Source organism: Acinetobacter sp. B-6, from assembly GCF_056930735.1.
In genome coordinates this window covers 1-230,686 of the sequence record NZ_JBXPBY010000001.1, presented here as the reverse complement: position 1 = coordinate 230,686, position 230,686 = coordinate 1, and the positions used below count along the sequence as shown (strand labels likewise).

At 37.9% G+C, this 230,686-nt stretch carries 198 protein-coding genes, 2 tRNA genes, 8 pseudogenes and 1 CRISPR repeat array (1 of these 209 cut by a window edge); of the genes and pseudogenes, 83 read left to right on the top strand and 125 right to left on the bottom strand.

Going from position 1 to position 230,686, the window contains the following annotated elements:
* The 5 genes from AC1Z3T_RS01040 to AC1Z3T_RS01020 form a co-directional block, all read right to left on the bottom strand.
* Window positions 1-310 carry the 5' portion of a zinc metalloprotease gene (locus AC1Z3T_RS01040; RefSeq protein ID WP_100885596.1) on the bottom strand. 1,370 nt of this gene lie to the left of the window's left edge, so 310 of the gene's 1,680 nt are visible here — the first part of the coding sequence; its start codon is at window positions 308-310; its stop codon lies off the left edge, out of view.
* A 627-nt stretch (window positions 311-937) separates the two neighbouring features.
* A complete protein-coding gene (locus AC1Z3T_RS01035; protein ID WP_100885597.1) occupies window positions 938-2,386 on the bottom strand; it encodes an NAD-dependent succinate-semialdehyde dehydrogenase in 1,449 nt (482 codons plus the stop codon).
* 15 nt (window positions 2,387-2,401) lie between these two features.
* Entirely contained in the window at window positions 2,402-3,664 is a 1,263-nt protein-coding gene (gabT, locus tag AC1Z3T_RS01030) for a 4-aminobutyrate--2-oxoglutarate transaminase (RefSeq protein ID WP_100885598.1), read from the bottom strand.
* 365 nt (window positions 3,665-4,029) lie between these two features.
* On the bottom strand, window positions 4,030-5,208 hold the full coding sequence (locus AC1Z3T_RS01025; RefSeq protein WP_100885599.1) for a hypothetical protein: 1,179 nt from the start codon (window positions 5,206-5,208) through the stop codon (window positions 4,030-4,032).
* Window positions 5,209-5,299: 91 nt separating this feature from the next.
* Window positions 5,300-5,437: a hypothetical protein gene (locus tag AC1Z3T_RS01020; protein WP_167387362.1), complete on the bottom strand. Its 138-nt coding sequence runs from the start codon at window positions 5,435-5,437 to the stop codon at window positions 5,300-5,302.
* A 301-nt stretch (window positions 5,438-5,738) separates the two neighbouring features.
* Between AC1Z3T_RS01020 and pdxR the strand changes: the two genes are divergently transcribed.
* The 4 genes from pdxR to AC1Z3T_RS01000 all read left to right on the top strand — a co-directional run bounded on the left by pdxR (window position 5,739) and on the right by AC1Z3T_RS01000 (window position 11,087).
* Window positions 5,739-7,241 carry a MocR-like pyridoxine biosynthesis transcription factor PdxR gene (gene pdxR, locus AC1Z3T_RS01015; protein ID WP_100886311.1) on the top strand — a complete coding sequence of 501 codons (1,503 nt, stop codon included), beginning with the start codon at window positions 5,739-5,741 and terminating at the stop codon, window positions 7,239-7,241.
* Between the two features lie 370 nt (window positions 7,242-7,611).
* The gene (locus tag AC1Z3T_RS01010; protein WP_100885600.1) at window positions 7,612-9,060 is read left to right on the top strand and encodes an amino acid permease; all 1,449 of its coding nucleotides are present in this window, start codon (window positions 7,612-7,614) and stop codon (window positions 9,058-9,060) included.
* A 506-nt stretch (window positions 9,061-9,566) separates the two neighbouring features.
* Window positions 9,567-10,199, top strand: coding sequence for a TetR/AcrR family transcriptional regulator (locus tag AC1Z3T_RS01005; protein ID WP_004829051.1), 633 nt, complete (start codon window positions 9,567-9,569; stop codon window positions 10,197-10,199).
* Between the two features lie 54 nt (window positions 10,200-10,253).
* Complete coding sequence (locus AC1Z3T_RS01000; protein ID WP_100885601.1) at window positions 10,254-11,087, top strand: phytanoyl-CoA dioxygenase family protein; 834 nt, start codon at window positions 10,254-10,256, stop codon at window positions 11,085-11,087.
* A 191-nt stretch (window positions 11,088-11,278) separates the two neighbouring features.
* On the opposite strand, the gene AC1Z3T_RS00995 is transcribed toward AC1Z3T_RS01000, so the two are convergent.
* From AC1Z3T_RS00995 to AC1Z3T_RS00945, 11 genes are all read right to left on the bottom strand, one after another.
* Window positions 11,279-11,527: a hypothetical protein gene (locus AC1Z3T_RS00995; protein WP_004829055.1), complete on the bottom strand. Its 249-nt coding sequence runs from the start codon at window positions 11,525-11,527 to the stop codon at window positions 11,279-11,281.
* Window position 11,528: 1 nt separating this feature from the next.
* The gene (locus AC1Z3T_RS00990) at window positions 11,529-12,113 is read right to left on the bottom strand and encodes a recombinase family protein (RefSeq protein ID WP_005032583.1); all 585 of its coding nucleotides are present in this window, start codon (window positions 12,111-12,113) and stop codon (window positions 11,529-11,531) included.
* Between the two features lie 306 nt (window positions 12,114-12,419).
* On the bottom strand, window positions 12,420-13,460 hold the full coding sequence (locus AC1Z3T_RS00985) for a Csu type fimbrial protein (RefSeq protein WP_004829061.1): 1,041 nt from the start codon (window positions 13,458-13,460) through the stop codon (window positions 12,420-12,422).
* Window positions 13,457-15,967 (bottom strand): fimbria/pilus outer membrane usher protein, encoded by a 2,511-nt coding sequence (locus tag AC1Z3T_RS00980; protein ID WP_004829062.1) that lies wholly within the window; start codon window positions 15,965-15,967, stop codon window positions 13,457-13,459. The genes AC1Z3T_RS00985 and AC1Z3T_RS00980 overlap by 4 nt, the downstream gene beginning before the upstream one ends.
* A complete protein-coding gene (locus tag AC1Z3T_RS00975) occupies window positions 15,967-16,782 on the bottom strand; it encodes a fimbrial biogenesis chaperone (RefSeq protein ID WP_004829065.1) in 816 nt (271 codons plus the stop codon). The genes AC1Z3T_RS00980 and AC1Z3T_RS00975 overlap by 1 nt, the downstream gene beginning before the upstream one ends.
* Before the next feature lie 4 nt (window positions 16,783-16,786).
* On the bottom strand, window positions 16,787-17,293 hold the full coding sequence (locus tag AC1Z3T_RS00970; protein WP_026040330.1) for a Csu type fimbrial protein: 507 nt from the start codon (window positions 17,291-17,293) through the stop codon (window positions 16,787-16,789).
* A gap of 9 nt (window positions 17,294-17,302) precedes the next feature.
* Complete coding sequence (locus tag AC1Z3T_RS00965; RefSeq protein ID WP_004829068.1) at window positions 17,303-17,857, bottom strand: spore coat protein U domain-containing protein; 555 nt, start codon at window positions 17,855-17,857, stop codon at window positions 17,303-17,305.
* Window positions 17,858-17,919: 62 nt separating this feature from the next.
* The gene (locus AC1Z3T_RS00960) at window positions 17,920-18,456 is read right to left on the bottom strand and encodes a Csu type fimbrial protein (RefSeq protein WP_100885603.1); all 537 of its coding nucleotides are present in this window, start codon (window positions 18,454-18,456) and stop codon (window positions 17,920-17,922) included.
* Between the two features lie 895 nt (window positions 18,457-19,351).
* A complete protein-coding gene (locus tag AC1Z3T_RS00955; protein ID WP_046761529.1) occupies window positions 19,352-20,752 on the bottom strand; it encodes an aminotransferase in 1,401 nt (466 codons plus the stop codon).
* Window positions 20,753-20,780: 28 nt separating this feature from the next.
* The gene (locus AC1Z3T_RS00950) at window positions 20,781-22,184 is read right to left on the bottom strand and encodes an APC family permease (RefSeq protein WP_100885604.1); all 1,404 of its coding nucleotides are present in this window, start codon (window positions 22,182-22,184) and stop codon (window positions 20,781-20,783) included.
* 51 nt (window positions 22,185-22,235) lie between these two features.
* Window positions 22,236-23,525, bottom strand: a complete 1,290-nt coding sequence (locus AC1Z3T_RS00945; protein ID WP_035300345.1) for a flavin-containing monooxygenase — start codon at window positions 23,523-23,525, stop codon at window positions 22,236-22,238.
* 399 nt (window positions 23,526-23,924) lie between these two features.
* Here AC1Z3T_RS00945 and AC1Z3T_RS00940 point away from each other — a divergent pair, with 399 nt between their 5' ends.
* The 5 genes from AC1Z3T_RS00940 (at window position 23,925) to AC1Z3T_RS00920 (ending at window position 28,879) form a co-directional block, all read left to right on the top strand.
* The gene (locus AC1Z3T_RS00940; protein WP_004829077.1) at window positions 23,925-24,338 is read left to right on the top strand and encodes a RidA family protein; all 414 of its coding nucleotides are present in this window, start codon (window positions 23,925-23,927) and stop codon (window positions 24,336-24,338) included.
* 24 nt (window positions 24,339-24,362) lie between these two features.
* Window positions 24,363-25,034: a DUF1028 domain-containing protein gene (locus tag AC1Z3T_RS00935; RefSeq protein ID WP_100885605.1), complete on the top strand. Its 672-nt coding sequence runs from the start codon at window positions 24,363-24,365 to the stop codon at window positions 25,032-25,034.
* A gap of 35 nt (window positions 25,035-25,069) precedes the next feature.
* On the top strand, window positions 25,070-26,056 hold the full coding sequence (locus AC1Z3T_RS00930; protein WP_004829080.1) for a LysR family transcriptional regulator: 987 nt from the start codon (window positions 25,070-25,072) through the stop codon (window positions 26,054-26,056).
* Window positions 26,049-27,191 carry an acetylornithine deacetylase gene (gene argE / locus AC1Z3T_RS00925; protein WP_100885606.1) on the top strand — a complete coding sequence of 381 codons (1,143 nt, stop codon included), beginning with the start codon at window positions 26,049-26,051 and terminating at the stop codon, window positions 27,189-27,191. Before AC1Z3T_RS00930 ends, argE begins: the two co-directional genes overlap by 8 nt.
* Before the next feature lie 206 nt (window positions 27,192-27,397).
* Complete coding sequence (locus AC1Z3T_RS00920) at window positions 27,398-28,879, top strand: aldehyde dehydrogenase (protein ID WP_100885607.1); 1,482 nt, start codon at window positions 27,398-27,400, stop codon at window positions 28,877-28,879.
* A 193-nt stretch (window positions 28,880-29,072) separates the two neighbouring features.
* Here AC1Z3T_RS00920 and AC1Z3T_RS00915 read toward each other — a convergent pair whose 3' ends face one another.
* The 11 genes from AC1Z3T_RS00915 to AC1Z3T_RS00865 all read right to left on the bottom strand — a co-directional run bounded on the left by AC1Z3T_RS00915 (window position 29,073) and on the right by AC1Z3T_RS00865 (window position 42,392).
* Window positions 29,073-30,137, bottom strand: a complete 1,065-nt coding sequence (locus AC1Z3T_RS00915) for an NAD(P)-dependent alcohol dehydrogenase (protein WP_100885608.1) — start codon at window positions 30,135-30,137, stop codon at window positions 29,073-29,075.
* Between the two features lie 99 nt (window positions 30,138-30,236).
* Window positions 30,237-31,418 (bottom strand): maltoporin, encoded by a 1,182-nt coding sequence (locus AC1Z3T_RS00910; protein ID WP_100885609.1) that lies wholly within the window; start codon window positions 31,416-31,418, stop codon window positions 30,237-30,239.
* A gap of 198 nt (window positions 31,419-31,616) precedes the next feature.
* Window positions 31,617-33,131 (bottom strand): aldehyde dehydrogenase (NADP(+)), encoded by a 1,515-nt coding sequence (locus tag AC1Z3T_RS00905; protein ID WP_100885610.1) that lies wholly within the window; start codon window positions 33,129-33,131, stop codon window positions 31,617-31,619.
* Window positions 33,132-33,159: 28 nt separating this feature from the next.
* Complete coding sequence (locus AC1Z3T_RS00900; RefSeq protein ID WP_100885611.1) at window positions 33,160-34,155, bottom strand: ABC transporter permease; 996 nt, start codon at window positions 34,153-34,155, stop codon at window positions 33,160-33,162.
* A 30-nt stretch (window positions 34,156-34,185) separates the two neighbouring features.
* On the bottom strand, window positions 34,186-35,715 hold the full coding sequence (locus tag AC1Z3T_RS00895; RefSeq protein ID WP_263510977.1) for a sugar ABC transporter ATP-binding protein: 1,530 nt from the start codon (window positions 35,713-35,715) through the stop codon (window positions 34,186-34,188).
* Window positions 35,716-35,760: 45 nt separating this feature from the next.
* Window positions 35,761-36,867: a sugar ABC transporter substrate-binding protein gene (locus tag AC1Z3T_RS00890; protein ID WP_100885612.1), complete on the bottom strand. Its 1,107-nt coding sequence runs from the start codon at window positions 36,865-36,867 to the stop codon at window positions 35,761-35,763.
* Window positions 36,868-37,091: 224 nt separating this feature from the next.
* Window positions 37,092-37,805 carry a ribose 5-phosphate isomerase A gene (rpiA, locus tag AC1Z3T_RS00885; RefSeq protein ID WP_100885613.1) on the bottom strand — a complete coding sequence of 238 codons (714 nt, stop codon included), beginning with the start codon at window positions 37,803-37,805 and terminating at the stop codon, window positions 37,092-37,094.
* A gap of 42 nt (window positions 37,806-37,847) precedes the next feature.
* The gene (locus AC1Z3T_RS00880) at window positions 37,848-38,687 is read right to left on the bottom strand and encodes a MurR/RpiR family transcriptional regulator (RefSeq protein ID WP_100886313.1); all 840 of its coding nucleotides are present in this window, start codon (window positions 38,685-38,687) and stop codon (window positions 37,848-37,850) included.
* A 40-nt stretch (window positions 38,688-38,727) separates the two neighbouring features.
* On the bottom strand, window positions 38,728-39,375 hold the full coding sequence (locus AC1Z3T_RS00875; protein WP_004829103.1) for an HAD family hydrolase: 648 nt from the start codon (window positions 39,373-39,375) through the stop codon (window positions 38,728-38,730).
* Between the two features lie 14 nt (window positions 39,376-39,389).
* Window positions 39,390-40,907 (bottom strand): xylulokinase, encoded by a 1,518-nt coding sequence (gene xylB, locus AC1Z3T_RS00870; protein WP_100885614.1) that lies wholly within the window; start codon window positions 40,905-40,907, stop codon window positions 39,390-39,392.
* Between the two features lie 3 nt (window positions 40,908-40,910).
* The gene (locus AC1Z3T_RS00865) at window positions 40,911-42,392 is read right to left on the bottom strand and encodes an aldehyde dehydrogenase family protein (protein WP_167387363.1); all 1,482 of its coding nucleotides are present in this window, start codon (window positions 42,390-42,392) and stop codon (window positions 40,911-40,913) included.
* A gap of 281 nt (window positions 42,393-42,673) precedes the next feature.
* Between AC1Z3T_RS00865 and AC1Z3T_RS00860 the strand changes: the two genes are divergently transcribed.
* From AC1Z3T_RS00860 to AC1Z3T_RS00825, 8 genes and pseudogenes are all read left to right on the top strand, one after another.
* Window positions 42,674-43,822, top strand: a complete 1,149-nt coding sequence (locus AC1Z3T_RS00860; RefSeq protein WP_042086579.1) for a fumarylacetoacetate hydrolase family protein — start codon at window positions 42,674-42,676, stop codon at window positions 43,820-43,822.
* On the top strand, window positions 43,819-44,769 hold the full coding sequence (locus AC1Z3T_RS00855) for a C-terminal binding protein (protein WP_100885615.1): 951 nt from the start codon (window positions 43,819-43,821) through the stop codon (window positions 44,767-44,769). Before AC1Z3T_RS00860 ends, AC1Z3T_RS00855 begins: the two co-directional genes overlap by 4 nt.
* 13 nt (window positions 44,770-44,782) lie before the next feature.
* Window positions 44,783-45,544 carry an SDR family NAD(P)-dependent oxidoreductase gene (locus AC1Z3T_RS00850; RefSeq protein WP_100885616.1) on the top strand — a complete coding sequence of 254 codons (762 nt, stop codon included), beginning with the start codon at window positions 44,783-44,785 and terminating at the stop codon, window positions 45,542-45,544.
* A 611-nt stretch (window positions 45,545-46,155) separates the two neighbouring features.
* On the top strand, window positions 46,156-46,371 hold the full coding sequence (gene tatA / locus AC1Z3T_RS00845) for a Sec-independent protein translocase subunit TatA (protein ID WP_004829116.1): 216 nt from the start codon (window positions 46,156-46,158) through the stop codon (window positions 46,369-46,371).
* Window positions 46,372-46,387: 16 nt separating this feature from the next.
* Complete coding sequence (gene tatB / locus AC1Z3T_RS00840; RefSeq protein WP_100885617.1) at window positions 46,388-46,870, top strand: Sec-independent protein translocase protein TatB; 483 nt, start codon at window positions 46,388-46,390, stop codon at window positions 46,868-46,870.
* Between the two features lie 68 nt (window positions 46,871-46,938).
* Window positions 46,939-47,649: a twin-arginine translocase subunit TatC gene (gene tatC, locus AC1Z3T_RS00835; protein WP_418134819.1), complete on the top strand. Its 711-nt coding sequence runs from the start codon at window positions 46,939-46,941 to the stop codon at window positions 47,647-47,649.
* 273 nt (window positions 47,650-47,922) lie between these two features.
* Window positions 47,923-48,621 (top strand): DUF1826 domain-containing protein, encoded by a 699-nt coding sequence (locus AC1Z3T_RS00830; RefSeq protein ID WP_100885619.1) that lies wholly within the window; start codon window positions 47,923-47,925, stop codon window positions 48,619-48,621.
* Between the two features lie 19 nt (window positions 48,622-48,640).
* Window positions 48,641-48,795, top strand: a pseudogene (locus AC1Z3T_RS00825) (IS30 family transposase); the annotation flags it as partial.
* Window positions 48,796-48,903: 108 nt separating this feature from the next.
* Here the strand turns inward: AC1Z3T_RS00825 and AC1Z3T_RS00820 are convergent.
* The 19 genes and pseudogenes from AC1Z3T_RS00820 to AC1Z3T_RS00730 all read right to left on the bottom strand — a co-directional run.
* Window positions 48,904-48,972, bottom strand: a pseudogene (locus AC1Z3T_RS00820) (type IV pilin protein); the annotation flags it as partial.
* Window positions 48,973-48,987: 15 nt separating this feature from the next.
* Window positions 48,988-49,440, bottom strand: coding sequence for a hypothetical protein (locus AC1Z3T_RS00815; RefSeq protein WP_419319773.1), 453 nt, complete (start codon window positions 49,438-49,440; stop codon window positions 48,988-48,990).
* 281 nt (window positions 49,441-49,721) lie between these two features.
* Window positions 49,722-50,213, bottom strand: coding sequence for an SMI1/KNR4 family protein (locus AC1Z3T_RS00810; protein WP_042086569.1), 492 nt, complete (start codon window positions 50,211-50,213; stop codon window positions 49,722-49,724).
* 17 nt (window positions 50,214-50,230) lie between these two features.
* Window positions 50,231-50,995: pseudogene (locus AC1Z3T_RS00805) on the bottom strand (IS30 family transposase); the annotation flags it as partial.
* Between the two features lie 665 nt (window positions 50,996-51,660).
* Window positions 51,661-52,097 (bottom strand): annotated as a pseudogene (locus AC1Z3T_RS00800) (VENN motif pre-toxin domain-containing protein); the annotation flags it as partial.
* 101 nt (window positions 52,098-52,198) lie between these two features.
* The gene (locus AC1Z3T_RS00795) at window positions 52,199-52,570 is read right to left on the bottom strand and encodes a hypothetical protein (protein WP_009584579.1); all 372 of its coding nucleotides are present in this window, start codon (window positions 52,568-52,570) and stop codon (window positions 52,199-52,201) included.
* 92 nt (window positions 52,571-52,662) lie between these two features.
* On the bottom strand, window positions 52,663-53,037 hold the full coding sequence (locus tag AC1Z3T_RS00790; protein ID WP_009584586.1) for a hypothetical protein: 375 nt from the start codon (window positions 53,035-53,037) through the stop codon (window positions 52,663-52,665).
* A 269-nt stretch (window positions 53,038-53,306) separates the two neighbouring features.
* A pseudogene (locus AC1Z3T_RS00785) lies at window positions 53,307-54,725 on the bottom strand (hemagglutinin repeat-containing protein); the annotation flags it as partial.
* A 136-nt stretch (window positions 54,726-54,861) separates the two neighbouring features.
* On the bottom strand, window positions 54,862-55,104 hold the full coding sequence (locus AC1Z3T_RS00780) for a YrhB domain-containing protein (RefSeq protein ID WP_009587274.1): 243 nt from the start codon (window positions 55,102-55,104) through the stop codon (window positions 54,862-54,864).
* Window positions 55,105-55,115: 11 nt separating this feature from the next.
* Window positions 55,116-55,904 (bottom strand): toxin glutamine deamidase domain-containing protein, encoded by a 789-nt coding sequence (locus AC1Z3T_RS00775; RefSeq protein ID WP_419319922.1) that lies wholly within the window; start codon window positions 55,902-55,904, stop codon window positions 55,116-55,118.
* Between the two features lie 129 nt (window positions 55,905-56,033).
* Window positions 56,034-56,926 (bottom strand): annotated as a pseudogene (locus AC1Z3T_RS00770) (VENN motif pre-toxin domain-containing protein); the annotation flags it as partial.
* 84 nt (window positions 56,927-57,010) lie between these two features.
* Window positions 57,011-57,865 carry an Imm49 family immunity protein gene (locus AC1Z3T_RS00765; RefSeq protein WP_100885622.1) on the bottom strand — a complete coding sequence of 285 codons (855 nt, stop codon included), beginning with the start codon at window positions 57,863-57,865 and terminating at the stop codon, window positions 57,011-57,013.
* Window positions 57,865-59,292 (bottom strand): annotated as a pseudogene (locus tag AC1Z3T_RS00760) (VENN motif pre-toxin domain-containing protein); the annotation flags it as partial. The pseudogene AC1Z3T_RS00760 and the gene AC1Z3T_RS00765, both read right to left, overlap by 1 nt.
* 147 nt (window positions 59,293-59,439) lie before the next feature.
* Complete coding sequence (locus AC1Z3T_RS00755; protein WP_100885624.1) at window positions 59,440-59,775, bottom strand: hypothetical protein; 336 nt, start codon at window positions 59,773-59,775, stop codon at window positions 59,440-59,442.
* 317 nt (window positions 59,776-60,092) lie between these two features.
* The gene (locus tag AC1Z3T_RS00750; protein WP_005032611.1) at window positions 60,093-60,563 is read right to left on the bottom strand and encodes an SMI1/KNR4 family protein; all 471 of its coding nucleotides are present in this window, start codon (window positions 60,561-60,563) and stop codon (window positions 60,093-60,095) included.
* Window positions 60,564-60,577: 14 nt separating this feature from the next.
* Window positions 60,578-60,736 (bottom strand): HNH endonuclease, encoded by a 159-nt coding sequence (locus tag AC1Z3T_RS00745; RefSeq protein WP_010591123.1) that lies wholly within the window; start codon window positions 60,734-60,736, stop codon window positions 60,578-60,580.
* Window positions 60,737-60,790: 54 nt separating this feature from the next.
* Complete coding sequence (locus tag AC1Z3T_RS00740) at window positions 60,791-61,063, bottom strand: hypothetical protein (protein ID WP_005032613.1); 273 nt, start codon at window positions 61,061-61,063, stop codon at window positions 60,791-60,793.
* Window positions 61,044-73,511 (bottom strand): two-partner secretion domain-containing protein, encoded by a 12,468-nt coding sequence (locus AC1Z3T_RS00735; protein ID WP_100885626.1) that lies wholly within the window; start codon window positions 73,509-73,511, stop codon window positions 61,044-61,046. The genes AC1Z3T_RS00740 and AC1Z3T_RS00735 overlap by 20 nt, the downstream gene beginning before the upstream one ends.
* A gap of 68 nt (window positions 73,512-73,579) precedes the next feature.
* Entirely contained in the window at window positions 73,580-75,325 is a 1,746-nt protein-coding gene (locus AC1Z3T_RS00730) for a ShlB/FhaC/HecB family hemolysin secretion/activation protein (RefSeq protein WP_100885627.1), read from the bottom strand.
* Between the two features lie 233 nt (window positions 75,326-75,558).
* On the opposite strand from AC1Z3T_RS00730, the gene AC1Z3T_RS00725 reads away from it, so the two are divergent.
* Window positions 75,559-75,735, top strand: coding sequence for a hypothetical protein (locus AC1Z3T_RS00725; RefSeq protein WP_162987725.1), 177 nt, complete (start codon window positions 75,559-75,561; stop codon window positions 75,733-75,735).
* 12 nt (window positions 75,736-75,747) lie between these two features.
* On the opposite strand, the gene AC1Z3T_RS00720 is transcribed toward AC1Z3T_RS00725, so the two are convergent.
* The 3 genes from AC1Z3T_RS00720 to AC1Z3T_RS00710 form a co-directional block, all read right to left on the bottom strand.
* The gene (locus AC1Z3T_RS00720; protein WP_100885628.1) at window positions 75,748-76,707 is read right to left on the bottom strand and encodes a restriction endonuclease; all 960 of its coding nucleotides are present in this window, start codon (window positions 76,705-76,707) and stop codon (window positions 75,748-75,750) included.
* Window positions 76,708-76,893: 186 nt separating this feature from the next.
* Window positions 76,894-76,983: transfer RNA gene (locus AC1Z3T_RS00715), tRNA-Ser, on the bottom strand.
* A 98-nt stretch (window positions 76,984-77,081) separates the two neighbouring features.
* Window positions 77,082-79,115: an NADPH-dependent 2,4-dienoyl-CoA reductase gene (locus AC1Z3T_RS00710; RefSeq protein WP_100885629.1), complete on the bottom strand. Its 2,034-nt coding sequence runs from the start codon at window positions 79,113-79,115 to the stop codon at window positions 77,082-77,084.
* A gap of 258 nt (window positions 79,116-79,373) precedes the next feature.
* On the opposite strand from AC1Z3T_RS00710, the gene AC1Z3T_RS00705 reads away from it, so the two are divergent.
* Window positions 79,374-80,189: a hypothetical protein gene (locus AC1Z3T_RS00705; protein WP_100885630.1), complete on the top strand. Its 816-nt coding sequence runs from the start codon at window positions 79,374-79,376 to the stop codon at window positions 80,187-80,189.
* A 124-nt stretch (window positions 80,190-80,313) separates the two neighbouring features.
* Here the strand turns inward: AC1Z3T_RS00705 and dld are convergent, their stop codons facing one another.
* From dld to AC1Z3T_RS00680, 5 genes are all read right to left on the bottom strand, one after another.
* Entirely contained in the window at window positions 80,314-82,011 is a 1,698-nt protein-coding gene (dld, locus tag AC1Z3T_RS00700) for a D-lactate dehydrogenase (RefSeq protein WP_483396435.1), read from the bottom strand.
* Window positions 82,012-82,296: 285 nt separating this feature from the next.
* A complete protein-coding gene (gene lldD / locus AC1Z3T_RS00695; protein ID WP_004829155.1) occupies window positions 82,297-83,451 on the bottom strand; it encodes an FMN-dependent L-lactate dehydrogenase LldD in 1,155 nt (384 codons plus the stop codon).
* A gap of 2 nt (window positions 83,452-83,453) precedes the next feature.
* Entirely contained in the window at window positions 83,454-84,197 is a 744-nt protein-coding gene (gene lldR, locus AC1Z3T_RS00690; RefSeq protein ID WP_004829158.1) for a transcriptional regulator LldR, read from the bottom strand.
* Window positions 84,198-84,238: 41 nt separating this feature from the next.
* A complete protein-coding gene (gene lldP, locus AC1Z3T_RS00685) occupies window positions 84,239-85,909 on the bottom strand; it encodes an L-lactate permease (protein ID WP_171064853.1) in 1,671 nt (556 codons plus the stop codon).
* Window positions 85,910-86,428: 519 nt separating this feature from the next.
* Entirely contained in the window at window positions 86,429-87,346 is a 918-nt protein-coding gene (locus AC1Z3T_RS00680) for a DMT family transporter (RefSeq protein WP_046761543.1), read from the bottom strand.
* A 151-nt stretch (window positions 87,347-87,497) separates the two neighbouring features.
* On the opposite strand from AC1Z3T_RS00680, the gene AC1Z3T_RS00675 reads away from it, so the two are divergent.
* A complete protein-coding gene (locus tag AC1Z3T_RS00675) occupies window positions 87,498-88,349 on the top strand; it encodes a LysR family transcriptional regulator (RefSeq protein ID WP_042087605.1) in 852 nt (283 codons plus the stop codon).
* Between the two features lie 32 nt (window positions 88,350-88,381).
* Here AC1Z3T_RS00675 and AC1Z3T_RS00670 read toward each other — a convergent pair whose 3' ends face one another.
* Entirely contained in the window at window positions 88,382-88,720 is a 339-nt protein-coding gene (locus AC1Z3T_RS00670; protein WP_483396434.1) for a hypothetical protein, read from the bottom strand.
* A gap of 220 nt (window positions 88,721-88,940) precedes the next feature.
* Between AC1Z3T_RS00670 and argG the strand changes: the two genes are divergently transcribed.
* A complete protein-coding gene (gene argG / locus AC1Z3T_RS00665; RefSeq protein WP_005032700.1) occupies window positions 88,941-90,284 on the top strand; it encodes an argininosuccinate synthase in 1,344 nt (447 codons plus the stop codon).
* 68 nt (window positions 90,285-90,352) lie between these two features.
* On the opposite strand, the gene AC1Z3T_RS00660 is transcribed toward argG, so the two are convergent.
* The 4 genes from AC1Z3T_RS00660 to icd all read right to left on the bottom strand — a co-directional run bounded on the left by AC1Z3T_RS00660 (window position 90,353) and on the right by icd (window position 93,547).
* Window positions 90,353-90,592, bottom strand: a complete 240-nt coding sequence (locus AC1Z3T_RS00660) for a hypothetical protein (RefSeq protein ID WP_009584119.1) — start codon at window positions 90,590-90,592, stop codon at window positions 90,353-90,355.
* Window positions 90,593-90,793: 201 nt separating this feature from the next.
* Window positions 90,794-91,150, bottom strand: coding sequence for a DUF4124 domain-containing protein (locus tag AC1Z3T_RS00655; protein ID WP_483396433.1), 357 nt, complete (start codon window positions 91,148-91,150; stop codon window positions 90,794-90,796).
* Between the two features lie 172 nt (window positions 91,151-91,322).
* Window positions 91,323-91,805, bottom strand: coding sequence for a DUF2867 domain-containing protein (locus AC1Z3T_RS00650; protein ID WP_005032707.1), 483 nt, complete (start codon window positions 91,803-91,805; stop codon window positions 91,323-91,325).
* A 485-nt stretch (window positions 91,806-92,290) separates the two neighbouring features.
* Window positions 92,291-93,547, bottom strand: coding sequence for an NADP-dependent isocitrate dehydrogenase (gene icd, locus AC1Z3T_RS00645; protein ID WP_005032709.1), 1,257 nt, complete (start codon window positions 93,545-93,547; stop codon window positions 92,291-92,293).
* A gap of 581 nt (window positions 93,548-94,128) precedes the next feature.
* Between icd and AC1Z3T_RS00640 the strand changes: the two genes are divergently transcribed.
* Window positions 94,129-94,917 carry an rRNA large subunit pseudouridine synthase E gene (locus AC1Z3T_RS00640; protein ID WP_042087616.1) on the top strand — a complete coding sequence of 263 codons (789 nt, stop codon included), beginning with the start codon at window positions 94,129-94,131 and terminating at the stop codon, window positions 94,915-94,917.
* A 47-nt stretch (window positions 94,918-94,964) separates the two neighbouring features.
* On the opposite strand, the gene AC1Z3T_RS00635 is transcribed toward AC1Z3T_RS00640, so the two are convergent.
* On the bottom strand, window positions 94,965-96,206 hold the full coding sequence (locus AC1Z3T_RS00635; RefSeq protein ID WP_483396432.1) for a PDDEXK-like family protein: 1,242 nt from the start codon (window positions 96,204-96,206) through the stop codon (window positions 94,965-94,967).
* A 115-nt stretch (window positions 96,207-96,321) separates the two neighbouring features.
* Entirely contained in the window at window positions 96,322-98,553 is a 2,232-nt protein-coding gene (locus AC1Z3T_RS00630) for an NADP-dependent isocitrate dehydrogenase (RefSeq protein WP_151751500.1), read from the bottom strand.
* A gap of 598 nt (window positions 98,554-99,151) precedes the next feature.
* On the opposite strand from AC1Z3T_RS00630, the gene AC1Z3T_RS00625 reads away from it, so the two are divergent.
* Both AC1Z3T_RS00625 and AC1Z3T_RS00620 read left to right on the top strand, forming a co-directional pair.
* A complete protein-coding gene (locus tag AC1Z3T_RS00625; protein WP_483396431.1) occupies window positions 99,152-101,608 on the top strand; it encodes an acyl-CoA dehydrogenase in 2,457 nt (818 codons plus the stop codon).
* 151 nt (window positions 101,609-101,759) lie between these two features.
* Window positions 101,760-102,149, top strand: coding sequence for a carboxymuconolactone decarboxylase family protein (locus AC1Z3T_RS00620; protein WP_151798638.1), 390 nt, complete (start codon window positions 101,760-101,762; stop codon window positions 102,147-102,149).
* Window positions 102,150-102,212: 63 nt separating this feature from the next.
* On the opposite strand, the gene AC1Z3T_RS00615 is transcribed toward AC1Z3T_RS00620, so the two are convergent.
* Window positions 102,213-102,467: a hypothetical protein gene (locus AC1Z3T_RS00615; RefSeq protein ID WP_004829182.1), complete on the bottom strand. Its 255-nt coding sequence runs from the start codon at window positions 102,465-102,467 to the stop codon at window positions 102,213-102,215.
* Between the two features lie 562 nt (window positions 102,468-103,029).
* On the opposite strand from AC1Z3T_RS00615, the gene AC1Z3T_RS00610 reads away from it, so the two are divergent.
* The 4 genes from AC1Z3T_RS00610 to AC1Z3T_RS00595 all read left to right on the top strand — a co-directional run bounded on the left by AC1Z3T_RS00610 (window position 103,030) and on the right by AC1Z3T_RS00595 (window position 106,069).
* Window positions 103,030-103,383: a hypothetical protein gene (locus AC1Z3T_RS00610; RefSeq protein ID WP_042087625.1), complete on the top strand. Its 354-nt coding sequence runs from the start codon at window positions 103,030-103,032 to the stop codon at window positions 103,381-103,383.
* Between the two features lies 1 nt (window position 103,384).
* The gene (locus tag AC1Z3T_RS00605; RefSeq protein ID WP_100885636.1) at window positions 103,385-105,121 is read left to right on the top strand and encodes a PepSY-associated TM helix domain-containing protein; all 1,737 of its coding nucleotides are present in this window, start codon (window positions 103,385-103,387) and stop codon (window positions 105,119-105,121) included.
* Window positions 105,118-105,456 (top strand): DUF3325 domain-containing protein, encoded by a 339-nt coding sequence (locus AC1Z3T_RS00600; RefSeq protein ID WP_483396430.1) that lies wholly within the window; start codon window positions 105,118-105,120, stop codon window positions 105,454-105,456. Before AC1Z3T_RS00605 ends, AC1Z3T_RS00600 begins: the two co-directional genes overlap by 4 nt.
* Window positions 105,457-105,544: 88 nt before the next feature.
* On the top strand, window positions 105,545-106,069 hold the full coding sequence (locus AC1Z3T_RS00595) for a tetratricopeptide repeat protein (RefSeq protein WP_100885637.1): 525 nt from the start codon (window positions 105,545-105,547) through the stop codon (window positions 106,067-106,069).
* A gap of 44 nt (window positions 106,070-106,113) precedes the next feature.
* On the opposite strand, the pseudogene AC1Z3T_RS00590 reads toward AC1Z3T_RS00595, so the two are convergent.
* The 5 genes and pseudogenes from AC1Z3T_RS00590 to AC1Z3T_RS00570 form a co-directional block, all read right to left on the bottom strand.
* Window positions 106,114-106,257, bottom strand: a pseudogene (locus tag AC1Z3T_RS00590) (DUF4424 family protein); the annotation flags it as partial.
* 78 nt (window positions 106,258-106,335) lie between these two features.
* The gene (locus tag AC1Z3T_RS00585) at window positions 106,336-107,754 is read right to left on the bottom strand and encodes an amidase (protein ID WP_100885638.1); all 1,419 of its coding nucleotides are present in this window, start codon (window positions 107,752-107,754) and stop codon (window positions 106,336-106,338) included.
* On the bottom strand, window positions 107,744-107,926 hold the full coding sequence (locus tag AC1Z3T_RS00580; protein ID WP_005032729.1) for a hypothetical protein: 183 nt from the start codon (window positions 107,924-107,926) through the stop codon (window positions 107,744-107,746). The genes AC1Z3T_RS00585 and AC1Z3T_RS00580 overlap by 11 nt, the downstream gene beginning before the upstream one ends.
* A 657-nt stretch (window positions 107,927-108,583) precedes the next feature.
* Window positions 108,584-109,144 carry a hypothetical protein gene (locus AC1Z3T_RS00575; protein ID WP_100885639.1) on the bottom strand — a complete coding sequence of 187 codons (561 nt, stop codon included), beginning with the start codon at window positions 109,142-109,144 and terminating at the stop codon, window positions 108,584-108,586.
* A 4-nt stretch (window positions 109,145-109,148) separates the two neighbouring features.
* The gene (locus tag AC1Z3T_RS00570; RefSeq protein WP_004829203.1) at window positions 109,149-109,991 is read right to left on the bottom strand and encodes a hypothetical protein; all 843 of its coding nucleotides are present in this window, start codon (window positions 109,989-109,991) and stop codon (window positions 109,149-109,151) included.
* A 287-nt stretch (window positions 109,992-110,278) separates the two neighbouring features.
* Here AC1Z3T_RS00570 and ahcY point away from each other — a divergent pair, with 287 nt between their 5' ends.
* The 7 genes from ahcY to AC1Z3T_RS00535 all read left to right on the top strand — a co-directional run bounded on the left by ahcY (window position 110,279) and on the right by AC1Z3T_RS00535 (window position 120,636).
* A complete protein-coding gene (gene ahcY / locus AC1Z3T_RS00565) occupies window positions 110,279-111,661 on the top strand; it encodes an adenosylhomocysteinase (protein WP_004829204.1) in 1,383 nt (460 codons plus the stop codon).
* A gap of 124 nt (window positions 111,662-111,785) precedes the next feature.
* A complete protein-coding gene (gene metF, locus AC1Z3T_RS00560) occupies window positions 111,786-112,622 on the top strand; it encodes a methylenetetrahydrofolate reductase [NAD(P)H] (RefSeq protein WP_004829206.1) in 837 nt (278 codons plus the stop codon).
* A gap of 38 nt (window positions 112,623-112,660) precedes the next feature.
* Window positions 112,661-113,374 (top strand): 16S rRNA (uracil(1498)-N(3))-methyltransferase, encoded by a 714-nt coding sequence (locus AC1Z3T_RS00555; RefSeq protein ID WP_004829208.1) that lies wholly within the window; start codon window positions 112,661-112,663, stop codon window positions 113,372-113,374.
* Between the two features lie 143 nt (window positions 113,375-113,517).
* Entirely contained in the window at window positions 113,518-116,376 is a 2,859-nt protein-coding gene (locus AC1Z3T_RS00550) for a sensor domain-containing protein (RefSeq protein WP_100885640.1), read from the top strand.
* Window positions 116,377-116,513: 137 nt separating this feature from the next.
* The gene (locus AC1Z3T_RS00545) at window positions 116,514-118,784 is read left to right on the top strand and encodes an NADP-dependent malic enzyme (protein ID WP_100885641.1); all 2,271 of its coding nucleotides are present in this window, start codon (window positions 116,514-116,516) and stop codon (window positions 118,782-118,784) included.
* A 108-nt stretch (window positions 118,785-118,892) separates the two neighbouring features.
* On the top strand, window positions 118,893-120,131 hold the full coding sequence (locus tag AC1Z3T_RS00540; protein ID WP_100885642.1) for a multifunctional CCA addition/repair protein: 1,239 nt from the start codon (window positions 118,893-118,895) through the stop codon (window positions 120,129-120,131).
* Between the two features lie 70 nt (window positions 120,132-120,201).
* The gene (locus tag AC1Z3T_RS00535) at window positions 120,202-120,636 is read left to right on the top strand and encodes a hypothetical protein (RefSeq protein WP_100885643.1); all 435 of its coding nucleotides are present in this window, start codon (window positions 120,202-120,204) and stop codon (window positions 120,634-120,636) included.
* Window positions 120,637-120,711: 75 nt separating this feature from the next.
* On the opposite strand, the gene AC1Z3T_RS00530 is transcribed toward AC1Z3T_RS00535, so the two are convergent.
* The 3 genes from AC1Z3T_RS00530 to AC1Z3T_RS00520 all read right to left on the bottom strand — a co-directional run bounded on the left by AC1Z3T_RS00530 (window position 120,712) and on the right by AC1Z3T_RS00520 (window position 124,146).
* Complete coding sequence (locus AC1Z3T_RS00530; protein WP_100885644.1) at window positions 120,712-122,019, bottom strand: hypothetical protein; 1,308 nt, start codon at window positions 122,017-122,019, stop codon at window positions 120,712-120,714.
* Between the two features lie 88 nt (window positions 122,020-122,107).
* Window positions 122,108-123,082: an EF-P lysine aminoacylase EpmA gene (gene epmA / locus AC1Z3T_RS00525; RefSeq protein WP_100885645.1), complete on the bottom strand. Its 975-nt coding sequence runs from the start codon at window positions 123,080-123,082 to the stop codon at window positions 122,108-122,110.
* Complete coding sequence (locus AC1Z3T_RS00520) at window positions 123,079-124,146, bottom strand: 4-phosphoerythronate dehydrogenase (protein ID WP_100885646.1); 1,068 nt, start codon at window positions 124,144-124,146, stop codon at window positions 123,079-123,081. Before AC1Z3T_RS00520 ends, epmA begins: the two co-directional genes overlap by 4 nt.
* Window positions 124,147-124,716: 570 nt before the next feature.
* Here AC1Z3T_RS00520 and AC1Z3T_RS00515 point away from each other — a divergent pair.
* Together AC1Z3T_RS00515 and mgtA are read left to right on the top strand one after the other, a co-directional pair.
* Window positions 124,717-125,412: a hypothetical protein gene (locus AC1Z3T_RS00515; RefSeq protein ID WP_100885647.1), complete on the top strand. Its 696-nt coding sequence runs from the start codon at window positions 124,717-124,719 to the stop codon at window positions 125,410-125,412.
* A 106-nt stretch (window positions 125,413-125,518) separates the two neighbouring features.
* Window positions 125,519-128,275 carry a magnesium-translocating P-type ATPase gene (gene mgtA / locus AC1Z3T_RS00510; protein WP_100885648.1) on the top strand — a complete coding sequence of 919 codons (2,757 nt, stop codon included), beginning with the start codon at window positions 125,519-125,521 and terminating at the stop codon, window positions 128,273-128,275.
* A gap of 106 nt (window positions 128,276-128,381) precedes the next feature.
* Here the strand turns inward: mgtA and sthA are convergent, their stop codons facing one another.
* On the bottom strand, window positions 128,382-129,797 hold the full coding sequence (gene sthA / locus AC1Z3T_RS00505) for a Si-specific NAD(P)(+) transhydrogenase (protein WP_004829228.1): 1,416 nt from the start codon (window positions 129,795-129,797) through the stop codon (window positions 128,382-128,384).
* A 200-nt stretch (window positions 129,798-129,997) separates the two neighbouring features.
* Between sthA and lipA the strand changes: the two genes are divergently transcribed.
* Window positions 129,998-131,011: a lipoyl synthase gene (gene lipA, locus AC1Z3T_RS00500; protein WP_004829230.1), complete on the top strand. Its 1,014-nt coding sequence runs from the start codon at window positions 129,998-130,000 to the stop codon at window positions 131,009-131,011.
* Between the two features lie 63 nt (window positions 131,012-131,074).
* Here lipA and AC1Z3T_RS00495 read toward each other — a convergent pair whose 3' ends face one another.
* Both AC1Z3T_RS00495 and AC1Z3T_RS00490 read right to left on the bottom strand, forming a co-directional pair.
* Entirely contained in the window at window positions 131,075-131,494 is a 420-nt protein-coding gene (locus AC1Z3T_RS00495) for a hypothetical protein (RefSeq protein ID WP_005032759.1), read from the bottom strand.
* Window positions 131,495-131,724: 230 nt separating this feature from the next.
* Window positions 131,725-132,228 carry a hypothetical protein gene (locus AC1Z3T_RS00490; protein WP_042087657.1) on the bottom strand — a complete coding sequence of 168 codons (504 nt, stop codon included), beginning with the start codon at window positions 132,226-132,228 and terminating at the stop codon, window positions 131,725-131,727.
* Between the two features lie 467 nt (window positions 132,229-132,695).
* Here AC1Z3T_RS00490 and uraH point away from each other — a divergent pair, with 467 nt between their 5' ends.
* Window positions 132,696-133,097 (top strand): hydroxyisourate hydrolase, encoded by a 402-nt coding sequence (uraH, locus tag AC1Z3T_RS00485; protein WP_100885649.1) that lies wholly within the window; start codon window positions 132,696-132,698, stop codon window positions 133,095-133,097.
* A 79-nt stretch (window positions 133,098-133,176) separates the two neighbouring features.
* Here uraH and AC1Z3T_RS00480 read toward each other — a convergent pair whose 3' ends face one another.
* Complete coding sequence (locus AC1Z3T_RS00480; protein WP_100885650.1) at window positions 133,177-134,880, bottom strand: M61 family metallopeptidase; 1,704 nt, start codon at window positions 134,878-134,880, stop codon at window positions 133,177-133,179.
* A 178-nt stretch (window positions 134,881-135,058) separates the two neighbouring features.
* Between AC1Z3T_RS00480 and AC1Z3T_RS00475 the strand changes: the two genes are divergently transcribed.
* From AC1Z3T_RS00475 to phrB, 4 genes are all read left to right on the top strand, one after another.
* The gene (locus tag AC1Z3T_RS00475) at window positions 135,059-136,327 is read left to right on the top strand and encodes a D-alanyl-D-alanine carboxypeptidase PBP6B (RefSeq protein ID WP_100885651.1); all 1,269 of its coding nucleotides are present in this window, start codon (window positions 135,059-135,061) and stop codon (window positions 136,325-136,327) included.
* Between the two features lie 125 nt (window positions 136,328-136,452).
* Window positions 136,453-137,739, top strand: coding sequence for an NAD(P)/FAD-dependent oxidoreductase (locus AC1Z3T_RS00470; RefSeq protein ID WP_100885652.1), 1,287 nt, complete (start codon window positions 136,453-136,455; stop codon window positions 137,737-137,739).
* Window positions 137,740-137,882: 143 nt separating this feature from the next.
* The gene (locus tag AC1Z3T_RS00465; protein ID WP_004829245.1) at window positions 137,883-138,365 is read left to right on the top strand and encodes an FKBP-type peptidyl-prolyl cis-trans isomerase; all 483 of its coding nucleotides are present in this window, start codon (window positions 137,883-137,885) and stop codon (window positions 138,363-138,365) included.
* A 110-nt stretch (window positions 138,366-138,475) separates the two neighbouring features.
* Window positions 138,476-139,906 (top strand): deoxyribodipyrimidine photo-lyase, encoded by a 1,431-nt coding sequence (phrB, locus tag AC1Z3T_RS00460; protein ID WP_100885653.1) that lies wholly within the window; start codon window positions 138,476-138,478, stop codon window positions 139,904-139,906.
* 33 nt (window positions 139,907-139,939) lie between these two features.
* On the opposite strand, the gene AC1Z3T_RS00455 is transcribed toward phrB, so the two are convergent.
* Window positions 139,940-140,422, bottom strand: coding sequence for a hypothetical protein (locus AC1Z3T_RS00455; RefSeq protein WP_100885654.1), 483 nt, complete (start codon window positions 140,420-140,422; stop codon window positions 139,940-139,942).
* Window positions 140,423-140,668: 246 nt separating this feature from the next.
* Here AC1Z3T_RS00455 and AC1Z3T_RS00450 point away from each other — a divergent pair.
* Window positions 140,669-140,744, top strand: a tRNA-Asn gene (locus AC1Z3T_RS00450).
* A gap of 102 nt (window positions 140,745-140,846) precedes the next feature.
* A CRISPR array of direct repeats spans window positions 140,847-141,356; the repeat unit is 30 nt; unit sequence TTTTTCTAAGCTACCTATGCGGTAGTGAAC.
* Between the two features lie 470 nt (window positions 141,357-141,826).
* Here AC1Z3T_RS00450 and AC1Z3T_RS00445 read toward each other — a convergent pair.
* Complete coding sequence (locus AC1Z3T_RS00445) at window positions 141,827-142,714, bottom strand: LysR family transcriptional regulator (protein WP_346806539.1); 888 nt, start codon at window positions 142,712-142,714, stop codon at window positions 141,827-141,829.
* A gap of 95 nt (window positions 142,715-142,809) precedes the next feature.
* On the opposite strand from AC1Z3T_RS00445, the gene AC1Z3T_RS00440 reads away from it, so the two are divergent.
* The 3 genes from AC1Z3T_RS00440 to AC1Z3T_RS00430 are packed head-to-tail and all read left to right on the top strand — an operon-like array spanning window position 142,810 to window position 144,999.
* Window positions 142,810-143,349: a RidA family protein gene (locus tag AC1Z3T_RS00440; protein WP_483396429.1), complete on the top strand. Its 540-nt coding sequence runs from the start codon at window positions 142,810-142,812 to the stop codon at window positions 143,347-143,349.
* Between the two features lie 10 nt (window positions 143,350-143,359).
* Window positions 143,360-144,001 (top strand): hypothetical protein, encoded by a 642-nt coding sequence (locus tag AC1Z3T_RS00435; RefSeq protein ID WP_058968786.1) that lies wholly within the window; start codon window positions 143,360-143,362, stop codon window positions 143,999-144,001.
* Window positions 143,998-144,999, top strand: coding sequence for an aldo/keto reductase (locus AC1Z3T_RS00430; RefSeq protein ID WP_483396428.1), 1,002 nt, complete (start codon window positions 143,998-144,000; stop codon window positions 144,997-144,999). The genes AC1Z3T_RS00435 and AC1Z3T_RS00430 overlap by 4 nt, the downstream gene beginning before the upstream one ends.
* Before the next feature lie 79 nt (window positions 145,000-145,078).
* Here AC1Z3T_RS00430 and AC1Z3T_RS00425 read toward each other — a convergent pair whose 3' ends face one another.
* From AC1Z3T_RS00425 to AC1Z3T_RS00380, 10 genes are all read right to left on the bottom strand, one after another.
* On the bottom strand, window positions 145,079-145,735 hold the full coding sequence (locus tag AC1Z3T_RS00425) for a MiaE family protein (protein ID WP_009584207.1): 657 nt from the start codon (window positions 145,733-145,735) through the stop codon (window positions 145,079-145,081).
* A 34-nt stretch (window positions 145,736-145,769) separates the two neighbouring features.
* The gene (gene pdxJ, locus AC1Z3T_RS00420) at window positions 145,770-146,495 is read right to left on the bottom strand and encodes a pyridoxine 5'-phosphate synthase (protein WP_346806536.1); all 726 of its coding nucleotides are present in this window, start codon (window positions 146,493-146,495) and stop codon (window positions 145,770-145,772) included.
* 31 nt (window positions 146,496-146,526) lie between these two features.
* A complete protein-coding gene (gene recO / locus AC1Z3T_RS00415) occupies window positions 146,527-147,246 on the bottom strand; it encodes a DNA repair protein RecO (RefSeq protein WP_004829264.1) in 720 nt (239 codons plus the stop codon).
* An 11-nt stretch (window positions 147,247-147,257) separates the two neighbouring features.
* A complete protein-coding gene (locus tag AC1Z3T_RS00410; protein WP_035300043.1) occupies window positions 147,258-147,449 on the bottom strand; it encodes an NF038104 family lipoprotein in 192 nt (63 codons plus the stop codon).
* 21 nt (window positions 147,450-147,470) lie between these two features.
* Window positions 147,471-148,499, bottom strand: a complete 1,029-nt coding sequence (gene era, locus AC1Z3T_RS00405; protein WP_004829267.1) for a GTPase Era — start codon at window positions 148,497-148,499, stop codon at window positions 147,471-147,473.
* A gap of 5 nt (window positions 148,500-148,504) precedes the next feature.
* The gene (gene rnc, locus AC1Z3T_RS00400; protein ID WP_004829269.1) at window positions 148,505-149,197 is read right to left on the bottom strand and encodes a ribonuclease III; all 693 of its coding nucleotides are present in this window, start codon (window positions 149,195-149,197) and stop codon (window positions 148,505-148,507) included.
* Complete coding sequence (locus AC1Z3T_RS00395) at window positions 149,169-149,543, bottom strand: DUF4845 domain-containing protein (RefSeq protein WP_004829270.1); 375 nt, start codon at window positions 149,541-149,543, stop codon at window positions 149,169-149,171. Before AC1Z3T_RS00395 ends, rnc begins: the two co-directional genes overlap by 29 nt.
* Before the next feature lie 319 nt (window positions 149,544-149,862).
* Window positions 149,863-150,717 (bottom strand): signal peptidase I, encoded by an 855-nt coding sequence (lepB, locus tag AC1Z3T_RS00390; protein ID WP_009584153.1) that lies wholly within the window; start codon window positions 150,715-150,717, stop codon window positions 149,863-149,865.
* 21 nt (window positions 150,718-150,738) lie between these two features.
* Window positions 150,739-152,556: a translation elongation factor 4 gene (gene lepA / locus AC1Z3T_RS00385; protein ID WP_004829275.1), complete on the bottom strand. Its 1,818-nt coding sequence runs from the start codon at window positions 152,554-152,556 to the stop codon at window positions 150,739-150,741.
* 171 nt (window positions 152,557-152,727) lie between these two features.
* Window positions 152,728-153,741, bottom strand: a complete 1,014-nt coding sequence (locus AC1Z3T_RS00380; RefSeq protein WP_483396427.1) for a lysylphosphatidylglycerol synthase domain-containing protein — start codon at window positions 153,739-153,741, stop codon at window positions 152,728-152,730.
* Between the two features lie 107 nt (window positions 153,742-153,848).
* On the opposite strand from AC1Z3T_RS00380, the gene AC1Z3T_RS00375 reads away from it, so the two are divergent.
* Genes AC1Z3T_RS00375 through AC1Z3T_RS00365 form a run of 3 tightly spaced genes read left to right on the top strand, consistent with a single transcriptional unit; the run spans window position 153,849 to window position 157,350 of the window.
* Window positions 153,849-154,880, top strand: coding sequence for a glycosyltransferase family 2 protein (locus tag AC1Z3T_RS00375; protein ID WP_042087674.1), 1,032 nt, complete (start codon window positions 153,849-153,851; stop codon window positions 154,878-154,880).
* Complete coding sequence (locus AC1Z3T_RS00370; RefSeq protein WP_483396426.1) at window positions 154,877-156,499, top strand: ArnT family glycosyltransferase; 1,623 nt, start codon at window positions 154,877-154,879, stop codon at window positions 156,497-156,499. Before AC1Z3T_RS00375 ends, AC1Z3T_RS00370 begins: the two co-directional genes overlap by 4 nt.
* Window positions 156,496-157,350, top strand: a complete 855-nt coding sequence (locus AC1Z3T_RS00365) for a phosphatase PAP2 family protein (RefSeq protein WP_035300042.1) — start codon at window positions 156,496-156,498, stop codon at window positions 157,348-157,350. Before AC1Z3T_RS00370 ends, AC1Z3T_RS00365 begins: the two co-directional genes overlap by 4 nt.
* A 138-nt stretch (window positions 157,351-157,488) precedes the next feature.
* On the opposite strand, the gene AC1Z3T_RS00360 is transcribed toward AC1Z3T_RS00365, so the two are convergent.
* Window positions 157,489-157,941: an acyl-CoA thioesterase gene (locus tag AC1Z3T_RS00360; protein WP_198260739.1), complete on the bottom strand. Its 453-nt coding sequence runs from the start codon at window positions 157,939-157,941 to the stop codon at window positions 157,489-157,491.
* Between the two features lie 97 nt (window positions 157,942-158,038).
* A complete protein-coding gene (locus AC1Z3T_RS00355) occupies window positions 158,039-159,439 on the bottom strand; it encodes a Do family serine endopeptidase (RefSeq protein ID WP_004829291.1) in 1,401 nt (466 codons plus the stop codon).
* 225 nt (window positions 159,440-159,664) lie between these two features.
* Here AC1Z3T_RS00355 and nadB point away from each other — a divergent pair, with 225 nt between their 5' ends.
* Window positions 159,665-161,308 carry an L-aspartate oxidase gene (gene nadB, locus AC1Z3T_RS00350; RefSeq protein WP_042087683.1) on the top strand — a complete coding sequence of 548 codons (1,644 nt, stop codon included), beginning with the start codon at window positions 159,665-159,667 and terminating at the stop codon, window positions 161,306-161,308.
* A gap of 82 nt (window positions 161,309-161,390) precedes the next feature.
* Here the strand turns inward: nadB and AC1Z3T_RS00345 are convergent, their stop codons facing one another.
* The 8 genes from AC1Z3T_RS00345 to pabC form a co-directional block, all read right to left on the bottom strand.
* Window positions 161,391-162,164, bottom strand: coding sequence for a helix-turn-helix domain-containing protein (locus AC1Z3T_RS00345; RefSeq protein WP_228270969.1), 774 nt, complete (start codon window positions 162,162-162,164; stop codon window positions 161,391-161,393).
* Between the two features lie 2 nt (window positions 162,165-162,166).
* Window positions 162,167-162,562: a hypothetical protein gene (locus AC1Z3T_RS00340; protein WP_009584173.1), complete on the bottom strand. Its 396-nt coding sequence runs from the start codon at window positions 162,560-162,562 to the stop codon at window positions 162,167-162,169.
* A gap of 114 nt (window positions 162,563-162,676) precedes the next feature.
* A complete protein-coding gene (locus AC1Z3T_RS00335) occupies window positions 162,677-163,552 on the bottom strand; it encodes an arginase family protein (RefSeq protein WP_100885663.1) in 876 nt (291 codons plus the stop codon).
* Between the two features lie 4 nt (window positions 163,553-163,556).
* Window positions 163,557-164,546 carry a hypothetical protein gene (locus AC1Z3T_RS00330; protein ID WP_483396425.1) on the bottom strand — a complete coding sequence of 330 codons (990 nt, stop codon included), beginning with the start codon at window positions 164,544-164,546 and terminating at the stop codon, window positions 163,557-163,559.
* A gap of 175 nt (window positions 164,547-164,721) precedes the next feature.
* The gene (locus AC1Z3T_RS00325) at window positions 164,722-165,138 is read right to left on the bottom strand and encodes a PaaI family thioesterase (RefSeq protein ID WP_262557708.1); all 417 of its coding nucleotides are present in this window, start codon (window positions 165,136-165,138) and stop codon (window positions 164,722-164,724) included.
* Between the two features lie 83 nt (window positions 165,139-165,221).
* Entirely contained in the window at window positions 165,222-165,821 is a 600-nt protein-coding gene (gene tmk / locus AC1Z3T_RS00320; protein ID WP_004829305.1) for a dTMP kinase, read from the bottom strand.
* Window positions 165,822-165,823: 2 nt separating this feature from the next.
* The gene (gene mltG / locus AC1Z3T_RS00315) at window positions 165,824-166,891 is read right to left on the bottom strand and encodes an endolytic transglycosylase MltG (protein ID WP_483396424.1); all 1,068 of its coding nucleotides are present in this window, start codon (window positions 166,889-166,891) and stop codon (window positions 165,824-165,826) included.
* Window positions 166,884-167,705, bottom strand: a complete 822-nt coding sequence (gene pabC / locus AC1Z3T_RS00310) for an aminodeoxychorismate lyase (protein ID WP_262557698.1) — start codon at window positions 167,703-167,705, stop codon at window positions 166,884-166,886. Before pabC ends, mltG begins: the two co-directional genes overlap by 8 nt.
* Window positions 167,706-167,867: 162 nt before the next feature.
* On the opposite strand from pabC, the gene AC1Z3T_RS00305 reads away from it, so the two are divergent.
* From AC1Z3T_RS00305 to AC1Z3T_RS00275, 7 genes are all read left to right on the top strand, one after another.
* Entirely contained in the window at window positions 167,868-168,878 is a 1,011-nt protein-coding gene (locus tag AC1Z3T_RS00305) for a sulfate ABC transporter substrate-binding protein (RefSeq protein ID WP_034708264.1), read from the top strand.
* A 41-nt stretch (window positions 168,879-168,919) separates the two neighbouring features.
* Window positions 168,920-169,525, top strand: a complete 606-nt coding sequence (locus tag AC1Z3T_RS00300; protein ID WP_100885669.1) for an RBBP9/YdeN family alpha/beta hydrolase — start codon at window positions 168,920-168,922, stop codon at window positions 169,523-169,525.
* 81 nt (window positions 169,526-169,606) lie between these two features.
* Entirely contained in the window at window positions 169,607-170,440 is an 834-nt protein-coding gene (cysT, locus tag AC1Z3T_RS00295; RefSeq protein ID WP_004829315.1) for a sulfate ABC transporter permease subunit CysT, read from the top strand.
* Window positions 170,437-171,333: a sulfate ABC transporter permease subunit CysW gene (cysW, locus tag AC1Z3T_RS00290; RefSeq protein WP_004829318.1), complete on the top strand. Its 897-nt coding sequence runs from the start codon at window positions 170,437-170,439 to the stop codon at window positions 171,331-171,333. Before cysT ends, cysW begins: the two co-directional genes overlap by 4 nt.
* A gap of 10 nt (window positions 171,334-171,343) precedes the next feature.
* Complete coding sequence (locus AC1Z3T_RS00285) at window positions 171,344-172,405, top strand: sulfate/molybdate ABC transporter ATP-binding protein (RefSeq protein ID WP_004829320.1); 1,062 nt, start codon at window positions 171,344-171,346, stop codon at window positions 172,403-172,405.
* A 57-nt stretch (window positions 172,406-172,462) separates the two neighbouring features.
* A complete protein-coding gene (locus tag AC1Z3T_RS00280) occupies window positions 172,463-173,392 on the top strand; it encodes a CysB family HTH-type transcriptional regulator (protein WP_004829323.1) in 930 nt (309 codons plus the stop codon).
* 210 nt (window positions 173,393-173,602) lie between these two features.
* Window positions 173,603-174,820, top strand: coding sequence for an outer membrane protein transport protein (locus AC1Z3T_RS00275; protein WP_100885671.1), 1,218 nt, complete (start codon window positions 173,603-173,605; stop codon window positions 174,818-174,820).
* A 74-nt stretch (window positions 174,821-174,894) separates the two neighbouring features.
* Here AC1Z3T_RS00275 and carO read toward each other — a convergent pair whose 3' ends face one another.
* Window positions 174,895-175,644: an ornithine uptake porin CarO gene (gene carO, locus AC1Z3T_RS00270; RefSeq protein WP_009584129.1), complete on the bottom strand. Its 750-nt coding sequence runs from the start codon at window positions 175,642-175,644 to the stop codon at window positions 174,895-174,897.
* 304 nt (window positions 175,645-175,948) lie between these two features.
* Between carO and dapD the strand changes: the two genes are divergently transcribed.
* The 6 genes from dapD to AC1Z3T_RS00240 all read left to right on the top strand — a co-directional run bounded on the left by dapD (window position 175,949) and on the right by AC1Z3T_RS00240 (window position 179,974).
* Entirely contained in the window at window positions 175,949-176,770 is an 822-nt protein-coding gene (gene dapD, locus AC1Z3T_RS00265; RefSeq protein ID WP_004829328.1) for a 2,3,4,5-tetrahydropyridine-2,6-dicarboxylate N-succinyltransferase, read from the top strand.
* Window positions 176,771-176,902: 132 nt separating this feature from the next.
* Window positions 176,903-177,613: a 7-carboxy-7-deazaguanine synthase QueE gene (queE, locus tag AC1Z3T_RS00260; RefSeq protein ID WP_009584223.1), complete on the top strand. Its 711-nt coding sequence runs from the start codon at window positions 176,903-176,905 to the stop codon at window positions 177,611-177,613.
* A 35-nt stretch (window positions 177,614-177,648) separates the two neighbouring features.
* On the top strand, window positions 177,649-178,320 hold the full coding sequence (gene queC, locus AC1Z3T_RS00255) for a 7-cyano-7-deazaguanine synthase QueC (RefSeq protein ID WP_100885672.1): 672 nt from the start codon (window positions 177,649-177,651) through the stop codon (window positions 178,318-178,320).
* A 13-nt stretch (window positions 178,321-178,333) separates the two neighbouring features.
* Complete coding sequence (locus AC1Z3T_RS00250; protein WP_004829333.1) at window positions 178,334-178,744, top strand: hypothetical protein; 411 nt, start codon at window positions 178,334-178,336, stop codon at window positions 178,742-178,744.
* Between the two features lie 63 nt (window positions 178,745-178,807).
* Window positions 178,808-179,509, top strand: coding sequence for a Dph6-related ATP pyrophosphatase (locus AC1Z3T_RS00245; RefSeq protein WP_483396423.1), 702 nt, complete (start codon window positions 178,808-178,810; stop codon window positions 179,507-179,509).
* 3 nt (window positions 179,510-179,512) lie between these two features.
* Window positions 179,513-179,974, top strand: a complete 462-nt coding sequence (locus AC1Z3T_RS00240) for a peroxiredoxin (RefSeq protein WP_004829336.1) — start codon at window positions 179,513-179,515, stop codon at window positions 179,972-179,974.
* A gap of 151 nt (window positions 179,975-180,125) precedes the next feature.
* Here AC1Z3T_RS00240 and AC1Z3T_RS00235 read toward each other — a convergent pair whose 3' ends face one another.
* Complete coding sequence (locus AC1Z3T_RS00235; protein ID WP_004829338.1) at window positions 180,126-180,725, bottom strand: LysE/ArgO family amino acid transporter; 600 nt, start codon at window positions 180,723-180,725, stop codon at window positions 180,126-180,128.
* A 177-nt stretch (window positions 180,726-180,902) separates the two neighbouring features.
* Between AC1Z3T_RS00235 and AC1Z3T_RS00230 the strand changes: the two genes are divergently transcribed.
* The 5 genes from AC1Z3T_RS00230 to AC1Z3T_RS00210 all read left to right on the top strand — a co-directional run bounded on the left by AC1Z3T_RS00230 (window position 180,903) and on the right by AC1Z3T_RS00210 (window position 183,570).
* Window positions 180,903-181,793 carry a LysR family transcriptional regulator ArgP gene (locus AC1Z3T_RS00230; RefSeq protein WP_100885674.1) on the top strand — a complete coding sequence of 297 codons (891 nt, stop codon included), beginning with the start codon at window positions 180,903-180,905 and terminating at the stop codon, window positions 181,791-181,793.
* A gap of 151 nt (window positions 181,794-181,944) precedes the next feature.
* Window positions 181,945-182,232, top strand: a complete 288-nt coding sequence (locus AC1Z3T_RS00225; protein WP_004829342.1) for a BrnT family toxin — start codon at window positions 181,945-181,947, stop codon at window positions 182,230-182,232.
* A complete protein-coding gene (locus tag AC1Z3T_RS00220) occupies window positions 182,219-182,530 on the top strand; it encodes a BrnA antitoxin family protein (RefSeq protein WP_035300040.1) in 312 nt (103 codons plus the stop codon). Before AC1Z3T_RS00225 ends, AC1Z3T_RS00220 begins: the two co-directional genes overlap by 14 nt.
* Before the next feature lie 73 nt (window positions 182,531-182,603).
* On the top strand, window positions 182,604-182,915 hold the full coding sequence (locus AC1Z3T_RS00215; protein ID WP_004829346.1) for a hypothetical protein: 312 nt from the start codon (window positions 182,604-182,606) through the stop codon (window positions 182,913-182,915).
* A gap of 373 nt (window positions 182,916-183,288) precedes the next feature.
* Window positions 183,289-183,570: a hypothetical protein gene (locus AC1Z3T_RS00210; RefSeq protein ID WP_228129447.1), complete on the top strand. Its 282-nt coding sequence runs from the start codon at window positions 183,289-183,291 to the stop codon at window positions 183,568-183,570.
* Between the two features lie 151 nt (window positions 183,571-183,721).
* Here the strand turns inward: AC1Z3T_RS00210 and gstA are convergent, their stop codons facing one another.
* Window positions 183,722-184,327: a glutathione transferase GstA gene (gstA, locus tag AC1Z3T_RS00205; protein ID WP_004829348.1), complete on the bottom strand. Its 606-nt coding sequence runs from the start codon at window positions 184,325-184,327 to the stop codon at window positions 183,722-183,724.
* A gap of 97 nt (window positions 184,328-184,424) precedes the next feature.
* On the opposite strand from gstA, the gene AC1Z3T_RS00200 reads away from it, so the two are divergent.
* On the top strand, window positions 184,425-185,342 hold the full coding sequence (locus AC1Z3T_RS00200; protein ID WP_483396422.1) for a LysR family transcriptional regulator: 918 nt from the start codon (window positions 184,425-184,427) through the stop codon (window positions 185,340-185,342).
* A gap of 50 nt (window positions 185,343-185,392) precedes the next feature.
* Here AC1Z3T_RS00200 and AC1Z3T_RS00195 read toward each other — a convergent pair whose 3' ends face one another.
* Entirely contained in the window at window positions 185,393-185,959 is a 567-nt protein-coding gene (locus AC1Z3T_RS00195) for a YceI family protein (protein WP_004829351.1), read from the bottom strand.
* 339 nt (window positions 185,960-186,298) lie between these two features.
* Complete coding sequence (locus AC1Z3T_RS00190; protein ID WP_004829353.1) at window positions 186,299-186,865, bottom strand: nicotinate-nicotinamide nucleotide adenylyltransferase; 567 nt, start codon at window positions 186,863-186,865, stop codon at window positions 186,299-186,301.
* A gap of 101 nt (window positions 186,866-186,966) precedes the next feature.
* Between AC1Z3T_RS00190 and AC1Z3T_RS00185 the strand changes: the two genes are divergently transcribed.
* Entirely contained in the window at window positions 186,967-187,767 is an 801-nt protein-coding gene (locus tag AC1Z3T_RS00185) for an enoyl-CoA hydratase (protein WP_100885676.1), read from the top strand.
* Window positions 187,768-187,866: 99 nt separating this feature from the next.
* Complete coding sequence (locus AC1Z3T_RS00180; RefSeq protein ID WP_009584121.1) at window positions 187,867-188,628, top strand: nitroreductase family protein; 762 nt, start codon at window positions 187,867-187,869, stop codon at window positions 188,626-188,628.
* A gap of 48 nt (window positions 188,629-188,676) precedes the next feature.
* On the opposite strand, the gene AC1Z3T_RS00175 is transcribed toward AC1Z3T_RS00180, so the two are convergent.
* The 10 genes from AC1Z3T_RS00175 to AC1Z3T_RS00130 all read right to left on the bottom strand — a co-directional run bounded on the left by AC1Z3T_RS00175 (window position 188,677) and on the right by AC1Z3T_RS00130 (window position 199,932).
* Window positions 188,677-188,994, bottom strand: coding sequence for a YqfO family protein (locus AC1Z3T_RS00175; protein ID WP_100885677.1), 318 nt, complete (start codon window positions 188,992-188,994; stop codon window positions 188,677-188,679).
* A 51-nt stretch (window positions 188,995-189,045) separates the two neighbouring features.
* The gene (locus tag AC1Z3T_RS00170) at window positions 189,046-190,350 is read right to left on the bottom strand and encodes a hypothetical protein (protein ID WP_228153610.1); all 1,305 of its coding nucleotides are present in this window, start codon (window positions 190,348-190,350) and stop codon (window positions 189,046-189,048) included.
* A 60-nt stretch (window positions 190,351-190,410) separates the two neighbouring features.
* Complete coding sequence (locus AC1Z3T_RS00165) at window positions 190,411-190,917, bottom strand: hypothetical protein (protein WP_199979326.1); 507 nt, start codon at window positions 190,915-190,917, stop codon at window positions 190,411-190,413.
* Between the two features lie 82 nt (window positions 190,918-190,999).
* A complete protein-coding gene (gyrA, locus tag AC1Z3T_RS00160) occupies window positions 191,000-194,002 on the bottom strand; it encodes a DNA gyrase subunit A (protein ID WP_100885680.1) in 3,003 nt (1,000 codons plus the stop codon).
* Between the two features lie 409 nt (window positions 194,003-194,411).
* Window positions 194,412-194,768, bottom strand: coding sequence for a hypothetical protein (locus AC1Z3T_RS00155; RefSeq protein WP_004829372.1), 357 nt, complete (start codon window positions 194,766-194,768; stop codon window positions 194,412-194,414).
* A gap of 9 nt (window positions 194,769-194,777) precedes the next feature.
* Window positions 194,778-195,632 carry a zinc ribbon domain-containing protein gene (locus AC1Z3T_RS00150; RefSeq protein ID WP_100885681.1) on the bottom strand — a complete coding sequence of 285 codons (855 nt, stop codon included), beginning with the start codon at window positions 195,630-195,632 and terminating at the stop codon, window positions 194,778-194,780.
* A gap of 23 nt (window positions 195,633-195,655) precedes the next feature.
* Window positions 195,656-196,432, bottom strand: coding sequence for a YidX family protein (locus tag AC1Z3T_RS00145; protein WP_100885682.1), 777 nt, complete (start codon window positions 196,430-196,432; stop codon window positions 195,656-195,658).
* A 711-nt stretch (window positions 196,433-197,143) separates the two neighbouring features.
* Window positions 197,144-198,076, bottom strand: coding sequence for an FAD-binding protein (locus AC1Z3T_RS00140; RefSeq protein ID WP_004829379.1), 933 nt, complete (start codon window positions 198,074-198,076; stop codon window positions 197,144-197,146).
* 17 nt (window positions 198,077-198,093) lie between these two features.
* Window positions 198,094-198,843 (bottom strand): electron transfer flavoprotein subunit beta/FixA family protein, encoded by a 750-nt coding sequence (locus AC1Z3T_RS00135; RefSeq protein WP_004829381.1) that lies wholly within the window; start codon window positions 198,841-198,843, stop codon window positions 198,094-198,096.
* A gap of 480 nt (window positions 198,844-199,323) precedes the next feature.
* On the bottom strand, window positions 199,324-199,932 hold the full coding sequence (locus AC1Z3T_RS00130) for a LysE family translocator (RefSeq protein WP_009584221.1): 609 nt from the start codon (window positions 199,930-199,932) through the stop codon (window positions 199,324-199,326).
* A gap of 114 nt (window positions 199,933-200,046) precedes the next feature.
* Here AC1Z3T_RS00130 and AC1Z3T_RS00125 point away from each other — a divergent pair, with 114 nt between their 5' ends.
* The 3 genes from AC1Z3T_RS00125 to AC1Z3T_RS00115 all read left to right on the top strand — a co-directional run bounded on the left by AC1Z3T_RS00125 (window position 200,047) and on the right by AC1Z3T_RS00115 (window position 201,770).
* Window positions 200,047-200,541: an Lrp/AsnC family transcriptional regulator gene (locus tag AC1Z3T_RS00125; protein ID WP_004829384.1), complete on the top strand. Its 495-nt coding sequence runs from the start codon at window positions 200,047-200,049 to the stop codon at window positions 200,539-200,541.
* Between the two features lie 65 nt (window positions 200,542-200,606).
* Entirely contained in the window at window positions 200,607-201,161 is a 555-nt protein-coding gene (locus AC1Z3T_RS00120) for a GNAT family N-acetyltransferase (protein WP_100885683.1), read from the top strand.
* A gap of 63 nt (window positions 201,162-201,224) precedes the next feature.
* Complete coding sequence (locus AC1Z3T_RS00115) at window positions 201,225-201,770, top strand: GNAT family N-acetyltransferase (protein WP_004829386.1); 546 nt, start codon at window positions 201,225-201,227, stop codon at window positions 201,768-201,770.
* Window positions 201,771-201,776: 6 nt separating this feature from the next.
* Here the strand turns inward: AC1Z3T_RS00115 and AC1Z3T_RS00110 are convergent, their stop codons facing one another.
* The 5 genes from AC1Z3T_RS00110 to AC1Z3T_RS00090 form a co-directional block, all read right to left on the bottom strand.
* On the bottom strand, window positions 201,777-202,148 hold the full coding sequence (locus tag AC1Z3T_RS00110; RefSeq protein WP_004829387.1) for a hypothetical protein: 372 nt from the start codon (window positions 202,146-202,148) through the stop codon (window positions 201,777-201,779).
* A 1,401-nt stretch (window positions 202,149-203,549) separates the two neighbouring features.
* Window positions 203,550-204,305, bottom strand: a complete 756-nt coding sequence (locus AC1Z3T_RS00105) for a hypothetical protein (protein ID WP_100885685.1) — start codon at window positions 204,303-204,305, stop codon at window positions 203,550-203,552.
* Complete coding sequence (locus AC1Z3T_RS00100; RefSeq protein ID WP_171494675.1) at window positions 204,299-204,805, bottom strand: PAAR domain-containing protein; 507 nt, start codon at window positions 204,803-204,805, stop codon at window positions 204,299-204,301. The genes AC1Z3T_RS00105 and AC1Z3T_RS00100 overlap by 7 nt, the downstream gene beginning before the upstream one ends.
* A gap of 198 nt (window positions 204,806-205,003) precedes the next feature.
* Complete coding sequence (locus AC1Z3T_RS00095) at window positions 205,004-205,900, bottom strand: tyrosine recombinase XerC (RefSeq protein ID WP_167387396.1); 897 nt, start codon at window positions 205,898-205,900, stop codon at window positions 205,004-205,006.
* Between the two features lie 80 nt (window positions 205,901-205,980).
* Complete coding sequence (locus AC1Z3T_RS00090) at window positions 205,981-206,895, bottom strand: M28 family peptidase (protein ID WP_418134821.1); 915 nt, start codon at window positions 206,893-206,895, stop codon at window positions 205,981-205,983.
* Window positions 206,896-207,077: 182 nt separating this feature from the next.
* On the opposite strand from AC1Z3T_RS00090, the gene rlmH reads away from it, so the two are divergent.
* The 4 genes from rlmH (at window position 207,078) to AC1Z3T_RS00070 (ending at window position 210,106) form a co-directional block, all read left to right on the top strand.
* Window positions 207,078-207,560, top strand: coding sequence for a 23S rRNA (pseudouridine(1915)-N(3))-methyltransferase RlmH (rlmH, locus tag AC1Z3T_RS00085; RefSeq protein WP_100885688.1), 483 nt, complete (start codon window positions 207,078-207,080; stop codon window positions 207,558-207,560).
* A gap of 170 nt (window positions 207,561-207,730) precedes the next feature.
* Window positions 207,731-208,507, top strand: a complete 777-nt coding sequence (locus AC1Z3T_RS00080; protein WP_100885689.1) for a dioxygenase family protein — start codon at window positions 207,731-207,733, stop codon at window positions 208,505-208,507.
* 166 nt (window positions 208,508-208,673) lie between these two features.
* On the top strand, window positions 208,674-209,444 hold the full coding sequence (locus AC1Z3T_RS00075) for an META and DUF4377 domain-containing protein (protein ID WP_042087556.1): 771 nt from the start codon (window positions 208,674-208,676) through the stop codon (window positions 209,442-209,444).
* A 242-nt stretch (window positions 209,445-209,686) separates the two neighbouring features.
* Entirely contained in the window at window positions 209,687-210,106 is a 420-nt protein-coding gene (locus tag AC1Z3T_RS00070) for a DUF4377 domain-containing protein (RefSeq protein WP_100885690.1), read from the top strand.
* 96 nt (window positions 210,107-210,202) lie between these two features.
* Here AC1Z3T_RS00070 and gdhA read toward each other — a convergent pair whose 3' ends face one another.
* On the bottom strand, window positions 210,203-211,546 hold the full coding sequence (gene gdhA / locus AC1Z3T_RS00065) for an NADP-specific glutamate dehydrogenase (protein ID WP_042087559.1): 1,344 nt from the start codon (window positions 211,544-211,546) through the stop codon (window positions 210,203-210,205).
* A gap of 347 nt (window positions 211,547-211,893) precedes the next feature.
* On the opposite strand from gdhA, the gene AC1Z3T_RS00060 reads away from it, so the two are divergent.
* Both AC1Z3T_RS00060 and nth read left to right on the top strand, forming a co-directional pair.
* Complete coding sequence (locus AC1Z3T_RS00060) at window positions 211,894-212,694, top strand: RnfABCDGE type electron transport complex subunit B (RefSeq protein WP_042087562.1); 801 nt, start codon at window positions 211,894-211,896, stop codon at window positions 212,692-212,694.
* On the top strand, window positions 212,691-213,368 hold the full coding sequence (gene nth, locus AC1Z3T_RS00055) for an endonuclease III (RefSeq protein WP_005032902.1): 678 nt from the start codon (window positions 212,691-212,693) through the stop codon (window positions 213,366-213,368). Before AC1Z3T_RS00060 ends, nth begins: the two co-directional genes overlap by 4 nt.
* Window positions 213,369-213,714: 346 nt before the next feature.
* On the opposite strand, the gene AC1Z3T_RS00050 is transcribed toward nth, so the two are convergent.
* The 5 genes from AC1Z3T_RS00050 to AC1Z3T_RS00030 all read right to left on the bottom strand — a co-directional run bounded on the left by AC1Z3T_RS00050 (window position 213,715) and on the right by AC1Z3T_RS00030 (window position 217,198).
* Entirely contained in the window at window positions 213,715-214,065 is a 351-nt protein-coding gene (locus AC1Z3T_RS00050; protein ID WP_046761604.1) for an SH3 domain-containing protein, read from the bottom strand.
* A 172-nt stretch (window positions 214,066-214,237) separates the two neighbouring features.
* The gene (locus AC1Z3T_RS00045) at window positions 214,238-214,453 is read right to left on the bottom strand and encodes a hypothetical protein (protein ID WP_004829406.1); all 216 of its coding nucleotides are present in this window, start codon (window positions 214,451-214,453) and stop codon (window positions 214,238-214,240) included.
* 91 nt (window positions 214,454-214,544) lie between these two features.
* Window positions 214,545-215,198 carry an adenylate kinase gene (gene adk / locus AC1Z3T_RS00040; protein ID WP_004829407.1) on the bottom strand — a complete coding sequence of 218 codons (654 nt, stop codon included), beginning with the start codon at window positions 215,196-215,198 and terminating at the stop codon, window positions 214,545-214,547.
* Window positions 215,199-215,281: 83 nt separating this feature from the next.
* Window positions 215,282-216,598, bottom strand: a complete 1,317-nt coding sequence (locus AC1Z3T_RS00035) for a DUF445 domain-containing protein (RefSeq protein WP_004829409.1) — start codon at window positions 216,596-216,598, stop codon at window positions 215,282-215,284.
* Between the two features lie 60 nt (window positions 216,599-216,658).
* Window positions 216,659-217,198, bottom strand: coding sequence for a hypothetical protein (locus tag AC1Z3T_RS00030; RefSeq protein ID WP_005032911.1), 540 nt, complete (start codon window positions 217,196-217,198; stop codon window positions 216,659-216,661).
* Window positions 217,199-217,475: 277 nt separating this feature from the next.
* On the opposite strand from AC1Z3T_RS00030, the gene mrdA reads away from it, so the two are divergent.
* Both mrdA and rsmD read left to right on the top strand, forming a co-directional pair.
* The gene (mrdA, locus tag AC1Z3T_RS00025) at window positions 217,476-219,542 is read left to right on the top strand and encodes a penicillin-binding protein 2 (RefSeq protein WP_005032912.1); all 2,067 of its coding nucleotides are present in this window, start codon (window positions 217,476-217,478) and stop codon (window positions 219,540-219,542) included.
* Between the two features lie 4 nt (window positions 219,543-219,546).
* Complete coding sequence (gene rsmD, locus AC1Z3T_RS00020) at window positions 219,547-220,095, top strand: 16S rRNA (guanine(966)-N(2))-methyltransferase RsmD (protein WP_034715485.1); 549 nt, start codon at window positions 219,547-219,549, stop codon at window positions 220,093-220,095.
* Window positions 220,096-220,282: 187 nt separating this feature from the next.
* Here the strand turns inward: rsmD and AC1Z3T_RS00015 are convergent, their stop codons facing one another.
* The 3 genes from AC1Z3T_RS00015 to AC1Z3T_RS00005 form a co-directional block, all read right to left on the bottom strand.
* Complete coding sequence (locus AC1Z3T_RS00015; protein WP_005032919.1) at window positions 220,283-220,486, bottom strand: hypothetical protein; 204 nt, start codon at window positions 220,484-220,486, stop codon at window positions 220,283-220,285.
* A 139-nt stretch (window positions 220,487-220,625) separates the two neighbouring features.
* Window positions 220,626-221,192, bottom strand: a complete 567-nt coding sequence (locus AC1Z3T_RS00010) for a hypothetical protein (RefSeq protein WP_046761590.1) — start codon at window positions 221,190-221,192, stop codon at window positions 220,626-220,628.
* A gap of 187 nt (window positions 221,193-221,379) precedes the next feature.
* The gene (locus AC1Z3T_RS00005) at window positions 221,380-230,661 is read right to left on the bottom strand and encodes a beta strand repeat-containing protein (RefSeq protein ID WP_483396421.1); all 9,282 of its coding nucleotides are present in this window, start codon (window positions 230,659-230,661) and stop codon (window positions 221,380-221,382) included.
* Window positions 230,662-230,686 lie beyond the last annotated feature (25 nt).

Below are 230,686 nucleotides of genomic sequence, written 5' to 3'. Positions count from 1 at the left end.
AAGCAAAAAAATAAAGCCAAGATGGGAAATATGAAAAATTATCTTTAAGATGATAAGTACTATCCATATTACTATACATAACTTTATAAAGTGAACTGTAGTTGGGAACGATTAGAACCGTATCTTTTTTCCCTTCTATATTAAGCAAAGGATAGATATATTCATCACGCACCCAATCAAACCCAAACTCTCCATGATATCGATCAGAAGGTCGACCAATTTCATATGGCCGTCTAAAATGGACAGTAAAATTTCTTACACAATCTGCGCTTAAAGTCCCTAATTTAGGGCTAGATTCAATTTTACTCATGAATTAATCCTTAATTTTTGAATTTTGATGAGAGTTTTTAAGTTTTATTGTTGTGATTCTAAATTAAGATACCGTAAGTGGTAGTTAATAAAAATATTTATAATCTCAACCCTTTAGAAATAAAATTCTAATTTTCATATCAAATAATATTAACTGAATAGTGCATAAGCATGATCAATTAGATATATATCACATGAAAGATGCTATTCTTTCATAATCACTGATCATTTTTCTAGACCTATTAAGCTTTAGTGTATTGCAAAAATGTAATTAAGAAATAAGTGCTATTGGCTTGATCTCTTTTTAAAATCAAACCAAATTGAATTCAATTTTTAAAGAAAAAAAATGACTGATAAAAAGATGGACACTTACTTTCGTCTCATTGCTACAGCTGAACAAGAGTTGATTGCAAACAATGGTCATATGAAAATTAGTGTGATTTGTTCTTTATCGTGATGATTTTATATATGATGTGGACACAAAAATTTATAGAGTCCATGATTTCAATTTGTATTTGCTTTAAGTTGGGATTATTCCAAGTCATGACTTGGAATAAATCGAAACCCATGTAATTGGTTCAACATAATCATTTTTTGATTTATGAAAGAGATTCACTATAAAAATTGCTTATACCGATAAATCTACACAGAGATATTTCATTTCGAGGTATTCATCAATCCCAAACTGAGAACCTTCACGTCCCAAACCTGATTGCTTAATCCCACCAAATGGTGCAACTTCATTTGAAATAAGACCCGTATTTATCCCGACCATACCGTACTCAAGTGCTTCACCCACACGCCATTGACGTGCAGTATTCTGCGTAAATAAGTAACTTGCTAATCCAAACTCAGTATCATTCGCCATCGCCACAGCTTGTTCTTCATGACTAAAGCGGAACAATGGCGCTAAAGGACCAAAGGTTTCCTCCTTTGCTACATCCATATCCTGAGTCACTTCAGTCAAAACGGTAGGTTCAAAAAAAGTTCCACCTATACTTGAACGTTGCCCACCCACTTTTATCTTGGCACCTTTACTGACTGCATCCTGAATATGAGATTGCACCTTAGCAACAGCTTTCTCATCAATCAATGGACCTTGGGATGAACCCTCAAGGCGACCATCACCAACTTTTAACTTTGCGACAGCTTCAGTTAATTTTTCAGCCAATTGATCATATATCCCATCTTGTACATAAATACGATTTGCGCACACACAAGTTTGACCACTATTACGAAATTTGCTCTGCATAATACCTTGAACAGCTTGTTCAAGATTTGCATCATCAAAAACCAGAACTGGGGCGTTGCCGCCTAATTCAAGGGACAGTTTTTTAATTGTTGGTGCGCATTGTTGCATTAAAATACGCCCCACTTGTGTCGAACCTGTAAAACTGAGTTTTTTTACAGTGGCACTTTCACACAGCATTTTACCAACTTCAATCGCATCACCACTGATATGAAGTAATACATCTTGTGGTAAACCTGCCTGAACTGCTAAAACTTCCAAAGCATAGGCAGTTAAAGGCGTTTGCTCAGCAGGCTTCACGATCATAGAGCAACCTGCGGCTAAAGCAGGAGCTGCTTTTCGTGTAATCATTGCTGCTGGAAAATTCCAAGGAGTTATTGCTACAGTCACACCAATAGCCTGTTTAATAACCAATAAACGTTGATGTGATTGCGTTGGTGTAAGCACATTACCGTCAATACGGCGCGCTTGCTCTGCAAACCATCGAATAAACGATGCTGCATAAGCAATTTCACCTCGTGCCTCTGCCAAAGGTTTGCCTTGTTCAGCAGTTAATATCTGCGCTAAATGCTCTTGATTCTCTATGATTAATTTATACCAATTCCAAAGTATATCCGCGCGCTGTAATGCTGTATGAGCTTTCCAAGTCGTTTGTGCTGTTTGTGAACGCGTAATAACGTCCTCTACAGCCTCACGATTGTAAGCTTTTACCCATGCTAATGATTGATGTGTTGCAGCATCTTTGACTTCGATATAACAGCCATCTTTAGGCATTTCGAAACAAACGTCTGAATGCTGTAATAAATATCTTAAGTGATTTTGAAGCATTTCAAGTCCTTTTGCTTATGATGCAATTAAGTTTGCAAATCCTTGTTTTAAAATATTCAATGCTTGGCTAAATTGTGTAGCAGGAATCGTTAATGGATATAAGAAACGAATCGCATTACCATGACGACCACAAGTCAAAATCAATAAACCATTTTCCATTGCATAACTTTGTATGATTTTAGCTTGTTCAGCTGTCTCTAATTCAACTGCAATCATGGATCCAAGTGCACGAATATCTGTAATCATGTGTGTTGTCGTTTTAATCGTATTTAGAAGTGCAACTAACTCTGCCCCTAATACATTTGCACGATTACACAAGTCTTCACTTTCAATCACATCTAGAACAGCAAGTGCTGCAGCGACACCTATTGGGCTTCCAGCATAAGTCCCACCTAGCCCCCCAGGATTTGGAGCGTCCATGACATCCGCTCGTCCTACAACACCAGAAATTGGAAAACCACCGCCCAAACTTTTTGCCATGGTGATTAAATCTGCTTTCGCTTCATAGTGGTTCATCGCAAATAATTTACCTGTACGCGCAAAACCAGACTGCACTTCATCAGCGATCAGTAAAATACCGTGTAGGTCACACAAGGAACGTAAACGCTTTAAAAATTCAGCAGGCACTACGTTAAAACCGCCTTCGCCTTGTACAGGCTCAAGTACGATCGCTGCAACATCATGTGCAACAATATCCTCTGCAAAAATATCTTCAATGCTTCGAATCGCATCATCTACCGTTATACCTTTCAACTCGGATGGATAACGTGCATGAAACACGCCTCCAGGCATTAAACCAAAGTCACTTTTATAAGGCGCGGTCTTACCTGTCATTGCCATGGTCATAAATGAACGACCATGAAAAGCATTGCTAAAAGTAATAATGCCATGACGCTGAGTGAATGAACGGGCGATTTTTATTGCATTCTCTACAGCTTCTGCCCCTGTTGAAAAGAATGCACATTTTGCCTTGCCATTAATTGGTGCACGTTCATTGATATGCTCAGCAAGAGAGACATAACTTTCATAAGGTACAACTTGATATGCGGTATGGGTGAATTTTGATAGTTGTTCAGTAACAGCACTAATAACTTTGGGATGGCGATGCCCTGTATTTAATACACCGATTCCACCAGCGAAATCAATAAATTGATTACCCTCCATGTCCCAGATCGTCGCATTTTCAGCTTTTTCAGCATACCATTGACACATCACACCAACACCTCGAGGTGTTGCTTGTTGTTTACGTGTATTTATTGAAATGTGCTTACTACTCATGTCATACCTCATTATTTTTCATTCATAAATGGTAAATCTTAGTATCTCAATCATATGGTTGATGAGATGCAGGTCATTGATCCAATTTTGCACTTTTAGCAATAAGAGACGAGAGCCACTTTGGGTGAGTTAAAGAGAACCAATTTATAATTTTTCAGAGATGTATAAAGTTTTAAAGTTAATCAATTGCGAAGCTCTGAACAAAAAGTATTTGTTTATAGATGTTTTTTTGTTGAGCTATTATGAATTAAGATAAGTATGAACAGTGAGACATTTAGATATTGAAAGCGCCTTCTCCCTAAAGGATTTAGGCAGAAGGATTATTTTTGTTGGCTTATATTAAGAATAAGTTTATAACTTTAAAATTAGAATTTATAGATAAACAATAAATTCAACAACTTACCATTCCCAGCAAAATCCCCTTTAGCCAAAGAATTCGCATCTCCCCCAATAAATACATCATTTTTGCCAATGATATATTCAGTAACTAACGAAAACTGATGAATATCCAATTGAGCCCCCAAAATAGTTCGGAAAGATGTCGCAAAACCTGATTGATCTTTATCAAACACTGCATAGCTGATATAGGGTGATAAATCATAGTCTTTATAAAAATCATCAATGTGATAATCAAAATTTGCGACATAATAATTAGCTTTGTTTGCCACATAATATTTTGATTCGAATGAACCTACTGTTGTATAGTTTGGTTCAACCAAAGATTCATTCTTGGCGCGATTCTGCCCAGCTGTCACTGTTAAATTTGCCTTTTGATAATTTAAATGACTAAAAACATTCCATGCATTTCGATGACCTGTTCGTCCATTGTTGTTTTCTAAATCGGAATACCAATAAGATCCTCCTACATTTAGTTTTATTGGAGAACTATCTAGTGGAATTTTTTGATTAACTCTAGCCACCCACATATTTTTTTCTTTAATCGTATCATCGAGACTTGGATTATCAGGCTTAACATAGTTTGCAGAATAGCGGGCAGCATCCCCAAGACCTCCATAACTTCCCCCATCTCGAGCAAAATAAGCCAAATCTAAGCGAGTATTTTGTCCAAGTTGTTGCTGCCAATTTATCCCTAGATTATGAGTGTCTTCTAGCCCTACATTATCCAGAGAACTACCATACCAACTGCTCGTCCAAAATCGACTAATACCAAAAGGCATGTCTTGTAGACCAACCGTGATTCGACTATCAGCAGTCAATTTATATCCTAAATTCGCGTTCACGAGTGTTGAAAAATCACACAAAGTATCTTCTTGATAACAACGATACTCCACATTTCCATAAAATTGTTTTGCATCATATTTCAAGTCAATTTTGGCTGCATTAAATTTTAATTTGTGGTCATTATCAGAATAATCTTTATCCTGATAATTCGCCCTCACCCATCCTGATACCGTAAGTTTACCTAAATTTGTATCTGCATTGCCCCATGACACGATTTCCGCTTTTGCTAGAGTTGGAATAGTGACTAATGCAGCACTGTTTACCAATACAAATAACTTTATAAAAAAATGTGGTGACGTCATAAAAGTTCCCTAATGAAAATATGTTTAAATCAAATTATTTATAAAATTAGAATTTCGAGTTTCAATCATTCTCAATAATCAAAATTGAATTTTATCCAACAGGAAAAATATCCTGCATTTTAGTGGGATCAATAAAATCTTGCCTTGAATAGACTTGCTGTTTGAGATCTTGCTTCAAAGCCTTCGCGATTAGCCGTTGCTTTAAAAAACATTGCGGTAAAGTGTTCATTATTTATTCCTATTTTTTATCTGCTGTTGCATTTCCTTGCCTCAGCAAAAGTGATTCATTTTGAGTAATGGACCTATAAATTGATTGCCCCATGTTTTTAATAACACAATCTGTGTTACTAAAAATTAAGCTCAGATTTTTTGCTTTTCTCAAAAAGTCTGTATATGCTCTGACATATAAAAAAATCATATTTGCCGTGATTGTTAAGAAAAACACGCAGAGCATTGACCTAATCTCATTATTTTGCATCGCTGATATTATGCTCGCGAGAGCCACTTTTTATTTTTGGGAGAGAGCCAATTTGCAAAGCTTACTTGGAGATTATTTACTACAACGCTTGCAGCAAGATGTTGAAGGAACACTACAATTGCGTGTTTTTCGCTGTTTGCGCAATGCCATTATTCAGGGTGTCCTTGCTCCCAAGACTCGCTTACCCGCTTCACGAGATCTTGCAAAAGAAATAAAAGTATCACGCAACACAGTGTTAAGTGCTTATGAACAATTAAGAGCACAAGGATATGTTGAAGCCCGCACAGGGCAAGGGACTTGGATTGCAGAAAAAATACCTGAATCCTTCTTGATCAAAGCAGAAAATAACATTTGCCTCACTGAAGAGAATAAACAAAACGAGTCCTATAACCTATCTCAAAGAGGTTCTTATCTGGTCGGTTATTCGGCAGCATCTCCTTATCAATGGGGGGCTTTTGTTCCAGGTGCACCCGACGTAACCGAATTCCCGCATCATATATTCAGTCGAATCCAGACCCGTTTAAGCCGTGAACCCAGTGTTAGTCAATTGATTTACAGTAATGAAGGCGGATCTATTGAATTACGTCAAGCACTTGCCGAATATCTTACGATTGCACGGTCTGTGCAGTGTGATGCAGATCAAATCATTATTACCGAAGGCACACATCAAGCCATCGATTTAGTTTCACGTACCTTAAGTGATTTAGGAGATGACGTCTGGATTGAAGACCCTGCCTATTGGGGAATTCGTAATATTTTACGCATCAATGGTGTTCACATACGTTCTTTACCTGTGGATCAATATGGCATTATTCCTGACCTTAATCCTAAAGAATCGCCAAAGTTAATCTTTGTCACGCCTTCGCATCAATATCCGTTAGGATCACACTTAAGTCTCGAAAGACGCAAGCAGCTCATCGCATTTGCTCGTCAGCACAAAAGTTGGATTATCGAAGATGATTATGACAGTGAATTCAGATTTTCAGGACAACCTTACCCCTCTTTACAAGGTCTAGAAGATGATTCTCCCGTCATTTATATGGGAACATTCAGTAAAACAATTTACCCTGCATTGCGTATAGGTTATCTGGTTGTCCCCAAAAAACTATTTTCACCTTTACGAGTGGCTGCCGCAGAATTGTATCGAGGAGGTCATTTACTAGATCAGACCATATTGGCTGAGTTTATTCGAGAGGGACATTATGAAGCACATATTCGCAGGATGCGCCTTCTATACAGTAAGCGCCATGCCTTCTTGGTTGACTTAATCCATAGGCATCTGGGACAAAATTTTCTTCACGAATACAATACAGCAGCGGGTTTGCACCTTATTTTAAAATTACCAAGTGACAGTAATGATGTATTGATTGCTGCAAATGCCTTAGAGAAAAGCGTAAAAGTTCGAGCCCTTTCTCAATATTACACCAAACAATATTCTACCCAGCACAAGGGGCTATTGCTTGGTTTTGCTTGTGTCAATGAACAAAAGATACTGATTGCTTTCGGTATCTTATTAGAATGTTTACGTGATGCAGGTATTCAAACTTTAAATTAAGAAATAATCGTAACTCAGTATTTTAATCATAATTCAGCTTTAAAAATCTCTTTATAAATTTTCTATTCATACGCTTCCTAATTAGTTTTTTCATACACTTTTCATTATTTAAATAAATTGGCTCCTTTAAATAAATAAAAAATGGCTCTAGTCACTTTATAACAAAAGAGAGAGATTACCAACACTATAGCTTAGGACAGCCCGATGGCAACAGTGTGATCACTCAAGCAAGCAGTCGTGTCATCACATTTTTTAAGCTGACTAAATTTCAAGTCGATACTTAAGAAATCAGTCATCGCTTCAATGGACAAATGGTTAAAGGATAGAGATAACCACTACAGCCATATAAAAGAATATTAAGGAAAATAATATGATAACAAATCAACCTAACTCAACAGATGATTCACCTGAAGGTCTAAAAAGTGGACTTAAACCACGTCATCTTACAATGATTTCAATTGCTGGAGTAATAGGCGCCGCTTTATTTATAGGCTCAGGAAGTGTGATTTACTCCACAGGACCCGCTGCGCTTATAGCCTACTCTTTAGGAGGGATTCTCGTTCTTTTGATTATGCGAATGTTAGGTGAAATGGCTGTACTCAACCCAGACAGTGGCTCATTTTCAACCTATGCAGACCGAGGAATTGGTCGTTGGGCAGGATTTTCTATCGGGTGGTTATATTGGTCATTTTGGACTTTATTAATGGGTTGGGAAGCATTTGTTGCGGGAAAGATCCTTAATAGTTGGTTTCCGTTTATTCCGATTTGGGGCTATATGTTACTGGTGACAATAAGCCTAGTATGGGTAAATTTACGCAATGTCAAAAACTATGGTGAGTTTGAATTTTGGTTTGCCATGATTAAAGTAGTTGCGATTGTCCTCTTCTTGGTGATCGGAAGTTTAGCGGTTTTACACCTTTGGCCTTGGGGTGATGCCTCTATGCTAGGTGGTGTTACTCACTTGACTTCTAATGAATTTATGCCAAATGGATTTTCAGCCGTGATCACGGCATTACTTGGTGTTATGTTTGCTTACATGGGTGCAGAAATTGTCACTGTTGCAGCTGCCGAGACAAATAACCCTGCGAAAGAAATTCGAAAAGCATCAAACTCAATTGTATGGCGAATCATATTATTCTACGTTGGTTCAATGTTCATTACTGTTTGTTTAATTCCTTACAATAACCCTTTACTCAAAGACCCGACTTGGGGAACATACAGTGTAACTTTAACTGCGCTTGGTATCCCAGAAGCTAGACATATTGTCAATTTTGTCGTTTTAACCTCTGTATGTAGTTGCTTTAACTCTGCGTTATACACCTGTTCACGGATGATGTATTCCCTTTCAAAACGTGGTGATGCGCCCAAAAGTTTCGCATTAACGAATCGCAATAATAGTCCTTGGATTGGGGTCATCTTTTCAAGTATATTTTCAATTATTGCTGCATATCTAACTGCAACAGAAAGTATGAATATTTATGACGTTCTTATGCTAGCAACAGGTACCGTTTCATTATATGTCTACCTCGTTATCGCGATTTCACAGTTAAAACTGCGTAAAAAACTTGAAGCTGAAGGAAAAGAAATTCCATTCAAAATGTGGTTGTTTCCTTGGCTAACCTATGTGGTGATCATTTTTATTGTTGTTGCTTTAATTACGATGGTAATTGAAGGAACTTATTTTAAAGAGGTTTCCTATACAACCCTTCTTGCGGTATTTATTGTTGCTCTTGGCATCTGTGCTCAAAAGTTTAATTGGGGTAAAGATTCTCTCAACAAAACGAAGCAAGACAAAATCAACTTAACTGATCATTCTTGATGAGCCAATTTAGCACAAAAACTCACAAGCCCTATCACCATTTTATTGCTAAAACCGCTTTAGATATGGCTTATGCATTTTGAAAATAGATAAAGTCTGTTGACACTTCACAGATGCTTGCGACAGCGAAGTGTCAATAGCCCCTAAGTCGAATTAAATTACATCGCAGTAACTCAAATACGCCTCATATATAGTGTGTTATTCAGATCGTAAGACTAATCATCATTTCATCAAAATAAATACACAACAAACATTTGTTCGTCATACAAGCCTAGACATTCTCTATGTATAGCTTGGGTACTTATTCTCCTTTCTTTCCAGAAATTATAAAGAAACCGATCTATTTAATCATTGACTCATCGCTATTCAACAGGACTGATCATTTTTCTAGACCTATTAAGCTTTAGTGTATTACAAAAATGTAATTAAGAAATAACTGCTATTGGCTTGATCTATTTCTAAAATCAAACTAAATTGAATTCAATTCAATTTTTAAAGAACAAAAAATGACTGATAAAAAGATGGACACTTACCTTCGTCTCATTGCTGCGGCAGAACAAGAGTTAATCGCAAACAATGGTCATATGGAAATTAGTGCGATTGCTAAACGAGCAAATAGCTCTGTAGGACTCACCTATCACCACTTTGGTTCCAAAACAGGTTTAATCGCTGCAGTTGTTGACCAATTTTATGAACCACTCAGAGAAATTGCTTTAGGTAACGGGATTTCAATAGACCTCGAGTGGCGTGAAAGAGAAAAGGCACGTACCAAAGCAATCATTGATTATTTTTATAGTCATCCTCTAGCGCCCTTGATTGCAGGTCGTCTTGCTCGTGAACCTGAAGTACTCGATATCGAACGTGCACATATCCAAGCTTTAATCGAACAAGGTGTTCGCAATATTGCTCAAGGGCAAAAGTTAGGACTAATTCCTCTTACACTTGATCCTGAAATCACAGTAGCCATGTTAATGGGTGGCTTACGCCTTGCCATAGATCAAGCTTTGCTTACAGAGCAAAAGCCATCGAATACAACATTGTTGGAACAGCTTTGGTTACTGATCAGCAATACTTTACAACTTGAACCTATCCCAACACCCCATACATCCAAAGTCGTTATGAATAAAAAACTGAACTAAATACTGAGCATCAATATTTTGTTTTAAGGAACATCAAAAAGGGAGTTTTGAAGGATGAAGCAATTCAATATTCATGAATATCAACAGCGTGATCAAGCACAAACATATCGTCAGTTACAGACAGGTTCGGAGCGAAATACAGCTGAAATTGATCAAGATTTCGAAAAATTGATGCGCGATGGCTATGTCATTATCAAAAATTTAATTTCTCAAGAAAGCTGCCAAGCAATTAAACAAGAAGCATATGCCTTGCTTGAGCGAAAAGGACGAAATTCATTCGAGGGACTGCAAACACAACGTGTATATAATGTCCTCGCTAAAACGCGCGTCACTGATCAACTTGCAGTACACCCACAAATTCTAGGTTTAATGGATCGTTTGTTTGAACCAGGCTTTCTACTTTCACAAAGCCAAATGATCAATATTCTTCCAGAAGAGTCAGCACAACATTTACATTATGATGATGCATTCTATCGCCTACCTCGCCCTAGAAAAGCACTCGGTGCAGCAACAATTTGGGCAATTGATGACTTTACTGAACACAATGGAGCGACAGTGGTTGTGCCGAAAAGTCATTGTTGGGGTGACGATCAAATTGCTCAAAGATCAGCAGCAATATCTGCTGTAATGCCAGCAGGCTCTGTATTGTTTTTTCTGGGTACAACATGGCATGGTGGAGGAGAAAATCAGACCAAAGCACCTCGCTTAGCGGTGACACATCAGTACTGTGAGGCTTATTTACGACAGCAAGAAAATTATTTGCTTGAGCTATCAAAAGAGACTGTAAAGTCGCTTTCACCTCCCCTTCAGGCACTGGTAGGATACTCCATCTATCCACCCTTTATGGGCATGGTCGATGGTATGCACCCACTTAGAACATTGAAATAATGGGTTTTAAGTTTTAAAATAACCAAATGAATGTCATCATTTGGTTATAGGGCTTCATGGGTTTACTTTTATAGTAGCTTTTATTATGAATTTTCCTTTTATCCTAAACATCTCTCATCGAGAGAAGTTACCTTCGATATTTATATCACTCAACACACAAATGTTTTGATCAAAGAAGTTAAATATAAAAATTAATTTCTCAAATCAACAGCATATGTGAGAGAACCATATAAAAAAGTAATACGCCTTCCCTCATAAGCAACATTTAAAACCTTATACTTAATCAGACCATCTACAGAGTAAATCTCAATTTGATGAATTTTATCACTTACCCAAGGATTTTTATTAAAATGATATCTTAATTGAACAGCCATCGTTTTTTCTATATTGTCTTTATGCCTAGCTCTTACTAAACGATTTATTTTGGTTTTCTTTTTCATTTTAATCCTCATAATTAATATTTGCAGTTGCCTGAGAAAGTAGTCGTTGAATGACCGATCTAGCTACAGAGTATTGTCGAGCTAAAGCATATACACTTTGCCCATTTTTAAATTTTTCTATAATTTCTTTTTTCTTCTTTTTAGTTAATATCTCGGGTCGACCTATTTTATTTATCTTTTTACGCCCGCCCATTTTTTCGAGTTTAACTTTTCGATCAAAATCAGAACACATTTTTAAAAAATGGAAGAATATTTTTTTAACATCTCCTTTTATTTCTTTTTTTGAAAACTCTAAACACACTAAACGTATCCCCTTTTTAAAAATAGTACTGACATTTGAATATATTTCTTTAAAATCACTTCCTAATGAATCTATTCCATCAATGATTAAAAGATCTCCACTTTCAAGTGTATAATTAATTAATATAATTAACTTTTGTCTAAATTTTAATGGTATCCCGATCTTCACCTGCTCAAAAATAAATCTATTTTTTGGAATTTCATAACCATACTTTTTAAGATAATCAACATAATTAAAATCCTCCTTTGAGACCTCTTCAGTTCTAAAATATGCATAAGCACGCACAATAGTTCCTCTTTAAACAACAATACCTACATCCAAAATTCAAGAAATATTTAGAACCATCTAATATTTAAAAACACATATGGAACATTTATTTATCAGCAAGACAATCTTAACTAAAAATAAGGGTTCATTATAAAACTGATAGATATATTGTTTAAAAATTTATTTTATTTATTAACTATTATATAATTTAATTACCAATCATACTTAGAGCAGCGCTTTAAATAAGAATTTAAATCTGCTCTAAGTATAATCATACAGATAATATGACTTATCTATTCATAAATTAATCTTGGGGTTTTCATCTTAAAATTCGACCTTAACAGTTAATTTATCGCTATACTTACCTGCAGGTAAGTTATCTGGATTGAAATCAAGAACTTTTGCAGTAAATGAATAACCTTGCTGCGTTAATGCATCATAATTACCAGCATTGGTTGTTGCATTGGCACTTGACCATCGTTCACTTCCCCAATTCCCCCATCGCTCAGTCGTTGAGTTTTTATAAATTTCATAAAGTAAATAATTATTTCCGCTATTTGACTTCATTGCACGCTGAAATCCATTTTGTAGATATAAACCATCATCCAAACTTACCATATAGGGTGTTTTTGCTGAGCAACGAATCCCCATAGAAGTCTGTACAGGTTCAAACTCATTGGCAAAAGCAGCAGTTCCAAAGTGAATATCATTGGTTGAAATTCGGCAATCAGGCAAAACTTTAATACTCAAATTCAATGTCGCATCACGCCCCGATCCCCAATTCATTCCAACACCCAATACACCACGATAAAAACCAGGGCTTTCTTCAAAGAAACCTATCCCAGCCACAGCAACGAAAGGTACGGAATAATACCATTTTACTTTGAAAGGCGTATTGGCTCTATATGTTCCAGGAGGTATAGATTGTCCAGAAGATATTTTCGCATAAAATGGTAAAGCACCATCCACTGTAGAAAAAATATTGAGCAATGAAAAAGTACTCAGATCTCGTTCTGCACCAATCACAATCGGATTGTTATTAATATCCAAATAATTAACTATTAAATTTTCACCCGTTTGGTCATTAATAAAATTGGTCGGCATTTCACTCACCATATATTTTAAATAAGTTCTATTCGCTGCTGCTAAGCTAAAACCTACACATGATAAGCCTGCACTAAATTGATTGGATTGTGTTCCATTTTCCAACAAACTGATCGATGAGATGGTCCCCATACTGGTATTTCCACTGGAATTAACTGAACAAATCGCTTGGCTTTGACTAGAAATAAGCATTAAACCTGTCAGCACAATACCCGTCGGTATCAAGGTTTTTAAATTCAAGGTTTTTATATTAAAAATCATGGTTGTACAACCTCACGGCAAACAACAGGCTTAACAACAGCAATTTGCTGTTGCGCTTGTTTGAGATCCAATAAAAAGTCTGCTTTGCATAGCTTTTTATCTGATAACTGAATACTGATGCTATTTTCAGCCTTTAAATTTTCAAGATATGCAATTCCGTCCATGCCTACATAGCTAGAATCATGATCAGCACGATGAACCACAGCACCGACAGCAATCGGTTGTCCGTTTTCCTGAACGAGATAAACGTTCGCGGCATAGGATTGCTTGATTGGGAATTTGACCACAACACCAGAACCCAGTTTTGCAGCAATTCGTTTTTCTACTTGAGTGGCATTAAAGTTTGAGGCTAAATTAATTGGATTAATACTATATTTGGCAGCGTAATAAGGCGTGACCGATGGTACAAAAATGTAGCCTTTAGAATTACTTTTTCCAATCAGATTATTTTCATAATGTACAGGGACATCGGCGGTCTTATTGGTATCGATCAATGCAAAAGACTGTCCAAGTCGATTTGAAGCAAATATATCTCCAGACATTAAAATGACTGAACCTGACAGACCTAACCAGTAGTTATAATTTTTATCCCCTGACATACCTACATCAGTATTCACATATCGGTTACGATAACTTACACGTGCCTGATTAAAGTCATCGCTATTCTCATTATAACGTCGACTTACATCAAACCCAAAGCCGCCACCCGTTGGAATATTCTGGTTAAAATTAACATAACCATAGTCTCCCTTTGACTGTCTGCTATAACCTAAATTTGTTGAGGTATTGCGTTTTGCTAAAGGAACAGACAGTTGAAATGCAACACTCCAATCTTTTTCAACAAAATCGCGATTGGCACTCAACGAAACGGTCGCACCACGCATATAAGGTGGCAAAATAGGTGCCCATGACAGATTCATCAACTTGTTTTCAATATCATTGGTTTTGGAGCGAATATAAGCAACACCAAAACTACCTGAATTTTCAGTTGCAAAATAGGTATTCGCTACCCAATTTTTGGTACTATTTGCAGAAATCAAATTGCTGTATTGAAGCTTAGAAAGATCAGTATATTCTTTGTCACGCTGTGAATGATTTAAACCAAAACCAAAACGTTTCTGATTGTAGCTATAACCCAATGTATATTGATTTCCATTGAGATTTTTATTTTCAAAATGGTTTAATTCACGGTCAGCCCAACTCTGAGAAACAGAGCTGCTCAACACCCCAAAATGCTTAAGTTTCATGACTGAACCAACGCCAGCCAATCGAATAGCATTTGAAAGTTCTACACGTCCCTCAGTGGTTAACCAGTCATTTACACCGTAACGTGCATCGGCTGAACCTGCAAATTTGCCATATTCAAAGTTCTTAATTCCATAATCTTCTCTTACCTGCCCCATAGATAATGAATAGTCCAATAGACCAGGTTTAAGTAAGGTATTTGAAACATAAAATGGAACTGCAGTAGACACCTGACGCCCTACACTGTCAGTCGTCACAATCACAGCTTCGCCTTTACCATTGATAAAAGGCATATTATTTAAAATAAAAGGACCTGATTGTATTTCAGTAGAGCTGGTTTTTTGCCCATTAATCAATAAATCAACTGTACTCGGTAATGCTGCTTCTCCTTTAAACTGCGGTAAAGGATAAGTAATCAAATCTGGTCGTGTACCAAAATTACGCTGAATTTGTAAACCGCCTAAGCGAACAGAACTCCCCCAAGCGTTTTTATTGCCAGTCGTGACATCGCCTGCTAAATAGGACAATACCGTGGTTGGATCATCATATTGCCAAGTCGTATCATAACGTCGATAGCCATCATTGTTGAGTTTCGAGTCATTTACAATAGATTTTAAATCTGTTTTCTGATAAATACCTGTATTTTTCAGTACACCATAAGGAGAGAAAAAACGCTGTTCAGTAAATAGTGATGTACTATTTCCCCCCTTCTCAGGACGATAACTATAAAAATCGTAGTTATTCAGTAAACCTGTTCCAGACTCTGCTGTTTGTGCCTTAAACCAAGAATCCTGTCCTCGCATTTGCACAGGCATCCAACTGGCAGGTATATCCACACTAAAATACTGTTTTGCTGAATTGTAATCATATTTCAGTTCAGGGATTTGGTTTAAAGCAACCCAGTCTGATGCCTTCCCTGAAAACCCTAATGTAAAAATCTCTAAATCAGTCAGTATTGTTTCAGGCTGGCTGTCTATATTTTGAAGTGGGATTTTGATTTCCAATTCATCTAATTTAGAGTGTTGAATAAAATAATAATCGCCCTTAACAATCACAGGAACGACCTGTTGAGTTGCATGCTGATTGACGATTAAGTCTAAATAAAGTTTAAATAACCCATTTACTTCAGAAACATCTTTCGGTGCTGGCGGTAAACTATTTGCATATACATGCGTTGTAAATGCAGGAAGATTAGACATCAAAATAAGTGCGAGACTTCTGCATAAAAAAGAAGGTGGATTTGAGTCGGAGATATAGCGCATTACTGCCCTCCTTCTTTTTTCATTTCAATGAGAGCTTGTTTAGTACCTGAAGTATCTACACCATACAAAGTATTCTGCTGATTCAAACGCGTAAATACTGACTGATCCAACTCAAATTTCATCGTACTGTTTGCCAGGATATATCCAAAGGCTGCTTTCCCGAGTACGATTTGCTCTGAATTGGGACTCAACTGAATACCCGAAAGCCGAGAGAATTTCATTCCTTTATTTTGAATATAAAGCTCTGGTACACCTTGTGGGTTGTTTTTAATCCACCAGCTCAATATCGGCTTTGCCAATGTATTTTTGGCATTTATTTTTTGTGAGCTTTCACTCAAACCACTCCCCAATCCATTTCCATAAGCAAAAAGCGGAATTGAATAACGCATCTGAAAACTTACAGTGGATGTATTCTGATCTGAATTTGAATCTAAGTTAATGGGCAATTCATCAACAACGATTCGATAAGCATCTTCTTTTCCAGCACCTGTGTTGATCGCTCTCGTCAATCGCAACATATGTTTCTCACCCGCCTTTATTTTAGCAACAGGCGGGCTGGGAATGATTTCAGTTTGCTCTTGGTAGGAATCTTGTTGATTTGTTTGATCCCATTTAAAAACTCGAACCTGTACCATCGCATCAGATTTTCCAGTATTTTCTAACCATACTGCTGATGCTTTTTCGTTTGCTTCAATTTTTGGATAAATGGGCCAAATCAAAAAAGTCGCTTGGGCAAATACTGATGAAGCCATTATCGACACAAATACAGCAGATAATGTTCTGCCTGACCATAATTTCATTTTATATACGTTCATATCATCACCAGGTAATCGTTATTGCGACCATATCTTTATAAAGTCCAGCCGATCGTGGTTGATTGTTGTTATCTAAATCTGTAAAAGCATACACAGAAAAATTCAATAACGGATCTGAAACAGTGGTTGGGGTAAGTGTGTAGGCATTTCCACTTACATACTCACTCAGCAAATTAATATCTCGATATAGTTGATAAGATATAAACTCATTTTCTTGAGCATGTTTCATCCGTCGGGAGGAATTTGAAAAGTAATCTCCGCTATTCAACATGATCTTTACAGGCAATTGCTCAGTACAACGAATATTCCAACTTTGTGCAGTATTCGACCCACCCCACAAAAGTTTGTCCTGCGACACCACAGGATGACGACCAAAATCAATTAACTGTTCAACTTTGCTCAACTCACACCCTTTATCTATGGTCGCTTGAACCTGAAATGTGGCTGTAGTTTGTGAGTAAGCACCCGCTGCATTCAACATTAGTAGAATACTCAAAGCTATTTTTTTCATGATTTTTCTTTAAAATTCAATAGTAATTGGAATCGTATCGGTATAATGACCCAGAGAAACTGGCTGCCCGTTATTGACAGTCTGCCCAATTAAATCAAGTGTCTGTGGTTGACCATTGTTATTCAAAGTAATGAATTGATTTGGTCTAAGCACATCTCTATTACTTCCATATAAAATATTGTAAGCAAGATAATCGGTGCCATTACTCATTGCGCGGAAGTAATTTGTACGAAAAGACAATGGCACTTGCCCATCATTTTGACCATTTCCGAAAGTGATTTTGATTGGCGAATTATTCAAACATTGAATCGTTAGACCTGAACCAGAAGCATTGGTTAAGCCAGTCTCAATAACATGATTAAATGAAGCCATTGTTTCGCCAAAATCCAATTGACCTAGATTTAACCCACTTGCCCCACTACTCACAGTTTGGTTATTGACCTGACAGGAAGATTCAAGCTCTATCTGCAATTTGAGCTTAGCGCCCAATTGCCCTGCATGTACAAATGTTGCAATAAAACCACAAGTTAGAAATCCCACGCATTGTTTAAAAAATAAATGCATACGCTCCTCCTATAGGCAGATTTGCTACGCATAACAAATCTGCTCATTGTTACGTATACAGATTAGAAATTAACAGTCACTAATAAAGTATCTTCATAGTCACCTTGTGCTTTTGCAGTACCGCTATTCGCAGCAATTGCACCAAAAATTGGCACCTGTTCAGCTGCGCCAGAAGCAGCGGTAAAATTTTGTGGTGTATTGATTGCATAGGCTGTTGTACGTGCAGCATCACGGTATACGTTATAGCTTACTGTGTCCGCGCTTGCTGTGTTCTTAAGACTACGGTCAGCACGTTGCCCACCATCGATTGCTACAGTAAAGTTAACAGGTGTCGTACTGTCGCATTTTACATTGAGATGACTCCCTGTCGCTGAAGCTGCAACTTGCGCAGTCAGGATGTTGTCCCAATTGCCCGATGTTTTTCCAAAATCCAATGTACCAAACTGGTTAATATTACCTGCCACTGAAGAGCCTTCTACAGCACAACCTGTTGAAACATTGAGTTTTACATCTACCTGACCAGTTACAGCAGCCTGTGCAGTTGCGATATACCCTGTGCCCAACAGTAAAGAAAGTGTTAATTTTTTAAGAATATTCATACTAAATCCCATGATATGTATTATTTGTTAACTGCGACACATTAAATGTGAATGCGAACAAATCATTACATGCGACTCAATACCACTCAATAAACACCCAAAAGAATAGAAAAAAAATGCAAAACAAACTATTGATTTTTATACAAAAATTTAAAAAATCATATGTACTAAATTACACAATAGTTTAAAACATATGAATAAAACATATTTCAATCAGAATTTTAGTAAAAAAATTAAAAATTATTATCTAATATCAATAAATTAAATATAACAAAAAATACAGCTCCCTATATTCTTTTTTTATAGTTAGCTTAAAAATAAGACTTCATCGAATGATGATCAAGAGTTGTATTGATTCAGCGACTTCAATGATCAAAGAATGAGCAACATGCTAGGTATTAGATTTTTGCGAAAATAGTCTAAAGAAGTGATTTTCAATGCTGGAAAATATTTTAATCAAGCCATATCAAACATCACACAAATTAAACTCATCATCACTATTCTTGAAAACTCGCATCATATAAATAAAGTGTTTTCAATGCCTGCTATTTTGTCCAAAATTTCGCTTAATTTGTGTAGACGGTGCTCTACTTTTCTTGGGAGAAAAGTAGCAAAAGCCCTTTGTTGGTCGAAGGTAGATACTTATCACTCTTGAGTAAGGGCAGTATCTATACCACCAAACGCGATAGCAATTTCAAATAAAATAGGCAAAAGGAAAAGCAAAATTAATTTACATTTTGAATTCTATATAAAATTTTTGCTGGAATAAAATTCAGTTGAATTAGCATGAGTTTAACTTAATTCGATGAATCATATAATTTGTTATAAAAAATCAAGATTTAAATGTATTTGATTTAAATCTTGATTTCTTTAAAGTTAACTTATTTTTTTCAGATTAAGCAGCTAAATGACCTTCAAATCTCAAATCAGCTGTTGTACTTAAAATTGCTTTGCGTAAAGTTCTAACCATGAAGTCTACATGTTGTTTATTGAGGATTAATGGTGGAGACATGATGTTCATATGTCCGACAGGACGAATAATTAAACCCTCTTTCTGACAGTATTCAGCGATTCGAGCACCGACATTGACAGAACTCGGGAAAAGCGTTTTGGTTTTTTTATCGGCTAAATTTTCAATACACATCATAAATTTCTTACCGCGTACCTCTCCAACGATGTCTAAATCAACCAGCGTTTTTAATTGATCTTCAAAGTATTGTCCGACATCTTGAACATGTTCAAGCAAATTTTCACGTTCAATAATTTCGATATTCTTTAAAGCAGCTGCACAGGAAACGGGATGCCCCGAATAGGTAAAACCATGGGTAAATAGTGCCCCATCTGCTTGAGGTTGATTGATGACCTCATAAATCTCATCAGAAATAATTGTTGCCCCCAAAGGTAAGTAACCAGAAGATAAACCTTTGGCACAGGTAATAATATCTGGAACAATCCCGAATTCAGATTCCGAAGCAAAGAAATACCCAATACGCCCAAATGCAGTCACCACTTCATCTGATACATATAAAACTCCATATTTACGGCAAATTTCTAAAGTTTTTTTATGGTAACCCTCAGGTGGCACAATCACTCCGCCAGCCCCCATAATCGGTTCGGCAAAAAATGCAGCGACATTTTCTGGACCCAGTTCCAAAATTTTATTTTCGAGCTCCTGTACCTTTTCATTGCAAAATTCGTCAAGACTCTGACCTTCTGCTCTGCGGTATGGATTTGGACATGAAATATGGTGTACCAATTCACGGTCAATATCAAAACCAATATGATCAAACTCAACACCTGTGAGTGACATACTGATATAGGTACTACCGTGATAACCATCTTTTCGAGAAATTAACTTTTTCTTGGTCGGTTTTCCCAACTGATTAAAATAAAAGTGAATCACACGTACTGCTGTATCATTAGCAACTGAACCCCCGCAACCAAACAGCACATGATTTAAATTTCCTGGTGCCAATTCTGCTATTTTTGCCGACAATTGTGCAGCAGGAATCGAAGTATGATGCCCAAATGCAGAATAATAAGGGATTTGCATCACCTGTTCTGAAATGGCATCAGCGATTTCTTTGCGTCCATAGCCAACATTGACACACCATAGACCACCGATTCCATCTAGATATTTATTTCCCTCTGCATCAAAAACATAACATCCTTCGCTATGTGCAAGAATCATTGCACCTTCATCTTTAAAAGTCGCAAAGTCAGTCCAAGGATGAATATGGTGTTCTTTGTCTTTCTTCCAAATTTCAGTAATTTGTGTTGTTGATAACTGTTTCATGTGATAACTCCTTGTTAAAATTCAAATTTCATTTCATCAAGCTTTCGATTGATTGAGGATGAAAGAGTTGTTGCTTCATTGCCAATTTGATCCAAAGAATGCTGATGATGGTGGTCAGTCCAATGACAACCCCCACCCAAGTAAATATTTTGACTCTCAAATCAGGCGTAGGAACGGCATAGAAAATCGTTAAGACCATCCCAACAATGCCGATGATTTGTAGGAATGGATAAAATGGTGCTTTATAAGGTCGAGACATTTTGGGATAACGTTGACGCAAAACCATGACATTGATATGTGCAATGATGTAAGCGATCAACCAAGAGATACATGCCGCTGTTAACAGAACTTTAATGACTTCGGTTTCACGCTGCGATAACAACATTGGAATCATGATGATGACCGCAACGAAAAGCACACCCACCCATGGCACATTATTTTTCTGATTGACTTGAGCAAATATGGACAAAACTTGTTTATTCAGCGCCATTCCCTGCAACATCCGTGGTAAGGCAGCTAAGGTCGCATTTAGAGTACTTAAGGTTGCAAATAATGCACCAACAGCAATAAACAACAATCCTGTCGGACCAAAGACCGCTGTTGCATATTCAATATGTGGAGTCAAAGAATTGACCAGATGATCTTGAGGTAAAAAGAATAGCGCTCCCAAACCATATAATGAAATCGTGATAAATATCGTGCTAAGCCCGATATACATCGCTCGGGGAATATTTTTACTGGCATTTTTTGATTCCTCGATCATCGGGACCACAAACTCTACCCCGACAAATCCCCAAAATGCTAAAGCAACAAGTGCGACAGTATTGCTATCAAATTTTATGTGGTGATCCACGACTTGAGTATGTGGATAATACCAACCGGTAATTGCAAAAATTCCCAGCAAAAGTAGTAAAACAACCATGACAAAAGCCACGATATTTTGAACTTTTGAAAAAATATCAATTTTCAGCAGATTTAAACCGACTGAAATAAATAAAATAATGAAACCAATGCCAAAATAAGGTACATCTAGTTTAAATATCTTTCTAATGACATCATCAATTAAAATCAATTCTGCTGAAACAGCAAACATCGCAACCAAAATATAACCGCAAAATACTGAAAGCATCGCGGGCAAATGCCCAGTTGCTACTAGGCTATAATCACTGATACTGCCACTCTTAGGAACGAGAAGCGCTAACTCTGCAAATGAAGTTGCATAGCTGATCGCTAGAAAAAAACCGATAATCAGTGGGATAAAAAAACTGATCCCACTTAAACCAAAGCCTTGCAAAATAATCACCATCACCCCTTGCGAAAGTACCAAGCCGACGGCAATGGCGATTAAATTAAACAAGGTTAGTTTTTTCTCACTCACTGTTTTCGCATGATGAATAAAACTGCGTCCATGCTTATTATTTTGTCCTGTCATCTGCTCCTCCCTCCTAGAGTGAAGATTAAAGATTTGAATTTAAATATTATTTCATGCAGTTTTTTCTTGTTGGATGAATAAATGTCTTTGGGTTTTATCTTGATATTCTAAATATTGACGTTGAATATCGATGTGCCCTGCAATACGTTTGGCATCATGCCATACCCCCCAAATAAAACTTGAACCGCGCCCATATAGATAAGGCAAGCCAACAAAATAAACCCCTGGTTCAGTGGATACACCTAACTTATGATTGGGTTTACCATTCACATCAAAGGCATTTACATCTAACCAATCATAGTCATAGCCAAAACCTGATGCCCAAATAATTGAGCCAATGCTGGCTTGAGTTAAATCCAGCGTTAAGATCGGTTGTTGAATACATTGAGCATCTTTCAAGATATGGCGAGCTTCTGGTTCTTCGGGTAAATCGATACCCGTACGTCGAACATACGCGTCTGCGGCATCTAGAAATTCAAAATATGCCTGATCACTTTCTTGTAAATTCTTTTGCAGATCATCGTGAAAACTTACGTTATCTTGATCAAATTGTTTTGTCATTCCTACAAGCGTGATGCCTTCAATTGCCAATCGTCTAAAATCAATCGATTGCCCCCCATGTGCCCCACTGACCGCCAAGCCTTTTAAAGGTCCTGTATCGGTTTTGCTGCTGTCCCATCCGCCCAATACACCTAGCCACCACACATTATCACGTTGCCGATAAACACGAGGTGGTCGCTCATGACGCCCCACAGATAAATAGACTTTTTTGCCAGCACGATTTAATTCATCAGCAATTTGCACACCTGAAGAACCTGCCCCTACAACCAAGACAGCACCATCTGGCATTTGCTCTGGGTTCTTGTATTGATCAGAATGTATCTGGTACAAATCTTGTCTTTTCGGTGCTATCTCAGGAATCATGGCTTTTTGAAATGGCCCTGTTGCCACCACAACCCGATGTGCTTTTAAGGTACCTTGAGATGTTGCAACAATAAATCCTGCCGCTTGCGGATTGGTTTGTACTTTTTTGACTTCTACATGTGTGTAAATAGGCGCATTAAATCGCTTGGCATATTTTTCAAAGTATTCCGCAACTTGATCATGGTGTACAAAACTATCTGGATCTGCATCAAACGCCATATTGGGAAAGCGGTCATGCCAACAAGGTCCATTGGCCACTAAAGAATCCCAACGGCGTGTACGCCAAGCTTCCGCTATTCGATTTTTTTCTAAGACCACATGAGGAATGTTTAATTCAGTCAGATGTTCACTCATTGCCACACCAGCTTGACCTGCACCAATAACCACCGTATCTATTTCTAATTGATCTAAACTCATTTTTAATCCTTGTCGAACTGAGTCATTTATTTTCAACAATTCATTGTTGAATCCACTCCAATGTTGTATTTCCCAGCTGTAACGGGTTGTATATATGCTTTGCTTTATATTTCGCTTTGCAGAAGTGAAATATCGAAAAGAACAAAAACATTGTTTAAGAAAAATATAGGCAGTCGATGAGTAAAGAGAAAATAGGATATCCAAAACAAATGAATCAAGAAAACTGAACCTAAGAACCAAATCAATGAAATTACTCAATAAATTTTAAATATTTTTGAATTTTTATTGCGCTTTAGATTGCTACGGAAAAACTAAATTAATAGAAAGGAAAACACAAATTGTGACTCTAAGCGAAGTCAGCATACTAGATGAATACTTTCATTGACTTAGGACGCAGCTGTGAAACATACCCGTATTCGGACTTTTAATACTCAAAAAACCTATCCAGAACAAAACTTGGACAATGATCTTTGCCAAGCTGTGGTGGCACGTGGTCGCACTGTATTCCTTCGTGGGCAAATTGGGCAAAATCTAGATACATCTGAAAGTGTCGCGCTTGCTGATGTCAAAGGTCAAACTGAACAAGCCATGTTTAACATCGACATGCTGCTCAAAGAAGCAGGAGGTGAGTTGGCTGACATTTGTAAAATCACCATATATATCGTCGATCCACGTTATCGTGAAGATGTCTATCGTGTCGTAGGTAAATGGCTTAAAGGTGTCTATCCCGTTTCAACTGGAATCGTTGTTTCTGCTTTAGCTCGACCTGAGTGGCTTGTAGAAGTCGATGCGACTGCTGTGATTCCTGATTAAAATAAGCAACGACACGAGAACGCTATGACATTTTCAATTATTGCAAGATGTAGTGAAACAGGACAATTTGGTGCTGCGATCAGTTCATCCTCTCCCGCTGTTGCCGCAAGATGTATTCGTGCCAAAGCTGGTGTCGGGGTTGCAGCAAGTCAAAATATAACTGACCCAAGTTTGGCCAACATTTTACTTGAAATGACCAAATACAATATATCACCACATCGCGCGATCACGGAATTAACTAGAAATACAGATTTCATAGAATATCGACAGTTGAGTTTATTAGATGCCGTGAATGAGCCTGTTGCATTTAGTGGAGAACACACCTTAGGGATTTATGCACAACATATTGGGAAGCATGCAGTATGTGCAGGTAATTTACTCGCAAATGATCAAGTGCCCCATGTTATGCTGAAACAGTTCGAACAAAGTAAGGGTGTTTTAGCAGAACGTTTGCTCAAAGCACTAAAAGCTGGAGAACAGGCTGGTGGGGAAGCTGGAGCAATACATTCTGCTGGTCTTTTAGTTGTTGACAAGTTGGAATGGCCAATCATTGATTTACGCGTAGACTGGTCAGAGCGACCCATTTCCGATCTCATCGAACTATGGCAGATTTATCAACCGCAAATTGATGATTATATATTAAGAGCATTAGATCCAATGCGCGCGCGTAGCTTTGGTGTTCCAGGAAATGAATAAACCTTTTTAGGGTATACAATGGAGGTGTATCCAAAGTGTTAAATCGAATTTCTTTAAGACAAATGGAATACTTTGTTGCAACCGCAGAATGTGGCAGCATCATCATTGCTTCGGAGAAGATACATGTATCCTCTCCATCTATTTCCGCTGCAATTGCACATATTGAAGCCGAATTACAAACTCAACTCTTTATCCGACAACATGCCAAAGGCTTAATCCCAACCACTGTGGGCAAAAGTGTCATGTTGGAATGCAAAAAAATCTTAAATCAAGCATCCAGCCTATACTCTCTTACGGCTGAATTTTCAGGTTCAATTCGTGGACCTTTAAAACTTGGGTGCTTTCCTGCTTTTACACCGATGATTTATGCCGACATCATCAATGGCTTTTCCAATTTATATAAGCAAGTTTCTTTAGATCTCTATGAAGATGATCAACAAGCTCTTCTCAATGCACTGATCCGTAACGATATTGATTTGGCTTTAACCTATGACCTGAATATAGATGCAAATATTATTCATTTTGAACCATTAACCAAGTTACCACCACATGCACTGGTCAGTGAACAGCATCCCTTGGCTTTATTGCCTGCTGTCACCCTAGAGGAACTCTCAACATATCCCATGATTCTTTTAGATATGCCCTTTAGCAATGAATATTTTTTATCGTTATTTAGCACTAAAAATCTCAAACCCAATGTTGTCCGCTCTTCAAAGAATATTGATGTGGTTCGTTCAATGGTTGCCAATAATATTGGTTATACCATATTAAATGTTCGCCCAAAAAATAATTACAGTCTTGATGGTAAGCGATTGATACGAATACGCATTGCTGAAGAACATCGCCCCATGTATATCGGTATAGCAACCCCTAAAAATGTACCAAAGAATATTGTCGTTGAAGCATTTATTAGTCGTTGTAAAAGCTTTATCTCTGATCAATTTATTTCTGGTATGAGCTCTGCTCATTTCTACGATCCCTATATAAAAAACCAAACACAAAAGGACGCCTCAGATGTCTAACTTATCTAGTATTCAATTGCTTCAAAAACTTATTGAATTCGATACGACATCGCATAAAAGTAATTTAGCGCTGATCTCTTATGTCAAAAATCTACTTGAATCTAAGGGAATCAGTATATTTTTAAATTCAAATGCTGAGCAAACCAAAGCCAACTTATTTGCAACGATTGGACCTAAAGACCAAGCTGGCATCTTATTGTCTGGGCATACGGATGTCGTCCCCGTTGAAGGACAAGCATGGAGTAGTAATCCATTTCAAGCATTGATCAAAGATCATAAAATTTATGGTCGGGGTACTGCGGATATGAAGGGGTTCATCGCCTGTGCAATTCACGCCATGATCAAGGCAGTAGACTTGCCTCAACTAAATAAACCACTACATTTATGTCTTTCTTATGATGAAGAAATCGGTTGTATTGGTGTACGCGGTATTCTTGGTTTGCTCTCCGAATTTATTATTCAACCAGAGCTTTGTATCATTGGTGAGCCCACCAGTATGAATATCGCAACAGGTCATAAAGGTAAAGCGGTATTCAAAGCCATATGTCATGGTCAAGAAGGTCACTCTGCTTTAGCACCATTGTATGTCAATGCAATTCATAATGCGCAAAGTTTGATTGAGGCGATTCGCACTACGCAAAAAGAGATCGCGGAATGTTCTATTTTAGACACGGACTATGATGTACCCTTTAGCACGGTACACATAGGAAAAATACACGGCGGTAAAGCGTTAAATATCGTGCCCAATGAATGTATCTTAGATTATGAGATTCGTAATATTGCTGAACAAACAACAGATGCCATACAAGAAAAAATTTTTAATTATATTGAACAGAGTCCTTCTGCAAAATTTGTCAATATTCAGGAAATCAATCAATACCCCGGACTGAATACATCGACGACCATTCAAGCGGTTAAATTCTTACAATCACTGCTCAAACCCGAAACTGAATTACAGAAAATATCATTTGGTACAGAAGGCGGATTATTTCAACAGCAATTGAATACGGCTGTGTTAGTTTGTGGTCCAGGTTCGATTCAAGTCGCACACAAGCCTGATGAATATATCGAAATTTCTCAGATGGATGAATGTGATGCTTTTTTTGAGCGTTTGCTCAGTTGTATTGCCGCTTAAACATGATGCAGATTGCAAAATTTTATTTCAAAAGGATATAAAGGTTCAACTGTTTTACTAGATGAAGTATTGATACCTATAAGAAAATAGGGATGCCTATTAATTTGTTTTTTCTAAAGCAAAAGCTTATATAAAACGAATTCACAACCTGATCTAAAAATTATACGGTTTATTGTGCCATAACATTAAAATTCTAAGGAAACTCAATGAAACTCAAACAGGATTGGTTCGATCAACTTTCTCAAATTAAACTCCCAAAGTCTTATTTTATAGCAGGACAATATGTTGAGGCTAAACAAACATACCCTGTCACAAACCCTGCCACTGGCGAGTTTTTAGTCAGCATGTCAGCATGTGATGCACAAGAAGTCAATCAAGCTGTGCAACATGCCAGAAATACCTTTCAAAGCGGGGTGTGGTCAGGATTAGCCCCACGTGAACGTAAACAGAAACTCAAAAAACTTGCAGAACTGATTCTTGAACATGCTGAAGAACTTGCCTTACTTGAAAGTCTCAATGTGGGCAAACCGATTCAAGATTCACTCAATGTTGATATTCCCGGTGCAGCATTCTGTTTTGAGTGGTATGCGGAAAGCATCGATAAAATGTATGATGAAATTGCCCCGACCCACCACGATCAGTTGGCGATGATTTGTCGTGAACCCATCGGGGTTGTTGCAGCTATTGTACCGTGGAACTTTCCACTGGATTTAGCGAGTTGGAAACTTGCACCTGCATTGGCAACAGGGAATTGCGTGCTGCTAAAGCCTGCTGAACAATCTCCTTTTACGGCACTTAAACTGGCAGAACTTGCCCAACAGGCAGGAATCCCAGATGGTGTTTTGCAAGTCCTTACAGGCTTAGGGCAAGTCACTGGACAAGCCTTAGGACGCCACCCTGATATTGATTGTTTGGTCTTCACAGGCTCGACGGAAACAGCCAAAAAGTTTTTAGTTTATTCAGCTGAATCCAATATGAAGCCTGTTTGGCCTGAAACAGGCGGAAAAAGTGCCAATATTATCTTTGCAGATGCAAATATTGATCAAGCTCTTGACAAAGCGATTTTTGGGGCTTTCTATAACCAAGGTGAAGTGTGTTCTGCAAATTCGCGTATTTTATTGGAACACAGTATTGCACCACAATTTATTCAAAAATTTGTCGAAAAAGCAAAAAATATCAAGATTGGGCATCCACTTGATCCCAATACCCAAATGGGTTGCTTAATTGATCGCCAACATGCCAACAATGTACGACTAGCAATTGACCAAGCTAAGGCACAAGGTGCTGAATGTCATAGCATTACTTTAAATTTAGATGATGATTTAGATCAAGCAAGCTATATTGCGCCAACAATTTTGACTGGCGTTACAGCAGAATTTGATATCTTTCACCAAGAGGTTTTTGGTCCAGTGGTGAGTATCACAACCTTTGAAACTCAAGAAGAAGCAATCGAACTTGCTAATCACTCAATCTATGGACTTGCCGCTTCGATCTGGACGCAAGATATCCAAAAAGCCATCATTCTTTCCAAGCAACTTTTAGTTGGGACTGTATCCATCAATACCGTAGATGCTTTAGATGTCTGCACACCTTTCGGTGGATACAAGCAATCTGGCTATGGTCGTGATTTATCGCTACATGCAATCGATAAGTTTACTCAATTAAAAACCACTTGGATTCAACTCTAAGCACTTATTTTTACTAAATATTGATGAGTAAATAAAGATTACTGGATATCAAAAACTTCAAAACTCTCCAAGATAATTATTTAAATTGAATCTGGCAGTTTTATCCCATTGCATTGACTGTCAGATTTATTTTAACAGCACGATTTATAAGCCAAGCACCAATACGACAAAAACAAGGTGATATTGACGATACTTACGCTGATTGCCGAATGTCCATTGGATCATCACAGTCGATCATCACTTTAATGACATCTGGAGGCGCAGATATTGCAAAGTCAAAGGCTCGTATACTTTCATTGAAATGAAAACGCTTCGAAATTAATGGCTTTACATCAACTTGCCCTGATGCAATTAAAGCCAGTGCTCGGTCATAATTATTGACATAGCGAAAGATTGAAATACATTCGATTTCTTTCACTTGCAAGGCAACGATATCTATCGGTACAGGTTTTTGAGACATACCTACAAAAACTATTTTACCAGATGGCTTTAGGCATGCGGGTGCAACAGCAATAGCATCTGGATTCCCACTGCAATCTATAAATAAATCTGCTCCATTTGGAAAATGATGTTGGCTACATCGTGTTAAATCTTGATGAATGACATTACAAGGAATTAAACGTTGACCATAATGCTGTATTAAAAAATCAAGTTTTTCCTGTTTAACATCGGAGATGATGATCTGACTACAGCCTGATGCAAGTAAAGTAAGCGCCATTAATGCGCCTATTGTTCCTGCACCAGAAACCACGGCAACATCACCCGGTGAAATTCCAACTTTACATGCCACATGCACACCTGAAGCAAGTGGTTCAACCATCGCCCCCTCTTCAAGACTGACATGATCTGGCAATTTAAAGCTTAAATGTGCAGGATGTATCACCGTTTCACGTAAAATGCCATGCACGGGAGGTGTTGCCCAAAATTTAATGTTGGGATCTAAGTGGTAATGACCTTGTATTACTTCTGAGGAGTCATGTTCAAAAACGCCTGGCTCCATACATACCCGATCTCCGACACGCAGATGGCTGACTTCTCTCCCAACCTCAGTCACGATGCCACTGGCTTCATGTCCAAGAACCATTGGTGCTTTGACAATAAAATCACCAATACGTCCATGTTGATAGTAATGAATGTCACTGCCACAAATCCCAACTTTCGAGATTTTAATCCGTACATCCTGCGCACCTAAACTTTCATTGATCTCAATGTCTCGAATTTGAAGTTTTGCTTTTTCCTCTAGTACCAATGCTTTCATCATGATGTCCTTTTATGACGTTATCAATCTGCCTCATCCTTTACATAACGAAAGTGAATATTTTTTAAAATATCCACTGCACTGTATAAAAGAAGTCGATTACCACCAATATTCCAACTGTGCTCCAAAATTCGATCCATTGCTTAGATTTTGAAAACGACTGTTGGGCTGGGTCAAAGCTCGTAATTTTTGTTCTTCATCATTCCAAAACGCATAGGTATAATACAGACGTAGTTCTGGACGGTCATAATACCCTGTACCTTTGATCGACCATGTTGGCGCAAATGTAAGTTTAGTTAAGTTACGCGTTTGATCATTTTGTTTGATCTGGTCATAGCCAATTTCCGTTGAAATCTTAAAGTGATCTTGAACCACATAGGCGACTCGTGAACCCAATGAGATCCAATCACGGTTATCTTGATCCTTAAATTGATCTTTTTGATAAAGCGCCAAGGCTTGTCCATTGAATTTCTTATTGTTTGACTCCCAGTCCAACGCCTCAATGAAACGCAGTGATGTATTGTCACGTCCAAGTGTCGGATCTCCTGTATAACTCAGCCCCACACCCGCACCTTCACCATATTGTAAGACCAAGGTATTTTTACCATTTAAAACATCTGATGTGATATTTTGTACAGTGAGTGACCAACCCAGTTGATCTGCATCAATCAAAGAAAGCCCTGTATTGAGTTTATTTTTAGGTGTCCACTCGAAACCTTTGACAGTAAGATCATGCCGATTTACATAAGGTTTTTGGAATACGTTATCTTTTCTTGAAAATACATAACTAAATGATAAATCATTGATTTTATAATCATCAATACCAAAACCTGTACCACTTTGGTTCCAATAAAACAAATCAGACATATGGATATCACTACGATTATAAAAACGTCGCCCTGCCCATAAATTCGCACCATTCAAATAAGATACATTGCGCCAATCTAAATAAATTTGGTTTAATCGCGCAAAACCATTGTCATCATTGAAACTTAAAGTCTGCCCATATTGGTTATAAAATTGAAGCATGCCATTTATACTGAGCTCTGAGTTATCTTTTAACTTTATAAGATTTTGTTTAGCAAACAATTCTGCATATTGCTCACATTCATTCCCCAAACGATACTTTGAAGATGCGCCAGTCAGTTTAAAACATTCTTGTGTTTTTCCATCCTCCGTTGCTCCCATTCCAGCGCGCATATAGCCATGAAACTCAAGTGCTGAAGCAATTTGAGAGACAATAAAAATCGCTGTTCCAACAATCCATGCAGTTTTTTTCATATTTAATTCCTTTTTTTAAGTATGAGTTTCTCCAATCCCTGATTCATCATGAATAGAGATGAGAGTTTTTCGATTGTGTTGAATTGATCTGAATAAATTAATTATTCATCACCGCTGAATAAAACACGATCCTTGGTTTTATTCAGTATTTGTTGCCAATATTGATCCTTCGCGTCCGATTAAAAGCTTCATTTTTATTTATAGATAATCATTAGGAAGCATGTCTTCTGGAATATTCTGATAACTCACGGGTCTTAAAAACCGTCGAATTGCCATTGTCCCAACAGAAGTCGCGCCAGAATTAGTCGAAGCTGGATAAGGTCCTCCGTGCACCATTGCATCACAAACCTCTACACCTGTTGGCATGCCATTGACAAGAATACGACCTGCCTTACGTTCAAGCACAGGCAATAACATCTTTGCCAACGATTTATCTTTTTCATCAAGATGAATTGTGCAAGTGATTTGTCCTTGTAGAGATTTTGCAATTTCCATCATTTCCTGTTCATTTTTAACCACTACAATCAATCCCAATGGACCAAATACTTCTTCGGCTAAATCAATATTTTTTAGCCATTCTTGACCTGTCGTCGTAAACATTGACGGTGATGCCTGACGAATTTCTTCTGATGCAATCAAGCATTGACTGAGACCTTGGGTCTCGGCGAAACGTTTCACTGCTGTGTGATAACAAGCTGCAATATGCTTACTAAGCATAATTTGTGATTTGATTGAAGAGAGCATTGTGGTTGCCGTTTGAATAAATAGCTGTGTAAGTTCTCCTTCAATCAAAACAACCACACCGGGATTGGTACAAAATTGTCCTGCACCCAAGGTCAAAGAGTCTGCCCAAGCTTTAGCAATGTCCTCGCCATGATTTTCGATTGCACTTGGCAATATAAACATCGGATTGATTGAGCCTAACTCACCAAAGAATGGAATCGGTTCTGGACGTGTAACACACAGATCAAATAAAGCGCGACCACCACGTAGCGAACCTGTGAAACCTACAGCTTTAATCAATGGATGCTGCACCAGTGCTTGTCCGATCTCGTATGTTCCACCTTGGACAAAATTAAATACCCCCTGATGTAGTCCACATTTTTGAACCGCATGATGAATGGCTTCAGCAATGATTTCTCCTGTCCCAGGATGAGCCTCATGACCTTTAACGATCACTGGACATCCCGCCGCTAAAGCTGATGCGGTGTCTCCACCTGCGGTAGAAAATGCCAAGGGGAAATTGGATGCACCAAATACAACAACAGGACCAATAGGACGCTGGACAAGACGTAGCTCTGGACGCGGCAAAGGCTGTCTTTCAGGCAGTGCGACATCATGACGGCGATCCAGAAAATCCTTTTTTAAAATATGTGCTGCAAAAAGGCGAAGTTGTCCAACTGTACGCCCACGCTCACCTTGCAAACGTGCAATCGGTAAGCCAGTTTCTTGCGTAGCGATTTCGGTAATTGCATCTGCACGTACCTCTATTTCATCTGCAATGGTATTTAAAAATAAAGCGCGTTGTTCGACTGTTGAGTACCCATAACTCCAAAAGGCATCCTCCGCAGCTTCACAAGCTTGATTGACCAATTCAATATTTCCCACTGAAAAATGATAAGTAGGACCTTCAATGGGCTGGCTGACAAATGTCTGCTCAGTTGCAACCCATTGCCCAGCAATCAAATGTTTGCCCTGTGGTTTAAAAGACATAGCAACTTCCTGTATTTAAATAGGTAAATTATCCAAAGTATCTAACTCGAATCGCATCAATTGCGACCGCAATAAAAATCATGATTCCACCAATCATTCCCACGTAGAATGACGGGACATTGACGATGGCTAAACCGACTTGAATGACGGTGAGTAATAACACACCTCCCAACACACCTTTCACATTGCCCCGACCACCAAATACACTGATTCCACCGATAATGGGTGCTGCAATGGCATAGAGTAAATAGCTTGAACCTTGGTTTGAGGTGATTGCCATTTGCCATGACGCCAAGAGGAATCCTGCGAGTGCTGCAAGAAAACCAGATAAGGTATAGGTCATGATTTTGACGCGATTCACGCGAATACCTGCCGAAAGAGATGCCGCTGGATTTCCACCGACTGCATAAATTGAACGTCCCAACACCGTATTCTTTAAAAGAATGCCAACAATGATCAGCATCAATAAGAAAACAATCGGCATCAAAGGCCATCCAGCAATTGTCACCTGTCCAATCCACGTGTAACCTTCAGCAAAATTATTCAGTGTTTTGCCTTGAGTTAATGCTAAGAGTGCGCCTTGCAGGATGATCATCATGGCTAAGGTTTCGATCAATGCCACCATTTTTAAGCGCGTGATACACCAACCATTAAAAAAGCCAATTGCCGTACCAACTATAAGTCCCAGTAACATGGCAATCACCCAAGGCAGTCCCCAATCTGAATAGGCAATTGCACCAACCGCTGCTGAAAAACCTGCATTTGCTGGAATAGAAAGATCAATTTCAGCAATTAATAACGGTAAAGCCACTGCCAAGCCTAATAGTCCAAGCACCGTGGCTTGAACCATAATATTTTGCAGATTGAATATGGTGAAAAAATACTCATTGAACACACCAAAGATCACCACCAGTGCGATCAGCCAAATCCAAACCACGTTGTGTAATATCCAGCCTAAAATTTCCCGTATATTTTTCTTAGGTGCAATTGAGACTACGCTTTTGCTTATCATTTCATTATTCATTTCTGTTCCTCTCAGACATGCCTCAATGCATCACGCTTGAACCGATGTACGTAGGCGTTCGACAGTAATATCCGTTCCTGCCAAAATTTCTTTGATCCTGCCTTGATCAAAAATACAGACCCGATCTACAACTCGAATCAGCTCATCCAAGTCGGTCGATACAATAATCACAGTAACGCCTGCACGACTCAGTTCATCCAGAATACGCAGTACATCTTGTTTAACCCCGATATCAATTCCCCGAGTTGGTTCATCCACCATGAGCAACTTGGGTTGAGCCGCCAGTACACGACCAAGGCAAACTTTTTGCTGATTACCGCCACTCAAAGTATCCACCGAATATTCAGCACTGAACGCTTTAATATCCATCGCTTTAAAATAGTGTGAAATTACAGTGTCTTCAGTTTTTTGATTGATAAAACCGAATTTTGAACGCAATGAAAGCGACGACAGTGCGATATTGGAACCGATAGACATCTGTCCTACAGCGCCATCATGACGACGATCATCCGATAAATAGGCGATCCCCATGTCAAAAGCTTCTCGTGGTGAAGTCGCTAAAGCCCTCGGCGGTTCACCATGCATCGAGATCGTGCCACTCGCTGAGTGTAAACCAAATATTGCACGGGTAATTTCTTTGGCACCTGCACCCGGCAACCCTGTGAAACCGATAATTTCTCCCTGCCCAATATTCAATTGTGCTAAATCTAAATATTTCCCAGATATTCCACGTAAACTTATCGACGGTGTTAAATCACGATAATCTCGCCGCTCTCTTTGAAACAGTTCTAGATCACGTCCTATGACCAATTCAGTTAACTGTTCAGAACTCAGTTTCGATACATGCTCTGAACCACCAGCCAAAAGCCCATCTCGCAATACTGTGACCGCATCACAAATTTCAAGAATTTCATCGTTATAATGAGAAATAAAAATAAACGTCACACCAGTCGCTTTTAATTCATTCATAAAAGCAAAAAGCTGACGGCGATCTGCAACAGTCAATGCAGCGGTTGGTTCATCTAAAATAATGACTTTACCGCCAGAAAACATGGCTCTTAAAATATTCAGTTTTCGTCTCGCAACTGCATCCAACTTGCCTGCTAATGCTTTGGCATCTATACCAGTTTCAGCAAGCATTCGATTGGCATTGACAGTTAAAGCCTTCCAATCTATCCATCCATGCTTATTTGGCCAAATCCCGAGCATCAAATTTTCTTCAGCCGTCATGTTGTCAATGATCATGGGTTCTTGAGTCACCAAGAACACACCTACCGCTTCCATTGCCTTGACATCTACACGCTCAAGCACTTGTTCATTGAGCAGAATCTTTCCTGATGTTGGGGGAATTTGTCCTGAAATGATGCTGACCAAAGTAGATTTACCTGCACCATTTTCACCCAGCAATCCATGAATAGAGCCTTTTCGAATGGTTAACGAAACACCACGTAATGCCTGAACAGGACCATAACTTTTGGTAATGTTTTCTATTTTAAGAATTTGCTTTTCAACTACTTTTTCAATATTGCGCTCATGTAAACCCATTTTATTCACCAACATTCCTTATTTATCAACATTGGAACAAGCACGTCTCTCAAACATCAATCAAGCATATGCAACGCCCCAATCTTTTTCGGCAACAGTGCCCCAATGCCGAGGATCATTGGAATTTTTATTGTTAATGATGAATGCTGGAATGATCAGTGTTGGACCCGTTTTCCCATTCACAATATTGCCCTTTTCCCAAAAGTATTTTTTATTTTGGTATTCGCCCAAGGGGACAGACTCATTTTTTAAAGCATGTTTGGTCAGCATTTCCACTGCAATCTCACCATAAGCAATCGGATCTTGCGAGACACAGGCATCCATATACCCCTCCTGAATCCATTTCAATGCAATGGGTTCACCATCAATCGTCACAAAAATAACATGCCCCTCTTCTCCAACTTTCTTCCAACGATTTCGTTGCTGCAATGCCGTGGCAATCCCACGTGCAGGAGAGTCTGAAGGCGCATGAATCGCATCTAGATCTGGGTGTTCAGACAATGTTGATAACGTCACTGCCAACATCTTGTCCAACTGCCCCTCTGTTGGTCGAGATAGATAGGTAATCTCTGGGTACTTGGCAAATACTGAATCCATGCCTTCTTTGCGTAAACGCCAAGCCACAGAAGCCAAAGCACCAAAACAATTCAAGACCTTACCTTTAGGCTGTCCATGCTTTTTAATCAGTTGATTTACAATTTCCTCTGCTGCCATTACACCACCTTGGAAATTATCAAAACTCACCGTAATTGCGACATCCCCCCCATCTGCTGGTGTATCGATAATACCTACAGGAATTTTCTGCTGGTTATAACGTTGGATTGCAGAAATGATTGCCTGACTGTCAATTGAGTCAGAAATAATTGCAGACGGTTTTGATAAAAGCAGGCTTTGCCACTGTTCAAGCTGACGCGTGCTATCAAAATTTGCATTGGTGGCTTGGAACTCACCAGAATTGGCTTTAACGGCTCGCTTGACCGCCTCTTCCTGAATAACGAAAAAATAGTAATCCAAACTTTTATTTGAATATGGAATTGAAAGTCGAGTCGATGATGTAGAACGACTACAAGCGGTTAAACTGCCACCTAAGCTCAACCCAATCCCCGCTGCTACTGCACTCATAATTAAATTACGGCGGGTAATTCCATCTTGATTTGATTTTGTCATGGGAACATCTCCTTTTATCCCTTAAATGTAGTAATACTACATATTAAAATACATTGTCAATAACAAAGCCTGCTGAATATTTCTAAATATTCTGAGCAACTTTTATAAAGCATCATTATTCAATCAATAAATAACTAATAAATAAAAATTTAAACCAATTTTTAGTTATCTAAACGTATCAACAACGTCATTTATATTATTTTTAAAAAATATAGTTTTGCTATTTATTTCATTTTTACATAAGAATGACCATCAAAACATCCCACTACCATTCCGATCGCTTCTCGTGTAAACAAACCATTTTCCACCACACCAGGGATACGATTTAACTCAATTTCCAATGGCGCAGGGTTTTGAATAATAGGACCGCAATGACAGTCCAAAATAAAATGACCGCTGTCCGTAATCACCGCTTGACCATCGCGTATTCGACGCTCTATCAATATATTTTCAATACCGTGATCTGCCAGTACACGCTCCACCATCACAGCCGTCTGCTTCCATGCAAATTGAACAACTTCAACAGGCAATGGGAAAGCACCTAAGCAATCCACAATTTTGCTTTCATCACAAATACACAGCATTTGTTTGGATGCATGTGCAATAATTTTTTCCCAAAGCAGACATGCTCCACCACCCTTAATCATATTGAATTGATGATCCACTTCATCTGGACCATCAATGGTTAAGTCAATCAGTCCAATTTCGTTCGGATCAATAATTTGAATCCCGACTTCATTGGCGACTTCAATCGTCGAACGTGATGTGGTGGTACACACCAAATTCAATCCATTCTTTTGAATATAGGCACCCAACTCACGGACAAAAAAATGTGAGGTGGTGCCTGAACCCAAACCTAATTTCATGCCATCATGAATAAAATCTTCAATCACGCGGCGTCCAGCCACTTTCTTCGCTTCGTTCTGTATATGATCCATACATCACTCCTGTACGCAGTTTTACTGCATTGTTGATTGGATTCAGATCTTCTCCGTACGCCATAAATCAAGCGCAGGCAATTGATCTGGAAATTCACTGCCACTGGTGATTGCAATTGCGGTCACCAGCATATTGGTAATCAGATGATGATTTAAACGTGAAGCCAATGGTGTCATCAGCTCAGTGTGCTCATAAGGCTGTACCGCAATCAGAACATCGGATGCCTGTGCCAAAGGACTGTCTGCAGCAGTAATTGAAATTACTTTTGCCCCACTTTTACGTGCAATCGAAGCGATTTCAACCATTTGTCTGGTATGTCCCGATTGAGAATAAATCAGGGCAACTTCACCAGACCTCGCACTTTCAACATGGGTTTTCTGGTGCTTTTCACCCAGTAAAGCTTGGCAGCGTATCCCAAGTCTTTGAAACTTATGTTCTGCATCGAGTGCATTGACTTCAGAAATTCCTGTTGCATAAATTCCTACCCAACTCGCTTCATGTAACACATTTGCCGCTTCGCTAATTTGTTCTGGAACTAAATCCTCAGCCAACCGCTGAATCGCATTTAAAGAGTTTCGGCAGGTTTTACGTACAATATTGTCGATACTGTCATTGGGAATGATTTGCTCATAGGCAAAAGGTGCAGAAGGTACCAAGCTTTGTGCAAGTTGAAGCTTTAAATCTTGATAACCTTCAAAACCAAATCGACGACAAAAGCGCATGATGGTAGGATCACTTACCGAACATACTTCCGACAGGCTCGCCATACTCATTTGAATCACTTCAGAAGGTGAAGTCACTACAAAATCAGCGACACGGCGTTCCGCACGATGCATATTTTCACTTTCTTGAAGAATTCGTTGTAGCAAACTGACGGTCATACTTTTTAAACTCCCAGCCATCATTCGACAGCCTACTTAATTAAACTTTTAATAAATCTGCCAAACGATTCAAACGTTGTTTGGGTGGTACATCCACATCAGGACCACCGCCCCAAGGCACAACAAAGAACGGGACATCTGCGCCAATGGCTGTTTGCTGATCAATTACAGTGTCCCCGATATATGCCCAGTCGCCTGAAGTTAGCTTCATTGCTTCGGCAACCGCCAGCAAATGTTTCGGATCAGGCTTACAGGCTGATACAACGTCTGCACCCAGTGCGATATCAAATAAATCTGACAATCCTAACTCTTGCAACACTTTTGCTGTAATTGCATGGGTTTTATTGGTACAAATTCCCAATTTTATACCAGCAGATTTTAACGCCTCAAGATCCTCACGAACATAAGGAAAAATTCGAGTATGTCCCGCAGGGTTAGCCATATAGGCTTGCTGATAACAGCTCAACATGCGCTGAATGGATGAATCATCATATTCAATCTCTAGTTCATCCAAAATATCAGTGATCAATCGACGTGGTCCATTGCCTAAAAATTTTTCGACATCACTCGATTTGAGTTTTGGCCATTGGTTTTGAGCAAAGCCAACATTTAATGCTTCAGTAATATCAGGCGCACTGTCAATCAGCGTTCCGTCTAAATCAAATATATATGCAGAGAAAACTGCCATAACCACTCCTCGGATTATTGATCAAATTGAGCATTCCCCAAGGCAGTAAAAGTTTGCCCCAATACAGGATAAAGATCACGATATAAACAATGTAATTGACGATAAATTTCTATTGTTGATGAGTGAGGATTCTCGCAGGTGATATGAGAAAAGTTTTTAATCGCATTTTCCGCATCAGACCATACGCCTATCGCCAATCCTGCAACCAATGCCGCACCAAAGGCCGCACCTTCAGCAGCACCATCAGTGGTCACAACAGGACAACCAAATACATCTGCTTGAATTTGTCTCCAAAGTTGCGACTTTGCTCCACCCCCTGATGCCTTAATTAAATGCCCTTCAATATTCAGCGGCTTCATTAGCCCGTACATATCGGCAAGTGCATACACGATGCCTTCCATCACAGCACGCGCAATATCTCCAGAATGATGTCTTGCAGTCATGCCAACCAATGCCGCCCGAGCCATTGGATCAGGATGTGGACAGCGTTCGCCATAAAGATAAGGTAAAAACAATAACCCTCGTGCACCAGCAATACTTGTTTCAGCCTGCTGCACAATCTGCTCAAATGTTATGGGTGACATATTGATGCCAGAATAAAAAGTATCCCTAAACCAAGACATTGCTCCACCTGCATTGAGTGAAACACCCATACAGTGCCACTTATTCTCAGCAATATTGCAAAATATCTGCAAACGTCCATCAGGGTTATCTTGTGGATGATCCAAAGCAGCAGCCAAGATCCCGGCTGTACCCAAAGTTGTTTGTAATTCTCCCGGTGCAATAACACCTGATCCAAAGGTTTGAATGACTGAATCACCACCACCACCAGCAACAGGTATTCCGACAGGAATACCAAATCGTTTTGCCCCTTCAACTGAAATACGCCCCGATATGACCTGAGACTCAAAAACTGGCGGAAGTATACGAGGATCAATGCCAATTTTTTCAATTAAACCCGTTGCCCATTGCCGTGATCGCACATTAAAAAGCCCTGTTCCAGACGCATCAGAGACCTCCGTGGCAATTTCCCCAGTCAGGCGTAAACGTAAATAATCTTTAGGATTTAATACTGTGTTGATTTGTGAAAAAAGTTCTGGTTCGTGGCGTTGCATCCATAAGATTTTCCCACCTGTATAACCCACCAACATCCGATTATTGGTTTCAGCAATTAAGCCCTCTAAACCTCCTGCAACCTCAACAATCTCAGCACATTCATCTTTATTACGTTGATCATTCCACAAAATTGCTGGACGTAGCACTTGATGAGCTTTATCTAATGGCACTAATCCATGCATTTGACCCGACAAACCAACACATAGAATTTCAATATTCGAAACTTTTGCCAACACGCCTGCAATGGCTTGACTTGCTCCTTCCACCCATAATTCAGGATCTTGTTCAGTCCAACCCGGTCTGGGTTTCGACAAAGGATAAGTCGCTGTATCCGCAGCTACGACCTTACCCTCAGTATCGATTAATAAAGCCTTACATCCTGAAGTTCCAATATCTATCCCTAGAAGTACCTGCATCGTTTACTCCCTCACGCCATGGTATAGACGAACATGCTTAAAATTAAAATATTCAAGTAATCCCTCACGACCATGTTCATAACCAATGCCACTCTGTTTACGCCCACCATAAGGTGCATTCATGATTCCTGCATCGACGTTATTTATTGCCACATTTCCATATTCAAGTTTGGATGAAACGCTATGTATTTCCGCCAAATCTTTTGAATAACAATAAGCTGCAAGCCCATAAGGTGTATCATTGGCGTAGCCGATTGCTTCATCGAGATCATCATAAGCAGCGATACCCACCAATGGACCGAAAGTTTCCTCAATCATCACTTTCATGCTGTGATCACAATCCACCACGATCGTTGGGCGGAAGAAATATCCTCGCTTGTACTGATCACCTTCAGGTACTGAGCCACCTGCAACTAAGCGTGCGCCTTTGCTCATTGCATCTTCAAGATGCTGTTGTGTTTTCGTCAAAGCTTCGGCGGATGCTATTGCACCTAGATCTGCATTTGGGTTATCCAATCCATTGGCGACTGTGAGTGCATCTGCACTTTGAGAAAATTTACTGATAAATTCTTGATATACCGAGCGATGTACATAAATACGATTAATCGCAATACAGATTTGCCCACAATTTCTAAAGCTACGCCGTGTTGCACCCTGAACCGCCGCATCAATATCGGCATGTTCGGTTACAATCAAAGGACAATTCCCCCCTAACTCCAGAGATAGGCGTTTGACTTGTGGACAGCTCTGCTGTATCTGTAACCCAACAGCACTCGAACCTGTAAATGCAACTTTATCTACTTGTGGATGCTCAACCAATGCCTGCCCCACTTGTGAACCTTTACCTGTAACCACATTGACCACACCTGCGGGAATTCCTGCTTCCTGACATTTTTGTGCAATTGCCAATGCCGTGAAAGGCGTGAGTTCAGCGGGTTTGATCACGATCGTACAACCTGATGCAAGGCTTGCACATAATTTCCACCCCACAAGTTCTGCGGGGTAATTCCAAGGGGTAATTGCAGCCACAACACCAATTGGTTCACGAACCACTAAACTTTGGAAACCACTCTGATCATTTGGAATGATTTCTCCATGTACGCGTGTCGCTTCTTCAGCATAAAAATGGCAAGCTTCGGCGAGTTTTAAAATCTCTCCCTTTGCCTCATTGATCGGTTTGCCTTGCTCAGCAGTCATGAGTATTGCCATGTTGCTTGCATCTGCTGTGATCAAATCCCCTAAACGGTGGAGAGCATTCGCTCTGACCTTGGGTAGCACTTTCGACCATGTTTGGAATGCAACATGTGCGGCAGAAACCGCTGCATTCACTTCTTCAGGTGTTGCTGCTGCAATATGACCAATCACTTCGCCAGTCGCAGGATTTTTAACAGGTAAACGTACCCCCAGACCTTTACGAAACTGATGGTCTATATATAAAAAACTATCTAATTTTTTGATTAATTCGATGAGCGTACTTTTTTCCATCACTTTATCCACCCTCTTCCTAAGCAAGCACATTGTTGTTCGACTTTTAAAATACATAGTAATACTATTTTTATGCAAGCACAATTTATATTACCCTATAAAAATAGTTATTTAATCATGCAATAGCAAAATAAATTTAAATATATAAAACAACAAATTAACAAAATTTAGTTGGATTATAAAATTTAATTTATCATTATTTTTGTACACGACTTGACCAAAAGCAAAAATTAAAAGTAGTATTACTACATTAATAAATACAAACACAGGAAGGATTCCTCATGCTGCCTACGTCACTACAACATGCCAAATTGGTTGGAAGAGTTTGGATTCCCAAGCAAGGACCCTCTATTGTTCTATTACGAGATCAGCAGTTGATTGACATTACTGAGTCCGTGATTTCTATGGCGGATTTTCTTGATGATCACCCTGCTGAACGCTTTGATACGCTTACAGGAAAATCTATTGGGAAAATTGAAGATTTAATTCTTGACCCAACACAAATGGGTTATCACGCTGATCGACCTTGCTTACTTGCGCCTTGTGATTTTCAAGCCTTGAAAGCCTGTGGTGTGACCTTTGCAAAAAGTATGGTTGAACGTGTCATTGATGAACGGACATCAGGTGATCCTGCGCGTGCTGAGGACTTAAGGCAACGTATCGGTGCATTGATTGGTGGTAGTTTATCCAATATTCAAGCAGGATCGGAAAAAGCCAAACAGGTCAAAGCAACATTGATTGCAGAAGGACTCTGGTCACAATACTTAGAAGTGGGTATCGGACCAGACGCAGAAGTTTTCACCAAATCACAACCCATGTCTGCGGTAGGTTATGGTGCCCAAGTTGGTATAAATCGAATCTCACAATGGAATAATCCTGAACCAGAAATTGTGTTGGCGGTTGACAGTCAAGGTAATATTCGGGGGGCAACACTTGGAAATGATGTCAATTTACGTGATGTAGAAGGACGCTCTGCACTGTTGCTTGGAAAAGCGAAAGACAATAATGCATCGTGTTCGATTGGTCCTTTTATTCGTTTATTTGATGAACATTTTACGCTTAAAGATATTGAACATGCCTCTCTCAGCATGTCAGTCACTGGTGCTGAAGATGGATTTAGTCTGTCAGGGCACTCCAATATGATTGAGATCAGCCGAAAGCCCGCTCAACTGGTTTCCCAAACCTATAATGATTCACACCAATATCCAGACGGCTTTATGTTGTTTTTAGGCACAATGTTTGCGCCGACTCAAGACCGTGAAGGTCAAGGCTCAGGCTTTACCCATAAGTCTGGTGATGTGGTTGAAATATCAACTCCACTTTTAGGCACACTACGAAACACTGTTGTATATGCTGATCAAGCTGTGCCGTGGACTTATGGTACCCGAGCTTTGATGCGTAATTTAGCCAAAAGAGGATTGATTTCATGAAACTCGTCGTTACCGATCAAGCCTTTGGCAACACACGACATGAACAAGCAGCCGCTCAGGCAGGTGGCGCTCAATTTTTTGAATTTCAGTGCCGTACCGAGCAGGAAACCATTGAAGCCGTAACTGGTGCTCAGATTATTTTAAATAACTTTGCACCAATGACCTATCCCGTTATGCAAGCCATGGCAGATCAAGCCACCATCATTCGCTATGGAGTAGGCGTTGATAATGTAGATCTGGTTGCAGCAAAACAATTGGGAATACGTGTCTGCAACGTGCCTGACTATGGTATTGAAGAAGTCGCTGATCATGCTGCTGCAATGACATTAACACTCGCTCGAAAACTCAACCAATATGATCAAGGGATACGCGCAGGAGAATGGAAAATTGATCGAATGGTGAATGGTATTTGCTCCTTGCGAAATAGTACAGTTGGGCTGATTGGTTTAGGACGAATCGCTAAAGCCTATGCCTCGCGAATGGCGGCATTTGGTTGTAAGCTCATCGCTTATGATCCTTATGTGACTTCCGAACAAGCACACATTGCCCAGATTAAATTGGCATCTTTAGAACAAGTCATTGCCTCATCTCAAATTTTGTCATTGCATGTTCCTCTTAGCTCGGAAACACGCCATTTAATTGATGCTCAAGCACTGACACAAATGCCACAAGGGGCAATTCTGATCAACTGCTCAAGAGGTGGTTTAATTGATGAAGATGCATTGGCTCAGGCTTTAATACAAGGACAACTCGCAGGTGCAGGATTGGATGTTTTTGAACAAGAGCCTTTAGCGGAACATTCAGCACTTCGTACTGCACCCAATTTAATCATGTCACCGCATGCGGCATTTTTCTCCAACACATCTGTCGATACTCTACAACGTTTAGCTTCAGAAGAAGCTTTACGGAGTATGCGTGGTGAAGCGCTAAGATGTGCACTGACCTAAATGGGGAGACATCATGGATTATCAAAAAAAGCAGGATCTCACCCATAAACTTGCATTGGTTACAGGTGCTGGGCAAGGCATCGGTGCCGCGATTGCTGAAGCACTTGCCTGTGCAGGTGCAGAAGTGATTTGCACAGACCTTAAACTTGATCGGGCAAAATCGACTGCTCTCGCTTTAAACGCTCAAGGATTCAAAGCGAGTGCTGAATTGCTTGATGTGACTGACAGTCAGGCTATTGAAGCTTTAGCACTATCACTCCCTGCATTGGATATCTTGGTGTGTAATGCTGGTGTTGTCAGTAATACGCCAGCAGAACATATGACTGACGAGGAATGGAATAACACCATAAATATAAATTTAACGGGCGTTTTCCGTACCTGTCGTAGCTTTGGTCGTCGTATGCTTGAACTGAAAAAAGGCTCCATTATTAACATTGGCTCCATGTCTGGACAGATTGTCAATGTTCCTCAACCGCAATGTCATTACAACGCAGCAAAAGCAGGCGTTCATCATTTAACCAAATCACTTGCTGTTGAATGGGCGACCCGTGGCGTCCGTGTCAATGCGGTGGCTCCAACGTATATCGAGACACCCCTGCTACAACATCTTGAACATCAGGAGGATTTATTTCAGCAATGGTTGGAAATGACACCAGCAAAACGTATGGGGCAACCACATGAAATTGCTTCAATTGTACAATTTCTCGCTTCCGACGCAGCAAGTTTAATCACAGGCTCTATTATTACCGCTGATGCTGGCTATACCTGTATTTAAAGATGATCTGCAAAGAATCTAATTTAAGGTGGATATATAAATGAAATGTTTATTAAGCATTTTATTAGATAAACAGAAATTAAATTGAATGCACTTTAAAAAATGAAATCGATTTTATGCAAAAGTTTAAAAGTGAACGAACGATTTAAATATCAGTTATTATTAATTAAAACTACATAATATAAAGGAGGTCTGTAAATCTGAAAATATATTGAATATGAGCAGGTGAATATTTTTAAGGAAAACATCTAACTCTTAAAAACTGAACAAAGGATTTAGGGGCTGTGGGCATTTCATAAATGGCTTGCGTTGTAGGTTAAAATTGAGCAGGTATGAGGAGTATACTCCGCAAGGAAATGAAGAGAATAGCGAGACTATTTTTAAGTTTCATAACGTAGCCTGAGATAATTTTAGCCACAACCCTTCGGGACTAGCGTGTTTTTTGTCGCTTCGTCGTTACGAACTACTTATTTAGAATGACTAAATTTCGTATTTCGAGCCTAGAATCGCCTAAAAAACACACCTAGTCGCAAACATAGACGAATTATCCACAGACCCTAATGGATAAGATGATTTATCCATTTTCATAGCAAAAGAAAAGGACGAATACTATGGCAGGTTTATCTATTTGGCATGTGATCATTTTTGCAATCGTTGTCATTCTCTTATTTGGTACATCCAAACTTAAAAACATCGGTAAAGATGTAGGTGGTGCTGTAAAAGACTTTAAAAAATCAATGCGTGATGAAGACAATGCGCTCAGTGAACCCAAAACTATTGATCATGATGAAGTCAAAAAACCATCTGAGACCAGTTTTAAAAGCTAAATTGAGGATACTGTAAATGCTCAATGTCGGACTGTCTGAACTTTTTGTATTTGGCATCATCGCGTTACTGGTACTTGGACCTGAAAAGCTCCCAGAAGCGGCTCGGTTTGCTGGAAAGTGGTATGCCAAAATTCTGTATTTTGTGAAAAATACCCAAAATGATATTGACCGTGAATTACGGCTATCTGAATTGCGAGAACAGATTCAACAAGAAATGCAGCGCATGGCTGAGCTTGAGCAAAAAATGCAATCTCAAATTTCCGAATTAAAACAGCAAAGCTTAGCCGATGAAATTCACGAGACTGACTTAAAAACCTCATCCATCCCCCAATCAGCAAAATTATTGCAATATCAATATTTAACCACCCAAGATGCTGATGTATTGGTATTTATTCCATATCAACTTCACACCTTTTTTAAAATCCAGAATGATCAGGTCAATAACGCTTCAATAAAAATACCATCTCCACCTCCTGTTAAATTGAAGGTGATCGCATGAATACAACAAATACTCAATCATCTCCACCAGTGAGTATCACAGAAATACCTGTCGAAGAGCTGGAAAAGATGTCCTTTACAGAGCACTTGGTGATTCTTCGCCAGCACTTATTTAAAACCGTGGCTTTACTGCTCATTCTCTTTTTTTGCTTATTGCCTTTCGCCAATCATACTTATCAAATTTTATCAGAGCCATTAAGAGCGCAGCTTCCTACAAACTCATCCATGATTGCAACGGATGTAACAGCAACATTTATGGCACCTTTTAAATTAAATTTTTATATTGCCATCATGCTTGCAATGCCTTTTATCATTTATCAAATTTGGAGCTTTATCAAACCTGGACTTTATGAAAAAGAAAAATTGCTCAGCTTCCCGTTATTGGTGGGTAGCATCGTTTTATTTTATTTAGGAATCGCCTTTGCATACTTTTTGGTTTTACCGTCAATTCTACATTTCTTTATCAGTGTTTCTCCTGAAACAGTAGCCCCCATGACGGATATCAATAGCTATCTTACATTCTGCTTAAAGCTATTTTTAGTATTTGGTTTAACGTTTGAGATCCCGATCATCACTTTATTGCTGATTCTTATTGGGGTCGTCAGCACCCAAAGTTTAATCGAGAAGCGTCGTTTTATCATTGTAGGTTGCTTTTTTATTGCGATGTTTGTCACTCCACCTGATGCAATTTCAATGATTATGTTGGCGATTCCGATGTGGTTATTATTTGAAATTGGCTTACTGGCTGGACGATTTCTTGAAAAGCGTAAAGAAGGATAATTCAATCTTGAATATCTCAGACTATATGATCACGCTGAATTAGATTAAAATAGATATGTAACAATATTCAGCGTTTGTGCCAACCAAGTGATATTTAAGCGAGAATACGATGAATTATTTGCTTTTAGTTGTATTTTCAAAAGCTTGCTCTAAAATAGCTATCATCGATAATTGAATATTTATATCGCTTTTACATCTTTCGGACTTTACTTTAAGCTCTATTTAACTAGGTAATGAGCCTTCAATCTTGTTTCCCTATTATGATCCATCTCTATGCCCCATACATTTTCAGACCATCCACAAATTCGCCTTGTTTCCTGTTTTGACGAACTGATCAATACAGCATTTAAAGGTGATACCAATGCAATGTGTTGGCATAGAAATTTAACAGGCGATTTTAAAGAGATTGTGTCTAAGCTCGAGTTAAAAGAAAATATTACTGAAGTTTCAGAGCAAGATCTTTTTGCTTTAAAACTCACTGAACAAGGTGAATTGGCAAGAGAAATAATTTTAAATGATATAAAACAATTAACGCTGCTTGGTGCTTCGCCTACACTAAACCTCATTCAATATTATGAACGTGATGAGGAATTAGATTTCATTTCAACTGATGTTTATTCCTTCCATATTGACCGCTCTCCGATTGAAACAGATACATTCTTATGCACTTATCATGGCGCGTCTAGTGATATTCTACCAAACGCTGAGGCTGAGCAAAAAATACTTATTCCAGAAATTCGAGAAAAACTTAAAGCACTTCATGAAGGGTCAGCAGCAGAGTTTGAAAACTTTTTAAAAGACTATTTTTTTGATTTACATTATCAGCCTAAACCCAACGCCGTACCGATTAACTTAGGCTTAGGTCATCTTTGGCGTTTAGCCGTTGATCATCCAACACTGCAAGTTTTGCCTTGTGTACATCGAGCGCCTGTCGAAAGTAATGGAGAGTATCGCTTGTTGTTGATTTGTTAGGGGGGCGTGTAGGATCAATGACCTGAATCAAGCAGATCAGTATTATTTGAATCAAGTCGCTAGTCCCTCAATACAAGACCAAGAAAGGCTTTAGATTGGTATACTCCGTTAGAGAAATTTACTCAATTAGTTGATTATCATCAGGCTTTTAAATCTGTCGCACCTCATGTTTGAATTCGCCAATCTATCTTTAAAAGACAACAAGAAATCAACAACCTTATTCAATAACGTTATTATAAACATGACCTTTCACAAAACCTCTAATTTCTACTTCATTATCAGTTACTCTGCATGTAAGCCAATGATGGCAAGAACAATCATGAGCTCTAGTAGGGTAAAGCCTTTATTTTTATTCGTAGTAAAAAGTTACACACCTATCACAGTTATTCCATCTAATTTATTTTCTAAATTATTTTTTAAAAAATTAATAATTTGATTCATCATTTCAATAGCATCATTTTTATATGATAGAAAGTTTTCAATAAAATCTAACTTACTCTCATTAAAAATTAAATGAATATCATCATTTTCATTTATTACTGCTTTAGAATTCAAATACATTCTATAAACTTCTAATCTAGCAATTATCATTTCAACTTTTTTTGAATCAAGATAAATATTTCTCCAATGTGCCCATTTATCTTCACCCTTAAAAAAAAACCTCTCGATTAAAGAAAATGCAGTTTCGCCAATAACAATTGAATTCAAATAATTCATATTATTTTCAATACTTGAGGGAATAATTTGCATACAAAGCCCTCCACACAAACCATCATATTTTTTAACTTTAAAATTAATTTTTCTGATTTTCTTTGTCACTAGTTTCCATATCCTCTTTTTCCAAATGAAACAATAGTATTATCAGGTGCAATATCTATATACTTATCTCCTTTATACCATCTTATCGTCCCCTCTACTGATCTTTCAACTAACTCTCCCCCCTTCTGCTCCTGTTAAGTTTTGAGAAAATCCTTGACCCTTTCAAATTAAGCCAATGATGACAAGAATAATCATAAGCTTTAGTAGGGTGAAACCTGTATTTTTACTTAAGTTTTAAATTCCATTGAAGCATACCATTGCTTGATTAAACTCAAAAATATTCATTCCCAATATTTTTGCCCCTCATTAATTGTGAAATTCACTATAAAATTACGAAAATTTTTCTCTATTTTCCTCCAATCATCCCTTGTATCCATTCGGTTTGCTATGATTATGGAACCATAATCTTCTTTAGATTTATCCAACCTTAATAGCAATAAATCATTATCCCCTATAAACTCACCAACAATATAATCACCGAATATACCACCCACATTATCAAACATAAATTCTTCTGTTTTTAATCTTATAAAATATAAGTCCAGTAATATTAATCCCCACTGTCCATATGTAACATCTTCAAACAAATATGCGCCATTAGAAATTTTATAAAATTCAATAAAATCTTCAGGAAATAGGATATTATCAAATTCATTTATTCCATGTAAGAACCGACATCTAAATAACATATCTATAGAAATATTATTTATTACTTTAGGTTTCGTCCAACTATTTTTTAATAAATCTACAATAATTTCAAAACTATTATTCATTCTATTACCTGGCGAATTCAAACATGAGGTGCGACAGATTTAAAGACCTGATGATAATCAACTAATTGAGTAAATTTCTCTAACTGAGTATACCAATCTAAAGCCTTTCTTGGTCTTGTATTGAGGAACATAGTGACTTGATTCAAATAATGCTGATCTGCTTGATTCAGGTCAATACCTTTAGGTAAATATTGACGAATTAGACCATTCATATTTTCACAAGTCCCTTTCTGCCAGGGTGAATGCGGATCACAAAAATATACATCCATCCCTAAATCCTGTTCTAAAATCTTATGCTCTGCCATTTCTCGACCTCGGTCATATGTCAGTGTTTTACGTAATGCATCTGGAAGATATTTCAAAGCCTCCGTTAATGCCAAGCGTACAGATTCTGCTTTTGCATCAGGTAATACTGCCAATATGCAAAGCCGAGTATTGCGCTCAATCAGAGTAGCAATCGCACTCTTATTGTCCTTGCCTTTAATTAAATCAGCTTCCCAATGTCTGGGTATCTTTCTTTCTTCCACTTCCTGTGGACATTCATGTATCGTTTTAATTTCTTGTAATATTGAATCTTTTTTAGGTTCGCCATTCGCCTTACGTTTTTTATTTGCATGCCTCAAACAAGAGATCAAGTCTTTCTTCAATTCACCTTTAGGTAAAGCTCAAATGGTTGAATAAATCGTTGTATGACTGATGCTCATATGACCATTTGACTCAGATAATTGTTTTAAACGTTTAGAGATTTGTTCAGGAGGTCATAAACAGCGGAGAGCTTCAACACAACCATCAAAACAATTGGTGCAGCTACACTGATAGAAGAATCAATAATTCGTTGTGCACCATCTCGTTGATATTGGATTTCAGAATCTTTCAAAAACAAACGATTATAACTATCATACAAACCTGATAAAGAAGATTGTCTATTTGAATCAGTGCTTTTGCTATTGTTTACTTTCCCTTCGCTAATCCCTGCTTGAAGTAATGCAAAAATTAGTCCTTGGTTCTTAACATTTTCGACAGAAATTTTATCTCCTAATGACGGTCTATAATTTGCATATTGCATCATTAACGTTGATAAAGATTCTATTTCTTTATTTGAAAGTCCATCCAGACCATATTTTGCAAATTTGTACGCTATATGATCCTGAGTAATCGTATCATCAGCATATAACCATTTGGCTCCAACACTTTCAGGAATACTGCTTAATAAATCTTGTACGTCAACCGGATATTTTCCTTTTTGAGGATTTGTTTCTTCTGCTAATAAGGTCTTAAACTTTTCTGGTGTTACATCTTTTTCACCTTTTAATCCTAATTTAGCAACATCTTCATATACTGATTCAGGGACTTGATCTATTGAAATGATACCTAAACCAACCAAGATTTCATATCGATTGAAAGTTTGAGTCTCTGGAGGTAAATCATAACTTTTTGTACCATCTTTCTCCACCATCTGCAATGTATTGTTTTCAATAACATTCTTACCAACAACTCCTGCGATCTGCGCATTAAATGCTGAATCTCCAACAGTTCCACCAACCACAGCACCTATTGCTGCAGTCATATCACGTATACTTGATTTAACATCTTCTGGTAAAAGATTAGGATCAAAATCAGCTGTTTTAGGATTTATCGCAGTTTTGCCATCATTGTAACGTCCAGCTAAATAATCTGCCGCTGCTTCACTCGCAACCGCCGCACTGCCTCCTGCTGCTGGGTTACCGCCATTTACAAAGGCAAGCGTTGCTCCCAATATCGCATGGGCAGCCAATTGAGCTACTTTATTCTTGTCTTCGCCATGCCCCAATTGTTGCCCAATGACATTTATACATATGGTGCAAGAGTATTGGCTGCAATCTGTAAGTCAGTTTGCCCACCTAAGAGACTATATTGGGAACGAGGCAATTTATTACATGTTTAATTTTCACAGACATCTTAACTATCAGTTGAAAATAATACAATTTATTACTATTGCCACTCTTCTATTCATCTGGATCTATATCCCATAACTCAGGATTTGGATTAGCATATTGACCATTTTCAATAACTTTGCACCATCCTACACCATTTACAAACATACTTAATCCAATAATATTGAACCTTTTATTATCAATTTGGTCTAAAGTAATTAAGCTTCTTTTATAGTATAAGTAATCTCCTCCAGCCCCAGCAGGAATCCTTTCATTTAAATCATACCAAGACCATTCTAAAACATACCCTGAGACAAGGGGTACTGTCTCAAAAAAATCAATTATAAAATTACTATCTATTTTGACTAAACACGGAATATCAGAACATTCCAACATCATTTCAGAATAAATATTATCAGGAAGCTCTAAATTTAAAATTAACATTTACTTATAATTCCTAGGAACAATTGCTTCACCATTAAAAGATTTTTTATAGGATCAAAATCTCCAGTTGAGACAAAATCATTAACTATTTTTTAATTATTTTTAAGCCAATCTGGCTCTTCAACCTCTACAATATTTGTATATTCTCTACTTTCTATTACCTCAATCCATCCCATTCCCAATACAAAGATTGATAAATTTTCAATTATATATCGATCAGTTTCTTTTTTAGAAATTGAAATTAGCCCATAACTATAATGTGTATATTTTCCCCCCGCACCAGCGGGGACCCTCATATCAATGTCTCTATGATTCCAATCCTCAACCACCCCTATGACTTGAGGATTTGCAACCAAAAACTCAATTTCAAATATCCTAGAGATTTTACACAAACAAGGCATCCTATCTGCTTCTAATATCATTTCTGTATACAAATTATCAGAAAAACTAGCAGTTAACTCTAACATTACTTATAACTCCTAGGAATAACAGCATCCCCTGTGAATGATTTTTTGAAACTATCTAATGGACTCAAATATGACTTCCCATGAGGATCTCTGATTGCTAGAACCTTTTGTCCGTTTCTTACAGTAACCCCATCTACAACCACAAAATGTAAAAAATCTCGACTCTTGTCATCAATTCTAACAATTACAGGAGTACACGCTTGTAGTGCTTGGAAATAATAGTTATTTTTTTGCTTATCTATTTTCTTATCTGCCATTAAAACTCCGAATAAATTATCCTCTTCTACCACATTTTGCGCAACGTTCCCACTCTGAACTGTATTTGATACATCACCTGTAGTCGCTCCAACACCAGAGGCGACTAAACCAGTGATTGCACTGATCGTACTCTTTTCATCTGCCGTTAAATCTTTTGCATCCTTACCATATAAGAAATTTGATAAGGCTGGTGCGGCTGCCTCAGCTCCGCCTGCTGATAGTCCAGCAGTCAATGCATCATTTCCTCCCGCTGCTGCAACTGCTGCACCTAGGACGGTATGAGCAAGAATATGTGCTGTGCTTCCTTCTGCATCCTTAGATTTAAAGTATTGACCTATCTCATAACTTGCCACAGGGCTTAAGGTTGCTGTCGCAATACCAAGTCCTGAACTTGTTGGTGCTGATAATCCTGTTGCTACACTATCTAGTAATACACCAAGTTTTTGATAGTTCACCACTTTGTCATTATAAGCATTCAATTGGGTTTGCTCTTGTTCACTTAAGACCAAGCCTTGTTTTTGTTTGTCTATAATGGATTGATTTTCTTTCTTCGCTTCATCAATCTTCTTATTAATCTCTGCTTTTGCTTCTTGGCGATTTGCATCGAAGTTCTTCGTCACTTCCATCTGCAAGTTGATTTCACTTTAAACCTTGTCTTTATCAAAGTTATTTTTTAACGCACCACTATTTTCTCGGGCTGTATCTGTTGTCACACTGGTCAAGATGTCTGACTTGATCTGCTCAGCGGTTTTACCTGTTAATGCTTGCTGACCTTGTTCATCTCGAATGGTGATATTTGACGTATTGATACCGCTCTTGGTCACACTGCTGTTTTTATCACTGTCTAAACCAAAACCGATCGACTTACTTACACCTGTAGTCGTGGATGCATGCTGATCAATTTTGTTTGGTGTAGAAAGTACAGTATCAGGTGTTTTACCACCTTTTTCATCGCTTTTTCCTGCATTAAACCCTGCACTTAAGCTAATACCTTTGGCATCATACTCATTGACATTACGAATATCTGAATGCGTCAATGTGCCTGTATCCAAACTATTTTTCTTTAAGTTTTCAGCAGTTTGTGTCGAGGTAATGATCGCTCCTTTCAAATCAGTATTATTCTTCACCTTGATCTGATAACCATCATCTCCAGCGAAAACTCCTGAGTGTTCGTTTACCGATGCATAATTGGCATTTACATTGGATTTGCTAAATCCTGTAGATGCATTTCCGCTGTTGATACTCGCACCATTGGTTCCGACACTGACTTGCCCTGAGATATTTTGTTGCTTGCTTTGATAGGTTGCTTTGTCTTGTAAGCTTTCGATATTTAGTTCATTGGCATCAATCTGTACACCTTTACCTTGTACCTGACCACCAATAATATTAGTTGCATTTCCACTACTGATCGTGGTTGAACTGTCTTTAGAAATGAGACCTATCAAAGCCTTGTTATAACAAGACCAATTAGTCATTCGATAGGTTTTCGGGCTAGGCTCCTTCAGTCGAAAATTATATTACTAAAGAAGCCTTTAGAACAGGTTTGTGCAACAAAGTGATTCTACACTACCAATTTCTTCTAAACTCTATTATTTCCCCATTATTATCAATAAAAATTGGAGTGTTACCAACTAAAGAATAATTTATATCTTTTGTTTCCATAAATCTTTTTGATTGATAAAAAATAAACCAACCATTATCAACTTTGTCTAATTTAGGATCAATTACTATTTCATCATTATCAAGTTCACCTAAATTTGTACTTAAAAATTTTTTTGCTAACTCAATGATTTCTTTTTCAGTCTTCATTTAAATAATCTCTACTTAAGCTTACCAAATCTAATATGTTCAAACTGTTTAAAGTTATTCAAACCGGAACTACCAGTTTGTCCATCAATATAATTCACTTTTCCATTTTGAACTACTGCATTCCATACATGACCTGAACGCCCATCACTCGTCATACCATATACAACAGCCCTTGTTCCATCTCCAGATTTCAATAATTCTTGTTCCATTTTGTTCTTGCTTATCCACCCACTGAGTTTTGTACCTAGTACCTTTTCAAGTTGATTAAATGGAAGTGGACTTGTACTTGGCAGAGCTGAAGTTGGTGCGCCAGTTTTGAGTTCATTATTCACAGCTAATACACAATTAACACAATTTTGATTGCTATTAGTCGGGTTAATATTTTTAATTCCCCCCGCATCTGCTTCTGTATTAGTCGTCAGTTTAACATTTTTAGGTGCAACAGCTCCACCTATCATCAATACATTACCAACCACCTCAACTCCAGCAAATGTTCTAGACAATGCTGTCATTTCTTGATTTGTAAATAGTGATCTATCAGCAAAAACATCGTGACCACTTTTCAGTGTATTCGCAACTATTGAAGCCAATGCGCCACCTTGAACAAGTGCCCTAGAACTATTTAACTCATAGCCTGAATATAGGGCTTGATAATCTACTGGTAATAATTTTGCTTTCAAACTACCATTTTGATTGACAACTAAATAACGCAATCCTGTACTATCATTTGGATTAGTTATAATGTCTCCTTCATTATATTTTGTACTACTAACACTTATAATTTTTTGGACATTTTGCATCGCAGCCAAGGTGTTCTGCATAATAATATTTTTCTCACACTCTGCGCTCTTACACGCTTGTAGTGCTTGGAAATAATAGTTATTTTTTTGCTTATCTATTTTCTTATCTGTCGTTAATACTCCGAATAAATTATCCTCAACTGCATTTTGCGCAACGTTCCCACTCTGAACTGTATTTGATACATCACCTGTAGTCGCTCCAACGCCAGAGGCGACTAATCCAGTGATTGCACTGATCGTACTTTTTTCATCTGCCGTTAAATCTTTGGCATCCTTACCATATAAGTATTGCGCAAGTTTTGGTGCGGCTGACTCAGCTCCGCCTGCTGATAGTCCAGCAGTCAATGCATCATTTCCTCCCGCTGCTGCAACTGCTGCACCTAGGACGGTATGCGCTAAAATATGCGCTGTACTTCCTTCTGCATCCTTAGATTTAAAGTATTGACCTATCTCATAACTTGCAACAGGACTTAATGTTGCTGTCGCAATACCAAGTCCTGAACTCGTAGGCGCTGACAATCCTGTTGATATCGTATCAACCAATACACCTAGTTTTTGATAGTTGGCGACTTTGTCATTATAGGCATTCAATTGGGTCTGCTCTTGATCACTTAAACTTAAACCCTGTTTTTGTTTGTCTATAATCGCTTGGTTTTCTTTCTTCGCGTCATCAATCTTCTTATTGATTTCAACCTTTACTTCCTGACGATTTGAATCGAAGTTCTTCGTCACTTCCATCTGCAAGTTGATTTCACTTTGAACCTTGTCTTTATCAAAGTTATTTTTCAATGCACCACTGTTTTCTCGGGCTGTATCTGTTGTCACACTGGTCAAGATGTCTGACTTGATCTGCTCAGCGGTTTTACTTGTTAATGCTTACTGACCTTGTTCATCTCGAATCGTGATATTTGACGTATTGATACCGCTCTTGGTCACACTGCTGTTTTTTCACTGTCCAAACCAAAACCGATCGACTTACTTACACCTGTAGTCGTGGATGCATGCTGATCAATTTTGTTTGGTTGTGCTGTACTCTGAGTAATTTAAATATTTATTTTCAATACCCAATTGATGATTCAAGATTTGAATATCTCAATTCATTAATATTATTTTTTCCCAAACAATCTCCCAAAAAAGCTTTTTGGTTTCCAGTTCGGATCTAAAAAATCATAATGATAGTCGTAATGCTTTAAAGGTTTAATTGGCATAAGTTCCATTGGAACAAGCGGATTATCTATTTCTATCTCAAGTCCATTCATCCATGCCAATTTGGTAAACAAGACTGGATGATGTGACCAAATTTCTCCACTAAACTCTTCACCAAAATCTTTGTTATACGCTTTGTGTACTTTTGGTTTTAGTAAAGTCTGTATAATATCTATAATTTTATCTTTATCCTTATGATAAATTGCATCATATACACCAAATTCAAACTCTACTACTTCTCTTAATTTATTAATTTTTTGGTTGGCTATGTCTTTTATTCGTTGATAATCCTTCCAATCATGTCGTAAAACTGCCTGTAAAGCATGAGTACGATATCTTGGATCATCTTTAGATGGTTTAAATTTTGCTTCTTGATAACTTGGCTCATAGTCTCCCCAAAGTAAATGAACTGTATCAAGATTAGCAAACTTTTTAATCACTTCCTCACTGTCAGATAAAATTGGAAAGATAAACTCATCAGGAGTAGACATTGTATAAGAGAATCCACCAGGATATCTTGCACTTTCAATTCTTAATAAACTGGATACATAAAACCATTGTTTGACCAGACAAATCTCTTTGTTGACCAAAGCAATTAAGCCTTTATAAGCACTACTTCTCGCTAAAGACTCATAAACTGCACCCTGTTGCTGATTTTTCTTGAGTCTATCAACAATTAGATTTATACAAGCTTCATCTTGATCGTTATAGAACTTTACCATTACAGATAAATCTTCAAGTAAATTTGTAACCATTATTTAGTAACCTTGTTGCCCAAATTAAGAGTAATGGCTCTACTATCATTAACACCTACTACAATTTTATTAATTGGTTTACCCTCATTAACAGCTTTGGTAATTAACGTTGCTGTTTTAATAGCATCTGGATTCTTTGTTTTAACCAAAGCCTCTGTTCTACTAACTATCCATTTGTCTGACATCTGAACACCAATATCATTAGTTGATTTTTTGTTATCACTTAACTTTACTGAACCTCTTTCTTTTAAAGGCTTCACCTCTACAATATAGAGTTCGCCATTCTTCATGTAAACACCATCAAAACAATTACTTCCACACTTACTTTCAAGTTTTGTATAACCACTATTCTTAAAGTAGCTATCCGCAATTTCCTCTCGTAAAATACCAGATTTATTATTATCTGTGTTATTGAGTAATTGCTGTTGTTTATTTAAAACTTCTTTTGGCGGATCAATAATTTTTCCATTTTCAGTAATTTGCTTTGCACTAATATTTCCTGATGTTGATGTTTTGACTAAAGGTAATTTTGCAGGATCATTTTGTAATACACGCTTTATATCCTTAACTGCCTCTATTGTAACAGTCCCACCCTTTTTAACTACAGTAATTGCCCCTGCACTCAGCGCTGCTGAAAGACCATTGAGTGCTGTTGTCATTTCAGCATTACCTAATCTTTCGAATTCTGCAGGTGTACTACCTAACGTATTGACTGCTGTAATCGTTTTTGTAGTATCCCATAGCTCTCCAGGAATATTTTTGATACCCTCATATATCGCCTTTGCCACACCTTTCGGATCATTCTTAACAGCTTCATAAAGCTCTTGAGGTACATTAGGTAAATTTTTAATGTCATTGACAAATTTTGATATTGCTTGATCCTGTCCTTTTCTAAATGCTGCATCTTGTGCTGCATCCATTTTGTTATAAGCAGCCACACATTCATCACTCCAACAACCTAAGTGCTTTATGTCCTGCCAGTATGATGTCTTGTTATCCTCTACCGCATTCTGTACAACTTGACCACTTTGAACCGTACTTGATACATCACCTGTAGTCGCTCCAACGCCAGAGGCGACTAATCCAGTGATTGCACTAATCGTACTCTTTTCATCTGCCGTTAAATCTTTTGCATCCTTACCATATAAGTATTGTGCAAGTTTTGGTGCGGCTGCCTCAGCTCCGCCTGCTGATAGTCCAGCAGTCAATGCATCATTTCCTCCCGCTGCTGCAACTGCTGCACCTAGGACGGTATGAGCAAGAATATGTGCTGTGCTTCCTTCTGCATCCTTAGATTTAAAGTATTGACCTATCTCATAACTTGCAACAGGGCTTAAGGTTGCTGTCGCAATACCAAGTCCTGAACTCGTAGGCGCTGACAATCCTGTTGATATCGTATCAACCAATACACCTAGTTTTTGATAGCTTAGATTTGGTCTCAGTGGAAGTCCTAATATTCACTATTAAAACTTACAAAAATAATTTACTGGCTCTTATAATTGGAATATTTTATCCACTTAATTTCCAAAAATTTACTCTTAAAAAAACCTCTAAAATTTTAGAGGTTTTTTGCATTAATCATTAAATTCATCCATACATGACTGTATTTCATAAATAAACTGCGTTTTTGCTTTTCCTTGTTCATCTAGATTTAATATAAACTTCCTCCAATCACCACCTGTATGTGACTGCATTTCATCATGAAGTTCCTGGCTAAATTTTATAATCAAATCGTAATTAAAATCTGGAGGTAAATACTCTGTATGATTGCGAAAGAAAAATACCCCATATTCAGACCACCCCTCATCAGGATTAAATTTGTATTCGAATCTCCATGAATCATAATCAAAAGGTCGATATTTATGTACTTCTTGTACAATTTTATTCAATATCTCAAATTGCAATTGCATTATTTACCACCACCTGCTTCATTTTTAAAGACTTGCTCAAACTCCCCCATCAACTTTAAATGTTAATCTTAAGCTCTTAGGTCTTAATGAGCTAGAATCACTTCTCATAAACATAATTTTTATTTTTTATTTTTTATTTTTTATTTTTTATTTTTTATTTTTTATTTTTTATTTTTTATTTTTTATTTTTTATTTTTTATTTTTTATTTTTTATTTTTTATTTTTCAAATATATTTATATTAATTTTATATTTTATTTTCTACAGATTAAAATATGAGAGCTGTTAAGCAAATAACAGCCCTTTTTATTAATATCTACTATTCATGTAACAAATTTAAAAAATCATCAAAATTATTAGCTACATTATTAACAACCATAGAACTTGCTCCATCTTCATAATCAACAAAGTCATCATGATAAACCAATACTATTTTGGGTTCTGTACCTTCAATATTATCTCTATAATCAAAACAAATATAGTCACCATTTGCGCATATTCCAAAAACAACTAGATTTTTTATACCATAATTTTCAAGATCATTTACATTACTCTGATTGCTTAAAATATCACCATCCAAATGATCAGTTTTAAAACTTAAAAAATTTAAATCCCGTTCATCTTCTTTTTTATAAATATTTTTAAAATCAAAAATATTTTCAACTGGAGATAAAGCATCATGATCTTTTATTAAATTAATATAACTTGTAGGAAAGTTATATCCTAAAATACTCTCAACTTCATGTATTATATCTAAGGATACTTGTCCATTATCATCATAAATACGCATCTTATTTTCCTACCTTAATTATTACCACTTGATAAAGAATTTTGTCCTGTATGAGGTACAGCTTTATTCGAATGAAATTCAGCTGGAACTAATTGCATATTTTTTGGTGATGATTGAGCATTGTGGTCCCATGTATAACCATCAATTTGAGATTCTCCTAAACGCAATTGCACTAATTGACTATATGAAAATTCAGAATTTTAGCAATCCATTAAAAAAATAGTATTTTAAGGGAGTTCATAACCAGAATTCTTCATATTTTCAATAATTAGCTCATCAAACTGTTCATCACTTATTCCTCTTATTGATTTTATACTTCTCCAATTCCATATTAATGGTAAAACTTTGCTGTCTAACATTGTAAAATGAGCTAAAAACATATCTGCTAAGTCATATTTATCTAAAATATTATTCTCTAAAAGAAATGAATTGAATACTTCACTTGGCCTTTTACCACTTAATATTTCATTAAAAGATTCACTATTTTCCGAATATGACATATGTTACTCCTCCACTGCTTTCAATTTCTTCAACTTTTGTATAACCATGTCTTTGAGCAATTTTTCCTGTCCAAGTATTTAGTGCAGCATCATTAGGTGACATACCTTTTGCTAAATTAGCAGAATATTGTGCTGTATTAACACTATCGGTTCCTGAAATCCATGCCCCACGTATTTTATTTACTTGTATACCCTCCTGATTCAAACGTTGAATTGCACTACTAAACATATCAACACCAGATGCATTCATATAAGGATGATCAGGTGCTGATCTTATATCAAAACCTAAAATACCATTTTTATCAACATTAACAATTATCCCTGCTACACCTTCAGGATTCCCATACCTCATGGTTATAATTCCATTCTGATTTTTGAAAATAAATTCATCAGTAATATCAATTTTTGGTTTAGGAATAGTAGTACTACTTGAAGAATTACTCTTTGATTCTAAATCACTAAGACCACTATTTTTATTTGAATCACTTCCCACAGCCATAGTCGCCCCAATAACTTCAGATTTTCCTACATCTCCATTTGCATCGGGCTTACCAGTCATGGTAGTTGCTCCACCATTGACATCAGGTGTCCCAGCTACCGTTGCAGGTTTTGGTGTTAAATGATCATCGACGTTTTTAACGACTTCTTGCAGGGCTTTACCCGTTTCAGTAGTCGCTTTCTTCCCAACTGCACCAATACCAGCTCCACCTATCAACTCACCATATATTTGTGCTTCAAGTCTCGCTTTCTCATAGTCATCTTGTTGCATCTGGTATAGATCTAATGTGGTCGTGTATTTTTCTCTATTAATCGCTTCAGCATCTATAACTTTTTGCGCAATTTCTGGGGCGTTTTTAATAACCGTAGCTGTTGTATCTATCGCCTTTTGAGTACTTTCAGCAGGTTTTTCAACAAAATCAACAATCCCATTTAATATATTCCATCCTGTTTCTACAGCACCTTCGATACCTGTTTTTAATCCTTCAACAGTTCCTACAGCTGTACCCGCATCACGTTTTAATGGTTGAAGTAATTGATCACCAAGACCAAGTTCACTACTTTTAATTGCCCCATGATCCTGAATAAACTCTTTTTTATCGTTGTAATTTGCTGATTTTGTATCCGCACTTCCTCCAAGAGTATTTGTTAGAAATACATCTTTATTTTTAAAATCATCTGGCGATGCAGTAAAACCTTTACCCTCAGTATCTATATAAGTTTTAGCCTTTTCTATTTCAGAATCAGTTAAATGACCTGCATATGTATCCCTTGTTGCCTCGACTCGAATCGTTGGAAATGCACCACCATTTGGTGCAGTGATTTCTAAGTTAGGTAACCCATCACTATTCAAATCACTTACAGAAGTGTTGGCAGTTTTAGCACGTAAATATTGATAGCCTTCTTGATATTTTGATATTTCTGATTCAGATAGACTCCGATCAATACTATTTTTCCACCCTTCATCGATATTGTATAAAGCGCCTCGGGTTAAGATTGTTTTCGCATCATCTTCACTAATTCCTTTTTCTTTTGCATATTCTTTCGCTAGCTTTTGAATGAGATTAACTTCTTCTCGATGCAACTGACGATTATTTGAATCGACATTTACTGCTGTGCCTACACTTGACGTATTTAATCCAACCACAGTTCCTGCACCAAATAGTGCCAAACTGCTTACACCGTTAACAACTGCCTCTGCGCTATCAGTTTTCATTCCTTTTTCAGTCAATGTTTTGACCATATTTTCTTGAATTTTATTTAGTGTAGGTGCAGCTGCTGCAATACCACTTGTTGTTAAAGCACCTTCTATTGAACCTGTACTTAAAGCACCAATAGCTGTATGCATTGCAACTCGATAAACTCCTCCTTCATCCCATTTTTTTGCTTCTGCCTCATTTCCAAGTAATCTTTGTTTTAATGCTTGTTGTTGTGCATAGTCAGCTACAGCCTTAGGCGCATTCTCTCCAAACTTCTTCGTCACATCCATCTGCAAATTAATTTCGCTTTGAACCTTGTCTTTGTCAAAGTTATTTATAAGCGCACCACTGTTTTCACGTGCTGTATCTGTCGTCACATTGATCAAGATTTCAGACTTGATCTGTTCAGCGGTTTTACCTGTTAATGTTTGCTGACCTTGTTCATCTCGAATCGTGATATTTGACGTATTGATACCGCTCTTGGTCACACTGCTGTTTTTATCACTGTCTAAACCAAAACCGATCGACTTACTTACACCTGTAGTCGTGGATGCATGTTGATCAATTTTGTTTGGTGTAGAAAGTACGGTATCAGGTGCTTTACCACCTTTTGGATCACTTTTGCCTGCATTAAACCCTGCACTTAAACTAATACCTTTGGCATCATACTCACTGACATTACGAATATCTGAATGCGTCAATGTGCCTGTATCTAAAATATTTTTCTTTAAGTTTTCAGCAGTCTGTGTCGAAGTAATGATCGCTCCTTTCAAATCAGTATTATTCTTCACCTTGATCTGATAACCATCATCTCCAGCGAAAACTCCTGACTGTTCGTTTACCGATGCATAATTGGCATTTACATTTGACTTACTAAAACTGCCTGATGCATTGGCACCATTGGTTCCGACACTGACTTGCCCTGAGATATTTTGTTGCTTGCTTTGATAGGTTGCTTTGTCTTGTAAGCTTTCAATATTCAGTTCATTGGCATCAATTTGTACACCTTTACCTTGTACCTGACCACCAATAATATTGGTTGCATTTCCACTACTGATCGTGGTTGAACTGTCTTTAGAACCAACATGACTGTTCACATAACTGGTGTCTGTACCATTGCCTTTGCCTTTTCCAAGATTTCCTCCAGCAGTGACCCCAAACCCTGTTTGGTTACTGACTGAAACCCCTGCATTCCAACCTGCACTCTTGTTGCCAGACGCTTCAATGGTTTTTTGTTCAGCCGCTTTTATGTTCACATCATGATCGGCTGCCAAATGAGTCCCTTGCATACCCACAACATCCGAACCAATGATATTGATATTGGATTTTTCACCTGCGCCTGTGGCAACAATATTGGTTTTGCCACCTGCATAAACTTGACTTTGGCTGGCTGTACTACTTTGTGTCTGACTAAATTGAGTATTTTTCTGCTCTCCGTAAGTCAGACTTACACTGACTTCCACATTACCATTCAGCTTACTTGCATCCGACAATGCACCTTGTAATTTGCCTAAAGCCTGCCCAGCTTTGTATGCATCAAAACCAGCATTGGCTGCTGCCATGGCATTGACACGATCATTCTTACTCTGACCTATTTGCTTGCTTGAATCCACTACGGATTGCACTGCACTGACCACTGGAACATTCACAGCAAGGGTTAAGCCCTTTTGCTCCATTTCATATTTATAATCACGGGTACTTTGTTCTTTTGCAGCTTCAATATTGACTTGTTGTGCCAATATATTTACATCGCCATTTTGTGAGGAAACCGTACTTCCCGTCTGTTGGTAAGTTTTGCCTGCAATGATATTGGTATTGCCATTTAAACTTCCAACCATTGAACCTGTGTTGGTCGATTGGGTATTTTGTTGTTCTGTCAGCTCTTTCTTTGAACCTACACTAAAACCAATCCCACCACTCGACATCAACCCAGATTTTTTAACGCTCGACTCTGAATAATCTAAATATTTATTTTCAGCACCCGTAATACTGACATTCTCTTTCGCCTGAATCTGCGTGAGTTCGTCTGAAATAATATTACTGCCACGAATATTGATATTGTTGGCATCAAGAATGACATTTTTACCATCAATTGTGCTAGCAATCGCTTCATCATTCATGTTTCGTACACGACCTTTCTCTGTAGTCGTGCTAAATGTACTCTTGTCTTTGGTTTTATAGGCAGTCTCTGAATCTGAAAGTTTTCGACCCTCAGAAATATCGATCTTCTGTTGTGCTGAAAGTATCGTTGAACCTTGTTCACTAGAAATTTGTGAACCTTTCACTGATATATTTTCAGCTTGAAAACGTGTATCGCCAGCACTCTGAATGAATGAACCAATATCTTGCTGTTTTTTATCATAGTTGTAGTTATCCTTATTGGTATAACCACGATTGTTCACTGAAGTATTTACACCTTCTATGTTGAGATTTCCTTGCGTCTTAAGCAGACTCGAACCATTAAGGTTAATAATTTCAGTGCCTTTTAATGAAGTATTGCCACCAACATTAATCACCAAAGTAGTACTTAACGGATCTGTCTTGTAATCTGCTAAATTTAAAGACGAACCAACATAAAGCCCAGCTTGACGGTCAAAGCCCTCACGCGTAAATACGCTTGCACCGAGATTATTCACGGTGCTCTGAGTTGTACTATGTTGGTTAAAATCACCGCTAATATTAAGTTTTGCTGAATCAATTGCCTTAATCGTTCCACCAATATTATTTAAATCTTTAGTAGTATTGAGTTCAACACGGTTCGCCTGCATCCGCCCACCGAGTTGATTGATGCTATCTGCTGAGATTTGTAATGCTTCACGTCCAGCAATTGTCGCACTATTGAGTACATCGCCTTGTACATTCAATCGCACCTGATTTGCACTGACTAAGGTACCATCACCCTTTAAATCACTTGCACGGGCTTTTACATAGACTTGTGGTACCAGTGCCTTGGTCGTTGTACCGTCCGCAAGTTTAATGGTTTTTTCTTCTAACCACACAATATCAGTGGTCAGTTGTGCAATTTGTGCAGCCGTCAATGCAATCCCAGGACGTAAATTATAATTTTTAGCAAAGGTTAGACCATTATTCATTAAAGCCTTATATTGGGCTTCATCATTTGCATAACCTTGTAAAAATCTAAATCCTGTCAATTGCGCAATCTGATCTTGAACCAATCGTTGTTCGTAATAGCCATCTCCCAAGCGTTTTTGTTTCAATGCTGGGTCAAGATCCATCGCATCTAACATATAGTCCGAAGACAACCATTGTTTATAGTTGATAAATGCTGGATCGGTTTCTACTAAATATTTTGATTGGCTCTCTGTATTCGTACTAAAAAGTGCATTGCTTGGCAAGCTCATGAAGTCCATAGATACACTACGGATTTCAAGATCACCTTGACCTTTGACCCCTGTTGTTTGCGCTGCATTTGCTTGTAATTTTTCAACAGAACCCAGAGATTGAAGATTTTGCGCTTGTGAGTTGACCTGCGCTTTTTCTCCAGAGTTCACATCTAATTGATCAGGTGTATTGGGTGTATTTGTTTCTTGACCATTTGCAGTAACGGATTGCCCAGCATTTACATTTATATCGACCTGTTGACTTTGTTGTTGACGATCTACCAATTGCTCTGGGGTATTAACAGTATCTGTGGTGATAGTTGCATGATTGCCTGTACTCACCGCTGAAATATTCTGATTTGAGGTATGATTTTTAACATTCCCCAACCATTGATTCACAGGCAAATCAATTTCTTTAATTTCATCTGCAGGATTATAGGTTTGTGACTTATTCCACTTACGTTCGTGATAGCGTTTAAAACCGCCACGCCAATTCGAATAAGTATATGTACTGATCCCAGATTGTTTGAGTATTTGCTGACCTTTACCATCAATATTATTTACAGCCTGTGCAAGCTCAGCATTGAGTTTTCCACCAGCAAGTACATAACTCTTATCATTTTTAAAAGCATCAGCATAAATATTGAGATCACCACCAGCAATAATTTCTGCTGGAGCAGAAGTCACAACCTGACTTTCAAACTTGGTTTCTTTAACTTCGTACTGTGTCCATGCTTTTATTTCCGTATTATCAAATTTTAAATTATAGGCTTGAATTGCCTCATCTAATTGTTGATAAGCAGTTTCGTCATTCGAACTCCATGCATCTAAATCCTTTTTATATTGGGCTTGTGCTTGATCATAAGTCTGCTGATCTTTTTGGTATTGCGTATACGCTGTTTGATATGCTGCACATGCAACAGCATCATAACCTACACCAACTTCACAACTTGACTGTCCTGTTGGGGGAACAGGTTGAACTAAGGTTGGCGCTTCAGGTGCATCTGTTGATGGTGGTGTAATATTAAAATATGCCCATACAGGATCTGACTTTTTGTAATTAACATTACAACTTTGCTCATCTCCAGTTCCAACACAGTTGACTGATTCAACATTCGGGATCGGCGTTTCACCAAGTTTAATATTTTCAGGCAACACATTTGGCGTCGTATCATAACGATATAGCCCTGCACGACTCCAATTTTTCCAATATAAATTTTCTACTGGGATCTTTGTCGTTTTGTCTTTAGGCTGGATATAAATTTTGTCAGTTACCCCACCAATTTGAACGAGTTTTGTTTCAAAATTTTGATTAATATTATTAATATTTTTTGCAATAAGGGTCATATCTCCCAATGACTCGATACGTGCACTTAAATTATTGACAGTATGTGCTTGTCCTTGGGCTTTTAGATCAACATCTAAACTTCCCCCAATCGTTAAATCTCCTGCACTGAAGATCCAAGCATTGTCTCTAGCACTTTCTTTAACAACGCCACCTGACTGATTGTTTAAGATTTGAATCCCTAAATCCATATCACCGCGTGATGCAATTACTGCACCTGTACCAGAAGAGTTGGACTTGTTATCCAGAGTATTGGCTTGAATCGCAACATGTGTACCATAAATTCGTGCACCATCATTCCAAACACGGTTGGCTTGAATATGGGTGAGCTCACCATTGATTAAGCCTTGGTTGTGTAGGGTATCTTGTGCAATCAGATGCGTCTCATTCGATGAAATACTCGCACCTGTTTGATTTTGAATATTTTTTGCATTGAGTTCAACTTTTTGCCCTGCTGTCAATTCAGACTGATTGATTAAATCCTGTTCTGTACTGAGTTTCAGTGTGCCATTCGCAGAAATTTGATCTGCTTGGGTATGGGTATAGCTTTGCTTTAAGTCGATATCGACATTACCCTCACTGACGATCTTACCTTTATTGATCAATTCATTGGCTTTCAGATTGAGTTGATTTTTTGCGAGTAACTCACCATCTGTATTATTTAAATTCAGCGTCTTATTCGCTGTACCAATGCTAAGTGTATTCAAACTACTGATTGAACCCAATTGGTTGCTCAATTGGTTGTTGATATTCAATATTGCATTGTCGCTGGCGCGAATCACACCAGCTTGGTTATCGAGAGTTAGTGCATTGATTTCAATATTTTTAGCATCAAGCCCACCTAGTACAGTGCTATCTTTGGTCTGTGCATTAATGAATTGATTAACGGTTGCGGTCAGTTTTTCACCTGCAACAATATGACTGCCTACACCACTGTTATTGATCGTATCCGAATTTAAACTGACATTTTGCTGTGCCTGAATTTGCCCAGCAAGGTTATCAATACGCCCACCCGATGTTTGCTGATGAATGTTTAAGTCTGCTTGGCTATTGATTTGACCGCTATTGTTATTGATATTCTGCGCAGCAATGTTGGCTGAACCAATTGCCACAATATAACCACGAGTATTTTCAAGCTGAGTAATATTGAGCAGATCAAGACTACCTTGGCTGAGTATCCCAGCATTGTTGCCTGAATTATTATTCAGCAAGGCATTTTGTTGTGTATCAATCTTAACTGACTGTTCAGCTTGAATTAAACCTGTTTGGTTATCCAATTTGCCTGTTTTTAAATCTACAGTTTTGGCAATGATTTTACCGTTTTGATTACTGAGCTGCTGTTTTTGGGTATCAATACTGAGCTGATTCTGTGCCGCAATCTGCCCAGCTGTATTATCTAAACCAAGACTATGTAAACTTGCATTTTGTGCTGCATAAATATCCCCTTTTTGATTAAGCAACTGTCCTTGTGCTGCAATGTAAATATCTGATTTTTCTGATCTGATCGTACCTTCAGTATTATCTAAAAGGCGGCTTTGAATATCTAAATTTTTTCCAGCAAGCAATACGCCATTATTATTTTGAATATCCCCTTGAACATCAATTTGCGCTTGATCCTCTGAGTAGATCTGCCCTTGCTGATTGTTCAGTTGCTTGGCGTTTAAACCCAACTGATTTTTGCTATAAATCGTGCCTGTTTGGTTATTGATTTTACTCGCCTGAATATCAGCATTTGTGCCCGCAAAGATTTCTCCCTTTTGATTATCTAAATCCTGTTGAACCTGTAAAGTGAGTTTATTTTGTTCTGAGCGGATTTTACCTACCGTATTGAGAATACTATTGGCTTGTATTTGCACGTGTTGATTGGCTGCAATAGTACCAGATTGGTTGTTGAGTTGATCTGCTACATTGAGATGTAATTGATCTTTGGCGTAAACAGTACCATCAGTATTATCAACTTGTTTTACCGTTGCATTAAGCGACTGTCCTGCAATCACTTTACCTTTTTGGTTGCTGAGATTTTGTGCATTCAGATTAATGGATTTACCTGCCGAAATTTCTCCCGCTTGGTTACTGATATCCTTTTGCACATTCAGTTTAAGTTGATCTTGTTGTGAACGAATTTGTCCTGCATTATTGATGACAGAACCAGCTATGAGATCAGTCAATTGTTCAGCAGCAACAACACCTTGAGTATTGTTTAGCTCAGTTGTTGCCGAAAGTTGTAATTGTTCACCAGCGTAAACCACACCCTCAGTATTATCTAAGTTGTTCAGTTGAATATCGGCACTTGCACCCGACTGAATTTTACCTTTTTGTGATGTAACGTTCTGCGCTTTTAGATTCAGATTTTTTGCTGCTGAGATTAAGCCACGGTTGTTCTGAATATCTTGAACAATTCTTAAATTGGAATTGGCATTTTCTGAACGGATTTGTCCTACATGATTCAATAAGTGCTGTGTATTTAGGTTTAAATTTTGTTCTGCTGCAAGGGTACCTGCACTGTTATCAGTTGTACCTGAGACATTGAGATCCAGTTGTTTCTTAGCGTAAATTGTCCCAGATTGATTATTCAAATCTGTGACTTCGAGTTGTGTATCGGTACCTGAAAGCAGTTGCCCAGCTTGGTTTTCAACTTGGGCAGCCATGATATTAAGTGCATTTGCACTTTGAATACTTCCAGATTGGTTGTTTAAAGTTTCAGCAATGGTGAGATTCGCATCACCAGATTCAGTCTGAATCTGACCTTTGTGATTATTTAGATTTTTTGCATCTAGTATAAGGTGCTGTTTTGCAGCAATTAAACCCTGTTGGTTAGACACATCTTGTGTTGCATGCAGTCCAAATTTTCCTGCTGCGTAGACAGTACCTGTGTCATTATTCAATAGAGTTGTTGCTATAACTGCATCACGTCCGACAATAATTTTACCTGACTGGTTATCAAGTTGTTGTGTCACCAGTTTTAGGTCTTTGTCAGCAAGTGTTTGAATCACACCTTGCTGATTATTCAGCTTCGATATATTGAGCTGAGCATCACCAGCAGCACTGATCACACCAGAGGTATTGTTCAATGTTTGCGCAACATTCACATTCAATTGCCGATTGGCATCACTTTGAATTAGTTGCCCTTGTTGATGACTCAGCTCAGTTGCTTTTAAATCAATATTTTGTGCGGCAGTAAGCGCTTGATCTAAATTGGTAATGCCTAGATCAAGTTTTAGATGGCTATTACTTTGGATCTTACCCTGTTGTCCTTGTAGGTTTTTTGCAGTGACTTTTAACTGTTGATCACCCGCATGTAAAATTTCACCCGCTTTGGAATTTAAAGTGTTAGTTTTAATTTCAGTATTGTCGGCATTACTAATGATCTGACCTGCATTGTTATCAATCCGATTTGCCACATCCAGAATAAAATCATTTTTACCAGTGTGTTGAATTAAACCTTGGTCGTTATTGAGTTGTGCTGTATTGAGATTGATCTGTTCTGCGCTATATTGCCCTTTTTCATTGTCAATATTTTGTGTTGCAATTAAATCCAATTGTTGATTTACAATGATTTTGGCATTGTTGGTCTTCAATTCAGTGGTTGCAATATTGATATTCTGCGCTTGGCTTTCACTTTGGCTTAAGTCTGTGCTTTGAGCTGCTTTAATTTGAATTTGTTTGCCTGATAAAATCTTACCTGCAATCTGTACATTTTGTGCATCAAGAGTCAATGTGGCATCAGCATTGCTCAGTTTCCCTTCTGAATCCAATCCAGCAGCCCATACCGCATTTTTATCACTGGTGATCGTATTTGATTGAACATTGATTTTATTTAGTGCCGCAAGCTGACCATATTGTTGCAACTGATTCACTGTTAAATCAGCACTATTGCCAGCATAAATTTGTCCCGTACTTTGTAACTGCAAGGCATTCAATTTGAGATTTTGCCCAGCAATCAAATGACCTGCTGAATCTTGCGTCGTACCATTATCAATTTGATCAACATTGATCGTTAGATCTGCCTTTTTCGCTTGAATTGTGCCTTGCTGATTATTTAGGCTTTGTCCATTGAGTTCAACATTTTGCGCAGAAATCTCTCCCTGACGATTATCTAAAGTTTGGATAGAAAGCTCAGCATCCGCGTTGACTGAACCAATAACACCTTGTGAATTATTGGTGGTCTTAGAGTTTAAACTTAATCTATCTACTGCAAGGATTTGACCTTGGTTGTTATTAATCTCTGTTGAATTTAAATTGAAAGCCTTAGCACTTTGCACACGTCCCTGTGTATTATTCAGCTGAACTGCATTGAGATCAAAGCTTTGATTGGCATCAATCAAGCCTTTTTGGTTATCCACCTGCTGTGCGGTGATATTTATCACTTTAGCCGTCAATTTACCTTGTTGGTTTTCGAAATTTTGTCCATTAAATTGCAATTCAGGCAGTTGAATTTCACCGCTATTATTTTTAATACTGTCTCGTACATTTAAGCTAATGTCGGCATTGTTAACAATTGCACCCTCAATATTACTCATGTCTTGCGCAATCTGAATATTGCCTGCTTCGAAAGTTTTTGGTGTTAAATCTATTGGCGCAACTTCAACTTTACTCGAATCTTGTGCGGAAGACTGTTGCTCTGGATCCGTCACACTCGGCGTTGTTGTTCCGCCTGATGTTCCACCTGTTCCGCTACTCTCTTTCGTCGCCTGTCCAACCAAACCTTGAGTATTGTCTAAAGTTTTCGCATGAATATTCAGCTGTTGCTGACCTGTTTGCTCAATTTTACCTGCATTATTGCTTAAGTTTTGTGCAGTAAAATCAATACGCCCAGCATTGATGACACCCTCATTATTGTCAATCTTGGCTTGCGCTTTGAGTTTAATTTCATCATTGGTCGCAATCAAACCGCTGTTCTGAATATTTTCAGCTTGAATTTGGATCTGATGCTGGGTACTGCTGATATTGCCACTATTCTTAACCTGTTGCGCTTCAACAATAATTTGATCTTTGTTAGCAATCATATTACCCGTATTGATCAAATCACCATTGGCATTCAAACTCAGTTGACTTGTAGTCGCATTGATTGAACCTGCATTACGTACACCTAAACCATTTTCAGTTCCCACCAAATAGATTTTTCCAGCATACATACCACCTAATTGACCAACATCAAGGGCAAAGTTAGGCTGAGATGTTGTATTAACACCACTCGTGGCTTTGGCAATTTGAGGTACAGATGGGTCTTGAATATTGATGTCATTTTGACCCAATACCGTTTTTAATTCATTGGCATATAAGCCTGCATTGACATTTAAAGCGCGCGCATAAATATCTGTATATGGCGTTAAGCTTCCATTTAAACCTTTTCCTTCAATGGTGACTTGCCCTTCACGTACTCGGAATGAATCAAGATAGCCTTGATGCATCACCGCTTGACCAGTGGTTAAAGTAAAGCGGTCTGCATTAATTACGCCACAGCCATCACAGACCAAACCTGATGGATTGGCAATCACCACTTGAGCTTGTTTACCTGCGACCTCCAAATAGCCTTTGAGCTGACTTGGATTACTGCTGTTCACCTCATTCAGAATAACCTTGGCTTCACCTTTGGCGAGCCATGGATTACCTTGTACCCAACCGCCCAATTGGGTTTGGGTATTGTTTCGGGCATTATTGAGGATTGCACCCTCTTGCCCTACATCAAATTGAGTATAAGTATTGCGTGATACACCCCCAGCACTTGGGGTTTGAATATTGACTTGAGTCAATCCATTACTAGTATTAAGAATTGTTGCTTGTTGTGAGTTTGGTGCAGACTTATCAGCCACAATATGACTTTCAGCGATCGTCGCCATAGGCAAGGTGTAAATTGCTGCCCCTAAGAGGCTGACCACTGCAAAATTGACTGGATTTAGCTTTTTATAGGTGATTGAAGATGCGCCAGTGATATCTTCTATTTCGATTTCACCCTCTGCATGTGATTGCCCTGCTGTTTTTGTTCGGCTTTTTACAATCTCAGCAACTGCAATAAATATCCCACGTGCTTGGCTATAAATAACTCTATAACGGTTCTTATTCATAATGTCTGACCTAATTTTTTAATGTTTTTTCAATATCGAAAGTTGTGTATAGATCTTGATGTAATGGATTAATACATCCAGTTCAAACTAAACCCTGTTGTCACATTGTCTGTTCTGTAGTGCGCTGGTTTCTTCAATGGCGTGCCAACAAAAACGTCATAACTGACGGATTTTAAAATTTGACCTCGCAATCCAAAGGCAGCCCCCATTAAACTTGTACCCAACAATGGATTAGGTTCGTGCGCAGTTTTTCCACCGACCTCACCAAAATCAATGCCGGTATACCATTGCATTGGAAGTCTAGACATCGAGCCACTGATTTCATTGCGGACTAAGAAGCCATTGTCTGCCAATAAGGTTTGTTCACCATCAAAGCCGCGCACGGTATAACGGTTCCCAATCGAAAAACGGTCTTGAGGTGTCAATGGTTTTTGACTATATTGGGTTCGCCATTCAGCAAGATATTGCAATGATTGATTGCCCACCTTGAAAGGAACTTGAAGGCTGGCATTGGCTTGTAAAATCCCAACATGGGTATAAGCCTCGCCAAATTCCTCTTCAGGTGCACGCATTGCATTAAATGCACCTGTTCCACGTTTATAGGTTAAATTTCCATTTAAGGTTGCATTGGCTAAATATTCCGTATGATCTAAGCTGGCTTTCCAGCCAGCCGTTTTTCTGCGCTGAACTTCAATTTCTACATCATTGATGAAGTTTTGTGACTCTCTATACCAACCACCGACACTGGCTGTGGTTTTGCGTTTTGCATCTCGATAAAGTACACGCGATAAATCAGCGCCAATGAGCTTGCTTTTCCCACTATAGCTATAACTTTCACTGGCGCCTGCAACCGTCTGGTTATAGTCAGATTGACTATAACTGGTACTCAACATCCAGTATTTCAGCGGAATGCTATAACTTAAATAATAGCCATCCGTCCCACGCTTTCCTGAATCACCACCACCCAAATCATGGTTATAACTACCATAAAATAAATCATTTGCGGTAAACAGATGATCTAAAGATAAAGTCGCAGTTCCTTGATATTTACCTGTTGAATCTGAACCTGCATCATCAATCCCTAAATGAATGCGATAAGGTTTTGATTGTTGCCATGCCAGTTCCAAGTCACTATAGCCTGGTTCTTTACGTTGTTCTGAAGGTTTAATCTTAAAATCAGCTTCGACGGTCGGTACACGTTTAAAGTTTTCCAACCCCTGTTCAATATCTCGAATATTTAAAATATCGCCAGTTCGCACAGGCAACGCATTAAATTTGTGTGCGCGCTTAGATGTTCCTTGAACAAATTGAATTTGATCGACTTTACCAGCGATGACTTGAAGCTTAATTTCACCTGATGCGATATTTTGTTGGGGTAACAGCATGCGTGTAGTGACATAGCCATGACTAATGATGCTGTTTTGGATTAGATCTAAGGCTTGATTTAAACCTTGCACCCCGATACAGCGACCAATCAAATTATGCTCACCTTGAATCACGGGACGCATAGCGAAAGTAAATTTGCGAGCATCATCCCCAATCAACACAAACTTTTTAATGTCAAAACATAGTTTTTCACTATGTGACTGTAAATATTGTAGCTGTGGTTGTGTGATTAATTGTTTTTCTAATCCCGTCTGTACCACAGGTTCAGGTTGTAATTGCTTTTGTAATGCTTCATCACGTTGTTGTTGACGTTGAGTAGCATCTGTTTCCAAATTTTGAGGAAATTGTGGGTCTGCCGCGTTTGTTAGTGTTCCCAAAAGTATTAAACAAACACCCAAAGAAATTTGGTTTAATTTTAAATTTTTCATGTCAATAGTAATTGTGATGTATTTCACATTTAATTATTTCTAAATTATGACATTTTGTAAATACTCAAATTCATTATTTTTTCTCAAATCACTTTGACTTATATAGTATATTTTGATTAACAATTACATACTTTTGACAACAACAATGAGTCGATTAGACCTCTAATAATTGAAATATGTTCAATAACACCTTTAGACATTTAGGCAAGATCTTGAATGTGGTAATTCTTGATATGGCTAAGGTTTCTAAAGAATTTCTTAAACGATTGGATTGTATTGAGGAAGTCAGAAAGAATAAAACATTTACAGCACTGTCTGTAGATGCTTTCCCACCCATTCTTTCTTATGATGAGTTGGAAGCGATTGCTATGCCTCAACAACAGTTAGTTGAGAAAACTAGATATGATTAGACTAAATCTAATTTATGAAAGAATCTCCAAAAATGGATTTTTATCAATAATTGCAGCATTTGACTTCTTACTGAGGAAATCCACAAGATCGCCTTGGCGTTGTAACAACATAACAATTTCACGTAATGAACATAAAAAAATTGTTTTTTGACTAAGAGCATCACTACATACAGACTCTACCGATGAGGCATAACCATTTGCTGAAATAAAAATTCCATTAGCATTTTGACGAAGAAACAAGCGACTTAGATGTGGTGAAAATTCGCCTATGCCAACTGGTGCATTAAGCCACTTCATTTCGACAAGATAAATCTGACCATTTAATTCAATCACTCCATCTATTTGCTCAACTACTATAGATGTATCTGGATCTCTACGGCGAAAATCTTCTCTAACTAGTATCCCATAAACTTTAAATAAATCGTTTAATATGCTTTCTAAAAGCTTACCTCTTTCATGTGGCTTCTCATCCAAGCCGAATAATGCCGAAAGACGGCGGTTAATAGCATCAATATCCTCTGATTTTTTTGTAGCTATGGCACGTTCTGCACGTGACTTTGCCATACGCTCTTCTCGTTCAACATCTCGTTCTTGTTTTATACGAGTGAATGTATCTTTTTTACCCACAGCTTCCCGAATAGTTGTAACTAAGCCTTTAGCTTTATATTGATCACCTTCCCAACACGTTTCAAAACTTTCAAACTCAACAACTCTCTTAATAATTTCACGGCGTGTGCCAAGCGCACTATCACCACGAGCATTGACTTTTGTAAGAATATTTCTAGCGATCTCATACTTTGTTATTGAGAATTTATTAACGGCAACTAACCGCTCAACTTCACCAAGATCATCCTGAGCTACTCCAGCACCACGAAAAAACAAAACAACATCTTTCTTACTACGACATAGCAATGGAATGGTATCGACTAGTAGGCTGAGTATCTCGGGTGGATAGTGAAATGCTTCTGCCATCTAGATTATTCCCCAATAATTCTAATGATGAAAGTTTAATATCAAAGATAAATTAATAAATACATGCTCAATAATATATTAGAAAATGGGATTACTAAATAAACCCATTGAAATTATTTTATGCTTACGCCACCCACCCCCCAGAAACAACAAAGCCCCGATAATCGGGGCTTTGTCATTAATATTTGGCGGAAGCGGTGAGATTCGAACTCACGGAGGACTCACACCCTCGTCGGTTTTCAAGACCGGTGCATTAAACCGCTCTGCCACGCTTCCATGTGCGCAAGAATACTAAGCTTTTCCAACGATGACAAGAAAAAAATAGGCTTAAAGCATTCAAATGCATATTGTTTCATCAAAACCACTGATTTTGATTAAAGTTTGGCTGCTATTTCAGCACCTTCACGAATTGCGCGCTTAGCATCAAGTTCACCTGCCAATTTAGCACCACCAATAATATGATAATTGGCTAAAGTAGATTCACCCTCTTTTGGCATCAAATCCTTAACAGACTCTTGCCCAGCACATACCACGATGGTATCTACCCGCAACAATTGATCATGACCATTGCTTTCAATCCACAATCCTTCATTGGTCACAGCTTTATATTGCACGCCACGCAACATTTTTACCGCATGTTTTTTCAATTGCGCACGATGAACCCAACCCGAAGTTTTACCTAGACCAATCCCTAAAGGTGTTGTTTTCCGTTGCATCAAATAAATTTGACGAATCGGTGGTTCGACTTCAGCAGGAACAAAGCCCCCTTCAGTCATATAGTTGGGATTTGGGTCGATGCCCCATTCACGTTGCCACTCTGCCAAAGGCTGTGGTTGTGGCTGATGTTCAGGTTTCAATAAAAATTCTGAGACGTCGAAACCAATACCACCCGCTCCAATCACCGCCACCCGATACCCTACTGGTGCGCCTCGCAAAACTTCTGCATAGGACAAAACTTGTGGTGCATCACTACCATCAATCTTTAACCCACGAGGAATAACACCCGTAGCAATCACAACATCATCAAAACCTTCACGTTCTAATTGCTCACGATTGACTTTGGTATTTAAACGTAAGTCAACACCGGTCTTTTCGATTTGTACTTTAAAATATCGAATGGTTTCATGAAACTCTTCTTTACCCGGTACGACTTTGGCAAGATTAAATTGACCACCAACTTCTGTAGAGGCTTCAAATAAAGTCACTTGATGCCCACGACTTGCAGCAATTGTCGCAGCAGACATACCTGCAACACCACCACCAACAACAGCAACTTTCTTTGGTTTCTTGGTTTTGAGATAAACCAATTCTGTCTCATGCGCAGCACGTGGGTTAACCAAACAACTTGCACGTTTATTTTGAAAACTATGGTCTAAACACGCTTGGTTACAGGCAATACAAGTATTAATTTCATCAACACGATTAGTTGCAGTTTTACTGACCCAAAAAGCATCCGCCAATAATGGACGTGCCATTTGAACCATGTCCGCTTTACCTGCTGCTAAAATTTCTTCAGCAGTATCTGGCATATTGATTCGGTTTGATGCAATAACTGGAACTGAAACATGTTTTTTTACTTCAGCTGTATAATCAACAAAGGCTGCTCGAGGAACGGAGGTCACAATAGTTGGGATACGTGCTTCATGCCAGCCAATCCCTGTATTCAATAAAGTAATGCCTGCTTTTTCCAATGCTTGTGCGACAGTGATGACTTCATCCATCGTATTGCCATCATGGACTAAATCCAACATCGACAAACGGAAGCAAATAATAAACTTTTCACCCACTTTGGCACGAATCGCTTTGACAATTTCTACAGCAAAACGCATCCGGTTTTCAATCGGACCGCCCCAACGATCTGTACGCTGATTGACATGACGACTTAAAAATTGATTCAGCAAATATCCTTCTGAACCCATAATTTCCACACCATCATAACCCGCCTTTTTTGCCAAGCTTGCAGTTTCTGCATAATCTTGAATCGTTTCAAGGATCAGTCTGTCACTCATCTGACGTGGTTTAAACATTGAAATTGGAGATTTGATCGGGCTTGCTGAAACCACAAAAGGCTGGTATCCATAACGACCAGAGTGCAATATTTGCATAAGAATTTTTGCGCCATGCTTATGTACAGCATGGGTAACTAAACGATGTGGTGCAATATCACCCAAAGTATTCATCGTTCCGCCTGCTGGCAACAACCAACCTTGACGGTTAGGAGAGATCCCTCCTGTAATAATCAGCCCAACGCCACCTTTAGCTCGCTCGCCAAAATATGCAGCAAGTTTTGGATAATGATAAAAACGATCTTCCAATCCTGTGTGCATTGAGCCCATTACCACACGATTTTTAATCGTTGTAAATCCCAAATGAAGCGGTTTTAAAATATGTGCATAGCTAGTTGTCATGGTGAATCCTTTTTAATTTGGCTTTGCAACTTGTTGCATACTACTTTATCGAGTTTTAAAATTTTTTGGATGGCTTATTTTGATAATTTCTTGGTAGATAGTGTCAATTTACTGTATTTATTTTTTATTAAAAAACTTCATCCTGATCTATTTTAATTAATCAATAAAATACAGTTCTATAATACTGTAAAGCAGCGATTTTGGTTATTTTGCACTATTACTTTGGAATAAAAGCAAATAAGAAAAGGCATTTTAACAATGAGTCATCCTGTATTTTTAACCAGTACCACGTTTAGCCATATGCCGATCGGTCAAGAAAATCAATGGGCAGATTTTTTTCAAACAGCTTCTTTTGAACTTGAAGCAAATGCATTTATTCCGATTTTATGGTTAATGCTGTTTAAACAGGACAATCTGCATTGGGCTAAATATATCGATGAATTGGATCACAACGACCAAAGAAATCAAGGTGATTTAGAAGAATATCAACAAGATTTTGCAGAAAACTGCTATGCCTATTTAGTGATCGAGCAGCAACAGGCTTTAAATAATTTAGAGCAACGGAAGCCCTTATTTATAGCTATTTTTGGTGAAGAAAATATTCCTCATTTTGAAGAGTTTAAATCTTATATCTTACAATATTATCCTCACTTTATATTGTTACGAACCAATGGATTACCTTTAGACTTAAATGACGCAAACTTTCTAACTCAACCCTTAACACACATAGAAAATGCGCAAATGGGTAATACCGAAAATATTGATTTTTTCACTGTGCAACGTCGTGATCTTGTACGTTTCGATGATCAGGCTTATTTCTTTTACGGTGCAGATGTACTCAGTAGCAGTATAGCATCAGATTCCCTAGAACAGCCCTCATCACCGATGTTAGACACTAAACCACCATCAACAACAGCATCAGGATTGGCGATTTGGATCTGCACAGCAATTGTTGCCTTATTAACACTCGGTGTTTGGTTTTCTACTTCTTCGATTTTGTATAGCGTACTTATTTTTATCATCAGTGCTTTTGTATTGGGATTCATTTCTTCAAAAATTGGAGAAACAAAGTAGAACAGGTTGACATATGAGCCACAAAAAACCATGAGCAATGCGATCAGTATTACTCATAGTTTTTAAACAACTTTTTTTGAAAAAATTTTAATCTATTGCGAACTGCAAAATTAATTTCCCAATTTTATTTCCAATATTTCAATTTACTGGTTTGCCCAATACCTACATTAAAACTATTGGTTGGATCAAGTTTTTGATAATGATTTTTTAAACTTGGTTTAGCCACATAGAGATGCCCTACATTATGTTCTGCGGGATATTCAGCTCCACGATCATCCAACAAATGCCACATTTGATGTTCCATTGCCAAAGGATCAACACCTTTTTTTACAATATAGTCTTGATGAAATACATGACAGAGAAAATGTCCGTAATACAACTTGTGAATGATTAAATCATCCATCGCTTTGGGTAAGGTTTCCACCCACTCCCGATCATTACGACGTAGTGCAATGTCTAAAGCAACAATATCCTCCACGTCTGAACGGTGTGTATCTCGATAGCGAATTGCCGCACCTGCAACGGCAAAACGGTGTAGAAATGCTTTGCGCCCTTCTTCCTCAGTACAACGGAAGAAACCACCTAAAGAATGCCGTTGAAAGTAGTCATGTAAAAAAGCTTCAACTTGCTCGACGTCTTGATTTTCGATACGAATCATCAAATGATGTTCATATAAATCACGAAACTCATTCATGCGCTTAGGCAAATGATTCGGTAAGAGTTTGGTCACTATTTGCAAAATTTTATCGGACAAATTACGTAAACCAATTTTCTCCAGATAACCATCGACTTTATCCTTCATCGCAAATGCCGCAGGTACTTTTGCTGTACCTAATTTTTCGATAAACATAAACGTATCTTTGCCGTATTCAGCGCCAATATCATAGGCAACACGATGAATATACTCACCGGCAATCGGCAGTCTAGGTAAATCTTTCAGTAAAAAACGACGAATTTCGGTGAGATCATCATGTGAGTTTGTCCCGACATAAAAGACCTGACTTGGTATTTTCTCAAAGGTGTCTAGACGTACTGCAAATACACAGACTTTACCTGCTGAACCCGAAGCTTCAAACAAACGTGATGGGTCCGCATTAAATCGTGCAGGCGTAGCTTCATCAACCTCTTTCACATCATGCGCATAACGATGATCTGAGGCACAACAACTCGGATTATTTACAATGTCATTGATTTGATAATTTTGACTTTCGAGCTTGGTTAAAATTTCTTCTGGAGTTTCACCCAAATGAACTCCCAAGTGATTGACCAACTCCAACTCCCCTGAATCATTGACACGTGCATAGAGTGCTAACTCGGTATAGGCAGGTCCACGACGAACAAGTGCACCGCCAGAGTTATTACAGATCCCGCCTAAAACTGATGCTCCGATACATGATGAACCAATCACAGAGTGTGGTTCACGATTAAATGGAGCTAATTCTTTTTCCAAACGATCTAATGTTGCCCCTGGCAAACAAATGACTTGTTGACCTTGATTAATGACCTGAATGCCAGCCAAACGGCGCGTACTCATTAAAACCACGGGACGATCATAATCATCACCAAATGGCGTTGAACCACCAGTCAATCCAGTATTGGCAGCTTGCATAATCACGATGCAATCGGCATTGACAGCAGCTTGTAACACTTGCCATTGTTCGAATAAAGTTCCTGGAACAACAACAGCAAGTACTTTGCCTGAACCGTATCGACGCCCTTGACGGTAGAGGCGTGTATCATGATCTTGGGTCAAAACATGCTGTTGACCAACAATTTGAATCAATTGCTGAATGGTTTGCTGTGAATCAAAATTCGATTGCATTTTCCCTATCCTATCTATGAATGCTGACTCAACAAATAAGTTCAGCATTCATTGCAGCGACATTATTTCAATGTAATTGCGACTATGGAAAGCTTTCGATTTAATGTATCTCAATTTAAAAAGATAGATCAAACCAAAGTCATCCGCAAAACTTGGTCAATATTTTTTAGTTTCATCTTTTAGAAATATCAACTGCTCAAAACGTTTGGCTTCAACGCTCACAGCTAATATTTAGGCAAGCTAATTCGATAGCTTGATGGATATTTGCTCAACCTCAAAAATATATTAATCAGTCAGTGCTTGATCTAGTTTGACTAAACAATCAGAAGTAATGTCAGCAATGGTTTTGGCACCCGTCAATGTCATCGCAACACGCATTTCTTTATCAATTAAATCAAGTAGGTTTGATACACCAGCACCACCTGCGGCACCTAAGGCATAGACAAATGCACGCCCTAACATACACGTATCAGCGCCAAGTGCGAGCATTCGCACAACATCTAAACCATTACGAATACCCGAATCTGCCAGAATCTTAATATCGCCTTTCACAGCATCCGCAATTGGAGGAAGTGCACGTGCTGATGACAACACACCATCGAGTTGACGACCACCATGATTAGAAACAACAATACCATCTGCACCGAAACGAACCGCATCTTTAGCGTCTTCAGGATCAAGGATGCCCTTAATCACCATCGGACCATCCCAAAACTCACGAATCCATTCTAAATCTTTCCAAGAAATAGAGGGATCAAAGTTATTGCCCAGCCAACCGATGTAGTCTTCGAGTCCAGTCGGTTTGCCTAAATATTTGGAAATATTCCCCAAATCATGCGGACGACCCAGTAAGCCCACGTTCCAAGCCCAATGTGGATGGAAACAAGACTGCATATAACGACGCATTGCTGCATTCGGACCACTCATCCCTGAATGTGCATCGCGATAACGTGCACCCGGTACAGGCATATCTACAGTAAACACTAAAGTTGAGCAACCTGCTGCTTTAGCACGTTCCAAGGCATTTTTCATAAAGCCACGGTCACGCAAAACATAAAGCTGAAACCACATCGGACGACCAATTGCTGGGGCAACCTCTTCAATTGGGCAGACTGAAACTGTAGATAAAGTAAATGGAATGCCTTTTTTATCTGCTGCAACTGCAGCCTGCACTTCACCACGGCGTGCATACATCCCCGTTAAGCCGACAGGAGATAATGCAACCGGCATTGATAAAGTTTCATCAAATAACTTTGTTTCTAGACTTAACTGAGACATATCATTTAAAACACGCTGTCTCAAAGCGATTTTTGATAAATCTTCTACATTGCGCTTCAGTGTATATTCAGCATATGCACCGCCATCAATGTAATGAAATAAAAATGGAGGTAAACGACGTCTCGCTGCTTCACGATAGTCATTTGCAGAAGAAATAATCATGTTCATATCCTGTTTAATCGGCTTGCACGTTGACGACGAGCTTCTTCTTCATCAATCATCCGTACTTGCTGCACTACAAATTCTATATGTCCACATACTGCATCTCTTGCAGCATCTGGATCATGACGTTCAATTGCATCCATCACTCTAAAATGCTGATCATGCAATTGATCAAATCGATGTGTTTCTGAGTAAACCTTACGTCTGCCCAATAATACGTTAAATTGCAACAAATCGAACACGCCCCGCATCATCTGAATCAAGACTAAATTGTGCGATGCCTCAGCAATCGCCAAATGAAATTTAGCATCCGCCAATGAAGCTTGTTCATCATCCCCTAATGACTGAAAGTATGAAATCTGGTCATAATATTTACGGATCAAAGCCAGATCTTCTGTTGTTGCACGTTGTGCTGCATACCAAGCCGAGCCACCCTCAAGAATTGTTCGTGCTTCTTGCACATCAAAACGATAGGCAGGGTCTTGATCAATTAAATTACTTAACGGGCTAACAATCTGGTTTTGCGACCAGTTCACAGGGATTTGTTGCAAATACGTTCCCGCACCTACTTTACTGACCAGCATACCCATACTGGTCAATTGCGAAATCGCTTCTCTTAAAGAAGAACGGGATACACCGAGTTGTTCACACAACTTTCGTTCAGCAGGCAATCGTTCTCCGACTTGCATGTTTTTTTCTGCGATTAACATGCGTAGGCTGTGGACCACTTTGTCGGAGACTTTCATCTGCTTTCCTTAATATTGCATTGGTTCAGTGTCGCTGAGTCTCATGGAATCATCCATGGAAACACATAAGCTTGTAGGGTAATAATAATACCGATCATTACTGTAAACGTTATACTGTGTTTCACGGTAAAACGGAACAGATCTGATTCTTTACCAACAAGCCCGACCGCTGCGCAGGCAATTGCAATCGATTGAGGAGAGATCATTTTTCCGGTCACACCACCACTGGTATTCGCTGCGACAAGCAATACTTCTGGCACTCCAATTTGTTGTGCCGTGGTTGCCTGTAATGCACCAAATAATGCGTTGGCTGAAGTATCCGAACCCGTTAGGAACACCCCTAACCAGCCTAAGAATGGCGAGAAGAAAGTAAATGCTTGCCCTGTATGTGCCAATGCCAAAGCCAAGGTTGCAGACATCCCTGAATAATTAGCGATAAAAGCAAAAGCCAATACCATACCAATCGAATAAATTGGAATTTTTAATTCATTGATTGTTTCACCAAAAGTGACTACAGCTTCTTTAGGCTTCATTTTTAAGAAAATGATGGTGATGATTGCAGCAAAAATAATGGCTGTCCCTGTTGCTGAAAACCAATCAAACTTATAAATCGCATCATAATCTTTGATTTCAGATACCACTGGCGGCATCTTTTGCACCATTTGGTGCAAGAAAGGCACTTTGATTGAAATCACCAAATCATGCAATGCACCATCTTTGGTAAACAAGTCTTTGAATGGTTTTACACTCCAGATCGTCACCATGACTGTCAAAATGGCAAATGGCGACCAAGCTTTCGCAATTTGTGCAAGCGTATATTTTTGCTGTTTTTGCTCAGCCAGATTTTCATTCATGCTGGCATCTTCATTGGCAAAACGGAAGATATGTTTAGGCTGCCAATACTTCAATAAAATCGTAAGTGAAATCAAAGATGCAATAGATGCTGTAATATCTGGCAATTCAGGACCAACAAAGTTTGACGTTAAATACTGAGCGATCGCAAATGCACCACCACCAACAATCACCGCAGGCCAAGTTTCTTTAACACCACGCCATCCGTCCATGATCGCCATAATCCAGAACAGTACAATTGGCACCATAAATGGCAACTGGCGTCCGACCATCTGACTGATTTCATGTGTTTCAACACCTGAGACTTGACCAGCAACAATAATTGGAATTCCCATAGCACCAAATGCAACAGGCGCCGTGTTTACAATCAAACACAGACCAGCAGCATACAGTGGTTTAAACCCAAGCCCGACCAACAATGCTGCGGTAATTGCCACAGGTGCACCAAAACCAGCCGCCCCTTCTAAGAAAGTACCAAAAGCAAAACCGACAAACAGCATTTGTAAACGCTGATCTTCTGTAATCGATAGAATCGAAGAACGAATAATATCGAACTGCCCTGTTTTAACCGAAATTTTGTACAGGAATACTGCACCAATAATGATCCATGCAATTGGCCACAAGCCATAGAAAAAGCCATAAACCATAGATGCCAATGCCATCATGGTAGGCATTTGATAAGCAAATAAAGAAACCAATAATGCCAATATGACTGTAATTGTCCCCGCAACACTTCCTTTCATGCGGAATACAGCTAGGGCCAAAAAGAAAAATATAATTGGAATGAGTGCAATGGCACTGGATACCCAGATATTACCCATTGGATCATAAATCTGTTGCCAATGTTGAAGCATTGTCATCTCCTTGAAATGCTTGCCAGAACGTCGAGTTTGATAAAATCACCCATTTATTTCTCAATAATTGGTATGACCAATATAAAGTTAAAAACAAAAAAATAACGCGTATTTTTACTTTATAGTAATTTTTGCTGATTTAAAGATCAATAGTTACCCAACTATTCATAAAATGGTATGACCAATTTTAAGAGTATTTTTATTATTTTAATTGCATATTTTCTCATTTCTTAGACAGACAGATTTTTAAAAGTTTTGTTTTTAAAAGTTTTTTTCAATGCTTTATTATTTTTATACGACTTTAGTCTAAAATGATATTTAAAAAGCAAATTTTAACCAATATCAAAACATATTTTTATTACGATATTAATCACACACTTTCATTATTGGTCTGATCATTTTAAAAATTTAAAATTTTGATGCATGTTATAGATCATATAAAAAACAAAATCAGTAAAGTTTTACTGATTTTGTGGATTGATACGATACAGAAATTATTATGAATATAAATTCCTTTGCTCTACCTTAGCGATGCTCACAATTCAAAGGTGTAACGACCTTCTTTTTCATTTGAATCTTTAAAGAACTCATCATAATACCTGTACAAATAAATGCCGCACCAATCAAGATATTCAAAGTAATCGGTTCATGCCAAAGCATATAGCCAAAAAATAAGCTTAAAATAGGAATACACATAATCGAGATTGACGCCACAAAAGTATCCACCTGACTCACAATCCAATTCCAGAGCGCAAAAGCAAACCCTGTTCCGACCACAGCAATATAAAACAACATTGAGTCATTGAGTGGATTTATCCATATATGCACATCAATAGGCTCAAAAATAACAGCACCAATCAGAATAACAAAACCACCGATTAACAACTGCCAAATGGTCAGTTTCATTTTGTCATAAGTGGCAAAATTCTGTTTGATATAAACAGTTGTCAGTGCCCAGAAGAAGCCCGATAAAATCAAGAAAGCCTGTCCAATCAAAGATAGGTTGAAATGTAAATCATGCAATTGTGGCCAAAGAATTGCGACTAGCCCCAAAGTACCTAAAATCAGTCCAAGCATTTTCTGGGTATTTAAACGTTCTTTAAGTACATAATGTGCCAGTACACCAATAAAAATCGGCATCGTAAACACCAAAACCGCAGATAAGCCTGAATCTACAAATTGCATGGCAAAAGTTTGAGTCGCATAAAAACCAATACAAATCATCACGCTTGAAATCATCAGTTTTTTCCATTCTCCTCTTTGTGGAAAAATAGATTTACGCAATAAACGTTGAACCAACATCAAAGTCAAGGCAGCTAAAATCAACCGTGTAGAAATAAATAAAAATGGAGGAAAAACCTGCAAACTGTGTTTGACCAGCCCCCACAATGATCCCCAAACGAGACACAACAAAACGATTGCACCCATTACTCTAAGATTCATTTGCTGTACTCATACAGATGGAAAGTAGACTTAGTTTAAAAAATAAATGACATCATGAATAATGCTATGTTTTAATACATCCATCATTTTTTTTAATACACTTAAAAAATTCAACATTGTTATTAAAAGCGAATAGGTTTGAGGAATTGTCATGAATATCGACATCGGAGATATTAAGTCATTTGTAACGGTTGCCGAAATGAAGAGTATTTCTGCTGCTGCCCACAAACTTAACTATTTGCAGTCAAATATGACCGCAAAAATTAAAAAAATTGAAAACCACTACAAACGTCAGTTATTTATCCGTAAACCTAAGGGGGTTGAACTGACAGAGTCTGGTATGAACCTCTATCAACAATACAAAAAGATGATCTTCACTTGGGAAGAGACAGAAAATAAAATTTATCAACAAGAAAAATACCTTCGTTTTGGTACCAATACCAGCTTAGGAGGCATGCGTTTCTACCCGTCTTTTAGCCAACTTTACAAAACCTATCCAGAGCTTTCAATTACGATGAAAACCGGTGCAACAGGCTACATCGAAGATGAAATTTTATCAGGCAATTTAGATATCGGTTATGTACTTGGGCATCCCAAACAGAAAAACATACAGTACATCCAAAAGGCAGAAGATCAACTGGTCATCATTGGTAAAAGTGTTATTAACCATGAGAATCTTGAGGATTGTCTCAATCACCAAAATATTCTGTTGGCTTCAGAAGAATGTTGTTATGCCACAACCTTAGATCATATTTATACGGACTACAACTTAACAAAAGGTGAGCTCACCCATATTTATGATCATGAAGCGCTGGTGAATTTCACTCAATTGGGTATGGGAATTTCCATGATCGCAAAATCACTGATCAAAAAATTTAATATTGAGTATTACCGTGAAACACCTGAACAATATCGAGATATAGGATTTTATTTAATTGCTCGAAGTGAGCATGTCTTTACCCCAATTGAAAAGCAATTTATCGGCTTGAATGATCAGCTTTAAACAGATCGATATTTTCTTAAATTTTAACTGTTTTAATTTATATTTGGCTGTTTTATTTGATCTGTGTTTTCCCATTTAAACACTGAGTAAAACAGCATAAATACACCAACAAAAGTACCAATAGGAAATGCATTGAGCATAAAAATGGTGAAGAAAATTGAACCTAAACGATTGGACAAACTTCCAGACTTAACGCCTTTTGCACATAAAAAATGAATAATTATAAGCAGCAATCTCCCTAATATAGCACCAACAAAATAACGGACTTGATTTGTAAACACATAATACAACATGTTTATCAAATCAAAAATCAAGACAAATGCTACAATTTTGTGCAATGTTGATAAAGTTTGATTTTTATCTATATTCATCACAATTTTTTATCCTTGTTATCTGATTCCATTTCAGTTTTTTACTTAATGTTTAACCATCGCTTTTGCTATATTAATCTATTTTTTAAATTAAAAAAAAATGATTTCCACCAACAACAGCCCAAAATTTGTATTGAAGAGTGCTATAATACTGCGTTTATAAAATTCTCAATGGCCACCCATGTATGTGGTGCCTCTTTCGAAATAGTTAGGACGAGCAATGACTGACAATGCAACGATCTTGCAGAATGTACCAGTAGGCAAAAAAGTGGGTATCGCTTTTTCTGGTGGTCTAGATACTTCAGCAGCTTTATTGTGGATGAAGCAAAAAGGCGCAGAACCTTATGCTTATACAGCAAACTTAGGGCAACCTGATGAAGATGACTACGATGCAATTCCGCGTAAAGCTGAAAACTACGGCGCTGTTAAAGCACGCTTAGTGGACTGCCGCTTACAACTTGCATTAGAAGGTATTGCTGCGATTCAGTGTGGCGCATTTCATATCAGTACTGGTGGTGTTCCTTACTTCAACACTACACCTTTAGGTCGTGCAGTAACAGGGACAATGCTTGTTACCGCAATGAAAGAAGATGATGTAAATATTTGGGGTGATGGCTCAACTTACAAAGGAAACGATATTGAACGTTTCTACCGTTATGGTTTGTTGACTAATCCTGCACTTAAAATCTATAAGCCGTGGTTAGACCAACAGTTTATTGATGAGTTGGGTGGTCGTGCTGAAATGTCACAATTCTTAATCGACAATGGTTTTGATTACAAAATGTCGAAAGAGAAAGCCTACTCAACAGATTCAAACATGTTGGGTGCGACACATGAAGCTAAAGATCTTGAATATCTCAATGCGGGTATCAAAATCGTTGATCCAATTATGGGCGTTGCGTTCTGGAAAGATGATGTAAAAGTTGAAGCTGAAGAAGTTTCTGTTACTTTCGAAGAAGGCTTCCCTGTTGCATTAAATGGCAAACGTATCGAAGATCCTGTTGAATTTATTCTTGAAGCAAACCGTATTGGTGGACGTCATGGTCTAGGTATGTCTGATCAGATTGAAAACCGTATCATTGAGGCAAAATCTCGTGGTATTTACGAAGCTCCAGGTATGGCTCTTCTTCATATTGCATATGAACGCCTTGTTACTGGTATTCACAATGAAGACACTATCGAACAATATCGTATTAACGGCTTACGTTTAGGGCGTTTATTATACCAAGGTCGTTGGTTTGATTCTCAAGCATTAATGCTTCGTGAAACAGCACAACGTTGGGTAGCAAAAGCCATAACAGGTACAGTAACTTTAGAGTTACGTCGTGGTAATGACTACACCATCTTGAACACTGAATCTGAAAACCTCACTTATGAAGCTGAGCGTTTGACGATGGAAAAAGGTGATTCAATGTTTAGCCCTGCCGATCGTATTGGTCAATTAACCATGCGTAATCTTGATATTACCGATACACGTGCAAAACTCAGCATCTATACAAATACAGGCTTATTGGCTGTAGGTACGGGTTCTGCAGTTCCTCAGTTAAAAGACAAAAACAAATAATTCAGTTTAAAAAATAAAAACCGCCAAATGGCGGTTTTTATTGGTCAAGACTTTTTGCTGTGATCTAATTAAGATGTTGCCGCAGAATTCTGGTTTGTTTGAGTGGTGTCTTGTTGCGATTTTTGTTGTTGTTTTTGTAATTCAATCCGTTCTGCATGTTCTTGACGAATTCGATCATACTCTCGCTGAGTTTCTGCATCACTTTTTGCAGCTAAAAATGCCATTCCCACTAAAAAAACTGGAAATAATAATCCCAATGCAGCGAGCAAATAAATTTTAGGAAACTTCTTCGAACTTGTCTGTGACATACATTTAAATCTTTCAATAAATTTAAGTAGGCGTAATAATATAACAGAACAAACTTATTCAATATATGAAAAATCGAAATTTGAAAAACCAACACTTCATCATGAAGGCTTATTCAAGATACAACTTTAGCTTTCCTTTTAAATATTAACTTAAAGATCAAACACTTAGTTAACAAATCATGAATCATAAATTCAAAGAAATCATCGATCTTTAGCAGACTGATAAGCAGCTTGCGCAATTGCTAAACTCTTCTTCTTTCCTTCAACGGTATCTGGGATCTCATTGCTCGTACCATTACTCGAATGACGCTGAAGATGCTGCTGTTGAGAATATTTGTGCATCTCAGGTTGAGGCTTTACGTTTTGTTGGGAGTTTTGTGTAGCTGTTCGCTGCGTTAGCTTCTGTTGAAGCTGTTGTTGTGGATTTGGTACAGCCATTCCTGCACATGGTCGAGACTGATAAGTTACTGAGCCCTTCAACACACACTTATGTACTTCTTTAGCTAAAACGTGATGAGAAAACCCTAAAGCTAAAACAACCAACACGATTATATTCACAACACACACTCCATTTAAGTTTTAACAAAGTATCAACATTTAAGCTAAATTGCTATTTACACAGGAGTTTTTTTAATTATTGCTTTTCTTGTCACAATAAAGGGGGAAATATGACTTTTTTTGCCAAATCTTTACAGCATTTTGTCATGTTCACATTATGGTAAATTTCATGCTATTTCAAATTTCTCAATAGGCGACGTACAATCACACCATGTACCATAGAAACGGGAAGCATATAAATTTTCCCAAAAAAATTATAAGTGACAACACTGGTAAAAATTCTAAGCAGATTTTTCTGCTCATCATAGTTTTCGATCTTTAATACCACCAATACAGTTAAATGCTTATCGCTTGATTGTAAAAAAAGTTCATGATCTGAAACTTGAATAACATCAAAAAAATCTGCTTTTCCACCCTGCTCAAGTGCCATAGATTGAGAGTTAAAACCTTGTATAGGCTGTACACCACCCAGATGCAGACTGAAAAAGTCTCGAATTTTAAAAGCAATCTTTAACCATTTTGGTGGTGTACTGGTCATTAGGTGATAAGCTTGTGATGCTGTGATATTTTTATCAATACATTGTTGGTCTTGATGAATAAAATTAAGCTGATGAACAGGTGCAACCAATACATACGGATCTATTTCTGTATTCATGGAACTAAACCTTTTTAAATATAATAATTTAACGTATGAATAGAATCTAAATTCAGTCTACAGCAATCCAAATGAAGTACAATCACAAGCCGCCTAAAGTTGAATAAAATCATGAATGATTGGGCAATTTTTTGAAATAAATAACTGTATTCTAAGATGAATATGTATTATTTAATGATAGTGATATACATGGTATCTATAGCATGCGATTTGAAATCAATAGATATTGAAAAAAGTACAGCTTAATAAAGAGATAGAAAGCGTACCTCCTGTTTGGAAATTTACCTCATTAAGCTATTGCTACTACCTAATATTTTGAAAAAATTTCGAATGATTCACACAGGCAATGTTCCTCTCAGACAATGCCAATATTTACATTGCAAACAAAGTCATGCTTTGATTTTGCTGTAGCTGGGCATCGTTAATAATGAACCATGATAAAAAAGGTCTGCACTTGGCAGACCTTAGATTATGTTGTCTTTAGATTAATTATCCATATTTTCAATGATCGCTTGCCCGAACTCTGAACAACGAAGTAGAGTAGCTCCTGGCATTAAACGCTCAAAATCGTAAGTAACAGTTTTTGCAGAAATCGCGCCTGAAACGCCTTTGATAATTAAATCGGCAGCTTCAGTCCACCCCATATCTCGAAGCATCATCTCTGCTGAAAGAATAATAGACCCCGGATTTACCTTGTCTTGTCCTGCATATTTTGGTGCTGTTCCGTGTGTTGCCTCATATACAGAAATTGCGCCACCAATATTTGCACCCGGCGCAATACCAATACCACCTACTTCTGCTGCAAGTGCGTCAGAAATATAGTCACCGTTTAAATTTAAAGTAGCGATCACTGAATAGTCAGCAGGACGCATTAAGATTTGCTGTAAAAATGCATCGGCAATCACGTCTTTGATAACAATGTCTTTGCCTGTTCTTGGATTTTTAATTTTGACCCAAGGTCCACCATCAATCAGTTCACCACCAAAGCGATCTAATGCAAGTTCATACCCCCACTCTTTAAAAGCACCTTCAGTGTATTTCATGATATTGCCTTTATGCACTAAAGTTACACTCGGCTTATCATTATCAATCGCAAACTGAATCGCTTTGCGCACCAAACGTTGGGTACCTTCTTTTGAAACAGGTTTAATCCCAATACCACAATTATCTTCAAAACGGATTTTAGTGACACCCATTTCTTCTTTAAGAAATTTAATCACTTTTTTTGCTTCTGGGGAGTCAGCTTTCCATTCAATACCTGCATAGATATCTTCTGAATTTTCTCGGAAAATTACCATATCTGTCTGTTCGGGATGTTGAACAGGTGATGGTACACCTTTAAACCAACGCACAGGTCGCACACAGACATATAGATCTAATTCTTGACGTAGAGCAACGTTAAGTGAGCGAATTCCACCGCCTACAGGCGTTGTGAGTGGACCTTTTATCGAAACTACAAATTCTCTGAGTGCTTCAAAAGTTTCTTCTGGCATATAAGTGCCATAAATTTTATTGGCTTTTTCACCACAGTAAACTTCCATCCATTCGATCGAACGTTTGCCACTATAAGCTTTTTGAATTGCGGCATCGACCACTGCCTTCATAGCAGGTGTAATATCCACACCAATACCATCTCCTTCAATAAAAGGAATAATCGGATGGTTTGGAACATTCAGTGACAAATCTGCATTTACAGTAATTTTGCTACCATCTGCAGGTACTACGATCTTCTGATAACCCATTGTTCAGGATCTCCATTTTCTTATAGTGAGTAAATCCAAAAAAATTGCGCTATGAGCAATATTTGCGACCACTTTTTTAGCAAGATCAGTGTAATCGAATTCGATCATTTTTTGAGATTTATACGAGGAATAACAACATTTCTCAACTTAATAAAACGCATTGTTTCATGATTTAATGCTTTTCTAGAATGTATTTTTTATAAAAATCATAGCTTTCTTTTATTTCTACAAAATCAATAAATTTTGATCCTTAAAATAAATCAATAAAGATCACAGAACGCTCCTCTCATTTGAATCTTAATGCATTAAAAAACCAATTAAATGACTGTAGACAGTATTTTTTAAGGAAAACCAGCGCCCCTGTAAATATTCAAAAATCTAAAATCAAAGTCAGGCGCTCTTTTACTCCTCCTGTTGAATGACAAATAAAGTTGAAGAATACAAAGCTGAATCTGTTATAGTAGTCCACAATCAACTGGGCTTTTTGCAACCTAAACCACCCCATTTTTATCAAAACGGGTATTCAATCGGGTAACAAATCAAACCCAAAAAATTTTATTTATATATATTAGTGGCTTAAAGTGAAAATTGTCATTCTGAACAAACCCTATGACGTCCTCTCCCAATTTCGTAAAGACGAAGCACATATGACTATATCTGACTTCGTTGACGATCCTAGCTTGCGTATAGCTGGTCGTCTTGATATGGACTCTGAAGGTTTAGTTTTTTTAACTGATCATGGTGGTCTAAATCAGTATATTACCAATCCAACCAATAAAAAGTTTAAGACCTATTTGGTTCAAGTCGATGGTGATATTACTGAAGAAGCACTTGAACAGTTACGCAAAGGTGTTGAGTTAAAAGACGGTATAACCTTACCCGCTCAAGCCGCTAAAGTGGAACAACCAGAATGGTTGTGGGACCGTGATCCACCCGTACGTTTCCGTGCCAATATCCCTACCTCATGGGTAGAAATTTCGATTTGTGAAGGGCGTAATCGTCAAGTGCGTCGTATGACCTCTGCTGTTGGTTTTCCAACTTTACGTTTGATTCGTACCAAAATCGGTGCAATTGATTTAGTTCAGATGGGTTTACAACCGGGCGAAACAAAAGAAATCGAACCATTGCTTTATCCTGATTTTCAAAATGTACCTGCGGAAGAACCGTATCGTTCGCGTTCTTATGTCAAAAAACCAGGCGGTACTGGCGGAAAACCGATGGTACGTAAGAACAAAGATGGTTCTACTAAAAAATCTGGAACCAAACGTATTTGGCAGATGGATGACAGCGAAAAACCGCGTCGCAAAACCAATGGAACTACACGTCCAAATACCAAAGCTCCGCGTGGTCGCGGACGTAATAGTCGTTAGATTTTTTACCACAAGAATATGATATATTCTTGTGGTTCTTTATAAACTTAGACCATCTCTGCTTTGATGATTTCCTCATATTTAGGCAAATCATCTTTAATAAGATGATTAAATCGTAAAGTTATAATTTTCCTCACTTCTTCTAAATCTCCGTTTTCTACAAAATTTAATATCTCATCTTGAGTTAAAATTGTCTTTTGAAATGATAAATGCCACTCTGGCGATATCTGCTTTTTACCCATTTTAGAAAAAAATTGCTTATTTTTTGAATATATTCTATATAAATTATCTCTAACACTTTGATCACCTTTCCCTATTTTTAAATCAAATTTAACAAAATTATTTCTGACATTAAATTCAAATAAATATACCCAATTATCTTCTAAGTTTTCATCTATACTAAGTAGTTTACTTTTTACTAGATTTTTAATATTTTCTTGTAAAAAAATTGGTTGGAATCGAATATATGTTTTATTGCTATGAAAACTAACAAGACTGGTTTCACTCTCTACTAACTCTTTAATAATCTCACTTATTTCTGTAGTTACAGTTGGTGCATTGTACTTATAAACTAGCTCAAATGCAGACCTGTATTTTTTATATAATTTTTTGGTAATGTACTCGATTTCCTTATTTTGATTTAACATGGATTTTAATGTTCCCAGATATTGTTCAAATACAAATTTAACTTTATCCGCTAAATTCAATCTTTGGTCTAAAAGTAACTGTTCTAAAAGTTTAATAATATGGGTATAGTTTAATTGAATATAATATTTAGCACCCTCACCTATAATCTCCTGATCTTTTAATGATAGATAAATGTAAATTTGATGATCATATTCGGAATATAAATCCTTGATGATATTTCTATATTTTATAAGCTGCCCTTTTCCCTCACCAGAATAAATTTTATTTTCAATCAACATAACAAATTTATTCTTAGGAGATAAAAAAAGTAAATCAATATTTTTGAATTCTCTTTTTATGATCAAATCTTCAAAATCCAAATGTATAAAGTCAAAAACAGATAAACCCTCTTCGATTCCTAAATTTTGATATTCATTTTCTTTGTAATAAATTTTAATAAATTCTTTAAAAACATGATCATTTAACCCATGTGTACCATTAGGATCAAATAACCAAGATAAAAAGTTTGAATGCTGAAGTTCTCGATGAGAAACTTTGAGAATATCCATCAAATTTACTTCTTCATTGGCTAAATTTTGTAAATTTGTAAAATCCTCATCAAGAATTAAGCTTTTTAATTGATTTTCGATATCACAATTCATACTCCCCCCAGTAGCTTTTTTCCTAATAATCAATCTTAAGTACATTTTTAAAACATGTATATAAAAAAATCGGTGCCTAAGCACCGATTTTTTTATCTATGAATTGAATGGTTTACTAGATTTTTTCTAGCACTGCATTCAGTGTAGCACTTGGGCGCATTACAGCTTCAACTTTGGCTGTGTCTACAGCATAGTAGCCGCCAATATCTGCTGGTTTACCTTGAACTGCTGCAAGTTCAGCAATGATTTTTTCCTCATTGTCCGCTAACGCTTTTGCAAGAGGTGCAAATTTTGCTTTTAATTCTGCATCTTCTTCTTGTTCAGTCAAAGCTTCAGCCCAGAACTTCGCAAGATAGAAATGGCTACCACGGTTATCCAACTCACCTGTACGACGTGAAGGTGATTTGTCATTGTCGAGCAACTTGCCAGTCGCTTGGTCTAAAGTCTTGGCAAGTAGTTTTGCACGCGCGTTGTCTTCTTTAATACCCATTTCTTCTAAAGAAACAGCCAATGCCAAGAACTCACCAAGAGAATCCCAACGCAAATGGTTTTCTTCTACAAGTTGTTGTACGTGTTTAGGCGCTGAACCACCCGCACCTGTTTCGTACATACCACCACCCGCCATTAACGGAACGATAGACAACATTTTCGCAGAAGTACCCAATTCCATAATTGGGAACAAGTCTGTGAGATAGTCACGTAAAATGTTACCTGTTACAGAAATCGTATCTAAACCACGCGCAACACGCTCAAGTGTATAACGCATCGCACGGACTTGAGACATGATTTGAATATCAAGACCCGTTGTATCATGCTCTTTCAAGTATTTTTGTACTTTCTTGATCAATTCGTTTTCATGTGGACGGTATGGGTCAAGCCAGAAAATTGCCGGCATGCCAGAGTTACGTGCACGAGTTACAGCAAGTTTTACCCAGTCACGAATCGGTGCATCTTTTACCTGACACATACGCCAGATATCGCCTTCCTCAACGTTTTGAGACATTAAAACTTCACCTGTTTCTAGGTCAGTGATGTTTGCAACACCCGCAGCTGAAACTTCGAAAGTTTTGTCATGAGAACCATATTCTTCAGCTTTTTGCGCCATCAAACCAACGTTTGGCACAGTACCCATCGTACGTGGGTCAAAATTACCATTCCATTTGCAGAAATTAATCATTTCTTGGTAAATACGAGCAAAAGTAGATTCAGGCATTACTGCTTTACAGTCATAAGGTTTGCCATCAGCACCCCACATTTTACCACCACCACGAATCATGGCAGGCATTGACGCATCAACAATGACATCATTTGGTGAATGGAAGTTTGTGATTCCCTTTGCAGAATCAACCATAGCTAATGCAGGACGGTGTTCTTGGCAAGCATGAAGATCTTCAATGATTTCTTCACGTAGAGATGTTGGTAAAGTCGCGATTTTTTCGTATAGACCCGCCATACCGTTATTCACGTTGATGCCGAGCTCATCAAACAATTTACCGTGTTTTTCAAAAGCATCTTTGTAATAAATTTTCACACAGTGACCGAATACAATCGGATGTGAAACTTTCATCATGGTTGCTTTTACGTGTAAAGAGAACAAAATCCCTGCTTCACGGCAATCTTCAAGTTCTTTTTCATAGAAATCACACAGTGCTTTCTTGCTCATGAACATTGAATCAATCACTTCACCATCTTGAAGTGCAACTTTTGGCTTAAGTACAATGGTTTCGCCTGTTGTTGTAATTAATTCCATTTTCACATTGCGCGCACGGTCAAGTGTCATTGACTTTTCACCGTGGTAGAAATCACCTTCATCCATATGAGAAACATGAGTTTGCGACCACTGTTTCCACTCACCCATAGAGTGCGGGTGTTTTTTCGCATAGTTTTTAACAGCAGCAGGCGCACGGCGGTCAGAGTTACCTTCACGCAATACTGGGTTTACTGCTGAACCAAGACATTTGCTATAACGGGTCTTGATTGCTTTTTCTTCTTCAGTAGTCGGATTTTCAGGATAATCAGGGATTGCATAACCCTTAGACTGAAGTTCCTTAATGCAAGCTGTTAACTGAGCAACAGAAGCACTGATGTTCGGGAGTTTGATAATATTAGTGTCTGGATCTTGAGTAAGACGACCTAACTGTGCAAGGTTGTCAGATACCTTCTGTTCATCGCTTAAATAGTCCGCGAATTCAGCGAGGACACGTGCAGCTACAGAGATATCAGTTTTGACAATCTCTACGCCAGCTGGCTTAGTAAAGGTCTCAATGATCGGCAGTAGCGAATAAGTCGCCAATAGTGGCGCCTCGTCAGTCAGTGTGTAAATGATTGTTGACTTTCCACCAGCCATATATAGCCCCTTGCTGTTGATTGTGTTTTTGAGAACCGAGCTTGTGACCCGACTCCTACGAACCGATTTGCTTAAAATTAACCCTGAGAGTATCAGCCTTCATGCTATGAGAGTCAACGCAAGATCTGTGATAACGACATTTCGAAAAAAAATGGTACATCACAAATATTGCATCAAAGCGAATATTTGCACAAAAAACAAGCATTTTTAATAAAAATCATCAATATTCTGGAAATTAACACAAATTTATAACATCAGCAGATTCATTTTTTAAAATAAATATAGGATCCACGCTGGATTGCGCTCAATCAGTTCAAAACTGAGACTGCTAAAAAATTGAAAAGTATTCATAGAATAAATACCCAATAAACTCTATTTATCGCACTTGTTTGGACTTTGAGTAAGATCGTGACCAAGATTGATTAACTTATACTCACAAAACAACAATACTTTTACCTTAATGTTTAGATAAAAAATCGTTATTAATAAATAATATGTTTATTTTTTCACCTTATTTTTTAATGAAAGAATAAATCTAATGTCATCAGGTCTTCGTATTTCCCAAAACTAATATTAAAACTCTAGAGGTAATATGTTTATGCTGTTACTCATTGCGATACTTATTCAAATTATCACACTTTGGGCTATTTTCTTTTTCGCGCTGTCTCGAAACATAGGGGCTGTGATCACCATAGTGGTTTCAATCTTAGCTGCATTGATCAGCCCATGGTCTCTGATCATTGGTCTTCCACTGATTCTGATCAGTCTGGTGTTAGTCATAGAACCTCTGCGGATGCAAGTATTGACCAAGCCTGCCTATAATACGCTTGCCAATGCGATGCCAAGTATGAGCACCACTGAACGTGAAGCGCTTGATGCAGGTACCAGTTGGTGGGAAAAAGAATTGTTTATGGGTGCACCCGATTGGGAAAAATTCAATGATTACCCTTATCCGACACTTTCAAAAGAAGAGCAATCATTTTTAGATAACGAAGTTGAACAACTGTGTCAATTATTGAATGAGTGGGAAATCCATCAAAATAAAGACTTAAATGAACAAACTTGGCAATTCATTAAAGAAAAAGGCTTTTTTGGACTGATCATCCCCAAAGAATATGGTGGACGTGAATTCACTTCATTTGCTCAAAGCCGAATTATGAGCAAAATTGCATCTCGCTCATTGACTGCGGCAGTGACATGTATGGTGCCAAATTCATTGGGACCTGGTGAGTTATTGCTCAACTACGGAACTGACGAACAAAAAAATCGTTATCTTCCTGGCTTAGCCAAAGGTGAAGAAATTCCATGCTTTGGTTTGACCAGTCCAGAAGCTGGTTCTGATGCTGGGGCAATTCCAGATACAGGCGTTGTCTGTTATGGCGATTTTGAAGGACAACAAACCCTCGGTTTAAAGATGAATTTCTCCAAACGCTGGATTACCTTAGCACCAGTTGCCACTGTAGTCGGTTTAGCCTTTAAACTTTATGATCCCGAAGGGCTATTGGGGGATAAAAGCAAAACTGAATATGGCATCACTTGTGCGCTTATTCCTGCATCTCATGAAGGCGTTGTTGTAGGACCTCGCCACCATCCGGGCGGTTCACCCTTTATGAATGGTACGGTTGAGGGACGAGATGTTTTTATTCCAATCGACTGGATCATTGGTGGTGCTGAAAACGCAGGTAAAGGTTGGCGTATGTTGATGGAATGTCTTGCCGTAGGACGTGGAATTTCACTGCCTGCCCTGTCAACCGCAGCCAGTGAAATGACCTATTTATCTGTCGGTGCATTTGCAAAAATTCGTCAACAATTCAAGCTTTCTGTAGGTCAATTTGAAGGGGTACAAGAAGTTAGCAGTGAAATCGTCAGTGGCACTTATAAACTTGAAGCTTTCCGTTATTTAGTCACCTGTGGGCTTAATCAAGGAGGTAAGCCTGCTGTGATGACAGCAATGGCAAAATACTATGCAACTGAGACCATGCGTAAACTGGTCAATCATGGTATGGACATTACAGGCGGTCGTGGTATTCAACAAGGTCCACGCAACTTCCTTGCCAACATGTATCAAGCTATTCCAATTTCGATTACGGTCGAGGGTGCAAATATTTTAAGTCGCTCCCTCATGATCTTTGGGCAAGGTTCTATGCGCTGTCACCCCTATTTGTTTGAAGAGCTACAACTTTTACAAGCTGAGGATAAAAATGCGGCTCTCGAAACCTTTAATACCATGCTCTACCAGCATTTAGGTTATACCTTGAACCGAGCTGCTCGAGCATTTACATATGGTTGGTTTGGTTCAAGCCAACATCGACCAGATTCCGCAGACAAGTTTACTCAACCTTATTACAAAATCATCAATCGCTTGAGTGCTGACTTTGCACTGACTGCGGATATGTGCTTAGGGCTTTTAGCTGGAGATATTAAACGTAAAGAAATGCTTTCAGGGCGATTAGCCGATATTCATTCACATATGTTCATTGCAACGGCGATTCTCAAATTTTATGAACATGGTCAAAGAACTGAAGCCGAACAATTACATGCCCAACTTGCCTTAGATGAAACGCTTTATCTGGCACAAGAAGCATTTTTCGGCTTGTTTGATAATTTCCCGATTCCAATCGCCTCAGGTCTGGTGAAGTTTGTTTGCTTCCCATTCGGTAGACCGCTCAAAAAACCGAGTGATCGTCAAAAGAGTGAAGCTGCTGAATTGATCATGCAGAACAATCCATTCCGTGATTATCTAAAAACTCAAGTCTATTATTCGGTTAATCCTCAGGATGCCTTTGGTCGAATGGAAGCAACCTTTAATCTACTGACAAAAGTAGAAAATGAGTGGAATCACTTTAAAAAGGCGGAATCTAAAGGTGAATATCAAGGTCTTACATTTGAGGAACGTTTGGCTGATGCAGTCAGTCGTGGGGCAATTCAGCAAGATCTTGCAAATAAGTTGTCGGAATACAATGCGTTACGCTATGACAGTATGCTCACCGATATTTTTGACGAAAAACTGGAACGCGTATTGGAACTAGACAATCCTCATCTTCATCAAACATAGAAATATTTGGGAATACACTATTCTCAATGCTATAAACTTTTATCAAAAGCAGTGAATCACCTTCACTGCTTTTTCTTAGACCTATTGCCAATGGGGGCATTAAACTATTTCAGTATAGTGTCAAAAATACAACAGCACAGGAAAAACGATGATGTCTAAACAAGATTATGAAAATGGCTTAAAAGTCCGTACAGAAGTGATGGGTGAAAGTTTTGTCAAACGTGCCCAAGACAATACTGTGCCTTTTACACAACCACTGCAAGACTGGATAAATGAGCATGCATGGGGCTCGACTTGGCAACGTGAAGATGTATTGCCTCGTAAATATCGCTCATTGATCACCATCGCATTTTTGGTCGCACAAAAAAGTCCAACTGAACTTAAAGGTCATATTCGTGGTGCTTTAAACAATGGTGCAAGCGTAGAAGAAATACAGGAAGTTCTTTTACACAGCCTTCCTTACTGTGGCGCACCAACAACTCAAGAAGCTTTTCGAGCTGCACTTGAAGTCATCAACGAATATCAAAGCCAGCAGTCTTAGTTTTATAGAGCTTTGCTTTTGATCAATCGTCGATATTTACAAGATATATCTACGATTGAATCATTAGTTCCAAAACACATTGAAGGTATAAAAAAACTCATCGACTTCAAAACGAATGTGATAACCCAATTGTGTCAATTCGGAAGAGAGTGCTCGTATATCTTCTAAGGCTAAATGCTTGGGTAAAACTGTAAATACTGCGGTATTGCCCTGCTTTGCATTTTCCTCAATCATTTGAGCAAGGCGAATTTTGTATAATTCAATATTGAGATTTGAGTTTGCTGCCAGCTGTTTTGCATCATCGGCATGAATAAACATTTTTATTTCCATATTTTTATTAGGGTCTGTGAACAATTCGTCTATGTTTGCGACTAGGTGTGTTTTTTAGGCGATTCTAGGCGCGAAATACGAAATTTAGTCATTCTAAATGAGTAGTTCGTAACAACGAAGCGACAAAAAACACGCTAGTCCCGAAGGGTTGCGGTTAAAATTATCTCAGGCTACGTTATGAAATTTAAAAATAGTCTCGCTATTCTCTTCATTTCACGCCTTGCCTGCTCAATTTTAACCTACAACGCAAGCCATTTATGAAATGTCCACAGCCCCTAAGATCAATACAAGATATAAATAAAAGTAAAAATACGCTGTGTGGTTTGTGTTAGCTAAGATATCTTTAAAATTCAAATCAAAGCTAAGCTCGCTAGATCGATCAATTTACACATTTTTTTCAACAGGTCTGAGCGGTTTATATACGATCAATTCATAAAATTTAAAATAAATCCACTGCTTTATTTGAATGAAATTTAACTTTTATGTTTAAAAAGTAAATGATAATTGTTATTATTTACTTAATTTTTAACCTTTATTGATTTGATTGCCTATGAATAGCCAGACTGAACTCGATGCGCTGAGTGCATCAGTTTCAACTCCGACTGTCTCTGCACGAGCTAAATCCACACCCTCCCTGTTAAAATACCGCTTCATGATTTTTTATCGATTTGCCTTAGCAATTTTAGGTGGCTATTTACTTGCCTCTTTGTCCGCTATGGTGATCGCAAAAACTTTTGCAGATTATCGAGCCTCAGCTGCGATGGCATCTACCCTGCTTGCTTTCTGTATTCATTGCGCCGCTTTCATTTGGGTATTTATGGTCAACAAAACCTTCAAAGCCAGTTTAGGGATCGTTGTTCCATGCATCATTTTATTGATCATTTTAAAAATGATGGGGAACTAACATGCGTGTAGATGCAAAAGTTGAGGGTCCACGTCAATCGATGTCTTGGCTACATACATGGGCAAGTCTAATTCTGGGTTGGTTACTCTATGCGATTTTTTTAACAGGAACATTGAGCTTTTTTCAGTCAGAAATTTCTGTTTGGATGAAACCTGAAACTCACCAATCTGTTCCAAGCTCATCGCAATTACAACAAACTCAAGTTGCTTTAAATTATTTACAGAAGAATTATCCCGATGCAGGCAGTTGGACCATCCAATTACCAAATTCGAGACAAACCACCACTGAGTTAAACATCCGCAAACAAGGTGAAGATTTACAAGCCCGCCGTGGTGGTGAACGCATCACCATTGACAGTGCAACAGGTCAAGTTATCAAAGCACGAGACACTCGGGGTGGTGGTTTTCTCTATCGCTTTCACTTTGAACTCTATGGCGTAGATCGGATTTGGGCGCGCTGGTTGGTCGGTCTAGCAACCATGTTAATGTTTGTTGCGATCATCAGTGGCATCATTACACATAAAAAAATCTTTAAAGATTTCTTTACTTTCCGTTCTGGGAAAGGACAACGCTCTTGGTTAGATGCACACAATGCTACAGCGGTTTTTGCACTTCCATTTCATATCATGATCACATTTAGTGGTCTGTTATTGCTCATGTTTATGTTTATGCCTTGGGGGATCAACCAAGTTTATGAAGATCGACAAGAGTTTTTTCAGGAAATGCGCGGTGGTGGTCAACAGAATAATACACGTAATCGAACAACAGAAAATCCTAACGGAACTGCAAACACAGCTCAGGGGCAAAGTGGTCAAGCTCAACAAACTGCGGGCAATGAGCAACGTTCACGTGGTGAAAGACGAGCTAAACATCAACAAGAAGCTGGACAGCCCGCAGCACTCACTGATTTAGCACCAATTATTGCAAATGCACAAACCCAGTGGAAAGACAATCCAATTGCGTCAATCCAGATCATTGCACCAAACACTACCAATGCAAGCATTGAACTTAGAGCACTTTATGCAAAAAGTGTAATACAACGTGGTGTATATCCTGTTTTAAAGTTTGATGGTGTTACGGGGAAAGACATCTCTGATGACCTACAAGCCAGAAATACTTCTGTTCCAATGGGTATCTACAACGTTGTGACTGTCTTACATGAAGCACGTGGACTAGATTTGACTTTCCGCTGGTTATTGTTCTTTTCTGGTGTTCTGGGCACTTTAATGGTGGCTACGGGCTTGATCTTGTGGTGTGTAAAAAGAGCACCTCAACAGCAAAAACAAGGTTATAAATCTTTTGGCTATCGCTTTGTAGAGGTCATGAATATTGCTGCAGTGATTGGATTACCGATTGCTTGTGCAGCATATTTCTATGCCAATCGTTTTATCCCTTTTGAAGTAGAAGCACGTCTAAACTGGGAAATTCGTGCCTTCTTTATCGCATGGCTTGCAACTTTAATTTATGCCGCAATCCGACCACATCGTCAGGCTTGGTTAGAACTTTTAATGCTGGCAACAGTTGCCTATGCCCTGTTACCACTCATTAATTTTATGACAGGCGGTCAAGCACTTTGGAACAGTATTGCCAATGGTCAATGGATGATTGCATCTTTTGATTTAATGACATGGGCGATCGCAATTTTGTTTTTCTTGTCATTTTATAAAGTCAAAAAACATAAAGGGCTTCCAGTCAAAAAAGCTAAAAATGTACCAGCAACCAAGGAGATCGCTGTATGATTTTCTTCTTATTGATTTGGTCTATATCCAGTTTAGCGATGATTGCACTTGCCAGCGCTATGTCAAAGCATCAAAAACAAATTTATGGTCATGAATTAGCAAAAAAACCAACCCTATTTGCGACACTGTCAGGTTGGTGCTTATTGTTCATCTCTTTAATCATCTGCTTAATGTCAGGAAAACCGAGTAGTATGCTGAGTCTATGGGTGGGTATACTCACTTTTTCAGCATTATTCGTAGGATCATTGTTGAGCTATTACAGTACTAAAATAAAAACTGTAGCAATCATCTGCCTCGTTGTAAGTTGTATTACAGGCATCATCCTACTGGTCTAAATTGTTTGGTCAAAATCAGTTATACTCTTAAGCCAATCTTAGATTGGCTTTTTTGTTAAAACTCTTTTGTCTTTACATTGGTATTTTTATGTCTAAACCACTTTCAATCCCTTCAGAATTGTTAAATCGTGCTGCGATGGGAAATCCTGCTGCACAATTTGAGCTTGCTGAAATTTATATGCAAAGTGAGGATGAAGATAACAATCAACTCGCCGAAGAATGGGCATTGAAAGCAGCACAATTAGGGCATGTAGAAGCCATGTACTGGTTAGGTGAAGGCTATACTTTTTATGCAAAAGAAATTTTAGAAGAAGATCCAGATGAATCCAAAGCCTACTTCGAGCATGCACATCGCTGGTTAGAACAAGCAGCCAAACATCAACACCCTGCTGCATTATTAGAATTGTCTAATTTTTATCGTCGTGGTGATGTGGTTGAAAAAGATCTACTTAAATCTGTGGAACTGCTAGAACAATCCGCGAAATTAGGTGAAATTCAAGCCATGCGTGATTTGGTCTGTGTTTATGAGCATGGCTTAGGTGTTGATATTGATGATGAAAAAGCAGACTTCTGGGCAGATAAAGTCAAAACGATTGAAGATACTGAAAAATAAAGTAGTGCATCAAGTCTAATAATATGGGCTTGATGCTGAGTTTCTTTAATTAACTTCTTACTGATCCATAAATCTTCACTGTACACCGCAATATTTTTATTTTTAAGGTATTCAATTCCACCTGTCCTCACATAACCTGTTGAATCATTGGCAAATACGGGTATCATTGCAAAAATTGAACTCAACATGATGATTTTAATCAATAGAAATACAAGCCTTGACTCATATTTCTATCATCCTGTCTTAGCACTTAAACGTTAAAAGATTTAAATGCGGTCTAAAACTGGCTGTTGATAATTAAACTTTACCTGTTCTTCAATAGCTAAGGCGATATTAAATACCTTTGGTTCTTGAAAAGCAGGACCTATGATTTGCAATCCGACTGGTTGCCCATCAATTAAACCACATGGGATAGTTAAGGCAGGTAAACCTGTTAAATTACTCGGACCCGTAAAACGAATAATATGATTTAATAGATCGACACGCTCACCATTAAGTTTTGCAACTGAACTGCCTATATCAGGTGGCAAAATAGGTAATGTTGGTGCAATCAAAACATCAATTTCTTTGAAGGCTTGGGCAAACTGTTGTTTTAGTTCCCTTCTTAATTGTTGAGCTTGTAAATATTCTACTGCCGTTGGCAACTCCCCCAATTCAAATAATAGACGAATATCATCACCAAAATCATTTGGACGCTGCTGTAAATCATCATGGTGAATCGTAGCGGCTTCTGACAGACTCGTCACCAATTCTACATATTCAGCATTTTTCAATGCTGGGATTGTGACCTTCTTAATGATAGCACCACGCTGCTCAAGCTGAGCAATTTGTTCACGAACTAATTTTTCAATCGGCGCATCGACTTGATGAAAGAAATAGTCTTCGTTAATACCAATGACTTTACCTTTGACATCACTATTGAGCAAGGCAATATAATCTGGAATTTCAACGTGTTTAGAGGTCGGATCTCGCTCATCAAATCCTGCTATTACTTTTAACATAGTAGCAGCATCTGCAACAGTTTTAGCCATTGGTCCAATATGATCTAAAGTCCATGCCAATGGAAAACAACCATACTTTGCAACTAAACCATGAGTTGGTTTTAACCCAACTAAACCACATGCTGAAGATGGGATACGAATTGAACCTGCTGTGTCAGTTCCTAATGTAATGGTCGACATTCCTGAAGCAACAGCTGCACCTGAACCACCGCTTGACCCTCCAGGAATCTTATCAAGATTCCATGGATTACGGCACGGACCGAAATGTGGACTGTTATTGGTAATGCCCCATGCATACTCATGCATATTTAACTTACCGATAATGATTGCGCCCGCAGCCTTGAGTTTGGAAATCACAGTTGCATCATCACTAGAAATGAAATTGGCATGAATCTTAGAAGCCATAGTGGTCACTTCACCACCAATATAAATATTGTCCTTAATCCCCATTGGAATACCGTGGAATATACCCTTATAGCTTCCTTGCGCAATCTCTACATCTGCTTGAGCAGCCTCTGCTAAGGCTTTATCTGCGCGAAATGAAATATATGCATTGATTTCTGCATTGTAATCTTGAGCATGTTGCAATACGAGTTGAGTTAAATCTACTGAACTTACACTACGGTCTTGAATACGTTTAGCCAACTCGACAACTGAAAGGTTTAAGAGGTCTTTATTTAACATGATCGCCTCCAGCTGTATTTGTGACACAAATATCATGGTCATTTTTAGTTTGAGTCTGAACCGTTTTTTTTAGCGCTTTTATTCCTTGCCATCTTTGTTCTAATTCTGCTTGAGTTTTCGGATTGACAGGTATATTCAGCTGTCCCAATATTTTTGTTGCACTAATATCCATTATTATCACCGTCCTTTTGGAAAATTATATTTTCAGATTGACCATTCGATTCCCATAAATCTGGCGCCTCAATAAAATTATAATTATTGAATTTCACCTATAAAGATCATTTAATAGACAATCAGCTCCAATTTAATTGGATATAAAAAATATAATATTAGACCTAGGTTGTATTGACAAATAAAACCTCCAACATAATAAATCACTCAATATAGTTAAAATAAAAAAAATTATTATAAATAAAACCATCTCACACTCAATAAAATAAATTTATACATTTATTACCAGCATATTTATCATTAATTATAAAAACTTAAACATCAAAAGTTAAAAAAATATATTCATAAAATAGGAGAAAATATACATAAATTTTAAACCTATATTTACATTAGAAACACTAATCTTTATTCATATCGATATTAGGTTTCTTGCATCAGGCATTTTAAAAATTATAATTCAACATAAAATCTTCCTCATCCTTGTTTTCTCCCTTTGGGAGAACGAACTTTCAATATTAATATGATTCGTTCAACATGATCATTTTTTTATTTATGAAAAAAATGTATTTAGGATCGTTTATAAACAAATAATCTGCCCTATCTAAGCACTCAGTTCTACCCACTTTGACGAATAATTCTATTTCTGTTTATCACAATATTAAATTCCATCCAAATCAGGAAATTCAATATTTTGATAACGATGAGCGTAAATAGCGACATCAAAAGTAATGTGAGTCGAAATATCATTCATGATCTGTTCTTGAAAAAGGACTTCTTTTTCTAATATGGCATTCCAATACTCAGGTTGATCTGAAAAGTTTTGATAGTAGTCTAGTAGCTCGATGACCCCACTTAATAAAGCCACCAATGCTTGAGATTTATCTTGTTTTGAAACCATCATTGCAAAAGCATCTAAACAAATCACTTCAATTTCATCCAGTTCCTCATAATCATCTACATATTCATCAATTGCCGCATTAGAGCGCTGAATCTTTTGTTGATAGTGAATCAAAAGCTCATGATCAATATCATTAAATAGTTGGGATTTATTGATGGTAATTTGATAATTTTTTTCAATAAAAACATAAAAATGAGGTAATTTCTCATAAAAACTAAAAAGGGCTTTGACCAAACTTTTACGTTGTTCAATTGAGGCTTGTTCAATCGCTTGTTTGAGTGCAAAAGTATGTAAATCAATAATTTTAACGATATCTATCATTTTTTCAGCCCCAATACTGACTTTTTAAAACCATAAAACCAATCCAAAGAAAAAGTAACGTCATCACACTTACAATAAATATCACACTGATCAGCACATATCTCAACCAAGCGGGTTGACGATTCAGTGCTTGGCTAAAACCTGACAAATGCTTTCTTAATCGTCCCACTACATACATCGAACCGGCAATAGCCACGGCAAAAACCAAAAAATACTGGGCAATAAAAAAGATTTTAGCGAGCCACGACCCTCTTAAATCAAACCACCTCTGAGAATAAAATAAAAAAGCGTCTTGGGGTTGTGCTGGGTTAACCCAAACCTCAAATTCATGCTTGTTTATTGAATGTTCAAACTTTTGCTGTGAAGATTGCTTTAAAGTATCAGATTGATCTGTAACCCACAGATAATACTGCCGAGTAATATCAGGTTGTTCGACTGTATACATCTTTTGTTGATAACGATACTCATAGATCACATTCATATAAGCAAAACTGGTACTGCGCCCGATTCGATACTGTTCAGCAGAGTAATCAATGATACGAACGTGTTGTACTTTTTCCCAAGTCGGATGCCAGAGTTTAAATTCTTCAAATTGTATACGTGGTGAAGCGGTATAAACACACTGCAAAATAAAATAGCTACAGATCAACACCAAAGCATGCACATGGCTGTGCTTGGAAAGAGAAAATTTGCGCCCTAGAAATACAGAGAAAATGATATAGAACAAGAACACATAGAGAAAAATGTGAATATTTTCATCTGCAATAAAATAGAAAAATATGCCAAAAATCACAAATACAGCTACAAATATAACGCCTAAATATTGTTTGATTTGATATGAATGCATTATTTGCCTTTATTATGATGTTGATCGCTTTATTGATACTGAACTATTTTTCATACAGATTTTGCCCAAAAACTAATTCTATCTTTTAGTTGAATATTAACCAACTACATTTGAACTCTAATAAAATCTAGGTACAATAGTCGCCAGTCGAGGGATGCTGCGACTTTTTCACAGGCACATAAATGTGAAATCGCTAGGCTCGACGATTCGGTCAGACATTCGTGCTGGTCAACAACGGCATCCGCGAACTGAATGATCAATATTTGTTATTTATAAAGGAGATCGTGATGAACGCGGTTAATGCTTCATTTACAGATTATAAAGTTGCTGATATTTCCCTAGCCGATTACGGTCGTAAAGAAATCAAACTTGCTGAAGCAGAAATGCCAGCATTGATGGGTTTACGTAAGCGTTACTCAGCAGCAAAACCACTTGCTGGTGCAAAAATTCTTGGTTGTATCCATATGACCATTCAAACCGCTGTTTTGATTGAAACATTGGTTGAACTTGGCGCAGAAGTACGTTGGACTTCATGTAACATCTTCTCGACACAAGATCACGCTGCTGCGGCTATTGCAGCTTCTGGTATTCCAGTATTTGCTTGGAAAGGTGAGACTGAAGAAGAATACATGTGGTGTCTTGAACAGCAAATCAATGTAAATGGCAAACCTTGGGATGCCAACATGATTTTAGATGATGGCGGTGATTTAACTGCTGTTGTTCATGAAAAATATCCTGAACTCATCGCTAAAATTCATGGTATCACTGAAGAAACAACTACAGGCGTACAACGTCTACATGAAATGTTCCGTGATGGAACATTGAAAGTTCCAGCAATCAATGTCAATGACTCGATTACCAAGTCTAAAAATGACAATAAATACGGTTGCCGCCATTCTCTGAATGATGCCATCAAACGTGGTACAGATATGCTTTTATCTGGACGTCGTGCACTCGTAATTGGTTATGGTGATGTGGGTAAAGGTTCTGCTCAATCACTTCGTCAAGAAGGCATGATTGTTCGCGTAACTGAAATTGACCCAATCTGTGCAATGCAAGCATGTATGGACGGTTATGAAGTCGTTTCTCCATACAAAAATGGTGTTCAAACAGGTAAGAAAGAAGATATCAATTTAGACCTTCTTCAAAATACTGACCTCATTGTGACCACAACAGGTAACTACCACGTGTGTGACTCAGCAATGTTGGATACTTTAAAAGCAGGATCAGTGGTGTGTAACATTGGTCACTTCGATACTGAAATTGATACCAACTATTTACGTGGCTACAAATGGGTTGAAGTTAAACCACAAGTACACCAAGTTTATCGTACAGAAAATGAAAACGATTATTTGATCCTTTTATCTGAGGGTCGTTTGGTTAACTTAGGCAATGCAACAGGTCACCCTTCTCGTGTAATGGATGGTTCTTTTGCCAACCAAGTATTAGGTCAAATGCATCTATTTGCTGAAAAATTTGCAGATCTTCCAGAAGATCAAAAAGCAGCAAAAATCCGTGTTGAATTAATTCCTAAAAAACTGGATGAAGAAGTTGCTGCTGCAATGGTTGCTGGTTTTGGTGGTGTATTGACACAATTGACTCAAGAACAAGCAGACTACTTAGGTGTGCAAGTTGAGGGTCCGTTTAAATCTGAAGCTTATAAATACTAAGTTTTCATTCTATCTACCCTACACTTTCAAAGTTTATATATTGAAAGTGGATATCCTCTCTTTAGGGAGAGGATTGGGTAAAAGTGAAAGATATTAAAAAGCATTTATAAAAAAGGATTTAATCATGAGCAAACGTATTCCCATTTCGTTTGAGTTTTTCCCAACCAAAACCGACGCAGGTGCGGAAAAACTTAAAATCGTTCATCAAGAATTGCAACAATTCAATCCAGAGTTTTTTTCGATTACTTATGGTGCTGGTGGTTCTACCCGTGAACGTACTTTAGCCGCAATTAATGATTTTAATGGTAAAGGTACACCTGTTGCCCCACATCTTTCATGTATTGGAGATGATAAGGCACGCATTGCTGAATTATTAGATATTTATAAGGCACAGGGTATTGATCGTATCGTTGCATTACGTGGTGATTTACCATCAGGTCAAGTTGGGCTAGGTGAACTTCCTTATGCGACCGATTTGGTTCGTTTTATTCGTGAACATACTGGTGACCACTTTAAAATTGAAGTCGCAGCATACCCAGAAATGCATCCTCAAGCGGAAAGTTATGATGCAGATATTCAACACTTTATTGAAAAAGTAAATGCTGGAGCAAATGCAGCCATTACTCAATTTTTCTTTAATCCAGATGCCTATTTCTATTTTGTAGATCGTATCCAAAAAGCAGGAATTGATATTCCTGTTGCACCAGGCATTATGCCAATTACCAATGCCAGTAATTTAATTCGCTTTGCTGATGGTACGGGTGCTGAAATCCCACGATGGATTCGTAAGCAACTTGCCACTTATGGTGATGACTCTGCCAGCATTAAAGCCTTTGGTCATGAGGTTGTGATTAAGCTGTGTGAACGCCTCATTGCAGGTGGTGCACCGAGTTTGCACTTCTATACAATGAACCACACTGAACCGAACCGTCAACTTATCCTTGATCTTGGCTTAGCTTAAATCAAAAAATTGAATTCCTTACTTGTGAGTTAAACTGAATGCCTCGCTTTTATATTGAAACGGATCTGGCTGTCGATACGACAGTTGAACTGACTGAAACCGTATTTCATCATTGGGTTAAGGTATTACGTGCACAAGTTGGTGAACAAGCCACTTTGTTCAATGGGCAAGGTGGAGAATATGAAGTGCGCTTAACAGAGGTTGCTAAAAAGTCAGCTTCTGTTGCGGTGCAATCATTTCACCCCGATAATCGGACACCTGCTTTTAATGCTTTGCTAGGACAAGTCATGAGTAAAGGTGATCGTATGGATTATGCCATACAGAAAGCAGTTGAACTTGGTGTATCCAAAATTCAATTACTGACTTCTGAGCGTTGTGAAATGCGTTTAAAATATGACCGCGATCAAAAAAAGCTTGATCATTGGCAAGGTATTGCGATTGCTGCTTGTGAACAGTGTGGGATGAATATTGTGCCTGAAATTCTTGCTCCTTTGAGCTTACAAAGCTGGCTGGAAAGTAAATTACCAGAGACTCGTTTTGTTCTTGCTCCTGAAAAAGAGCAAACCGATGTTCTAGCAAATGCATCCTCAAATCTTGCACTGTTGATTGGTCCAGAAGGTGGACTTAGTGAAGCAGAAATCTTGACAGCGAACCAATATGGCTTTAAAAATTGGTGTATTGGTCAACGTGTATTAAGAACCGAGACTGCACCTATCGTTGCCCTGTCTATTTTGAATTATTATTTCCCATAAAAGTGACTTCTATCACACAAAGCAATTGCAAATTTGGTGATTTCACAGTATTTTAGTAGCAAAGAGACTATTAATTAACAAATTTTCAATAGTTGCTCCCCTTAAACCTACGCATTCTAAAAATAGCAGAGGTGCAACAGCTAATGAATGATGTTCAGGAAGAGCTTCTTTCATATGATGTGAATTCATCGAACATCAGAAAGACTGTTAAAAATATCCGAATTTTTTTTATTTGGGTATTATTTACGTGCATTTGTGATGCCTTTATTTATCTTTATTTGTTTAAGACACATACCGATTTACTGACATCTTGGTTTGCTACCACTGTTTTATTTATCCTGTCGATCTGTATTTTTCTAACTTGTATGCTGTATCAAAAGAAAAAAAAATCTTTTAAGCATATGCATGTATTTTTTCAATTTTTTAGTCTAATTCTAGGCAGTCTCTTTGGTATTGGCATCTATATTATCAATTTAGAATTGACCAAATTACCCGATACACTTAACCCTTTTTATTCTTTTCTTTTATCCAGTTTTTTGTTGAGTTTTTCTTATGTCATGGCGATGAACTTTCTGAATCAACGATTCAGTTATTTCACCGCTTTGTTTGTCCCGTCTTCGATTCCTGTTTTCAGCATTCCATTACTATTTCCACAAAATACCAATGAAGTGTATAGCACAGTATTTATTGTTTGGTTCGCATTGTTATTTTTCAGTGCATATATCTCACATAAAATTTACTTGAATTCGGAAATTTTAAATCTAAAAAATCGCGTATTGATTAGACAATCTCAGCAACAACTTGAACAATCAAAAGGTTTACAGCTTCAACTCAAAAATGAAATCTCCAAAACTGAAACCATGAAAAATGAGTTGCAACTGCATAATCATTTATTAGAACAAAAAGTTAAAGAGCGAACATACGATTTTAAGCAAATGAATGATCGTCTTGAGAATCATCAAGCCAATCTTACCTTTGCACATGAAACCGCTGGAATCCATTCATGGGTCTGGAACATAGAGAAACGTACCTTTGAAATAGCCGACTCAAAGAGTGATGCTGAATTTAGACAATTAAATCTTAAACAGAACAGTGTAGATGATTTCATTCATCCTGAAGATATTGAAAATTATAAAACGCTACTTAAACAACATCTCAAAGGCAAGACTGAACGTTTTGAAGCAATTTATCGTGTAAAGCGCGATGATCAATGGTGCTGGATTCAGGATATTGGTAAAGTAGTTTCAAAGAACTTTAATAATAAACCATTAAGAATGGTGGGTATTCAACGCAATATTCAAAAAGAAAAAACAGATCAAGAAAAATTAAAACTGGCTGCGAATGTTTTAGAACAAGTGGCTGAAGGTGTATTTATTTTAGACAATAATTTGTGTTATTTAGAAGTAAATCCCTATTTTGAACAACTTCTGGCATATACCGAAAATGATTTGATTGGTCGCCATCTCTTTGATATTACACTCAACAACAATGCACGTACGCAAAAGATGTATACGGTGATTACCCAAAGTTTAGTCCAACATGGTGAATTTGAATCAGAATTACAAATTGATTTCACATCAGGGAAAAAGTTGGTGCTTTGGGTACATATTAATGCGATTTATGATGAAAAAAATAAAATTTCAAACTATGTAGGCATTATTACGGACTTAACTGATCGCAAAAAGCAGGAACAACGACTCTCTTATTTAGAACACTACGATATCCTCACCGATCTACCTAATCGCTTTTATTTCAAGCAACGCCTGCATCATTATTTAACCCATTATTCGAGTACATTTAAAAACTTTGCGGTTTTACGCATTAACATTGATCGTTTTAAACTGTTTAATGAGTTCATGAGCCATAAAGAAGGTGATGAATTACTCAAACGAGTGGCGCATCGTTTAAGATTATGTTGTAGCAATGCCTCGCTTATTGCCTATTTGAACAATGATGATTTTGCTGTGATATATAATTTAAACAGTAATATCAATATTCATCAGCATGCACAAAACATCCTAGATGCATTTAAACAGCCATTTGAAATCAATGCACAAGAACAAACCATTACGCTTTCAATTGGGATTGCCCTGTACCCAGAGCATGGGCTGCAACTGGATAGTTTAAATGGTCACGCAGAATCTGCTTTGAGAGAAGCCAAACGCTTAGGTGGTAATACAGTTTATTTTTATTCTGATAAAAAAACACCTTTACTCAATCAAGGTATAAACTTAGAAAGCGAACTTCGAAAAGCGATTAAACATAAAGAGTTGACTGTCCACTATCAACCTAAAATCTGTGTTAAAACACAACGTATTTATGGTTTTGAAGCTTTAGTACGTTGGCATCATCCTACACTGGGCTATATTTTGCCTGATATTTTTATTCCACTGGCAGAAGAAACCAGTTTAATTTCTGATATTGGATTGATCGTATTGCATGAAACCTGTAAACAGATTCAGTATTGGCAATCTCTTGGCTTTGATCACTTTAGAGTATCCATCAATATTGTTGCCCAACAAATCTATCGTGGTCAGTTGATTGAAGATATTGATTATGCGCTTAAAAAATATAATATTTCTGGTGATATGCTTGAACTTGAATTAACTGAATCTTCTTTATTTGAAAAATCAGACCAAGTCAATTTACTTTTAAAACAACTGAAAGATCGTCATATTTCAATTTCTTTAGATGATTTCGGTACAGGTTATTCTTCCCTCGCCTATCTCACCAGTTATCCATTTGATATTTTAAAAATAGATAAAGCCTTTATTTCAAAAATTGGTCAAGAGAAAGACGAAGCGATTGTGAATGCAATTATTGCCATGGGAAATGCCATAGGGATTACGCTTGTTGCTGAAGGTGTAGAAACCAAAGAACAGGCATTATTTTTAGAAAAACATGGATGCTATATTTTACAAGGATTCTATTTTTCTAAAGCACTTTCTTCAGCAGACAGTACAAAATATTTAGAACAGCATAAGCTAATTACGATTTGCTAATTTTTTTAGACTTTAAATCTATAACTTTGTTGGAAATAACTGCTTTTTGACTGTCGGTATTGTTCAACAAATGTTATATTCGATCAAATTTAGTCAAACCACCAGCCTCGCTGGAACATGTAATAATCGAGATTCAGATGGATGATCAATCTTTAAAACAGCAAGCCCTTTACTATCACGAATTTCCAACACCAGGAAAAATCAGCGTTACACCAAGCAAGCAATTGGTCAATCAACATGATCTAGCACTTGCCTACTCTCCTGGCGTCGCAGCACCTTGTTTAGAAATTGAAAAAGACCCTTCTAAAGCTGCGCTTTATACTGCGCGTGGTAACTTGGTCGCAGTGGTCAGTAATGGTACAGCCGTTTTAGGACTGGGTAACATTGGTCCATTGGCATCTAAGCCAGTAATGGAAGGTAAAGGCGTATTATTTAAAAAATTCGCGGGTGTCGATGTTTTCGATATCGAAATTGCTGAAAATGATCCTGATAAAATTGTTGATATCGTAGCAGCATTAGAACCTACTTTTGGTGGAATCAACCTCGAAGACATTAAAGCACCAGAATGTTTCTATATTGAACAAAAACTTCGTGAACGCATGAAAATTCCTGTGTTCCATGATGATCAACACGGTACCTCTATCATTGTTGGTTCAGCACTTCTCAATGCCTTACAATTAAACGGCAAGAAAATTGATGAAATCAAAATTGTCGCTTCTGGCGCTGGTGCTGCGGCACTTTCATGTTTAGATTTACTTTGCGCGATTGGTGCGAAAAAAGAAAACATCATTGTGGCAGACTCACGTGGTCTATTAACCACAAAACGTGAAGGCTTAGATGAGTCGAAAAAGCGTTATGTACAAGATATTGAAGGCTCTCAAATCGCAGATGTGATTGCAGATGCTGATATGTTCTTAGGTCTTTCAGCAGCAGGAATCTTGACCAAAGAAATGGTTAAAGTGATGGCAGCAGATCCGATCATCTTTGCCTTAGCCAACCCAGATCCTGAAATTTTGCCTGAACATGCACATGAAGTACGTCCAGATGTGATTATGGCAACAGGTCGTTCAGACTATCCAAACCAAGTCAACAATGCGTTGTGCTTCCCTTATATCTTCCGTGGTGCGCTTGACGTAGGTGCAACAACAATTAATGAAGAGATGAAAATTGCTTGTGTGCATGCAATTGCACGTATGGCACATGTTGAAGCAGATGCTGCATCTTATGGTGAAAAATCTGCATCGTTTGGTCGTGATTATTTAATTCCACGTCCACTGGATCAACGTCTGATTTTGGAAATTGCACCTGCTGTAGCACAAGCTGCGATGGACTCAGGCGTAGCGAGTCGTCCAATTACAGACTTCTCCGCTTATCGTCAACGTTTATCTGAGTTTGTCTATAACTCAGCATTGATGATGAAACCTATTTTTGCGCAAGCAAAAACTGCACCTAAACGTATTGCTTATGCTGAAGGTGAAGATCTTCGTGTATTACGTGCAGTACAAATTGCAGTTGATGAAGGTTTAGCACAACCTATTCTTGTGGGACGTACTTCTGTCATCGAAACCAACATTAAGAAATTGGGCTTACGTCTCGAACATGGTGTAAACATCACGATCGTTGATCAAGAGAAAAACCCTGATTACGATAAGTTTGCAGATGACTATTACAACTTGATGCAACGCAAAGGCGTAACGCCTGAGTATGCTCAACGTGAGTCACGTCGTCGTTCTACGCTGATCGCCGCAATGTTGGTTCGACATGGTTTAGCAGACGGTATGTTATGTGGTACTTATGCAAGTTATGACATTCATTTAGACTTTGTTAAAAATGTGATTGGTCTGAAAGAAGGTCGTAGTACATTCTTTACTCTGAACGCATTGATGCTTGAAGATCGCAATATTTTCATTGCCGATACTTATGTAAACACCAACCCAACGGCTGAACAGCTTGCTGAAATGACAATTTTAGCTGCTGAAGAAGTTCGTCGTTTCGGTATGACGCCACGTGTTGCTTTATTGTCGCATTCAAGCTTTGGTTCAGACCAAAACGATCCAAGCGCACAGAAAATGCGTAAAGTGTTTGAAATCTTGACTGAGATTGCACCAGAGTTGGAAGTAGAAGGCGAAATGCACGCAGATGCGGCATTAGACGAAAATATTCGTCATTTTGCATTCCCAAATTCTCGCTTCAAAGGTTCTGCAAACTTGTTGATCATGCCAAATCTTGATGCGGCAAACATTTCATTCAACTTGTTAAAATCTACATCAGGCAATAATGTAACGATTGGTCCTATTTTGCTTGGTGCTGCGAAGCCAGTTCATATCTTAACACCAACTGCAACAACACGTCGTTTGGTGAATATGACTGCTTTAACCGTTGCTGAAATTCAACAAGCTCAAGGCTAACCCAGCTTAGGTATAAATACTGCAGAACTTTAGTCAAGCAACTCAAGTTCTGTACTTGAGAAAACCTCTATTCTGTTGCATGATGGCATCAAGAATAGAGGTTTTTTCATGCAAGTTTATTTAGTAGGCGGTGCCGTTAGAGATCATTTACTCGGTCATCCCTATCACGAAAAAGATTATGTTGTGGTTGGTGCTACGCCAGAACAACTTCTTGCCCAAGGTTATCAACCTGTGGGAAAAGATTTCCCTGTGTTTTTACATCCAGAAACAAAAGAAGAATATGCGCTCGCACGTACTGAACGTAAGTCAGGACATGGGTATCATGGCTTTGAGTTTTTTACTGATCCCGATGTCACTTTAGAAGAAGATTTGATTCGCCGTGATCTCACCATCAATGCCATGGCAATGGATGATGCTGGTCAAGTTTATGACCCTTATCACGGACAAGATGACCTTAAACATAAAGTTTTACGTCATGTTTCTAGTGCTTTTGCAGAAGACCCTTTACGTGTGTTGCGTGTAGCACGTTTTGCTGCTCGATATGCTCAATATGGTTTTCGTATTGCCGATGAAACCATCAGCTTAATGCGCCTATTGGCTGAGTCTGGTGAGTTACAAGCTTTAACACCAGAACGAGTTTGGAAAGAAACTTCTCGTGCATTATTGGAAGATCATGCTGATGTTTATTTTGAAGTATTACGTGAATGTGGTGCTTTAAAAGTTTTATTCCCTGAAATTGATGCACTGTTTGGTGTACCACAACGACCTGAATATCATCCTGAAATTGACTGTGGTATTCATACCCTGATGTCTCTACAACAAGCATGTAAAGCCAATTATGCTTTGGATGTGCGCTTTGCTGTACTGGTACATGATCTGGGTAAAGCGCTTACGCCGAAGGATGAGTTGCCACGGCATATCATGCATGAAGAACGTGGTATTCAACCTGTTACGGCGGTGTGTGATCGTTTGCGTGTACCAACTCAAACCAAACAACTTGCCCTTGCTGTATGTAAAGAGCATTTAAAATGCCACCAAGCCTTTACTTTAAAAGCAGGCACATTATGGCGCTTACTACAACGTTTAGACGTATTGCGCCGTCCAGAGCGTGTTGAAGCGTTTGTTCAAGCCTGTGAATGTGATGCAAAAGGTCGTTTAGGTTTAGAAGATCGTGAATACCCTCAAGCCCATTTCCTTTTAGAGGTGATGAAAACTGTACGTAGCATCAAAGCCTCAGACTTACCATCAGAAGTTCAAGGTGCAGATATCGGTGAGATGCTGATTCAAAAACGCATCGAGGCGATTGCGCACTTAAAAGATCAATTAGGTCATCATCATACGGTTTAAGCAAAAAACCTCTCAGAAATTTGAGAGGTTTTAATTGTTATTCAAATATAGAAAGAAGAAAGGATTGATCTTGCAGAATTTAATTATTAAAACAAAAACTGCTCAATTGCTTACATCATCACAACGAAAAAACTTTGAAGTTTTACGCAAACCATTAATTCAATATGCAATTCGCTATCAACGTAATTATCCCTTTGATATCTTAGAGGAGGTTGCAGATTATTTAGAATACTTTATTCAAAATCCATTGTTCAGCATTGATCAAATTGAAACCAGAATCAAAGATCATATCGAAATGGGACAAAACGAATACTCGTTTAGTTTAAATGAAATTTCAAATGCATTTTCAATATTAATTCAAACAAAATATTTAACCCTAAACCATGTTTTATCTGCTTTAAATCATATTTTAATCGCGTATTCATTCAACTTTGAAAACCAGCTTTTTTTGAAACAAGAAGATAATTTTTTATTGAGCATATTAGAGAAATATAAAATTTATTAAAAAAGGACGATAGGTGCAGGGCTCGAACCTGCGTCCATTCGGTCCTAGAGCCGAACGTTCTACCACTGAACTAACCTACCATTTACCAGAAAAAAATTTATACCTTTTCAAAATACTGGCTAAAAAAGGATGATTGATTGCTACTCCATGTACCAATTCAGGTGTAGGCTTAAATGCTACAATACCATGTAACTTTGGTGCAATCCAACCCGATTTTTCAGGGTCTAAACTTACTGCCAAACATTGCTTGATCACATTTGTTTTGGTACACACTGCTTGCCCTTGTATAACCTCCCAAGGTAAGGGCAATTGAGACCAAACCAGTGTATTTGGGTCAAGCTTTCCACCTGATTGAAAATGCCATGCAGCAACATCTGCTGCCATAAGGCGTAATACTTTACCAAAACAGATCTCATCCAAAATTGAGTCCAAACCCAGTGCATAAATCAATTGCATCCATTGATCTCGTGCTTTATTCCAAGCACCTGCTGCGTGATTCCAAGTTGAAGAATCATTGCCTCGCTTTACGATCATGGTTTGCCGATCAATATCATTATTTTGCCAAAGTACTCGTAAAAAGTGAGCGATATTTTCTAAAGCACTGGTCCACTTCCCTAACAAGTTTCCTTTTTGTACTTCTGATAATTTTTCTAACACCTCAGGGGTAATATATACCTGAGCAATAGCCCACCAATTGGTAGTTTGATAATCGTTACAGCGAGTTAAAAGCATTTCACAGATTTCATCAAATGGTTGCTCTTGTGAAGTATTTGTAAAAACACTACGTAAGTTACATCGAGCAGTATAATATGCAATAAAACATGCTGAATTGAGATCTTGAGTAAAATCGTTATAGCCTAAATGATGTGCAAAACCATGCTTAGCAATTTTCTCATATTCCAGCTTTTGCAGTTCTTTTTGAATCGTCTGTTGCTTTTTTTCTATACGTTTAGCTAAACGCCATTTTTTATTATATTGCCGCTTTGATAATTGTAACTGCCTATGATCGCGCTCATTTTTGTTAAGCCTATCTTGAACAAAATCATTGTGTCCGACTTTTTTAAATAATGTTGCTTCGATCTGCTGTAAAAGAGAGTTAATATCGTCTGTTTTACAATAGTCCAATTCAGCGATTGGCTGAAAATGAAAAAGTGTATTTGCCGTATTTACTTGCTTTTGTGCGCCTACGATAACTCTAAAGTGTTCAGGCATTGAAGTATAAGCAATACTTTTACGCACGAGTGCATAACGTGCCGCCCTTTCTAATATTTGACGTTCATGCGCATTTAAATCTGATCCAATCAACTTTCTGATAATTTCAGCAATATCTTCTGGTCGTCTTCGCTCATTTAAGGATTTGTATAAAATTTCTATATCATTCATATTCTTATTATTCCTCATAAAACGAGTATGTTTATTCAATATATTCACCTATTATCCGACTATATGAACAATAGGTGAAAATGATGTTTTAAGACACATCCGCAGGAAATGTAATCACCTTTTCCAGCTTCATTTGGTTCATCACCACCATCAATAGACGATCGATTCCTAAAGCGATCCCTGCACATTCCGACATATTCGGCAAAGCCGTCAATAAATACTCATCGACAGGCATGACATGTAAACCAAGTTTTTCACGCTCAGCATTATCCGCTTGAAAACGACTACGTAAAACTGCTGCATCTATCAATTCATCATAGGCATTGGCAAGCTCAAGTCCCTCGATATAAAGCTCAAAACGTGCAGCAACTAACTCACCATCTTCATCAATTTTAGTTTTCGCCAATGATGCCAATTCTGGTGGAAAATCAGTTAAAAATACAGGTGTATCAAAGCCTAAACTCGGTTCAACCATATGTGAAAATAACAAATCAATATATGCCAAACGGTCATCACCCAAATCCAGATTTAACCCGACTCGGTGGGCTGCATCTTTAAGTTCTGACAAAGTTGCCTTAAGCGGATTTAAATCTAAACGATCAATAAATGCGTGTTTATAACTCAAGACTGTCGGACGAACATCGCCAAAACGTTCAGCCAAAACAACATTTAATAGATCTGTCACTTCAAACATCAAGTCTTTTAAATTAAAGTGCGGACGATACCATTCCAACATGGTAAATTCACTGTTGTGCTTGCGACCATGCTCATCATCTCGGAATACTTTACATATTTGATAAATTGCCCCGCTGCCACTTGCCAATAAACGCTTCATCGCAAATTCAGGAGAAGTCTGCAAATAATGCGTCAGCTTTTTACCTTGTAGATGGCGATGTGCTTGTATAGAAGCCAAATGAACATCTGTGACACCTGCTTGCGACAAGATAGGTGTTTCAACTTCCAAAACATCCCGTTGCTCAAAAAACTGACGAATTTGCTGATACAATTTTGCACGTGCTTTCAGTGCCTGAAGATCACAAGTCGGTTTAAAGTTAGTCATCATGCTTTTGGACCTCCATGAGCAGACCATTCACGGCGTAAAGGATAGCTTTTACGGAGATAATCAAACGCTTTTTGATCCACCTTTCCATCTTTTAGACAATCGCGCAAATTGTCATCATCACGCTGAATATTATAGATTTCAGTCAAATAGTTTTTCAGTGTCTGTTTAATACTATTGCCATAGAAATATTGTTCACAAGCAGGCAATTGTGATTCAAATTTCTTGTGTGCTGAGTAATCAAATCGTTTGCAAAATGCCTCGTAGATCATCTGTGTCCCTCTCGCCTTGCCCTCTAAACTATAGCCTGCGATATGGGGTGTTACGAGAGTAATTAAATCAAGTAAGCGTTGTGAAATTTCAGGCTCATGTTCAAATACATCGAGCACCACTTGACGTCGTGTTGTTAAAATATCTGCAATCAATGCCGCTTCTTCAATTACTGCACCACGTGCAGAATTAATGAGGATTGTTTCTGGATGCATCATTGCTAATGTTTCAGCGTTGATTAAATGATGTGTTGGATGTTGCCCTGTGTGTGTTAAAGGTACATGTAGGGTCACTGCGTTGGAATTTTTAAGTAATTCTTCAAGTTCAACTTGTCTAATGCTGCCATCTTGCACAAAAGGATCATGACCGATCACATTCCAGCCCAATAATTGCGCCATGTAAGCTAAACGTGTTCCCACATTACCTAAACCTACAATGCCTAAAGTAAACTGTTTTCCTGCGTCCAAGAATTCTGGATGAAGATGTAATAAAGCGGTGATGACGTATTCTGCAACAGCTTGTGCATTACATCCTGCTGCATTCGACCATGTAATTTGATGATTTTCTAAAGCTTCAATATCTAAGTGATCTGTACCAATTGTCGCACTTCCTACAAATTTTAATGCAGTATTTGCGATTAACTGTTGATTAACCTTTGTGACAGATCGAATCAATAAAGCATCAGCATCTTTAACATTGTCATGGCTAAGATTGCGCCCTGCTGCTTGATGAATTTCTCCGAATTCTGAAAAGAAATATTCAGTAAATGCTAGATTTTCATCTGCAACAATTTTCATAACACTATCCACACATTAAGCTGTCGCTATGATAAACCTTTGAACCTATTAAAACTATGTTGTTCATAAATCTAATTTCTAAAAAGTATGCCGCTTAAGTCAAACAGCCATATTCAATATCATTATTTAGACTTTTAAGTCTTGATAGAAGCAAATATTATCTAAATAATTAAATCGAATTATTCTGACGACTCATAATTATTAAGAAGCTTATAAAATAAAAAAACTCAGCCAAGTCCTTTATTTACAAAGCATTGATTGTTAATTTTAAATTTATAATAAAAAATTCATCAAATAGGACTTGTTAATCCAAGCACTTGCACTATAATGCCGTTGAGTTTATTCAATGGAGATCCTAAATGGGAAGTTGTTCGAGGTTCGGGTTTAATTATCTTTTAAATCAAAGCGAATACTGAGCAATATAGCCTATTAGGTCGGCTATCTTGCAATGAGATAGCCTTGAAAAAATTATACTTTAATCCCCCCCTATAAAATTTTTACATATCAGCAAAAATTTAATGTGTTGACTACAACCCGTTTAGTTTCTCACCTAAAAATGGGGAGAAGCCGATGTTTTTACATGCTTCCATTCAATGGTATTGTGCAATCAGTGTATTTTTACTCTGTGGGATTATTGTGCTTGCTCAAAAGAGTAAAGCTGATCCTCTTTTAAATACTGACGATGCATCCATTACTGCTGCACACCGCTGCCAATTAGAAAGTGCTTATTCACATAGTACATCAGGTACATGGTCATACCAAGTCACTCCTGCATGTAACTTTTCTGAAAATCTAGAAATTTCAGTAGGATATCATGCATCGAAAGATGTTGATAATGTCCATGGTTTTTCAGCTCAAGCAAAAACTGTATTAAAACCTATGAATCAGTTCTGGGGAATTGCAAGTAGTCTGATGCTGTCACAAGACGAACAGTCTCAGCATTCTTCTGATCTCGATTGGTTTCTCAATCTACCGATGAGTTTTAATTTAGCTCCACGTTTAGAACTTGATACCAACTTGGGTTACCAATATGCGCCTGATCATTCACGTTTAATTCGTTGGGGAGTTGCGACGCATTATTCGCTTAACGATCGTTGGGCGTTAAGTGCAGAAACTTATAATCAAGATCGTGATGCGCCCTTTTTTCAGACCGCTGTGCACTATCGCCTGATCCCAAATATCATAACACTTGAAGCTACTTTCGGTGATCGTTTCAATGCTTTCCGACAGCGATGGTTTGGACTTGGATTAAGTTACACACCTTAATTAAAAGCTTAATTAACCCCTTAATTTTATAAAATATTTTTTAAATCGGCTTTATTTTAACAATAAGGTCAGAGACTTTGCACGCCTAAAAAAAGAGGACTTCGATATGAAACTCTGGCACAAGCTATTTACAACCTTTCTCAAAAGATTTCACCTCATGCGTTTCTTTGGGCGCAGTCAATCTTTTAAAGAATTGCATCAATCCAGTTATGCACAAGAAATCAGCAAAACATTATCTACCAGATTAGTGAAGGCTGCGAAACTTGACTCTGCGCAACTGCTCCACAAATTTAACAGTTCAGAAGCAGGCTTAACCGAACAACAAGCAAATGCCCAGCAAAAGATCATTGGGTTAAATGAAGTCTCACATGAAAAGCCGTTGATGTGGTGGCAACACCTTTGGTATTGCTATCGTAATCCTTTCAATATTTTATTGAGCCTTTTAGCGCTGGTGGCTTTTCTTACTGACGATTTGACTGGCACATGTATTATCAGTGTCATGGTGATTCTTTCCACCCTGCTTCGCTACTGGCAAGAATCTAAATCCAACCAAGCCGCCGATGCCTTAAAAGCGATGGTCAGTAATACCGCAACAGTTTTAAGAGATCAGCTCAGTTATGATGATCTTGTGCTGATGCAACAACGCTATGGAATTGATGTTAAACATCAAAAAAATTCTCAATTTGAAATGCCGATTCAATATCTGGTTCCTGGTGATATTATTCTACTTTCCGCTGGAGACATGATTCCTGCAGATTGTCGTATTCTTACCGCTAAGGATTTATTTGTCTCGCAAGCAGCCATGACAGGCGAATCGATGCCTGTAGAAAAATTTCCAGTGCAATCAAATCTAGAGCAAAGTAATGCTTTGGAACTGGAAAATATTGTATTTATGGGAACCAATGTGGTTTCTGGCTCAGCACACGCTATGGTGGTAAGTACAGGAATACAGACTTATTTTGGTGCTTTGGCTCATCGTGTAACAGCAACAGATCGTGGTACTACCTCTTTTCAATTGGGGGTCAACAAAGTCAGCTGGTTACTCATTCGCTTTATGTTGGTCATGGCACCCGTTGTGCTATTTATCAACGGATTCACCAAAGGTGATTGGGCAGAAGCTTTTTTATTCGCACTTTCAGTAGCAGTCGGCTTAACACCAGAAATGTTGCCGATGATTGTCACTTCAACTTTAGCAAAAGGTGCAGTATTTTTATCTAAGAAGAAAGTCATTGTTAAACGTCTGGATGCCATCCAAAACTTTGGCGCAATGGATGTATTATGTACAGATAAGACGGGAACCTTAACTCAGGACAAAATCTTTCTATCACAACATGTCGATATCCATGGTCAAACCTCACACTATGTTTTAATGCAGGCATTTTTAAACAGTTACTATCAAACTGGTTTGAAAAATCTACTTGATGTTGCTGTATTAGACGCCGTTGACCCAGAGATCAAAACACAAAAGTTACGTTATAAAAAAATAGATGAAGTACCTTTTGATTTTGATCGTCGACGCATGTCAGTGGTAGTCAAAACCCCTCAAAACAAAGTCCGCATGATCACCAAAGGTGCAGTTGAGGAAATGCTCAAAGTTTGCCGTTATGTTGAAATTGATGGCAAAGTAGAAGCCTTATCCACACAAAAGCAAACGGCCATTGAAGCACTGACTCAACATTATAACCAAGATGGTTTGCGTGTCGTAGCTGTGGCTTATCGTGAATTTTCAATTGACCAAGAAAATTTTTCTGTCGCCGATGAAAGTGATCTGATTTTAATTGGTTATGTTGCCTTTTTAGATCCGCCGAAAGAATCAGCCACGGCTGCTGTAAAAAGCCTGCATGCGCATGGCGTCACCGTCAAAGTATTGACTGGAGATAATGAATTTGTCACACAGAAAGTATGTCGTGAAATTGGTATTCAATGTGAACGCATCTTACTTGGTGGAATTATAGAAACGCTGTCAGATAAACAACTGAAAGAAGCCGTTGAGCACTATGATATCTTCGCAAAACTTAGTCCTGTTCATAAAGAACGTATTGTTGAACAACTCAAAGCCAATGGGCATGTGGTCGGCTTCTTGGGCGATGGAATCAACGATGCGGCAGCAATTCGCGCTGCAGATATTGGGATTTCAGTTGATACAGCCGTGGATATTGCCAAAGAATCCGCAGATTTAATTCTGCTTGAAAAAAGCTTAATGGTCTTGGAAAACGGCGTAATTGAAGGTCGTAGGACTTTTGCAAATATGCTGAAATACATCAAAATGACCGCAAGCTCCAATTTTGGTAATGTATTTTCAGTATTGGTTGCCAGTGCATTTATTCCGTTCTTACCAATGTTGCCAATTCACCTTTTGATTCAAAATCTACTTTATGATATTTCTCAGATCGCTATTCCATTTGACCATGTGGATGAAGAATTAATTGCTCAACCACAACGTTGGCAGCCAAGTGAAGTTGGTCGTTTCATGATTGTGTTTGGACCAATCAGCTCAATTTTTGATATTTTAACCTTTGCCTTAATGTGGTTTGTTTTTTCAGCAAATACGCCAGCACAACAAACCTTATTCCAATCAGGTTGGTTTGTGGTGGGGCTGCTCACTCAAACACTGATTGTACATATGATTCGTACAGCCAAAGTACCATTCTTTCAAAGTCGTGCCGCAACGCCTTTATTGGTTATGACTGCAATCATTATGTGTATTGGTATATTTTTACCAATGGGACCATTGGCGAGTTATTTAAAACTTGAAGCATTACCGCTCAGTTATTTCTTCTACTTACCATTTATTTTAATTGCTTATATGTGTCTGACACAGTGGGTTAAAACAATATACATCCGTCGTTATGGTTGGCAATAAAAACCAGCGTCATTGAAACTAACAAGCCTTTCCCTTATTCAAGAGAAAGGCTTTCGTTTTTTTATTCGATGATCGTGCTAGTACTTACTTACATGAACCGCTTTGACTAAAATAATCGGTTCATACCATTCAAGGTCGCAACACGATAAGCTTCCGCCATGGTCGGATAGTTGAAGGTGGTTTCAACAAAATACTTAATGGTGTTGTTACCGCTTTGCATCACAGCTTGCCCAATATGAATAATTTCAGCGGCATTGTTACCGAAACAATGGACACCTAACAATTCCAAGGTATCACGATGAAATAAAATTTTAAGTTCACCCACTGTGTCACCCGTAATTTGCGCACGAGCCAAATGACGGAAAGATGCTTGACCCACTTCATATGGAATTTTTTCCTCAGTCAACTGACTTTCAGTTTTACCAAAGAAAGAAATTTCTGGAATCGTGTAAATACCTGTTGGGATATCTTTTACAGGCTTGACATCTTTTTCACCAGCCATGTTCGATCCTGCGCAACGACCTTGGTCATATGCAGCTGAAGCAAGCGATGGCCAACCTACCACATCACCCGCAGCATACACATTTTCAACTTCTGTTTGATATTGATCGTTGACTGCAAGTTGACCGCGACTGTTTGGCGTAAGACCGACATTTTCAAGTCCCATGCCATCCGTATTTCCTGAACGACCATTACACCAAAGAATGGCATCTGCTTTAATCTTCTTACCACTTTGTAAATAAAGCACAACATGATCATCAAAAGTCTCTAAATGATCAATTTGTTCATTATGGCGGATCAACACCCCTTGTTCACGCAAGTGATACGACAATGCATCTGCAATTTCGTCATCTAAATAGCTTAAGAGTTGATGTTGAGTATTAATCAAATCAACTTTATGGTCTAAGCCAATGAAAATAGACGCATATTCACAGCCGATAACACCTGCACCATAGATAATAATCTTATGAATAGTGAAATCGAGATCTAAAATTTTATCCGAATCAAATACACGTGGGTGATTAAAGTCTAAACCTTGTGGATGATACGGTCGGCTACCAGTCGCAACAACGAGTTGCTTGAAGCCCAAAGTTTCTTTTATACCATCTTCACTAAAAATAATGACGGTATTTTTATCTTGGATATATGCACGACCATGAAAAACATCAATATTATTACGGTCATAAAAACGTGAATGTGTATCAACTTGTTGTTGAATCACTTTATGTGCATTACGCAATACTTGTTTCATGGTGAATTGTTTCCAATCCCCCACTTTTTTAAACATTGGATCACGTTGGTAACGGATAATACTTGAAACTGTTTGACGCAAAGCTTTACTTGGAATAGTACCGACATGCGTACAGTTACCACCCAATTGCTCACGAATATCTACAATTGCAACACGCTTACCCGATTTAGCAAGCTTCATTGCCGCGCCTTCACCAGCAGGACCAGAGCCAAGTACGACTGCATCGTATTTCACAAAATTCCCACTAACGACTTCTTTCTTACGTGGCATTCAAAGCTCCTTATAGTAAATTCAGTCTATATCTTTTCTCATGCGATATTATGAACTAAACCGAAACAATTTTCTGTATTTCACATGCATATATTCTGTGATAACGACATTTAGTATATGAATAGTGTTTTTGCCCTATCGTTTTGCATTTCCGCTATAATGGTTTATCTCCCCCGTAGAAAACAGTGGAAAAGTTGAATATGTCAGAGAACCGTAAACCAGAACAGGGTGTCAAATTACGTGGCGCGGAAAAAGTTGCTCGTATACCTGTAAAAGTTATTCCAACGGTTGAAGCACCACGAAAGCCGGATTGGATTCGTGTGAAAATGGCTGCGCCTGATGAAGTTCAACGTATCAAAACCACATTACGTGCGCAAAAATTACATACGGTCTGTGAAGAAGCTGCTTGTCCAAACCTTCCTGAGTGTTTTGGTGGTGGTACTGCAACCTTTATGATTATGGGTGATATCTGTACTCGTCGTTGCCCTTTCTGTGATGTTGCACATGGTCGACCAAATGCGCTTGACCCAGATGAACCACGTCACATGGCTGAAACGATTGCAAACTTAGGTTTGAAATATGCTGTGATCACTTCAGTAGACCGTGATGATCTATTGGATGGTGGAGCTCAGCATTTTGTAGACTGTATTAAAGAAGCTCGTGCGCTTAGTCCAAAGACTTTACTGGAAATTTTAGTGCCTGACTTCCGTGGTCGTATGGACATTGCATTGCGTATCATGACTGAATGTCCGCCTGACGTGTTTAACCACAACATTGAAACAGTACCTCGTTTATATAAGGCGATGCGTCCAGGTTCAGATTATCAGCACTCTTTAAATCTATTGAAAATGTTTAAAGAATACTGTCCTGATGTCCCTACCAAATGCGGTCTAATGGTCGGTATTGGTGAAACTGAAGACGAAGTGATTGCATTGTTAGATGACTTGCATGCTCATGGTGTTGACTATGTCACTATTGGACAATACTTACAGCCATCAAAAGAACATGCCCCTATTGATCGTTTTGTAACGCCAGAAGAGTTTGAACGTTATACTGCGCATGGGCAAAAACTAGGTTTTAGAAATATTTGGGCAGCACCGATGGTTCGTTCAAGTTATTTTGCTGATCGTCAATATTATGGAGAGCCTGTTCCACAAGTTCGTCGTAAAGTAGATCCTGCTAAGAAAATTGCAGTCCAAGCGATCGAAGCTTAAAACTGATTCAAACATATACCAAAAAGCACGCTCTAAAGCGTGCTTTTTTAGTATCAGCAGTTGTTAACGGCATTTTCCAATTGTTTTACCTTCGATACTGCTCATATTGCTTTGTAATTTTGTTAATGTTGAACAATGTAAATTTCCCGAAACCATCGACTTATTTAAGCTCAATGTCGTTGAAACTTGAGATGCAGCCACATCCCCCTCTACTGAAGAGTTGACTAACTTCAACACTTTGGCTGAATTGGCTTGGACACTACCACTAACCGAAGAATTATTGAGAATCAAACTGGCTCCATTTTGTACATTAACATTACCATCGACAGAACTACTATTTAAGATACAAGTTGCACCTGCGGGTACTGTTAAATTCGACACCGCATTATTGTTGATTGCACCTGTGCAATTTGCTGCAAATCCAAGTTGCGCAGCCGTTAAACCACATGAAATGATGATGGTATTTAGGAAAAGTTTTTTCATTGATACAACCCTTTGAATTATTCATTTTAAATTTAAAAAATTAAATTTATTATTTATCGATCTTAAAATATGTCGTTTAGGGGTTGAATGACAAATGTGTTGTCATTTATTAATCATAAGTAAGCAAAAATACGTATTTGTTTTTATTTGAATTGTGCTTACATGTTTATGAATAAGACTGAATTGCCACCAAGACAAAATCAGTTAAAATTTGAAATCAATAAAATGACTTATTCCACTTCCTGTTTAAGTTGATCCAAATTTTGCTTAAGCTCTTTTACGTAGTCTGCATAATCCAGCATTAAACCTTTACCTCTTAAGTCATCAGGTAATCCTTGAGTACAGTACCAATTGTCTTTCCATGTATGATTCTGAGGGAAATGCAAACTTCCTAGCTCTTTTTGAACTTCTACTTTGAGATAAGTCACCAACTCCTGCGCTTTTTCCGTTCCCATCTGCTGACTGAGAAATTTAAATAAAAGTTGTTGTAACTCATTTTGATAGCGCCCATGTTTTTGATTCCATTCATCATACATATTCTGCAACTCTTTTCTGGTCGAGGGATCGAATTGCTCACAAGACTCGAGCACATTTGAAATGAGTGCTGGTACATCCAAATATGCTGTATATAAAAACTGTAGTTTTCCGGTATTATCTGCTCGTGTAACTGATGCTGTGAATAAAAGGCTGCAACACAGCACGATACGTAAAATATACATCTGAAATTGTCCCATTTTGTATTTCCTTGTTTTCTGATTTAATCAAATATTGCAAACAACTTTTTATTGTCCAACTCGTTGCCGCAATATAAATTTAAAAATTTACTGTAAAATTTAATTAATATATTATTTTTATAAAACTAAACAATAAAATTTAAATATATCATCGAAAATTCAAAAAAGCGAATTGCTCATTCTTTTTACTATACAAAATCAAATCTAAATGATGCCAAGTAATGATTAGACACAGGAGAAAATTTGCTTTGTATTGAGAAAATATCGTACTTTGCCTAGAATCAGCAGATCAAATGAATAAAAGAACAGTTTTAAATAAATGAATAAACTTCAACTAAATCATTGTTAAATAAATGATATAAAAGAAAGTAAGCAAAATAAATTTGAACAGTTAATATAATCTTACATTTTTTTAGCGGCACAATTGTACATTGACTTTAACATAGAGATTTTAATCTAAGCTAAACATGATGAAAAAACTCACCTTATCAATGTTCGCCACTTTTTTTTCTGGGCTTTGTTTTGCTCAAAATCCATTGAGTGTGCATGTTCTAAATCTTGAAAGTGGTCTACCATCAAGCAATGTTAAAGTCATTCTTGAAGCGCAGCAAAAAGATAAATGGATAAAAATTAATGAAGGCACTACTGACAGTAATGGAAGAATTTTAGCCTTATACCCTGAAAATAAAGTGCTCGACAAAGGTGTCTATAAAGTTACTTTTGAAACAGGTGAATGGTTTAAACAAAAGAACCAACGAAGCTTTTTTCCTGAAGTCCCTGTGGTTTTTGTAATCGATGGTACGCTTGAGCATTATCATATTCCGTTACTCATCAGCCCATATGGTTATTCGACTTATCGTGGTAATTAAACTTAAATAATCAACCCTAGTTTAAATTCCGCCCTAAAAAAACCGATGTATCAAACATCGGTTTTCGGTTCAAGCCAATTTAAACCTTGAGCCATTTTTCTGCTTTGTCTTGATCTAAAACAGTCAATTCAACTGTAGTTAAATCAATTTCCCCACCTTGAAGCTCGAACTGCATAAATTCATCTCGGCGGAAGGCATACACGGTAAATCTATCTTGTTGTTTGGAATATTGGGATAAAAGTTTTTCTGAGGCTTTTAACCCATCAATCGCAACTATCACATCATTGGCTGAAAGTCCTGCAATCGCACCCGTACCTTCACGTCTCGCCTGTTGAATAAGCACCCCTTCAGGTTTATCCACCAATTTCAGTCCAAATGGCAATGCCTTTTCATTTTTTAAACGATAACTCAAACCAAATTCAGGGAACAATTGATCCAGTGGCAATTCATCAGTGGTATTGATCAAATGATTAATTTGTTCAATCCAATTGCTGCCTGTCAATTCATTACATAATTCAACAATTGTGCGCTCATTGACTTGAATACCTTTTTGAGTATTTTCATACAAACGGCGCATCAAAGCATCTAGACTAGAGCCACGTAAACGTAATCCCAAATCCAAACTTAGTGCTACTAAACAGCCTTTGTTATAGTAACTGGTTCCAGCATTGTTTGAGTTTTCATCTTGACGATAAAATTTAATCCAAGCATCAAAACTTGATTCAGAAACAGACTGAATAAAGCGTCCCGGATTTTGCAAATAACGATCAATTTGTCCTTTCAGCAAACTCAAATATGACGCTTGAGAAATCACACCGCTGCGGTACAAAATCAAATCATCATAATATGAAGTGAAACCTTCGAAAATCCACAATAAAGAGGTGTAACCTTCCTGATCTAAATCATAATTGGCAAAGTTTTCTGGTCGAATAAATTTAACTAACCATGAGTGAAAATACTCATGACTGCAAAGCCCCAAGAATCGTTGATAATCTGCCGATGGTTCCTCAGGCTCGTTCAACTTTGGCAAGTCACTACGTGGAGTAATCAGACTCGTGCTATTTGGGTGTTCTAACCCGCCATAGCTATTGCCTGTTGCCATTGTCATGAACGTATAGTCTTCGAAAGGTGCTGAACCAAACATGCTAATTTCTGTACTACAGATTTTTTCAAGATCTTGCTTCATACGTTCAGCATTCATTGCATGTTGACCAGAAACCACAAACTCATGTGGAATTCCATTCGCCTCGAAGCTAAATCTTGTTTGTTCTGCCAATTCAAATGGTGCATCGATCAGTTGAGCATAATGATCGGCTTTTAAGGTAAAACGACCTTTCACCAAACTCTTCGATACTAAACCCGTCGCAAGTTGAAAATGCTTTAACTCCTCGGGTAAAAATACTTCAACTTCAATCGCAGAATCTTGTTGATCTTGAAGCCCTAAACATACACAAGCTGGATTCACATACAAACGGCTTTGATCAACATATGCACCTCGCACTGAAAGATCATAGGCATAAACATCGTACTCAACCGTAATCAGTTCATGATCTGTGTTATATAAACGCCATTTATTTTTTTCAAATTTATTTATTTTAAGTTGACGACCAGCTTCATCATAAGCTTTAACCGATTCGATATGCTTTGAAAATTCGCGAATTAAATAACTTCCTGGAATCCATGTTGGCAGTGACAACACTTGAGTTGGGTTCGCAAGAAAGCGCAATGTGACATGGATGAGGTGTTGACGATAATCGTCAAATTCAATCTGATAATGCAACATAAATATATATTCGAAAATAGACAGTGAGAAATTACCAATTAGATTAGCATTTTTTTACAAAGTCGGGCGATTTTAGTCGAAATTGTCTGCAATTCTTACTAGCGTAGAATGCAAAAAAGGCATAGCATTCGCACAGTTTGTCTACTCTTGCCATTGGATTGGCTTAAAGGTAAATCTGTTGAAAATTCTTGCTTCTTTTATTGCAATAACGGGCTTGGTTTGTTCCACGTTTGTTAATGCCGCTCTATTAAATATTAACCCGCAATCTGTTGAAGCTGAAGCTTGGACAATATTAGATACGCAATCAGGTCAGACCATTGCGGAATATAATAGTCATGTTCAGCGTGCACCTGCATCCATGACCAAGATGATGGTGGCATATATTACCTTAAAAGAACTAAAAGCAGGTCATCTTAAAAAAGAAGAGATTATTACCGCGACACCTGTGGTTCAAGTCGTACAGTGGGATGAATCTCAGATGTACCTGAAACAAGGTGAGCAGATCTCGATTGATCAACTTCTTGCTGGATTGATTGTCATGTCTGCCAATGATGCAGCTGTGACTTTGGCAGAGCGCATCTCTGGTAGCGTACCCGCATTTGTTGCGCGTATGAACCAAGAAGCACAAGCTTTGGGAATGAAAGATACTCATTTTGCCAATCCACCAGGGATCACCATGCCAGATCATTTTTCTTCTGCGCATGACATGGCGATCTTGGGTCAAGCTGTAACCTCACAAACCCCTGAATATATGCATTATTCAGTCATGCCAAGTTTCAGTTATAACCAACATTTTCATCATGCAACCAATCTTGTTTTAAAAACAGACCCAAGTGTTGATGGCTTAAAAACAGGTTTTACCAAAGCTGCTGGTTATAATTTGGCTTTAACAGCACATCGCCCTTCTGCCATTGCTGAGTCTCCTGACCGTCGTTTAATTGTTGTGGTCATGGGTGCTAAAAGTGCCGTTAAACGTGCTGAAATTGCCCATAAGCTGTTAAATTTGGGCTATGCCTATACACGAGACGAAGTAGCAATCAAAGACAAACAATTAATTGCTGAACTCCCTGTGGTCAAGTCTACATTAAAAATGTTTAAAGTTGAGGCAAGAAAGCCTCAGTTGGTTACCACCTCACTCTATAACGATGTGAATCCAATTGATCTAAACACCTTTGATGTAGTCAATAGCCGTGTCATGAAAACTGATAGCAATGGATTATCAACAGCTGTAGAACCTTTGACAACAACACAAACGCGTTTAAATGTTCAACTCAATGAAACATCATTGACCGCACCTTTAGAAAAAATCATGCATTTGGCTAAAGTGAATGTTTATCAAGACAATCAACTTATCCAAAGCTTCGACATTGAAGATGAGGTTCATATTGAACAAGCCTCTTGGTTCGAACGTTTAATGGAGTGGATCAAGTCAATTTTTGGGATTTAATAAAACCAACCAATTTACTTAGATTTATTGTAATTATGTAACCTGTAATACAAAAAAAACCTAAATAATTAAATAGGATGGCATATTTAAGCCATCCTTTTTTATAACAACTATTTAGGTTTTTTATGTCTAATCTACATCATATTGTGGTTGTTGGTGGTGGTGCTGGTGGTTTAGAGCTGGTGACACAACTGGGTGATACGCTTGGTAAAAGTAAGAAAGCCAAAATCACCCTTGTCGACCAAAAACTTACCCATATTTGGAAGCCGCTACTCCACGAAATCGCTGCAGGAACCATGAATCCAAGCGATGAAGAAACCAACTACTATGCACATGCCGCTAAACATCATTATGAGTTTGTTTTAGGGCGGTTTGAACAGCTCGATCGTGAGCATAAAACCATTGAACTAAGTAAAACGCAAATCAGCAAGTATGAATCCAACCAAGAAAAAATAGTGCTCAGTTATGACACTTTGATTCTTGCTGTTGGTTCTGTTTCCAATGATTTTAATACACCGGGCGTTAAAGAGTTTTGTCACTATTTGGATAGCCGACAACAAGCGGAAATTTTCCAACAAGACTTGCTCCACTTGTACTTAGACGCACAAAATAAAAATATTGATCGTGAACTGCATATTGCTGTCATTGGTGCGGGTGCAACAGGTGTTGAACTTTCCGCAGAGCTGGTTCAAGCCAAACAAAACTTTTATAAATACGGCTTGAATAAAATCAATCCTAACAATGTCAAAATCACCTTGGTTGAAGGTGCTGACCGTATCTTGCCTGCACTGTCTGAAAAAATGGCTGAACATGCAACTCAGCAATTAAAACGCATGAAAATTGATGTCTTAACTGGAAAGCGTGTTGAAAAAGTCGATGCTGAAACGGTTTATTTCAATGATGGTACATCTGTAGAAGCACAATTAAAAGTCTGGGCGGCGGGTATCAAAACACCTAAAGTAATTGCAAACCTAGAAGGTTTTGAAAAAGACCGCATGGGTCGTTTGAAAGTATATGCAACCTTACAAACCCAAGCAGATCCAAATATCTTTGCTTTTGGAGATTGCGCACACTGTATCTTAGATGCACGTGAAGCCCCGCTTGGTCCACGTGCACAAGTAGCAAGTCAACAAGCCGCTTTTCTGGTAGATGCCATGCATGCACGTATCAAAGGACGCCAACAGCCGATGTTCCAATTTGCAGACAAAGGTTCACTGGTCTCTCTAAGTGAAAATAAAGCTGTGGGTGAATTGTTGGGTCAAGTCAATGTGCAAGGTTTTGTTGCAAAATCAATGTATGTCTCTTTATACCGTATCCATCAAGCCACCATTTATGGTTATGCACATGCAGGTCTATTAACAGCCAAAGATTTTGTTACACGAAAAATCGCACCTAAAATTAAATTGCATTGAAATCTAATTTTTAGTCCCAATCTATGAAAAAATGGTCAAAATACAGCTGAAAATGCAATTTTTTATTAAATTTAGTCTACAAAAATTGCTTTTCACTTTATGATGTAGCCTTAAAATTATCGATTACCGAATGGATCAATAACATGACTGCTATTGCAAATAACAACGTGGTTTCTTTCCACTATACGTTAACTAACGCTGAGGGTGAAACTCTTGATAAATCTCAAGGTGAACCACTTGCATATTTACATGGCGCAGGTAACATCATTCCTGGTTTAGAAAAAGCTTTAGAAGGTAAAACTGTAGGTGACAAATTTACAGTGACTATCCCTGCTGCTGAAGGTTATGGTGAATACAATCCTGACCTCGTTCAAGAAGTTCCTGCTCAAATGTTCCAAGGCGTTGAAAACATTGAAGCGGGTATGCAGTTCCAAGCTCAAACTGATGATGGCGTTCAAATCGTTACAGTTAAAGCAGTTGAAGGCGAAAACGTAATCGTTGATGCTAACTTCCCATTGGCTGGTCAAGATCTTACTTTTGAAGTAGAAATCGTAGAAGTACGTGATGCTTCTCCAGAAGAATTAGAACACGGTCATGTACATGGCGCAGGTGGTCATCACCACTAAGATCTGTTTCATCTGATCTGAAAAGGCAAAGTTTTTACTTTGCCTTTTTTATATGTATCGCGTTAAAGTGATTTGCATCATGTATCAATAAAACGATTTGTGAAAATTTTATGCAAAAACAACTCATTTGGTTTAGACAAGATTTACGTATCCATGACCACGCCGCCCTTTGGCATGCTCGCCAGTCAGGCATGGTGATCGCACTGGTTGTACTTTCACCTCAACAATGGCAAAAACATGATGATGCACCGATTAAAATCGACTTCTATCTACGTCAACTCGAGGTGCTGCAACACGCTCTAGCTAAGCTAAATATTCCGCTGATCATTCAAACCATTCCATTGTGGGAAAATATAGCAACAGAAGTCACTCAACTCTGTCAAAAATTAAATATTGAAAATATTCATGCCAATATTGAGTGTGGCGTCAATGAGTTAAATAGAGATTTTGACGTTCAAAAGCGTTTAAATAAAAATGGACATGATCTAATTTTATATCATGATCGTACATTGTTTCCTGTAGGCTCGATCCGTAATAAATCAAATCAACCCTATCAAGTCTTTGGCGCATTTAAAAAATATTGTTATGAACAACTGAGTATTTCAGTACCTCAGTGTTATCCCGCACCTGAAATTCAATCTTTGGATATGAGTATTTACAAAGATGATTTAAATCCGCTTCCAACAATAAAAACTCTAGGATTTGAATGTGTAGAAAAAAATGCCAAAACGCAATGGCAAGTAGGCGAAGCACATGCATGGCATCTATTAGATGAATTTTTAGACAATCATATTGAAAATTATCAAGTATATCGAGATTTTCCAAATCTTGAAGCCACCAGTCAGCTCTCCGCATATTTAAATATTGGCATCATTTCGATTCGACAATGTTTAAATGCTTTATTTAGAGCGCAACACGGTCAATTTACGATTGAAAATATAGGTCAACAAACATGGATGGACGAGTTGCTTTGGCGAGAGTTTTATCAACATATACTGTTTGATTTTCCTCGTGTATCAAAGCACTTACCATTTAAACAAACAACACAAAAATTAGCATGGCGTGATGCGCCTGAGGATCTAATCGCTTGGCAAATGGGGCAGACAGGCATCCCGATTGTTGATGCTGGGATGCGCCAATTACTACAGACAGGTTGGATGCATAACCGTGTACGAATGATTGTTGCCATGTTCCTGAGCAAAAATCTTTTGATTGATTGGCGATTAGGGGAACAATGGTTTATGCAACATTTAATTGATGGCGACTTGGCCGCAAATAATGGTGGTTGGCAATGGTGCGCTTCAACAGGCACAGATTCAGTTCCCTATTTCCGTATTTTCAATCCAGTCAGCCAATCACAAAAGTTTGATGCTGAAGGTGAATATATCCGAAAATGGGTACCCGAACTTGCTGATTTGGATGCAAAAACCATTCACGAACCTTATGCCAAAAATTCAGAAATACAACTGAATTATCCTCAACCTATTGTTGATTTAAAACAAAGTCGCATCCGCGCAATTGAAGCTTTTAAGCAGATTTAAAATACTCAACTTAAAAGCTTCTCAAATTGTGGGTTAGATGGCTTGACCAAAAGTTTTAAATTGATGGTTTGGATAATTTTTTGGACGTTCAATCGATTCAAAATAGCAGTAATATTTAAAAATACTGTTTAAAGAGACATACAGTACTTTCTGTTCAGAAACAGACCAGACTTGTGCATGGTTTGAACCTGATAAAGTACTGCCACTTAATTGAAATAAATATAAATCCTGTGTTCTTTGGATCTGTTTTTGAGTGGGTTCAGCAGTTAAATCAGATGAATCTAATGTCGATGAATTCAGTAATAATCTGCATGTTGAATTAATCAGCCACTTTTCACTAAACCACAGTTGTAACAAATCGCCTAAGTACAGTTTTTTCTCAGAAAAAGGCCAAACATCTAAATATGCTTGCACAACTTCAATATGATATTGTTCAGAATTTTGCAGGATAGAAAGGTAGTTTTCTTGATAAAAAGAAAATTTTTCAAAAATTTGAGAAATAGTTAGCGTCGTCATCGCGCTGTCTCCTATTTAGCCATTTTAGTGCTGGCAAGTTGGTTAAATCCACACGGTTTAAGTCAAACTTAAACGCTCTTTATGTTTTTAATCTAACAAGTCAGCTCTCGCTTTGCAACCACTCAAACCCATTTTTTTAATTTTGATCTTTTTTGTTTAAATAAAAAGCATACAAGTCAAAAATGAAGAAAAGATGACATCAAAGGCTTGACCACTCGTGATATATCCTTATAATCGCATGCAGATTCTCCAATAGCTCAGTCGGTAGAGCGACGGACTGTTAATCCGCAGGTCCCTGGTTCGAGCCCAGGTTGGAGAGCCAAATTCTAAAAGCCCACTTCATTCAAGTGGGCTTTTTTTATTGCTATAAAATAAACAATTTATACAACTATAAATTTTTAAAATCATCAGAGAGGTTTAACAATTTTTCTAGGCTACCTATGCGGTAGTGAACAAGTAAATGTACCATCATCCCAAATATTGGTATTTCTAAGCTACCTATGCGGTAGTGAACAAATTGCAGAGCAATTATTCAAGCAAATGATTTTTCTAAGCTACCTATGCGGTAGTGAACCTGATTTACATTTTTGGATAGGATTTATTATTTTTCTAAGCTACCTATGCGGTAGTGAACTGCATCATCTTCAAAGCAGTTTACAAAATCTTTTTCTAAGCTACCTATGCGGTAGTGAACCAAGTTCAGGATCTGATAAAGTTCTATCTTTTTTTCTAAGCTACCTATGCGGTAGTGAACTTCTGCTTCTAACTTTAGATATTCTTCCAGATTTTCTAAGCTACCTATGCGGTAGTAAACGTGATAAAGTTTCAAATTCAGTCAATGCTAATTTTCTAAGCTACCTATGCGGTAGTGAACTATCTGATTCATGTATACATGTTTCTAATTGATTTCTAAGCTACCTATGCGGTAGTGAACTATAATTTTAGATCAAAAAATAAAGTGATAACAGTAAGTTAAATCTAAAAATCATCAAATGACCCAAGTTTTTACTTACCAATATAACTTATTGATTTTATTCAGTTGTTAAAGAGTAAAAAAATATTGGGTTAAAATATTTGAATAATCGTAATTCTATTAAAAGCATATTTCCCAAAATTGTTCCCTTTTGCCTCATCAGCAACAAGTTATAGCAGTATATAATACAAACTCTAATAGATTCACTCCTTAGAATCATACGACATACCTCATATAAAATAATTTATTTATCAATCAAATATTTAAAATTTAATTTATCTTGCAAACGATAATACATACTTCCCTTGCAACTCAATAAACTGCTAAAAAAGATCATTTTGATATGATGTTAAAGTTCAATAAAACGAGTGCTATAACGTAAATTTCATCAAAAATAGTGCTTATTGTTTTTATAAGAATAAAATTTTGAATTATGTATGATTCCAAGTCTGTTTCTGGAAAAAAATAGCTAACTCTTCAATGATAACTTTAACTCGTGCAGGCATGACTTTTTGAGCATGCCATACAGCATAGACATCTCTGATTGGCAACTGCCATTCAGGTAAAACCTGTTTGAGTCTTCCAGCCTTCAAAGCATCTTCACATTGGGTAAATGGAACATAGCATAAGCCCAAGCCACGTTCTGCAAGACTGACACATAGACTGATTTCATTCACTTTTAAGCGACTAGTTTGAATTTTAAATTGATAATTTTGTTGTTGATACCGTAGTTCAAGTTGTTCTAAAGGATAAGCCAATAACCAGTCTTGTTGCGCTAAATCTTCTGGCGTCTGAATATCATGCTGATTTAAATAGTCTTGAGAAGCCACGATACAGGTTTTAATACTCGCTAATCGTTTTTGAATATATACACTATTGGGCATTTTACCGACACGCAAAGCTAAATCTGCGCCTTGAGTCATTAAATCATCAAGTACATTGTCTAATTGCAATTCAAGTTCAATCTCTGGATAGCGTTTTAGAAAAGTATTCCAAAATTCTTGCAAAGGAAAAATCGCAAGATTCATCGGAGCCAAAATTTTAATACGACCCTTAACTTGAGTTGTTTCTTCTTTTATTTCATGTGTATTTTGCAATAACGCGCTCAGTAAAGGTTGACAACGCTCGTAATAACGTTGCCCTTCTTGAGTTAACTGTATTCCTCGGCTGTTTCGATGTAATAACTTACAGCCCAAGCTTTCTTCTAATTTTTTTAAACGACGGGTCAATGTAGCAGCGGGAATATTTTGTTGTTCAGATGCCATATTCAAGCTTCCAGCTCTGACAATCGCTATAAATAAACTCAAATCATCTAACATTTCATTTTTGGAATTTATAACTACTAATAATCATCATTCTATAAAAAATGAAATCGAAGCACAATCAAATGAGCTTTTTAAATAGGTTGACTAATATGCGTTACCACTACTTTGCTTTTCCATTTTTCTTCGTTTTACTCTTTATCAGCAATTTAAGCTACGCAGACAATAACAATTCACATGAGGTCGATATGTATCAACAAACAACACCATCAACCAATCCAATCCTCCATGCAATCAATCCGATCCATTTGAATATTCCTAATGTTTCACAAGCAATCGTCGTGCAACAAGGACAACTCATGTACTTGTCAGGGCATGTGCCAATAACAGAACAAGGAGAAATTTTACAGGCTGATCTGGAGAAACAACTTCATTTAGCCTTTCAAAATATTGAAAAAACACTACATCAGGCAGGTATCAGCACTCAACATTTGGTAAAACTGACTATTTATATCCGTGATCTAAAGCCTGATCAGTTGCTCATAATTCGAAAAGTTAGAGATCAATTTATTGATCCACAATTACCACCTGCGAGCAGTCTTATTGGTGTTGCGCAGTTATTTCACCCTAATGTTTTAGTTGAAGTAGAAGCTATTGCTGTTATTCCCGCAAATCTTAACTTAATAACTTAGGAGTCACCCTATGAAATACGCCTTAATTTTTGGCAGTGCCTTATTTACTGCTTCATGCTCTGCAAATGTTACAGCACCGATAAATACCCCCAGTCAGGAAAGTAAAATATCTCAATTTTTGGCTGAATTTATGCCCACACATTATCAAAAAGTACATGAGCAACCTGTCCCGACTGATGCTCAACAAGTGCAATGGATACGCTTTCAAAAATCACCATCATTTAGATTAGGTGAAGAAAACTTTAGCTATTTATCAGACGCTGCACATAATTTGAAAGGATTTTCTTATTTAGATGCAAGTCTGGTTCATGGAAATTTACCCAGCAAAGTACAGGCACAAAAAATTGCTGATGATTTTTTACAACGTTATGCACCTGATTTACTGCAACATAGAAAAATTCAATGGGTTGATCAGCATGATGAAACTATACAGCTCAATGGAAATAATCAAAAAATTTCAGGCATGAAAGTCAAAATGCGCAATTTAAATGATGGTCGTTGGTTTTGGGTCATAGTTGGAAAAAATCAACATCCAATTATTTTTGAAAGAGATATTGTTTGGATTAACTTTCCTGGACATCGCAAAACAGAAAAATGGCTACATGACTCATGGTTGAAAGATGAACCCTCTTATATAGGTCAAGCAAAATGAAGAATTTAAATCAGACATCACTTGAAATTTCAGCAATGGGCTTAGGATGTATGGGAATGAGTGAATTTTATGGTCAAACAGATGATCAAAATTCACTTAGAATTTTAGAGGAAGCATTTGATTCTGGGATTAATTTTTTTGATACCGCAGATACCTACGGACATGGACACAACGAAAAATTATTAGCACAGTTTATCGCACATTATCGAAATCAACGAGATGCGATAGTGATTGCAACTAAATTTGGAATTGTACGTGATCAAAATCACTATGAACGACGTATCGACAACACGCCAAACTATATTCGCCAAGCTTGTGAAGCATCTTTAACACGTTTAGGCATTGAGCAGATTGATCTATATTATTGTCATCGTCGACAAACTGAAGTCCCGATTGAGGATGTAACAGGGACACTATCAGACTTAATTCGACAAGGCAAAATCAAAAGTTTTGGTTTTTCCGAAATTTCTGCTCAATCGCTCAAAAGAGCAAATGCGGTTGCACCTGTTACGGCAGTACAAAGTGAGTATTCACTTTGGTCAAGAGAGCCAGAGCAAGAGCAAGAGCAAGAGTTACTCCAGACCTGCTCAGAACTCAATGTTGAGTTTGTTGCCTATAGTCCATTAGGACGTGCATTTTTAACGGCTGATTTAAATCCAGCAACAATGGATGCACAAGATTTCAGAAAACACCTCCCTCGATTACAAGGGGATTCATTCCATAAAAATCAGCTTTTGCTAGAAAAGTTTAGTCAAATATGTGCTTCATGGAAACATAGCAATGCCCAAGTCGCTTTAGCATGGTTAATGGGTAAATTTACTCATGTCACGCCTATTTTTGGAACCCGACAATCACGTTATTTACAAGATAACTTAAAAGCTAATCAGGTCATGTTGAGTGATATACAGATTCAGCAACTAGATCAACTCTTTAGCCCTGAGCACATACAAGGAGATCGCTATCCTCAAGCAGGTTGGGCTGGAATAGAAAAATTTTAAATCAGTGTTTTTATCGTTTTTTTGATTATAAAATCGAAAAGACCAAAATAGTACTTTGGTCTTTTCTACAGATCTCGACTTAAGCACGTCCCTTGAGGGGTACTCCACTATGGAAGCGGAAAGTTTTGTCTGGAGTTAAAATCAACTCTTTTTCCACTTCACGAATCAATTCAATACGTTGTTGAATATCTTCTTCAGGATCTTTTAATTTTGCAGTTTGAGCAACATCTAAAGCCAATGCCAAATAGTCTTCATAGTGGCGTGACTCTGATTTTAGCAAATAACGGTAATAACGCCCAAGCTCATCATCCACCAACGGTGCCAATGCGTAAAAACGCTCACACGACCGAGCTTCAACAAAAGCACCAATGACTAAAATATCGATCAAAGCTTCAGGCTCGTAAGTTCGAATTTCCTTACGCAATCCACCAGCATAGCGACCCGCACTTAGCCCTTGCCACGCTTGACCACGTTTTTGCATAAATTCTAAAACTTGCTCATAATGCAACATTTCTTCACGAACAAGCTGTGCCAGTTTCACTTGTAAATCGGTAAAAAAACTGTAGCGAAACATCAAGTTCATTGCTGTTCCTGCTGCTTTCTTTTCACAATTCGCATGATCTTGCATCAGCAATGGGAGATTGTTTAATGCTTCATCCAACCAAGCTTTTGGCGTTTCACAGCCCAAAAAAGCAATCACAGGTTGCATGAGTTCATCATAATTCATATTCGACATGATCAAAATTCAATAAGGTAAATCAAAAGGTAACTTAAGCTGCAGCTTGAATAGCGGCTTTCATGTCTTTTACAGCTTGCGCCAAACCGACAAATACACTTTCGGCAATAATAGAATGCCCAATATTCAATTCATGAATCTGTGGAATAGCAGCAATTGCAGCAACATTGTCCAAATTCAAACCATGACCCGCATTCACCACCAAACCTTGAGCTGCTGCGTATTCCGCACCTTTCACAATACGCTCAAGCTCCGCTTGTTGTTCTGCAACAGATTCAGCATCTGCATATGCACCTGTGTGCAACTCAATCGTAGGCGCACCACAGGCAATGGCTGCATCAATTTGCGCAAAGTCAGGATCAATAAATAATGAAACATCACAGCCAATTGCGGTGAGTGTTTGTGTTGCCGCTTTTACATCTGCAAAATGCCCAACAACATCCAAACCACCTTCAGTGGTCACTTCTTGGCGCTTTTCAGGCACAAAACAAACATGATGCGGTTTGATCTCTGTTGCAAATGCAACCATTTCATCAGTTACAGCAATCTCTAAATTCATTCTGGTTTTCAATACTGGTCGCATACGGCGTACATCATCATCTTGAATATGACGACGATCTTCACGCAAGTGTAAAGTAATGCCTTCCGCCCCTGCTTGTTCACAGATCAATGCTGCTTTCACAGGATCAGGATAAGTTGTTCCACGTGCTTGTCTTAGTGTTGCAACATGATCAATGTTTACACCTAGCAATGCAGCCATAACATTTTCCTAATTAACCAATAAAGTGAAATTAACGGCTCAAAGATTTAGATTGAGCGTTTTGAACCCAAAGCTGACGACTTTTTAATGGTCGATCACCCAAAAGCGATGTAATCATTTGTCGGTAGAGCTTGGACAATAATTGTAACTGTTCTGGACTAAAATCCCTACCTTTTTCATAGCTTGCCATACTCAAAATTTGTTGTCCGAGCAAAGTGGCTGAAGAAGTATGTGATACAGGAGTAAAGCCTTCTGATAATTGGAACTGATAACGTTGTGCGGGTATAATCATCTGTTGATTTGAATCATGTTCATAATCCAATGGAAAGCCTAACTCTTCCAGAAGCGCATGTTCAAACAGACGTAAAATTTGTCGAAGAAATAAATCTGCCTGTGTATGTTCAGCTAATTTCTGCAAATGTTGCAATGTCATATGATATTGCTGAAAAGTTTCAGGCATCATTTCTTCAAGTGGACAAAGCCTAAGAATGATCTCATTGAGGTAGAAACCTGAAAAAAAGGCATCTCCATAAAAGAAAATCGGCTGATTTAAAATTTCCAGTTTAGAAAAGTTTTTAAGCTCAGATTTTCCTGAAGCTTGCAAGGTAATCGGTTGATATTGAGGAGGTGGAGTTTGTCGAAGAATACCATCGACACGACCATGCTCTTGCGTAAACAAGTGCACAATATGACTACGTTCGCGGTATTTTCGATGATGGATTAAATAACCATGCAAGATTTCATTGCGCATCTTGCTTTATCTTAATCATCCTTTTCTTTTTTCTTGTCTTCATCGTCATCCCCATCAGGAATAACAGCCCCCACAACAGCCGCAGTCCCTTTGACGACGCCTTTTGTGGTTTTATAAGCAACTTTGACTGGAACCGTCACAATTTTAGTAATACAGCCTTGTAGGATTATGACGCATGCAAGAATGGAAATAACTCGGATCATGACAGTTCCCAACAAAATGACTTAAATATCGCTATAGCCTAGACTTTTTAAAGCACGTTCGTCATCAGACCAACCACCTTTAACTTTGACCCAAAGCGTTAACATGATTTTTTGCTCAAACATTTTTTCCATGTCGATACGAGCATCCATACCAATTTTTTTCAGCTTAGCACCTTTTTCACCAATCACGATGGCTTTCTGACCAGGGCGATCAACAAAAATTGTAGCATCAATGTATGTACATGCAGCTTTAGGACGACCAGTCTTTTCATTGATCGTTGCTTCTTCTGTTTTAAAGGATTCAATTTGAACTGTTAAATCATAAGGAAGTTCTTCACCTAACTGACGCATAATTTTCTCACGAATAATTTCGCTCGCAAGAAAGCGTTCAGAACGGTCAGTCAACTGATCCAATGAGTACAATGGCGGTTGGAAAGGTAGATATTTTTCAATCGCATCACGCAAATGATCCAAGTTTGCACCGCGCAATGCAGACACTGGAACAATTTCAGCAAAATTCATTAACTTTGCACGTTCTTGAATCAACGGCAACACCATGCGCTTATTTTCTAAGGTATCAATCTTGTTGATGATGAGAACCACTGGCATTTCTGCGTTTTTAAGTTTCTCTAAAACCAACTCATCGTTCTGAGTCCATTTTTGGGCATCAAGCACAAATAAAACCAGATTGACATCACGTAAAGCAGAGTGTGCAGCTTTGTTCATCATTTTATTGATGGCACGCACTTCTTTTTTATGCATACCCGGAGTATCCACAAAAACTGCCTGCGACTTTTCACGGCTATCAATACCAATGATTTTATGGCGAGTGGTTTGCGGTTTACGTGAAGTAATCGATAACTTTTGACCTAATAAATGGTTCATCAAAGTGGATTTACCCACATTTGGACGTCCCACAATTGCCACAAAACCACTGCGATAATCCGAAGGAATTTCAGTGCCTTGTGAGCTAAAAAATTGATTAATTAAATCATTGCCGTTTTCAGACGACTCGTGATCAGCATCATTGTGATCGGAATGTGTATTCATGCAGTTTACTGCTCCAATAGCTTTAAAAAATCCGCCGCGACTGCCTGTTCTGCAAAACGGCGACTCGATCCCTCACCCATCATTTTAGGTAAGCCATCTATAGTACATTCTACTTTAAAATGTTGATTGGGTGCATCACCTTGAATATCAACCACCTCATAAACAGGGAGATGTTTTTTACGGGCTTGTAAATACTCTTGTAAGCGTGATTTCGGGTCTTTTAACTGATCTGTAGGTTCGATATGATCCAAATAAGGTTCATACCATTTCAGAACAATGGATTCCAATAAAGGTAAATCTTGACTTTCTGTATAAATCGCCCCAATGATCGCTTCAACAGTATCTGCCAATATTGACTCACGATGATGACCGCCAGATTTCAATTCACCTGTACTTAAAATTAAACTTTGACTTAATTTTAAGTCATTGGCAATTTTACCCAACGCTTCTTGACGCACTAAAGTTGCACGCATACGGGTTAAACGCCCTTCATTTTCATGCGGATAGGCATTATATAAGTAATTTGCGATGATCATCCCCAACAATGAGTCACCCAGAAACTCTAGACGCTCATAGTTGTGTTTGTGACTCACCGAACGATGAGTCAGCGCGAGTTGTAATAACTCGGGTTGTTTAAACTGGTAACCGATTCTACTTTGTAAGCGAAGATCACTTACTTTCAACTGACCTTTGATCAAAACTCTTCTCGAAAGTGAGGACTAAATCAATATTCAGCATGAAATTTTTTCGTACTTCATATTTTTTAGTCACTTGTAAACCATCTTTAGTTGAAACAGTCGCAATATCTTCGAATTTAGTGTCTCGGATATTGTTCATTTCTAACCTTTTGTCAACTTCTGTTGCAAATTTCAATGGTGTGATTTCAGCAGAGCTATTTTTGATTTGCTCTACAATTTGACCGTTAATCACACGATCATCCCAGTATAATGGCCATACAGCTACTATGATTTTCAACATAAAAGCTAAAGCAATTATCCCCAATAAAATTCCAATATATGAAGCGCCTTGTTGATTTTTACGCATTTTTTTATCCAACAGGTAAGAATAAATAATCCCTAATGACGATTAAAAAATCAGCAACCGCCAAGATCAAACCATTTGATTTAGGCAGATTCATCATTTTCAATTGGCTATAAACTTCTTATACACTGGAAAACAATACTGTGATAAAAAATTTATCGCCACTATTATCCTTTAAACGACGTCAAGTTGCTAGTTCTAATCATTTGTTCTGTTTTATTTTTCTTATAAATCAATATAACTTCATAGTTTTAACAGATAAAAAAGAAAGGTCAATAAACATTGACCTTTCTTTATTTCTAACGCTTGCTGCAACTCGGTTTTATTGAATTGCTCCATTACGGCTAAATGATGGAATTTTTAGACCTGGCTCTTTATGCATCCAAACATAAATTGCATGCCCTGTTAAATTCTCTTCAGGTACAAATCCCCAAAAACGACTGTCGGCACTTTGGTCACGGTTATCACCCATCGCAAAATATTGACCTTTAGGCACAGTCACTTCCCAACTTTGACCATTTGACTTCACAAAACGATCATTTGCAGTCGCTACATAAGGTAAGTCTTGTTTGTTCTGTGCATAATTGAATGCAGCAACAAGCGGGTTTTGACCTTCCAATAAACGAACTAAATGCTTATGGGTACCCATTGTTTCATAGTAGTAAATCGATTTTGGTGTATCTAAAATATCTTTTTCACGACTAAATTCAGCTGGAACTTGCTCTACATTTTTGCCATTAATCGTCAACTGACCTTGATTAAATTCAATATGGTCACCCGGTAATCCAATAATACGCTTGATATAGCTAATTTTTGGATTTTCAGGATAACGGAATACAGCAACATCACCACGTTGTGGTTCACCAATATCCAGAATCTTGGTATTAGTAATTGGTAAACGTACGCCATACTGAAACTTATTAACCAAAATATAATCTCCTGTCTCTAGAGTCGGAACCATAGAGTCAGAAGGAATATTGAATGGCTCAAAGAAGAAAGAGCGTAAAACAAGAACAACCGCTAGAACAGGCCAGAAATCATATGCCCATGAAATAACGACATTTTCATTCCCCTTTCCTTTTGTTGCACGTTGTTTCAGTACAAACTTATCAAGTAACCACAGCGCAAAAAATACCAGCGTTACAGGAACGAGAATTAAATTAAAATCAAAATCCATGACCAATCAGACCTCTAGTTTTTATCTTTCTACTTTTAACACAGCAAGGAACGCTTCTTGTGGGATTTCAACACTACCCACCTGCTTCATACGTTTCTTACCTTCTTTTTGTTTAGATAACAATTTCTTCTTACGAGAAACGTCACCACCATAACATTTAGCCAATACGTTTTTACGCATCGCTTTTACCGTTGAACGCGCAATGATTTGCGCACCAATTGCGGCTTGAATCGCAACATCAAACATTTGACGTGGAATCAAATCCTTCATTTTTTCAACTAAAGCAATACCGCGGTGACGTGCATCATTACGATGACAAATCATTGCTAAAGCATCAACCTTATCACCATTAATTAATACATCAACCTTAACCAGAGATGAACTTTCAAAACGGACAAAGTTATAATCTAAAGAGGCAAACCCACGTGAGCATGATTTCAATTTATCAAAGAAATCCATGACCACTTCAGCCATCGGAATTTCAAAGCTAATCGATACTTGATTACCCAAGAACTTCATATCTTTTTGTACACCACGACGCTCAATACACAGCGTCATCACATTGCCCAAATATTCTTGAGGAACAAGGATATGGCATTCTGCAATGGGTTCACGTAAATCTTCTACAGTTGAACCGTCTGGCATTTTAGATGGGCTGTCGATATAAATCGTTTGACCATTTTTCATCAATGCTTCATAGATCACTGTTGGTGCAGAACTGATCAGATCTAAATCATACTCACGTTCTAAACGTTCCTGTACGATTTCCATGTGCAACATGCCTAAGAAGCCACAGCGGAAACCAAAACCAAGCGCATCTGAACTTTCAGGTTCAAAGAATAATGCAGAGTCATTGATTTGCAGTTTGTGTAAGGCTTCACGGAATGGTTCAAAATCGCTGGCATCAATTGGGAACAAGCCCGCATAGACCTGTGGTTTGACCTTTTTAAAGCCGGGTAAAGTTTCAACTTCTGGTGTTGTTGCAAGTGTAATCGTATCACCCACTGGCGCACCAAAAATATCTTTGATCCCAGCAATCACAAAACCAACTTCACCAGCCTCTAAAATACCTGTTTCTGTATGTTTTGGATTAAAAATACCCACTGAGGTAATGATATGCGACTGACCTGTTGATTTCATCAACATCTTATCGCCTTTACGCACACGACCTTGTTTGATTCGAACCAAAGAAACCACGCCCAAATAGTTATCAAACCATGAGTCAATAATCAGTGCTTGGAGCGGTGCATCACGATCACCTTGAGGTGCAGGAATAATATCAACCAAAGTTTCTAAAACTGACTCAACACCTAAACCTGTTTTTGCTGAACAAGTCGGTGCATGTGTTGCTTCAATTCCAATAATTTCTTCAATTTCATGGATTACACGTTCAGGTTCAGCTTGAGGCAAGTCAATTTTATTCAAAATTGGCAGTACTTCTAAACCTTGTTCAATGGCGGTATAACAGTTGGCAACTGATTGCGCTTCTACACCTTGTGCAGCATCGACCACCAATAAAGCACCCTCACAGGCAGCCAATGAGCGAGAAACTTCATAAGAGAAGTCAACGTGTCCCGGAGTATCAATAAAGTTTAACTGGTATTCTTGACCATTTGGGTGTGTGTAATACAATGTTACCGAAGCCGCTTTAATGGTAATTCCACGCTCACGCTCAAGCTCCATAGAGTCTAAAACCTGAGCCTGCATTTCACGATCTTGTAATCCACCACACATTTGGATAAATCGGTCAGCAAGAGTCGACTTTCCGTGGTCGATGTGTGCGATAATAGAAAAATTGCGTATGTTATTGATATTAACAGACTTCTTAGCTACTGCCATAAACTACTCTAAAAATATGTACACCATCATGTACTCAATATCAAAAGTACCTATGGCGTGCAAAAAATGAAATTTCCCAATTGCTGCACAGTATAAGCAGATCAATGTTAAAAATATAGTAAGGCTTTGAGAAAAACTATCTCTCCGATAGGCTGTATGTAAGTTTCCCTTTCAATCTATTTCATCTTTTTCCTGCTTTTTATTTGCCTTAGTTTTAGTTGGAAACTGAACATGAGCAGGGATAAATAACGCGATTAAACCGCCGAATAGTGTGCTGATGAGTATCAGCAAATGCAATTGTACAGCGGCAAATAATAATGCTTTAGCTTCTGAGAGATTAAACAGTTTTCCAGTTGCCAAAATTGCGGCTTCATAGGTCCCAAGTCCTGCTGGGGCATGAATAGGTAACACAGAACTCAACTCGCCTCCAATATTCACACCCACTGCTTCCCACCATTGCAATGGAATGAACCAGCCTAAAACAGCTGCAAAAACCATAATCTTGCTTCCCCAGCAGATGAGCGTGAATAACCAACTCCGCAGTAAACTGTTCAAATGCAATGGCATTGCCAATAAAACTTGTTCAAGTAAATTTTTCAATCGCCCCTGAGTATTGAGCTTTTCTGAATAACGTTTTAGCCACGGCGTAAAAAGTAATATTATTAATGGTGACGTGAACCATAAAACCATCCCCCCCCACAACCATACATTATTAGAGTGTTTTAACAATAAAAGGGCGAAAAAACCCAATCCAAGCAGCACTTGTAAATCAAGTATTCTAAGCAGTAATAATCCCGCAGTCGCATAGCTAAGGCTTACAGTAAAATAACGTCGCATCAGTATAGGAAAACTGATTTCTCCAGAACGAAAAGGCAATAAGTTATTGAGTAGATTATGAATCAGCATGATTCGGCAACATGTCATCCCCTGCCCACGGGTGATGGGTAAAAAGAAATCATAAATTCGCCAACCTCGTATCAGATAAGTCATCTGCAGCAGGATCAAAGCCATAATCAAATATTGGATAGGCACATGTGCCCAAGCCTCAAAAACTTGTAACCAACCAAACCACCATTCAATCACCGTACCATACAAAACGATGGCAATCATCAGTAACAGTTGTGGCAAATATTTGGGTCGCCTGCCAACTTGATTATTTATATTTGGATCTCTCTGTTCAGACACAGGCGCTACCTTTTGTTATTGTCATTAAAAAATCATGGAATCGTAATCTTTCAGTTAAATTTAACAATATATAATTCAAACACGAATCAATAACAATTACATCAGCTATGCATAACGCATTTTTATTACAACCTGAGGAAGAGCTATATCTACTTAAGCCCTCTTACTCATCTATTTTTTTCTCACTGATAATTCCTCTTTACAATGAAGAGGAAACCGTTGTCGCTTTAATCGACACCATACAACAGGCTTTAGGCACTCAACAGCGACCTTGGGAATTAATCGTGGTTGATGATGGTAGTTGTGATGCTACCGTATACACTATTCAGCAAAAATTACTTCAAAGCCCTTTGAATGCACGACTGATTCAATTAAGCCGCAACTATGGGCAAACAGCAGCCATGCAGGCTGGAATTGACGAGTCTCAAGGGCAGTACATTGTGACGATGGATGGTGACTTACAGAACGATCCACATGATATTCCAGCCATGTTGCAACAACTGATCGATCAGGATCTTGATCTCTTGGTGGGGTGGCGTAAAAACCGACAAGACGCCTTATTGTTAAGAAAAATTCCTTCCTTACTCGCCAATCGATTGATTGGTCGAATATCAGGTCTACGCTTACATGATTATGGATGCAGCCTAAAAATATACCGTGCCGAAATTATCAAACAAATCCGTTTAGTCGGCGAAATGCATCGTTTTATTCCTTTGTGGGTTGCCAGTGTCGTTCCCGTTTCACGTATTGGAGAGGTACCAGTACGTCACCATGCCAGACAATTCGGGCAATCCAAATATGGTATTTCTCGAACGATTCGCGTGATATTAGATTTAATGTCAGTGATGTTCTTTCAACGTTATCTCATGCGTCCCGGTCATTTATTTGGTTCAATCGGACTGCTCTTGGGCTGTATCGGTAGTGTGATGCTGACCTATCTGGCAATTGATAAATATATTCTGGGTCACTCCATCGGTACACGTCCCATGCTGCTCATTGGCGTGATGTGCGTGTTGATGTCACTACAATTTTTGATGACTGGTATTATCGCTGAACTGATTACTCGAACTTATCTAGACAGTAAAAATCATAAAAGTTATCTCATTCGCCGTGTTTATCAGCATCGGAGGGGGCAATGACAGGTCAGACATCAATATTAATCTCCCCGCTTTTTCAATCAACCCAAAAACTTTTTCAATCGCGTTGGTTAATTTTATTGCTTGCTTTGAATTTTTTAATAGGTTTGGGAAGCTCACCATTATTTGATCTTGATGAAGGTGCTTTTAGTTCTGCGACCATGGAAATGTTAATTCGAGGCGATTATATCACCACCTATATGGGAGGTGAATTGCGCTTTGACAAGCCCATTTTGATCTACTGGTTGCAAGCCATTTCTGTCTTTCTATTTGGATTAAATGAATTCTCATTACGCCTTCCATCTGCATTATGTGCCACACTGTGGTGTTGGGCAATTTATGAGTTTTGTCGGCAGCTTTTAGATACCTCAAAAGCAGCAACAGCCTGTATCCTGCTTGCGAGTTCACTGATTATCTCAATTATCGCACGCGCAGCCACAGCTGATGCTTTGCTTAATTTATGGATCTGTCTTGCTTTATTTGATGCTTATCGTCATTTTAATCAGCAAGACACTCAACAAAGCTCGGCAAAATATGCCTTACGCGCTTATTTATGGGTCGGTTTAGGTGTACTGACCAAAGGTCCGATTGCTATTTTAATCCCTATTGCCAGCATCACAATTTACGCCTTATTAAGTAAAAAATTTAAAGCTTGGCAAGGTTTGCTGATCAATCCACTTGGATGGTTAATTTGCCTTACAGTTTTCTTACCTTGGTACATTGCTGAATATCTCGCACAAGGGCAAGCATTTATTGACGGCTTTTTCTTAAAGCACAATCTTTCTCGATTTTCCAATACGATGGAAAATCATGGTGGGAATTTACTTTACTACCTGCCTGTAAGTTTATTGGTTTTTATGCCTGTCACAGGTTTCTTTCTTCAGTTATTAAGTCATCTGCGGCTGTTTTTTTCTTCTTCTGCTTTAAAGCGTCTTGATTCGCTCGATATTTTTTGCTGGAGCTGGTTTTTATTTGTGCTGATATTCTTCAGCTTTTCTAAAACCCAGCTTCCACATTATCTTTTATATGGTGTAACACCAATTTTTATCCTGATGGCAAAATATCGCGATCAATTGCAATCACGCTACTTAGTCGCATTACCCATCGTTTTATTGATGCTGCTGCTGATTTTTCTTCCAGAAATTGGACAGTACATTATTGCGCATGAAAAGAAAATTGAAGTGGTGGCAATGGTCCGGGATGGATTACCATTTTTGGATTTGCAATATCGGCTTTCTATTTTTTTCGCGCTCCTCCTCATACTCATCATTTTATTCCGTAGTCAATACGTGCTTTGGCTACGTCAGGTTTTAGCCAGCATCATTTTCAGTTTAACCATCATTCATGTGGTGATACCTGCCTATGGATCTATTCAGCAGCAGCCTGTCAAACAAGCTGGAATATTTGCGCAGAAGATTACGCAACCCATTGTGATGTGGCGTCATGACATGCCCAGTTTCAGTATCTACTTACAAAAAGTTGTTCCTATACGAGAACCTAGACCTGGCGAGGTGGTTTTCACAGGTTTAGAAAATCTTCAAGCCTTTCCTAATGCAGAAGTTCTATTCAACAAAGGAGGTGTTGTTTTAGTCAAACTTCCGAAAATTAAAGGAAGTTCATGATGATTCTATTCTTTATTGTTCCAATATTTTGCGTTTTAGCTTGGGAACTTATTCATCACTATTATGCAATCAATACGCCGCTTTTCTTAATGATCAATGGAATGCCACCACACTCAGATTGGTTTTGGCAAAATATAACCTTTATGGGAGATGGTTTAACGGCTTATGTCCTGTTGATATTTTTCTGTCGTCACAACGCTCATCTACTTTGGTTAGGTCTTCTTGCAGTACTCATTACTGGCTTAGGTGTACATGTCGTTAAACAATTCCTTGAAATTGTTCGTCCGATTACTTATCTAGGCATAGACAATGTTGAGATCATCGGAAAGACACTAAAATATCATAGCTTCCCTTCCGGTCATGCCGCAACAGCATTTGTACTGGCGGGTGTATTGAGTAAATATATTAAGCTCAATAGTTTTAGATATCACAGAGCATTTACTTTCTGTGTAATTTCATTGGCAACGTTGATCGCATTAAGCCGTGTGGTGGTTGGTGTTCACTGGCCATTAGATATTGTGATTGGTGCGCTGTGGGGATGGTATAGCGCAACAATCATCCTAAAACTGTCCTCAAAAACCAAACAAATTGGTCGAACTCGTTTTAGTGCCAATATTTTATATGCTTTAGCCGCAATCAGTGCAGGTTTTCTATGGCGTTTTGATGGTGGTTATCCACTTGCTTTAGGTTTGGCAAAATTATTATCTGTCTGTGCTTTGACCTACATTACCCTTATTCTAATCGAGCTAAATTTTCGGGTTAAATTGGTCTTTGATCACAGCTACCGCCCACGATTACGTTCAACGTCAATTCAACTACAGACTGTTGCTTTTGAGAAAAATAAATCTTAAATTTAAAGTTTTCACTCGCACTTGAATTTTACCTTTTTCTTTAACTTATAAAGCAATATTCAATCTGTAAAATTTTATTGGATGAATTAATCCAAACTATTTTAATGATCAAACTCAAAACAAATCATGAGTCTTGATTCAAACTGTTACGATTGAGTTTAAATCATAAGGATCTATGTCTGTATTTATCGGTTGATAAGCCTGTATAAAGGTTGGTGACATACGCTTTGGACGACCTGTGGCAATTTCAATGCACGCCCATTTGGTATTGCCTGTAAATAGTAAAGTCTGATCTTTGGCATTAAAAAACGCATACTGACGGAAAGAATACAAGGCGTTAATATCATAGAGCCATGTCCGTAAAATGATCTTATCATCTAACACCGCTGCTTTGCGGTACTGCACATGATGTTCTACTGCCACCATAGCATGCTTCATTTCCAAATATTGATCTAAGCCTACACCTAAAGTTTCAATATGTGCTGAGGCCACATCCTGCATCCATTGCACATAGACAACATTATTCACATGACCTAAAACATCGATATGTTCTGGTTTAACTTGAATAACCAAATCAAATACTGAGCTCATGTAAACGTTCCTTCTCTCTTGATCACTATTTAAAAAATCTACTGCATTTTGACATAAAAAAGCCACTCTTAGAGTGGCTGATTCACATCAAGTCGATTTATTGAATACGTAATCCAATCATCGCATGTTGCCCTTCACGCACAATTGCCACACGTGCAACGGTATTTTTCTGCAACTCTGCTACAGCATCCACGAAATCATTCGGTGTGTTGATTTTCTTATTGTTCACTTGCGTAATCACATCACCTGGCAAGATTCGAGATTGAGCAGCCAAACCGCCTCGTGTTACATCTTGAATTAACACACCACCTTTCACATTTAAACGATTCTTTTCTTGCTCAGTCAAAGCACGAATCGCAACACCAATGACAGGACCTTTGTGAGGCTTAGCTGACGTTGTCGTATTATCAACTTTTGCTGGAGTATCATCAGGAGCAACTGTTAATGTTGCCGTAATCACTCTCGGCTTATCATCACGCAATACTTCAAGTTTCACGGATTGATTTGGTTGAGTACGATTCAAATAATTCAATAATTCTGAAGTACGTGAAATTGGTGAACCATTATATTTTAGGATCACATCACCTGATTTAAAGCCCGCTTTTTCTGCTGGCGAATTTGGTGCTACTTGAGTAATCAATGAACCTTCGGGTTTATCCAACTTATACGCTTCTGCAAGATTTCGATCGATATCTTGTAACATTACACCAAGATATGAACGTGTCACCTTACCATTCTTCTTCAGTTGGTCCACGACATCCATCGCGACATCTATCGGAATAGAGAATGACAAGCCCATATACCCACCTGTACCACTAAAGATACGCGAATTTACTCCAACCACTTGACCTTGTTGGTTAAACAGTGGACCACCTGAGTTACCAGGGTTTAAGGCAACATCAGTTTGAATAAATGGAACAGAAGTTTCGCCCATCATATTTCGCGATTTCGCACTGACAATACCTGCTGATGCAGAATAGTCAAAACCAAATGGTGAACCAATCGCAAGTACAGGCTGGCCCACTTTAAGTTGATCGACATTGCCTACCGACAATGATGGGAAATTATTTCCTTCAACTTTAAGCAAAGCCACATCTGTACGTTCATCACTCCCCACCACTTTAGCATCAATTTCGCGACGGTCATTGAGCATGATGGTCACTTTAGAAGCATCTTCAACCACGTGATGGTTGGTGAGTAGATAACCATCTTTACTGATAAAGAATGCACTGCCATAAGCTGTTTTTTCTTGTGGCGCTCGCTGTTGCGGAATAATGATCTGATTACCAAAGAAACGTTTCAGAATTTCAGGCACTTGCTGCTGTAGCAATTCTTCCTGAGAGAGTTTTTTCACAACGTTTACACTAACAACTGCCGGACTCACCTGTTCAACCAAATTAGAGAAATCGACAGGTGTTGAAGCTTGTACTTGTGATGTAGCCGCAGCGACAGTGAATACTGCTGCATACATTCCTTTTTGCATTAGACCATTACTCATTTATCACGAACCTACATCTGATGATTGTGCTTAAAAAATATTTGTAACATATTATTTGATGTCTTTGCGTAATAATATGTTTACATTTTTTTATAAAACAATACTTTACTTAAAATCATATTAAGAGACTGAGAATAGCCTATTTATACTAAAATCTGACGCATCTAACTATTGTAATTTGTTAAAAAAAAGAGTGTTATTAGCAAACATTTTTCAAATTAGCTGATGGACATGCCTAATTTAAACACAACTCATCAATTCGATGTGATTATTGTGGGTAGTGGCGGTGCAGGCTTAAGTTTAGCCTTATCCTTACCTGAACATTTCAATATTGCTGTTTTAGCAAAATCTACATTGACAGATGCAAGCACTTATTATGCTCAAGGTGGTGTTGCTGCTGTGCTTGATGAAACTGATTCCATTCAACAGCATATTGATGACACTATGATTGCAGGCGCGCATTTATGTGAGCTTGATGCAGTGAAGCATACTGTTGAAGGTGGACGACCTTCAGTCGATTTCCTGTTAAACCACGGTGTTCAGTTTACCTTAGATGAAGATGAGCAACTACACTTGACCCGTGAAGGTGGACATTCTCAAAGGCGTATCATCCATTCAGCTGATGCCACTGGGAAAGCGATTTCAACCACCTTAGTTGAAAGAGCCCGTGAAAAGAAAAATATCGAAATTTTTGAAAACTACATTGCGATTGATTTAATCACTACACATAAGCTGGGGCACAAACAACAACAGAACCGAGCAGTGGGTCTTTATGCCTTAGATGAAAGCAACGAAAAAGTACATACGTTTTTAGCCCCATTTACCGCACTTGCTTGTGGGGGCGCCATGAAAGCTTATTTGTACACCTCGAACCCTGATATTGCGACTGGTGATGGAATTGCCATGGCATATCGAGCAGGTTGTCGTGTTGCAAATATGGAGTTTAATCAATTTCATCCAACCTGTTTATATCACCCTCAAGCACGCTCTTTCTTAATCACTGAAGCGATGCGAGGCGAAGGTGCGTATTTACGTCTCCCTGATGGCGAACGTTTCATGTTACGCTTTGACGAACGTGCTGAACTTGCTCCACGAGATATTGTCGCCCGTGCAATTGACTATGAAATCAAACGTCTAGGTATTCGGCATGTCTGGTTGGACATTAGTCATAAACCTAAAGAATTTGTCAAAGAGCACTTCCCTACCCTGTATGCTCGTCTCTTGGAGTTGGGAATTGATATTACCCAGGATATGATTCCAGTCGTACCAGCTGCACACTATACCTGTGGTGGTGTCGTTGTGGATGAAAACAGCCAAACAGACATTGCAGGTTTATATGCGATTGGCGAGACATCCTATACAGGTTTACATGGTGCAAACCGTATGGCAAGTAATTCACTGCTAGAGTGTTTCGTATATGGCATGAGTGCGGCAAAAGATATTGAAGCCAAATTTGACCACCAATTTGAAAGCCCGAATGTTCCTGAATGGGATGCATCTCAGTCAACAAATCCAGATGAGGATGTGGTCATCTTACAAAACTGGGATGAGCTGCGCCAAACCATGTGGAACTATGTTGGTATTGTTCGTACCACGAAACGTTTGCAACGTGCCTTACACCGTATTGAAATGCTTAAAAAAGAGATTACTGAGTATTATCAAGACTACCATGTCAGTAAGAACTTGATTGAATTACGGAATCTGGTCATGGTTTCAGAAATGATCGTGCGCTGTGCGATGCAACGTAAAGAGTCACGAGGTCTACATTACACACTGGACTATCCAGAGCTTTCTAGCGAGTTAAGAAAAACCGTTTTGACCCCCCCTAACTTTACGGTCGAAACCCCTTTAGTGAATGCTGAAGTTTAAAGAGAACAATTAAATAGCCAGATGATTCTGGCTATTATTCATTTTTTGCATAATAACGCACTTGGGTTTTATTGATTATTTCTCATGATTGTCGCATATAACTTTTTGGCGATAGATGCATAATTTTCTTAAACATGACGATAAAAGAACTATCACTGTCATAGCCCAATTTCATTGCAACTTGATGGACTGAATCCCCATCAGTCAACCATTGCAGTGCCAAGACCACATGTAATTTTCGCCGCCATTGATTAATACTCATTCCAGTATTGTGATGAAAAATCCGTGTCAAACTGCGTTCGCTCATACAGCAACGACTCGCCCATTCAGCCAAATTTAGATTTTGATCTGGTTGTTTTAATAAATCATGCGCGATCTGTAACATACGCGAATCTTTTGGCATCGGTAAATAAAATATTGGGTGAGCAGTAGACTGTATTTCATCTAGCAAACAGTCCATTAAACGTCGATTGTTTTCTACAAATGATGTTTCAGAAAATGTTTCAACCCGTTCTAACATTGCATTCATTAAATGGGTCATTTGTAACATGGTACATGTGTGTGCTGAAAAATGCTGCAACACAGTATTAACAAATGCTACATAACCTGTTGAAATACCGTAACTACTGACTTTATGTAAGGTATTTGATGGAATCCATAAGGCATGCTGTGCTGGAACTACCCAAATTCCTGATGGTGTTTCAACCGTAATCAATCCGCTTGTAGTTGCCAATAACTGACTTTGCTCATGTTGGTGAGAAGCAAGTTCCCAGTCTGGAACTTGCCGATCGATTTTTAATACAAATAAGGGCAAATTATGCTGATCCAATCGTGAATGGAAGGTTTCATTTTGCATTATTATTCGCCCATTTTTCTCCTGAGCACAGCATCAATTATTTTATTCGCTTGTTGATGATTATCGACAATAAACATCGGATAACCTGAGAACTTAATAAAATTATTGGCAAACTTTTGAGTTTCCAAGCGAATATCTGCATCTGGCTCAATATGGATAAATGCTTTAACGTATTGTGCCAAAATCTCACGTTTTGACTTTACCCAAGCAGCAACCTGTTTACGTGCCTCGTGATCCGCCTTTTGTGCAGGAAATGCGCCTTCACTGAGAAAGACAAATGTTTCTTTTCGGCTAAGTAATGATTCATATATGGCAATGGTTTCACTGACTGAAACGGCATCATCGGGTCGGAAGCTCACAGGGATGATTGGAAAATTTTCTAAATTTTGGATAAACATGGCATGGCTCCTCAAATAAGAATAATTATCATTTTATTGTGCTCACATGAATACACATTACCCAATTGAGCCAAAAAATAGGGTAATCCAGCCAAATTTTTATGAATTTTATCTTTATGGTTTTTTATAATAAATCTGATGTGCTGTATGAAAAGTTTGAGCATGTAAATTGACCAAATCCTCAAGCTTCTGATATCCACCTGCCAGCACAAACATCAGTGGAATTCCTTCCCGCTTCGCAAGATTAAATACCATTTCATCGCGTTTTTGAATTAACTCTGTACTCAACCACGCTGAACCGTAAGGATCTGCTTGATGGCAATCCATGCCTGCTTGGTAAATAATTATATCAGCCTTCCACTCATTGGCTCGTTGAAAAGCCTCATGTATCGCCATGGTATACTGCGCAAAACTCCCATGCTTCGTATGTACATGGCGACTTTCGGCACGTTCATACGTTGGATAGCCAAATGCCAAACCATAAATGCTAAAATTATATAAATTCTCTAATCTTCGGGTAAATTCGGCAGTTCCATCGCCACCATGCTGATCACAATCCAAAATAAAGATTCGTTTATTCGCAAAATGCTGCGCAATCAGTGCCAAGCCATTGAAGGTACAATATGAACCGCCATAGTCATAATTGGCGTGATGAAAACCTTGTGCAATATTGGCTGCAATACCATGTTGAAAAGCCAGCTCCGTCGCCAGTATTTGCCCACCATTGATGGACAAAACTGCATCTCGTAATTGTTCATTCCATGGTTTAAAACCAGCAAAAGTTGCAAGTTTAGTCGGTTGTCCTGTTAAAAATGCCTCCACATATCTTGGAGAATGCAAGGCTTTTAAAATTTCTGGATCTATAGGTTGGGGTTCGTGAAATTTATAATGATTGAATTGTTGTAATTGCTCAGCAACTGCAACAAGTTTTTCCATGCTATTGGTATGTGTTTGAGCAAAATAGCGCGATGAAAAACAAACATTTAACATAAAGTTATCCGAGACTAGCGACTCTCAATTGTGATAATGCAACGTCATTCAGCTGTTTAATTAAGGTTGTATCAGGACTAAATAACCCATTATTCACTTGTTGTTCAAAATGGGTAGTGAACGCTCTTTTTCGATTCTCAGGTGAGATCGCTAAAGTGGTCAATCGTAAAAACCAAAAACCCTGAATTTCTTTATATGGAATGATATAACCTTTGAATTCTTGATTAGGCACTTTATTGTCAATTTGTTCAATATCATATTCTACCGAAAATAAAGAACCGACTGGAATACGAATACCATTCATGATCAAAGGTTGTAAGTTGATACAGGAATGATCATCCCCCATATTCATTTTTTCAATCAATAATGGGCGGTTTTGTTCATCGATAAAAATATTGATTGAACCTTGTCTCAGCATTGAACGGTGCGCGATTTTCAGGAAAAAATTTTCAGCCATTGGGCAAGAACCTACTTTAGGTTTTCCCGCTAATGTTTGGATTTCAACATAACCGGTTTTTTCGACTGTTTTCGGTAAAATCACATCTTCCAACATACAACAAATGACTTGGCTTTCTTCAAGTTCAGCCTGTTGAGATAATTTTCTTAAACTTGCTTGGGTCGTGACCTCTTGCTCAACAAGGACTCTAAAATCATCATTTTTTTGTTGCTGCGGGTCAGCGAGAAAGTTTTCAATTGAGCGGTTTTGATCTAGATTATGCCAATCCTCAATATCAAAACCATAGATATTTTTTTGATCAATAATTTTCTTTAATCTTTTAAAGTCATAGTCTTGAAATATTTTTAAATCTGTTGCTTCAACGTTGTCACGAGGAAAATTAATATACTCAGCCAAGACTCGAGTTGCTTGTGTGTATCCACAACCTCGGCGTTCCGTCTGATGCGAATAGTGTTCATTTAACATCTCTGTCAATTTATTTGATAAGGGAAAAACATTTTCCTTAAACAAACGAACGACTTCATGATCTGATGACATATTCTCTATTCCGTTTTATAAAATGATTTAATTTTTAAAAATAAACTATTTATTATGAATAAATTAGCATTATCCCCGAGATAACTCAATATAGCATCTCAAAGCCAATTCCAGCTAGATTAAATGATATATTTCATCTAATAAATGAAGTATTTGTGCATTTTATACACGTTGCTTATTTTTGTGGAGGAATTGAATATGTTCCTGTGACATGAGCAACTGGATCATCTGAACCTAAAGAGTAAATCCATACCTCACCGACGACTAAAGCTTTACCGACCTTCATTAATTTACAAACACCACGAATATCTACACCGCCAGTAGGCTTACGTAGAAAATTGATATTCATATTGGTTGTTACAGCCAGACCAATTAATCCGATTTCTCCTAAAATCGCCACATATAAGGCAAAATCAGCCAATGCCATCATGGTTGGACCTGATACTGTTCCACCTGGGCGAATGTCTTGATCACTGACATGCCAAACCAAAGAAGCACCTTTTTCAGTCACTTCTTCGATTTCACAACGCGCTAAGCTTGGTGAAAAAAATTGCTGTAAAAATTCAACGATTTCAGTTTTTGTACTTTTCATCATTCACGTCTTTATATCCTTGACCTAAAACAATATAAAGACTTTTAAGATTGAAAACATCAGAATAAATGAATCAATTACAGTTATTTTAGGTAGCGCAAAGCTTCTGCAAAGACTTGCTCTGGTGTTTGAGTAGCATCTAAACGTTTCATTCTTTGCGCATCACGTAAATGAATTTCAGAAAAGCCACTACGCACAGACTCAAAGAACACCACTTTTTCTTGTTCAAAACGATCTAAAGCGCCACGGGCTCGTGCGCGATTCATCCCAAGTTCAATCGGTGCATCTAACCAAAAAGTAATATCTGGCATTTTAGAAACAAAATTTTGATTTAACAGTTGTAACTTTTCCCGACTTAAACCACGACCAGCGCATTGATAGGCAAAACTTGAATCGACAAAGCGGTCGCACAATACAATTTTGCCTTGTGCCAATGCAGGTAATATCACAGCTGCCAAATGTTGCGCGCGTGCTGCATACATCAACAATAACTCAGTATCATGGCTCATTTGCTCTTCATGATTTACAGACAGCAACAATGAACGGATTTGCTCAGCTAAAGGTGTGCCACCAGGTTCACGCGTTAAAACAACTTGTTTACCTTGCTGTTGAAAATGTTCATACAATTTTTGGATGAGTGTGGTTTTTCCTACCCCTTCAGTTCCTTCAAAACTTATAAACATACTCATTCCTTAACTTTAGATCGCATAACTTCAATATATTGTTGTACCGCACGATTATGGTCATTTAAATTTGAGCTAAATTTATGACCACCATTTCCTGTTGCAACAAAATAAATATTTTCAGAATCATCTGGATGCATTGTCGCTTCAATCGCTTTTTTACTTGGTAGCGCAATCGGCGTAGGCGGTAAACCATTTATCGTGTAGGTATTATAGGCGGTTGGCGTACGCAAATCTTGTTTTGAAATCTTACCTGTATATTTATCCCCCATACCATAAATTACGGTTGGATCCGTTTGTAAACGCATTCCCAATTTCAAACGGCGACAAAATACACCAGAAACTTGCCTAAGCTCACTGTCAACACTGGTTTCTTTCTCTATGATCGACGCCATAATCAAGGCTTCATATTTTGTTTTATAAGGTAAGTTTGGTGCGCGTTTTTCCCAAGCATCATCTAAGATTTTCATTTGACGCTGATACAAATCTGTCAAAATCTGCTTATCGGTAGCCCCTTTATCAAAAAAATACGTGTCTGGTGCAAACAATCCTTCTGGATGCTCATAAGGAATACCCAATACTTTTAGCATCTCGCCACGAGGAAGCTGAATGACTGATTTTTCAATCAATGGATCTTTATTTAAAGATTGAATCAGTTGCTTTACCGTTGTGCCTTCAATGACCAAAAGTCGACTCATTTGAGCATTTTCAATATTTGACACCATTTCTAAAACTTGGCGTACACTCATGCCTTTGCTGACTTCATAGACTCCAGCTTTCATGGTATCGTGAATGAAAATCTTACGATACAACTTTAAAATAATTGGAAAGTTGACTTTATCTTCTTTGGCTAAATCATCAATAAAACCTGTATAAGTTTCTCCATTTGTAATGGAAAGCTTTTGTTTCGTTCCAGAAACTGGGTAGCTTTTAAAAAGACTCATTTTTAAAATAATGCCAATGATGATTAGAAAAACCACCACAAAAATTGCAATGCCTTTATAGATGTTCGTGCCTGCTTTGGCTTGAGTTTTCTTTTTAGATTTTGGCTTCGATTTTTCTTTAGGCATGAGAGTTAAACTGACTTAAATTTAATGTGTTAAATAACTCAACACAAGGTTGAGTGTCTAAATTTAGATGATTCAAGTTGGTCACCGCTTTCATTGGACTTAAAGCATTACAGAAAAATAAACTCTGAATATACTTAATTTCATCCATATCAATAAAACGTTGTTCACAGGAAACACCATAATGTTGCATTCGTGACAATATTTCAGCACGCATCACCCCATGCACACCATTATAGCGAAGTTCAGGGGTAATCCATGTATTGTTTATTTGAAAAAAGCAATTACTGCTGATCCCTTCGACAATTGAACCTTGTACATCGGTCACCAGTGCTTCTATCCAGCCATTTTGTTGTGCTTCTTTTTTTAGCATGACCTGTTCTAAACGATTCAATGTTTTCAAACCCACTAAATTGGGCATTAATAAACCAATCGCCTGATTTAAAACACCACTTTGAATAAATTCAGGTTGAAAATGACTGGTCGCTTTTGGGTAAAACATCAAATAAAAATCAGCATCATGATCAGGCATCGCATAACCACGATCCCCCTCACCTCGACTCAAAACAAGTTTGAGCGTCCCGTTTAAAATACTAAATTGTTGCTTGAGTAATGCCAAGCTTTGATCCAAAAGCTCAAAATCAAAATTTAGATAAAGTCGTTCTGCCGCCAATTTTATTCGTGCACGATGCAAAGACTCCAGTTCAAAATTTCCTTGATGAAACCTGGCTGTGGTAAAGCAACCATCACCATAATGAAATGCTCGATCCAAAAGTGGAATAGAATCAATTTGTTGAGCATTTTTAAAACAGATCATTACACAATTTCCTGTGGCTTTACCCAATTACATTTTGAAACATACACAACATCTATTTCTCTTTTATTCATATAAAATTCGTTTTTTATTATTTTTTATGAATAAAGACTCGCATTATGCTTACACCATCTTACCGAACTTCAGAAATAAATGGGGCAAAAAATGCAGTTCTCTAAACTTAAATTTGCTGTAGCAGCAGCACTGATTTCAACCACATCTTTCAGCGTGGCAGCAAAAGATTTTTTAAACGTATCTTATGATCCAACACGAGAATTGTACGATAACTTCAACAAACAATTCGCGACATTCTGGAAGTCTAAAACAGGGCAAGACATTCAGTTTAAACAATCTCATGGTGGTTCAGGTAAACAAGCACGAGCAGTGATTGATGGTTTACAGGCTGATGTGGTTACCCTTGCTTTAGCAGCAGATATTGATGCGATTGCACAAAGTACCAATTTATTACCAAAAGACTGGCAAAAGAAATTTCCTCAGAACTCAACACCATATACATCTACTATCGTATTCTTGGTGCGTAAAGGTAATCCAAAAGGAATCAAAGACTGGGGTGATTTGGTTAAGCCGGGCGTAGAAATTGTTACGCCAAACCCGAAAACATCGGGTGGTGCACGTTGGAACTATTTAGCAGCGTGGGCTTGGGCAAAGCATAAATATGGTTCAGATGCAAAAGCGCAAGATTTTGTTCGTCAAATTTATAAACAAACCAAAGTGCTTGACTCAGGTGCACGTGGTGCAACAACCACATTTGCCGAACGTGGCATCGGTGATGTGTTATTGGCTTGGGAAAACGAAGCTTATCTGTCTACCCGTGAGCAACCAGGTAAATTTGAGATTATTACCCCATCATTATCGATCTTGGCTGAACCACCAGTAGCGATCGTAGAAAAGAATGCTGAAAAAGACGGTAATTTAAATCTAGCGAAAGCTTATTTGAACTATTTGTATTCACCTGCGGGTCAGGAAATTGCAGCTAAAAACTTCTATCGTCCTCGTAATGCTGCGACATTGCAAAAATATGCAACCACATTCAAGCCATTGAAATTGGTGACAATTGATAAAGAGTTTGGCGGTTGGACAAAAGTTCAAAAACAACACTTTGACAACAATGGTGTATTTGATCAAATTGTTAAAGCCAATGCGAGCAGTAAATAACTGATCTCAATCAACTTAAACTAAAAAACAGGAGCACCGACATGATTCACACCATTATTGTTCCAGGCGTTGGTGGAAGCGATTACGATCACTGGCAGTCTAAATTACAACGTGAACTCATGTCTTGCTCTCGTGTGCAACAACAGGATTGGAACTTACCTATATTAAAAGACTGGGTTGCTGAATTTGTCAGAACTGTATTGAATGCGCCTCAGCCTGTTCAAATTGTTGCACATAGTTTTGGTTGCTTGACGACTGTTGCAGCTTTGGCACAACATCCTGAAATTACTGCTAAAGTGAGAAAAATTATTTTAGTTGCACCAGCCAATCCTGCACGTTTTGGTGAAGCTGGCTTTGCTCGGAATAGTATCGGAAATTATGAACATTATTTTCAAACCATAAATATTACTGTTCCAACTGAAATGATTATTTCCGAAAATGACCCTTGGTTAGATTTTGAAGATGCACAAAAATTGGCACGCGCTTGGAAAATAAAACCAAGAAATTTAGGTCAAGTGGGTCATATCAATATCGCTTCAGGCTTTGGACATTTTCCAGAAATTTATGATCACTTAATCATAGAGCAACAAAAAATCTTTATGAGTAATACTGATGATACCAAGTTGTTTTTTAAATTTGCAATTTAACCATTGCCTTTTAAGCTTGCAAAAATCGTTTTAAATTTGCTTATTGATTTCAATAAGCTTTCTCTCTTTTGAGGAGTCATCATGTCGCAGCGATCCCGAGTGCTGCCAGGTTTTGGTCTTTCACTAGGCTTCACCCTAGCGTATCTATCTTTAATCGTACTGATACCACTTTCTGCCGTATTCATAAAATCATTAGGCGTAGGTTGGGATGGTTTATGGGAAATCTTGAGCTCTGAACGTATTTTAAAATCATTACAGCTCAGTTTTACCACCGCTCTCATTGCAGCCTTGATCAATGTGATTTTTGGTTTTTTATTGGCGTGGTGCTTAGTGCGTTATTCATTTCCAGGCAAACGTATAGTCGATGCTCTGGTCGACTTACCTTTTGCTTTACCTACCGCTGTTGCAGGTATTGCTCTGACCTCTCTATATGCGTCAACAGGTTGGATTGGACAATTGCTTGAACCATTAGGGATTAAAATCGCCTATACATCTCTGGGTATTACCTTAGCCCTGATTTTTATCGGAATCCCTTTCGTTGTACGCACAGTGCAACCTGTATTGAGCGACCTTGAAACAGAACTGGAAGAAGCCGCTTCTGCACTCGGTGCTAATCGTTTTCAAATCGTGACTAAAATCATTTTACCTATTCTCTTCCCAGCATTGTTAACCGGTTTTGCTTTAGCATTTGCACGGGGCGTTGGTGAATATGGTTCAGTTATTTTTATTGCAGGGAACATTCCTTACGAAACTGAAATTGCACCGTTAATGATTATTACTCGTTTAGAAGAATATGACTATGCTGGAGCAACCACCATTGCAGTTGTAATGCTCATTATTTCTTTCTTTATCTTGTTCCTGATTAACTTGGTTCAGGCATGGGCAAGTCGCCGCACAGGGAGAACTGCACGATGAGCTTAAATACCAACAGCAATGCTTTGGCTGAAAAACTACAGTCTCGTGATGCAACCCGTGAACCAACATGGGTCCGATATACCTTACTCATCATCGGGTTACTCTTCTTTTTGGGCTGTTTAGTGCTCCCATTGGTGCTGATTTTTGTTGAGGCATTTAAGCAAGGGATTCAAGTTTATTTCGCATCATTGATCGATCCATACACCTTGTCAGCCGTAAAACTCACCTTACTCACAGCAGCAATTGCAGTTCCACTTAATGTCATTTTTGGTGTTACTGCCGCATGGTGTGTCGCTAAATTTAATTTCCGTGGCAAGTCTATCCTCACCACGATCATTGATACACCGTTTTCTGTATCACCAGTGATTGCAGGTTTGATGCTGGTTCTGATCTTTGGTTCGCAAGGTTGGATTGGGTCATGGTTAATTGAACATGACATTAAAATTCTATATGCCACACCTGCAATCATCATTGCCACCGTATTTATTACCGTTCCATTTGTTGCCCGTGAATTAATTCCACTCATGGAAGCTCAAGGTACAGAGGAAGAAGAAGCAGCTATTGTACTCGGCGCATCAGGTTGGCAAACCTTTTGGAAAATCACCATTCCCAACATTAAATGGGGTCTGATCTACGGCGTAATTTTGTGTAATGCGCGTGCAATGGGTGAGTTTGGTGCAGTGTCGGTCGTATCTGGGCATATCCGTGGTGAAACCAATACTTTACCCTTACATATTGAAATTTTATATAACGAACCAAATTCGATTAGTGCTGCTTTTGCGGTTTCGACCTTGTTAGCATTTTTGGCAATTATTACCCTTATTTTAAAAACATGGGTTGAATATCGCCAAGAAAAACAAGACCGTGAAAGTAAAGAATCTACTGTTTCTTAAGGAATTGCACATGAGTATTCAAGTTAAAAATATTGAAAAAAACTTTGGTGCATTCCATGCACTTAAAAACATCTCTCTGGATTTTCCAGAAGGTCAACTGGTTGCCTTACTTGGACCTTCAGGTTGTGGTAAAACCACACTACTTCGTATTATCGCTGGTCTAGAATCAGCAGATCGAGGTCAAGTGATTCTTGAGGGTACAGACGCAACCAATATTCACGTACGTGAACGTCAAGTAGGCTTTGTATTTCAGCATTATGCTTTATTTCGCCATATGACCGTATATGACAATATCGCATTTGGTTTACGTGTTCGTCCTAAATCTACGCGTCCAAATGAAACTGAAATAAAAAAGCGTGTCACACGTTTGCTGGATCTGGTTCAGTTGGGTTTCTTGGCAGATCGCTATCCTGCGCAACTGTCTGGTGGTCAACGTCAACGTATTGCTTTGGCACGTGCCTTAGCTGTTGAACCACGTGTTTTATTATTGGATGAACCATTTGGTGCACTAGATGCCAAGGTCCGTAAAGAATTGCGTCGTTGGCTCAGAACCTTACATGATGAGTTGCATATCACCTCTATTTTCGTTACCCATGACCAAGAAGAAGCATTGGAAGTCGCCGATCAAATCGTGGTGATGAATAAAGGTGACATCGAACAGATTGGCTCGCCACGAGAAGTTTATGAGAAACCGGCAACACCATTTGTCTTTGACTTTTTAGGTCAAGCGAATCGATTTGAAGGTGAGAACCATCAAGGTATTATTCAAATTGGTGATGATCGAATCCAACTGCCTTCAACACAAAATACGGCTGATGGTAAAGTGATTGCTTTTGCTCGACCAAATGAATTGAGAATTCACGCACAACCGACTGAAAATGCAATTCAAGCAACCTTCTTACGTGAATTATGGATTGCCGGTAAAGTCATGGCGGAGTTACAAGATCGCCAAGGACAACTGATTGAAATTGCTTTAAATCCAGAAGAAGCAAAATTACATCAATACAGACCAAATCAAACAGTTTGGGTAAGTGCATCTACACTTCACCTATTTGAAAATCAAGTCGCGTAATCGTCGACAGGATGAGTACTCCCCACCTACTCATCCACATTTGAGGTATGGAACATCATGAACTTTCAACAATTACGAATTATCCGAGAAACGGTTCGTCAAAACTACAATTTAACTGAAGCTTCAGCTGCACTTTACACATCTCAATCAGGTGTCAGTAAACACATCAAAGATTTAGAAGATGAATTAGGTGTGCAACTGTTTGTTCGTAAAGGCAAACGCCTATTAGGCTTAACAGAACCTGGACAAGCCTTACTCAGTATTGTTGAACGTATGTTGATTGATGCTGACAACATTAAACGTCTTGCAGATGACTTTAATAAAGTCGATGAAGGGACATTAACGATTGCAACAACACATACCCAAGCACGTTATGTGTTACCCCCAATCGTGAATTTATTTAAAAAAGCATTTCCGAAAGTGCATTTGATTTTACAACAAGCCAGTCCCGTTGAAATTTCAGAAATGTTACTTTTAGGCTTGGCAGATATTGGTATTGCGACTGAATCACTGACAACCGAAGAAAACTTGGGAAGCGTGTCATTCTATAATTGGAAACACAGCATTATTACCCCTCAAGACCATCCACTGACTAAACTTAATCCTAAAGACATTACTTTAGAAAAATTGGCTGAATATCCAATCATTACTTATCACGGTGGTTTCACAGGTCGTTCAAAAATTGATAAAGCCTTTGAAGATGCCAATCTTGATGTTGATATCGTGATGTCTGCACTGGATGCCGATGTGATAAAAACCTATGTTGAGCTTGGCATGGGTGTTGGTATTGTCAATGATGTGGCTTACGATACAGAACGTGATCATCGTTTAAAACAAATTGATACTGATATTTTTGGTTTAAATACCACTTGGATTGCAGTACGTAAAGGTCATTTACTGCGTGGTTATGGTTATGAGTTTATTTCACTCTGCTCACCAGAGGCTGATATTAAAGCCTTAAAGAAAATCGCCTATCCTGAAGATTAAGTTTATACATGAAACTTAATCAGCCAAGCAGATAAGAAAGAGCGCATTTTTGCGCTCTCTCTTCATTAAATTAAAATATCCAAAAGCACAACACATATTCTTAAGAAAAACTAAAACTATTGATTTTATTTATTATTTATCAAAAGATAACCTTTTTAGTATAAAATTTAGCCTGAATCATATTTTAATATTGTCATTTTGGGGACAAGGATGAATTATCAGATCTGGGGTTTAGCCATCGGGGGCGTTATTCCTCTATTTAGTCATGCCGCAGGTATGGAAAAATCTGATCAATCCGTCCGCACATTTCTTGAACCGAATCATTACCTAGAACTATCTTATGCTGAGCTTTATGCAGATGTATCTGGGCAATTACCTCAACACGAACAATTAAAACAACAAGGTATAGATGATTTTTCAACAGGCAACTTGGTCAATACTTATCATTTCATCAATGCAGCAGCAAAATTACAAATCGCACCACAGTGGTCATTTGGTTTAATCTACGACCAACCTTATGGTGTTGACATTGCTTATCAATACCGCCCTCAGACTAATCATGGAAAACAACTTTTAGAGTCTGGTCAATTTAATTTTGATAGTCAAAATCTCACCATGTTGGTGGGTTATCAACCTACTAGTCGTTGGAATATCTACACTGGGGCGGTCTATCAACAATTTGAAGGCGAATTAAATATTTTTGGTGCAAACTATTCAGCACTGAGTGGCTATCAGGCAAAATTTAAGCAAAGTGCTGGTCATGGATGGTTAGCAGGTTTAAGTTATCAAATTCCAGAATATGCCTTAAAAAGCTCACTGACTTATCGATCTAAAATCAATCATCAATCAGCAGTGACAGAGTATATTTCTGGGCAAAATTTAACAGTAATTCCGTTTGAAAAAACGCGAATTTCTACACCACAATCTGTCAATTTAGAAATTCAGTCTGGTTTAACAGCAAACAATATTGTTTATAGTCAGCTTCGTTGGGTCAATTGGAAAGACTTTGAAATTCAGCCTAGACAATTTGGTGCTGTGGTTGATTATGCAGCCCAACAATATCCTGAATTAATCAAACCCTTCAATCTGATTGACTATAAAAACAATCAATGGTCTGCAAAACTCGGTATTGCCCATATGCTTTCAGATCAATGGCTTACCACAGCTGATATATCATGGGATTCGGGCAATGATAATCCTGCTGGAACGCTCAATCCTTCTGACGGCTTTTATGCATTAGGCTTAGGCAGCTTATATAACATCAATAAAAACAGTTTTATTTCGTATGGCATCAAATATTTTCGATTTAATAAAGCAAATATTGCAGATTTGGACGCGAATAACCCAATCACTCAAAATTCAACTTTATCCGAAGTAGGTCGAAATACTGCATTTGCACATGGAATTCGTATTGGGTACCGTTTTTAGCTTAGTTTGATCATTTATTCTATACATAAAAAAACGAGCCGAAGCTCGTTTTTTCTATACAAATCCCGAATGAATTACCAGTGGTAGCTTACACCTACTTTACCTACTGGAAGCCATTGATATTTGTCATCGTTACGGATTTTATTTTCTAAACGATCAGCTGCATCTGCGCCAGAAGTTGGATCTAAACTACCCACCTCTTGTAAACCAACAGCTTTTAAGTTAGCTGATGGATTACCTGTGTAATAAGCACCAACTTCACCAAATACACCTATATTTTTGGTGATTTTTGGAGCCCAACCAAAGCCGATGTATGGTGCAATTTGGTTATCATAATCTACTTTACCATTGATACTACCATTACCTGTTGGCGCATAATAGTTTTTACCATCAATTTTCAAAGTATCATTTGAGTTATGTAATGATTTCTTCAAATCATATTTACTGTCAACATACCCCACACCAGCTGCTACATAAAGACCTTGAGCCAATGCATTTTCACTTGCACCCCAAGGACGAATTTCAGCATTTAAGTAAGTCAGGTTGTTGTCTAAATCCATGTCATATTTAGTGCCATCAATAGACAAATCATCAGACCAAGAAATATCACCACCATTATAACCCAATGCTAAACCAACATAAGGGTTAGCAGTCCAAAGTAGAGCACCGCCGTAACCAGTTGTACCTACTTCAAGACGAGCACCTGTCGGGATTAATTGATTAGCTTCAAAAGCATAACCTTGATCAACAACAGACCCATCAGCCATTGCTAGACCAGAAGCAGATAATGCAGCTGTTACCGCTAATAGTTTTAACACTTTCATTTATGTCTCCTCAAAAAATAGAGTTTGTTCTTTAATCATTAATGTGTTTGGTTCGAAATGATAATATGTGATTCGATCTACAGAATTAATAGAGAAATTGATTACTTTTTGTTATTTTTTGATACAATTAGATATTAATTGTTGTTTTTAAAAGAAATAAATTAAATTAAAACTTAATAATTCACTTATTTGATTGTTTTATTTTAAATTATGGGATGAGTTTTTTCGATTGAAACTAGATTTTATCTCTAATTTGAGTCCAATTTGGTGTAGAATCTTTAAAATTTTTTTGGGAAGGATGATTATGTCTCAGCTTTCAACGATCATTGAACAAGCGTTTGAAAACCGTGCCAACTTTACAGCAGTAGATTGCCCTGCTGAAGTACGTCAAGCTGTTGAAGAAGCTATTGCTGGTTTAGATAACGGCACACTTCGCGTAGCTGAAAAAATTGACGGTGAATGGGTGGTTCACCAATGGTTGAAAAAAGCTGTTTTATTATCTTTTAAATTAAATGATAACAAACCAATCGAATCTTGTGACCTTCGTTTCTATGACAAAGTAGATACTAAGTTTAAAGGTTGGACAGAAGAGCAATTTAAAGCTTCTGGTGTACGTGTTGTACCTCCTGCTGTAGCGCGTAAAGGTTCATTTCAAGCTAAAAATGTTGTATTGATGCCATCATATGTCAACATTGGTGCTTATGTAGATGAAGGTACGATGGTTGACACTTGGGCGACTGTAGGTTCATGTGCTCAAATTGGTAAAAATGTTCACCTTTCAGGTGGTGTAGGTATTGGTGGTGTACTTGAGCCACTTCAAGCGAACCCAACAATCATTGAAGACAATTGCTTTATCGGTGCACGTTCTGAAATCGTTGAAGGTGTGATTGTTGAAGAAGGTTCTGTGATTTCAATGGGCGTTTTCATCGGTCAATCAACCAAGATTTATGATCGTGAAACTGGTGAAATCCATTATGGACGTGTACCAGCAGGTTCTGTTGTTGTTTCAGGCAGCTTACCATCTAAATGTGGTACATATAGCTTATATGCAGCAATTATTGTCAAGAAAGTAGATGCGAAAACTCGTGCAAAAACCAGCTTGAACGAATTACTTCGCGAAGACTAAGCTTTATTCATTCTTGGTTGCATTTTAGATTTATTATCGATCTAAAGCACCAAGCGGAGTCATCAATGCTCCCATCTCTACGGTCAACAATGATCGTAGAGATTTTTCATTTTGTAATCTGTGGTAAATCTCATGAGTTCTCTTCGTTCTTCAACTATTCCTGTTTCTGATCCATCTGCGGGGTTGCGTATCACGGAGATTTTCTATTCATTACAAGGTGAAGCCAATACTTTAGGTTTACCTACTGTTTTTATTCGATTAACAGGTTGCCCACTACGTTGCACCTATTGTGATACCACTTATTCTTTTGAAGGTGGCGAACGTCAATCACTTGATCAAATTATTCAAACTGCTTTAGATTATAAAACTCCCTATATTTGTGTTACAGGTGGAGAGCCACTTGCTCAACCCAATGCACTGCCATTAATGCAACGTCTTGCTGATTTGGGCTGTGAGGTTTCTTTAGAAACCAGTGGTGCACTGGATGTTTCCAAAGTTGACTCTCGTGTTTCCAAAGTTTTAGATTTAAAAACACCTACTTCAGGTGAAGTAACTCGAAATTTAATCACTAACTTTGAACATTTGACCCCACACGACCAAATCAAATTTGTGATTTGTAATCGTGAAGACTATGAATGGTCAAAACAGCAAGTAGAACACTATGCTTTAAATCAAAAAGTCAGCACTGTATGGTTCTCACCTGCTTTTGCTGTTGAAAAAGGTGCAACACGTTTACCACAACTGGCACGTGATTTAGCCCAATGGATTTTAGAAGACCATCTCCCTGTTCGTTTCCAATTGCAGTTACATAAATTGCTTTGGAATGATGAAACTGGTCGTTAATCTACCGTTATTTATTAATATTTGGAGAATTGGATATGCGCCCTCGTGCCATAGTTTTGCTATCTGGTGGCTTAGACTCAACAACTTGCTTAGCATGGGCTCAAGCCAATTATGACTGTATCGCATTAAGTTTTATGTATGGTCAACGCTCAACTACAGAACTTGATGCGGCATGTGCTTTAACCAAAAATGCTGGTGTAGAACATCGTGTCATCAATATTGATTTGGGTAATTTAGGTGGTTCTGCACTTACAGACCATAACATTGATGTGCCTGATCATGAAACTGATGGTATTCCTGTAACTTATGTTCCAGCACGTAACACTATTTTCTTGTCTTATGCACTCGCAGCAGCGGAAGTTTTTGATGCCCAAGCCATTGTCATCGGCATCAATGCTGTTGATTATTCAGGATATCCTGACTGTCGTCCTGAATTTATCGAAGCTTTCGCCAATATGGCTCGACTTGCCACTAAAGTTGGAGTAGAAGGAAAACCTCTTAAATTTGAAACACCTCTGTTACATTTATCCAAAGCGAATATAATACGCTTAGGGATCGAACATGGCGTAGACTATAGTCAAACGGTTTCATGCTACCAAGCAGATGACCAAGGACGTGCTTGTGGCAAATGTGATAGCTGCCGACTTCGTAAAGAAGGCTTTAAAGATGCAGGTATTGCAGACCCAACACGTTATATACCGCAATAACAAGGTACTGTTTATGAAAAATTTAAAATCAAGTCTTATTCTTTCTGCTTTATTTTCAGCTTCGGCTTTAATGGGATCTACGGCTTTCGCTGCTGAGTCAAATGCAATTCAACAAGCCTATAAAAGTGCCAATGTTAAATCTGCACTGATTGGTGTTTGTAAAACAGAAACTGCGAAAGGTGGGAAACTCACTGCCGCTGAAGTTAGCAAATACTGTACATGTGCTGTTGAATCTGACGGTAAATTGACCAATGATCAAAAATGGCAAATTCAAAGTGCCATTAACCAAAAGAAAAGCCCAGCAACTTTAGCTTTCGTTCAAAAAAATAACCAAGACCTTCAAACTTGTTTTGGTCCTCAGTTAACAGGTAAATTAAAAACCTTAACTGAAGAAGCAATGAAAGCTGCACAAGCGAAGAAATAATTCTTGTTGTGTCCAAGAGCCTGCCTATGCAGGCTCTTTTTATATGTAAATGGTATAAATACGATGCATAATTCATGGAACAGAACTGTAATACAACAGCAAAAGTTTGTTGCATCCTATAGTGGTGGTAAAGATAGTAGTCTCGCCTTATATCACGCATTGCAAACGGGTGAAGCTATTGTTCTGATTGTCATGCTTGAAGAACAAGGACTTAAATCTCGTTCTCACGCAATGCCACTTGATATTATAGATGCACAGGCTGAGTTGATTGGTTTACCGATATTAAAAGCATCAGCAACTTGGAATGACTACGAACAACAGTTTTTAAGCCTGCTAAAGCAAGCCAGACGATTAGGTGCTGAAACGCTTGTAACTGGAGATATTGATCTGATTCAACATGCTCAATGGAATCAATCCATGTGTGATCAAAGCCAATTAAATTTGGTCATGCCTTTATGGCAGAAACCGCGGCTTGACATTGTTAGCGAATTTATTGGATTAGGGTTTGTCAGCATAATTGTCACGATCAACTTAAATCTAGGTATGCGAGTTGAAGATCTTAGTAAAACACTAACCGTTGAGTTTGTAAAAGAATTGATTGAGCGTGGAATTGATCCTTGTGGTGAGGCGGGTGAATTTCATATCACCCTTATTGATGGTCCTATTTTTAAAGCACCACTTTTGCTTGATAAAGGTGATATTCTCTATCATGAAAATTATGCCTTTTTAACACTACAACTTAAACAAAATCATCTTGAAGGATAACCTATGACTGAACAAATCAAACTTCCAAATCAAAAGTTTCCAACAACAACTGGTGAAATTAACCTTTCTGAACTCAGTACAGATTGGTTGGTTCTATATTTTTATCCGAAGGACTCCACACCGGGTTGTACAACTCAAGCGGTTGGTTTTTCATGCATCAAAGATCAATTTGACGCATTGAACACAACGATTATTGGTGTTTCTCGTGATTCAGTCAAAGCACATCAGAACTTCACTGAGAAGCAATCATTGACCATTAATCTCATCAGCGACAAAGATGAAACGTTATGCAAACACTTTGACGTGATCAAAGAAAAAAATATGTATGGTAAAATAGTGATGGGAATAGAACGCTCAACATTTATTTATCATCAAGGCAAGTTGATCAAGGAATATCGCAAAGTAAAAGCTGCGGGACACGCTGAACAAGTTTTAGAAGATTTAAAAACCTTGCAAAAAGCTTAATGATGGTTATCCCCCCTACTCGCACTAAAGTTGAAATATTTTTAGGCTAGCAGGGGGATTTAAAATATTCTCAAACATGGATATTTTAAATACTCAACAATCATTAGTGTTTTCAATCCAAATTCCTTCTTAATCTGTTAGCGCATATGGATCAAAGCACCAGCGATAAAGCAATTGCCCACATCACTAACCCAATAATGAAATCTAAAATTTGCCATGATCTTTGATTTTGAAAAATTGGCAATAAAAAACGTGCGCCAAAACCCAAGCTAAAAAAGAATAACCACGATGCAGTCACCGCACCCATTGCAAAATACACAGCAGTAGATTCAAACTTGGTTGAGATCGAACCAATCAACACCACTGTATCCAGATATACATGTGGATTAAGCCAAGTTAAGGCAAGACAAATCATGACCATTTTAAACAGCTGAGACTCATTGTTTTCACTTGGAGCCAGACCGCTGGACGCTCTAAAAGCTTGAATAAAATGTTGTACCCCATAGACCAATAAAAAAATCGCACCAAAATATTTTGCCCAATCGACAAATTCAGGATGAGTTTGGATAATTTTTGCAAAGCCTAACACGCCCAATAAAATCAAAATCGAATCTGATGCAGCGCAAACCACGCAAATCCAAAATACATTTTGTTTTTTTAAACCTTGTTTAAGTACAAATGCGTTTTGTGCGCCAATTGCAATAATCAAACTAAACCCAACTGCCAAACCCTGCATATAACTCTGCAACATCTCGAACTACACTTTTAACATATTAATGAATGTTGCTATTATCCAAATTAAGTTGATAAAATGAGTATTTCTAAATAAATTTCAATTTAACTAAATTTTTCTTACTTTATATTTATCGTTATAATTGAACGACGATATAACACAGCAAAATAACAGCTACGAATTAATAGGATAATCATGCTACAAAGCAAACACAGTGAAGCTTTTCTGGCTGTTGCGGAGACTGGAAGTTTTGAACAAGCTGCAATACGACTGAATATCACCGCTTCAGCAGTCACACTTCGTGTACAAACTTTAGAGAAACAACTTGGACAAGTGCTGATTATTCGAGAAAGACCTTGCAAAGTCACTCAAGCAGGACAAGACGTTTTACTTTTTCTACAGCATCATCGCTTAATGGAGCAAAATTTAATTCAGAGTTTACAAGGACAATCTGCACAATCCCAATTTTTTAAATTAAATATTGCCTCAAATGCCGACTCACTTACCACTTGGCTGCTTCCCCTTTTTCAACAAACCTTAATCAAAGAAAAAATTGTGATTAATTTTAAGATTGATGATCAAACCCAAACCCATCATTTGCTTGAGGCGGGACTGGTCAATGCCTGTATCTCTACCGAGGCGCAAGCGATGAAAGGTTGTGAAGCCATTCATTTAGGCAAAATGAATTATCAAATGGTGGCAACCCCATCATTTGTGCAAAAGTATTTAGCTCAAGGTGTACATCGGGAAGTGCTTAGACATACGCCAGCTGTGATTTTTAATGATAAAGATCATATTCATGGCGAGGTTTTACAACAGCTCTTTGGCTTAATGCCAAACAGCTACCCTTGCCACTTTATTCCCTCCACCAATTCATTTGTCGATGCTATTTTGCTTGATCTTGGCTATGGCATGGTGCCTGAAATGCAAATTCAGAAAGAATTATCTACGGGGCAATTGGTAGAAATTTTACCTAAAGCTAGAACAGATTTACATCTCTATTGGCATCATTGGAAACAGCAGTCTAAGCAATTGGATCAGTTAACTTCCACATTGATCTCACATACGCAAACGATTTTAATCTAATATCAAAAGTCACAAATCAGTTAAACTAATCAATTAAAAATGGAGTATTACCATATCTTTAGCCAATAAATTTGATCAAAAATTATTCTTTTTATCTTATATAAGATAAATATGTGATATATTATTGTATATACAAAATTGAATGTTTTTTATGGAACTGTATTTCGAATGGGATGAGGAAAAGAACCAAAAGAATCAGAAAAAACATGATGTCTCTTTTGAAACAGCAAGCCTCATTTTTGAAGATCCATTACGGATATCAATCCAAGATAGACATACTGATGGCGAAGAACGTTGGCAATCCATTGGTATGGTTAAAGGCGTACTAATGCTTTTAGTTGCTCACACCATCTTTGATGAAGATGACTGTGAAATCATACGAATCATTAGTGCAAGACAAGTAACCAAAGCAGAGCGGGATAAATATGAGCATGGTTAGATATACACGCAAAGAACTGAATGATAATTTCAGTGACAAGCAAGATGCTGAAATTAAACGCTTGCTTGAGAAAGGATCAACTCCTGATGAGCAATTAGACTTATCGGATATTCCTGAAATTACTGAGTGGAGTCATGCTGTTCGTCATGGGCAATTCTATCGCCCAGTGAAGCAACAGACTTCTGTTCGCCTTGATGCTGATGTACTTGCATGGTTAAAAGAACAAGGTAAAGGCTATCAGACACGCATAAATAAAATTCTGCGTGAAGCTATGTTAAAAGATTTAAAAAATCATTAATAATCTTATAGGGTTAAGGAAATGTACTACTTCGCAGAGGATCCCTTCTAGGTAATGTTACCTAGGAGGAAAAATGAAAAAACTGAAATATCAGTATCATCAAACTATAGAAGAAAATGGTAATGATTGCTTCTATTTTTGGAAACGTTATCCAAATATCAAAAGCTTTTATTTTAAACATTTTAGTAATAAACAAGAGAGAAGCTTTTATTTTCTTCATTATATTGAATATAAAGACTATTCTCTTAAAATTCGAGTAGCACGTGGTGCTGGTTTACCTCATGTATGGGATGAGTTTCCAACTTATATCTACAAAGTGGCTAAAAGTTGGAAGCATAATTCTAAAAGATCACATCAGTACTACAAAGAACATGAGCAAAACTAAAGGTGGGAGCGATAGGCTCCCATTTTCTTATTCGTATAACGGCCATTATGTCAATTTTAGGAAAGCTTAAATACATATTATTGCTAATTATTATTACTTATAGTTATTTGATGAAAATATTAGATAAACTCATTAGCCTTGAATTAGCAATTGGTTCGTCATTAAGTCAGAAGGCTAATTTAATCCTCTCTTTTTTATTTGCTCTAATTTTTTATAGAAGTCGCTCTTTCTATTGAGAATAAAACTTAAATATGTGTTTTTGCAGATATGCTACTTTTTTGGCAAAGATACATTATTTTAAAGTTAAGAAATAAAGACCTAAATGAATTATGTTAATTTTAAGAGCACTTAATTTATTATCTTTGATAATACTATGAATAATTTATCAATAAGTTCTTTCAACAGACCCTTGATTAAATCTTGGTTTGGATTTTCTGTGGGTGCAATTTCTGTTGGAATAAGTTTAATAGAGTTGTTCGAAACTTTTACTCTAGCTAAAATTTTAAGTACTTTAAGTTTCTTATGCTTTTGGTATCCTTGGAGCCAAATGACACATTGGAATAATTCTATAAAAATAAAAACCTTTTTAATATCTTATCAACACCCTAAAAAACGCCCAAAAGCCGATTTAGAAACAAGTCGGCTTTTTTTATGAGCAGATATGATAATTCTTGCTAAGTAAAGCATCGCCTAAACAAATCTATTGCAGCTTTAGAATTAAAGCATGACATTGAAAGCTTTATGATTTACACAATTTCTAAAGCTGTACAAATCATTAAAAGTATAGCTTTTGAAGATTATTGAAGTTAAATAATTCCTTCATCCTTCATTGCTTTCTGTACCGAGGGATGTTGTTCCATACGATGCATAAATCTTTGTAATGCCTTGAGATGACTAAGATCCAAATTGATAAACGATGCCCAACGAGTAACCACAAATAGATAAATATCTGCAATTGTAAAACCCTGCCCCAATACATTTTCTGAATCAGCAAATTGCTGATCTACCCATGCATATTGCTTTAATAATTTTTCTCTGAAAATATCTTTACTCGCCTCATCAAAGCCTTTTTGGAAAAAAGGCGCATAGGATTTATGCAATTCTGAACTTATATAATTCATCCATTCTAATACCTTATAGCGCTTCAAATCGCCTAATGCTGGTAATAAATCAGTATTTTTCATTGTTTCAGCCAAGTACTGACTGATAATCGCCCCCTCACTTAGATGCAATCCCTCATCTGTAATCAGAAATGGGACTTGCCCTTTCGGATTGATTTTCAAAAAATCTTGTCCATCTTCTGTTTGGTGGTTTTTAAATGAAACACTGACTAATTTAAAATCTTTTCCAATTTCTTGTAGCACAATATGCGGAGCCAGTGAACATGCACCTGCAGTATAAAAAAGTCTCATCGATTAGTTCCCTGAATTGATTTAAGCTCATGCTATCCTTAACATCATGAACAATAAATACGCATAATATCAATTCACTTATTACATGGTGTATATAATGGATACAGCATTAAATCGAACAATGTTCAGCAATATTGAAATATTCTGTTTAGTTGCTGAACAACAAAGTTTTTCCAATGCTGCTCATCAAGCAGGTTTAACACCAGCAGCCGTGAGTAGATCCATTGCTCGGCTTGAACAACGGCTAGGTCTGCAACTATTTAGCAGAACCACTCGTAAAGTGCGCTTAACTCAAGCAGGTGAAGAATATTTTTTTGAATGTAAACAGGTACTGAAACAGATTATTGCAGTTGAACAGAGATTAAAGAATGATTCAGCACAACTATCAGGAATTATTCGGATAAGTTTACCTACACCGTTTGGGCATTTTAGAGTACTTCCACTTTTACCTAAATTCCAAAAGCTTTATCCTGAAATTAAATTTGAAATACAACTCACCAATAAAAATGTTGACTTTATTACAGAAGGATTTGATCTTGCCATTCGCGGTCGAAATATTCCTGACTCAAATCTCATTGCCCGTCGTTTAGAAAATGCTGATCTACTTATAGCCGCATCACCAGAATACTTAAAGAAAAATGGCATTCCCTCGAATATTACTGACTTACAGCATCATCAATGTATTCAATACTTATTACCGAGTACGGGAAAAGCACTGCCTTGGTCTATTTTACTCAATCAAGAAATCATGGATATTCAAACACAAGGATATTTAAGTTGTAATGAGGATATTTTAGCGACCATTACGCTTGCTCGCTATGGGGCTGGTCTATTGCAAACATGTCGATTTGCGATTGAAGATGATTTAAAGCAGGGACGGCTGATTGAAGTCCTACAACAATATGCTGGGGCGCAACGACCTTTTTCGTTGTTATATCCTAAAATTAAATATGAACAACGACATATCCGTTTGTTCATTGATTTTCTAATCGAGCATTTAAGCACTTCAATTTAGATTAAATCGAATACAGATACTCAATTATTTTAGTACCCAACTTGGCATTTTTATTTTGCTTTCCATTGCCCAGAAACCTGAATATTAACTTTCTCCCCGACGCCACCTATTGCCTTTTTCATGCCAAAATCACTACGTTTAATGGTTGTTGACGAGGTAAAATCCAATAATTTTGGATCATTGGAATGAGGTTTAATCGTCGCCTTAAATGTTACCGGTTTAGTTACATTTCGTAACGTTAACTGACCTAAAATTAAATATTGATGATTGGCTAATGGTTTAAAAGAAGTGCTTTTAAAACTTGCAGTTGGATATTTTTCTGCATAGAACAAATCTTGCCCCATAATCATATTTTTTAATGATGATTTACTGATACTTAGGCTATTTACATCCATCACAAATTGAGTCGATGCAGATTGAGGAGTATTTATATCAAAATCTAGTTGCGACTGAACCTTTTGAAACTGCCCTTTAACAATATTGACTCCCAATGAGTCAATGTGAAAACCTACCTGGCTATTTGCTGTCAAAGACCAAGTTGCTGCATAAGCGGAAAGTGCGAAAATCGAACAACTACATAGAGCAATACTCTTTGTTGCAACTGATTTAAAATTCATAGACCGCTCCAAATCTTGTTTTGCTATTTTTTATCCTGCTCTACAGTGTATTGCATCAGCATCAAAATAGATTAGGGTCTGTGGACAATTCGTCTATGTTTGCGACTAGGTGTGTTTTTTAGGCGATTCTAGGCGCGAAATACGAAATTTAGTCATTCTAAATGAGTAGTTCGTAACGACGAAGCGACAAAAAACACGCTAGTCCCGAAGGGTTGTGGCTAAAATTATCTCAGGCTACGTTATGAAACTTAAAAATAGTCTCGCTATTCTCTTCATTTCATGCCTTGCCTGCTCAATTTTAACCTACAACGCAAGCCATTTATGAAATATCCATAGACCCTAAAGATTTGATTTGTCTTCGGTTTGGTATTTGTATTTTAATTGTTGGTAAATTTCGGTTTTTTGAAATTCCGCTAAAAACTCTGCTGTGCCTAGTGGAAATTCAGCTTGATAAATTTCACCACGATAATACGCCTCACGTAGCGGTGTGGCAGAAATAGAACCTACCAAGCTGTCCAGCTCAACCATTTCCCATTCAGGAAAAAGCTTTAAATAATAAGAAGAATCATCTTTAAAATGTCCAATTAAACCAATTTTATCGTGGTCTAATACAACACCATTGACCAATGATTTAACCAATTCAACCCATTTGGTATCATTATAAACATCAATCACATGAACAAATTTAATTCGCTTTTGATCTGCTGCTGAGAAATTTGACAAAATCATCTGTTCCCTTTCTGAAGCCAGAAAAGGATTTTTGGTATTCCGCTCATTCTGTGCCGACCCTAACGCCAAAATCACGAAATGACTCTGTTGTAATGCAATTTTGATGGTTTGCATGTGCGCTAAATGAAAAGGCTGGAAACGTCCAATATAAACCAGATAATCAAATTTATAAGTCATAAAGCAAATTTTTTATGAACTCATCAGTTGCAACATAAATTCAAATATGCGACATAATGAGGGCATAAAATCCAATTAAATTTTAAAGCAAGGATAGTACGATGACACTCAGTTGTATTCAACAACCTCATCAACATTTAAACGCAAATTTAGAAAATGGTGTACTGACTTTAGCAATTAATCGACCAGAAGCTAAAAATGCACTGTACGGAGAACTCTATCTTTGGATTGCTAAAGCATTAGACGAAGCAGATCAAGACAATGATGTTCGTGTAGTCATTTTACGTGGTGCCGAAGCAGATTTTAGCGCAGGAAATGATATGAAAGACTTTATGGCTTTCATTCAACAGCCACTTGAAGGCAAGGAAGGAGACGGTCCTCCTTTTGTTTTACTTAAAGCCGCTGCACGTTTATCTAAACCTTTAATTTGTGCAGTACGTGGTGTTGCAATCGGGATCGGTGTAACGATTCTTTTACATGCAGATTTGGTTTATGCAGACAATACTGCACTGTTCCAGATTCCATTTGTAAGCTTAGGATTATCACCTGAAGGCGCTTCAAGCAAACTTTTAATTCAACAGGCAGGCTATCACAAAGCAGCTGAACTGTTGTTAACAGCACAAAAATTTAACAGTGAAAAAGCTTTAAATGCGGGGCTAATTAATAGTATTGAAGACGATGTTTATGGTCATGCACTTCATCAAGCTCAAACGCTTGCCGCGCTTCCATTTGCATCAATCAAACAAACCAAAGCATTAATGAAGCACAATCTCGAAGAAATTATTCAATGTGTAGATGATGAAGCAGTCATCTTTATGCAACGAGTAAAATCACCAGAAATGGCAGAAGCCGTCGCCGCATTTATGCAAAAGCGCAAGCCAAACTTTTCACAGTTTAATTAATTCATTTCATCCGAAAAACCACTGTATTACAAATATTCAGTGGTTTTTTTTATTTCTGATTCTCTAAAATTGAACGATTCAACATTCAGTACAAATATTATGTCTCAAGATTCATCAAGCACTAAAAAACGTTATTACGAACCGGCTCCGCAAGATATCGATATTGAAAATTTTCGAAAAGTCATTGAAAGCCGTCGTTCGGTTCGTAAATTCACTGAAAAACAAATTCCTGCGGAAGTGTTAGATGCATGTTTAGATTTGGCATTGCTTGCGCCTAACTCATCTAATTTACAACCGTGGACGTTCTATGTGGTTCAATCTGAATCTAAAAAGAAACAACTGATTAAAGCGTGTCTCAATCAATTATCAGCCAAAACTGCGGCAGAATTAATCGTCTGTGTAGCTCGAATAGACCGTATTGATGAAATGGCAAAAATGAATCTAAGTGATTTTCCATTTCCAGAAGCACCAAGAGCGGTCAAGCAATATTATAAGTTTATCGCCTATAACTATAAAACAGGTTATCTCAATGCTCTCGGTAACTTTAAAAAAGTGGCTTTTAAAGTTGCACGAACTTTAGATAAACAGCTTCCTGTTACTGCATTTAATCCTGCGGATGCTCAACTTTGGGCAAGTAAAACCACAGCTTTGGCTTGTGAAAATCTGGTCCTTGCTTTACGTGCTTATGGTTTTGATAGCTGTATGATGGAAGGTTTTGATGAGCCTTTAGTCCGTAAAATTCTCAACTTAGGTCATAAAGAATTTCCAATCATGGTCATCAGTGCTGGTGAGCGCGCTGAGGATGGTGTGTTTTTCCCACAATATCGCTTTGATCGTAAATTATTCATTCAAAAAGTTTAATTTTAAAGCACAAGCTAACCCGCTCTCTAAAGGGCGGGTATATTTTAGCTAGATGTTGATATCAATCATTTGAATAAATTCAAAAGCTGGTTCTTCATAGGGATGACTTGCTTTTAAAGCTATTGCAACAGCTTTAGCTGTATGCTCTGGAACAATGATTTCTACACGCCATTCAGGCAGTTGTTCTAAATGACCTAACTCCCCAATAAAAGGCTTCGCTCCCTTTATTGGTTTAAATTGTCCCATACCTAATACTTGCCATGCACAATGCTCGTAGTCCCCAATTCCTCCAGCACCCGCATCAAAAATGGCTTGCTTGGTGATTTCCAAATGGGATTCAGGAACATAATAAATAAGTTTAAGCATAGACACACTCCAGATCAAAACCAATTCGCTTATCTTTAAACGACCATGAGACTACGGTTTAAGTTTAAGGTCATATCCAGTTCTACTCTTGGTTTCAAATGCCTCATCTCGATCGATCTTATATAAAATTAAGTCTGATAAATAAATACTTCTTGGAAGTTTGATCAGTGCTGTGATCTGATTATAAATATAAAACCCCATTTTAGCTTCAGTATCAAATTTGCGTTTATAAAAAACTAAAGCCACTTGATACAAGATGACCAATAACATGATTGCAAAATATAGATAGGTGAAAAATACAAAGTCAGCAACCAAAGCAAAAAACAACCAAATAAAAAATAAGATTGCAGCCATCACAATGATCATGATTACACATTCAGCCCATCCATGATGTTGACTCAGAGTGGTGGGTTGATCTTCATCTAAGTATAAATACCGCTCTCGGTCGTATAAATACCAAATATAGTAGCCCTTCTCATCTGGAAATTCTGTTAAAACAACATCAACATTTCGTCCATTCTTGACATAAAACTCATCAAAATAACCATAAATCGGTAAGCCATTTAATGTTGCTGTAACCTCAAAAAAAGGGTCTGTGTCTTTTGCTGACAAGGGAATCTTTTGCGATCGAATATTGTTAATTTCGCCTTTTTGTGCTTGCAGCTTAAATTTAAGCTCTTGAAACTCAGTTAAATTTTCTCTATTCCGCTGATTGCACATTCTTTCAACCAATGCTTGAGATTGAATCAAATTATGCTTTTTAGAAATATTCAGTACATGCTCCATAAAATAAAGATCTGGAATGACTTCAAAATACGAGTTTGTCATCCTGAAATATTGGAGTTGCTGTTGTTCTAAACTAGGTAGTTGCAGTAATTTAAATACTTGATCTGCATATTGATATTGAGGATTGATCAGACGATGAACTAAAAAAAAGCAAGTCAACAGTACAGATAAACATAAAATACCGAAAACGTATTGGATAATATCAAAATAATAAACCGTGCTGTCCATGACCAATTGATAAATCACCAATTCTAAAACTAAAATTAAAATGATCCAAAATGTAGAAAACCATGTTTTATATAATTGATTAGATAGTTTTTTAGCGTTCACCTGATAGATTGCATCATTCAAATATAGCAATCCATCATCTAGTTTAAACACCGCGTCTATTTCATCATGTTTTCCATGGAAAATAATTTTGACGCGATCACCCACCTTAAAATAGAAATCACTTTTTAATGGGAATGTATAATTCATTTGATCAATCACTAAGCGAAATTGTTCAGTATTTTTATCATATGACGTTGTTGCGATGGTACCTTCGACACATCGCATCGTTAAGTTTTCCAAACGTGCTCCCTTTATTGTTAAATTTCTAGAAGTTTGATAAAAAAATATAATTAAAAATAGTCAGTTGAATTTCATTTGCGATGAGTAAAAAGTCCTATGTATATTGATACCTGCAATATTTTTTTGAGTCTGATCTGCTCGAAATGTAACCGTATAGCGATTTTGTGATTTACCATAATCATAAAGATAAGTGGCTATAACAAAATGTCCTTCTCCGACATAATACTGATTGCCAAATGAAATTCTCTCTTTTTTCAGTAAAGGATCATAGTAAGGAATATAACTGGATAACTCTAAAAGCGCTGTTTCATCATCCTGCATCTCTTGATAAGCTTTAGGTTCGAGTAATTTTTCTATGGTTCCAACATCTTTGTCTCGAATCGCAATATAGAGTGCCTCTGCATTTTGCTCCTCTTGCTCAGTCAATTCTCGCATTTTTTCATTCATTTTCTGCTCAAGCTTTGCGACGAGTTCTTGCTTTTTTTGATCACTAAAATTTTTCACTTGATCACAAGCACCCACTATAAAAGCACTACTTATCAAAGAAAGTTTGTATAATTTTTTCATTGTTTAATTGACTCAACGATCTTTTTTATTGATTTTTAAATAATAAAAAGGACGCCTAAGCGTCCTTCTATGCAGTATAGAATTATTCTTCTGAGGCACCTTCATCAGACTCAGTTTCACCCTCGTCCATGATAGTTTCCTCATCTACTAATTTTTCAGCATCAATCAACTGCTCTGAACTATCAGTATGATCTTCATCAACAAGTGCAGCTAATTCTTCTTCAACTGCTTCAACCGCAACCACACCGACCAAGACTTCTTCATTACCTAAGCGAATCAAACGAACACCTTGAGCATTACGACCCGTTCTTGCAACTTCCGAAGCTCGGGTACGAACTAAAGTACCACCGTCAGAAATCAGCATTAACTCTTTGGATGCATCAATTGCAACCGCGCCGACCAATTCACCATTACGTTCAGATGTTTTGATTGCAATCACACCCTTACCGCCACGTTTCTTGGTTGGGAAATCATCTACAGGTGTACGTTTACCATAACCATTTGCAGATGCACAAAGCACCTCTCCAGTTTCAGGCACAACAACCAATGAGACAATACGACTCACGATATTCAAATCTGAAGAATCTTCATCATCTGAATCTACATCGGTTTCTGAGTCTTCTTCAGCTTGAGCAGCAGCCAAGCTAACACGCATACCACGAACACCTTTCGCTGTACGTCCCATCACACGCGCGTCAGTTTCAGAGAAGCGGATTGCCTTACCTTCATTTGAGAACAACATGATTTGCTGTTCACCATCGGTAATTGCCACACCAATCAGCGTATCTTCTTCTTTTAACTCAATCGCACGTAAACCATTTGAACGTACATTACTGAATTGTTCTAATTCAACACGTTTAACAGTACCCGATGCTGTTGCCATAAATACATAGAAGTTTTTGCGAACACTTTCTACACGTTCTGCAAATTCTGCAATCAATTCATCATCAAGATCTGAAGCAGATAATTCCAATCCAATTTCTTTCAACTGCTTACGTAAAGCATCTGATAAATCATCTGGGTTTTCGCCTAATTCAGCAAATGCAGCTTTTAATGCTTCATAGTGCGAATCGATAATGGCATTTTCACGAAGTTTTGCGACATTTGTACGCACAAAACTTCTAAACTCAGTTAAACGTTCTGTGAATTTCTTCGGTGCATCAATCACAGGAAGAATCGCTGTAATTGTTTCATCCGCATCTAATGGCAACAAGTTCACCATTGGGCGTCCTTTTGCACCACGAGATGCTTGTGGTACTTCAAATACTTTTAAGCGATATACTTTACCCACATTGGTAAAGCACAACACTGTTGCATGGTTTGAAGTCACAATTAAGTGCTGAATATAATCGTCTTCTTTCATCGACGTAGCCGACTTACCACGTCCACCACGGCGTTGAGCAGCGTAGTCTGACAATGGCTGAGTTTTGGCATAACCCGACTTAGAAACGGTCAATACCACTTGCTCTTCAGGGATTAAATCTTCACGTGAGAAGTCAATACGAGATTCAACAATCTCGGTACGACGACCATCACCATATTGCTGAAGAATCAATGCTAACTCTTCTTTGATCACGCCCATCAACAAATTAAAATCATTTAAAATTGCGGTGAGTTCAGCAATTTGAGCCAATATTTCAGAATATTCTGCTTGTAACTTGTCTTGTTCAAGACCTGTTAAACGATGCAAACGTAATTCTAAAATTGCGCCGACTTGCGCTGGAGACAAACGGTAAACCATACCATCTAAACCAAATGGACGATTTGGATCTTCACCTTCGATCTCATCTGGGCGAACTGAAATTGCACCTGCTTTTTCGAGCAATGCAACAACATTGCCACCTGCCCATTCACCCGCAAGTAGACGTTCACGCGCTTCTGTTGGATTTGCCGAGGTTTTGATGGTCTCAATAATTTCATCAATATTGGCTAAAGCAACAGTCAAACCTTCCAAGATATGTCCACGTTCACGCGCTTTACGTAATTCGAACATGGTGCGGCGAGTCACAACTTCTTGACGATGACGAATAAATGCCGCAACAATATCTTTTAAATTCATTAATTTAGGCTGACCATTATCAAGACAGACCATATTAATGCTGAAAGAGTTTTCTAATTGGGTATTGAGGAATAAATTATTGACGATAACTTCAGCATTTTCTCCACGCTTTAAGTCAATCGCAATGCGCATCCCATCTTTATCAGATTCATCACGTAGCTCTGAAATACCTTCAAGTTTCTTTTCTTTAACCAATTCAGCAATTCGCTCAATGGTTTTTGCTTTATTGACTTGATATGGAATTTCTGTAAATACGATTGTCGTGCGACCTGATTTCTGGTCTTCTTCAAAATGATATTTACCACGAATGTGCAAACGACCTTTACCTGTACGGTAAGCATCTACAATTCCTGATTTACCATAAATAATCCCCCCTGTAGGGAAGTCTGGACCAGTCACATGTTCCATCAATCCTTCAACAGAGATATTCGGATTATTTGCATACGCTAAACAAGCATTGATCACTTCTGTCAGGTTATGCGGCGCCATATTGGTCGCCATACCCACAGCAATACCCGTTACACCATTGATCAATAAGTTGGGAATACGTGTTGGCATAACTTGAGGGATACGCTCAGATCCATCATAGTTATCTTCCCATTCGACTGTATCTTTCTCTAGGTCAGCCAGTATTTCGTGGGTCAATTTGCGCATACGAACTTCGGTATAACGCATCGCTGCGGCACTGTCACCATCGACAGAACCAAAGTTTCCCTGACCATCAACCAATTGATAACGTAAGCTAAAGTCTTGCGCCATACGAACAATGGTTTCATAAACAGCCGAGTCACCATGTGGGTGATATTTACCGATTACGTCACCAACAACACGTGCCGATTTTTTATAAGCTTTGTTATAATCATTGCCTAACTCGTGCATAGCGAATAGCACACGACGATGAACGGGCTTTAAGCCATCTCTCACGTCTGGTAATGCACGAGATACAATAACACTCATGGCATAATCGAGATATGAGCTTTTTAGTTCATCCTCAATGGCAATCGGTCTAGTTTCCGATACGCTCATGCATACTCCTTATTACAAACAGCACTCGTTACGGCTGTTCATTTATATCATCTAGCTAGTCAAAATTTAGCTCAAAAAAAGTTGAGCCAAAATGTAAAATTCAGTCATACAGTATAGCATAAATTCTATTGCTTTTGTGCCAATCCATCCCCACTATAATCATGATTTTTTGTAGTATTTTTAAGCAAATTTAAGTTTTTTTTGAGATTAAAAATGCCTGTAAAATTAGCAGTAGAACAACAAAACTCAAACTGATCAACACGTCGATATTTAAATCACTTATCCAACTTAGATTTGCTGTATTAAGATCAAATCAATAACAGCGAAAATCATCGTGTATGCATGTCTATTTCAAAGCATTTTCAAATAAATTGAGGTAAAATTTGACCTGATTTATAACATTTTTTTGTTAATCTGTAGTTCTAAATAATTTATAAAATACAAAAACAAAATGTGTAATGACCAATAAACTCATAAAAAATACAAAATGAAAAATCACATGATGTAAATAAGTCGGCTCATTTAAAACATATTGATCCATCCACATTTGCACATCAGCATCATCGGCACGATAAATAAATGCTAAATGATAGAGAACAAATCCAATTAAGATCAACAGAAACCCATATGCCAGTAAACCTTGCATCCACATCGAATGTTGCATCTTAAAAAATAATGGCAGACCGATTACTAAAGCAAAAAGGCAGACGATGAAAATGTAAATTCTACCAAACATTGGATGTTCAGTATTTTTGATTGAACTCATATTAAACGATTACTTAAAAGGATCATCGTCTAAGTATTGGCAGTCTTTGAGCAAATCATCTTCTATACCAATACTATAACACGTCCACCCTACAATTTTTTTATGTCGAATTTCAGGTACAGCATAGATCTTTTTTTCTGGTTCCAGTCGAAATAACCCAACGATTGAGCCATTTTGACCCACCGCAAAATATTGATAAGTATAATCACTAAAACCAGTTTCAGTATAGGGTTCTAATTGCTTCAACTGCGTAGGAAGTTTCCCTGTTTTCTGATAATACTTTTCGATATCTTTCTGAAATTCTTCTACTGCGCTATAGCGAGAAAATAACTGATTTTTAATACTATCTATTTCATCATCCGCATTTATATCTTCAGCGGCGGCTGTTGCAACATCTGTCGCCTCAGCATCTTGATCTGTAGCAGAATGATCTACATTTGTAATACCAATCACTGACATTACAGCTGGAATAACGACACTCGCAACGATGCCCAACACGGCTGGACCAAACATAAAAACCGCTAAAAGTATCCATACAATTTTTAAATTTTTCTTTTTCTTCGGATTTTGTGTATCTCCCCAAGTGTCTTTGGCTTTATCCTGCCAAGAATCTAAAAAAATCCGTGCCTTATCCTCAATAGAAACATTTTTATCCATTAAGCTTTCTGTTAATGTTTTTGACTCTGGTGGAGTGCCCTGTTTTGGTGGTGTTGATGCTTTTTTATTTTCTCGGCGTACGGACGATTCAACATTGCTGCTCCCTGTAAATATATTATTCTGTTTAATATGTTTTAGGCGAGCACCACAAATGCCGCATTTGACAGCTTCATTAATATTTTCAGCATTACATTTAGGACACTTCATATTTTTTCTATTTTAAAGTTAAATTATTGAGTCTGCGGTAAAGTTTTCTGTGCAGGTTGAGATTCAGATTTTTTTCGTTGTTCCGCGGTCTGATGAATACCTTCACGGATCACAGATACTGTTAAAATTTGAAAAGGTAAAGTCACTACATCCAACGCACCTGCCAATACCATATTAAAAGTATTGTCTAGCGCTTGTACAGCATCAAATGATTTCTTTTGCTTAAAGAAGCTAATTTGTACAGGAATTTTCTGTAATGTCCCAGTATAAGGCTGAAAATTTAACTGTGTTTGCGCTCCAATTTTATAAAATTTAAAATCAGATTTGAAAGTTTTACTCCAATTAGGCTGTATTGTGGTTTTGCTAAAACCGTTCTGCTGTAGCGTTTGACGTTCTTTTTCAGATAACGTCTGATCAGCTTTTTCATAACGTAATATAATATTTAACCCTTGCTGTTGTTGAGTTGCAATATTTACATTCACTTGCAAAGGCTGATTTTGATTAATGATTATTTTTTGTATGTTTAAACCAGATTGTAAGCTCTCAAGATTCAATTGTTTCTTCGGTATTTCAAGAATATAGTGCTGTCCAATAAAATAGTATTGCTGTTGTCGCTGTGCCAAACCAACCAATACATCATCCGACTGAGAAACAACAATATTCTCAGTATTTACAGCAGATTTTTTTAACATTTGGTGTGTGATTGAAAAGCAACCTGTGAGCATCATAGGCAAGATCAATACTATGACTTTTTGTGCCGTGATTTTTTGTGTAATGTTTTTTTGATTAGAGATTTTCAAAGTATTTCCTATTCAATTTATAATATGTTGACTCCACCTTTAGAGTTTTATTTTTTAAAATTAAGTTTAATTAATTTTAAATGTTAAAAAAATCACAAAAGTGAACATTAAATCCAATAATATCACAATATTTTATTTAATTTTATCAGGTTATAAAGTAAAACTAAACAAATGACGTATTTGTTTTAAATTAAAAAAACGATAAACCAGTTAAGGTTTGAGTTTACTTGTTTAAACGTATTCTTGCTCAGCAAACAAAGCAGTGCCTTGTTTTTTTATGATATCAGCCCACTCTCTATGGCAACTTCTATGTCGCATCACGATGCATAGGCGATTTATAATTCAAAAATGCAATGCAAATTAAACCATCCAAAGCTTCTAAAAATTCGTATAAAAGATCTACAGTTCATTTGAAGTAAACAATTAATATCAAATCACTTATATGAATAATAAGACGGTTTAAGCATAGCAATTGAGAATGCTTTTTGCGCACAGTTCACTAAGGCAATGATCTATTGATCTTAAATTATAGTTCTTTAAAATATGAATAAATAACGCTATTGAAGCCTAAAATTCAAAATAAACGTTCAATACAAACGCTTAAAATACCCATGTTAATGATCTGATTTATATTGTGTTAACTTCAATCATTCAAAAACTAAAAAAGCGCTCAGGTAATCCTAAGCGCTTTTTTGACACTGAATTCTAGAATTAAAGTTTAGAAACTAACTCTGGAACGACAGTATTCAAATCACCCACTAACCAGTAATCAGCTACTGCATTTATTGGTGCTTCTTCATCTTTGTTGATCGCTACGATCACTTTAGAATCTTTCATACCTGCCAAGTGCTGAATCGCACCTGAAATACCAACAGCAACATAAAGGTCTGGTGCAACAATCTTACCTGTTTGACCAACTTGCATGTCGTTTGGAACGAAACCAGCATCAACGGCAGCACGTGAAGCACCTTGAGCAGCACCAAGCTTGTCAGCAAGTGGATCAAGTACTTTATGGTAGTTCTCACCAGAACCAACACCACGACCACCAGAAACAACAATACGAGCTGCTGTTAATTCTGGGCGTTCTGATTTCACGATTTCTTCAGAAATAAACTTAGAAATGCCAGCATCACCTGTAGAAGCAACTGATTCAACCGCAGCAGAACCGCCTTCAGCAGCAACTGGGTCAAATGCAGTACCACGTACAGTTGCAACAACAATTGCTTCATCAGATTGAACTGTTGCAATCGCGTTACCTGCATAGATTGGACGTTTGAAAGTTTTTGGACCTTCAACAGCAATGATATCAGTAATCATGCTTACGTCTAAAAGTGCAGCAGCACGTGGAAGAATGTTTTTACCAGTTGTTGTAGAAGCAGCAAGGATATGGGTATAGCCTTTACCTAATTCAGCAACAAGTTTCGCAACATTCTCAGCCAACTGATTTGCATAAGCAGCATCATCAGCAAGTAAAACTTTGCTTACGCCAGCAACTTTTGCAGCAGCATCTGCAACTGCTTGAGCACCAGAACCTGCAACCAATACAGTGACATCACCACCGATTTTTTGAGCTGCAGCAACAACGTTTAAAGTTGCACCGTTAAGTGTCTTATTGTCGTGCTCAGCGATAACTAAAATACTCATGATTTTATCCTTCTGTATTAGATCACTTTCGCTTCATTTTTAAGTTTTTCAACAAGCTCGTCTACAGACTTCACTTGCACACCAGCTTTACGCTCTGCAGGCGGTTCAACTTTAACTGTTTTAAGTTTAGAAGCTGCCGTAACGCCATAATCTGCAGGAGATTTCGTATCAAGCGGTTTTTTACGTGCTTTCATGATGTTTGGAAGTGCCGCATAACGTGGCTCGTTCAAACGTAAGTCAGTGGTAATGATCGCAGGCGTGTTAAGCTCTACAGTTTGTAAACCACCGTCTACTTCACGAGTAACTTGAACTTTGTCGCCATTTACAGTTACAACAGAAGCAAATGTACCTTGACCTGCATTTAATAATGCACCAAGCATTTGACCTACTTGATTCGAGTCATCATCAATCGCTTGTTTACCTAAAAGGATCAGTTGTGGTTGTTCTTGTTCAACTACACCTTTAAGAATTTTAGCAACTTCTAAAGCACCAATTTCATCTGTAGTTTCAACCAAGATACCGCGGTCTGCACCCAAAGCCATTGCAGAACGAATTTGTTCTTGCGCTTCTTTAGGACCAACAGAAACAACAACGATTTCTGAAACTGTTCCTTTTTCTTTTAAGCGAACCGCTTCTTCCACTGCGATTTCACAAAATGGGTTAATTGACATTTTAACGTTAGTAAGGTCTACCCCACTATTGTCCGGTTTAACGCGAACTTTAACGTTGGCATCAACCACACGTTTTACAGCAACAAGAGCCTTCATGTAATCCTCGGCTGTTTTAGCAAAAGTAAATGTTAAGAAGAGTTATAATAACGCTTCATTTAAAATTATTTAGGTGTCCTATCTTGCAATGTGATTGGCATTTCGGTCAAGTCACAATTCACAAAACAGCGCTAAAAAGTCTTAAAAAAGCCTGAACGTACAGTTCACATTTTTTCTAAAAGGTTTAACTAAGACGTATAAGAATACTATTTCGACAATATTTATATATTGATAAATAACATTATTTGTATAAATTCTGTATAAATAATCAAAATGATTAAGATAAATTATCAATCAATCAACGGGATGCCAACATAAAAAAATTTACAAATGTAGGCTTTGTCATTTCAGACAGATTCAGCAATTTTTCTCACTATGTTTATTCATTAAATTTGTGATTATTTAGGCATTAAACTTGTAACAAAATACAAAAAAAGATAAAACGGGCATGATTTTGAATCCCGTCTTATCTTTATGGTTTTATGAATTTACGATTAGCCAAGCTGCCGCAAGGGTCAATAATGTTCCAGAACCCCCATCAATCCATTTTTGATTACGCTCATTGATCTGTTGTTTTTGCGTCACTTTGGCAACAACCAAACTCAAACTGCAATACACCACAAAGATCAAAGCAATAAAAATAAAGGACAATGCAAAACCTTGGGTAACAGTATTTCCTGACTTATCAATAAACTGCGGCAAAATTGCAAAATATATCAGCATTCCTTTAGGGTTCAATAACGCTGTAAAAAAACCTTTATGAATAGGATTCGATACCGCTTTTTGCTCAATCTGTATTTGTTTAGTGTTAAATACAGACTTAATTAGATGAAAAGCTAGATATAACAAGTAAGCAATTCCCAAATAGCGAATGGTTTCGAACAAAACTGGAAATGACACAATGATTGCCGCAATACCGAGCGCAACCAATATCGAGTGAACCAAATACCCCGAACAAACCCCAAGGGTCGCCATCATGCCTGATTTCGCATCTTTACCTATCACTTGTGACAGGATAAATAACATATCAGGTCCTGGTGTGAAAATTAACGGCAGTACCGTTAAGGCAAAAAGCACAAATACAGACATCTCAATTTTCCTTTCTGTCTGAATGAGAGAAGAAAATAGTATCTGTGAAAATGCTTAAAATAGGATTTCAAATATTCTATAATTCTAATTATTTTTCGAATTAAATTCTATTTTATGAAAATTTCATCTAAGACTATTCTAATAAAGTTAGATCGTATTGATAAAAATATCATTCGAACCTTACAAGCCAATGGTCGAATCCAGAATAACGATTTAGCCCGTGAAATTGGCTTATCACCTTCCTCTTGTCTTAGACGCGTTCGTCTCTTGGAAGATGCTAAAGTCATTCAGAATTACACTACTGTGGTAGATCCACAAAAAATTGGGTTTCAATTGATTTTATTTTCACGAATTTGGCTGTTGGGACAAGATGCTGAAACCATTGATACATTCATTGAAGCCATGAAAGAGCTTCCTCAAGTCATGGAGTGCTATATCATTTTGGGAGAGTGTGATGCGATGTTAAAAGTAGTCGTTCCCGATCTGGAAAGTTACCGTAAATTTCAATCGACCCATTTAACCAAGAAAAATGGTATCACCAGTGTCAAAACGGATGTACCCAGTCAGATCATCAAACAAAGTTTTCAGCTTCCCTTAGAAGACCTGTAATCAGTAAAGTTGGTATGAATGATCTAAGCACCGATTAGGCAATTATAATCATTGAAGGCAATACAATGAAAAAATTTAGTTCTCCGATACAGTTAGAAACACCGAGATTAATTTTAAGACAATGGCAAGCGAGCGATTTAGATGCTTTTGCACATTTAAATGCAGATCCAGAAGTGATGTTGTATTTTCCATCTACACTGAGTAAACAACAAAGCGATCTTTTAGCAGAAAAATTTCAACATCTTATCGCAAGTTATGGCTGGGGTATGTGGGCTGTCGAGTTAAAAGAAAATCAAAAATTTATTGGTTTTGTTGGATTAGCTGACCAACCAGAAAAGTTCAGTTTTTCACCCTGTGTTGAAATTGGCTGGCGTCTTGATCGACCTTATTGGAATAAAGGTTATGCAACAGAAGCTGCTAAAGCTTGCTTAACATTTGCATTTGAGCGATTGGCTTTAAAACAGATCGTCGCATTTACAGCTGTATCCAATCGACCTTCTGAAAAAGTGATGCAGCGATTGGGAATGCAGTATGTTTGCGCTTTTCAACATCCAGCTTTAGATGCGCAACATGCGTTAGCAGAACATGTACTTTATCGTATAGCCAACCCAAACTTTTAAAAAGTAAACATGCTAAGATTCAAACATCAGCAAATAATAAACAAGTAAGGATGCCCATCAACGATGATTTATGAATTATGTACGGATCGACTCTTGCTTCGACAATGGCAACCTTCTGATTTAGAAGCTTTTGCAAAAATAACCTCCAATCCTGAAGTGATGCAGTTTTTCCCAAAAATATTAAATCGCCAGCAAAGTGATGAATTAGCCAATCAAATCAAATACCTTATTGAGATCAAAGGTTGGGGGCTTTGGGCTGTTGAACTATTAGAAACTCAAGAATTCATCGGCTGCATCGGGCTACATCCACAACCTTCAAAGTTTGATTTTTCACCGTGTATCGAAATTGGATGGCGACTTGATCCTAAATTTTGGAATCAAGGTTATGCAACTGAAGGTGCTCATGCCTGTTTACGATTTGCTTTTGAAGAATTGGGTTTTGAAGAAATTGTTGCTTTTACTGCAAAACATAATTTTTCTTCACAAAAAGTCATGGAAAAAATCGGAATGCGTTTTTCACATGACTTCTTGCATCCTGATTTTGATGATCATCACCCACTACGAGAGGAAAAGTTATATCGAATTAAAAAACAGGATTTTCAAGACTAAGAGATCTTACTTGGCAATGCTCTCTAAAAAATCACGATGGATATGACTTAAATCAATCAAATCTTGCTTTTCAAGCTCCAACACCTGCCAAATTTCAATAAAATCTTCTTTTAAATCAATATGGCTTGAAACAGTATGAGCCGCTTGCCATTGCTGATCTGATATCCATAGATAGGTTTGATTGGTTTGGGTATTGATTGCTTGGACTTTTCCTTCAGCATTAATTCCCAAGACCTTCCCCGCTTCAGGTAATGTCGCCTCAATTTTGGGTAAGCTAAATTCTACAAAATGTTTAATTTGACGTAAGCCATAGCCCTTAAAAATCTCTTTTTGAGCTTCAGTCAGTTGCTTATATTTTTGTTCAAGTTCGGGGATCATTGAAAGACCTAAATTTTTTGCAAAATTGAATCAATAAAAATGTATTTGATAAATACGAAACTTAGATATACATGAGAGCATTTTTAAAAACAATTATCTATTCGACTTTTTTCTGTGCTAAATGTGTCTAATCTGTGTGCATGTTCTCAAAGATGAGAAGTTTTTAACAACTTAGATGGACTTCCGTCATCAATCAAATGTACTCACGAACATGCAGCTACTCTTCTTTTCCTCAACAATCTAATTATTAGAATAAAGAATAATATACAAGTTAGGATTAGATATATATTGCCATGAAATAAGTGATGTCTATAGCCATCAAAAATAAATTTATATAATCGTTCTTGTTGAGTATAACCAATAAAGGCTTTGCCAAAAAAATAACTTAAAATGAAAGAATATAGTCCCGTAAAAACAAAAAACGCTAAGATTTTATTGAATTTATCTTTAATCAAAGTAATAGAGTTAAGGCTCAAGGATGCAATCAGTACACTAAAAATTATCGAATAAAGGGCGACCCAATAGTTATATTCATCCATTTCAACACCTAGCTTTTTTGATAAATGGTTTATTTATAAATCTTTTTTGAGTACAATAATTTGATAAGCTTTCGTAATAAATTTTCCTATATTTATCAATCAATTATTTAATTTTACCCAATTTTTCTCACTGACTTTATAAACTCATTAGATATACTAAAATATTTTTAGCTTAGACAAGACTTTACAAAGCTACAACTTAGAGATGTTATTTTTCTTTAAAAACAACCTTATTAGTAGAATAATAAATATTAAAAAAGTAATTAATAAATATATACTCCCTTGAAAAATATGAGCGTTATACCCTTTATAAATAAATGTAGGTAAAAATTCTTGCTGTGTATACCCTATGGATGATCTTTCGAAAAAATAACTTAAAATTAAAGAATATAGCCCCGTAAAAACAAAAAATGCTAAGATTTTATTGAATTTATCTTTAATCCAAGTAATAGAGTTAAGGCTCAAGGATGCAATCAGTACACTAAAAATTATCGAATAAAGGGTGACCCAATAATTATATTGTTCCATTTCATACACTCTTTATTTTTATTCTAATCAATATTCTGACCAACAAAGTGATCGTTGATAAGACAGAAATTAATGGTAAAAAAACTCCAAAGAAAAGGTTAGATGAGTACCCTTTATATATAAATTTAGATAAAAAATCGTTTTCCATATAACCTATTGATGCATAACTAAAAAAAAAGCTTAAAACACTAGAATAAATTCCAGTAAAAACAAAGAACGCTAAGATTTTATTGAATTTATCTTTAATCAAAGTAATAGAGTTAAGGCTCAAGGATGCAATCAGTACACTAAAAATTATCGAGTAAAGACTAACCCAATAGTTATATTCATCCATTTAACCACCTAATGCCTTTTTGATAAAAGAAGAAGAAATTCGACCTTCTGCTCGGGTTCTAGCAATAACATTTCCATTGTTATAAATTACTCGCTCTTCATGACGATAGTCCTGTTGACTAATTACCTTTGTCCCACCTCTATTCGGTGTTGCAAAATCAGCATGCCCGATGACGACACTTCTTTTTTTACCTGCCTGATATAAAGCTTTAGACATTAAGGCACATAAGGTATCTCTTTCACCATCAAATGCAGAGTGGCATCCATGTATTTCTATTTTGGATTCTATTGTAAATTTTTTAAAATTAATATTTGAAATGACATATAAATTATTTAGATTACTTTCTCCAAAAAGCGTCCATCGATAATACTTAGTCATATAATTTCTGTATATATTTGAAGCTAAGTTTTTATTTTTAACATCACTTTCAGTAATTGATTCTATTACTGAAGCACCCAACACCGTATAAAGACCTTCTTCAGACCCATGTGAAAAAATATCTAAAGATTGTACCGAATTTTCTGCTTCCTTATTTATCGCATTGATCAATTGTTTTATTCCCTGCGACATAAAATAAGATTTGATAGGTAGGTCATTCCTATAATCTTTGATGACGTTTTTTGAAGCATGCAAAAATGCACTATTGTCACTCGCAGACTTCGCCCCACCATAAATGATTAATCGCACAGGAAGCTTTATTTTGATTTGCTCTACTTTGGCATTTTGTTTTGTTTGACCTCGATAAATATCTACCATGAGTCATTCTCAAAAGTTTCGATACTAATTTGATTAGACTGATCACGGCTGTTTAATTTTTCAGTCATTCCGTCATTGTCAGTAATACCCTCTACAATATGACCATCGTCATAAGTAATTTTATATTTAACATTTTTATACACTGTACCATCCAACTGATTTATAAGTTGATATTGTGCAGAATATCCATTTTTTTGTTGACTCAATTTGAGCTGAGAAGATGTATGATCTTTCCCTGCATCACGTCCAGCTAAATCTGAAATTTTGATATATTTTGAACCACAACTTGAACGATCGCCATGAACAATCGGGTTTTTACCTTGAATCAATATAAATCCACGTTCAGTTCCAATCGCTTTAGATAATATTTTACATTTTGGACAATAATGAGTCATTCCTTCTAGATGTACCGCCCTTCCCTCAACCAACCAAGAATCTTCGCCTTCTATAATTTTACCCCCATGATCAGTTGAGCAACCTCTTGTTATAAACGCCTGCATATAATTTTTCCTATTTAGTTTTAAGTATAATTTAATACCCGTAAAAGTTAATGAGTATTATTTACATCAACTATATACTTAAATACTCGATATTCTTATTTTCTATCAAGCTAAATATTTACAAAATGTTTAGTTATTCTTACCAATAAACCAACTTTCACATGAATTAAAAACTATTCAACGTTGTTTTACTCATTTTTATTTTATTTTTGCAGCTGATGCTCTTGGGTGTGCTTGATCATAGACTTGTGCCAAACGATCGAAATCGACATGCGTATAAATTTGAGTCGTGGTTAAATTACTATGCCCTAACATTTCTTGAACCGCTCTTAAATCACCACTATTAGACAACATATGACTGGCAAAACAATGTCTAAGTAAGTGAGGGTGTAAATCAACATTTACTCCTGCTCGTAAGGCTTGATATTTCACACGATTTTCAATTTGTCGAGGTGTAATACTATTGCCACGTTGCGTAATAAAAACAAAAGCATCTGGACTAAATTCGCCTTGCCAAATTCGATAAACTTTCAACCATTCAACTAGACTCTCACGTGCCTTAGAGCCAAAGGGAACGATTCGAGTTTTATTGCCTTTCCCTGTAATTCGTAATAAATGCCGAGTGAAATCAATATCACGAATCGTTAAACGCTGAATTTCTGCAAGCCGTAAACCACTGGAATAGAGCAACTCAAGTATCGCTTTATCTCTCATCCATAATTGCTTTTCTACTGGTTTTTCGGGTTCTGCTTGATCCATGATTTGATTGATCGTTTCTATATCAATCATCCCAGGTAATGGTCGAGGTTGACGTTTCAATTGAAAATCATCAGCAGCATTGATTTCCAAGTAACCGCCTTGTTTTGCCCATTTCATGAATTGACGAATCGAAGTCAAATGGCGCTGTAGACTACTGGTGGAAAGCTGATCATTTTCAACACGATAAGCCACATATTCACGTAAGTCTGATGCTTCTACTTGTTTTAATTCAAGCTGTTTGTCATAGCAGAAATCAATAAAATTCGATACATCTCGAAAGTAAGCATCCAATGTATGCTCAGACTGATTTTGAATTTTGCGATCTTTCATCCACATTGAGAGCAATTGCATTGCACCGTATTGCATAAGCTCTCCTTATTTAAAGTAATTTTTACTGATGAAAAACATAACTAAAATTAGTCTTTTAACAAAGTATTGACTAGACCATCAACCACATCAGCCATTTTATTTAAATTAAGCTTTTCAACCGTATCCTCTGGAGTATGGTAATGCTTATTTCTAAAAAATGCCGTGTCGGTAATCATAATAGCAGGAATATCGAAACGCCAATAATTCAAATGATCAGAAAAATCCACACCTTTGACAAATGATGGTGCAATGAGTCTTTGGCAATCCAAACGCTTTAGATTTTTCATAGACGAACAATATCTTTCACCTATTGCGCGTGAGCTAAAATTACTCACAGCCCCAATAAAATTTGCATGTTTGGGATAAAATGCAGCCAATCCTGATGGGTAATCTTGCACATTTTTATGATCGAAATACCCGATCATTTCCAAAATATAGACCGCTTGAATTTGATCTTTCTGTTTTAATATTGACTGGGCGTGGATAAAACTGCCCATGTGTTCTGTACGGAAGTAAGGCGGCTCTTCCAAGGTATAAAACACAAAATCAATATTTTGCTTTAACTGGCGTCGATTTGTTGCCAAAATTCGAGCCGTCTCTATCAGTCCAACAACGCCAGAGGCGTTATCATCTGCACCTTTGAAATTACCATAAACATCATAATGCGCCCCAAGAATCACTTTTTTGGCATGTCCCATTTGCAAATGACAGACCACATTACGATAGTTTTTTCCATCAACCGCATAAGTTTGATATTCACATGGGATGGAAAACTGTTCGACTTGTTGTTTAATAAAGGCAGCAACGCGATCCAGCTCTTGTATATTTTGATAATTTCTAAAAGCTTGAGGATGAATCACTTGTTTTAGGTAGCTATTAAGCCGATCAGGTTCAGCTTGCTGAATATTGAGGGGCTGAGCTGCCATAGCCCATATTGGGAGTGTAAAGCTCAGTACAAGCATCAGGATCATTTGTTTTAAAATTCTAGTCATTAGACAATGCATCAACATAGATAAGCTCAATAAAAGTTATGCAATAAACATCATTAAAAAAACAGCAATAGGAAAAACAGTTTTTGTTGTATGCCTGAGGATAACCAATATCACGTTATAATGGCGTAATTCCAGCGTTTGAAATTGTTAATATGAAAATCCGTATTCTGACTATTGGTCAAAAAATGCCTGCATGGGTACTGACTGGTTTTGAAGATTATTTCAAAAGAATTCAGCCTTTTGTACAGACTCAAATTATTGAATTACCCATGGCTAAACGTGGCAAAAATGATTCAGAAGCAGATATTTTAAAATACCGTCAAATCGAAGGTGACAGTATTCTTGGTCAACTCAAACAAGGGGAAACATTAATTGCGCTTGAGGTAGGTGGTCGTGAATTCAGTACAGAAAAACTGGCTGAAACCATGAAAAGTTGGATGTTCGAAGGTAATGATGTCGTGCTTGCAATTGGTGGACCCGATGGTCATTCAGAAGCAGTTCGCAAAGCAGCGGCGTGGCACTGGTCGCTTTCTAAACTAACACTTCCTCATCCATTGGTGCGTGTCATGTTAATCGAACAACTGTATCGTGCGATGAGTATAAATCATAACCACCCTTATCATCGTGCAGGTTAATTTTAGGAATATCGATTTACACGCCTAAATATCTCGTCATCGTTAATTTCAGCTTTAAAGAATATGTTGTATTCATGCAACAGGATATTGAAGTAGAACACTGACGCCCAATTATTCATTGAGTTAGAATGGACTTTTGATTTATTCAACGATCATTTAGGCGCAAAGATATGAACTTACAAACACTTCCCGGTTTATTTATCTCACATGGTTCGCCCATGCTTGCACTAGATCCTGAACAAGTTGGTCCTGCTTTACATCGACTTGGGCTAAATCTTCCCGTACCACAAGCGATCGTTGTGATGTCAGCACATTGGGAAAGTGATGCACTGGAAGTAAATACAGGTGTACGACCTGAAACATGGCATGATTTTAGAGGTTTTCCTCAAGCACTCTATGAGATGCGTTACCCTGCACCGGGAAATCCTGAACTCGCCGAAGAAATTTTACATTTATTGGCTGAAGCTCAACTCCCTGCGCATGCAAATAGTACACGTCCACGTGATCATGGCGTTTGGATGCCTCTGTTACACATGTATCCTGATGCAGACATTCCAGTGATTGAAATTTCCTTACCGATGACCATGAATGCTGATCAGATCTATGCAATTGGTCAGACGCTTCGCCCATTACGTGCAAAACAAATTTTACTGATAGGCTCAGGTAGCATTACACACAATCTAAGAGAGTTATCTTGGCAAGATCAAAATAACCGTGTTCCTCAGTGGGCTTCAAGCTTTAGAAATTATGTCGTAAGTAAATTAAATCATAGTGATTATGATGCAGTATTGCAGTGGGACGCTTTACCCTATATCGAAAAAAACCACCCTACGCTCGAACATTTTGCACCACTCTTTTTTGCAATGGGAACTGGACATCGCTTTAGTATTGTACATAGCAGTTTTTCGATGGGTGCTTTAGGTATGGATATTTATCGCTTCGACTAAATTGCTGAATTGGCTCAAATTCATTACAATTGATAACAATTTGTTAAGTATTGTTTAATTTTTAGTTATATGGATACATTTTGAAACCGAACTAATAAACTGTCTCCATATCTTTTTATGGACAATGCTTTATCCTGTGCCTAGTTTTCAATAACGTGAATAGAATATGAAATTCAAATATTTAGCTTTAGCTGTACTTCCTTTAGCGCTTGCTGCTTGTCAATCGGGTGATATTCAAAAATTAGGTGATACCGCTGTGAAAGTATTACAACAACAAGGTACTGCTCAACAAACTTTAAATGCTTATCAGTGGTCATACCAACCAGCTGAAACTAAACAACCGATTGTGCTTAACTTTGCTGATCAACGCTTAAGTGTCGCTACAGGTTGTAACCGTTTAATGACAAGTGCAAAAGTTGAAAATGGCTTGCTTGTTACAGGCAATATTGCATCTACAAACATGATGTGTTCACCTGAATTAATGAAGCAAGAAAGCTTTGCTGCTTCATTGTTCCAAGCAGGCAAGACTGCTTTTGTACTTGACACAGCCAATACTGAAAGCCCAACTTTAACTTTAGTGAATGCGACAGGCGGTAAAGTTGTGTTTACAGGTAAAATGACACCTGAAACGAAATATCAAAGCCAAGGCGAAACTATTTTCTTAGAAATTAGCCCAGAAACTAAAGAATGTTCTGCTGGCGTGATGAAAATGCAATGCCTTCAAGTACGTGAAATCAAATATGCTGACAACGGCGTAAAAACTCAAGTAGACAAAGATTGGACATATTTCTATGACCAAATCGAAGGCTTTACACATAATCCAGGTGAACGCCAAGTTGTACGTTTAAAACGTTATGAAATTAAAAATCCTGCTGCTGATCAGTCTAAATATGCTTATGTGCAAGACATGATTATTGAGCGTGAAACTGTAAAATAATTTAATGAAAAGCTGAAGTTAAACTTCAGCTTTTCTTTTTGAGTTAAACCTATTGATATAACACCTAACTTAATTTACTTATTTAAAAGATTAAATTGTTTGATTCCTTATTTAAAAATCTAAAATTATTCAGCAGGCTTTTAATTGATTCACCAACATACTCAATAACAACTGATTCAAGTTATCGCTGATCTACCTTTGTAATCAATACTTTTACTTAACATCAATACATGGTAAATACGATGAACTATAAATTAAGCCCTGTTCTACTCTTGCCTTTGTTGATGATTGCATGCACAAAACAACCTCAAACTGAGTCCAAAGCCCCTGTTGAAACTCAAGTTACACAACAGCATGCAACTGAAAAACAGCCAACGACAATGATTTTTTTAGAAGTTAGTCCAGAGACCAAACCGTGTGAAGGCGTAGCACCACAAACATGCCTTTTAGTTCGCGAATTAACTATCAATTCAACAGGAGAAAAAACATATCTTGAAAAACAACCGAGTTATTTCTATGACAGCATTGATGGTTTTACACACAATCCTAAATTAACCCAAATTATTAAAGTAAAACGTACCGAGATTTTGCATCCAGCAGCAGATCAATCTCAATACCAGTATGCGTTTGATTCAATTGTTGAAACGACAGCTCAACCTTAAAGAAAAATTGTATCTTGATCAAATAAAAACCGAGCTAATCACTTAACTCGGTTTAAGAAAAAATTTTGATCTAATTCGAAAAATCGCTTCTCTATATTAGAATACACCTTGCGCTAACATTGCATCAGCAACTTTTACGAAACCAGCAATATTTGCACCGTTTACATAGTTAACTGTACCGTCTTCTTGCGTACCATATTTCACACAATTACGATGAATTTCTTTCATAATGGCATGCAAGCGCTCATCAACCTCTTCAAAAGTCCAACCCAAACGAATTGAGTTTTGAGACATTTCAAGTCCAGAAGTTGCTACACCACCTGCGTTCGATGCTTTACCTGGCGCATAAAGAATTTTAGCTTCAACAAATTTTTCAACAGCTTCAAGTGTAGAAGGCATATTTGCACCTTCAGCAACACAGATTACACCGTTTTCAAGCAATACTGTGGCATCATCTTCATTCAATTCATTTTGTGTTGCGCATGGCAAAGCAATATCACATGGAATTGACCAAGGACGTTGACCTTCTAAGTATTCAAAGCCATGTTTCGAAGCAAATTCAGAAATACGTCCACGTTTTACATTTTTAAGCTCCATCACTTCTGCAAGGAGTTCGTTGGTAAAACCATTTTTTACATAGACTGTACCATTCGAGTCAGAAAGAGAAACTACTTTTGCACCCAAGTACATTGCTTTTTCTGCTGCAAATTGAGCTACATTTCCTGAACCTGAAATAGCGACAGTTTTGCCTTTAAAGCTATCACCACGAGTTTTAAGCATTTCTTCAGCAAAATAAACTGTACCAAAACCTGTTGCTTCTGGACGAGCCAATGAACCACCAAAAGACAAGCCTTTACCTGTAAATACACATGAAGTGTCATTGCTGAGTTTTTTCATCATCCCAGCCATATAACCCACTTCACGTCCACCCACACCAATATCACCCGCTGGAATATCGGTGTTTGAACCTAAATGGCGATAAAGTTCGATCATCAATGCTTGACAGAAACGCATGATTTCGCCTTCTGACTTACCTTTAGGATCAAAGTCAGAACCGCCTTTACCACCACCCATAGGTAATGTGGTTAAAGCATTTTTAAAAGTTTGCTCAAAACCCAAGAATTTTAAAATTGATAGGTTTACCGATGGATGAAAACGCATACCGCCTTTAAATGGACCAATTGCAGAATTGTATTGGACACGGAAAGCGCGGTTAACTTGTGTTTGACCTTTGTCGTCTACCCAAGAAACACGAAATTGAATAGCACGTTCAGGCTCTACAAGACGCTCAAGCAAACCTTGTTCAGCATACTCTGGGTTCTTTTCAATAAATGGCCATAAACTGGTCATCACTTCTTCCACAGCTTGCAAAAACTCTGGTTGATTTGGATCACGTGCTTTTACGTAATTTAAAAAGTCATTCAGGCTACTATATTTCAACGTTCATTCCTCAGCAGAAAATGATACAAAAAAGGTCAAACTTTTCAATAAAATGATAAATTTTGGCGCAAAGTATTTAATCGCTTTTGTGGACAATCCACAACCTTTTTTCAAATGTTTTTTCAAATAATATTTAAATTCAATATGATAATTTCTAATCAAGCTATAAAAAATAGTCTAATTATTGGCATTTTATTCCATAAAATACCCCTTAATTTTGATCTAAATTAGCGCATTTTTAGCGCTAATTTAGAGCAAAGATTTTCAGCATAAAACATGCTAAAATCCGCATCATCGCTACGCTTTTACCCAGCTCTTGTTTATTTTTGCTTAAAGTCTTTAGTCACATGAATTCATCTCTCTCCATCATTCAGCAAATAGATGCAATTTTGCCTCAGACACAATGTGGACTCTGCGGTCACCGTGATGGATGTTTACCCTATGCCAAAGCCATTGTGGAAGGTGAAGATGCCAATAAATGTGTTCCAGGGGGACAACCTGTTGCTGACGCTTTGGCAGAATTGCTTCATCGAAATAAACTGATTGCAGAACCGAGTGTATGGCCAATTCAAAGCGATGGTCGCCCGCAACGGATGAAGGCAGTGATTCGTGAAGATGAATGTATCGGATGTACAAAATGTATAAGTGCTTGCCCTGTAGATGCCATTATTGGTTCAGGAAAATTAATGCACACCATACTGACGGATCTTTGCACAGGCTGTGAGTTGTGCATTGCGCCCTGCCCTGTAGACTGCATCGACTTAGTTGAAGATATTCAACCCATCCCAAATAATGAGCAACGCCTACTCGAACAAAATGATTTACGCAGTCGCTACTATGCGCATATTCAACGTGAAGAAAAACAGCGTATTCATCGTAAAGGTCCTGTAGTTCGTGCAGAGATTGATACAGAGTTATTTGCACAGATTACTCAAAATAGTCAGTCTTTACCGACGATTGAAATCGTAGAAGCACCTCAAAAGAAACCCATCGTTACAGATGCGAAAACCACCATTGAACTGGCTAAACTACGTACACAAATTAAAAAATTAGAAAAACAGCTCAGCGTACGAGCCGATCAAAATAAGCAAGATCAACTTGACCAATTATTACGACAATTATCTGTTTTACAAGGAGAAAGTGAATGACTGTAAAAAATATGACAAAAAAACAGATTCAAATTTTCTTTGAAAGACTTCGTGAACAACGTCCAAATCCAAAAACTGAACTGAATTATTCCACACCATTTGAACTTTTGGTTGCTGTAACACTATCAGCTCAAGCAACAGATGTCAGTGTCAACAAAGCCACCGATAAATTATTTCCTGTTGCCAATACTCCTGAACAAATTTATGCATTGGGTGTGGAAGGCTTAAAGGAATATATTAAAACCATTGGTTTATATAATTCCAAAGCAGAAAATGTCATTAAAGCATGTAAAATTTTGATTGAGAAACATAACAGCCAAGTTCCTGATAATCGTGCTGATTTAGAAGCATTGCCCGGGGTGGGGCGTAAAACAGCAAATGTTGTCTTGAATACAGCCTTTGGTCAAGCCACCATGGCTGTTGACACACATATTTTTCGTGTAGGTAATCGCACAGGGCTTGCTGTCGGTAAAAATGTGCTTGAGGTTGAGCATCGTCTGATCAAAGTGATTCCAAAAGAATTTATCATCGACTCTCATCATTGGCTCATTTTACATGGACGTTACTGCTGCATCGCGCGCAAGCCAAAATGTCATGAATGTGTGGTATCAGACGTTTGCAATTGGCCTGATAAATTTGAGTTTGGAGCGACAAAAGAAATCAAATCGGCTTAATTCAACCAGCCGCACCGTTGATAGCATTGAAGATTTGATTAATCATTGCTTTATTATCACCTAAGTTCGATAAAAAATCCTTGATGAAATATGATACTCGGAAACGTCATCCGCAACTGTTCGAGGCAGGACTACTTTTATAAGGTATTGTTTCTGCGACTGATTAAATATCTTGCTGGTGGATGACGAGTTTTGCGGTGAGCCGCAGGCTGATCCAAAAAATGGATGAAAACTCAGCAAGACTCCGCACAGATTTATTTTTTTCAATAAGTTAAAGGTATGGTTGCATCGAACTCACGTTATTATAAAATTTTTATGCTAAAATAATGACTTAGTATAATTTCTATTAAATTTGATTGAGTACCTCTAACGGCACCCAACCTGATTGCCCATCAGACGATCTACTACACCACATCCAACCATTTAATTGCTCTTCGCCGACCAATAGATCGCCCTGATCTACATTTAACTCTTTCGCTGTATAATCCGCTTTTGCATAGCCTTGAAGCTTATCAACCCATTCAATGATTTGTGCAGGAACCCAGCCCTCTAATCCGTCATCAACTTTGCAGAAATACCAATTGTCCCAATTCTCCGAGCCTTGATATTTTTCTCCTATCTTTAGCAAAGTCCCCTTTGAAAAAGTAATCGGCGCTATATATTCACTTCTATGTTTGGCTATGGCAATCCATTTCATTTTGATCGTCTTTTTATAATAGTGTGCTTTAAATATAACATGTAGCTTGATAGAAAAAGTATTTATAATTATTTGCTTACATCTTTCAATCAGCAAAACTCATCTGTTTTGAATATTGAACATCCATAATGGATAAGAATGTATTTACCCCTTAGCATTTGTCCTTGATGCTTTATTTTTTATTTTCCAAATCTTTCTTCATTTTTTCGAGTCGTTTCCATTCCTCTGCCACTTGAGGATGAACTTGGTATTCACCTGTTTTTCTCATCTCGCGGCGTTGTTGCATTTCTTCTTTTTGCGCTTTGCGTAACAATTTAAAGCTCATATACAACAAGCCCAATAAAACCAGAACACTGATAATGACCAAGGCAATTAATAAAAGCTTCATGCTAAATGTCACGCTAACAAAAAAAGAGACCTAATATGAATCAGGTCTCTTCGATTGTCAAAACTTTAAGGTCAAGTTTTAACTTAAAGGATTATTTATCTAAAATAGCAAATAAATCTTTTTGAACGTCTTCGATTCCACGCAAGCCGTTTAATTTATTATAAGTCGGTGCATTTTCTCCAGAAGCTGCACGACCTTGATAGAAACCTACCAATTGTTCAGTTTCATTGTGATAAGAACCTAAACGCTTGCGAATGGTTGCTTCTTCATCATCTGGACGTTGAACAAGATCTTCACCTGTCTCATCATCTTTACCTTCCACTTTTGGTGGATTATAGATCGTATGATAAACACGACCAGATGCTGGATGTTGGCGACGACCAGAAAGGCGTTTTACGATTTCTTCATCAGGCACTTCTATTTCGATCACATGATCGATCGTGATGCCTTCATTTTCCAAAGCTTCAGCTTGCGGAATCGTACGTGGGAAACCATCGAAGATACAACCATTCACGCAGTCAGGTTGTGCAATACGTTCTTTTACTAGACCGATAATAAGCTCATCAGATACTAGACCGCCTGACTCCATTACACTTTTAGCTTTAAGACCTAATTCAGTACCTTCACGAATCGCAGCACGGAGCATATCACCGGTTGAAATTTGTGGGATATTGTAGCGCTTACAGATCAACTGAGCTTGTGTACCTTTACCTGCTCCAGGTGGTCCGAGTAATATAATGCGCATAAAAAAACATCCTCATTTAAAACAATATTTATGATACCGTTTGCCATGACAAATTAAAACTTATCATCGTAATGGCATCAAATTTATAAGAAAGCCACAAATAAATGTATTAAACCAGCAAAGAATCCAGTAACACCACCCAGTACAATCAAAATCCATTCGTCTTCCTGAAATGCAGGACGTAACAAATTTTGAAACTCTTTCGGCGTTAACTCTCTAATCCGCTCTTTAAACATTTGAAAAATTTTCTGTGCACGGCTCGCATTAAACGCTGGGTCGCAAACAGGCACCATCGTAATTTCAATTGATCGATCAATCAAGTCTGTCTTGAGTTTTGCATACTCTTTTGGTCCCAAAGACAATTGTAAAGACGTACGAACCAATGGAGTTTCCATAATTTCGTTAATATGACGCTTCACAATACGGCGCGTTTTATCTTTCTTTGGACCATACATCATTTCTGTCATGATCGATTTTAACGTAATGAGGTCTTCAGTCACTACACTTGCAAAGACTTCTGACACTTCTTCTTGGCGTTTCATAAACGCGCCCTGAACATTATATGTGCCTATTCGAGGAATAACAGGTTTAATCCATGGAAATTTTCGATTTTTTGTACGTTCAAAAAATTGTGGGTAACGAATGTAATGCGGTTCTACGGGGTTAAATACCATCCAGATTGCAATCCAGTTGGTGAGGAAACCCCACACTGCTGCAAAGAACGGAACAGTCCAATGTTGTGGTACAAAAACGTACACAAACATTTGAAAAATACCAAAAAAACTTCCAATAACAGCACTAATATGCCAAATAAAATTAATTTCTTTCTGACCGACTTTTAAAAACATACGCACCATCAAACGGCGGTCACCTTCCATTTGATTGACCACCATATCACGCATATTGACCAGTGACTCAACGTTCATGGTCAGTTCGGTCACAAGTTCTTTTAAGGTACCTGGTAATTGCTTATGTGCTTGTCCATAAATACGACGTTTGATGGAATAAGGTAAATTTTCCCATAATACAGCATTGCGATCCAACATCACTTCATCGATCAGATGCTCAAGTTCAAAGCCAACCTGTTCTCCGATGATACGTGCCATATCTTCTGGATCCATGGCATCTAAAAATTCACGCAAAGAACCCAATTTAGATAAGGTATTGTCGGTGATAATGCCAGAAATTCGTCCAGCTTTACGTGGCACAATGCCTTGCCAACCTACGGGTAAAGGACCTAAATGAAATCCCCAAAACGTAATTGGATAGAATACCATTTTCAGTGCCATCCAAACATGTGCCCAAGTTACAAAGGCAGTCACAGGAATGATACTTAAGATAGCAAGATGATCGGGTCTAGCTGTAAAAGCGTGCCACAAACCATTAACGTATTCCAACATGCATGACTCTCGTATTTATTTCTATTGGCGGTCGAAGGATCTGTATAAAATCATAAAATTTTAAAAACCTACACTTAAAGTATAAGCGAATTGTATCTGAGGGCGAGTTTCCAAGATCATATCTCCATTTTTATTATGAAGTTCACTTCCTGCACCCATACCTACACTGAATGTACTTATACGTTCTTTATTCAATAAAACATAAGCGATATCAGCCCCACCACCATATTGAACTTCATCGCTTCCGTCTACTTTTTTACTTTTAAGTGAGCCACCATACAGTCCCACATAGAATCCATTTTTGTCAGTGCCATTTAATGCAACAGGAATTCGATAACCCACTTGTCCAGCAAATGCATTGTCACCATTATAAAAAGCACCTAATTTGGTATAGGCAATTCCATAAGGGTTGACCCACTCAGCATTAAAGTGAACGATTTGTTGAGTCACACCTGCACCAAAGTTCCATTTAGATGCATCCTCAGGCTTAATCTTCGCCTCTGGTAAAATTCCCTTCAAATCTGGCAAATATTCTTTAACATCAGCATGCGCGAAGTTTCCTACAGCAACCAATATTAATAAGGGAAATATTTTTCTCATTATTTTCTCCATTACCCCTAACGTTAACTTGGGTCGAGTTCTTTATCCTTAATGCTCGACTTTAACAGAATTATTTTAGCACTCATATACAAAACACTATAAATTTAATGTCGCTAAGGTCAAATCCGCACCATGTGATCGAACATGATTTGTTCGAGTATTTAGTTAAAATAAATTTTTACGAGTTATTTGTGTTTTTTACTTTTTAATCCTCAATCTAGGGTAAAATGTTTCGCCCTCGCATTCACCTATTTTCAGTATCTAAAGCCGACGACGTATGAAGCAGCAGTTTCCTTTAAAAAATGTCCAACAAGAAAAACGCATCTTTCGCAGCCGTGTTTTTTTTGCGATTGGTATTGTTTCATTTTTTATGTGTCTACTGATTGCACGTTATGCTTATCTGCAAATTTTTCATCATCAAGAGTTTAGCGAAGCATCGGATAAAAACCGTATACGCTTACAGCCGATTGCGCCTGCACGTGGTTATATCTATGACCGTAATGGTATTTTATTGGCTGATAACTACCCTGTATTCACAGCAACATTAAGTAAAGCTGATGTCGAAGATATTGAGGGTACTGTTCAACGTTTAATTCCTATTTTAAATCTGAGTCAAGAAGATATTGACCGTTTTAATAGTCGTATTAAAACCTCTAAAAAAACCGAACGTGTCACCTTAAAACTGAATTTAACTGAGCAAGATATTGCACGCTTCAGTGAAGTTAAATTTCAGTTTCCTGGGGTAGATATCGAAACGCAGATGACACGTTACTATCCACATGGGGAGTTATTTGCACATGTGATTGGTTATGTAGGTCGTATCAATGACAAAGAACTTAAATCCATTGATAAAGACAGTTATGCAGGAACCAACTTAATCGGAAAAATCGGTGTAGAGAAATCTTATGAAGATTTATTACACGGAGTTCCAGGTTATGAATCTATTGAAGCCGATGCACATGGGAATGTGCTACGCCATTTAGGTCGTAAAGAATCAACGCGTGGTAATGATCTCTATCTTTCACTTGATTATGGTTTACAGACCGTAGCAGCTGAACAACTGAAAGACCGTCGTGGTGCTATTGTTGCTATTGATCCTCGTACAGGTGAGATTCTAGCACTCGTCTCCAGCCCAAGCTTTAACCCCAATTTATTTGTCACTGGGATCGGGCATGATGACTATACCGCCTTGCGTGATAATCTCGATCAACCGCTTTATAACCGTGCTGTTCAAGGAACTTATCCGCCGGGTTCAACCATCAAGCCAATGGAAGGATTAGGGGGAATTCACTTTAAAACTGTGGATTGGGGCACTGCTATTTCTGATCCAGGTTATTTCCATTTACCTGGGGATTCTCACAAATTCCGTGACTGGAAAAAAACAGGACACGGCTCTGTCAATTTACATAAATCCATTGTGGTTTCTTGTGATACCTATTTCTACATTTTGTCTTATCAAATGGGTATCGACCGTATGAACGAGTGGATGCGCCAATTTGGTTTTGGCGAAAAAACTGGAGTAGATTTACCGAGTGAAAGTACAGGACTTTATCCAAGCCCAGAATGGAAAATGCGTACCCGTAAGAGCAAATGGCTCAAGGGTGAAACGATTTCTGTGAGTATTGGACAAGGTGCATTTACTGCAACACCTTTACAGCTTGCTATGGCAACGGCGATTACCGCCAATCATGGTGCGCATGTAACACCACATGTTTTACGCGAATCCAAAGGTGCAAAAAAACATCCTGTGCATAACGCACCTACAGGAAAAATCAATTTTAGCGGTACCGATGATGACTGGGTCAAAATGCGTGACGCAATGGTGGACGTGATTCAATCTGGTACAGGTCGTGGTATTCGTACACCAATGTATCAAATTGCAGGTAAAACAGGGACGGCGCAGGTCAAGAGTATTGCTCAAGGAAAACGTTATAACGAAGCTGCACTTACAGCTCGTCAGCTCGATCACGGTCTATTTGTTGGATTTGCGCCTGCTGAAAATCCTGAAATTGCCATTGCAGTGATTTGGGAAAATGGTCGTCATGGGGGTTCTGCTGCAAAAATTGCCCGTCCAGTTTTTGATTATTGGCTATTAACACGTAAGAAAAATCCAATTGCTCCACTCAATCATCAGGTCAGTGGCGGTTTAATGACTGCTGGGATCAAACCGGGTGAATTGCCGAGTGGTGATGTTTCACTTGCAGCTGATCCAAATGCAATGCCTAAACCAAAGCCAAACTCAGCAACCAATTCAGCGCAGAATCATAGCAATACTCAAGGGCATAGAAACAATACTCCGCAACCAGCTACCGCACCATCTAATGAGGCTGATATCAGTGAATAATAAAGTGAAAAACCAATTAAGAATTATTGGTGGAGAATGGAAACGACGTGTTCTCCCTTTTGCTGATATTGAGGGTTTGCGTCCTACACCTGACCGTGTTAGAGAAACTTTATTTAACTGGTTGATGTGGGATATTCAAAATACTAAAGTGCTGGACCTCTGTGCAGGTTCAGGTGCTTTAAGCTTTGAAGCATTATCTCGTGGTGCGCGTTATGTGGTGATGATTGAACCAAATCTTAAACAGGCAAAGTTTTTAAAAGATAATATTCAATTACTCAAAGTAGAAAATTGCCAACTTAAAATTCAGACAGCACAACAAGCGTTGTCCAACCTGAATGAACAATTTGATTTGGTATTTTTAGACCCACCGTATAGTTTAAATTTGTGGGAAGAATTGGCTCAAAAAGTTGATCCATATTTGTCTAGTGACGCATTGATTTACGTTGAAGCAGATCGTGCTTTAAATCAATTAAATTTACCTGCAACTTGGCAACTGCAAAAACAAACCAAAGCTGGTGTGGTACAAGCAGGCTTGTTTAAAAAAATAATATGATGGAGATTTGATCAACTTTGATTTGTACATCATTTTGTTCTATCTAGCACAAATTTATTTAAACTTGAGAAGTAAAGCATGGCAATAAAAGCTTCATATGATTAAACAATAAATTCATCGCATGAATTTGATTGATCAATTTGCGTATAAAAAATGGGCATTTACAGCCCATTTTTACAATCAATAATTAACGCGTTTTCCAATTCCAGTCACGATCATTGCGATCTCGATCATAGCGATCGCGGTCACGATCATGACGATGATCCCAACGGTCACGATCACGATGATCATATCGACCATGCCCACCACGATGATCATCATCGTATGGTGCAACAATACAGCCTGTGAGTGAAACACCTAAAACACCGAGTAAAATAATTTTCTTCATCATGACAGTAGCGCCCTATTCATCTTATTTTTGAAGCTTAACTGTGTAATGTGAAGTTCAACGCAAGCTTGTGTTTCAACGTGTAGTTATTTCAACATGATTTATTCACACTACTTATTTTTAGATAAAAATATTCTTTAAATTAATAGGTTAATGTGTGAATCCAAAATAGTCGTATGAGTTGTCCTCGATCATAGGGAAAACTGGAAATATATTCATAACCCACTCTATTTAAAGCATTGATCTTAAACTCAATTCCATAACCAAAGGACAGATAAAGTTCATTTACAGAGGCACTATTTGAGTTTGGGTTGATCAATGAAGTTTTTAATTGCTGTACATTATAAGCTGTATAATTAAAGATCCGAATTCGATCATTTTCATAAAATTGGTTACTCAGAATTGAATAATCTGCCAATTGCTGCTCATGCTCCTCAGCTAATTTTTTCTGAATTTCACTTTGTTGTAAAAAATCTTCATTTTGATCTGTAATTTCATCAAGATAGCTTAGGCTATTTTCTGGATTTTCAATATGAAATAAAGTCTCTTGTTCCAATTCAATATCTGATTCTTGAGCGTTTTGCTGACCTTCTAAATTTTCGATAGCAGCAGATTCAGGCATAACGATCACTTGATCCAAAGCATAGAGCTGTGAATTCAATCCAAATAGAATAATCAGTATGAAGTAAAACTTGCAGAAAAATCGCATAAGTAAGGTGATCAATTTACGATGAATTTTGTGGTTTATATAGATGCGAAAAATATGTGATAGGTTATATTAAATGTATCATATTTAAAGTTAAGTTAAAGCATATACTCAATTTGATTTTTGCAAGAAATTAGAATTATAAATAAAGAAGAGCTGCCAACATGACAGCTCTTTTAACTAAGCGAACTTAACCAATGATAATCTGATGATTCGCTAACAATGTTTCCAGTTCAGTATTTACACCATTCAGTGTAAACAGATTAGTCATAGCATATGCACCACCTGCACCATCTCGATCAATACTCAACACAGTATTGCCATCACTATGGGTCACCTGCAAATAACTGCCAATATTGTCACCAGAATCAAGCGTTGCAATACCATTCACATAATGTGCAGCGCCATCACTATCAGCAGTATACCCAATCAATAAAGATTTCAGATCAATACGGTCTGCGTCAGTTGTGGCTTCAACTGTACCCACTTTAAAGCCATTCACACTATCTGTACCATTACCACCCGTTGCATCGGCTAACAATACTTTATATAACAAAGTATATTGACCACCGTTGGCAAGATTAAAGGTGTCATTACCACCACGCCCTTCAAACTGATTATTGGCTGTATTGCCTGTAAACGTGTCATTCCCATTACCACCAGCAAGAGCTTCAATGTTCTTAAAGCTCGCTGTTCCAAAACCAGTGTTTTGAGCACTCATATTAGACAAATCAATGGTCAATGCAGTGCTGCCTGCCAGTTTATAGTCAACAGTATCCAACCCTCCAGTTGCATTCCAATTACTGTTACCAGATAAATCCACTGCCGTTCCACCACTACCGTCATAACTGTCTGTCCCTGCTGTTGCAAAGAAAATATCGTTATAACCAGTACCGATGAATTTACCATTCGCAACGTTGGTAGTTGCTTCACCTGATAAGACATAAGCTTGGGTCGCTGCACCAGCGGTTAAACCTGCCCAGCTGAGGTTAATATTTTCAATGCTGTTTCCGCCTAGGCTTGCTGAACCACCCACATCCTGAGATACACCATTGACACTCTTAATCAATACAGCGGTGTAGCTGTCATTCGCATTCAAGCCGTAGAAGTTGACGATACCTGAACCATCTGCACCAAATACACCTGATTGTGGATTCAATATTTGTGATGCGACTAATGTACCCGCACTATTGTAAAGCTGTACAGTGTTGCCATAGTACACGTTTAAACCATTGGCATCTAAAATACGTAAATGCAAACTGGTACCATCTGCAACAATATTGTTGTTTTGCAATAAGATCGTATTGGCACCGCCTTTATAAGCCAATACATCGACTGTACCATCCCAATTATAATCTACTGCTAAAGCTCCATTCACACCTGTAATTGCAGTTCCCAGTGTACTTTGCGTAAAGCTTCCTGCCCCATTGTTGGTATATAGGTTTGGTACTGCACTGACGCCAGAACGCGGCAATTCCACAATATCCATTTTACCATCATGATTCCAATCCACTGCGACTGAAGCACCACCATCTAAAGTATCTGAAAGGTAAGTTGCCTGACCGCCCGCAGTCCCAGAAGCTGTTCCAAACAGACTTCCTGTGCCACTGTTCCAGTAAACACGGCTCGCTGTACTATCAGCGGTATTTGCAGCATTTCGACCAGCGCCAAGGAATAAATCCATTTTACCGTCATTGTTAAAGTCTGCCCATGTCATCGCGGTCGCAGAGGCTGGATCACCCGCTGCACCTGTTCTAAATACACCAGCCACATTGATTTGAGTAAACGTATTATTGGCAGTTTGTACATTGGTCAATAAAGTCAAGGCATAAGCACCACCTGCTGTCGGTGTCGTTGCGCCACTGGTATGCTGAACCACATCTACAGCACCATCATTGGTCAAATCCACTGCCGCGACTTCAGAGAACGTATTTCCTGTTACTGTTGGAGGTCTACCCTGTGCGCCCCCTGCCATTAAAGACAGGCTACCTGCAGTATTGGTAATAAACGTCATGGAGTCATTACCTGTATCACCATAAGCAAAATCTAGATAACCATCGCCTGTTTTATCATAAGCAACCACAGCACCATTCCACATAGATGTGCCGCTTACCAGTACCTGATGGTTATAATTGATACCATCAATCGTCGTCCACACACTTTGCGGTGAAGCACCTGTACTGGTGTTTGTGAAAATATCCATAAAACCGTCACGATTAAAATCAGCAAATGATGCACCTGACAATCCACCACTTCCGCCAGTAACACTGACATTGGTATAGGTATTCAACCCAGTACTGTTATAGATCGTTCCAACATCACTCGTCGTACTGGTTTGGAAGAATGACCATAAACCATTTTGCCCCAGTGTCATGGTTGCACCACCCACAACATTACCGACATCAGCATTCCCCCAAGCAGGCGTCAATGAACCTGACGAACTGAGCACTTCCAATTCCATACGACTTGCATCACTCATGATTATCGAGCCATTCGCATCCACGATGTTTGCCACTACATCATAGCGCCCGACATTGACTGTACCGACAGGCAATTGCACATACCAAGTGTGATTTACAGGATCTACGACCACAGTATTGTTTGCCGTACTATAGGTCGTACCATTTACGGTTATTTGTAAAACCTCACCAATATTTAAGCCATAAGGAATGGTTCCACTCACGATTGGCGTAGTATCTGTGGTGGTTTGTGCATTGATATGAATTAAAGCGGCAGTTGAAGAACCCAGTAACAGTTGTCCATTTGCCAGTAAAGTCTCCATACTCATGCTCAGACCATTGAGTATCAACAAAGGCGTTGTAAAGTTCCCAGTACCCGCTAGATCAACTGAAATCACAGTATTACCGCCCGCTGTCATGACTTGAAGATAATTGCGCAACCCGAGCGATGCACTGTCCAATACATAGGTTCCTGCACCAGCATCAAAGTAGACATAGGCTGTGCCAGTATAAGCTGTCAATAAGCCACTTAGGTCAATGATATCTGCATCAGAATTCGGTGCAAAAGCTAGACTCCCTCCCATAAAATCATTGATCGTATCAGTACCATTCCCCCCAGTAATATGATCAGCAGGATTGATCAGGTTGTAAACTATTCGATCATTTCCCGCGCTAAAACCTAGGTTAATAATGTCATCCCCACCACGACCTTCAAAGATGTTATCAAACGCATTACCGCTTAATGTGTCGGACTGTGCACTACCTCGCACTCCTTCAACATTGGTGATATTACTAACCGTCCCCCAACCCGATACCGTACCAGCTTGCAGATTAACCGTTACACCTGTAGATGCATTACGGAAATCAATAATATCCATACCCCCTGAAGCAACCCAAGTTTTACTTTCACCTTTCATGACAGGTAAATTCCAGCCACCACCGCCGTTATAAGCTGTGGTCCCCCCTGTCAGATTAGAAACCACATAAGTATCGTTATAGCCAGTGCCTACCAATGTTGTTGAATTGGCAGTGGTCACAGCTGTTGTGGTCAACACTTGTGCATCAACCGCACTGCCTGGAGTAACGTTCCATGAGTACGTCGTCATCACGCCGTGATCATTCGCCAATAATTTGACTGTGTAGCTTTGTGATGGATCCAATCCGAAAATGTTGACCAAAGCAGAACCATCATTGACCCAATTTCCTGATTGTGGATTTATGATTTGGGTGGATACTAAACGCCCCGAAGAATCGAACAACTGGACGGTATTACCATAGTAGACGTTATGACCTTCTGCATTCACAATACGCAGATGCAAAGCTGTTCCATCTTTGACTTGGTTGGTGTTGCTGATTAACTGTGTCTGTGTACTCGCATTAAAACTGGCTAACAGGTCAATATCGCCATCCCAATCATAGTCAGCAGCGGCGATACCATTTAACGTGCTATTCCCCATATCAGCTAATTGCGTAGTCGCCCATCCCGCAGCCACATTACCGTTATTGGTATATAGATTCGCAATACCCGTCGTATAATCGACCTCTATTGCATCCATTTTGCCGTCACCATTCCAGTCGACAGCAACAGATGCTTCTCCAGCTAGGCTATCATTTGCAATTGCAATTCCATTGCTTGATAAGCTACCACCGTTATTGAGGAAAATTTTGCTATTGGCGGAGGTTCCTGTTTGAGTTGTATTTAAATATAAATCGAGATAACCATCACCATTAAAGTCTGCCCAAGTCATCGATAGCGGGGTGGTCGAATCATCTGCTCTAGCGGCTCCGAATACATTGGTAATGACCTGTGTTTCAGTCCAGTTTGCACCCGTTGCACTGCTACTACCGTTATTTAACAACAAGCTTAATGTATAAGCGCCTGTTACCCCAGATTGGCTAGTGGTGGCATGCAAAGCGAGGTCGACTTTACCATCATTATTTAAATCTACTGCTGAATTTTCTCGATCCATGGTCAATGTATTCAGACCTGTGGCTGTCGGATTACCTGATGCCCGTCCATAGACACTGAATACACCACTATTATTTTTCAAAAATGCTGAGGAGTCGTTTCCTCTATCACCGACCACAGCATCCAAATAACCATCACCATCCATATCTAGAAATACTGAACCACCACGAGCGATAAGCTGTCCAGCATCCACATTACCAGCAGTAAATCCTCCACCAGCAGTACCCGTCCAAATCGGCGCTGTCGAACTCACGGCACTATCTGTGCCGATGATGTCAATATTGCCATCTAGATTGAAATCACCGAAAGAATATGAACTAACCGTACCAGAAGCGAGTGTCAAAGCTGTGGTGGTATAACTTGTCGTTGAAGTTCCAGCATAAACCGCTTGGTCATTGACAAAAGTCCAGTGACCACTCTTGTTAATGAACATGCTGCTACCATAGCCCACTGTTGCGTTGGTACCAAAAGCACTATTGGTATATGGCGCATTACCCAAGTTGTTCACGACATCTATATCAGAAGTCATGCTTAGGCGACTACGATTCCCTGCTGCATCCCAAATCACATAACCCAGATGATACTGACCTGCTGTCAAACTCAATGACATATTCCATGTCCCACCTGCTGCGACTGTTGCAACATTGAGGACACTATCAACACCTTCTGTATAAATACCATCGTTGTTAATATCATTGATCAGCGCCACAACACTGCCAACCTCAGCTGTGCCATCCACACTGCTACTAAACTGTGCTGTACCTGCAAGGATTGTTTTGTCACCATCAGCATCTATCGAACCAGCATTGGCAAAGTCTGGGTTACTCAAGGTCATCGATGGTGCTATTAAATCAACTGTATATGTCGTTGTAGTAGTTGAGCCATGCGTTCCATTCACGGTATTTTCAATCCGTACTTGTAATGGAACTGTTGTCGATACTGCATAACCCAATGGTTGCGGATTATACGACCAACTGGTCGCACCCAAAGTATTTTGCACTACAATCCAACTGTTCCCACCATCCAGACTAATCGTCACCTGCTCATTCACTTCCAAAGCACGACTGATGGTACCATTCAATATTGGTGTACTATCACGAGTGATCAAATCAGTATTGATCGCATCATTATTGGTAGAGTAATTGCCACTCTGACCATAAGCGGTATCGGTCATGATGGAACTGAGTGTGGCTGTTGCATCAACAGTTAAACTAAAGATCGGACTTGCAGTGCCTTCATTACCCGCTTGATCTGCAACTTTGACATAGTAATTATATGTGCCAAAACCTAAGATATTCGGTGTATAACTCCATGCAGTCTGACCATTTGCTAATACGATTGAGGTGATTAAAACATTATTCTGATAAAGGTTAATGGTATAACCAGCTTGTACGCCTGCCGTGACCGCCCCAATCAAGGTTGGTGTGGTATCATCCGTCGTTGTATTGCTCCCCATCAATCCAGTAACAGCACCCGAACTATCAATATAATTGTTAATATTGGCTGTTTGTGAGGTGGCGATGGTATCAACGATTAAATTAAAGGCGTTGGATATCGGTCCTTGATTGCCCGCAGCATCCATCACACGTGCAGTAAAATCATGACTACCGTTGCTTAAAATGTTTGTAAATTCAAAAGTCCAATTTAAACCTGTAACGGTTGCAATACCTAAAAAGGTTGAGCCTTCATATATACGCAATACTTCATTCGCACCTAAACCTGTGTTGAGTGTACCGTTTAAAACAGGCAGCGTATCATTGGTATAACTACCTGATCCATAATCACCAGTGTTCATGATGACATCATCTGTAAAACTATTAATGATCGCTTGTTGAGTTGGTAGTGTTGTATCCAATATTAATGTGAAGGCAGCTGACTCAGGTCCTTCATTACCAGCCTGATCGACCACAACTGCGGTATAGGTATAAGTACCATCTGTCACTAACGATAAAGGTAAAGTCCAAGTTGTTCCTGTGACTGAAGCAATACCAACCAAATTGCCATTATTATCATGGATATGTAAACTTTCTCCTGATGATAATGCGGTATTCAGTGTTCCTTTTAAAAGTGCATGACTGTCATCAGTCGTTGTCCCACTCACAAAATCGCCTTGAAATAATCCAACCGTATCATTATAGACAGTAATAGTTGGAACTTCTGTCGGTGCAATCGTATCCACAATCAATTCAAATATATTGGACTGTGCCAGAACACTGTTAAAACTATTCACCACCTCTGCACGATAGCTATAAAGACCATCACTTAAACCTGTGACTTGATAACTCCAAGACGTTTCAAAAACATCAGCTTCTCCCAGCAATATTGATGTACCCAGTACTTGATCAACTTGATAAACCAGCACTTTATCTCCATCATTTAATACTTTTCCAAGAGTTCCCATTAAGAGTGGCGAACTATCGTCTGTTTGACTTCCAGATAAATAATTCCCCATATTGTCGCCATAATTGTCGTTATAGAGGATAATCGTGATATCTTCTGGCTGTACAGTGGAGTCAACTGTTAGAGTAAATGGCGCTGACGCTAAAGATTCATTACCTGCTTCGTCCGCAACTTTGACTGTATAAGTGTGAGTACTTGGATCTGTTAAGGTTGGTAAATTAAAAAACCAATTTGTGCCACCTGTTGTTGTCGCAACACCAACTAGAATTGTCCCCTCATAAATACGTATTTCATATTCAGGTGGAATTACAGAACTAAGTGTTCCATTGAGTATGGGATTTCTGTCATCTGTTGTTGTACCATTCCCAAAAGTGCCAATAACTGGTCCAGTTAGATCTAAATAACTGGTAATATTTACGGTTTGTGTTGGCGCCACAGTGTCAACAATTATTCTAAATGCTGGAGACGAAAATACTCCAAGATTCCCCGCCGCATCCGCAACAACTGCCGTATAATTTTTATTGTCACCATTCACTAAACCTGCCACATCAAAGGTCCAAGCTGTGCGACTGGCATTTAAGGTTGCAACACCTATTTGTGTTGTCCCTTCATAAACGAGAACAACGTCGGTTGCAGCCAATGCACCACCGCTGATGGTTCCATTTAATCGAGGCGCTGTATCATCGGTATGTGTGCCACTTGGATAATCTCCAGTATTCGTACCCAAATCATCAGTGAAACTGTCAATAGTTGTGGTCTGTGTGGGTGCAAGCGTATCAATTGTCAGTGTGAAGTTCGCAGAATTAGTTCCATGATTACCTGCCGCATCAACAACGACTGCATAATAAGTATAACTGCCATTGCTCAGTGAAGGTAATTGGAAACTCCATCCTGTTCCTGTAGCATCGACAACAGCAACACCTAGCAGCGTATCACTATCATCATAAATTTCAATAACTTCCCCTAAACTTAAAGCACTACTCAAAGTACCATTTAAGAGTGGTGTGGTATCATCCGTCGTTGTATTCGTATTATTATCTCCTTGATAAATACCTATATTATCTGTATAGCTATCAATCATCACGGTTGTCGTTGGTGCAGTGGTATCTACAGTTAATGTAAATGCTGGGGACATTGAACCTGCATTACCTGCAATATCAACAATACGAACAGTATATTGATAGCTCATACCATCATTCAAACCAGATAATGAGTACGTCCAAGTGGTATCACCAGGACTCAATGTAATCGATGCAATCCATGTACCATTTTGATATAATTCAAGAATATCGCCCGCTTGCACTCCTGCTGTGATTGAGCCAATTAATGTCGGGGTAGTATCATTGGTGTTAGTATTATCTCCCATTAATCCTGTGTTAGGATCAACTAAATCAAAATAGCTATTAATAAAAGCATTTTGTGTTGGGGCAGTCGTATCTATTTGTATTACTTGACTATCTGTTGCCCCAATATTACCTGCAACATCCACAATACGAACCTGATAGATATAATCACCATCAGGGCTTAAAACCCGAGGGTCTTGGTAACTCCATGTACCTCCTGTAACGATTAGATTTACCCAATTGATACCATCCACACTTATTTGAACTTGTTCATCTGCTGCCAATGTACCGACAACACCATTCACGGTAATTGATTGGTCATTGGTGATAAAATCCGTCGAACTCGTCCCACTGTCTGTACTGATAGATGTAATATTCAATAAAGTGCTGACTGAAGGTCCTGTTAAATCAACACTCACTATCTGATCATCACTTTGACCAATATTTCCAGCTGCATCAACTACACGTACTTGATAAGTATATTCTCCTTCTAAAAGTGTCCGAGTATCCTCATAATGCCATGTTCCTGCATTTACAGTCAGATCAATCCAATTCAAACCGCCATCAATACTGATTTGTGCAGTTTCACCCACTGCCAAAGTCCCAACCGTACCATTAATTGTCAGACTGGTATCATTGGTAATAAAATCGGTCGTATTCAGTCCAGTATCATCAGTAATCGAAACGATATTAATCGTTGTACTTGCTGAAGGTGGTGTTGTATCTATGTTCAATACATATGCATTTGATAAATTCGCTTGATTACCCGCACCATCTTCTACACGTGCAGTATAGGTGTAGCTTATGCCATCACTTAAACCACTATCATCAAATATCCAAGTTGTGCCAGTACCTGTAATGGTTGCCGTTCCAACTCTAATATTTGTATTACCATCATTTCGATAAATCGCAACGACTTCTGTTGCACCTAAAACGGCACTAATTTCACCTAAAATTTGTGGTGATGTGTCATTACTATATCCAGCGCTATCTATATGACCCGTATTTGGCGCAACATTGTCATTTATACCTGTAATCGTTGCGACTTGTGTTGGCACAATATTGTCAACATATTGGGTGCTGGTACTTGGTCCAGTGTTACCTGAAGCATCGGTGACTGTACCACTCACCGTACCTGTCGGTTGGTTGATTGCAGAGGTCACCGGTCCATAATTACCTGAACTGTCCACCGCTGTGGTAACTGTGCTGCCATCTGGATAGCGGATTTCAATGTTGCTGTTTGGCTCAGCCGTTCCACTGACGCTCACCGAACCATCTGGATTGCCTGTCACATTGACCACTGGTGCTGCTGGATCAATGTTGTCG

Bases quoted from the DNA above. Each gene is read 5' to 3' on its own strand.
- AC1Z3T_RS00215 (WP_004829346.1), top strand. From the start codon at position 182,604: ATGAAAAAACTGAAATATCAGTATCATCAAACTATAGAAGAAAATGGT.
- AC1Z3T_RS00600 (WP_483396430.1), top strand. From the start codon at position 105,118: ATGATTTTCTTCTTATTGATTTGGTCTATATCCAGTTTAGCGATGATT.
- AC1Z3T_RS00115 (WP_004829386.1), top strand. From the start codon at position 201,225: ATGATTTATGAATTATGTACGGATCGACTCTTGCTTCGACAATGGCAA.
- AC1Z3T_RS01010 (WP_100885600.1), top strand. From the start codon at position 7,612: ATGATAACAAATCAACCTAACTCAACAGATGATTCACCTGAAGGTCTA.
- AC1Z3T_RS00110 (WP_004829387.1), bottom strand. From the start codon at position 202,148: ATGATCCCCGAACTTGAACAAAAATATAAGCAACTGACTGAAGCTCAA.
- lldD (WP_004829155.1), bottom strand. From the start codon at position 83,451: ATGATTATTTCTTCTGCAAATGACTATCGTGAAGCAGCGAGACGTCGT.
- AC1Z3T_RS01035 (WP_100885597.1), bottom strand. From the start codon at position 2,386: ATGCTTCAAAATCACTTAAGATATTTATTACAGCATTCAGACGTTTGT.
- AC1Z3T_RS00530 (WP_100885644.1), bottom strand. From the start codon at position 122,019: ATGAATGATATAGAAATTTTATACAAATCCTTAAATGAGCGAAGACGA.
- AC1Z3T_RS00130 (WP_009584221.1), bottom strand. From the start codon at position 199,932: ATGTCTGTATTTGTGCTTTTTGCCTTAACGGTACTGCCGTTAATTTTC.
- AC1Z3T_RS00140 (WP_004829379.1), bottom strand. From the start codon at position 198,076: ATGAGTATTTTAGTTATCGCTGAGCACGACAATAAGACACTTAACGGT.
- AC1Z3T_RS00150 (WP_100885681.1), bottom strand. From the start codon at position 195,632: ATGAAGTGTCCTAAATGTAATGCTGAAAATATTAATGAAGCTGTCAAA.
- AC1Z3T_RS00030 (WP_005032911.1), bottom strand. From the start codon at position 217,198: ATGAGAAAAATATTTCCCTTATTAATATTGGTTGCTGTAGGAAACTTC.
- AC1Z3T_RS01020 (WP_167387362.1), bottom strand. From the start codon at position 5,437: ATGAACACTTTACCGCAATGTTTTTTAAAGCAACGGCTAATCGCGAAG.
- argG (WP_005032700.1), top strand. From the start codon at position 88,941: ATGACTGACAATGCAACGATCTTGCAGAATGTACCAGTAGGCAAAAAA.
- AC1Z3T_RS00680 (WP_046761543.1), bottom strand. From the start codon at position 87,346: ATGAATCTTAGAGTAATGGGTGCAATCGTTTTGTTGTGTCTCGTTTGG.
- AC1Z3T_RS00945 (WP_035300345.1), bottom strand. From the start codon at position 23,525: ATGAGTTTAGATCAATTAGAAATAGATACGGTGGTTATTGGTGCAGGT.
- epmA (WP_100885645.1), bottom strand. From the start codon at position 123,082: ATGATGACTAACTTTAAACCGACTTGTGATCTTCAGGCACTGAAAGCA.
- AC1Z3T_RS00060 (WP_042087562.1), top strand. From the start codon at position 211,894: ATGAATTCATCTCTCTCCATCATTCAGCAAATAGATGCAATTTTGCCT.
- AC1Z3T_RS00225 (WP_004829342.1), top strand. From the start codon at position 181,945: ATGGAACTGTATTTCGAATGGGATGAGGAAAAGAACCAAAAGAATCAG.
- cysW (WP_004829318.1), top strand. From the start codon at position 170,437: ATGAGCTTAAATACCAACAGCAATGCTTTGGCTGAAAAACTACAGTCT.
- AC1Z3T_RS00195 (WP_004829351.1), bottom strand. From the start codon at position 185,959: ATGAATTTTAAATCAGTTGCAACAAAGAGTATTGCTCTATGTAGTTGT.
- gabT (WP_100885598.1), bottom strand. From the start codon at position 3,664: ATGAGTAGTAAGCACATTTCAATAAATACACGTAAACAACAAGCAACA.
- adk (WP_004829407.1), bottom strand. From the start codon at position 215,198: ATGCGCATTATATTACTCGGACCACCTGGAGCAGGTAAAGGTACACAA.
- AC1Z3T_RS00090 (WP_418134821.1), bottom strand. From the start codon at position 206,895: ATGCTTGTACTGAGCTTTACACTCCCAATATGGGCTATGGCAGCTCAG.
- AC1Z3T_RS01025 (WP_100885599.1), bottom strand. From the start codon at position 5,208: ATGACGTCACCACATTTTTTTATAAAGTTATTTGTATTGGTAAACAGT.
- AC1Z3T_RS00495 (WP_005032759.1), bottom strand. From the start codon at position 131,494: ATGAAAAAACTTTTCCTAAATACCATCATCATTTCATGTGGTTTAACG.
- queE (WP_009584223.1), top strand. From the start codon at position 176,903: ATGAGTTCTCTTCGTTCTTCAACTATTCCTGTTTCTGATCCATCTGCG.
- AC1Z3T_RS00965 (WP_004829068.1), bottom strand. From the start codon at position 17,857: ATGCATTTATTTTTTAAACAATGCGTGGGATTTCTAACTTGTGGTTTT.
- AC1Z3T_RS00305 (WP_034708264.1), top strand. From the start codon at position 167,868: ATGCAGTTCTCTAAACTTAAATTTGCTGTAGCAGCAGCACTGATTTCA.
- AC1Z3T_RS00240 (WP_004829336.1), top strand. From the start codon at position 179,513: ATGACTGAACAAATCAAACTTCCAAATCAAAAGTTTCCAACAACAACT.
- AC1Z3T_RS00580 (WP_005032729.1), bottom strand. From the start codon at position 107,926: ATGGATATTAGTGCAACAAAAATATTGGGACAGCTGAATATACCTGTC.
- argE (WP_100885606.1), top strand. From the start codon at position 26,049: ATGTCTAACTTATCTAGTATTCAATTGCTTCAAAAACTTATTGAATTC.
- AC1Z3T_RS00555 (WP_004829208.1), top strand. From the start codon at position 112,661: ATGCCTCGCTTTTATATTGAAACGGATCTGGCTGTCGATACGACAGTT.
- AC1Z3T_RS00915 (WP_100885608.1), bottom strand. From the start codon at position 30,137: ATGAAAGCATTGGTACTAGAGGAAAAAGCAAAACTTCAAATTCGAGAC.
- AC1Z3T_RS00185 (WP_100885676.1), top strand. From the start codon at position 186,967: ATGACACTCAGTTGTATTCAACAACCTCATCAACATTTAAACGCAAAT.
- AC1Z3T_RS00995 (WP_004829055.1), bottom strand. From the start codon at position 11,527: ATGAAAAAGAAAACCAAAATAAATCGTTTAGTAAGAGCTAGGCATAAA.
- AC1Z3T_RS00200 (WP_483396422.1), top strand. From the start codon at position 184,425: ATGGATACAGCATTAAATCGAACAATGTTCAGCAATATTGAAATATTC.
- AC1Z3T_RS00585 (WP_100885638.1), bottom strand. From the start codon at position 107,754: ATGTTAAATAAAGACCTCTTAAACCTTTCAGTTGTCGAGTTGGCTAAA.
- tatA (WP_004829116.1), top strand. From the start codon at position 46,156: ATGGCAGGTTTATCTATTTGGCATGTGATCATTTTTGCAATCGTTGTC.
- AC1Z3T_RS00660 (WP_009584119.1), bottom strand. From the start codon at position 90,592: ATGTCACAGACAAGTTCGAAGAAGTTTCCTAAAATTTATTTGCTCGCT.
- gstA (WP_004829348.1), bottom strand. From the start codon at position 184,327: ATGAGACTTTTTTATACTGCAGGTGCATGTTCACTGGCTCCGCATATT.
- AC1Z3T_RS01000 (WP_100885601.1), top strand. From the start codon at position 10,254: ATGAAGCAATTCAATATTCATGAATATCAACAGCGTGATCAAGCACAA.
- pdxJ (WP_346806536.1), bottom strand. From the start codon at position 146,495: ATGGCTGCATTGCTAGGTGTAAACATTGATCATGTTGCAACACTAAGA.
- AC1Z3T_RS00625 (WP_483396431.1), top strand. From the start codon at position 99,152: ATGCTGTTACTCATTGCGATACTTATTCAAATTATCACACTTTGGGCT.
- AC1Z3T_RS00190 (WP_004829353.1), bottom strand. From the start codon at position 186,865: ATGACTTATAAATTTGATTATCTGGTTTATATTGGACGTTTCCAGCCT.
- tmk (WP_004829305.1), bottom strand. From the start codon at position 165,821: ATGTTTATAAGTTTTGAAGGAACTGAAGGGGTAGGAAAAACCACACTC.
- AC1Z3T_RS00955 (WP_046761529.1), bottom strand. From the start codon at position 20,752: ATGAAACAGTTATCAACAACACAAATTACTGAAATTTGGAAGAAAGAC.
- AC1Z3T_RS00345 (WP_228270969.1), bottom strand. From the start codon at position 162,164: ATGCAAAATGAAACCTTCCATTCACGATTGGATCAGCATAATTTGCCC.
- AC1Z3T_RS00210 (WP_228129447.1), top strand. From the start codon at position 183,289: ATGAATAATTTATCAATAAGTTCTTTCAACAGACCCTTGATTAAATCT.
- mrdA (WP_005032912.1), top strand. From the start codon at position 217,476: ATGAAGCAGCAGTTTCCTTTAAAAAATGTCCAACAAGAAAAACGCATC.
- AC1Z3T_RS00155 (WP_004829372.1), bottom strand. From the start codon at position 194,768: ATGAGTTCAATCAAAAATACTGAACATCCAATGTTTGGTAGAATTTAC.
- AC1Z3T_RS00455 (WP_100885654.1), bottom strand. From the start codon at position 140,422: ATGACGACGCTAACTATTTCTCAAATTTTTGAAAAATTTTCTTTTTAT.
- mltG (WP_483396424.1), bottom strand. From the start codon at position 166,891: ATGCCTAAAGAAAAATCGAAGCCAAAATCTAAAAAGAAAACTCAAGCC.
- AC1Z3T_RS00395 (WP_004829270.1), bottom strand. From the start codon at position 149,543: ATGCGTAAAAATCAACAAGGCGCTTCATATATTGGAATTTTATTGGGG.
- AC1Z3T_RS00480 (WP_100885650.1), bottom strand. From the start codon at position 134,880: ATGTTGCATTATCAGATTGAATTTGACGATTATCGTCAACACCTCATC.
- AC1Z3T_RS00670 (WP_483396434.1), bottom strand. From the start codon at position 88,720: ATGAATATAGATAAAAATCAAACTTTATCAACATTGCACAAAATTGTA.
- AC1Z3T_RS00355 (WP_004829291.1), bottom strand. From the start codon at position 159,439: ATGAGTAATGGTCTAATGCAAAAAGGAATGTATGCAGCAGTATTCACT.
- tatB (WP_100885617.1), top strand. From the start codon at position 46,388: ATGCTCAATGTCGGACTGTCTGAACTTTTTGTATTTGGCATCATCGCG.
- AC1Z3T_RS00095 (WP_167387396.1), bottom strand. From the start codon at position 205,900: ATGTGGATGAAAGATCGCAAAATTCAAAATCAGTCTGAGCATACATTG.
- AC1Z3T_RS00280 (WP_004829323.1), top strand. From the start codon at position 172,463: ATGAACTTTCAACAATTACGAATTATCCGAGAAACGGTTCGTCAAAAC.
- AC1Z3T_RS00165 (WP_199979326.1), bottom strand. From the start codon at position 190,917: ATGAAAAAATTATACAAACTTTCTTTGATAAGTAGTGCTTTTATAGTG.
- AC1Z3T_RS00595 (WP_100885637.1), top strand. From the start codon at position 105,545: ATGTCTAAACCACTTTCAATCCCTTCAGAATTGTTAAATCGTGCTGCG.
- AC1Z3T_RS00375 (WP_042087674.1), top strand. From the start codon at position 153,849: ATGCATAACGCATTTTTATTACAACCTGAGGAAGAGCTATATCTACTT.
- AC1Z3T_RS00120 (WP_100885683.1), top strand. From the start codon at position 200,607: ATGAAAAAATTTAGTTCTCCGATACAGTTAGAAACACCGAGATTAATT.
- AC1Z3T_RS00755 (WP_100885624.1), bottom strand. From the start codon at position 59,775: ATGCAATTGCAATTTGAGATATTGAATAAAATTGTACAAGAAGTACAT.
- carO (WP_009584129.1), bottom strand. From the start codon at position 175,644: ATGAAAGTGTTAAAACTATTAGCGGTAACAGCTGCATTATCTGCTTCT.
- uraH (WP_100885649.1), top strand. From the start codon at position 132,696: ATGATGAAAAAACTCACCTTATCAATGTTCGCCACTTTTTTTTCTGGG.
- AC1Z3T_RS00465 (WP_004829245.1), top strand. From the start codon at position 137,883: ATGACTGCTATTGCAAATAACAACGTGGTTTCTTTCCACTATACGTTA.
- AC1Z3T_RS00985 (WP_004829061.1), bottom strand. From the start codon at position 13,460: ATGATTTTTAATATAAAAACCTTGAATTTAAAAACCTTGATACCGACG.
- AC1Z3T_RS00010 (WP_046761590.1), bottom strand. From the start codon at position 221,192: ATGCGATTTTTCTGCAAGTTTTACTTCATACTGATTATTCTATTTGGA.
- AC1Z3T_RS00780 (WP_009587274.1), bottom strand. From the start codon at position 55,104: ATGAAGACTGAAAAAGAAATCATTGAGTTAGCAAAAAAATTTTTAAGT.
- AC1Z3T_RS00630 (WP_151751500.1), bottom strand. From the start codon at position 98,553: ATGGCTGGTGGAAAGTCAACAATCATTTACACACTGACTGACGAGGCG.
- AC1Z3T_RS00675 (WP_042087605.1), top strand. From the start codon at position 87,498: ATGAATATCGACATCGGAGATATTAAGTCATTTGTAACGGTTGCCGAA.
- AC1Z3T_RS00975 (WP_004829065.1), bottom strand. From the start codon at position 16,782: ATGAACGTATATAAAATGAAATTATGGTCAGGCAGAACATTATCTGCT.
- AC1Z3T_RS00070 (WP_100885690.1), top strand. From the start codon at position 209,687: ATGAACTATAAATTAAGCCCTGTTCTACTCTTGCCTTTGTTGATGATT.
- AC1Z3T_RS00730 (WP_100885627.1), bottom strand. From the start codon at position 75,325: ATGAAAAATTTAAAATTAAACCAAATTTCTTTGGGTGTTTGTTTAATA.
- AC1Z3T_RS00750 (WP_005032611.1), bottom strand. From the start codon at position 60,563: ATGCGTATTTATGATGATAATGGACAAGTATCCTTAGATATAATACAT.
- AC1Z3T_RS00035 (WP_004829409.1), bottom strand. From the start codon at position 216,598: ATGTTGGAATACGTTAATGGTTTGTGGCACGCTTTTACAGCTAGACCC.
- AC1Z3T_RS00935 (WP_100885605.1), top strand. From the start codon at position 24,363: ATGACATTTTCAATTATTGCAAGATGTAGTGAAACAGGACAATTTGGT.
- AC1Z3T_RS00365 (WP_035300042.1), top strand. From the start codon at position 156,496: ATGATGATTCTATTCTTTATTGTTCCAATATTTTGCGTTTTAGCTTGG.
- phrB (WP_100885653.1), top strand. From the start codon at position 138,476: ATGCAAAAACAACTCATTTGGTTTAGACAAGATTTACGTATCCATGAC.
- AC1Z3T_RS00335 (WP_100885663.1), bottom strand. From the start codon at position 163,552: ATGTTAAATGTTTGTTTTTCATCGCGCTATTTTGCTCAAACACATACC.
- AC1Z3T_RS00275 (WP_100885671.1), top strand. From the start codon at position 173,603: ATGAATTATCAGATCTGGGGTTTAGCCATCGGGGGCGTTATTCCTCTA.
- pabC (WP_262557698.1), bottom strand. From the start codon at position 167,705: ATGATCTGTTTTAAAAATGCTCAACAAATTGATTCTATTCCACTTTTG.
- recO (WP_004829264.1), bottom strand. From the start codon at position 147,246: ATGCGCAATGAAATCTTGCATGGTTATTTAATCCATCATCGAAAATAC.
- era (WP_004829267.1), bottom strand. From the start codon at position 148,499: ATGAATACACATTCCGATCACAATGATGCTGATCACGAGTCGTCTGAA.
- lldR (WP_004829158.1), bottom strand. From the start codon at position 84,197: ATGAAAGTCTCCGACAAAGTGGTCCACAGCCTACGCATGTTAATCGCA.
- dld (WP_483396435.1), bottom strand. From the start codon at position 82,011: ATGCAATCGAATTTTGATTCACAGCAAACCATTCAGCAATTGATTCAA.
- AC1Z3T_RS00720 (WP_100885628.1), bottom strand. From the start codon at position 76,707: ATGGCAGAAGCATTTCACTATCCACCCGAGATACTCAGCCTACTAGTC.
- tatC (WP_418134819.1), top strand. From the start codon at position 46,939: ATGTCCTTTACAGAGCACTTGGTGATTCTTCGCCAGCACTTATTTAAA.
- AC1Z3T_RS00490 (WP_042087657.1), bottom strand. From the start codon at position 132,228: ATGGGACAATTTCAGATGTATATTTTACGTATCGTGCTGTGTTGCAGC.
- AC1Z3T_RS00980 (WP_004829062.1), bottom strand. From the start codon at position 15,967: ATGCGCTATATCTCCGACTCAAATCCACCTTCTTTTTTATGCAGAAGT.
- AC1Z3T_RS00300 (WP_100885669.1), top strand. From the start codon at position 168,920: ATGATTCACACCATTATTGTTCCAGGCGTTGGTGGAAGCGATTACGAT.
- AC1Z3T_RS00950 (WP_100885604.1), bottom strand. From the start codon at position 22,184: ATGACAGGACAAAATAATAAGCATGGACGCAGTTTTATTCATCATGCG.
- AC1Z3T_RS00045 (WP_004829406.1), bottom strand. From the start codon at position 214,453: ATGAAGCTTTTATTAATTGCCTTGGTCATTATCAGTGTTCTGGTTTTA.
- AC1Z3T_RS00740 (WP_005032613.1), bottom strand. From the start codon at position 61,063: ATGTCATATTCGGAAAATAGTGAATCTTTTAATGAAATATTAAGTGGT.
- AC1Z3T_RS00330 (WP_483396425.1), bottom strand. From the start codon at position 164,546: ATGTCATCAGATCATGAAGTCGTTCGTTTGTTTAAGGAAAATGTTTTT.
- AC1Z3T_RS00880 (WP_100886313.1), bottom strand. From the start codon at position 38,687: ATGACCGTCAGTTTGCTACAACGAATTCTTCAAGAAAGTGAAAATATG.
- AC1Z3T_RS00440 (WP_483396429.1), top strand. From the start codon at position 142,810: ATGCGTTACCACTACTTTGCTTTTCCATTTTTCTTCGTTTTACTCTTT.
- AC1Z3T_RS00725 (WP_162987725.1), top strand. From the start codon at position 75,559: ATGGCTAAGGTTTCTAAAGAATTTCTTAAACGATTGGATTGTATTGAG.
- AC1Z3T_RS00080 (WP_100885689.1), top strand. From the start codon at position 207,731: ATGAACTTACAAACACTTCCCGGTTTATTTATCTCACATGGTTCGCCC.
- AC1Z3T_RS00015 (WP_005032919.1), bottom strand. From the start codon at position 220,486: ATGATGAAGAAAATTATTTTACTCGGTGTTTTAGGTGTTTCACTCACA.
- xylB (WP_100885614.1), bottom strand. From the start codon at position 40,907: ATGCAGGTACTTCTAGGGATAGATATTGGAACTTCAGGATGTAAGGCT.
- AC1Z3T_RS00795 (WP_009584579.1), bottom strand. From the start codon at position 52,570: ATGTTAATTTTAAATTTAGAGCTTCCTGATAATATTTATTCTGAAATG.
- AC1Z3T_RS00860 (WP_042086579.1), top strand. From the start codon at position 42,674: ATGCTGCCTACGTCACTACAACATGCCAAATTGGTTGGAAGAGTTTGG.
- AC1Z3T_RS00545 (WP_100885641.1), top strand. From the start codon at position 116,514: ATGGATGATCAATCTTTAAAACAGCAAGCCCTTTACTATCACGAATTT.
- AC1Z3T_RS00540 (WP_100885642.1), top strand. From the start codon at position 118,893: ATGCAAGTTTATTTAGTAGGCGGTGCCGTTAGAGATCATTTACTCGGT.
- AC1Z3T_RS00245 (WP_483396423.1), top strand. From the start codon at position 178,808: ATGCATAATTCATGGAACAGAACTGTAATACAACAGCAAAAGTTTGTT.
- AC1Z3T_RS00410 (WP_035300043.1), bottom strand. From the start codon at position 147,449: ATGATCCGAGTTATTTCCATTCTTGCATGCGTCATAATCCTACAAGGC.
- AC1Z3T_RS00180 (WP_009584121.1), top strand. From the start codon at position 187,867: ATGTCTCAAGATTCATCAAGCACTAAAAAACGTTATTACGAACCGGCT.
- ahcY (WP_004829204.1), top strand. From the start codon at position 110,279: ATGAACGCGGTTAATGCTTCATTTACAGATTATAAAGTTGCTGATATT.
- AC1Z3T_RS00765 (WP_100885622.1), bottom strand. From the start codon at position 57,865: ATGGTTACAAATTTACTTGAAGATTTATCTGTAATGGTAAAGTTCTAT.
- lepB (WP_009584153.1), bottom strand. From the start codon at position 150,717: ATGGATTTTGATTTTAATTTAATTCTCGTTCCTGTAACGCTGGTATTT.
- queC (WP_100885672.1), top strand. From the start codon at position 177,649: ATGCGCCCTCGTGCCATAGTTTTGCTATCTGGTGGCTTAGACTCAACA.
- AC1Z3T_RS00850 (WP_100885616.1), top strand. From the start codon at position 44,783: ATGGATTATCAAAAAAAGCAGGATCTCACCCATAAACTTGCATTGGTT.
- AC1Z3T_RS00615 (WP_004829182.1), bottom strand. From the start codon at position 102,467: ATGTTTATTCATGCCGATGATGCAAAACAGCTGGCAGCAAACTCAAAT.
- AC1Z3T_RS00340 (WP_009584173.1), bottom strand. From the start codon at position 162,562: ATGTTTATCCAAAATTTAGAAAATTTTCCAATCATCCCTGTGAGCTTC.
- AC1Z3T_RS00710 (WP_100885629.1), bottom strand. From the start codon at position 79,115: ATGACAACTAGCTATGCACATATTTTAAAACCGCTTCATTTGGGATTT.
- AC1Z3T_RS00635 (WP_483396432.1), bottom strand. From the start codon at position 96,206: ATGAATTGTGATATCGAAAATCAATTAAAAAGCTTAATTCTTGATGAG.
- nadB (WP_042087683.1), top strand. From the start codon at position 159,665: ATGGACATGCCTAATTTAAACACAACTCATCAATTCGATGTGATTATT.
- AC1Z3T_RS00790 (WP_009584586.1), bottom strand. From the start codon at position 53,037: ATGTTAGAGTTAACTGCTAGTTTTTCTGATAATTTGTATACAGAAATG.
- AC1Z3T_RS00910 (WP_100885609.1), bottom strand. From the start codon at position 31,418: ATGAAAAAAACTGCATGGATTGTTGGAACAGCGATTTTTATTGTCTCT.
- AC1Z3T_RS00230 (WP_100885674.1), top strand. From the start codon at position 180,903: ATGCTACAAAGCAAACACAGTGAAGCTTTTCTGGCTGTTGCGGAGACT.
- AC1Z3T_RS00970 (WP_026040330.1), bottom strand. From the start codon at position 17,293: ATGAAAAAAATAGCTTTGAGTATTCTACTAATGTTGAATGCAGCGGGT.
- AC1Z3T_RS00050 (WP_046761604.1), bottom strand. From the start codon at position 214,065: ATGAAATGGATTGCCATAGCCAAACATAGAAGTGAATATATAGCGCCG.
- AC1Z3T_RS00895 (WP_263510977.1), bottom strand. From the start codon at position 35,715: ATGTTGGTGAATAAAATGGGTTTACATGAGCGCAATATTGAAAAAGTA.
- AC1Z3T_RS00810 (WP_042086569.1), bottom strand. From the start codon at position 50,213: ATGAATAATAGTTTTGAAATTATTGTAGATTTATTAAAAAATAGTTGG.
- mgtA (WP_100885648.1), top strand. From the start codon at position 125,519: ATGAAACTCTGGCACAAGCTATTTACAACCTTTCTCAAAAGATTTCAC.
- AC1Z3T_RS00920 (WP_100885607.1), top strand. From the start codon at position 27,398: ATGAAACTCAAACAGGATTGGTTCGATCAACTTTCTCAAATTAAACTC.
- sthA (WP_004829228.1), bottom strand. From the start codon at position 129,797: ATGCCACGTAAGAAAGAAGTCGTTAGTGGGAATTTTGTGAAATACGAT.
- icd (WP_005032709.1), bottom strand. From the start codon at position 93,547: ATGGGTTATCAGAAGATCGTAGTACCTGCAGATGGTAGCAAAATTACT.
- AC1Z3T_RS00105 (WP_100885685.1), bottom strand. From the start codon at position 204,305: ATGGTAGATATTTATCGAGGTCAAACAAAACAAAATGCCAAAGTAGAG.
- AC1Z3T_RS00175 (WP_100885677.1), bottom strand. From the start codon at position 188,994: ATGCTTAAACTTATTTATTATGTTCCTGAATCCCATTTGGAAATCACC.
- AC1Z3T_RS00235 (WP_004829338.1), bottom strand. From the start codon at position 180,725: ATGTTGCAGAGTTATATGCAGGGTTTGGCAGTTGGGTTTAGTTTGATT.
- AC1Z3T_RS00125 (WP_004829384.1), top strand. From the start codon at position 200,047: ATGAAAATTTCATCTAAGACTATTCTAATAAAGTTAGATCGTATTGAT.
- gyrA (WP_100885680.1), bottom strand. From the start codon at position 194,002: ATGAGCGTATCGGAAACTAGACCGATTGCCATTGAGGATGAACTAAAA.
- AC1Z3T_RS00705 (WP_100885630.1), top strand. From the start codon at position 79,374: ATGAGTCATCCTGTATTTTTAACCAGTACCACGTTTAGCCATATGCCG.
- AC1Z3T_RS00905 (WP_100885610.1), bottom strand. From the start codon at position 33,131: ATGTCTTTTAAACCACAGGGCAAACATTTGATTGCTGGGCAATGGGTT.
- AC1Z3T_RS00865 (WP_167387363.1), bottom strand. From the start codon at position 42,392: ATGGAAAAAAGTACGCTCATCGAATTAATCAAAAAATTAGATAGTTTT.
- AC1Z3T_RS00650 (WP_005032707.1), bottom strand. From the start codon at position 91,805: ATGAATACAGAAATAGATCCGTATGTATTGGTTGCACCTGTTCATCAG.
- AC1Z3T_RS00570 (WP_004829203.1), bottom strand. From the start codon at position 109,991: ATGCATTCATATCAAATCAAACAATATTTAGGCGTTATATTTGTAGCT.
- AC1Z3T_RS00735 (WP_100885626.1), bottom strand. From the start codon at position 73,511: ATGAATAAGAACCGTTATAGAGTTATTTATAGCCAAGCACGTGGGATA.
- AC1Z3T_RS00830 (WP_100885619.1), top strand. From the start codon at position 47,923: ATGCCCCATACATTTTCAGACCATCCACAAATTCGCCTTGTTTCCTGT.
- lipA (WP_004829230.1), top strand. From the start codon at position 129,998: ATGTCAGAGAACCGTAAACCAGAACAGGGTGTCAAATTACGTGGCGCG.
- AC1Z3T_RS00220 (WP_035300040.1), top strand. From the start codon at position 182,219: ATGAGCATGGTTAGATATACACGCAAAGAACTGAATGATAATTTCAGT.
- AC1Z3T_RS00425 (WP_009584207.1), bottom strand. From the start codon at position 145,735: ATGTCGAATATGAATTATGATGAACTCATGCAACCTGTGATTGCTTTT.
- AC1Z3T_RS00550 (WP_100885640.1), top strand. From the start codon at position 113,518: ATGAATGATGTTCAGGAAGAGCTTCTTTCATATGATGTGAATTCATCG.
- AC1Z3T_RS00775 (WP_419319922.1), bottom strand. From the start codon at position 55,904: ATGCAAAATGTCCAAAAAATTATAAGTGTTAGTAGTACAAAATATAAT.
- AC1Z3T_RS00610 (WP_042087625.1), top strand. From the start codon at position 103,030: ATGAATAGCCAGACTGAACTCGATGCGCTGAGTGCATCAGTTTCAACT.
- AC1Z3T_RS00100 (WP_171494675.1), bottom strand. From the start codon at position 204,805: ATGCAGGCGTTTATAACAAGAGGTTGCTCAACTGATCATGGGGGTAAA.
- AC1Z3T_RS00520 (WP_100885646.1), bottom strand. From the start codon at position 124,146: ATGAAAATTGTTGCAGATGAAAATCTAGCATTTACTGAATATTTCTTT.
- rpiA (WP_100885613.1), bottom strand. From the start codon at position 37,805: ATGGATCATATACAGAACGAAGCGAAGAAAGTGGCTGGACGCCGCGTG.
- AC1Z3T_RS00075 (WP_042087556.1), top strand. From the start codon at position 208,674: ATGAAATTCAAATATTTAGCTTTAGCTGTACTTCCTTTAGCGCTTGCT.
- AC1Z3T_RS00135 (WP_004829381.1), bottom strand. From the start codon at position 198,843: ATGAAGGCTCTTGTTGCTGTAAAACGTGTGGTTGATGCCAACGTTAAA.
- AC1Z3T_RS00900 (WP_100885611.1), bottom strand. From the start codon at position 34,155: ATGAATAATGAAATGATAAGCAAAAGCGTAGTCTCAATTGCACCTAAG.
- AC1Z3T_RS00855 (WP_100885615.1), top strand. From the start codon at position 43,819: ATGAAACTCGTCGTTACCGATCAAGCCTTTGGCAACACACGACATGAA.
- AC1Z3T_RS00575 (WP_100885639.1), bottom strand. From the start codon at position 109,144: ATGATAGATATCGTTAAAATTATTGATTTACATACTTTTGCACTCAAA.
- AC1Z3T_RS00620 (WP_151798638.1), top strand. From the start codon at position 101,760: ATGTCTAAACAAGATTATGAAAATGGCTTAAAAGTCCGTACAGAAGTG.
- AC1Z3T_RS00445 (WP_346806539.1), bottom strand. From the start codon at position 142,714: ATGTTAGATGATTTGAGTTTATTTATAGCGATTGTCAGAGCTGGAAGC.
- AC1Z3T_RS00430 (WP_483396428.1), top strand. From the start codon at position 143,998: ATGAAGAATTTAAATCAGACATCACTTGAAATTTCAGCAATGGGCTTA.
- lldP (WP_171064853.1), bottom strand. From the start codon at position 85,909: ATGACAATGCTTCAACATTGGCAACAGATTTATGATCCAATGGGTAAT.
- AC1Z3T_RS00285 (WP_004829320.1), top strand. From the start codon at position 171,344: ATGAGTATTCAAGTTAAAAATATTGAAAAAAACTTTGGTGCATTCCAT.
- nth (WP_005032902.1), top strand. From the start codon at position 212,691: ATGACTGTAAAAAATATGACAAAAAAACAGATTCAAATTTTCTTTGAA.
- AC1Z3T_RS00605 (WP_100885636.1), top strand. From the start codon at position 103,385: ATGCGTGTAGATGCAAAAGTTGAGGGTCCACGTCAATCGATGTCTTGG.
- metF (WP_004829206.1), top strand. From the start codon at position 111,786: ATGAGCAAACGTATTCCCATTTCGTTTGAGTTTTTCCCAACCAAAACC.
- AC1Z3T_RS00875 (WP_004829103.1), bottom strand. From the start codon at position 39,375: ATGGCAGTTTTCTCTGCATATATATTTGATTTAGACGGAACGCTGATT.
- cysT (WP_004829315.1), top strand. From the start codon at position 169,607: ATGTCGCAGCGATCCCGAGTGCTGCCAGGTTTTGGTCTTTCACTAGGC.
- lepA (WP_004829275.1), bottom strand. From the start codon at position 152,556: ATGGCAGTAGCTAAGAAGTCTGTTAATATCAATAACATACGCAATTTT.
- AC1Z3T_RS01005 (WP_004829051.1), top strand. From the start codon at position 9,567: ATGACTGATAAAAAGATGGACACTTACCTTCGTCTCATTGCTGCGGCA.
- AC1Z3T_RS00370 (WP_483396426.1), top strand. From the start codon at position 154,877: ATGACAGGTCAGACATCAATATTAATCTCCCCGCTTTTTCAATCAACC.
- AC1Z3T_RS00515 (WP_100885647.1), top strand. From the start codon at position 124,717: ATGTTTTTACATGCTTCCATTCAATGGTATTGTGCAATCAGTGTATTT.
- AC1Z3T_RS00435 (WP_058968786.1), top strand. From the start codon at position 143,360: ATGAAATACGCCTTAATTTTTGGCAGTGCCTTATTTACTGCTTCATGC.
- AC1Z3T_RS00360 (WP_198260739.1), bottom strand. From the start codon at position 157,941: ATGAGCTCAGTATTTGATTTGGTTATTCAAGTTAAACCAGAACATATC.
- dapD (WP_004829328.1), top strand. From the start codon at position 175,949: ATGTCTCAGCTTTCAACGATCATTGAACAAGCGTTTGAAAACCGTGCC.
- AC1Z3T_RS00960 (WP_100885603.1), bottom strand. From the start codon at position 18,456: ATGAATATTCTTAAAAAATTAACACTTTCTTTACTGTTGGGCACAGGG.
- AC1Z3T_RS00470 (WP_100885652.1), top strand. From the start codon at position 136,453: ATGTCTAATCTACATCATATTGTGGTTGTTGGTGGTGGTGCTGGTGGT.
- AC1Z3T_RS00325 (WP_262557708.1), bottom strand. From the start codon at position 165,138: ATGAAAAGTACAAAAACTGAAATCGTTGAATTTTTACAGCAATTTTTT.
- AC1Z3T_RS00890 (WP_100885612.1), bottom strand. From the start codon at position 36,867: ATGACAAAATCAAATCAAGATGGAATTACCCGCCGTAATTTAATTATG.
- AC1Z3T_RS00250 (WP_004829333.1), top strand. From the start codon at position 178,334: ATGAAAAATTTAAAATCAAGTCTTATTCTTTCTGCTTTATTTTCAGCT.
- rlmH (WP_100885688.1), top strand. From the start codon at position 207,078: ATGAAAATCCGTATTCTGACTATTGGTCAAAAAATGCCTGCATGGGTA.